At 34.4% G+C, this 230,686-nt stretch carries 203 protein-coding genes, 1 tRNA gene, 1 other RNA gene, 4 pseudogenes and 1 riboswitch (1 of these 210 running past the window's edge); of the genes and pseudogenes, 101 read left to right on the forward strand and 108 right to left on the reverse strand.

Annotated features, from left to right (window positions below; all coding sequences use genetic code 11):
* Positions 1 to 6: 6 nt before the first annotated feature.
* Entirely contained in the window at positions 7 to 675 is a 669-nt protein-coding gene (locus tag EKM00_RS00495) for a uracil-DNA glycosylase (protein ID WP_126514865.1), read from the forward strand.
* A 147-nt stretch (positions 676 to 822) separates the two neighbouring features.
* Here EKM00_RS00495 and EKM00_RS00500 read toward each other — a convergent pair whose 3' ends face one another.
* The 5 genes from EKM00_RS00500 to EKM00_RS00520 form a co-directional block, all read right to left on the reverse strand.
* Positions 823 to 1,197, reverse strand: coding sequence for a DUF4258 domain-containing protein (locus tag EKM00_RS00500; RefSeq protein ID WP_126514866.1), 375 nt, complete (start codon positions 1,195 to 1,197; stop codon positions 823 to 825).
* A 36-nt stretch (positions 1,198 to 1,233) separates the two neighbouring features.
* Entirely contained in the window at positions 1,234 to 2,433 is a 1,200-nt protein-coding gene (locus tag EKM00_RS00505; protein ID WP_199734567.1) for an alanine dehydrogenase, read from the reverse strand.
* 94 nt (positions 2,434 to 2,527) lie between these two features.
* Entirely contained in the window at positions 2,528 to 3,001 is a 474-nt protein-coding gene (locus EKM00_RS00510) for a GNAT family N-acetyltransferase (RefSeq protein ID WP_126514867.1), read from the reverse strand.
* 8 nt (positions 3,002 to 3,009) lie between these two features.
* On the reverse strand, positions 3,010 to 3,417 hold the full coding sequence (gene tsaE / locus EKM00_RS00515; protein ID WP_126514868.1) for a tRNA (adenosine(37)-N6)-threonylcarbamoyltransferase complex ATPase subunit type 1 TsaE: 408 nt from the start codon (positions 3,415 to 3,417) through the stop codon (positions 3,010 to 3,012).
* Positions 3,418 to 3,478: 61 nt separating this feature from the next.
* A complete protein-coding gene (locus tag EKM00_RS00520; RefSeq protein ID WP_126514869.1) occupies positions 3,479 to 5,032 on the reverse strand; it encodes a PglZ domain-containing protein in 1,554 nt (517 codons plus the stop codon).
* Between the two features lie 593 nt (positions 5,033 to 5,625).
* Here EKM00_RS00520 and EKM00_RS00525 point away from each other — a divergent pair.
* The 8 genes from EKM00_RS00525 (at position 5,626) to EKM00_RS00560 (ending at position 12,352) form a co-directional block, all read left to right on the forward strand.
* Positions 5,626 to 6,756 (forward strand): XdhC family protein, encoded by a 1,131-nt coding sequence (locus EKM00_RS00525; RefSeq protein ID WP_126514870.1) that lies wholly within the window; start codon positions 5,626 to 5,628, stop codon positions 6,754 to 6,756.
* Positions 6,757 to 6,758: 2 nt separating this feature from the next.
* Positions 6,759 to 7,739, forward strand: coding sequence for a GTP 3',8-cyclase MoaA (gene moaA, locus EKM00_RS00530; RefSeq protein WP_126514871.1), 981 nt, complete (start codon positions 6,759 to 6,761; stop codon positions 7,737 to 7,739).
* Complete coding sequence (locus EKM00_RS00535; protein ID WP_126514872.1) at positions 7,739 to 8,326, forward strand: nucleotidyltransferase family protein; 588 nt, start codon at positions 7,739 to 7,741, stop codon at positions 8,324 to 8,326. The genes moaA and EKM00_RS00535 overlap by 1 nt, the downstream gene beginning before the upstream one ends.
* Positions 8,323 to 9,501 carry a molybdopterin molybdotransferase MoeA gene (locus EKM00_RS00540; RefSeq protein ID WP_126514873.1) on the forward strand — a complete coding sequence of 393 codons (1,179 nt, stop codon included), beginning with the start codon at positions 8,323 to 8,325 and terminating at the stop codon, positions 9,499 to 9,501. The genes EKM00_RS00535 and EKM00_RS00540 overlap by 4 nt, the downstream gene beginning before the upstream one ends.
* A gap of 55 nt (positions 9,502 to 9,556) precedes the next feature.
* A complete protein-coding gene (locus EKM00_RS00545; protein WP_126514874.1) occupies positions 9,557 to 10,291 on the forward strand; it encodes a sulfite exporter TauE/SafE family protein in 735 nt (244 codons plus the stop codon).
* A gap of 285 nt (positions 10,292 to 10,576) precedes the next feature.
* Complete coding sequence (locus EKM00_RS00550) at positions 10,577 to 10,804, forward strand: MoaD/ThiS family protein (protein WP_126514875.1); 228 nt, start codon at positions 10,577 to 10,579, stop codon at positions 10,802 to 10,804.
* A gap of 1 nt (position 10,805) precedes the next feature.
* A complete protein-coding gene (locus EKM00_RS00555; RefSeq protein ID WP_126514876.1) occupies positions 10,806 to 11,912 on the forward strand; it encodes a HesA/MoeB/ThiF family protein in 1,107 nt (368 codons plus the stop codon).
* Positions 11,912 to 12,352, forward strand: coding sequence for a molybdenum cofactor biosynthesis protein MoaE (locus EKM00_RS00560; protein WP_126514877.1), 441 nt, complete (start codon positions 11,912 to 11,914; stop codon positions 12,350 to 12,352). The genes EKM00_RS00555 and EKM00_RS00560 overlap by 1 nt, the downstream gene beginning before the upstream one ends.
* 46 nt (positions 12,353 to 12,398) lie before the next feature.
* On the opposite strand, the gene EKM00_RS00565 is transcribed toward EKM00_RS00560, so the two are convergent.
* The 4 genes from EKM00_RS00565 to EKM00_RS00580 all read right to left on the reverse strand — a co-directional run bounded on the left by EKM00_RS00565 (position 12,399) and on the right by EKM00_RS00580 (position 17,084).
* Complete coding sequence (locus tag EKM00_RS00565) at positions 12,399 to 13,538, reverse strand: cysteine desulfurase family protein (protein ID WP_126514878.1); 1,140 nt, start codon at positions 13,536 to 13,538, stop codon at positions 12,399 to 12,401.
* Between the two features lie 181 nt (positions 13,539 to 13,719).
* Positions 13,720 to 15,885, reverse strand: coding sequence for a xanthine dehydrogenase family protein molybdopterin-binding subunit (locus EKM00_RS00570; protein ID WP_199734569.1), 2,166 nt, complete (start codon positions 15,883 to 15,885; stop codon positions 13,720 to 13,722).
* A gap of 41 nt (positions 15,886 to 15,926) precedes the next feature.
* Positions 15,927 to 16,505, reverse strand: a complete 579-nt coding sequence (locus EKM00_RS00575) for a hypothetical protein (protein WP_199734571.1) — start codon at positions 16,503 to 16,505, stop codon at positions 15,927 to 15,929.
* A 111-nt stretch (positions 16,506 to 16,616) separates the two neighbouring features.
* Complete coding sequence (locus EKM00_RS00580; RefSeq protein ID WP_126459461.1) at positions 16,617 to 17,084, reverse strand: (2Fe-2S)-binding protein; 468 nt, start codon at positions 17,082 to 17,084, stop codon at positions 16,617 to 16,619.
* A gap of 377 nt (positions 17,085 to 17,461) precedes the next feature.
* Here EKM00_RS00580 and EKM00_RS00585 point away from each other — a divergent pair, with 377 nt between their 5' ends.
* Positions 17,462 to 17,788: a hypothetical protein gene (locus tag EKM00_RS00585; RefSeq protein ID WP_126514879.1), complete on the forward strand. Its 327-nt coding sequence runs from the start codon at positions 17,462 to 17,464 to the stop codon at positions 17,786 to 17,788.
* 114 nt (positions 17,789 to 17,902) lie between these two features.
* On the opposite strand, the gene EKM00_RS00590 is transcribed toward EKM00_RS00585, so the two are convergent.
* From EKM00_RS00590 to EKM00_RS00605, 4 genes are read right to left on the reverse strand one after another with little or no spacing between them, the layout of a single operon-like run.
* Positions 17,903 to 19,315: an efflux transporter outer membrane subunit gene (locus tag EKM00_RS00590; protein ID WP_126514880.1), complete on the reverse strand. Its 1,413-nt coding sequence runs from the start codon at positions 19,313 to 19,315 to the stop codon at positions 17,903 to 17,905.
* Positions 19,305 to 22,475, reverse strand: coding sequence for an efflux RND transporter permease subunit (locus EKM00_RS00595; protein ID WP_126451543.1), 3,171 nt, complete (start codon positions 22,473 to 22,475; stop codon positions 19,305 to 19,307). Before EKM00_RS00595 ends, EKM00_RS00590 begins: the two co-directional genes overlap by 11 nt.
* Positions 22,476 to 22,508: 33 nt before the next feature.
* Positions 22,509 to 23,615, reverse strand: coding sequence for an efflux RND transporter periplasmic adaptor subunit (locus EKM00_RS00600; protein ID WP_126514881.1), 1,107 nt, complete (start codon positions 23,613 to 23,615; stop codon positions 22,509 to 22,511).
* Positions 23,616 to 23,628: 13 nt separating this feature from the next.
* Positions 23,629 to 24,138 carry a GbsR/MarR family transcriptional regulator gene (locus EKM00_RS00605; RefSeq protein WP_126514882.1) on the reverse strand — a complete coding sequence of 170 codons (510 nt, stop codon included), beginning with the start codon at positions 24,136 to 24,138 and terminating at the stop codon, positions 23,629 to 23,631.
* Between the two features lie 236 nt (positions 24,139 to 24,374).
* On the opposite strand from EKM00_RS00605, the gene EKM00_RS00610 reads away from it, so the two are divergent.
* The 15 genes from EKM00_RS00610 to EKM00_RS00680 all read left to right on the forward strand — a co-directional run bounded on the left by EKM00_RS00610 (position 24,375) and on the right by EKM00_RS00680 (position 40,033).
* A complete protein-coding gene (locus tag EKM00_RS00610; RefSeq protein WP_233592217.1) occupies positions 24,375 to 25,169 on the forward strand; it encodes a 3-keto-disaccharide hydrolase in 795 nt (264 codons plus the stop codon).
* A gap of 120 nt (positions 25,170 to 25,289) precedes the next feature.
* Positions 25,290 to 26,519: an HD domain-containing protein gene (locus EKM00_RS00615; RefSeq protein ID WP_126514883.1), complete on the forward strand. Its 1,230-nt coding sequence runs from the start codon at positions 25,290 to 25,292 to the stop codon at positions 26,517 to 26,519.
* Between the two features lie 39 nt (positions 26,520 to 26,558).
* Positions 26,559 to 27,602 carry a UDP-3-O-(3-hydroxymyristoyl)glucosamine N-acyltransferase gene (gene lpxD, locus EKM00_RS00620; protein ID WP_126451547.1) on the forward strand — a complete coding sequence of 348 codons (1,044 nt, stop codon included), beginning with the start codon at positions 26,559 to 26,561 and terminating at the stop codon, positions 27,600 to 27,602.
* Positions 27,595 to 28,983 (forward strand): bifunctional UDP-3-O-[3-hydroxymyristoyl] N-acetylglucosamine deacetylase/3-hydroxyacyl-ACP dehydratase, encoded by a 1,389-nt coding sequence (locus EKM00_RS00625; protein ID WP_126451548.1) that lies wholly within the window; start codon positions 27,595 to 27,597, stop codon positions 28,981 to 28,983. Before lpxD ends, EKM00_RS00625 begins: the two co-directional genes overlap by 8 nt.
* Before the next feature lie 70 nt (positions 28,984 to 29,053).
* Positions 29,054 to 29,839 carry an acyl-ACP--UDP-N-acetylglucosamine O-acyltransferase gene (lpxA, locus tag EKM00_RS00630; RefSeq protein WP_126451549.1) on the forward strand — a complete coding sequence of 262 codons (786 nt, stop codon included), beginning with the start codon at positions 29,054 to 29,056 and terminating at the stop codon, positions 29,837 to 29,839.
* A gap of 30 nt (positions 29,840 to 29,869) precedes the next feature.
* Positions 29,870 to 30,436, forward strand: coding sequence for an elongation factor P (gene efp / locus EKM00_RS00635; RefSeq protein ID WP_126451550.1), 567 nt, complete (start codon positions 29,870 to 29,872; stop codon positions 30,434 to 30,436).
* Positions 30,437 to 30,508: 72 nt separating this feature from the next.
* Positions 30,509 to 31,438 carry a UDP-3-O-(3-hydroxymyristoyl)glucosamine N-acyltransferase gene (locus EKM00_RS00640; RefSeq protein ID WP_126451551.1) on the forward strand — a complete coding sequence of 310 codons (930 nt, stop codon included), beginning with the start codon at positions 30,509 to 30,511 and terminating at the stop codon, positions 31,436 to 31,438.
* A 1-nt stretch (position 31,439) separates the two neighbouring features.
* The gene (locus EKM00_RS00645; RefSeq protein WP_126451552.1) at positions 31,440 to 31,802 is read left to right on the forward strand and encodes a nuclear transport factor 2 family protein; all 363 of its coding nucleotides are present in this window, start codon (positions 31,440 to 31,442) and stop codon (positions 31,800 to 31,802) included.
* Between the two features lie 94 nt (positions 31,803 to 31,896).
* Positions 31,897 to 32,769 (forward strand): succinate--CoA ligase subunit alpha, encoded by an 873-nt coding sequence (gene sucD / locus EKM00_RS00650; protein WP_126451553.1) that lies wholly within the window; start codon positions 31,897 to 31,899, stop codon positions 32,767 to 32,769.
* A 215-nt stretch (positions 32,770 to 32,984) separates the two neighbouring features.
* Positions 32,985 to 33,407, forward strand: coding sequence for a hypothetical protein (locus EKM00_RS00655; protein ID WP_126451554.1), 423 nt, complete (start codon positions 32,985 to 32,987; stop codon positions 33,405 to 33,407).
* 126 nt (positions 33,408 to 33,533) lie between these two features.
* A riboswitch (SAM-I-IV-variant riboswitch) is annotated at positions 33,534 to 33,630 on the forward strand.
* A 54-nt stretch (positions 33,631 to 33,684) separates the two neighbouring features.
* Entirely contained in the window at positions 33,685 to 35,007 is a 1,323-nt protein-coding gene (locus EKM00_RS00660) for a Na+/H+ antiporter NhaC family protein (protein ID WP_126514884.1), read from the forward strand.
* Between the two features lie 181 nt (positions 35,008 to 35,188).
* A complete protein-coding gene (gene fabG, locus EKM00_RS00665; protein WP_126451556.1) occupies positions 35,189 to 35,935 on the forward strand; it encodes a 3-oxoacyl-[acyl-carrier-protein] reductase in 747 nt (248 codons plus the stop codon).
* Positions 35,936 to 36,036: 101 nt separating this feature from the next.
* The gene (locus EKM00_RS00670) at positions 36,037 to 38,064 is read left to right on the forward strand and encodes a hypothetical protein (RefSeq protein ID WP_126514885.1); all 2,028 of its coding nucleotides are present in this window, start codon (positions 36,037 to 36,039) and stop codon (positions 38,062 to 38,064) included.
* A 19-nt stretch (positions 38,065 to 38,083) separates the two neighbouring features.
* The gene (locus EKM00_RS00675) at positions 38,084 to 38,980 is read left to right on the forward strand and encodes a LysR family transcriptional regulator (protein ID WP_126451558.1); all 897 of its coding nucleotides are present in this window, start codon (positions 38,084 to 38,086) and stop codon (positions 38,978 to 38,980) included.
* Positions 38,981 to 39,076: 96 nt separating this feature from the next.
* A complete protein-coding gene (locus EKM00_RS00680; protein ID WP_126515099.1) occupies positions 39,077 to 40,033 on the forward strand; it encodes a YeiH family protein in 957 nt (318 codons plus the stop codon).
* On the opposite strand, the gene EKM00_RS00685 is transcribed toward EKM00_RS00680, so the two are convergent.
* Positions 40,017 to 40,766: a YoaK family protein gene (locus EKM00_RS00685; RefSeq protein WP_126451559.1), complete on the reverse strand. Its 750-nt coding sequence runs from the start codon at positions 40,764 to 40,766 to the stop codon at positions 40,017 to 40,019. The two genes, EKM00_RS00680 and EKM00_RS00685, sit on opposite strands and share 17 nt — an antisense overlap.
* Positions 40,767 to 40,864: 98 nt before the next feature.
* Between EKM00_RS00685 and EKM00_RS00690 the strand changes: the two genes are divergently transcribed.
* Entirely contained in the window at positions 40,865 to 41,863 is a 999-nt protein-coding gene (locus EKM00_RS00690) for a zinc dependent phospholipase C family protein (protein ID WP_126514886.1), read from the forward strand.
* Between the two features lie 56 nt (positions 41,864 to 41,919).
* On the opposite strand, the gene EKM00_RS00695 is transcribed toward EKM00_RS00690, so the two are convergent.
* The gene (locus tag EKM00_RS00695; RefSeq protein WP_126514887.1) at positions 41,920 to 44,019 is read right to left on the reverse strand and encodes an LTA synthase family protein; all 2,100 of its coding nucleotides are present in this window, start codon (positions 44,017 to 44,019) and stop codon (positions 41,920 to 41,922) included.
* A 372-nt stretch (positions 44,020 to 44,391) separates the two neighbouring features.
* Here EKM00_RS00695 and kdsB point away from each other — a divergent pair, with 372 nt between their 5' ends.
* On the forward strand, positions 44,392 to 45,129 hold the full coding sequence (kdsB, locus tag EKM00_RS00700; RefSeq protein WP_126514888.1) for a 3-deoxy-manno-octulosonate cytidylyltransferase: 738 nt from the start codon (positions 44,392 to 44,394) through the stop codon (positions 45,127 to 45,129).
* A gap of 13 nt (positions 45,130 to 45,142) precedes the next feature.
* On the opposite strand, the gene EKM00_RS00705 is transcribed toward kdsB, so the two are convergent.
* Positions 45,143 to 45,808: a spermidine synthase gene (locus EKM00_RS00705; RefSeq protein WP_126514889.1), complete on the reverse strand. Its 666-nt coding sequence runs from the start codon at positions 45,806 to 45,808 to the stop codon at positions 45,143 to 45,145.
* A 62-nt stretch (positions 45,809 to 45,870) separates the two neighbouring features.
* On the opposite strand from EKM00_RS00705, the gene EKM00_RS00710 reads away from it, so the two are divergent.
* Positions 45,871 to 46,425: a 1-acyl-sn-glycerol-3-phosphate acyltransferase gene (locus EKM00_RS00710; protein ID WP_126451564.1), complete on the forward strand. Its 555-nt coding sequence runs from the start codon at positions 45,871 to 45,873 to the stop codon at positions 46,423 to 46,425.
* Between the two features lie 79 nt (positions 46,426 to 46,504).
* Positions 46,505 to 47,506: a hypothetical protein gene (locus EKM00_RS00715; protein WP_126514890.1), complete on the forward strand. Its 1,002-nt coding sequence runs from the start codon at positions 46,505 to 46,507 to the stop codon at positions 47,504 to 47,506.
* Between the two features lie 69 nt (positions 47,507 to 47,575).
* On the opposite strand, the gene EKM00_RS00720 is transcribed toward EKM00_RS00715, so the two are convergent.
* Positions 47,576 to 48,052: a helix-turn-helix domain-containing protein gene (locus tag EKM00_RS00720; RefSeq protein WP_126514891.1), complete on the reverse strand. Its 477-nt coding sequence runs from the start codon at positions 48,050 to 48,052 to the stop codon at positions 47,576 to 47,578.
* A gap of 310 nt (positions 48,053 to 48,362) precedes the next feature.
* Here EKM00_RS00720 and EKM00_RS00725 point away from each other — a divergent pair, with 310 nt between their 5' ends.
* The 4 genes from EKM00_RS00725 to EKM00_RS00740 all read left to right on the forward strand — a co-directional run bounded on the left by EKM00_RS00725 (position 48,363) and on the right by EKM00_RS00740 (position 53,278).
* On the forward strand, positions 48,363 to 49,517 hold the full coding sequence (locus EKM00_RS00725; RefSeq protein ID WP_126514892.1) for a M14 family metallopeptidase: 1,155 nt from the start codon (positions 48,363 to 48,365) through the stop codon (positions 49,515 to 49,517).
* Between the two features lie 76 nt (positions 49,518 to 49,593).
* On the forward strand, positions 49,594 to 50,073 hold the full coding sequence (locus EKM00_RS00730) for an Lrp/AsnC family transcriptional regulator (protein WP_072943262.1): 480 nt from the start codon (positions 49,594 to 49,596) through the stop codon (positions 50,071 to 50,073).
* Between the two features lie 93 nt (positions 50,074 to 50,166).
* Positions 50,167 to 52,752, forward strand: coding sequence for a phosphoenolpyruvate carboxylase (locus EKM00_RS00735; protein ID WP_126514893.1), 2,586 nt, complete (start codon positions 50,167 to 50,169; stop codon positions 52,750 to 52,752).
* A 10-nt stretch (positions 52,753 to 52,762) separates the two neighbouring features.
* A complete protein-coding gene (locus EKM00_RS00740) occupies positions 52,763 to 53,278 on the forward strand; it encodes a DinB family protein (protein ID WP_126514894.1) in 516 nt (171 codons plus the stop codon).
* 1 nt (position 53,279) lies between these two features.
* On the opposite strand, the gene EKM00_RS00745 is transcribed toward EKM00_RS00740, so the two are convergent.
* The 6 genes from EKM00_RS00745 to aroB all read right to left on the reverse strand — a co-directional run bounded on the left by EKM00_RS00745 (position 53,280) and on the right by aroB (position 60,190).
* Positions 53,280 to 53,756: a DNA-deoxyinosine glycosylase gene (locus tag EKM00_RS00745; protein ID WP_126514895.1), complete on the reverse strand. Its 477-nt coding sequence runs from the start codon at positions 53,754 to 53,756 to the stop codon at positions 53,280 to 53,282.
* Between the two features lie 8 nt (positions 53,757 to 53,764).
* Positions 53,765 to 55,870 carry a DNA helicase RecQ gene (recQ, locus tag EKM00_RS00750; RefSeq protein ID WP_126514896.1) on the reverse strand — a complete coding sequence of 702 codons (2,106 nt, stop codon included), beginning with the start codon at positions 55,868 to 55,870 and terminating at the stop codon, positions 53,765 to 53,767.
* A gap of 87 nt (positions 55,871 to 55,957) precedes the next feature.
* Positions 55,958 to 56,368, reverse strand: a complete 411-nt coding sequence (locus EKM00_RS00755) for a DNA primase (protein WP_126514897.1) — start codon at positions 56,366 to 56,368, stop codon at positions 55,958 to 55,960.
* Positions 56,369 to 56,376: 8 nt separating this feature from the next.
* Positions 56,377 to 57,348 (reverse strand): deoxyhypusine synthase family protein, encoded by a 972-nt coding sequence (locus EKM00_RS00760; RefSeq protein WP_126459548.1) that lies wholly within the window; start codon positions 57,346 to 57,348, stop codon positions 56,377 to 56,379.
* An 84-nt stretch (positions 57,349 to 57,432) separates the two neighbouring features.
* Positions 57,433 to 58,833, reverse strand: coding sequence for an arginine decarboxylase (locus tag EKM00_RS00765; RefSeq protein WP_126514898.1), 1,401 nt, complete (start codon positions 58,831 to 58,833; stop codon positions 57,433 to 57,435).
* 289 nt (positions 58,834 to 59,122) lie between these two features.
* The gene (gene aroB / locus EKM00_RS00770; RefSeq protein WP_126514899.1) at positions 59,123 to 60,190 is read right to left on the reverse strand and encodes a 3-dehydroquinate synthase; all 1,068 of its coding nucleotides are present in this window, start codon (positions 60,188 to 60,190) and stop codon (positions 59,123 to 59,125) included.
* 92 nt (positions 60,191 to 60,282) lie between these two features.
* On the opposite strand from aroB, the gene EKM00_RS00775 reads away from it, so the two are divergent.
* Positions 60,283 to 61,452: a proline dehydrogenase family protein gene (locus EKM00_RS00775; protein WP_126514900.1), complete on the forward strand. Its 1,170-nt coding sequence runs from the start codon at positions 60,283 to 60,285 to the stop codon at positions 61,450 to 61,452.
* Between the two features lie 105 nt (positions 61,453 to 61,557).
* On the opposite strand, the gene EKM00_RS00780 is transcribed toward EKM00_RS00775, so the two are convergent.
* Positions 61,558 to 63,345, reverse strand: a complete 1,788-nt coding sequence (locus EKM00_RS00780; protein WP_126514901.1) for an ABC transporter ATP-binding protein — start codon at positions 63,343 to 63,345, stop codon at positions 61,558 to 61,560.
* 210 nt (positions 63,346 to 63,555) lie between these two features.
* On the opposite strand from EKM00_RS00780, the gene EKM00_RS00785 reads away from it, so the two are divergent.
* Positions 63,556 to 63,633 (forward strand) — tRNA-Val (locus EKM00_RS00785).
* 207 nt (positions 63,634 to 63,840) lie between these two features.
* Here EKM00_RS00785 and EKM00_RS00790 read toward each other — a convergent pair.
* Both EKM00_RS00790 and EKM00_RS00795 read right to left on the reverse strand, forming a co-directional pair.
* A complete protein-coding gene (locus EKM00_RS00790) occupies positions 63,841 to 65,205 on the reverse strand; it encodes a sensor histidine kinase (protein WP_370453913.1) in 1,365 nt (454 codons plus the stop codon).
* A complete protein-coding gene (locus EKM00_RS00795; protein WP_126514902.1) occupies positions 65,177 to 66,526 on the reverse strand; it encodes a sigma-54-dependent transcriptional regulator in 1,350 nt (449 codons plus the stop codon). Before EKM00_RS00795 ends, EKM00_RS00790 begins: the two co-directional genes overlap by 29 nt.
* A gap of 140 nt (positions 66,527 to 66,666) precedes the next feature.
* Between EKM00_RS00795 and EKM00_RS00800 the strand changes: the two genes are divergently transcribed.
* The 9 genes and pseudogenes from EKM00_RS00800 (at position 66,667) to EKM00_RS00840 (ending at position 79,018) form a co-directional block, all read left to right on the forward strand.
* Positions 66,667 to 67,905, forward strand: a complete 1,239-nt coding sequence (locus tag EKM00_RS00800) for an efflux RND transporter periplasmic adaptor subunit (protein ID WP_126514903.1) — start codon at positions 66,667 to 66,669, stop codon at positions 67,903 to 67,905.
* Between the two features lie 50 nt (positions 67,906 to 67,955).
* A complete protein-coding gene (locus EKM00_RS00805) occupies positions 67,956 to 68,669 on the forward strand; it encodes an ABC transporter ATP-binding protein (protein ID WP_091256710.1) in 714 nt (237 codons plus the stop codon).
* Between the two features lie 4 nt (positions 68,670 to 68,673).
* Positions 68,674 to 69,474 carry a GIN domain-containing protein gene (locus tag EKM00_RS00810; protein WP_126514904.1) on the forward strand — a complete coding sequence of 267 codons (801 nt, stop codon included), beginning with the start codon at positions 68,674 to 68,676 and terminating at the stop codon, positions 69,472 to 69,474.
* 48 nt (positions 69,475 to 69,522) lie between these two features.
* Complete coding sequence (locus EKM00_RS00815; RefSeq protein WP_126514905.1) at positions 69,523 to 71,949, forward strand: ABC transporter permease; 2,427 nt, start codon at positions 69,523 to 69,525, stop codon at positions 71,947 to 71,949.
* A 2-nt stretch (positions 71,950 to 71,951) separates the two neighbouring features.
* Positions 71,952 to 74,369: an ABC transporter permease gene (locus tag EKM00_RS00820; protein ID WP_126514906.1), complete on the forward strand. Its 2,418-nt coding sequence runs from the start codon at positions 71,952 to 71,954 to the stop codon at positions 74,367 to 74,369.
* Positions 74,362 to 75,675, forward strand: a complete 1,314-nt coding sequence (locus tag EKM00_RS00825; RefSeq protein ID WP_126514907.1) for a TolC family protein — start codon at positions 74,362 to 74,364, stop codon at positions 75,673 to 75,675. The genes EKM00_RS00820 and EKM00_RS00825 overlap by 8 nt, the downstream gene beginning before the upstream one ends.
* A gap of 595 nt (positions 75,676 to 76,270) precedes the next feature.
* A pseudogene (locus tag EKM00_RS00830) lies at positions 76,271 to 77,110 on the forward strand (HAD-IC family P-type ATPase); the annotation flags it as partial.
* Positions 77,111 to 77,151: 41 nt separating this feature from the next.
* Positions 77,152 to 77,700, forward strand: coding sequence for a K(+)-transporting ATPase subunit C (locus EKM00_RS00835; protein WP_126514908.1), 549 nt, complete (start codon positions 77,152 to 77,154; stop codon positions 77,698 to 77,700).
* A 241-nt stretch (positions 77,701 to 77,941) separates the two neighbouring features.
* Positions 77,942 to 79,018 carry a porin gene (locus EKM00_RS00840; protein ID WP_126514909.1) on the forward strand — a complete coding sequence of 359 codons (1,077 nt, stop codon included), beginning with the start codon at positions 77,942 to 77,944 and terminating at the stop codon, positions 79,016 to 79,018.
* A gap of 136 nt (positions 79,019 to 79,154) precedes the next feature.
* On the opposite strand, the gene EKM00_RS00845 is transcribed toward EKM00_RS00840, so the two are convergent.
* The 9 genes from EKM00_RS00845 to EKM00_RS00885 form a co-directional block, all read right to left on the reverse strand.
* The gene (locus tag EKM00_RS00845; protein WP_126514910.1) at positions 79,155 to 81,413 is read right to left on the reverse strand and encodes an acyl-CoA dehydrogenase family protein; all 2,259 of its coding nucleotides are present in this window, start codon (positions 81,411 to 81,413) and stop codon (positions 79,155 to 79,157) included.
* Between the two features lie 212 nt (positions 81,414 to 81,625).
* Positions 81,626 to 82,558, reverse strand: a complete 933-nt coding sequence (locus tag EKM00_RS00850; RefSeq protein WP_126514911.1) for a transglutaminase — start codon at positions 82,556 to 82,558, stop codon at positions 81,626 to 81,628.
* A gap of 20 nt (positions 82,559 to 82,578) precedes the next feature.
* Positions 82,579 to 83,430 carry a substrate-binding domain-containing protein gene (locus tag EKM00_RS00855; RefSeq protein WP_126514912.1) on the reverse strand — a complete coding sequence of 284 codons (852 nt, stop codon included), beginning with the start codon at positions 83,428 to 83,430 and terminating at the stop codon, positions 82,579 to 82,581.
* Positions 83,430 to 83,957 carry a GNAT family N-acetyltransferase gene (locus tag EKM00_RS00860; protein WP_126514913.1) on the reverse strand — a complete coding sequence of 176 codons (528 nt, stop codon included), beginning with the start codon at positions 83,955 to 83,957 and terminating at the stop codon, positions 83,430 to 83,432. The genes EKM00_RS00855 and EKM00_RS00860 overlap by 1 nt, the downstream gene beginning before the upstream one ends.
* A gap of 151 nt (positions 83,958 to 84,108) precedes the next feature.
* Positions 84,109 to 85,233 (reverse strand): SDR family oxidoreductase, encoded by a 1,125-nt coding sequence (locus tag EKM00_RS00865; protein WP_126514914.1) that lies wholly within the window; start codon positions 85,231 to 85,233, stop codon positions 84,109 to 84,111.
* Positions 85,234 to 85,327: 94 nt separating this feature from the next.
* Entirely contained in the window at positions 85,328 to 85,708 is a 381-nt protein-coding gene (locus tag EKM00_RS00870) for a VOC family protein (protein ID WP_126514915.1), read from the reverse strand.
* A gap of 53 nt (positions 85,709 to 85,761) precedes the next feature.
* Positions 85,762 to 86,628, reverse strand: coding sequence for a nucleoside phosphorylase (locus EKM00_RS00875; protein ID WP_126514916.1), 867 nt, complete (start codon positions 86,626 to 86,628; stop codon positions 85,762 to 85,764).
* A 67-nt stretch (positions 86,629 to 86,695) separates the two neighbouring features.
* A complete protein-coding gene (locus EKM00_RS00880; protein ID WP_126514917.1) occupies positions 86,696 to 87,025 on the reverse strand; it encodes a translation initiation factor in 330 nt (109 codons plus the stop codon).
* A 243-nt stretch (positions 87,026 to 87,268) separates the two neighbouring features.
* The gene (locus EKM00_RS00885) at positions 87,269 to 88,219 is read right to left on the reverse strand and encodes an isopenicillin N synthase family dioxygenase (protein ID WP_126459743.1); all 951 of its coding nucleotides are present in this window, start codon (positions 88,217 to 88,219) and stop codon (positions 87,269 to 87,271) included.
* A gap of 171 nt (positions 88,220 to 88,390) precedes the next feature.
* On the opposite strand from EKM00_RS00885, the gene EKM00_RS00890 reads away from it, so the two are divergent.
* Positions 88,391 to 90,367 (forward strand): alpha-ketoacid dehydrogenase subunit alpha/beta, encoded by a 1,977-nt coding sequence (locus EKM00_RS00890; protein ID WP_126514918.1) that lies wholly within the window; start codon positions 88,391 to 88,393, stop codon positions 90,365 to 90,367.
* 192 nt (positions 90,368 to 90,559) lie between these two features.
* Here the strand turns inward: EKM00_RS00890 and EKM00_RS00895 are convergent, their stop codons facing one another.
* A complete protein-coding gene (locus EKM00_RS00895; RefSeq protein ID WP_126514919.1) occupies positions 90,560 to 92,104 on the reverse strand; it encodes a hypothetical protein in 1,545 nt (514 codons plus the stop codon).
* 154 nt (positions 92,105 to 92,258) lie between these two features.
* Here EKM00_RS00895 and EKM00_RS00900 point away from each other — a divergent pair, with 154 nt between their 5' ends.
* The 18 genes from EKM00_RS00900 to EKM00_RS00985 all read left to right on the forward strand — a co-directional run bounded on the left by EKM00_RS00900 (position 92,259) and on the right by EKM00_RS00985 (position 114,685).
* The gene (locus EKM00_RS00900) at positions 92,259 to 93,434 is read left to right on the forward strand and encodes a 2-isopropylmalate synthase (RefSeq protein WP_126514920.1); all 1,176 of its coding nucleotides are present in this window, start codon (positions 92,259 to 92,261) and stop codon (positions 93,432 to 93,434) included.
* A 38-nt stretch (positions 93,435 to 93,472) separates the two neighbouring features.
* Positions 93,473 to 94,591: a 3-isopropylmalate dehydrogenase gene (gene leuB / locus EKM00_RS00905; protein ID WP_126514921.1), complete on the forward strand. Its 1,119-nt coding sequence runs from the start codon at positions 93,473 to 93,475 to the stop codon at positions 94,589 to 94,591.
* Positions 94,592 to 94,652: 61 nt separating this feature from the next.
* Positions 94,653 to 96,326 (forward strand): dihydroxy-acid dehydratase, encoded by a 1,674-nt coding sequence (gene ilvD / locus EKM00_RS00910; protein ID WP_126514922.1) that lies wholly within the window; start codon positions 94,653 to 94,655, stop codon positions 96,324 to 96,326.
* A 57-nt stretch (positions 96,327 to 96,383) separates the two neighbouring features.
* Positions 96,384 to 98,078 carry a biosynthetic-type acetolactate synthase large subunit gene (gene ilvB / locus EKM00_RS00915; RefSeq protein WP_126514923.1) on the forward strand — a complete coding sequence of 565 codons (1,695 nt, stop codon included), beginning with the start codon at positions 96,384 to 96,386 and terminating at the stop codon, positions 98,076 to 98,078.
* Positions 98,079 to 98,224: 146 nt separating this feature from the next.
* Entirely contained in the window at positions 98,225 to 98,746 is a 522-nt protein-coding gene (gene ilvN, locus EKM00_RS00920) for an acetolactate synthase small subunit (RefSeq protein WP_126451599.1), read from the forward strand.
* Positions 98,747 to 98,854: 108 nt separating this feature from the next.
* Positions 98,855 to 100,324, forward strand: a complete 1,470-nt coding sequence (gene ilvC, locus EKM00_RS00925; protein ID WP_126514924.1) for a ketol-acid reductoisomerase — start codon at positions 98,855 to 98,857, stop codon at positions 100,322 to 100,324.
* Between the two features lie 528 nt (positions 100,325 to 100,852).
* Positions 100,853 to 102,760 carry an acetate--CoA ligase gene (gene acs, locus EKM00_RS00930; protein ID WP_126514925.1) on the forward strand — a complete coding sequence of 636 codons (1,908 nt, stop codon included), beginning with the start codon at positions 100,853 to 100,855 and terminating at the stop codon, positions 102,758 to 102,760.
* Positions 102,761 to 103,016: 256 nt separating this feature from the next.
* Positions 103,017 to 104,291 carry a mechanosensitive ion channel family protein gene (locus EKM00_RS00935; RefSeq protein ID WP_126514926.1) on the forward strand — a complete coding sequence of 425 codons (1,275 nt, stop codon included), beginning with the start codon at positions 103,017 to 103,019 and terminating at the stop codon, positions 104,289 to 104,291.
* Positions 104,292 to 104,419: 128 nt separating this feature from the next.
* Positions 104,420 to 105,550, forward strand: coding sequence for an NAD(P)/FAD-dependent oxidoreductase (locus EKM00_RS00940; RefSeq protein WP_126514927.1), 1,131 nt, complete (start codon positions 104,420 to 104,422; stop codon positions 105,548 to 105,550).
* Entirely contained in the window at positions 105,551 to 106,261 is a 711-nt protein-coding gene (locus tag EKM00_RS00945) for a methyltransferase domain-containing protein (protein WP_126514928.1), read from the forward strand. It abuts the gene before it with no gap.
* Positions 106,258 to 107,310: a type III polyketide synthase gene (locus EKM00_RS00950; RefSeq protein WP_126514929.1), complete on the forward strand. Its 1,053-nt coding sequence runs from the start codon at positions 106,258 to 106,260 to the stop codon at positions 107,308 to 107,310. The genes EKM00_RS00945 and EKM00_RS00950 overlap by 4 nt, the downstream gene beginning before the upstream one ends.
* A gap of 26 nt (positions 107,311 to 107,336) precedes the next feature.
* A complete protein-coding gene (locus EKM00_RS00955) occupies positions 107,337 to 107,810 on the forward strand; it encodes a 3-hydroxyacyl-ACP dehydratase FabZ family protein (protein ID WP_126451606.1) in 474 nt (157 codons plus the stop codon).
* Between the two features lie 124 nt (positions 107,811 to 107,934).
* Positions 107,935 to 109,209, forward strand: coding sequence for a beta-ketoacyl-[acyl-carrier-protein] synthase family protein (locus tag EKM00_RS00960; RefSeq protein WP_126514930.1), 1,275 nt, complete (start codon positions 107,935 to 107,937; stop codon positions 109,207 to 109,209).
* Between the two features lie 91 nt (positions 109,210 to 109,300).
* Positions 109,301 to 109,576, forward strand: a complete 276-nt coding sequence (locus EKM00_RS00965; protein WP_126514931.1) for an acyl carrier protein — start codon at positions 109,301 to 109,303, stop codon at positions 109,574 to 109,576.
* Positions 109,573 to 110,058, forward strand: coding sequence for a 4'-phosphopantetheinyl transferase family protein (locus EKM00_RS00970; RefSeq protein WP_126514932.1), 486 nt, complete (start codon positions 109,573 to 109,575; stop codon positions 110,056 to 110,058). The genes EKM00_RS00965 and EKM00_RS00970 overlap by 4 nt, the downstream gene beginning before the upstream one ends.
* Positions 110,059 to 110,188: 130 nt before the next feature.
* Entirely contained in the window at positions 110,189 to 112,162 is a 1,974-nt protein-coding gene (locus tag EKM00_RS00975) for a tetratricopeptide repeat protein (RefSeq protein ID WP_126514933.1), read from the forward strand.
* A gap of 1 nt (position 112,163) precedes the next feature.
* Complete coding sequence (locus EKM00_RS00980; RefSeq protein WP_126459696.1) at positions 112,164 to 112,493, forward strand: nucleotide pyrophosphohydrolase; 330 nt, start codon at positions 112,164 to 112,166, stop codon at positions 112,491 to 112,493.
* On the forward strand, positions 112,490 to 114,685 hold the full coding sequence (locus EKM00_RS00985; RefSeq protein WP_126514934.1) for a DNA/RNA helicase domain-containing protein: 2,196 nt from the start codon (positions 112,490 to 112,492) through the stop codon (positions 114,683 to 114,685). The genes EKM00_RS00980 and EKM00_RS00985 overlap by 4 nt, the downstream gene beginning before the upstream one ends.
* Positions 114,686 to 114,874: 189 nt before the next feature.
* Here the strand turns inward: EKM00_RS00985 and EKM00_RS00990 are convergent, their stop codons facing one another.
* Entirely contained in the window at positions 114,875 to 115,471 is a 597-nt protein-coding gene (locus EKM00_RS00990; RefSeq protein ID WP_126451613.1) for a 3'-5' exonuclease, read from the reverse strand.
* Between the two features lie 2 nt (positions 115,472 to 115,473).
* Positions 115,474 to 117,390, reverse strand: coding sequence for a DUF294 nucleotidyltransferase-like domain-containing protein (locus EKM00_RS00995; RefSeq protein WP_126514935.1), 1,917 nt, complete (start codon positions 117,388 to 117,390; stop codon positions 115,474 to 115,476).
* 183 nt (positions 117,391 to 117,573) lie between these two features.
* On the opposite strand from EKM00_RS00995, the gene EKM00_RS01000 reads away from it, so the two are divergent.
* Complete coding sequence (locus EKM00_RS01000; RefSeq protein WP_126514936.1) at positions 117,574 to 118,080, forward strand: DUF2911 domain-containing protein; 507 nt, start codon at positions 117,574 to 117,576, stop codon at positions 118,078 to 118,080.
* Positions 118,081 to 118,288: 208 nt separating this feature from the next.
* Here the strand turns inward: EKM00_RS01000 and EKM00_RS01005 are convergent, their stop codons facing one another.
* The 16 genes from EKM00_RS01005 to EKM00_RS01080 all read right to left on the reverse strand — a co-directional run bounded on the left by EKM00_RS01005 (position 118,289) and on the right by EKM00_RS01080 (position 134,778).
* Positions 118,289 to 119,164 carry a sugar phosphate isomerase/epimerase family protein gene (locus EKM00_RS01005; protein WP_126459684.1) on the reverse strand — a complete coding sequence of 292 codons (876 nt, stop codon included), beginning with the start codon at positions 119,162 to 119,164 and terminating at the stop codon, positions 118,289 to 118,291.
* A gap of 19 nt (positions 119,165 to 119,183) precedes the next feature.
* Positions 119,184 to 120,077 carry a hydroxypyruvate isomerase family protein gene (locus EKM00_RS01010; RefSeq protein WP_126514937.1) on the reverse strand — a complete coding sequence of 298 codons (894 nt, stop codon included), beginning with the start codon at positions 120,075 to 120,077 and terminating at the stop codon, positions 119,184 to 119,186.
* Positions 120,078 to 120,086: 9 nt separating this feature from the next.
* Entirely contained in the window at positions 120,087 to 121,328 is a 1,242-nt protein-coding gene (locus EKM00_RS01015) for a nucleoside permease (protein ID WP_126514938.1), read from the reverse strand.
* Positions 121,329 to 121,385: 57 nt separating this feature from the next.
* Positions 121,386 to 122,123, reverse strand: a complete 738-nt coding sequence (locus EKM00_RS01020; protein ID WP_126514939.1) for a 3-keto-disaccharide hydrolase — start codon at positions 122,121 to 122,123, stop codon at positions 121,386 to 121,388.
* Positions 122,124 to 122,155: 32 nt separating this feature from the next.
* A complete protein-coding gene (locus tag EKM00_RS01025) occupies positions 122,156 to 123,610 on the reverse strand; it encodes a Gfo/Idh/MocA family protein (RefSeq protein ID WP_126514940.1) in 1,455 nt (484 codons plus the stop codon).
* Between the two features lie 101 nt (positions 123,611 to 123,711).
* Positions 123,712 to 124,086: a c-type cytochrome gene (locus EKM00_RS01030; RefSeq protein ID WP_126451621.1), complete on the reverse strand. Its 375-nt coding sequence runs from the start codon at positions 124,084 to 124,086 to the stop codon at positions 123,712 to 123,714.
* 18 nt (positions 124,087 to 124,104) lie between these two features.
* Positions 124,105 to 125,157, reverse strand: coding sequence for a sugar phosphate isomerase/epimerase family protein (locus EKM00_RS01035; protein ID WP_126514941.1), 1,053 nt, complete (start codon positions 125,155 to 125,157; stop codon positions 124,105 to 124,107).
* 39 nt (positions 125,158 to 125,196) lie between these two features.
* Positions 125,197 to 126,357, reverse strand: coding sequence for a Gfo/Idh/MocA family protein (locus tag EKM00_RS01040; RefSeq protein ID WP_233592219.1), 1,161 nt, complete (start codon positions 126,355 to 126,357; stop codon positions 125,197 to 125,199).
* A 10-nt stretch (positions 126,358 to 126,367) separates the two neighbouring features.
* Positions 126,368 to 128,071: a GMC oxidoreductase gene (locus tag EKM00_RS01045; RefSeq protein ID WP_126451623.1), complete on the reverse strand. Its 1,704-nt coding sequence runs from the start codon at positions 128,069 to 128,071 to the stop codon at positions 126,368 to 126,370.
* Positions 128,072 to 128,125: 54 nt separating this feature from the next.
* Positions 128,126 to 128,689 (reverse strand): gluconate 2-dehydrogenase subunit 3 family protein, encoded by a 564-nt coding sequence (locus EKM00_RS01050; protein ID WP_126451624.1) that lies wholly within the window; start codon positions 128,687 to 128,689, stop codon positions 128,126 to 128,128.
* Between the two features lie 468 nt (positions 128,690 to 129,157).
* Complete coding sequence (locus EKM00_RS01055) at positions 129,158 to 130,348, reverse strand: hypothetical protein (protein ID WP_126514942.1); 1,191 nt, start codon at positions 130,346 to 130,348, stop codon at positions 129,158 to 129,160.
* 12 nt (positions 130,349 to 130,360) lie between these two features.
* A complete protein-coding gene (locus tag EKM00_RS01060) occupies positions 130,361 to 131,191 on the reverse strand; it encodes a type 1 glutamine amidotransferase (protein WP_126514943.1) in 831 nt (276 codons plus the stop codon).
* Between the two features lie 40 nt (positions 131,192 to 131,231).
* Complete coding sequence (locus tag EKM00_RS01065) at positions 131,232 to 132,341, reverse strand: carboxylate-amine ligase (protein ID WP_126514944.1); 1,110 nt, start codon at positions 132,339 to 132,341, stop codon at positions 131,232 to 131,234.
* Between the two features lie 68 nt (positions 132,342 to 132,409).
* Positions 132,410 to 133,351, reverse strand: a complete 942-nt coding sequence (locus EKM00_RS01070) for an ATP-grasp domain-containing protein (RefSeq protein WP_126514945.1) — start codon at positions 133,349 to 133,351, stop codon at positions 132,410 to 132,412.
* 18 nt (positions 133,352 to 133,369) lie between these two features.
* A complete protein-coding gene (locus EKM00_RS01075; RefSeq protein ID WP_126514946.1) occupies positions 133,370 to 134,083 on the reverse strand; it encodes an esterase family protein in 714 nt (237 codons plus the stop codon).
* 290 nt (positions 134,084 to 134,373) lie between these two features.
* Positions 134,374 to 134,778, reverse strand: a complete 405-nt coding sequence (locus EKM00_RS01080; protein ID WP_126514947.1) for a glyoxalase — start codon at positions 134,776 to 134,778, stop codon at positions 134,374 to 134,376.
* A gap of 69 nt (positions 134,779 to 134,847) precedes the next feature.
* Between EKM00_RS01080 and EKM00_RS01085 the strand changes: the two genes are divergently transcribed.
* The gene (locus EKM00_RS01085; protein WP_126451631.1) at positions 134,848 to 135,237 is read left to right on the forward strand and encodes an acyl-CoA thioesterase; all 390 of its coding nucleotides are present in this window, start codon (positions 134,848 to 134,850) and stop codon (positions 135,235 to 135,237) included.
* A 34-nt stretch (positions 135,238 to 135,271) separates the two neighbouring features.
* Here the strand turns inward: EKM00_RS01085 and EKM00_RS01090 are convergent, their stop codons facing one another.
* Positions 135,272 to 136,528: a mechanosensitive ion channel family protein gene (locus EKM00_RS01090; protein WP_126451632.1), complete on the reverse strand. Its 1,257-nt coding sequence runs from the start codon at positions 136,526 to 136,528 to the stop codon at positions 135,272 to 135,274.
* The gene (locus EKM00_RS01095) at positions 136,521 to 136,799 is read right to left on the reverse strand and encodes a DUF3817 domain-containing protein (RefSeq protein ID WP_126451633.1); all 279 of its coding nucleotides are present in this window, start codon (positions 136,797 to 136,799) and stop codon (positions 136,521 to 136,523) included. Before EKM00_RS01095 ends, EKM00_RS01090 begins: the two co-directional genes overlap by 8 nt.
* 102 nt (positions 136,800 to 136,901) lie before the next feature.
* On the opposite strand from EKM00_RS01095, the pseudogene EKM00_RS01100 reads away from it, so the two are divergent.
* The 3 genes and pseudogenes from EKM00_RS01100 to EKM00_RS01110 all read left to right on the forward strand — a co-directional run bounded on the left by EKM00_RS01100 (position 136,902) and on the right by EKM00_RS01110 (position 140,572).
* A pseudogene (locus EKM00_RS01100) lies at positions 136,902 to 137,429 on the forward strand (DUF6155 family protein).
* 106 nt (positions 137,430 to 137,535) lie between these two features.
* Positions 137,536 to 139,080: a DEAD/DEAH box helicase gene (locus EKM00_RS01105; RefSeq protein ID WP_126451635.1), complete on the forward strand. Its 1,545-nt coding sequence runs from the start codon at positions 137,536 to 137,538 to the stop codon at positions 139,078 to 139,080.
* Positions 139,081 to 139,222: 142 nt separating this feature from the next.
* Positions 139,223 to 140,572: a DEAD/DEAH box helicase gene (locus tag EKM00_RS01110; RefSeq protein WP_126514948.1), complete on the forward strand. Its 1,350-nt coding sequence runs from the start codon at positions 139,223 to 139,225 to the stop codon at positions 140,570 to 140,572.
* 21 nt (positions 140,573 to 140,593) lie between these two features.
* On the opposite strand, the gene EKM00_RS01115 is transcribed toward EKM00_RS01110, so the two are convergent.
* Both EKM00_RS01115 and EKM00_RS01120 read right to left on the reverse strand, forming a co-directional pair.
* Entirely contained in the window at positions 140,594 to 141,766 is a 1,173-nt protein-coding gene (locus EKM00_RS01115; RefSeq protein ID WP_233592220.1) for a multidrug effflux MFS transporter, read from the reverse strand.
* A 242-nt stretch (positions 141,767 to 142,008) separates the two neighbouring features.
* Complete coding sequence (locus EKM00_RS01120) at positions 142,009 to 142,728, reverse strand: sulfite exporter TauE/SafE family protein (RefSeq protein WP_199734573.1); 720 nt, start codon at positions 142,726 to 142,728, stop codon at positions 142,009 to 142,011.
* A gap of 105 nt (positions 142,729 to 142,833) precedes the next feature.
* Between EKM00_RS01120 and EKM00_RS01125 the strand changes: the two genes are divergently transcribed.
* On the forward strand, positions 142,834 to 143,250 hold the full coding sequence (locus tag EKM00_RS01125; protein WP_126451637.1) for an Lrp/AsnC family transcriptional regulator: 417 nt from the start codon (positions 142,834 to 142,836) through the stop codon (positions 143,248 to 143,250).
* A 137-nt stretch (positions 143,251 to 143,387) separates the two neighbouring features.
* On the opposite strand, the gene EKM00_RS01130 is transcribed toward EKM00_RS01125, so the two are convergent.
* On the reverse strand, positions 143,388 to 143,834 hold the full coding sequence (locus tag EKM00_RS01130) for an FKBP-type peptidyl-prolyl cis-trans isomerase (protein ID WP_126451638.1): 447 nt from the start codon (positions 143,832 to 143,834) through the stop codon (positions 143,388 to 143,390).
* Positions 143,835 to 144,304: 470 nt separating this feature from the next.
* Complete coding sequence (locus EKM00_RS01135; RefSeq protein WP_126514949.1) at positions 144,305 to 145,300, reverse strand: phytanoyl-CoA dioxygenase family protein; 996 nt, start codon at positions 145,298 to 145,300, stop codon at positions 144,305 to 144,307.
* Positions 145,301 to 145,455: 155 nt separating this feature from the next.
* Here EKM00_RS01135 and EKM00_RS01140 point away from each other — a divergent pair, with 155 nt between their 5' ends.
* On the forward strand, positions 145,456 to 146,292 hold the full coding sequence (locus EKM00_RS01140; RefSeq protein WP_126514950.1) for an AraC family transcriptional regulator: 837 nt from the start codon (positions 145,456 to 145,458) through the stop codon (positions 146,290 to 146,292).
* A 44-nt stretch (positions 146,293 to 146,336) separates the two neighbouring features.
* Here the strand turns inward: EKM00_RS01140 and EKM00_RS01145 are convergent, their stop codons facing one another.
* The 21 genes from EKM00_RS01145 to EKM00_RS01245 all read right to left on the reverse strand — a co-directional run bounded on the left by EKM00_RS01145 (position 146,337) and on the right by EKM00_RS01245 (position 166,093).
* The gene (locus EKM00_RS01145; RefSeq protein WP_126451641.1) at positions 146,337 to 147,992 is read right to left on the reverse strand and encodes a M1 family metallopeptidase; all 1,656 of its coding nucleotides are present in this window, start codon (positions 147,990 to 147,992) and stop codon (positions 146,337 to 146,339) included.
* Between the two features lie 59 nt (positions 147,993 to 148,051).
* Positions 148,052 to 149,098, reverse strand: a complete 1,047-nt coding sequence (locus EKM00_RS01150) for an alkaline phosphatase D family protein (RefSeq protein WP_126451642.1) — start codon at positions 149,096 to 149,098, stop codon at positions 148,052 to 148,054.
* A 146-nt stretch (positions 149,099 to 149,244) separates the two neighbouring features.
* Positions 149,245 to 150,459 carry an ATP-grasp domain-containing protein gene (locus tag EKM00_RS01155; RefSeq protein ID WP_126451643.1) on the reverse strand — a complete coding sequence of 405 codons (1,215 nt, stop codon included), beginning with the start codon at positions 150,457 to 150,459 and terminating at the stop codon, positions 149,245 to 149,247.
* 3 nt (positions 150,460 to 150,462) lie between these two features.
* Positions 150,463 to 151,896: a leucyl aminopeptidase family protein gene (locus EKM00_RS01160; protein WP_126451644.1), complete on the reverse strand. Its 1,434-nt coding sequence runs from the start codon at positions 151,894 to 151,896 to the stop codon at positions 150,463 to 150,465.
* A 95-nt stretch (positions 151,897 to 151,991) separates the two neighbouring features.
* Entirely contained in the window at positions 151,992 to 153,128 is a 1,137-nt protein-coding gene (locus tag EKM00_RS01165; RefSeq protein ID WP_126514951.1) for an alpha/beta hydrolase, read from the reverse strand.
* Between the two features lie 136 nt (positions 153,129 to 153,264).
* Positions 153,265 to 153,864: a bifunctional phosphoribosyl-AMP cyclohydrolase/phosphoribosyl-ATP diphosphatase HisIE gene (hisIE, locus tag EKM00_RS01170; RefSeq protein ID WP_126514952.1), complete on the reverse strand. Its 600-nt coding sequence runs from the start codon at positions 153,862 to 153,864 to the stop codon at positions 153,265 to 153,267.
* A gap of 47 nt (positions 153,865 to 153,911) precedes the next feature.
* Positions 153,912 to 154,667 (reverse strand): imidazole glycerol phosphate synthase subunit HisF, encoded by a 756-nt coding sequence (gene hisF, locus EKM00_RS01175; RefSeq protein WP_126514953.1) that lies wholly within the window; start codon positions 154,665 to 154,667, stop codon positions 153,912 to 153,914.
* 23 nt (positions 154,668 to 154,690) lie between these two features.
* Positions 154,691 to 154,996 (reverse strand): NIPSNAP family protein, encoded by a 306-nt coding sequence (locus EKM00_RS01180; protein ID WP_126451647.1) that lies wholly within the window; start codon positions 154,994 to 154,996, stop codon positions 154,691 to 154,693.
* Positions 154,997 to 155,016: 20 nt separating this feature from the next.
* Positions 155,017 to 155,742, reverse strand: coding sequence for a 1-(5-phosphoribosyl)-5-[(5-phosphoribosylamino)methylideneamino]imidazole-4-carboxamide isomerase (gene hisA, locus EKM00_RS01185; RefSeq protein ID WP_126514954.1), 726 nt, complete (start codon positions 155,740 to 155,742; stop codon positions 155,017 to 155,019).
* Positions 155,743 to 155,794: 52 nt separating this feature from the next.
* Complete coding sequence (hisH, locus tag EKM00_RS01190) at positions 155,795 to 156,376, reverse strand: imidazole glycerol phosphate synthase subunit HisH (RefSeq protein ID WP_126514955.1); 582 nt, start codon at positions 156,374 to 156,376, stop codon at positions 155,795 to 155,797.
* Between the two features lie 89 nt (positions 156,377 to 156,465).
* Complete coding sequence (hisB, locus tag EKM00_RS01195) at positions 156,466 to 157,602, reverse strand: bifunctional histidinol-phosphatase/imidazoleglycerol-phosphate dehydratase HisB (protein ID WP_126514956.1); 1,137 nt, start codon at positions 157,600 to 157,602, stop codon at positions 156,466 to 156,468.
* A gap of 30 nt (positions 157,603 to 157,632) precedes the next feature.
* The gene (locus EKM00_RS01200; RefSeq protein ID WP_126514957.1) at positions 157,633 to 158,076 is read right to left on the reverse strand and encodes a DUF2846 domain-containing protein; all 444 of its coding nucleotides are present in this window, start codon (positions 158,074 to 158,076) and stop codon (positions 157,633 to 157,635) included.
* Between the two features lie 28 nt (positions 158,077 to 158,104).
* Positions 158,105 to 159,151, reverse strand: a complete 1,047-nt coding sequence (gene hisC / locus EKM00_RS01205; RefSeq protein ID WP_126514958.1) for a histidinol-phosphate transaminase — start codon at positions 159,149 to 159,151, stop codon at positions 158,105 to 158,107.
* Positions 159,141 to 160,433 carry a histidinol dehydrogenase gene (gene hisD, locus EKM00_RS01210; RefSeq protein ID WP_126514959.1) on the reverse strand — a complete coding sequence of 431 codons (1,293 nt, stop codon included), beginning with the start codon at positions 160,431 to 160,433 and terminating at the stop codon, positions 159,141 to 159,143. The genes hisC and hisD overlap by 11 nt, the downstream gene beginning before the upstream one ends.
* Positions 160,434 to 160,506: 73 nt before the next feature.
* Positions 160,507 to 161,364, reverse strand: a complete 858-nt coding sequence (hisG, locus tag EKM00_RS01215) for an ATP phosphoribosyltransferase (protein WP_126514960.1) — start codon at positions 161,362 to 161,364, stop codon at positions 160,507 to 160,509.
* Between the two features lie 644 nt (positions 161,365 to 162,008).
* Entirely contained in the window at positions 162,009 to 163,451 is a 1,443-nt protein-coding gene (locus EKM00_RS01220; RefSeq protein WP_126514961.1) for a DUF3570 domain-containing protein, read from the reverse strand.
* A gap of 43 nt (positions 163,452 to 163,494) precedes the next feature.
* A complete protein-coding gene (locus EKM00_RS01225; protein ID WP_126451655.1) occupies positions 163,495 to 163,707 on the reverse strand; it encodes a DUF4266 domain-containing protein in 213 nt (70 codons plus the stop codon).
* A gap of 15 nt (positions 163,708 to 163,722) precedes the next feature.
* Positions 163,723 to 164,706 (reverse strand): FAD:protein FMN transferase, encoded by a 984-nt coding sequence (locus EKM00_RS01230; protein WP_126514962.1) that lies wholly within the window; start codon positions 164,704 to 164,706, stop codon positions 163,723 to 163,725.
* Positions 164,706 to 165,140 (reverse strand): thioredoxin family protein, encoded by a 435-nt coding sequence (locus EKM00_RS01235; protein ID WP_126514963.1) that lies wholly within the window; start codon positions 165,138 to 165,140, stop codon positions 164,706 to 164,708. Before EKM00_RS01235 ends, EKM00_RS01230 begins: the two co-directional genes overlap by 1 nt.
* Positions 165,141 to 165,390: 250 nt before the next feature.
* Complete coding sequence (locus EKM00_RS01240; protein WP_126514964.1) at positions 165,391 to 165,834, reverse strand: ubiquinol-cytochrome c reductase iron-sulfur subunit; 444 nt, start codon at positions 165,832 to 165,834, stop codon at positions 165,391 to 165,393.
* A 61-nt stretch (positions 165,835 to 165,895) separates the two neighbouring features.
* Complete coding sequence (locus tag EKM00_RS01245; protein WP_126451659.1) at positions 165,896 to 166,093, reverse strand: hypothetical protein; 198 nt, start codon at positions 166,091 to 166,093, stop codon at positions 165,896 to 165,898.
* Between the two features lie 440 nt (positions 166,094 to 166,533).
* Here EKM00_RS01245 and EKM00_RS01250 point away from each other — a divergent pair, with 440 nt between their 5' ends.
* From EKM00_RS01250 to EKM00_RS01305, 12 genes are all read left to right on the forward strand, one after another.
* The gene (locus EKM00_RS01250; protein WP_126514965.1) at positions 166,534 to 167,421 is read left to right on the forward strand and encodes an AraC family transcriptional regulator; all 888 of its coding nucleotides are present in this window, start codon (positions 166,534 to 166,536) and stop codon (positions 167,419 to 167,421) included.
* Between the two features lie 281 nt (positions 167,422 to 167,702).
* Complete coding sequence (gene hxlB / locus EKM00_RS01255) at positions 167,703 to 168,269, forward strand: 6-phospho-3-hexuloisomerase (RefSeq protein WP_126451661.1); 567 nt, start codon at positions 167,703 to 167,705, stop codon at positions 168,267 to 168,269.
* Between the two features lie 42 nt (positions 168,270 to 168,311).
* On the forward strand, positions 168,312 to 168,953 hold the full coding sequence (gene hxlA, locus EKM00_RS01260) for a 3-hexulose-6-phosphate synthase (RefSeq protein WP_126451662.1): 642 nt from the start codon (positions 168,312 to 168,314) through the stop codon (positions 168,951 to 168,953).
* A 77-nt stretch (positions 168,954 to 169,030) separates the two neighbouring features.
* Positions 169,031 to 170,437 carry an NADP-dependent phosphogluconate dehydrogenase gene (gndA, locus tag EKM00_RS01265; protein ID WP_126514966.1) on the forward strand — a complete coding sequence of 469 codons (1,407 nt, stop codon included), beginning with the start codon at positions 169,031 to 169,033 and terminating at the stop codon, positions 170,435 to 170,437.
* 17 nt (positions 170,438 to 170,454) lie between these two features.
* Positions 170,455 to 172,065, forward strand: a complete 1,611-nt coding sequence (gene zwf / locus EKM00_RS01270) for a glucose-6-phosphate dehydrogenase (protein WP_233592221.1) — start codon at positions 170,455 to 170,457, stop codon at positions 172,063 to 172,065.
* Positions 172,049 to 172,768: a 6-phosphogluconolactonase gene (pgl, locus tag EKM00_RS01275; protein WP_126451664.1), complete on the forward strand. Its 720-nt coding sequence runs from the start codon at positions 172,049 to 172,051 to the stop codon at positions 172,766 to 172,768. The genes zwf and pgl overlap by 17 nt, the downstream gene beginning before the upstream one ends.
* 863 nt (positions 172,769 to 173,631) lie before the next feature.
* Positions 173,632 to 174,435 (forward strand): LytR/AlgR family response regulator transcription factor, encoded by an 804-nt coding sequence (locus EKM00_RS01280; protein WP_233592222.1) that lies wholly within the window; start codon positions 173,632 to 173,634, stop codon positions 174,433 to 174,435.
* 83 nt (positions 174,436 to 174,518) lie between these two features.
* On the forward strand, positions 174,519 to 174,929 hold the full coding sequence (locus tag EKM00_RS01285; RefSeq protein ID WP_126514967.1) for a response regulator: 411 nt from the start codon (positions 174,519 to 174,521) through the stop codon (positions 174,927 to 174,929).
* Positions 174,930 to 175,408: 479 nt separating this feature from the next.
* A complete protein-coding gene (locus EKM00_RS01290) occupies positions 175,409 to 175,969 on the forward strand; it encodes a DUF4402 domain-containing protein (protein ID WP_126514968.1) in 561 nt (186 codons plus the stop codon).
* Positions 175,970 to 176,072: 103 nt separating this feature from the next.
* Entirely contained in the window at positions 176,073 to 176,939 is an 867-nt protein-coding gene (locus tag EKM00_RS01295; RefSeq protein WP_126514969.1) for a molecular chaperone, read from the forward strand.
* A 162-nt stretch (positions 176,940 to 177,101) separates the two neighbouring features.
* Positions 177,102 to 177,719, forward strand: a complete 618-nt coding sequence (locus EKM00_RS01300; protein ID WP_126514970.1) for a hypothetical protein — start codon at positions 177,102 to 177,104, stop codon at positions 177,717 to 177,719.
* A 120-nt stretch (positions 177,720 to 177,839) separates the two neighbouring features.
* A complete protein-coding gene (locus tag EKM00_RS01305) occupies positions 177,840 to 180,341 on the forward strand; it encodes a hypothetical protein (protein ID WP_126514971.1) in 2,502 nt (833 codons plus the stop codon).
* A gap of 186 nt (positions 180,342 to 180,527) precedes the next feature.
* On the opposite strand, the gene EKM00_RS01310 is transcribed toward EKM00_RS01305, so the two are convergent.
* The gene (locus tag EKM00_RS01310; RefSeq protein ID WP_126514972.1) at positions 180,528 to 181,949 is read right to left on the reverse strand and encodes an ATP-dependent DNA helicase; all 1,422 of its coding nucleotides are present in this window, start codon (positions 181,947 to 181,949) and stop codon (positions 180,528 to 180,530) included.
* A gap of 167 nt (positions 181,950 to 182,116) precedes the next feature.
* Between EKM00_RS01310 and EKM00_RS01315 the strand changes: the two genes are divergently transcribed.
* Positions 182,117 to 182,923 (forward strand): DUF3822 family protein, encoded by an 807-nt coding sequence (locus EKM00_RS01315; protein WP_126514973.1) that lies wholly within the window; start codon positions 182,117 to 182,119, stop codon positions 182,921 to 182,923.
* Positions 182,920 to 183,513 carry an RsmD family RNA methyltransferase gene (locus tag EKM00_RS01320; RefSeq protein WP_126451673.1) on the forward strand — a complete coding sequence of 198 codons (594 nt, stop codon included), beginning with the start codon at positions 182,920 to 182,922 and terminating at the stop codon, positions 183,511 to 183,513. The genes EKM00_RS01315 and EKM00_RS01320 overlap by 4 nt, the downstream gene beginning before the upstream one ends.
* Positions 183,514 to 183,528: 15 nt before the next feature.
* On the opposite strand, the gene EKM00_RS01325 is transcribed toward EKM00_RS01320, so the two are convergent.
* Together EKM00_RS01325 and rnpB are read right to left on the reverse strand one after the other, a co-directional pair.
* Positions 183,529 to 184,446 carry a ketopantoate reductase family protein gene (locus EKM00_RS01325; protein WP_126514974.1) on the reverse strand — a complete coding sequence of 306 codons (918 nt, stop codon included), beginning with the start codon at positions 184,444 to 184,446 and terminating at the stop codon, positions 183,529 to 183,531.
* 128 nt (positions 184,447 to 184,574) lie between these two features.
* Positions 184,575 to 184,906: RNase P RNA component class A (rnpB, locus tag EKM00_RS01330), an RNA gene on the reverse strand.
* Between the two features lie 121 nt (positions 184,907 to 185,027).
* Between rnpB and EKM00_RS01335 the strand changes: the two genes are divergently transcribed.
* From EKM00_RS01335 to EKM00_RS01345, 3 genes are all read left to right on the forward strand, one after another.
* Positions 185,028 to 185,336: a hypothetical protein gene (locus EKM00_RS01335; protein WP_126514975.1), complete on the forward strand. Its 309-nt coding sequence runs from the start codon at positions 185,028 to 185,030 to the stop codon at positions 185,334 to 185,336.
* A 167-nt stretch (positions 185,337 to 185,503) separates the two neighbouring features.
* A complete protein-coding gene (dnaX, locus tag EKM00_RS01340) occupies positions 185,504 to 186,589 on the forward strand; it encodes a DNA polymerase III subunit gamma/tau (protein ID WP_126514976.1) in 1,086 nt (361 codons plus the stop codon).
* A gap of 305 nt (positions 186,590 to 186,894) precedes the next feature.
* On the forward strand, positions 186,895 to 187,269 hold the full coding sequence (locus EKM00_RS01345) for a DNA polymerase III (RefSeq protein WP_231507343.1): 375 nt from the start codon (positions 186,895 to 186,897) through the stop codon (positions 187,267 to 187,269).
* A gap of 23 nt (positions 187,270 to 187,292) precedes the next feature.
* Here the strand turns inward: EKM00_RS01345 and EKM00_RS01350 are convergent, their stop codons facing one another.
* The 3 genes from EKM00_RS01350 to EKM00_RS01360 form a co-directional block, all read right to left on the reverse strand.
* On the reverse strand, positions 187,293 to 188,183 hold the full coding sequence (locus EKM00_RS01350; protein WP_126451677.1) for a Ppx/GppA phosphatase family protein: 891 nt from the start codon (positions 188,181 to 188,183) through the stop codon (positions 187,293 to 187,295).
* Between the two features lie 81 nt (positions 188,184 to 188,264).
* The gene (ppk1, locus tag EKM00_RS01355; protein WP_126514977.1) at positions 188,265 to 190,340 is read right to left on the reverse strand and encodes a polyphosphate kinase 1; all 2,076 of its coding nucleotides are present in this window, start codon (positions 190,338 to 190,340) and stop codon (positions 188,265 to 188,267) included.
* Positions 190,337 to 190,822, reverse strand: coding sequence for a SixA phosphatase family protein (locus EKM00_RS01360; RefSeq protein ID WP_126514978.1), 486 nt, complete (start codon positions 190,820 to 190,822; stop codon positions 190,337 to 190,339). The genes ppk1 and EKM00_RS01360 overlap by 4 nt, the downstream gene beginning before the upstream one ends.
* A gap of 504 nt (positions 190,823 to 191,326) precedes the next feature.
* On the opposite strand from EKM00_RS01360, the gene EKM00_RS14675 reads away from it, so the two are divergent.
* On the forward strand, positions 191,327 to 191,533 hold the full coding sequence (locus EKM00_RS14675; protein WP_126514979.1) for a hypothetical protein: 207 nt from the start codon (positions 191,327 to 191,329) through the stop codon (positions 191,531 to 191,533).
* Positions 191,534 to 192,159: 626 nt separating this feature from the next.
* Here EKM00_RS14675 and EKM00_RS01370 read toward each other — a convergent pair.
* Positions 192,160 to 192,828: a DUF4294 domain-containing protein gene (locus tag EKM00_RS01370; protein WP_126514980.1), complete on the reverse strand. Its 669-nt coding sequence runs from the start codon at positions 192,826 to 192,828 to the stop codon at positions 192,160 to 192,162.
* Between the two features lie 83 nt (positions 192,829 to 192,911).
* Between EKM00_RS01370 and EKM00_RS01375 the strand changes: the two genes are divergently transcribed.
* A complete protein-coding gene (locus tag EKM00_RS01375; RefSeq protein WP_126514981.1) occupies positions 192,912 to 194,000 on the forward strand; it encodes a M42 family metallopeptidase in 1,089 nt (362 codons plus the stop codon).
* A 189-nt stretch (positions 194,001 to 194,189) separates the two neighbouring features.
* Here EKM00_RS01375 and EKM00_RS01380 read toward each other — a convergent pair whose 3' ends face one another.
* From EKM00_RS01380 to EKM00_RS01390, 3 genes are all read right to left on the reverse strand, one after another.
* On the reverse strand, positions 194,190 to 195,143 hold the full coding sequence (locus tag EKM00_RS01380) for a phosphoribosylaminoimidazolesuccinocarboxamide synthase (RefSeq protein WP_126514982.1): 954 nt from the start codon (positions 195,141 to 195,143) through the stop codon (positions 194,190 to 194,192).
* 98 nt (positions 195,144 to 195,241) lie between these two features.
* Positions 195,242 to 197,590, reverse strand: coding sequence for a S9 family peptidase (locus tag EKM00_RS01385; RefSeq protein ID WP_126514983.1), 2,349 nt, complete (start codon positions 197,588 to 197,590; stop codon positions 195,242 to 195,244).
* Positions 197,591 to 197,639: 49 nt separating this feature from the next.
* The gene (locus tag EKM00_RS01390; protein WP_317125134.1) at positions 197,640 to 198,497 is read right to left on the reverse strand and encodes a Cof-type HAD-IIB family hydrolase; all 858 of its coding nucleotides are present in this window, start codon (positions 198,495 to 198,497) and stop codon (positions 197,640 to 197,642) included.
* A 148-nt stretch (positions 198,498 to 198,645) separates the two neighbouring features.
* Here EKM00_RS01390 and hmpA point away from each other — a divergent pair, with 148 nt between their 5' ends.
* Both hmpA and EKM00_RS01400 read left to right on the forward strand, forming a co-directional pair.
* On the forward strand, positions 198,646 to 199,848 hold the full coding sequence (hmpA, locus tag EKM00_RS01395) for an NO-inducible flavohemoprotein (RefSeq protein WP_126459194.1): 1,203 nt from the start codon (positions 198,646 to 198,648) through the stop codon (positions 199,846 to 199,848).
* A gap of 11 nt (positions 199,849 to 199,859) precedes the next feature.
* Positions 199,860 to 200,285 (forward strand): Rrf2 family transcriptional regulator, encoded by a 426-nt coding sequence (locus tag EKM00_RS01400; RefSeq protein WP_126459191.1) that lies wholly within the window; start codon positions 199,860 to 199,862, stop codon positions 200,283 to 200,285.
* 47 nt (positions 200,286 to 200,332) lie between these two features.
* Here EKM00_RS01400 and EKM00_RS01405 read toward each other — a convergent pair whose 3' ends face one another.
* Positions 200,333 to 201,283 carry a PhoH family protein gene (locus EKM00_RS01405; protein WP_126451687.1) on the reverse strand — a complete coding sequence of 317 codons (951 nt, stop codon included), beginning with the start codon at positions 201,281 to 201,283 and terminating at the stop codon, positions 200,333 to 200,335.
* Positions 201,284 to 201,466: 183 nt separating this feature from the next.
* Between EKM00_RS01405 and EKM00_RS01410 the strand changes: the two genes are divergently transcribed.
* The 5 genes from EKM00_RS01410 to dnaN all read left to right on the forward strand — a co-directional run bounded on the left by EKM00_RS01410 (position 201,467) and on the right by dnaN (position 206,351).
* Complete coding sequence (locus tag EKM00_RS01410) at positions 201,467 to 202,294, forward strand: SAM hydrolase/SAM-dependent halogenase family protein (RefSeq protein WP_126514984.1); 828 nt, start codon at positions 201,467 to 201,469, stop codon at positions 202,292 to 202,294.
* Between the two features lie 59 nt (positions 202,295 to 202,353).
* Complete coding sequence (locus EKM00_RS01415; protein ID WP_126514985.1) at positions 202,354 to 202,650, forward strand: putative quinol monooxygenase; 297 nt, start codon at positions 202,354 to 202,356, stop codon at positions 202,648 to 202,650.
* Positions 202,651 to 202,718: 68 nt separating this feature from the next.
* On the forward strand, positions 202,719 to 203,444 hold the full coding sequence (gene gldF / locus EKM00_RS01420; protein ID WP_126514986.1) for a gliding motility-associated ABC transporter permease subunit GldF: 726 nt from the start codon (positions 202,719 to 202,721) through the stop codon (positions 203,442 to 203,444).
* The gene (gene gldG / locus EKM00_RS01425; protein WP_126514987.1) at positions 203,444 to 205,129 is read left to right on the forward strand and encodes a gliding motility-associated ABC transporter substrate-binding protein GldG; all 1,686 of its coding nucleotides are present in this window, start codon (positions 203,444 to 203,446) and stop codon (positions 205,127 to 205,129) included. The genes gldF and gldG overlap by 1 nt, the downstream gene beginning before the upstream one ends.
* A gap of 103 nt (positions 205,130 to 205,232) precedes the next feature.
* Positions 205,233 to 206,351: a DNA polymerase III subunit beta gene (gene dnaN / locus EKM00_RS01430; protein ID WP_126514988.1), complete on the forward strand. Its 1,119-nt coding sequence runs from the start codon at positions 205,233 to 205,235 to the stop codon at positions 206,349 to 206,351.
* Positions 206,352 to 206,565: 214 nt separating this feature from the next.
* On the opposite strand, the gene EKM00_RS01435 is transcribed toward dnaN, so the two are convergent.
* From EKM00_RS01435 to EKM00_RS01445, 3 genes are all read right to left on the reverse strand, one after another.
* Entirely contained in the window at positions 206,566 to 208,338 is a 1,773-nt protein-coding gene (locus EKM00_RS01435; protein ID WP_126514989.1) for a MutS-related protein, read from the reverse strand.
* A 116-nt stretch (positions 208,339 to 208,454) separates the two neighbouring features.
* Entirely contained in the window at positions 208,455 to 209,288 is an 834-nt protein-coding gene (locus EKM00_RS01440; RefSeq protein ID WP_126514990.1) for a universal stress protein, read from the reverse strand.
* A gap of 74 nt (positions 209,289 to 209,362) precedes the next feature.
* Entirely contained in the window at positions 209,363 to 210,193 is an 831-nt protein-coding gene (locus EKM00_RS01445) for a universal stress protein (RefSeq protein ID WP_126514991.1), read from the reverse strand.
* 177 nt (positions 210,194 to 210,370) lie between these two features.
* Here EKM00_RS01445 and mnmE point away from each other — a divergent pair, with 177 nt between their 5' ends.
* From mnmE to EKM00_RS14860, 4 genes and pseudogenes are all read left to right on the forward strand, one after another.
* Positions 210,371 to 211,759, forward strand: coding sequence for a tRNA uridine-5-carboxymethylaminomethyl(34) synthesis GTPase MnmE (gene mnmE / locus EKM00_RS01450; RefSeq protein WP_126514992.1), 1,389 nt, complete (start codon positions 210,371 to 210,373; stop codon positions 211,757 to 211,759).
* Positions 211,760 to 212,272: 513 nt separating this feature from the next.
* Positions 212,273 to 212,554, forward strand: a complete 282-nt coding sequence (locus EKM00_RS14850; protein ID WP_233592228.1) for a helix-turn-helix domain-containing protein — start codon at positions 212,273 to 212,275, stop codon at positions 212,552 to 212,554.
* A gap of 423 nt (positions 212,555 to 212,977) precedes the next feature.
* A pseudogene (locus EKM00_RS14855) lies at positions 212,978 to 213,079 on the forward strand (hypothetical protein); the annotation flags it as partial.
* A gap of 224 nt (positions 213,080 to 213,303) precedes the next feature.
* The gene (locus EKM00_RS14860; RefSeq protein ID WP_233592223.1) at positions 213,304 to 213,516 is read left to right on the forward strand and encodes a tyrosine-type recombinase/integrase; all 213 of its coding nucleotides are present in this window, start codon (positions 213,304 to 213,306) and stop codon (positions 213,514 to 213,516) included.
* Between the two features lie 259 nt (positions 213,517 to 213,775).
* On the opposite strand, the gene EKM00_RS01465 is transcribed toward EKM00_RS14860, so the two are convergent.
* The 6 genes from EKM00_RS01465 to EKM00_RS01495 all read right to left on the reverse strand — a co-directional run bounded on the left by EKM00_RS01465 (position 213,776) and on the right by EKM00_RS01495 (position 224,141).
* A complete protein-coding gene (locus tag EKM00_RS01465) occupies positions 213,776 to 215,326 on the reverse strand; it encodes a Fic family protein (protein ID WP_126514993.1) in 1,551 nt (516 codons plus the stop codon).
* A 964-nt stretch (positions 215,327 to 216,290) separates the two neighbouring features.
* Positions 216,291 to 217,346, reverse strand: coding sequence for a phytase (locus tag EKM00_RS01470; protein ID WP_126514994.1), 1,056 nt, complete (start codon positions 217,344 to 217,346; stop codon positions 216,291 to 216,293).
* A gap of 1 nt (position 217,347) precedes the next feature.
* On the reverse strand, positions 217,348 to 218,334 hold the full coding sequence (locus EKM00_RS01475) for a metallophosphoesterase (RefSeq protein ID WP_126451699.1): 987 nt from the start codon (positions 218,332 to 218,334) through the stop codon (positions 217,348 to 217,350).
* 66 nt (positions 218,335 to 218,400) lie between these two features.
* Positions 218,401 to 221,214 carry a TonB-dependent receptor gene (locus EKM00_RS01480; RefSeq protein ID WP_126514995.1) on the reverse strand — a complete coding sequence of 938 codons (2,814 nt, stop codon included), beginning with the start codon at positions 221,212 to 221,214 and terminating at the stop codon, positions 218,401 to 218,403.
* Positions 221,215 to 222,236: 1,022 nt separating this feature from the next.
* Positions 222,237 to 223,091, reverse strand: a complete 855-nt coding sequence (locus EKM00_RS01490) for an EamA family transporter (protein ID WP_126514996.1) — start codon at positions 223,089 to 223,091, stop codon at positions 222,237 to 222,239.
* A gap of 150 nt (positions 223,092 to 223,241) precedes the next feature.
* Positions 223,242 to 224,141 (reverse strand): MBL fold metallo-hydrolase, encoded by a 900-nt coding sequence (locus EKM00_RS01495; RefSeq protein WP_126451702.1) that lies wholly within the window; start codon positions 224,139 to 224,141, stop codon positions 223,242 to 223,244.
* Positions 224,142 to 224,314: 173 nt separating this feature from the next.
* Between EKM00_RS01495 and EKM00_RS01500 the strand changes: the two genes are divergently transcribed.
* Positions 224,315 to 225,310 carry a metal-dependent hydrolase gene (locus EKM00_RS01500; RefSeq protein ID WP_126514997.1) on the forward strand — a complete coding sequence of 332 codons (996 nt, stop codon included), beginning with the start codon at positions 224,315 to 224,317 and terminating at the stop codon, positions 225,308 to 225,310.
* 18 nt (positions 225,311 to 225,328) lie between these two features.
* Here EKM00_RS01500 and EKM00_RS01505 read toward each other — a convergent pair whose 3' ends face one another.
* The 7 genes and pseudogenes from EKM00_RS01505 to EKM00_RS01530 form a co-directional block, all read right to left on the reverse strand.
* Positions 225,329 to 225,922, reverse strand: a complete 594-nt coding sequence (locus EKM00_RS01505) for a 2OG-Fe(II) oxygenase (protein ID WP_126451704.1) — start codon at positions 225,920 to 225,922, stop codon at positions 225,329 to 225,331.
* A gap of 218 nt (positions 225,923 to 226,140) precedes the next feature.
* Complete coding sequence (locus EKM00_RS01510; protein WP_126514998.1) at positions 226,141 to 227,604, reverse strand: magnesium chelatase; 1,464 nt, start codon at positions 227,602 to 227,604, stop codon at positions 226,141 to 226,143.
* An 81-nt stretch (positions 227,605 to 227,685) separates the two neighbouring features.
* A complete protein-coding gene (locus EKM00_RS01515; RefSeq protein ID WP_126451706.1) occupies positions 227,686 to 228,804 on the reverse strand; it encodes a vWA domain-containing protein in 1,119 nt (372 codons plus the stop codon).
* 89 nt (positions 228,805 to 228,893) lie between these two features.
* Entirely contained in the window at positions 228,894 to 229,274 is a 381-nt protein-coding gene (locus tag EKM00_RS01520; RefSeq protein ID WP_126451707.1) for a YchJ family protein, read from the reverse strand.
* A 17-nt stretch (positions 229,275 to 229,291) separates the two neighbouring features.
* A complete protein-coding gene (locus tag EKM00_RS01525) occupies positions 229,292 to 229,534 on the reverse strand; it encodes a hypothetical protein (protein ID WP_126451708.1) in 243 nt (80 codons plus the stop codon).
* A 15-nt stretch (positions 229,535 to 229,549) separates the two neighbouring features.
* The gene (locus EKM00_RS14765) at positions 229,550 to 229,696 is read right to left on the reverse strand and encodes a hypothetical protein (RefSeq protein WP_199734575.1); all 147 of its coding nucleotides are present in this window, start codon (positions 229,694 to 229,696) and stop codon (positions 229,550 to 229,552) included.
* 702 nt (positions 229,697 to 230,398) lie between these two features.
* Positions 230,399 to 230,686 (reverse strand): annotated as a pseudogene (locus EKM00_RS01530) (IS4 family transposase) (it continues 627 nt past the right edge of the window).

Genomic DNA, 230,686 nt, shown 5'->3' on the forward strand with positions numbered 1-230,686 from the left:
TTAACTATGCAAATCAATCTGAATCCCGTTTGGCAATTCATTTTATCTGATGAAATCAATAAACCCTATTTTCAAGAACTAATGGAAATTGTTGATGAGGAATATAAAAATTATACTTGTTACCCCCCGAAAGAATTGATTTTTGCTGCATTTAATTATTGCAGTTTCAAAGATGTAAAAGTGGTTATTATTGGTCAGGATCCCTATCACGGCAGAGGCGAAGCGAATGGCTTGTGCTTTTCTGTGAATGATGGTGTCCGAATTCCGCCTTCGTTACGCAATATTTTTCGAGAAATAAGCGATGATTTAGGAACTGTTTTAATGCCTGTATCCGGTAATTTAGGAGCTTGGGCTAAACAGAGTGTTTTATTGTTGAATGCCTCACTGACCGTTAGAGAAGACAGTGCCAACAGCCATAAACATTTGAAATGGAATATTTTTACCGATGCAGTTATCCAAAAAATTTCGGAACAAAAAGAACAGGTAGTTTTCTTGCTTTGGGGAAATTTTGCCCATAAAAAAGGACTTAAAATCGACCGAAATAAACATTTGGTCTTAGAATCTGGACATCCTTCGCCTATGAGTGCAAATCAGGGAAAATGGTTCGGGAATAAACATTTCAGTAAAACAAATTCTTATTTGAAAAGAAATAGTTTAGAGCCAATAGAATGGTAGTGTTCTTTTAAACTATTCTTAAATTATATTTTTCTAAACCAGTAAGAAATTACGGATTTTAAACTTAATTTTCTAAATTTTTTAATGGTTTAAAAGATTTTAATAGTACTGGTTTTAGAATTTGTTTTTGTTTGTATAAAAGAGTAATTATTTTTTAGTAATATCCTCCAGAACGGCTCTATCAGCATAATTAATGACTTTCAAAGTAACCTCCTGGTTTTTGATTGTTTTTCCTTCTATGATGTAGAGTTTTCCTTTTTTAAGGTCAATATTACTTTGGTCAAAATCAACGTCTCCAAATTGCAATGTATTTTTTATATCGGCAGTATCAATCCATTTTTCAGCTAAAATAAGTGAAGCTTTATCGGAATAATAAAAGGGTTTGTTTCTTAAATCATTTAGTACTCTTGCGTTTGGAAAATAATTGCAGCGGGTGTCTTTGCCGCTGAAAACTAACGCAACAAAAAACAACCCTATTACTAAACCTACTAAATAATAGGCAAAACGATGTATAAACTTCATGAATTATATTTTTGGCAAAGGTAGCAGAAAGTTTTCTTAAAAAACAATTAAATTAATGTCGTTATTGGGTAAGTCAAACCAGTCACTAATAGCATTGTTTGTGAGGATTCCGTGGTACATATAGACGCCATTTTTCAGCCCTTTATCGCAACGGATAGCACTCTCAATACCACCATCCTCAGCAATTTTCATTAGGTAAGGCGATATTATATTACTTATGGAAAGCGAAGCGGTTTTAGAATAGCGGGACGGAATATTAGGCACACAATAATGCAAGACATTGTTCTTGATAAACGTTGGTTTTTCATGGGATGTCACTTCAGAAGTCTCAAAACATCCTCCAGTATCAATACTTACATCTACGATTACGGCGCCAATTTTCATGTGTTCTACCATGGTCTCCGTAACTATCACGGGACAACGATCTTTTCCTCGCATGGCACCAATGGCTACATCGCACCGTCTGAGCGCTTTTAGCAAAGCTTTTGGTTGTATGGTGGAAGTAAAGATTCGTTGATTTAAATTATTCTGTAAGCGGCGTAGTTTGGTGATAGAATTATCAAAAACTTTGACATTGGCTCCTAATCCTATAGCGGTTTTGGCAGCAAATTCCCCTACTGTTCCTGCGCCCAGAATGACCACATCAGTAGGAGGGACGCCGGTAATATTACCGAATAATAGTCCTTTTCCAAATTCATTGGTAATCATCAATTCGGCAGCAATTAGAATAGAAGCCGTTCCAGCTATCTCGCTCAGGGATTTAACTGCAGGATAGGTTCCGTCTTCGTCTTTGATGTATTCAAAAGCTAATGCGGTAATTTTTTTTTTGGTTAAAGCCTCAAAATAGTTTTTTTTACGCGTTTTTAATTGGATGGCTGACAGTAGAATGGTTTGCGAATTCATCATTTCAATTTCGGCAAGTGTGGCAGGTTCCACTTTCAAAATCATAGGACAACTGAATACTTTTTTGGTGTCATTTGTGATTTCGGCACCGGCATCACTATATTCTTTATCGGTATAACTCGAACTCAATCCCGCACCCGCTTCAATCATTACGCGATGTCCGTGATACGTAATTGAAGTAACAGCATCTGGTGTAAGACAAATCCGGCGTTCCTGATAACTCGTTTCCTTGGGAATACCAATAAAAAGTTCACTTTTTTGTCTTGCAATTTCCAGTTTTTCCTCCTGAGGTAAAAGCTGTTGTTTTGTGAATGGTGTTATAGTTATTGACATTGATGTTGTTAAATTAAGGGTACAATTTACGTAAAAAGTTTTATAAACGATACGAATTCAATCTTGATAAATTCGTTTATAAGACAACTAAATCTCAGTGAATGATTCTTTCCATTTTTATATCGGCTCGCTCATAAACGCCATCTTCTAACGGTACTTCTGCGAAACCGAATTTTTCATACAAATGAATAGCCGATAGTAATTTCCTGTTCGAATATAAAATTAGTTTCTCTATTCCTTTTGATTCGGCAACAGCAAAGCAATGCAACATTAATTTTTTGCCAATTCCCAGTCCTTGCGCGTTATCAGTAACAGCCATTTTACTCAGTTCAAAAGTGGCATTATCGATTTTTATTAAGGAAACTGTTCCTACTATGGTATTCTTGTATTTTGCATAAAAAATCATTCCGCCTTTGTCAATTATCTGACCTTGCGGATCTGAAAGTATTTTTTCATCTTTGGGTTCAACCCTAAAATATTTTTGTAACCATTCCAGATTTAATGTTTTTATCGCGTCTTTGAAAGCAGGGCAAAATGGTATTATTTCGACGGTATTGTCTACACTCATATTTACTTTTAACTTAAGGTTAAAGAACGTTTTCCGTCAGGAAGCAGTGAAATAGTTATAACGGAATGTGCTTCCGGAATCAAATTTGGGATCTTTTCAGCCCATTCTATAAAGCACCAATTACCAGAATACAAGTAATCATCAATCCCCATATCCAGCGCTTCGAATTCAGTATTTAATCTATAAAAATCAAAATGATAAACTAACTGATTGTTAGATGCTTCATATTCATTAACCAGAGAAAAGGTTGGACTGCTTGTTGCTCCGGTTACGCCAAGCGTTTTGCACAATTTCTTGATCAAAGTTGTTTTACCAACTCCCATTTCCCCATGAAAAAGAATCACTTTTTTAGGGTTTTTTGTAATGATTTTTTGCGCCACTTCCTCGAGTTCGTCGATAGAAAAAATGATATTCATTCTTGTAAAATTGTTTAAAAATTAAGGTTCATGCAATACATTTAAATCGGATACTGACTAGTTATTTTGGGTTAAAAACCAAAAATGGAATAATCATTTCTTCTAATGAAATACCCCCGTGCTGATACGTATTTTTGTAATAACTCACATAATGATTGTAGTTGTTGACATAGGCCAAAAATAAATCATTTTTTGCAAAAATATACGAACTGCTCATATTTATGGTAGGCAAACCAATATTTTTTGGTTCTTTCACGGCATAAACATCTTTGTGTTCGTATGTCAAACTGCGTCCGGTTTTATACCGCAAGTTCAAACTAGTGTTTTTGTCACCTACCACTTTCGATGGATTTTTTACGTTTATCGTTCCGTGATCCGTGGTCAAAATTAATTTGAAACCCATTTTTTGAGCTTGTTGAATGATTTCTAAAAGTGGAGAATTCTTAAACCAACTCAAGGTCAGCGAGCGATACGCTTTATCATCAGAGGCCAATTCTTTTACGACATCCATCTCTGTTTTGGCGTGGGAAAGCATGTCTACAAAGTTATATACAACAGTTACTAAATCATTATTTTTTAGTGCTTTAAATCCCTCTGATAATTTTTTTCCGCTGGCAAGACTTGTTATTTTAAAATAATCTTCCTTGATATTCAAACCTAATCTTTTTAGTTGCGCCGTCAAAAATTCGGCTTCAAAAAGGTTTTTCCCCCCTTCTTCCGGGTCGTTTTTCCAGTATTTCGGAAACTGTTTTTCCATTTCCAGCGGGGTTAAACCGGAGAAAATAGCGTTTCGCGCATATTGTGTCGCCGTAGGAAGAATAGAATAGTAAGGCACTTCTTTTTCTAGTTTATAGTAATTTCCCACTACACTTTCAAAGGTTTTCCACTGGTCATAGCGCAGATTATCAATTACGACAAACAAAATAGGCTTGTCTTTTTTCTGGAGTTCAGGAAGCACTAATTCTTTGAACAAGGTGTGCGATTGAACCGGTTTATCGGCCTTTGGAGCAAACCAATCCTCATAATTACGCTCTATGAATTTTCCGAACTGGGAATTGGCTTCTGTTTTCTGAGATTCCAAAATTTCAATCATGCTCTGATCGTCTATATTTTCCAATTCCAGTTCCCAAAAAATCAATTTCTTGTACAATTCAATCCAGTCTTCATAGGAATTCACCATCGCCATTTCCATGGTGATTTTTCTAAATTCTTTCTGATAATCCAGCGTTGTTTTTTGAGAAATCAATCGGGAATGATCCAGATTTTTCTTCAAACTCAACAAAATCTGATTTGGATTCACGGGTTTGATCAAATAATCGGCAATTTTTGACCCTATGGCTTCCTCCATAATGTATTCTTCCTCGCTTTTGGTAATCATAATCATGGGAACCGAAGATTTTTTCTCCTTCATTTCTGACAGCGTTTCCAAACCACTCATTCCTGGCATATTTTCATCTAAAAAAACAATATCAAAATTATTTTCTTCGAATATTGTAATAGCATCAAGTCCATTGTTACAGGTCGTAACCTCGTAATTTTTCTTTTCCAGAAATAATATATGTGGCTTCAAAAGGTCGATTTCATCATCTACCCAAAGTATTTTTATTTTATCCATAAGTTGCAGTAACAGGAGTTCGAAAGAACTATATTAAGGTGCCAAATTACATTTTTTTGGAATTTCTATCTGCTAATGTTATTATAATTTTTTAACATATTTACGTTATAATTTTTAAAATTACAATTCACTTTAATTCTGTTTTAAGTAATTTTTTGGAGGTGCCTCATCGTTCGTAAACTACATCCGGGTTGGGCTATACGTTGTACTTTAGATGAAATTCGGGCTATATAGTACATATTTTTGCTATGATTTTTACCTAATCTAATGGCAAATTTATCATTATAAATCAGCACACCACGTACTGCGTTATCTAACAACTCCTTCGTGACAGGCTTTTTTATCCTAGATTCGTTGTAAATAGGTTTGATATCCATAATAAATTGATTAAATTTCGAAATTGATTAGTCAATCGCAGCGGTACATTCGGCTCGTATTGCTAAAAAATTGAAACTGATGGTTATACAATTGAATGTGAAATTCTATTGTACGATATTCCATTCATGTTGTGTATTGCTTATTTTGTTATCTCTTTTATTTTTAAGAGAAAAATATTTTAAAAACAGAATCTAAGCCGTTAAAAAAAAAGAGTAATGAAAGAAGTTACAGATATTTTAAAAGCCTATTCAGCAGCCAAAGCGAGTGGAAAAAAAACAGCATTGGCAACAGTGGTCAAAGTAGAAGGCTCTTCTTACCGTCAGCCGGGCGCACGCATGCTTGTAACAGAAGACGGTATTTTGACCGGTGCTATTAGCGGCGGATGCCTTGAAGGCGATGCCTTGCGAAAAGCACTGCTGGCCATACACCAAAAACAAAATAAGCTAATTACCTACGATACCAGTGATGAAAGCGATTCTGATTTTGGAGTGCAATTAGGATGCAACGGAATTGTCCATATTCTTTTTGAATACATCGATGAAAGTGTAGCATATAATCCGATATACTTGCTGAAACAATCGGCAGCAGAACGCAAAGAAGCTGTGGTTTTGACCTTGTTTTCCTTGGAGCGTAATGCTGTGCAAATAGGAACTGTATTAGTGTACCGAGAAGATCTGGTGATTAGTCAAAGAACTGATTTAAAGGCATTGCATGTAGCTTTCAAGGAAGTACTTTGTAGCAAATTATCGATTATAAAAAAAATACAGCTAGAAGATCATGAATTTGAAGCATTAATCGAATACATCCCACTCCCAGTTTCGCTAGTACTTGCCGGTGCAGGAAATGATGCGCAGCCGTTAGTGAAAATGGCTAGTTTATTAGGTTGGGAAGTACTTGTAGGTGACGGAAGAGCAACGCATTCAACCGCAAAACGTTTTCCAGAAGCCAAGCAAATACTTGTAACCAAGCCACTGAAATTAGTAGAAAACAGCAGCATTGACTCCCGGACTTTCTTTGTACTGATGACGCATAACTACAAATATGATCTGGAAGTTTTAAAATTGCTTTTGGAAACTGATTGTATGTACATCGGAATATTAGGTCCCAAGACAAAACTGAACCGCATGTTCGATGATTTGAGCGCCGAAGGAATCGTGGTAACTAAAGCACAGCTGGATCGAATCTATGGTCCGATAGGCCTTGATATTGGTGCGGAAACATCAGAAGAAATAGCGCTTTCTGTTGTAGCAGAAATAAAAGCAGTGATGGAAGGAAAAACGACGAACTCGCTCAAACACAAAAAAAATAAAATACACCCTGCTACGAATGGGATTAAAAATACTTGATTATGATAAAAGACACATTCGGACGCGTTCACGACTATCTCAGGATTTCACTGACTGATAATTGCAACCTACGCTGTTTTTATTGCATGCCAGAAGAAAATTATGCCTTTGCACCAGCCTCTAAATTAATGCAGGTTGAAGAGATCGAAACCATCGCCAAATTATTCGTGGCCAATGGCGTAAAAAAAATTCGCCTGACCGGAGGCGAACCTTTGGTACGCAAAGACGCTCCACGGATTATAGAATCTTTAGGAAAATTAGGGGTTGAACTCGCTATTACTACCAATGGCGTGCGGATAAATGAAATGCTAGACGAACTTTTAGCGGCAAATATTAAGGCGATAAATATCAGCTTAGATACTTTGCAAGCCGATAAATTTTTGAAAATTACCCGAAGAGATTTGTATCATCGTGTCAGAAGTAATATCGAATTGCTGTTGCAGCACGGGATTCGTGTGAAAATAAATGTGGTTGTGATGAAAGGCCTCAACGAGAACGAAATTCTGGATTTTATAGCACTGACCCAACACAATACAATCGAAGTACGGTTTATCGAATTCATGCCTTTCAGCGGTAATAACTGGACGAGTAACCAAGTTTTTACCCTGCAAGAGATTTTGTTGAAAGTCGCTTCAAAATATGATGTCCTTCCGGTGCAGCCCGAACCCAACGATACCTCAAAAAAATATATGATTCCGGGTCATGTGGGTTCCTTTGCTGTAATTAGTACAATGAGTTCTCCTTTTTGTGAAACTTGCAACCGCATGCGACTGACGGCTGATGGAAAATTAAAAAATTGCTTATTCTCTAAAGAGGAAACCGATTTGCTCGGCGCTTTACGTGCCGGTCAAGAAATTTTGCCTTTGATAAAAGACACTATTATGGCTAAGGCCAAAGCTTTAGGAGGGCAATTTAGTGGTGTTTTTGAAGATATAGATGCCAGTAAACTTAAAAATAGAAGTATGATTACAATAGGCGGCTGATGGAAAATAAAACAGGAATAGTACTATTGGCAGCGGGGGGGTCCTCGCGCTTGGGTCGGCCCAAACAGTTACTTGAATTTAATGGTAAAACCTTACTTTTTCATACTGTAGAACAAATACTCGAAGTAAGCACTAAAGCGATTGTTATAATGGGGTCAAAGAACACCGCTATTGAAAAAGAAGTTGATTCGGTTTTAATTTGCCGAAATCCTGATTGGCAAAAAGGCATGGGGTCTTCGATAAGCAAAGGCTTGGAGGAGTTGCTGCTTGTTAATTTAGACATTGAGCACTGCATTTTGGCCGTTTGTGACCAGCCTCATATTGATGCTGCTGTTTTCCGCAGTTTAATTGAAAAGCATAAAAAAACCGGAAAAGGTATTATCGCCTCTAGTTATGCCAATACGATGGGAACTCCCGTTTTGTTCAGCAGAAAATACTTTACTGAGCTAATGCAGCTTTCTGGTAATGCCGGAGCCCGAAAAATGATTGAAAAATACAAAAAAGATGTGGACAGCATTCCCTTTGAAAAAGGGGCTGTTGATATCGACACTATAGAAGATTACGAACAACTGATCCATCCCAAATGATTTCTGTAAAAGAAGCAAAACAACTAATTATGGGCGCAGCTTTGACAAAAAAAAGTGAGCTCGTCGCACTCCAATATGCTCATGGACAAGTGACCGCAAGAGACATTCGAGCCATGATAGACATTCCAAATTTTCATCAATCTTCCATGGATGGTTATGCTATCAAATATGAAGATAAGGACAGTCTTCTTACCATTATAGGAGAAATGGCGGCTGGTACGAGTAGACAACTGGTACTTAATAAAGGTGAGGCTACGAGAATATTTACCGGCGCTCCTTTGCCGGAGGGAGCTGATACCGTAGTAATGCAAGAACGGATATGCCTTGAAAACGGAAAACTACTAGTTGAAGACCAGACACTTTTCAAAGGAGCAAATGTAAGACTAAAAGGAGCAGAGGTTGAAAGCGGAGTCATTGCCATGGCGGCTGAAACTTATCTTTCCTCGGCAGCAGTAGGCTTTCTAGCCGGAATAGGCTGTGCGGAAGTTTGGGTATATTCACCTCCAAAAGTGGCTATTATCCTTACCGGAAATGAATTGCAAGAACCAGGTAGGCCTTTAGATTTTGGTCAGGTTTATGAAGCCAATTCCGTTCAGTTAAAAGCAGTTTTAAATAAAATTGGCGTCAAAGATATTACAGTACAAACTGCTGAAGATCAGATTGAAGTATTACAGGACGTTTTGCAAAAAGCGCTTGACACTCATGATATTGTTCTTTTGAACGGTGGCGTTAGTGTGGGCGATTATGATTTTGTGCCTCTTGTGGCGCAGCGGTGTGGTGTCGAGCAACAATTTCACAAAATCAAGCAGAAGCCCGGGAAGCCTTTGTTTTTTGGAACAAAAAAAGACAAATTGATTTTTGGACTTCCTGGAAATCCTTCGTCTTCGCTGACTTGTTTTTACGAGTATGTGTTACCAGCACTTGAAAATCGTATGGGCTTGACTAATAGCTTGACGGAAATTACCGCTAGGGTTACACATGATTATCCTAAAGCTTCGGGATTAACACATTTTCTAAAGGCCTCGTATAGCAATGGAACAGTAACTCCCTTGCATGCACAAGAATCTTTCCGTTTGCACTCTTTTGCTCAGGCGAATTGCTTTATTGTTTTGCCGGAAGAATCAAAAGGTTGCCTAGCCGGAGAAGAAGTTGCCGTTCATCTCCTGCCTGGATAATACTTGTTTCAAAAAAAACAATATTTTTACTATTTATCCCTAACTCATTAAATGAATGTCTATAGAAGTATTTTACATAATTCTTTTTTTTGTTGCTTTCTTATATGCTTCGGTCGGTCATGGTGGTGCCAGTGGCTATCTGGCGCTAATGGCACTTTATGGTATTGCTCCTGAAGAAATGAAACCGACTGCTTTAGTGCTCAATCTTTTTGTTTCCGTAACTTCTTTTGCACACTATTATCGTGGAGGATTTTTCTCAAAGAAAATGTTTATTCCAATTGCAGCAGCGTCTATTCCCATGGCCTTTATTGGCGGAATGATTACCGTTGAAGAAACGGTTTACAAGCGAATTTTGGGAGTGTTATTGCTTTTTCCTATTCTTCGTTTTTTCTTTTTCAAAAATGTAGAAGATTGTCAATTGAGGCCCCGTACTGTTTCCGTAGCAATTATTAGTGGAGGAATCGTGGGCTTGCTGTCGGGAATGATTGGTATTGGAGGAGGTATTTTGCTTTCACCCCTTTTATTACTGTTGCAATGGACCAATCAAAAACAGACTGCGGCCATAAGTGCGGCATTCATATTTGTGAATTCTCTAGCGGGGCTAGGTGGTATGCTCACACGAGGTATTACATTCACGGGAGATATGGCTCTGTTTGTTGGTGTAGCTTTGGTCGGAGGATTTTTGGGTGCTTATTTAGGTTCTAAGAAATTTAATGCTACTATTCTGAAATATGTACTGGCTGTAGTTTTACTGTTGGCTTCCTATAAATTAGTGTTTTCAAAAGCTTAGTTATGTGTAAATTAGGAGTAATTATATTCTTAATAGGTTTAAGTATAGATAAAGGATTTTTAAAATTAATTTTGCTTAAATTTAGACATTAGTATTAATGATGATTTATGGCTCATAAATGTTTGATAATTCAGAATCACAACGCATAATTAAAAAAATATTCAGAACGTTTAGCGGAATTTTGCATTAAGATGTTTTGGATAAAGATAGATTTATTGTAATTTCCCCAAACGCCCGTATTTGAAAAAATCATAAAAAATCAGACTTAGCAAATATTATCTACATATGAAAATTAAAATTATAGCATTTGGTTCGATTACAGCGATTATGGGAAAAGAAATTTGCCTGCACGCTACTGACATCGTGTCTATGAAAGAAGCTTTAGAGCAACTTTTTCCAGAATTGTCGGATCGTAAATATGCGGTAGCAGTCAACATGAAATTAGTAGGAACAAATGTTTTATTTGGTCAAAATGATACGGTAGCACTTATGCCACCTTATTCAGGAGGATAATATGGAAAATTATAACTCCCGATATTCCCGCCATTATTCACTTCAAGATTTTGGAACTAAAGGACAGCAAAAACTGGAGAAAGCCAAGGTGCTTGTGATAGGAGCGGGTGGTTTGGGATGTCCAGTCTTGCAGTATCTTGTTGCCTCTGGGATTGGTACCATTGGCATTGTAGATCATGATATCATATCCTTAAGCAACCTACAACGACAGGTTTTATACACGACGGATGACATTGGTAAAGACAAAGCCACAGTTGCATGCAAAAGACTACTAAGCCTCAATCCTGAAATTAGTATTACGGGCTATGCCATTGCACTTAGTTCTAAAAATGCAATAAAACTCATCCGTGCCTATGATATTATAGTGGATTGCACTGATAATTTTGCATCCCGCTATTTGATAAACGATGCCTGTGTCTTGTTAGAGAAGCCTTTGGTTTTTGGTGCTATTTATCAATATGAAGGGCAAGTGGCTGTTTTTAATATTGAAGATGAAAATAAGAACAAGACGAACTACCGCCATTTGTTTCCTAAACCTCCAAAACCGGATGAAGTTCAAAATTGCAATGAAGCGGGTGTTTTAGGCGTTTTACCCGGGATCATCGGGTTGATGCAGGCTGGGGAAGTGATTAAATTACTTACAGGAATAGGGGAGGTATTGGTTAATAGACTTCTTACATTCAGTTTGCTTAATTATGAACTGTATGTCATTGAAATTAATATGGAAGTTTCCGTTTCTGATTTGATACCTCAAGATCAAAGTGGCTTTGAAGCGACAGATTATAATTGGCTTTGTGGATTTTCAATTTCTGAAATTGAAACCCTTTCTGCTATTGATTTTTTAGACCAAGTTTCCAACAATGATACTATTGTAATCGATGTCCGGGAAAAGGACGAGCTTCCTAAAGCTGATTTCAAATATTGTGCTCTTCCCTTATCCGGGCTGAGTGAAAAAATTCCAGAAATTAGTGAACGTACGATTCTATTATTCTGCCAAAGTGGAAAGCGAAGCTTGATAGCAGGGGCACTTTTATTAGAAAAATTTGGAACGACCAAAAAAATAAGCCACTTAAAAGACGGCATCAATGCATTAAAAGAACTTAAATAATGATCAAAAAAATCAAAAATATTTTCATTGAAGGAGCTATTCCTCCATTATTTATAGCAGATAGCATTGCAAAACATGCGACTAAAAAAGATATTGGAGCGCACAGTATTTTCCTGGGTCAGATTCGGGAAGATGTTGTTGATGGCAAAACAGTGAAAGCTATTGAATATAGTGCTTATGAAGCGATGGCGTTAGAAAAAATGCAGGAAATCAGGGAAGAGCTATTTTCTAAATATGAGTTGAGCTGTATGCATGTGCATCACAGTCTTGGAGTGGTCAATGCGGGTGAAATATGCCTGTTTGTTTTCACTTCTTCTAAGCACAGAAACATTGCCATGGAAGCCTGTAATGAAATTGTAGAACGCGTAAAAGCAGAACTTCAGATTTGGGGAAAAGAAATTTTTAATGACCGATCCCATCAGTGGAAAATAAATAGCTAAATATGATTTTCGTACTTTGATTAAATCCGATTTAGAACATACTATTTTATGACTTTAATAGCCGTGTTAATTCGGAAACGGTAGCAATTGTCAATTCAATTTCTGCTAAAGTGGTAAATTTTCCTAAGCTAAATCGGATCGAAGATAAGGCATTTTCATCTGTAAGACCCAATGCTTTCAAGACATGTGAAGGTTCTGATGTAACAGCCGAACAGGCCGAACCATTAGAAACGGAAATATTTTGCAAAGCAAGAATAAGATTTTCAGAATTCACGCCTGGAAAGCAAATATTGGTCGTATTGTAAAGACGATTTGTTTGCGAACCATTGACAAAAGATGCGGGTATTTTCAATAGTTCCCTTTCAAGTAAGTCTCGCATTATTGTTATCCTATCTCTGTCCTTTTCCATTTCTAAGCTTGCAATTTCGCAGGCTTTGCCAAGTCCGATGATTCCCGGAACATTTAAAGTACCACTTCGTTTGCTGTTTTGCTGACCACCTCCAGTGATTTGACTCGTTAATTTTGCTTTTATTTTTTTGGAAACAAATAATGCACCGATGCCTTTTGGTCCATAAAATTTATGTGCAGAAAGAGACAGAAGGTCAATGCCTAAATCAACGACATTAATTGGAATTTTTCCTATAGCCTGAGTGGCATCGCACAGGAAATAGGCTTCTTTAGATTTAGCAATTTCCCCGATTTTTTTAATATCCTGGAGTGTCCCCGTTTCGTTATTTGCCATCATGACAATTACTAGTGCAGTTTCTTCGGTCACGGCTGCTGTAAGAAGGTCTAGGTCTAAAATACCATCCTTATTGACGCCCAAATAGCTGACTTTGTATCCGATGGTTTCTAGGTGAAGGCAAGTATCTAAAACGGCTTCGTGCTCTGTAATTACAGTAACAATATGTTTGCGTTTTTCGTTTGCAAGTCCCTTGATTGCAAGATTTATTGCTTCTGTTGCACCTGAGGTAAAAATAATATCGTTTGGTTTTGCTTGAATTAGTTCCGCTGTTTGCCATCTGGCCTGTTCGACTGCTTCTTTCACCGTTAATCCAGCCAGGTGGCTACTGTTTGCATTGGCATAAAAATTAGTGAAATAGGGAAGCATGGCATCAAGCACCCGATCGTCAATACGCGTTGTTGCATTATTATCTAAATAGATTTTTTCTTGGATAAGTGACATTTAAACTAGTGTTGTAAAGTAGGTTTTATGCTTATTTAGTTCTTTTGTGAGTTTTTAAGAATCTGCTTTTGCGGAGCATAGGAATTAAAAAAGAGCTTGTAATTGCCATCACCTTCAAAGGTAGAAAATTTAACCAGAATCATTTTGAAGTTTTAACGATTCTGGCTAAAAAAAAAGGGCATTATACTGTTGCCAGACTAAACGGTAATTTTCGTATTCTTTTGCCTGTCAGGTCAAAAATGGCATTTGTCAACGCTGGTGCAAAAGGAGGAAGACCGGGTTCTCCAACTCCGCCTGCATCTTCTTCATTGTCTATAATATACACTTCTATTTGTGGAATATCCGTAATACGAGGCATTGGGTAATCATAAAAATTATTTTGTTCTACTATACCATCCTTAAATGTTATTTCATGTATTGTTGCCGCACCCAGACCCATGACGATGGAACCTTCAACCTGCGCGCGAATAATATCCGGATTTACATACCAGCCACAATCTATGACGGCCCAAACATTATCTATTTTTACACCTCCAGAGGCATTTTTTGAAACTTTTACAATGTGTCCTACCGTTGATTTGAAACATTCAGTGATGGCTACACCATAGCCTTCATTTTTACTTCTTTTTTTCCAGCCGGAGACTTCTTCCATTTTGTCAATTAGTTTTTGGCATCTCTCATCCTGTAGATGAGCTCTTCTAAAATCCAGCGGATCCGCGCCAGCTTCTGCAGCCATTTCATCCATAAAACTTTCAAACGCAAATCCGTTTGTAGAAGCATACACTGAACGCCACCACATTGTTGGTAGTGGTGTTTCAAAGGGAACATCTGAAATGCTTAAATTTTTGATACTCGCATAATAGGGTTCAAGGAATCCTTCGCTGGTACTATCATTAGGAACGTCTTTCTTTCCTCCACTCCAGTGGTCGTTATTTTGGCCTGCCATTCTAAATTTAAGCGCTTCAATTTTCCCGCCTTTTACTGCACCTTCACAACGATAAGAGATTCCTGGTCGGTAAGGGCCCTGCTTAAGGTCATCCTCTCGTGTCCAAACTACCTGAACCGGAGCTCCAATTTCTTTTGAAATCAATACCGCTTCATGAGGATAATCGGTAAAGGCTTTTCTTCCAAAACCACCACCGAGGAAAGTCATATTTACAATTACCTTTTCTTTTGCAATTCCCATTTGGGTGCTTATAAAATCCTGAACCCATCCAGGTGCTTGAATCGGACCCCAAATTTCTACAGTATCTCCTTGGAAATTGGCAATACAATTCAGCGGTTCCATACAGCTATGGGATTGGTATGGGGTCTGGTAGATTACATCCAGTTTCTTATTTGATTTTTCTATGATTGCAGTAGGATCACCTTGAGATTTAAGAGGCAATCCTTCCTTCGTTTTTATAAATTCTTCCTGGCGTTTGAATATTTCGGGACTGTTTACATGTTCAAATCCAGTATCATCCCATTCAACTATTAAAGCCTTTTTTCCCTGCATCGCTGCCCAAGTCGAATCAGCCACAACGGCGACTCCTTCCCGAATGGTATTGTGCACCACCATTTTTACCACAAAAATCTGTTTTACCCCAGGAATTTTTTTTGCCACGGAATCATCAAAACTTTTTACTGTTCCACGAAGTCTTGGATTTCGTTCTACGGCTGCATAGAGCATGCCTGGAATCTTTTTATCGAGGCCAAAAATAGCAGTCCCATTTGTTTTCATGGGCGTATCCAAACGGTGTAATGGCTGGCGGATAAGCTTATATTCGGATATTTTTTTGAGTTTAGGATTTTTAGGAGCTTCTAATTTTGAAGCTTGGGTTGCCAGTTCACCATAGTGTTTATTTTTGCCAGAAGGCCTGTGAATAACATGTCCTGCTTCGGCATAGCAATCGTCAACGGATACATTCCATTGGAGTGCAGCTGCGGCAATCAGCATTTCACGTGCCGTGGCGCTCAATTTTAGTAATTTTTTGTACGCGGATCTTATGGTTGAGCTACCACCAGTAATCTGGTTTCCGTATTTTTTTTCATTTCCTTGGGCAAATACTACGTCTATATCTTTTAAATTTACTTCTAGTTCTTCGGCTATAATTTGCGGAATGGAATGATAGGCACCCTGACCCATTTCGGCACGGTGACTCACTATGGTTACTTTTCCGGAGGTATTGATGAGTATCCAGGCGCACATTTCAATATCAGCTGCTGTTAAATCGGATGGTTTTATTAAAGTTGGAACTGTATCGCCGGGTAAATAAAACCCCATACAAAGAGCAGCCCCACCCAAACCAGTAAGTTTGAGAAAGCTTCGTCTTGTATTTACTAAATTGTTTTTTGAATCCATCATACTTTAGAAATTATTTATTTTACAATACTCTGGTTTAGAAATTATTTGGCGGGAGCATATGCACCGTTATTTAGCCATGTCAGCCATTCTTTTTTAAACTCTGCATGGGTCAGTGGCGGTAGGCTGCGGCCTTCGCCCGGATTCCATCCTGCAAGAACAAAAGCATCATCAGCATGTTTTTTGAGTTTATTAATATCCATATGTCCGTTTTTAGATGGATCCATTAATTGTTTTGCCAGCTGGTGTGCTGTTCTGCCTTCAAAAACCATTTTCATATCAGCAGGTGGCAAGTGCCAGTCTGAATTTCCTGGTGGTGTATGTAATCCAGGTGTATTTTGAGTTTGGTGGCAATTCGTACATTTCATGGCATATAATCCTCTTCCGTCACTACCGCGTTTAGGAGCCATGACATGTAAATGACTGTCTTCTCCTTGCAACGGAACGTCACCAATAGGGTGGCAGTTCACGCAGCGGGGGCTCATTAAAACTTTATAAACCTTTTGGAATGCTTTTACAGAGGCAATGCTGTCCTTGATGATTACAGTAGGATTAATATTTATATATTCACTTTCATCCTCGGGTTTTAATGTCCAGCCTAATGCAACTGCACTAACGAGCAAAAAAAAGAGAATAGCAGCCGTTTTATTTTTTTGGAATGAAGCCATAATAAATAGATTATGTTAAGAGAGGAATATCCTCCAAGAATTTGATTTAGTATATTGAAGTATCTTTTATCTTTTATCTTTTTCTTGTAATTGTGCGGCTAAATGAATGGCTTTTCTTACACGAGGATAGGTTCCGCATCGACAAATATTTCCTGACATCGCGTCATCAATATCCTTATCAGTCGGTTTTGGATTTTCTCTCAATAACACTGCAGCTGACATGATTTGGCCGGAATGGCAGTATCCGCATTGGGGTACATCCATTTCATTCCATGCCAGTTGCGCTGGATGGTCATTATGTAAAGACAAGCCTTCAATTGTGGTTATTTTTTTTCCTTCGGCCCTGCTGACTTTTGTTACGCAGGATCGAACTGCTTCTCCATCAAGATGCAACACGCATGCTCCGCACTGTGCAACACCACAACCAAATTTTGTTCCAGTCAGACCCAGTGTGTCCCTTACTACCCATAGTAGAGGCATGTCCGGACTTACATCAACTTGATAGGTTTTATTATTTACGTTTAATGTTATCATAAGTACTTGAAATTAGATTAAAGATCAATAGACAGTTTCATGAAAATAGGTAAAAAAATATCTAATGTCTAAACTTACTAAAAAAAATAAAGGGTTTCTAATATTAACACTAAATTTAACGAAAATTAAATACAGTATTATTATTATTAACTCGCTTTTACTATTGTAAAAACAGGTTTTATACCTGATAATGAGCTAATAAGTGTATTTTTTAGTTTTATGTTATGGTTTTGTTAATCCAAATTATGATTTAAAGGTGCAGTGCTAATTTATTGCTTGTATAATTAGTTACTTTTACCCAACAACAGATATTTATAAAACTTTGAAAGGGCGTATTTAAATACTAAATTCTATAAAATTTTAAAACAAATTGAACAATGAAGTTTACAACAATCACACTTGGTACTAACAAAATTGAAGTTTTTAATTCTTTCATCGGAAAAGAAACTATCGTATTGAACGGAAACGTAGTTTCGGAAAAAAATTCGATAACCGGAGCTACACATCATTTTAAAATGATTGAAAATGAGCAAGAAGTAGCCTGTAAATTTATTTTTGGGTACGGTGCTAATGGAGTGGTGATGAGTTTATACAAAGACAACAAACCAGTAATTGAGTCCCAAAGAAGTATGTTCTTTGGATTCGTATTAATTACGCTTCTTACTTTTGGGTTTGTATTTTTTTATACTTTACTCTTTCACTGAGAAAGTCCACTACTTAAATATTGGAATCCGAATTAAAAGACAAAACCACTGCTTATACAATAAACAGTGGTTCTGGAACTAACAGAAATCAATTCTAATTAGTCAAGTAAATCTTTATTGCCACCCCCCACCAAGGGCTCTGTACAATTGAATTATGGCTTTGTATTGTTGGAATTTATTGTCTATCAAGCTTAATTCTGCATTCAAAGCATTGTCTTTTACAGTTAAAACTTCTAAATAATTCGCTAGTCCGTATGTCAATAATTCATCTGAATAATCAGTGGCTTTATTCAACGCAGCTACTTGTTTTTCCCTCACGGTGAGTTTGTAGGTTTCATTGTTGTATTGTGCCAATGCATCCGAAACTTCTTTTCCGGCGGTCAACAAAGACTGCTCAAACTGAAGATAGGCTTTTTCCTGATTTGCTTTTGCAATTTCAAATCTGGTTTTAATCTGTCTTTGATTAAAAATAGGTTGTGTCAAACCTGTAATTACATTAGCAAAAAGGGAATTAGCGCTAAACCATTCTTTCAAATCAATACTCTGAAGTCCACCTGTTGCGGTAAGTTTTAACGTTGGATAAAAATTACTTTTAGCTACATTGGTTTGCTCAAAACTTGAAATAAAGTTGTATTCTGCTGCAATCACGTCAGGTCTGTTTCTTAGTAACGTAGCAGGTACACCAAGTGTAATGGTTGGTTGTAAGGATTGTGTTTCAAAAGTGCTTCTTTCAATTTTGGCAGAAGCTTCACCCATAAGAATGCTCATCGTGTTTTCAAGAATGATACTATTATTCTTTAAATCAGCAAGGATAATTTCGGTAGCATATTTTTGCGCTTCGGTTTGCTTCACACCAACTTCGGTAACATTTCCTGCCGCTTTTAATGCTACAATTGTTTCAATACTTTGATTTCTGTTAATCAAGGTTCGTTCTGCTAATTTTATTTGTGCGTCAACAGAAAGCAATTGATAATAAGTTGCGGCAAGGGTAGCAATTAATTGTGTTTTGACCACTTGATTCGCTGCTGTAGTTTGAAGATAGGCCGCATTTGCTGCGCGCTTGTTGCTTCGTATTTTTCCCCAAATGTCTGCTTCCCAAGAGAGATTTCCTGTAAACTGGTATTGATCCACATTAGTTGCACCACCACCACGGCTTATTAAGTTACCTAATTGACTGTTTTTAGAAAGCTCTTGATGCGTCCAGTCGGCACCTACAGAAAGGGAGGGAAAATACCCGGCTTTTCCCTGTCGCATGGCAGCCTCGGCAGCTTGGATATTTTGCATTGCAATTCTGATATCCAAGTTATTGTTTAACCCTTTTTTGATATACCCTTGCAAAAGAGGATCGGTAAAAACGATGTCCCAAGCAACATTAGCAAGTGAAGTACTATCATTTGAAACAACTTCAGTTCTGTAAAGATTCTCGGTTTTTAATTCTGGCCTATCGTATTTTTTAGCAACAAAGCACGACTGCATTACGGTAGCGGTTATAACAACTACTGCTATTTTAATTAACTTATTCTTCATTTTCTTTATTTAAAAGTGCGATATCAGTTTCCTGATTTGTTATCGGAAGTGGTTTTGTAGAAATTTTTTCTTGTAAGGTTTGGAAAACGATAAACAATACCGGTATTACAAAAATCCCAAAAATGGTTCCTATTAACATACCGCCAATTGCTCCAGTTCCAATAGCATTATTCCCAACAGCTCCAGCTCCTTTAGCTAACATTAAAGGCAATAATCCGAAAATAAATGCAAATGATGTCATCAATATAGGACGTAAACGAGCAACTGCACCATGAATAGCCGCTTGGGTGATACTCATTCCTTTTTTTCTGGAATCTACGGAAAACTCGACGATTAAAATGGCGTTCTTAGCGAGTAATCCAATAAGCATAATAAGTGTTATTTGTAGGTAAATATTATCACTAACATTGAAAAAATAAGCAAATAAGTATGCTCCTGCTAAACCAATTGGTAACGAAATTAGTACCGCAAAAGGCAACATATAACTCTCATATTGAGCGGCTAACAAGAAATATACAAAAACCAAACACAATAGGAAAATATACAATGTTTGACCGCCAGCACTTATTTCCTCACGAGTCATTCCTGAAAACTCATAACCATAACCAATCGGTAAGGTTTGACTTGCCACTTCTTCAACTGCTTTAATGGCATCACCTGAGCTGAAACTTTCATTTGGAGCCCCTGTGACTTTTACAGAAGTGAATAAATTGAAACGCTCTATCGCTTGAGGGCCAAATACTTTTACTAAAGTCACAAATTGTGAAATAGGAGCCATCTGACCAGTATTATTTCTTACCAATACTTGATTTAACGATTCGGGATTACTTCTAAATTCGGGTTCAGATTGGTAAACCACCCGAAATTGTTTTCCAAATTTGTTGAAATTAGAAGCATAAACGCCACCATAATATCCTTGCATCGTGCCTAAAACATCCGTGACAGTTAACCCTGATTTCTTTATGGTAGCAACATTCAAATCAATTCGGTATTGCGGATAATTTGGAGAAAACGAGGTAGTTGCATATTTGATTTCGGGACGACTATTTAAGGCTACTAAAAATTTACTTTTTACTTTATCCAATTCCTCAATTGTTCCTCCTTTTTGATCTTGTAATTGAAATTCAAAACCATTGCTATACCCAAAACCAACAAGTGTAGGACGAGCAAAATAGAGGACTTTTGCATCTTTAACAGAAGCCGTACGCTTAAACAATTCAGCTATTACTGCATTTATTTCCTGATTCGCATCTTTACGTTCAGCCCAAGTTTTTAATTTTACAATTACCATTCCGTAATTACTACCTGTACCACTTATTAAACTACGACCTGAAATACGAAGTACTTCTTTTATTTCAGGAATATCTTTTACTTTATTTTCAATTTGCAATAATACATCCTCGGTTCTTTCTAATGAAGTGCCGGGCGGAAGAGAAACGTCTGAAAGAATTGCTCCTGTATCCTCACCCGGAACAAAGGCCTTTGGCGTAATATTTAATAATAAGATAAAAATCCCTGCAAAAATGGCAATTCCTAAAAAAGCCAACCATTTACGTTTTATAAAAAACTCAACAGATCTTTTATACTTAGCGGTTGTTGTTTCAAACCCAACATTGAATGCCGTATAAAAGCGTTCTGCAAAACCTTTTTTCTTTGAGTTTTTATCGTGTTCTTTTAAGAAAATGGCACACAAAGCAGGAGAAAGTGTTAGGGCATTAATAGCTGATAATACAATTGCAACAGCCAAAGTTATTCCAAACTGCTTGTAGAAAACGCCAGCTGAACCACTAATAAAAGAAACAGGAATAAATACCGCTGACATAACAAGTGTAATAGAAATAATTGCACTACTAATATCTTGCATGGCACTATGAGCTGCTTTTTTGGGATCATGTTCCCCAGCTTCCATTTTGGCATGGACGGCCTCAACTACTACAATAGCATCATCGACCACAATTCCCACGGCCAATACTAAGGCAAAAAGAGTTAATAAATTAATGGTAAAGCCAAATAAACTTAGGAAAAAGAAAGTACCGACAATTGCAACAGGTACGGATATTGCTGGTATAAGGGTAGATCTCCAGTCTTGTAAGAAGATAAAAACCACAATAAAAACCAATAAAAAGGCTTCAATCAAAGTATAGATCACTTTAGTGATAGATTCTTCTAAGAAGTCATTTGCATTAATTAAGGTGGCATATTTTACCCCTTTCGGGAAATTTACTTCCGCTTCATTTAACACTTTTAAGGAACCTTCAATTACTTCTTGTGCATTAGATCCTGCAGTTTGTGCAATAGCAATTGCAATAGATTTGTTTCCATTTGTGTACGCATTACTGGCGTAATTTACAGCCCCCAATTCAATTTTTGCAACATCCCCTAATTTAAGGATTTCTCCGTTTTGGGTTGAACGGATAATAATTTCTTCGAACTCTTTTACATCTTGCAGACGCCCTTTGTATTTTAATGTATATTGAAAAGATTGGTTACTACTTTCACCTAACTGACCGGGAGCGGCTTCAATATTCTGCTCAGCCAATAAAGCTGTAATATCCGAAGGAACAAGTCCATAAGCTCCCATTACATCTGGCTTGAGCCAAATACGCATCGAGTAGTCTTTTTGTCCAAAAATCATTGCTTCTCCAACTCCTGCAACACGTTTTATTTTTGGTAAAATATTGATGTTAGCATAATTTTGAAGGAAAGTATCATCATAATCCGGGTTGTCGCTGTATAAAGATAAAATCAAAATATTGTCGCTTTGTCTCTTTGAAGTTGTTACACCGGCTCTTGTAACTTCTTGAGGCAACAAAGGTGTAGCACGTGAAACACGATTTTGCACATTCACAGCTGCTAAATCTGGATTTGTACCTAATTTAAAGTAAATATTAATAGCTGCTGAACCGTCATTATTTGATGTAGAAGTCATGTAAGTCATGTCTTCAACACCGTTGATTTGTTCTTCTAATGGAATTACTACCGAGCTCATTACAACTTCGGCACTGGCGCCTTGATAGTTTGCTGCTACGGTTACCGTAGGTGGCGCTATTTCTGGATACTGTGAAACAGGGAGTGAGATTAACCCTAAAACTCCTAAAATTACGATGATAATAGAGATCACCGTTGACAATACCGGTCTGTCAATGAATTTTGAAAACATATTTTGTTATTTATTCAATAATTAGTTTCTGAATTATTTTTTTGTTGGATTGATGATAGTTTTAAAATCAATAATTTCAGCCTTAATGAGGGTTCCTTCAGTTACTATCCCCACTCCTTCAACAAGTATCTTATCGTTTACATTTAATCCGCTATCCACTACAAAAAATTGACCTCCAGGAATTGCGCGAACTTCAATTGGGATTGCTTGCACTTTGTTGTTTTTATCCACAACAAGTACAATGCGTTTGTCTTGTAATTCTAATGTTGCATTTTGAGGAATGACAATAACATCTACTAAATGTGTAGGGATTTGTATCGTCCCACTTTCTCCAGAACGCAACAATTTGTTTCCGTTTGTAAAACGTGCTCGTACATTAAACGATCCTGTTTGTGTGTTGGCTTGTCCGCTAAAGGTTTCAATTTTACCCTTTTGTTCATATTGCATCCCATTGCTTAAAATTAAATTTACCGCTTCCATTTTGTTTATTTTTTCTTGAAATGACTTTCCTGGAGTATTCATCATGATATCCAATTGTTCTTTTTCATTTACTGAAAAATAAGCATAAATCGTGCTCACATCCGAAATTCGGGTTAAAGGTTCAACAGTTTGGCTGCTTACATAACTTCCAAGTCTTAAAGGTAAAGTTCCTACAATTCCGTTAACAGGACTTTTTATAGTAGCATAATTAATTCTGGCAACGATACTTTGATACGTACTTTTAGCACTAGCTAAATTTGCTTTAGCCGTTTCTAATTGCACATCACTGATGATGTCACGCTCTACCAAAGGGATTAAACGATTTACCTCCACTTGAGCAGCCGCAACTTTTGCTTTTGCAGCACCAGCTTCCTGGGTTGCTGTTTGAGTCTCTAATTTAAAAAGCAATTGCCCTTTTTTAACTTCTTGTCCTTCTTGCACATATATTTTTTGAATATATCCATCTACTTTTGCACGAATATCTATATCGGTAACGCCTTCTAAACTCGCAGGATATTCAGCTAATAAAGTTGTATTAGAGGTTGCTATCTCAACCACTTTGTATGACATAACAGAAGGAGCCGTTTGAGCCGTTTCTTTTTTACAAGAAAGCAAGCTTATTGATAATAAAATTACACTTATAAAATATTTTTTTTTCATCTGGGACTATTTACTAAAATTGATTAATTATTATTTTACTGTTATTATTTTCTATTTCTTTGAATTTATGAATGGTTTTAATCAATAATTCTTCGACTTCTATTACATGTTTTTTGTATGCTTTTGTATTTTCCAGATTGCACTGCTCTTCAGGACATGAAATGTTTTTTTCACGGTACGACTGCAATTTTTCGATTATTTGTTTTTCAAAATTAAGTATTTTTAGATAATTAGTCAGTCTTTCGCTAAATGGACTGGATTTGAAATATTTTTTCCGATCACCAGTCAACGTATAATAATTTATTTTGTCCATTTTTAGCAGTAGATTCAAGTTTGTAGAAATCGAACTTTTACTGGCGCCCAGTTTTTCAACTATTTCTTCAAAGGTTAATCCTTTTTTGCAGCCATCAATTATTAATAGTCCCAGAATTCTGGAGCCAAGCGGAGATAAATTATACAGTAACTCAAAATGAATTCCGAACATTTCAATAAGTTCTTCTCTTTCTTTAGTGATATTGTTCATAATTTTTTTTGCAAAAGTACTATTTAGTTCGGCATTTACCGAACTAAGCGAACTTAAATCTATGTTAATTTATTTAACAAATTGTAGTTAATGAAGTTACTGCTTCTACAATAAAAATCTAAAGTTTATTCCTTATTTAGTTATAATTAGATTAAAAGTTAGTTGCTGAAAAAAAAATGCTTAATATTGAAAAGCGAACATTTATCCGTATTTTATTAAACCAAATGAATTTTACTATGAAATCTAAAAACTTCAAGAACTCTTTATTAATGATTTCTTTATTCTCTGCAACAGCAGTTATGGCGCAACACAACTATGTAAATACTCCGCCAGAGGTTTCCCCAATGTCAATGAAACCAGAAATGACTGAAATTTGGGAACCAGAAGTAAAAGGTATTACCCCGGCTAAAACCATTGGAAATGCGCCTTCGGATGCGATTATTTTATTTGACGGTAAAAATTTAGCGCAATGGGTGAGCCAGAAAGATATAAATAAGCCAGCCGGATGGAAAATTGTTGATCAAGATTATATGGAAGTTGTTCCAGGTACCGGAGCCATTCAAACTAAAATGGTTTTTGGGGATTGTCAGCTGCACCTGGAATGGAGCGCGCCGGATGTTGTTTTAGATGGGGGACAGGCAAGAGGAAACAGTGGTGTATTTTTCCAAAACAGATATGAATTACAAATATTGGATTCCTATAATAATAGAACCTATAGCAATGGCCAGGCCGGAAGTATTTATAAAGATCATCCACCTTTAGTAAACGCCGTGAAAACACCATTAGAATGGAATGCTTATGATGTAATATATACGGCACCTCGCTTCAAAGCAGATGGTAAAATTGATGCTCCGGCAAGAATTACCGTGTTTTTGAATGGTGTTTTAGTCCAAAATAATACTACAATAAACGGGTTGACACTTTACATCGGTTTGCATAATTATCCCTCGGCTCATGGAGAGGATGTTATTTCGCTTCAGGATCATGATTCTAAAAATCAATTCCGAAATATTTGGATCAGAAAACTATAAAATTAAATACCAACGGAGTGCTAAAACGCTCCGTTTTTTTTAGCGCTACAGCACAATTAGCATTGTTATGTTTTTGAAATCTAAATTACTTATATTTGTTGACCTAAAAAAAAACTTATAGTGAGTCAAATCAATAAGCTAAAAATATTCAATGATCCCATTTATGGGTTTATTACCATACCCAATGCCTTAATTTACGATTTAATACAGCATCTTTATTTTCAGCGTTTGCGCCGTATTTCCCAGATGGGCTTGTCGTATTTAGTATATCCCGGTGCCAATCATACCCGTTTTCATCATGCTTTAGGTTGTATGCATTTAATGCAAAAAGCGGTTGATGTATTGCGTTTTAAGGGAGTTTCAATATCTCCTGAAGAAGAAAATGCACTCTATATTGCCATTTTGTTACACGATATAGGACATGGCCCTTTTTCGCATGCTATGGAAAGAAGTATCGTTGAGGATGTACATCATGAGGAAATTTCCTTATTGTTCATGAATCAGTTAAATGTGGAATTCAAAGGCCAGTTGAGTCTAGCCATTCAGGTTTTCAAGGGGGAATATGACCGGAAATTTATGCTGCAACTTATTTCGAGCCAATTGGATATGGATCGTATGGATTATTTGAAACGCGATAGTTTTTATTCGGGTGTTTCAGAAGGCAATGTCAATTCAGAACGATTAATCCAAATGATGAATGTTGCTGATGATGTTTTGGTTATTGAAGAGAAGGGAATTTACTCTGTTGAAAAATTCTTAATGTCCAGACGATTAATGTACTGGCAGGTTTATTTACACAAAACCAGTTTAGTGGCCGAGTTAATTTTGACGAAAGTCCTAAAAAGAGCTAAAGAATTGACCTTAAAAGGAGTACAGTTGCCTTGCAGCAAGCCGTTGTCCTTTTTTATGGAAAATAAAGTTACGATGGACACATTTGATGCCGGGAGGTTAGATTTATTTGCACAATTAGATGATTTTGATATTATTGGGGCTTTAAAAGCTTGGCAAAAAGAGGATGATTTTATTCTGTCGTCTTTGAGTAAAATGATTGTCAACCGTGATTTATTAAAGATAAAATTAACGAGTGAAAAAGTCACTTTGGAAGAATTACAGCCGTTGAAAGAACGTTTTGCAGCAGAGCATCATATTTCTTTACAAGAAACAAACTATTTTATTTTTAGAGGAAAAATAAAAAATCAGGCTTACAGTAAACAGGCAGAACCCATACGAATTTTGAATAAAGACAAAACTATTGAAGACGTAGTCGATGCCTCTGACCAATTGAATTTGAAATCATTATCTAAATCCGTTACCAAATATTACATATGTTTTCCAAAACAACTGTTATAAATTCAGTATTTAAAACCTATTTTTTATATTTTTGTCGGGATGAAATTTACAGCAGAACAAATAGCAGGGATTTTAGAAGGTGAAGTTGTAGGAAATCCAATGGCAGAAGTTTCTAGATTATCAAAAATCGAAGAAGGCATCGAAGGATCACTAACATTCTTGTCAAACCCCAAATATCAGAATTATATTTATTCTACTAAAGCATCTGTAACAATTGTTAATGATACTTTTATAGCAGAGGCACCAATCACTACAACTTTGATTAAAGTGATTGATGCGTATTCCGCATTTTCAAAATTATTAGAATTTTACAATCAGGTAAAATTAAATAAAAGTGGGATAGAACAACCCTCTTTCCTTTCGGACAGCGTTAAATATGGAGAAAGTTTATATTTAGGGAGTTTTAGTTATGTAGGTCAAAATGTTGTTTTAGGAGAAAACGTAAAAATTTATCCCAATTGTTTTCTGGGTGATAATGTAGTAGTAGGGGATAATGTAATTCTATTTGCTGGTGCAAAAATTTATTCAGAGACCATAATAGGGAATAACTGTACGATACATTCCGGAGCTATAATAGGTTCAGATGGTTTTGGTTTTGCACCTAATCCAGACGGAACCTATACGAAAATCCCGCAAATAGGAAATGTTATTATTGAAGATAATGTTGATATTGGGTCTTGTACTACAATAGATAGAGCCACAATGGGTTCAACTATTATACGCAAAGGCGTGAAGCTGGACAATCAAATTCAAATTGCGCACAATGTTGAAATTGGGGAGAATACGGTAATAGCGGCACAAACCGGTGTTGCGGGTTCAACTAAAATTGGCAAAAACGGGATGATTGGTGGCCAAGTTGGAATTTCTGGACACCTAACCATTGGCAATAATGTACGAATTCAAGCGCAATGTGGTGTAGGAAGGAATATTAAAGACAATGAAATCTTGCAAGGAAGTCCCGCATTTGGGTACAATGATTTTAGTAAATCGTATGTTCATTTCAAAAATCTACCCAAAATTGTTGCGGAAATTGAAGAATTAAAAAAACAAATTTTAAACCAAAAAAATGGAAAAAATGGTTAAACAGAAGACCATCAAAACAGAAATCTCTCTAACTGGGGTTGGATTACACACAGGTAAAGAAGTGAAAATGACTTTTAAACCTGCTCCAGTTAATAATGGTTTTACTTTTGTTCGTGTAGATCTAGAGGGACAACCTATTGTGGAAGCTGATGCAAATTATGTAGTAAATACACAAAGAGGAACCAATTTAGAAAAGTTAGGTGTCAAAATTCAAACACCAGAACATGTTTTAGCGGCATTGACGGGTTGTGACTTAGATAATGTCATCATAGAATTGAATGCTTCTGAACTACCAATAATGGATGGCTCCTCTAAATTCTTTGTTGAAGCTCTTGAAAAAGCGGGTATCGAAGAACAAAGTGCAAAAAGGAATGTTTATGTAGTAAAAGAAGTAATTTCATTTACTGATGAAGCCACAGGCAGCGAAATTTTAGTGATGCCAAGTGATTATTACTGCGTTACTGCGATGGTTGATTTTGGGACTAAAATTTTAGGAACTCAAAATGCGACTATGAAAAATATTTCTGATTTCAAAACGGAGATATCTGAGTCAAGAACCTTCAGTTTCTTGCATGAATTAGAATCTCTTTTAGAGAACGGTTTGATAAAAGGAGGTGATTTAAATAATGCTATCGTATATGTTGATAAAGAAATATCAGCCGCTACAATGGAAAGTTTGAAACTCGCTTTTGGAAAAGAGCAGATAACGGTTAAACCAAATGGTATATTAGACAATCTGACTTTACATTATCCAAATGAAGCGGCAAGACACAAACTACTTGATGTGGTAGGGGATTTAGCTTTAATTGGAACTAAAATACAAGGTAAGGTAATAGCTAATAAACCAGGGCATTTTGTCAACACACAATTTGCGAAGAAAATGGCTAAAATCATAAAAATTGAACAACGGAATTATGTTCCTGTTTTTGATTTACATCAGGAACCACTGATGGACATTCATAAAATCATGGCAGTCCTGCCTCATAGACCCCCATTTTTATTGATTGACAGAATTATAGAAATGTCTGAAACTCATGTGGTGGGAATGAAAAATGTAACTATGAATGAAAACTTTTTTGTAGGTCATTTTCCTGAAGCTCCGGTTATGCCAGGTGTTTTAATTGTGGAAGCCATGGCACAAACAGGGGGGATTCTTGTTTTAAGCACGGTTCCGGATCCGGAGAACTATTTGACTTATTTTATGAAAATAGATAATGTTAAATTTAAACACAAAGTATTACCAGGCGATACTTTGATTTTTAAATGCGATTTAATTACGCCTATCCGACGAGGTATTTGTCATATGCAAGCAAATGCGTATGCAAATGGAAAACTGGTTGCTGAAGCAGAATTGATGGCCCAAATTGCTAAGAAACAGTAATTTTTTTGTTGATTTGGTTAATCGTGTATTCGGTTAATCGATTAAACAGTTAAACGATTAAACAAAGAATATGAATCAACCACTAGCATATGTTCATCCTGGCGCTAAAATCGCTAAAAATGTTGTCATTGAACCGTTTACAACCATCCATAATAATGTAGTTATTGGGGATGGTACTTGGATAGGATCTAACGTTACCATAATGGAAGGCGCAAGAATAGGAAAAAATTGTAATATATTCCCTGGTGCAGTAATTTCAGCAGTTCCACAGGATTTAAAATTTGGCGGAGAAGATTCTTTAGCAATTATTGGAGATAATTGTACCATAAGAGAATGTGTGACCATCAATAGGGGAACAATAGCATCCGGACAAACTACCTTAGGTAATAATTGTTTGGTAATGGCAACGGCGCATATTGCCCACGATTGTCACATAGGTGATAATGCTATTATTGTAAACGGAGTCGCTCTGGCCGGTCATGTAACCGTTGGTAAATATGCCGTTATTGGAGGATTGGCTGCCATTCATCAGTTTATCCATATTGGAGATCATGCCATGATTTCTGGTGGATCTTTAGTAAGAAAAGATGTTCCCCCTTTTACCAAAGCCGCAAAAGAACCTTTGTCGTATGTAGGTATTAATTCTGTGGGATTGAGAAGACGTGGTTTTACAACAGAAAAAATCAGAGAAATTCAAGATATTTACAGAATTCTGTACCAAAAAAATTACAATACCACGCAAGCTTTGGGTATTATTGAAGCTGAAATGGAGGCCACGCCGGAAAGAGATGAAATCATTGATTTTATTCGAAACTCTTCAAGAGGTGTAATGAAAGGCTATTCAGGAAATTATTAAGAATCAACAAATCAACAAATAAAAATAAAAATGGCATCTACATCAGACATTAAAAACGGATTGTGTATTAAATACAACAACGATATCTACAAAATCATTGAATTTCTTCATGTAAAACCAGGAAAAGGACCAGCTTTCGTAAGAACTAAACTAAGAAGTTTAACAAACGGAAAAGTATTGGACAACACTTTTTCTGCGGGTCATAAAATCGAAGAAGTTCGAGTTGAAAATCATAAATTTCAATATTTATATCCGGAAGGTGATGAATTCCATTTTATGAATACAGAAACCTTTGAGCAAATTTCCTTGAATAAAAATATTTTGGATTCCCCAGGATTATTAAAAGAAGGCGAAAATGTAATGGTAAGCATCAATACAGAGACTGATTTACCTCTTTCTGTAGATATGCCGGCATCTGTAATTCTTGAAGTGACTTATGCGGAACCAGGTATCAAAGGAAATACTGCTACAAATGCAACAAAATCAGCAACTGTTGAAACAGGAGCCAATGTAAATGTACCTTTGTTTATCAATGAAGGAGATAAAATTAAAATAGATACTGCATCAGGTTCTTATATGGAACGAGTTAAAGAATAGTTTGCAGTAATTAGTGTTCAGTAATCAGATATACTGGACACTGGACACTGAACACTCAATACTAAATAATAAATGAAATTCCAAAAAGTTTACTCTTTAGAAGCAATTGCAAATATCATCGGCTGTGAATATGTTGGTGATAAAAATTTTCCAGTGACTGGAATGAATGAAATACATGTTGTTGAATCTGGAGATATTGTTTTTGTAGATCACCCTAAGTATTATGATAAAGCGTTAAACTCAGCGGCAACTATAGTTTTAATTAATAAAAATGTAGCTTGTCCTGATGGAAAAGCATTACTGATTTCTGATGATCCGTTTAGGGATTTCAACAGATTAACAAAACACTTTAGACCTTTTCAGCACTCAAATGTATCAATCCCTGCTTCAGCTTCAATAGGTGAAGGAACTGTAATACAGCCCAATACATTTATTGGAAATCATGTTGTTATTGGAGAAAATTGTGTGATACATTCTAATGTTTCTATTTATGATTATACCGTAATTGGTGATAATGTAATCATTCACGCAGGAACAATTTTGGGTGCCGATGCTTTTTATTATAAAAAACGTCCTGAAGGATACGATCAATTACTTTCCGGTGGAAGAGTGGTTATCAAAGACAATGTGGGAATTGGAGCGCTTTGTACAATTGACAAAGGTGTTACTGGCGACACTATTATTGGTGAAGGCACAAAAATTGATAATCAGGTGCATGTAGGTCATGACACCGTGATTGGGAAAAAATGTTTAATTGCTTCACAAACCGGAATTGCCGGATGCGTTATTATAGAAGATGAAGTTACAATATGGGGGCAAGTAGGAACTACCAGCGGAATCACAATAGGAGCAAAGGCTGTTATTCTAGGGCAAACCGGAGTTACAAAATCGGTAGAGGGAGGTAAATCCTATTTTGGAACGCCAATTGAGGAATCAAGAGAAAAATTGAAGCAACTGGCCAATATTAAAAAGATACCAGAAATTCTTACTAAACTAAAATAATATGTCTGCAAAAGAAATCGTTCAACAATTTTATAAATCAGATGCTTTAATTGACAGCGAAGTCATCAAAGATTATTTGCACCCGGAAGTAATAGTAGAATGGAATAGCAGCAAAGGATTCATTCAGTTGGATTATAATTCTTTATTAAATTTATCTAATGATTTAAGCAAAGCGTATGTTCGTTCTAAAGTTCGAATAAGCCATATTATTGGTGAAAATAATTTAATTTCCGTGCGCTATTCTCATTTTGTCAAAACAATTGAAAATCCTAGAGAAGAGATGTTATTAGCACATTTTATAGCTATTTGGGAAATAAAAGACAATAAATTATACAGAGGGTATCAAATGAGTCAATTATCCTAATTTAGTGTCAAAAAACTGAACACTGAACACTGATTACTGCTTACTATTTTATACTTTTGCATAACAATTTTAAAAACTACATAAAAAATATATCATGAGTGTTTTAGTTAATAAAGATTCCAAAATAATTGTTCAAGGTTTTACAGGAAGTGAAGGAACTTTCCATGCTTCTCAAATGATTGAGTACGGTACTAACGTTGTTGGTGGTGTAACTCCAGGAAAAGGAGGGACAACTCACTTAGACAGACCCGTTTTCAATACTGTAAAAGATGCTGTAGAACAAGCAGGAGCTGATACAACTATCATTTTTGTTCCACCGGCTTTTGCTGCTGATGCAATAATGGAAGCTGCAGATGCAGGTATAAAAGTAATTATTGCAATTACTGAAGGAATACCTGTTGCTGACATGATAAAAGCAAATAGTTACGTAAAAGAAAGAAATGCTCGTCTAATAGGACCTAACTGCCCAGGAATAATTACTCCGGGTGAAGCTAAAGTTGGCATTATGCCAGGTTTCGTTTTCAAAAAAGGAACTGTTGGTATTGTTTCTAAATCGGGAACATTAACCTATGAAGCAGCAGATCAAGTAGTTAAACAAGGATTGGGAATTACTACTGCTATTGGTATTGGTGGAGACCCAATTATTGGAACTACAACAAAAGAAGCTGTTGAATTATTGATGAACGATCCTGAAACAGAATGTATTGTAATGATAGGTGAAATTGGCGGACAATTAGAAGCTGATGCAGCTCACTGGATCAAAGCTGATGGTAATCGTAAACCAGTTGTAGGATTCATTGCAGGAGTTACCGCTCCAGTGGGACGCACAATGGGACATGCAGGTGCAATCGTAGGTGGGTCTGACGATACTGCTGAAGCAAAGAAGCAAATCATGAGAGAATGTGGTATTCACGTAGTAGATTCTCCAGCTGAAATTGGTAAAAAAGTAAAAGAAGTTTTAGGTTAATCTAAACTCTAACTAAATATTATAAAAGCCTCGCATTTTGTGGGGCTTTTTTTATTATAAATTCAATTAAAGAAATATCTTTGCACTTTAGTAAATAAATCTGTTTTTCAGATGTAATCCTAATAAAAGTAAACATAAACGAATGGTTTCTAATGGACTTCGCGGTATTGCTGGGTATTTTTTTGCTGAAGCCAATTCAAATTAAAATAAAAAAAATGTATAAAGAGTTAAAAAAATTCAAAGTTACCAATCAGTTTTCATTCACTACAGAAGATAGTTTAGCCGAAGTTTGTAATGCTTCAGAAGGATCTGGAATATTTTTAGTATATGCCGTAGCAGAAGAGAAAGAGTTGATTATGGTGGGTTCTACCGGAACTGTCCAAAATAACGGAACTTTGAAAATCAAAAATGGAGGTCTAAAAGAAAAGATTGTTGAAGGACACCAATTTGCTAAAACAGGAAGAAAATATTCTTGGCCAGCGCAAATGAAAATTGAAGAGATCAGCACGCTAGAAGTGGTTTGGTATGAGACATTCAACGATAAAACTAAAGTGATTCCAACATTCATAGAAGGACAAGTTTTACAAAACTTCCTAGACGAAAATGGAAGATTGCCAAAATGGAATGTAGCTTTTTAATTATTTAAAGACTGTTTTTCAATATCTTACTTATAATTGCGTCACATTTTTATGTGGCGTTTTTTTTGTTTTATTATTTTTTAGAGTAAAATTCAAAATATTTCATAAATAATTAATTACTTTTGCATCCGTTATCACGAATCCTTCAATAGGATAGCAACCTGCAGCAACAAGCAAGGTGCTAAAACGATAAGCCAAATCCTTTGGAAAAAATGTTGTCTACATTCCCATTTTTAGCTTTGTTTTTCGTCGTAATTTTTAATTTTAAATTATTTTTATGACTTTATTTTCAAAAGACAAAGGAAATGCCTTTGCATTAATTCCTTTATTTGTTTTTATTTTTACTTTTTTGGGAGCGGGAATTATTCTAAATGATTTTTATGCTTTTCCATCGCCAGTAGCTGTTTTAGTTGGTATCATTGCTGCTTTTTTATTGTTTAAATCTTCAACTGAGGATAAGGTGGCTACATTAATTGCAGGGTGTGGTGAGAGTAAAATCATAACGATGTGCTTAATATATTTGCTGGCGGGAGCTTTTGCTGTGGTAAGTAAAGCCATGGGCGGGGTAGATGCTGTTGTGAATCTTGGAATAAATACCATTGACGTTGCTTATTTTCCATTAGGAATTTTCTTGATATCTTCTTTTTTATCAACTGCTACAGGTACATCAGTAGGTGCAATCGTAGCGATTGGCCCGATCGCAGTGGCATTAGCTGATAAAAGTGGTGCTTCATTACCGCTCATAGCTGGCGCTCTTTTAGGTGGTTCTATGCTAGGTGATAATCTTTCCATGATTTCTGACACTACAATTGCCGCTACACAATCATTAGGGTGTGATTTAAAAGACAAGTTCAAAATTAACTTGTTTATTGCCTTTCCGGCTGCGGTTTTGACTATTTTGGTTTTCTTTTATCTTGGTTTAAACTCGGATATTATTACCGTTGCCATTGCAAAAAATAATTTTTCCTGGATCGCGATTGTACCCTATATTTTAGTAATAGTATTGGCGGTTGTGGGTGTTAATGTTTTTTCAACATTGCTTATCGGTACTTTATTAGCTGGTATTATTGGATATTTTAGTGGTTTATTTACGCTCATGGAGTTCACTCAAAAAATATATGAGGGATTTACCAGCATGACAGATATTTTTTTATTGTCAATGCTTACGGGAGGTTTAGCTGCGATGGTAGATAAAGCGGGCGGAATAACATATTTATTAGTCCAAATAAAAAAAAGAATTAAAAACAAAAAATCAGCACAGGCCGGAATTGGCGCTATAGTTGGATTTGCTAATTTGGCTATCGCCAATAATACTGTTTCTATTGTAATTACGGGACCTATTGCCAAAGAAATTAATGATGAATACAATTTAAATCCAAAAAAAACAGCAGCAATTCTGGATATTTTTTCGTGTGTAATTCAGGGGATCTTACCTTATGGCGCTCAAATATTACTTATATTGAGTTATGCCAATGGTAGCTTAAATTTCTTTGATTTAATTAGTAATGCCTGGTATCATTTGTTTTTATTAATTTTCACATTAGTGGCTATTTACAGTTCGTTTTGGGACAAATGGACTAAGCGTTTCTTTAAAATTTAAGAGTTGAATTTGACTGTTATTGCTTTTGAATTTTTTTTAAAAAGGGAAATATTATATATTTGACCATTGTAAGATAGCCCTGATAGTAGTGGAAATCCTTTTATGTGAGCGATAGCGGTCATAAAAGATTGAAGCGGATAGCAGGAATAGCTCCAAATAAAATTTAAACTAATTTTTGAATATGAAATTACTAGAAGGAAAAGTTGCCATAATTACTGGTGCGAGTCGCGGAATTGGAAAAGGAATTGCGGAAATTTTTGCAAAACACGGTGCAAACGTTGCCTTTACGTATAGTTCATCTGTTGAATCAGCTTTGGCTTTGGAAAATGAATTGAACGCTTTAGGGATTAAAGCCAAAGGATATCAATCAAATGCAGCTGATTTTAATGAAGCACAAACTCTTGTAGATGCGGTTTTAGCTGAATTCGGAACAGTCGATATTCTAATAAACAATGCCGGAATTACTAAAGACAACCTATTGATGCGAATGTCTGAAGGTGATTTTGATCAAGTTATTGATGTTAACCTGAAATCGGTTTTTAATATGACTAAAGCCATTCAGCGTACTTTCCTGAAACAACGTTCGGGTTCAATTATCAATATGAGTTCAGTAGTAGGAGTGAAAGGAAATGCAGGACAAACGAATTATGCGGCTTCTAAAGCGGGAGTTATTGGTTTTTCGAAATCTGTAGCATTGGAATTAGGATCTCGTAACATTCGTTGTAATGTAATTGCTCCGGGATTTATAGAAACGGAAATGACGGCTAAATTAAACGAAGATGTTGTAAAAGGATGGAGAGATGGAATTCCGTTAAAACGTGGCGGAACAACTGAAGACGTTGCCAATGCGTGCCTTTTCTTTGCTTCAGATATGAGTGCATATATAACCGGACAGGTTATGAATGTTTGTGGCGGAATGCTTACTTAAAATTTAATTAAAAGATTAAAAATTCAAAAATTTAAAGATTTTTGAACTACATAATTAATTTTTTAATCATTAAATTCTTCAAATCTTTTAATAAAGAATAAATGACAACAAACACGCTACTATTATTATTGCTTTCATTACTAATAGCTGGTGGTTTGTCATTTTTTCAATATATCTACAATGCCAAAAACAAATCGAAAGTCGATTGGTTTTTGGCTTTTTTACGTTTTTTATCCATTTTTGGAATTTTAATGTTGTTGATTAATCCAATACTAACCAAAAATACCTTCGAAACGGTAAAAACGCCTTTGCCGATTGTTGTTGATAATTCCAGTTCTATTTCTTTTTTGAATGCCAATGAGAAAGCATTAGAATTATATAAAAAAATACAATCAAATTCAGACTTACAAGAGAAATTCGATGTGCAATTGTATCAGTTTTCAGATGATTTTGAACCTACGGAAACATTTGATTTTAAAGGAACTCAAACCAATATCGATGTTGTAGCCAAAAATCTAAAAAGCATTTATAAAAACACCGTATATCCAACAGTTTTAATCACAGATGGAAACCAGACTTCAGGTAATGATTATGTATTTAGTTTTGACCCATTAAATAAAGTTTATCCGGTAATATTAGGCGACACGACAAAATTATTTGACTTAAAAATCAATCAAGTGAACGTTAATAAATATGCTTTTCATAAGAATAAATTTCCTGTAGAGGTTTTTTTGCAGTATTCAGGAACTAAAAGTATAAAAGCGGATTTTGTTATTTCACAAGGAAATTCAGTATTCAGTACACAATCCATTACCTTATCACCATCCAAGAAGACAGCAACTGTACCCGTACTTTTGCCGGCTGATAAAATAGGATTACAGGTTTTTAAAGTTACAATTTCATCAAAAGAAAAAGAAAAAAACACATATAACAACACCAAGAATTTTGCAGTTGAAGTTATTGATCAAAAAACAAATATTGCCATAATTTCAGCTATAAATCATCCCGATTTAGGGGCTATGAAAAGAGCTATTGAATCGAATGTACAGCGTAAAGTAATAATTATTAAACCAAATGAAATCAAAACATTACAAGATTATAATGTTTTGATTTTATACCAACCAACGACTGAATTCAAAACTATTTTTGAAAGTAATAAAGTTGCCGGAATTAATACATTTATTATTACTGGAAACAACACTAATTTCAATTTTTTGAATCAGCAACAGGATAATTTAAGTTTTAAAATGAGCGGACAAAAAGAAGACTATTTGTCGGTTTTTAATGCGCAATTTAATTTGTTTGCAGCGGACAATATTGGGTTTGAAGATTTACCGCCTTTGCAAAACGCTTTTGGAACCGTAACTACAAAAGGAGTTGTGTCAGTTTTGCTTTCATCTAAAATCAGAACAATAGATACGAATGCGCCTTTACTGGTTTTTGCAGAAAATCAAGGCAGGCGAGCCACTTATCTTTTGGGTGAAAATAGTTGGAAATGGCGCTTGCAAACACATGTAAGTAATCAATCTTTTGAAAAATATGACACTTTCATGGATAAGATTATTCAATTTTTGGCTTCTAATAATTCTAAAAAATCATTGGTTGTTGAACATGAAAGTTTTTATAATTCCGGTGAAGCCATTGAAATAACGGCACAATATTTCAATAAAAATTATGAGTTTGATGAAAAAGCCCGTTTGACTATAGCGGTAAAAAATACCCAAACCAAGCAAACGAAAAATTACGATTTATTGAAAGAGAGTAATTCCTATAAAGTTAATCTTGACGGATTGAAAGCGGGTTCTTATACTTTTACGGTAAAAGAATTAAATTCTAAAACTACGTATTCCAATAGTTTTGAAATTCTTGATTTTGATATTGAAAAACAATTTGTTAATCCAGACGTGGAGAAATTGGCGCAATTAGCTGGGCAAACACAAGGAAAAGCGTATTTTTCAGATCAAGTAGACGTATTGATTAAAACGCTTTTAGAAAATGAAGAATACAAGACGATACAAAAGAGTAGTGTTACCAAAACTCCTTTGATAGATTGGATGTGGTTATTGGTTTTAATTTCAATTTTACTGACAACCGAATGGTTTGTTCGAAAACACAACGGATTACTTTAATAAAACAAAATTAAACAACATGGATTTTAGACTGAAAGTATTTTATACTGTTGCCAATCGGTTGAGTTTTACAAAAGCGGCAACCGAATTGTTTATTTCACAACCTGCGATTTCCAAACACATTAAGGAATTAGAAGAGGATTATAAAATCAAACTGTTTGACAGAAATGGATCTAAAATAGCATTGACAACTGCTGGAGAAGTATTATTGAAACACACTAAAAACATTTTTGAAGTGTATCGCGAAATTAATTTTGACATGAGCACGCTGATTAATCAACGTTCCGGATTGTTGCAATTAGGTGCCAGTACTACAATTTCTCAGTATATAATTCCGCCACTTTTAGCTCGTTTCCATCAAAAATTGGAAGATATAAAAGTGAGTTTACTCAATGGAAACACGGAACAAATAGAAAACGCTCTATTAAAAAAAGAAATTGAAATAGGAATTGTTGAAGGACAATCTAAAAATAAATCTATTAAATATACCGAGTTTTTAAAAGATGAATTGGTTTTGGTGTGTAAGAGTACCAATCCATTAGTAAATCGTGATGAAGTGACTCAGGATGATCTTAAAAAGATGCATTTTTTAATGCGAGAACAAGGTTCAGGAACACTTGAAGTAATTGAACATGCGTTGAAACCATTTGACATTAAAATATCCGAACTACAAATTGAAATGCAATTGGGAAGTACGGAAAGTATAAAATCCTATTTAATGCACTCGGATTGTGTCGCTTTTATATCGATTCATGCCATCAAAAAAGAACTTAAAAACAATGAATTGGCTATATTAGATATTGAAGACCTGATTATAGAACGATACTTTTATATTATTACGCTACAAGGAAAAACAGATTCATTATCCGATTTGTTTATCCAGAATATTTCCAATTATTATAATTTAAAGTTATAGCAGATTATAATTTGCGATTGGCATAAATAGTTTTATCGTTTCACCTTTGTACTGTATTAATTCAACAACTTTACATTGGAAACGAATCGAAAAGCAATTCAGAAGGAATCTTTTATTTTTTTTAAACTAAATGCCAAATTGCAGCAACTCATTTTCGTTGCATTGCTTTTGTTATGCACCACAATTTTTATTTCTCCGCCTTTTGCTTTGGTACTAGGATTGATTGTTGCTAACCTTTTTGGACATCCTTTTTTAGAATTGAATCATAAAGCCACTAATTATCTGTTGCAGTTTTCGGTAGTTGGTTTAGGATTTGGAATGAATGTTGACAATGCTATTTCTGTTGGAAAAGAGGGATTTTTTTTTACAATTGCTTCTATTGTGAGCACTGTAGTTTTAGGAACTTATTTAGGAAAATGGTTTAAAACGGACACAAAAACATCTCATTTAATTTCTTGTGGAACTGCAATTTGTGGAGGAAGTGCTATTGCCGCTATCGCTCCCGTAATCCAATCGAATGAAAAACAAACCTCAGTTGCTTTAGGAGTGATATTTATTTTGAATTCGGTAGCACTGTTTTTATTTCCTGCAGTAGGTCATTGGCTGGATTTATCGCAAAAAGAGTTTGGATTATGGTGCGCCATTGCTATTCATGATACGAGTTCTGTGATAGGAGCAGCGAGTAAATTTGGTCCTGAAGCCATGCAAATAGCCACAGCAGTAAAATTAGCACGTGCGTTGTGGATTATTCCTGTAGCATTGATTACCGCATTTATTTTCAAAAATAAATCCGGAAAAATAAAAATTCCGTATTTTATAGGATTGTTTATTTTGGCAATGATCGCCAATACCTATCTGCCACAAATGAAGAGTGCAGGACCACATTTAGTTTCATTTGCCAAAATAGGCCTGACGGTAACTTTGTTTTTAATTGGTACCGGATTAAATAGGAATGTATTGAAATCAGTAGGATTAAAACCGCTTGTGCAGGGAGTTTTGCTTTGGACATTCATTGCAGTTGCAACTTTAATTTCAATTATTTATTTAAAATAGTTTTATGACGGAAGGTTTTTCGTTTGATCACATGAAATTGTAATCTGATATAATCATACAAAAGTGCAAACAATAAAAAGGTTGCGGCAACAAAAAGTGTTTTCATGCCTAGTAAATTATACAAAAAACCACCTAAAATACAGCCCATGAAAAAGAATATAATAATAGACAATCTCAAATAAATACTAATCTTTAATTTTTTATTTTCTTCTGGTTTTTTATAAAAAAACAATTGTGACAGTTCGATTCCCAAATCAGTAAAAAGCCCCGTTAAATGGGTTGTTCTAACCGTAGATTGAGATATTTTTGTTACCAAAGAGTTTTGTATTCCCATGGCAAAAAGCATCGAAAAAGCAATCCATTTTCCTTCAATGCTGGATAATTCAGACGCTAGTCCAAAAATACCAATACCAATCAAAATAATCATTTCCAGTGAAATAGGAATAACATGAGATAAATCAGGATGTTTTTTAGAAATTAATTCTGCCAAAAAATTAGAGGTAAAAGCGCCCAACAAGAAGAAAATAGTAAATACAAAAAAGGTAATAGCAGCTATATAATTCTGTTTCATTATTTCTTCGGCAAAATAGGCAAAATGTCCCGTAACATTTGTGGTCAACGTGTGTACGGATAAAACTCCAGTAACATTTACAATTCCGGCAACAAAAGATAGTAAAGTGGCTAAACGCAGGTTATGAATAAAAGTTCTATTTTTTCCTTGATGTCGAAACATAGTTGTACTTTTCTTGTTTTAATTAACAGAATCTTAAACTCAATTTTTTCTAATAACGATTTAAAGAAATACATTTGTACTTCAAAAAAATAAATTTAATGAAAAATTTTAAAATTAGACCTACGCTTATCACTTTATCTGCTCTTGGAGCTGCACTTTTTCTTTTGTCGTGGGGCGTTATTGGTCATGAACGAATCAATAGAGCGGCGGTAATGGCACTTCCAAAACCATTGCAGACCTTTTTTTACAATCACATTGATTTCATTACCCAAGAATCTACTGTTCCGGATTTGAGAAGAAATGTTTTGAATGATAAAGCAGAGCCGCCCCGTCATTATTTTGATATGGAGAATTTTGGAGCTGTGGAAACGTTTCCTAAAACTATGGAAGAAGCGAAGCTGAAGTACGATGAGAAGTTTTTGACTAAAAACGGAATTTTACCGTGGTATATTCAGGATATGATGGTCAAATTGACTAAAGCGTTCAAGGATAAAAGAAAAAATGAAATTCTTTTTATTGCGGGGGATTTAGGTCATTATTTAGCTGATGCGCATATGCCGTTGCATACATCGGACAATCATGATGGACAAAACACCAACCAAAAAGGAATTCACTCGTTATGGGAAAGTCGTTTACCGGAGTTATTTGTAAAAGATTATAAATTTAACGTTCCTCAAGGAGTGTATCTTGAAAACGTAGAAAAAGCGACTTGGGATATCATTTTGGATACGCATAGTCTAGTGGAACCTTTGTTGGCTGCCGATAAAAAACTAAGAACTTCAACTGCTGAAAATATGATGTATGTAACGGATGCCGCTGGAAATGTTGTCAAGAATAAATACGGAGGAATTTTATATTCGGATGAATATGCTGCTAAATTGCACACGGAGTTGAACGGAATGGTTGAACAACAAATGAAAAAAGCCATTACAGCCACTGCAAGTTTTTGGTACACGGCTTGGGTTAATGCCGGAAAACCAGATTTAAGTACTCTTGATACTGCCGAACTTACAAAGCGCAATAGCAAAACTTTAAAAAAGGATTTGAAAACTTTTGAAAAAGGAAATCTTTTTGGTTTAACAAACGAAAAAGAGTAACGATATATTTCCAAATAAAAAACGGGTGAGACGTCAATTTCACCCGTTTTCTTATGCTAATTAATTTTTTGATATTTCTTTTTTTTCAACATATCCGAGGCAGTTTGATAATACGAAATCGTTTCGTTTACTAAATCCGTTCTTTCTTTTGTGAGCGGTATTTGATCATAAAATATTTGAAAATCAGAAGCTACTTTTTGATTGGGTTTCAAAGTTAATCGAAATTGTTTGACGGTTTTTTTGGGTGAAATAATTGTCAACACATTGTCTTTAATCAATCCTAAATCCTGATAAGTAGCTATCAAAGCTCTTGGTTTATAGTCCGGTTTTAAAACATTCTGACCAAAGAATTTACTTTGGTAATCAAAATTTAATAACCCAAAAACTGTTGGCATAATATCAATTTGTGACATGAGATTATTGTATTTTCTTGGTTCAACTAATTCTGGACTGTAAATCATTGCTGGAATTCTGTATTTATCTGCCGGAAGTTCTGTTTTTCCTGCACTCGAAGCACAATGATCGGCAATAATAACAAAAACGGTATTGGTAAACCATGGTTGTCTTTTGGCCATTTCAAAGAATTTTTTTAGGGAATAATCTGTGTATTTTACACCGCCGTCACGAGATTTTGCATCTCCGGGAATGTCAATTTTCCCATTTGGATAAGTAAATGGTCTGTGATTGCTCACGGTCATAATGTGATTAAAAAACGGTTTATTTGCGGCTGCTTCTTTGTTCATTTCCTTGATCGCTTTGTTATACATATCCTCATCGCAAACGCCCCAAATATTAGCAAAGGTGATTTCGTTGGGTTCAAATGTTTTTTTGTCCACAATTTCATATCCATTTCCTGAAAAGAAATCGCCCATATTATCAAAAAAGGAATCGCCGCCATACATGAATTTTACAGTATAGCCTTTTTGTTTAAAGAGCGTTCCGGTAGAGAATTTATTTTTATTGTCTTTCCTTTTTATAACACTTTCGCCGGGAGTAGGGGGAAAACACAAAGTAACAGCTTCAAGACCGCGAACTGTTCTGTTTCCCACGGCATAGAGATTTGTAAATACTAAACTTTTAGTGGCCAGACTGTCTAAAAACGGAGTGATATTCTTCTCGTTTCCATACATTTTCATAAACTCCGCACTGTAACTTTCAATAGTGATCAAAACTACATTTTTATGATTCTCGGGAGCTTCATTCTTTATTTTTCTCCAAGTTGATTCTCCTGAAATAGAAGAAATTTGTTGTTTTAATTGGGCAAAGGCTTCACTGTTAGGAACTGTTCTATAGAATTTAAAATAATCCAATTCACTTTTCATAAATGCAACATAAAATTTATAGAGCCCATTGGCTTGCAATTCATTGGCAAACATATTTTGAGAATTTTCTTTAGTCGATAAAGCGGGAATTGCCAATAATGAAAGTGCGAAGAAAAGCAGGTAAATTCCTGAAATTTTGATTTTTTGTACAAAAGAGGGAATGCTTTCAATATAGTTTTTTGATTTCTTTACAATAAAATAAGTGACTAATCCTGCACAAATAAATAGTGCAGAAAATAAGGGAATCACAGGATAAGACTGCATAATATTACCTATCACTTCATTAGTATACACTAGATAATTTACTGCGATAAAATTGTATTTGACCCCAAATTCATTCCAAAAAAAGTATTCACTGATTCCATTTTGTAAAATTAAAACAACATATAAGAAGATGACGAAGGAAAATAACCAGTACCTGATTTGGTTTCGGTATTTTGGTAAAAAAAGTAATAATCCAAATAAAATTGCTTTTATGGAAATAAAAGCTGTTGCAATTTTTGGCAAAGCACTGCCATATTCGTTGAGTATCGTGTTTCCAAATGATACATAAAGTAATAAGGCTACTAATAATCCAAAAATAATGTACCCGTAAGGTTTAAAGTATTTTGTGTTGGAGATGAAAATAAGATAGAGCCACAAAAAGCCACTGACCAAAACAAAAACAAAAAAATCAGATAAAAATCCAAATATAAATAAGTTTAACGTATCAATCCAAGTAAATGAGGCTTGTGTGATGGGATGAAAAAAAAGTATAATTCTTAAAATAAAACTTATACTAACGTAAAACGCCACTAAATATAAGAATGGCGAAACCTTTTTTATAACCTCCATAGATTTTTTTGAACAAATATAGAGTTTATTAGTGCACTTTTATTTTAAGATTCACTTAAATTTCAGATTTAGATTCCGTTTATAATGTAATTATTTTAAATTTTTTTATTGTGACAAAACACCCAATTTCAGAATAAAATGCTTTAAAAATTGGAGATTTAAGAGGAAAAGATTAGTTGTTTATTGAAAAAGAACACACTACAATTAAGCACTGAGATTGTAGTACCGTTTTCCTAATTCATAAAAACAGACTAACTTAGTAGCCTGTTAGGAAGACTGGATTAGGATAATGGAGTAGTTTTATACTATAAAGAGCCTAGCTGTAGTGGTTATGAAAGTTTTAAACGCAAATAAAAAAACAAAAACAAAAAAATGAAAATAATAGCAGTCATTCCCGCACGATACGCCTCTACACGATTTCCTGCCAAACTGATGCAGGATTTAGGCGGTAAAACGGTAATCTTAAGAACGTATGAAGCAGCTGTAAATACTAAATTATTTGATGCTGTATTTGTAGTAACTGATTCCGATTTAATTTATGACGAAATACGTACTCACGGAGGAAACGTTATTCGAAGCATCAAAGAACACGAATCCGGAAGTGATCGAATTGCAGAAGCAATAGAAAATCTTGATGTTGATATTGTAGTTAATGTACAAGGAGATGAACCTTTTATTGATGCGGAACCTTTAGCTAAAGTGATTGAAGTTTTTAGAAATGATTTGGATAAAAAAGTAGATTTAGCTTCGTTGATGCGCGAAATCACAAATGAAACCGATATTAATAATCCCAATAATGTAAAAGTTGTAGTGGATCAAAACGAATTTGCATTATACTTCTCGCGATCCGTTATTCCATATCCTAGAGACAAAAGTGTAGGCGCACGGTACCTGCAACATATTGGTGTTTATGCATTTAGAAAACAGGCGTTATTGGATTTTTATAGTTTGCCCATGCAATCATTGGAAGCATCTGAAAAACTGGAGCAATTGCGTTATCTTGAATTTGGGAAACGCATCAAAATGATCGAAACCACTCATATTGGTATTGGTATTGATACCCCAGAAGATCTAGAAAAAGCAAGGAAAATGTTGAAAATTGAAAGCTAAAAAATCGTTTTAATTAGGCAATTTTCTCGATAACAATAAGTTCGTTATGCACTTCAACTCTTGGAATAGTTCTAATTTTAAATTGATTTTTGTAAAATTCGGTCACATATTTTTTATTTCTTTGACTTTGATTCTCATCTAATAACATCGTATTAAAAAGAATAAAACCATGACTTTTTAAAAGCGAGCAGACCCTATTGGTAAAAAAAGGTTCAAATAAGAAATTAGGCATTGTAGTGTCCTGAAAAATATCAATGATAATCAAATCGTATTTAGTAGGGGTTTTTAACACAAATACAAAAGCATCCTCAATTACAATTGTAAGATTTTTTGTTTTATTCAAGTCAAAATAAGCATTGGCTATTGTAATTATTTCAGGATCAATTTCAACACCGGTAATTTTTCCTTTGTATTTTATTTCTTCCACCAATGTTTTGATGACACTTCCACCTGCAACGCCTAAAACTAAAACATGCTCCATGGACATAATTTTTTTGTATCCAATGTTTTTTAAGCCTAACCTCAGAATCCGTTGCAAACTGCCATAGGAATAATTTGTGCTTTGCGAATCCATGACCAGTTCCCCATTTGTCCAAGTCACCTCAATCGATTTGCTCAAAGCAGATTTGGTTTGATAAATAGTTAAAGGAATTATGTAGCTGAATATTTTTTTTAGCATTAGTCACTGTTTTACCCAAAAATAAGATATTAATTATTTATTTTGTACGAAAGCAAGCAAGAATGAAGAAAAAATTATACAAATGGATATTTACCAGACTAATGAGTTGGAAAGTAGTGGGTAGTATTGATCCCAATATCACGAAATGTGTCATGATGGTTCTGCCACACACCAGCGCTCATGATTTTTATTTAGGGATTTTTATCAGAGGAATAACCGGTTTACAAATGAATTGGGTAGGCAAAAAGGAGTTATTCCGTTTTCCTTTGGGATTTTATTTTCGATACATGGGTGGAGAACCGCTTGATAGGACAGGAGGGTTGAATAAAGTGGATACTATTGCGGCTATTTTTCAAAGAAAAAAGGTTTTTCGTCTGGCAGTAGCTCCGGAAGGAACCCGTAAAAAAATTAGCGAACTTAAAACAGGATTTTATTATATCGCTTTAAAAGCAAAGGTTCCTGTAATTCCTATTGCATTTGATTTTGGAAAAAAAGAAATTAATTTAGGAAAACCTGTTTTTCCTTCGGGAGATATTGAGGCTGATATAACCGTTTTGAAAAAACATTTTATTGGAGTAAAGGGTAAAATTCCAGAACTGGGATACTCATTTGAATAACTCTTAAAAAAAACTTAAAAATGTTAAAACCAATATAATTGATTTTTCGTAAGTGTATTAAAACTCTAAAACATACAACATGAAACATTTAGTTATTAGTACCACATTTTTAGTTTTATTTTTCGCTTCATGCGATAATAATGACTCTGATACTAGCCCGGCAGAATTAAATTTGGTGACATCCAGCAATACCTCTGGGAAAATTACGCTGACCAATTTATTAGCTACATCACCAATGGTCAAATCGTTTGCCATTGCTTCTTTGGATGCTGAAGGAGTTTCATACGATGCCGAAACCGATGCAGTCACTATCGCTTCAAGAACCAACAATCAACTAGAAACCTATTCCGGAATAAAAACAGCATTTACAGCCGGATCAACTAGTTTAAGTGTTGCATTAAGCAGTGCAACTGGGGAATTTACAAATGCCAGAGAAACCGCTGTTTCAGGTAACTTAGTTGTAGTAGCCCAAGACCAATTGGCATCTAATGGCCTAATCAACAAGCTTTTTGTTTATCAAAAAAGTACCACAGGCTTTTCTTTGATAAAAACCTTTACTACTACATTTAAACTTTGGGGAATACACATCGATGGTGCTGATTTGTATGCAGTAGCGGATCTGACTGGTGATCTTGTACAGTTCAAAAATTTTATGACTACTGTTTCGGGTACAATTACGGCAACTAAGCGTGTGACTATTGCAGGGTTGATTCGTACTCATGGGATTACATATTCTCCAGCAGATGATGTTATGATTTTAACAGATGTTGCCAGTGCCGCTTCGGCCACTGATGGTGGACTAATTATAATTAAAAATTTCTCAACTGTTTTCGCTTCAACTGCTGCTGCGGGAACAATTGCAGTAACGAATCAAGTACGGATTTATGGTTCTAATTCACTTTTAGGCAATCCTGTGGATGTGGCTTATGACAGCGTTACAAAAAACATATATGTTGCTGAAAGATTAAATGCAGGAGGACAAGTGCTAACGTATAGTTTTCCTGTTGCTTCGGGTGATTTTGCTCCCGTAAATGCGAGAGCGGAAGCGGGTGTAACGTCAATTTTTGTATTAAGAAGATAGATTTTTGTTTTCAAAAATGCTTTTTTAATCGATAACCCCAATTCTAAAATAAGAATTGGGGTTATTTATTTAATTTGGAACATAACTCTTGAAAGAACCATTTTTATAAAAGATAACAATGGTGTCAATTTCAGAAGCAACAGATTCACTAGGACTATTTATTGGATCACTTTTTTTAGTTTCCAATGCAGGAATCAAAACAGTATTTTTTAGTTCAGAAAATAAATTCTTAGGGATTATATGATCACTGGCCGGAGCAGGAATATTTTGTTCAGGGACCTGATTAATAATTCTTTCTCTAGTGTTAAACTCTTCTGCGTTTTTCGGAAAGGTTCCTTTTCCATTCAGAATCCAATACAAATCAACATCAGGAAAAACATCTAAAATTTTAAGTATAAAATCCAAGCTTGGTTTGTTTCTCCCAGAAAGCAGGTGAGACAGGCTGGAGCGTTGGACACCAATTTTATCAGCAAAAGAAGAGGCATTTAAATTGTAGTAGTCCAGTATAATCTCTAACCTTTTTATAAAGTCTTCTATGTTTACCATTGTAAATTAATATAAAAATTAACTAGTTACAAATGTAATCAAAAGAAGCTTACGTTTCAAAATTAAAGTTGTAAAATGTATTTAAAAAGTGAAAATAACTAAAGTTAAACTATTAATAAATACACTCAAATTATTGATAATAAATATTTTAAGTATTATAAAATAAATTAGTAACAATTGTTAACATTTACCGAATTTTCTAACTGGCTTAACTGGCGAAAAGTGTTTACAGTATTGAAATATGCTTTGTTTTAAATGTTTACAAATGTAAATACAAAGATGTTTACTTTTGTAAATCAAATAAAATGGTATGAATTTAGAAGAATTATTCGATCAGTTTAAGGAAGAATCCGTTCGTGGACGGTACGTCACTTTAACATCAATCGAGCCTTTGTTGCAAAAATTAAACACGAACAATCAACTTCAAATTATAGGAAAATCAGTTCTTGGAAAATCTATTTATTCGTATGAAATTGGAAAAGGAAAAACGAAAATTTTTCTGTGGTCCCAAATGCACGGAAATGAAAGTACAACTACAAAAGCGCTATTCGATTTTTTTAATGTACTGCATAGTGGTTCTGCATTAGCACACCAATTATTAGACTTCTTTACTTTTTACACCATTCCGATGTTGAATCCTGACGGTGCAACATTATACACAAGAGAAAACGCCAATAAAGTTGATTTAAATCGCGATTCGCAAGCGCTGACACAACCAGAAAGCAAGCTGTTAAGGGCAGCTTTTGATTCCTTTGAGCCTGATTATTGTTTTAACCTGCATGATCAGCGTACTATTTTTGGTGTAGATGATACCGGAAAACCTGCAACAGTATCTTTTTTAGCACCTTCCTATAATGAAAATCGAGATATAAATGAATCTAGGTTGAAAGCGATCAACTTGATTGCCGGAATAAATGAGGATCTCCAGCGTTATCTTCCCAATCAGATTGGGCGTTTTGATGATTCGTTTAATATAAATTGCATTGGAGACACGTTTCAGTTTTTAGGAGTGCCCACTTTATTGTTTGAAGCGGGTCATTTTGAGAATGATTATCAAAGGGAAGAAACACGAAAATACGTTTTTATGAGTTTAATTTCAAGTTTTAGGATACTCTCCGAAAACGTTATAGTTGATAATGGAATTGACAAATATTTGAGTATTTCTCAGAATAAAGTCGTTTTTTATGATTTTATGTATAAAAACATCAAAATAAATTATGATGGTATCGAAATTATCACCAATTTTGCAGCACAATACAAAGAAGAGTTAATTGAAAATCAGGTCTGTTTTAATGCCTATGTTTCACAAATAGGCGATTTAGAGGATTATTATGGTCATTTCGAATATGATGCTAAAGGAGCTTTATACAAAGATGGTTATAATGATATTCCTAAATTAAATCAAAAAGCTGATTTTTATTTAGATAATAACATGAAATTTGTTAACGGAATGATAAAAATATAATATTTACGTCTTTTTGTTGTTTTTATGTATATTTTTATACTTTGTTATAGTAATTAATAATATTAATTAAAGAATTATGAGTAAGTTTCGTTTAGATGAAGTAGATCACCAGATTTTAGATATGTTGATAGACAACACAAGAGTTCCATTTACGGATATTGCAAAAAAATTATTGATTTCAGCAGGAACTGTGCATGTTAGAGTAAAAAAAATGGAAGATGCCGGTATTATCATGGGATCCTCATTAGTGCTTGATTATGATAAATTAGGCTATTCTTTTATTGCTTATGTTGGTGTTTTTCTAAATAATACGTCTCAAACAAAGTTTGTTTTAGAGCGTATCAATGAAATTCCATTTGTAACTGTAGCCTCAGTCACCACTGGAAAATTTAATATTTTTTGTAAAATTAGAGCTAAAGATACCAAGCATGCAAAAGATGTGATCTTTATGATTGATGATATTGATGGTGTTTATAGAACCGAAACAATGATTTCCCTTGAGGAAAGTATAAATGATAAGAAGCGTTTGATGCATACTATTTTCAAAAATATGTAATTACTCTTGAATGCACTATATTATAAATATAACCTCAAGTTAGTTCTTGAGGTTTTTTTATGAAAAATTAACTAAACCAACTACAACAAAATTATGTACACACTACCCAAACTTGAACGTTTTAATCAAGATGTCCTCTCTAAATATCACATTTACAATAGTGTTTTTATAACATTGCCATTTCACTCCATAGATAATACGGGAGCTTTACTTCCTTTGTTTACAGATATTTGTGATACAGGATTTAAAAAGCAAGAAACTCCAAAAGAAATTTTTGATTTTTTTGCCAAAAGATATTTACATGATCCTTCAGAAACAGAAAAAATTGATATTATGTTTCGTTTTATTCAATATATCGAACGCCAAATTGTTTTGTTTGATGCTATTGAAGATGCTGCTTTTCCGGTTGTTAATAATATGGAAGGACGAGGATCTTTGAGAGATATCAAAGAAAAATCAGATGCGAAAGACAAGGAAGAGGAATTGATTGCTTTTCTGGAGGATTTCAATGTAAGGACAGTTTTGACGGCGCATCCGACGCAATTTTATCCCGGAGCAGTTCTTGGAATAATTACTGATTTGACCGAAGCGATTCGGAAAAATAACTTACTTGCAATTAAACAGTTACTGGCTCAATTAGGAAAAACACCTTTTATTCAAAACGAAAAACCAAATCCTTTTGACGAAGCAGTAAGTTTGATCTGGTATCTTGAAAATGTTTTTTATCAAACTTCAGGCGAGATCGTACAGTATTTGCAAAAAAACATTTTTAACGGCAATTCCATAAAGAATCCTTTGATTAAACTTGGATTTTGGCCAGGCGGCGACCGTGATGGAAATCCATTTGTGACTACTGAAATAACGCTAAAAGTAGCTGAACGTTTGCGAACCTCCATTTTAAAGTGTTATTATATCGAAATTAGGAATTTAAAAAGAAAGCTAACCTTTTCAGGAGTAAATACTTTAGTGACTGAACTGGAACAAAAACTTTATAGATCTGTGTTTTATTCTACAGGAGAAATTTTCATTACTTTAGATGAATTCAAATCACAATTAAATAAAATTAAACAAATAATTATCGACCAGCATCAATCGTTATATTTGGATGAATTGGACGCACTTTTAATAAAAGTGAATTTATTTGGATTTCATTTTGCGTCATTAGACATACGTCAGAACAGTAAAATTCATGATGCTGTGTTTAAAGATATAGTGGATTTTTATTTAAAAACAAATCCCTCTGTTTTTCCGAAAAATTATTTTGAATTAACAGAACAGGAGAAATTTACGATTTTAGGAAATGTAAGTGGGAATCTTGATGCTACTGTGTTTTCAAATGAAATGTCGCGTTTGACAATCGAATCCATTCAAACGATAAAAACAATTCAGGAAAAAAACGGAGAATTTGGCGCTAACCGGTACATTATCAGTAATAATGAAAGTGCACTTAATGTTATGGAGACCTTTGCGTTATTTCGTTTGAGCAATTGGGAAAATCCTCCCGTTGATATTATTCCGCTTTTTGAATCGGTTAATGATTTGCAAAATGCACATGCTATCATGGAAAAATTATATACTAATCCTGGTTATGCGAAACATTTAACGAACAGAGATAATAAGCAAACCATCATGCTTGGTTTTTCTGACGGTACAAAAGACGGAGGATATTTGATGGCGAATTGGAGTATTTACAAGGCCAAAGAAGAACTTACTACAATTTCCAGAAAATATGGTGTAAAAGTAATTTTCTTTGATGGTCGAGGCGGTCCACCAGCGCGTGGCGGAGGGAAAACACATAAGTTCTATGCTTCATTGGGGCCTAATATTGAAAATAACGAAATTCAGGTTACTGTACAAGGTCAAACGATTAGTTCTAATTTTGGGACTTTGGATTCATGTCGCTACAATTTAGAAAATTTATTGAGTGCCGGCGTAACCAATCAGGTTTTCAGCAAAGGTCAAAATGAATTGACTTTGGACGAAAAAAACATAATGGATCAATTAGCTGGTTTAGGATATGAGAAATATTTAAGCTTTAAAAATCATCCAAAATTTATTCCTTATTTGGAGCAAATGAGTACACTAAAATATTATGCGAAAACAAATATTGGAAGCCGCCCTTCTAAGAGGAGTAAATCAGAACATTTAGATTTTGCTGATTTACGCGCAATTCCTTTTGTAGGTTCTTGGAGCCAATTGAAGCAAAATGTACCCGGATTTTTTGGTGTAGGTACGGCGCTAAAACATTTTGAAGATACTGATCAGTGGGATAAAGTTCAGGATTTATATGATAATTCGTTGTTCGTTAAAACCTTGTTAGAAAATAGTATGATGTCATTGGCCAAATCATTTTTCCCTTTGACTGCTTACATGAGGAAAGATCCCGAATTTGGAACATTTTGGCAAATTATTTATGATGAATTTTTAGAAACAAAAAGATTACTTTTGAAAATTGCAGGTCATAAAGAGCTTATGGAAAATTATCCTGATGGTAAAGCATCTATACAAATTAGAGAACGTATAGTATTGCCATTGTTAACAATACAACAATATGCTTTATTGCGTATCAATGAATTAAATAAAGAAAACACTCCCGACGAAAGTTTGATAAAAGTATATGAAAAAATTGTAACTCGTTCTCTTTTTGGAAATACTAATGCCAGTAGAAACTCTGCTTAAACAATAAAAAATGAAATTATCACAATTGCCCACAAACGAATATGCCTCTTTTTATTCTCCGTATTTAAATGCTTTGGGAGACGTAACTTTGATGGAAGAATTAGAAATTTCCTTGCATGATTTTATCCGTTTCGTACAAAATATCCCAATGGATAAATTTGATTATAGATATGAGCAAGGGAAGTGGAATATCAAGGAAATTATTCAGCATGTAATTGATACGGAGCGCATATTTGCCTATCGTGCGTTGCGCATTTCCAGAAATGACCAAACAGCTTTGCCTGGTTTTGATGAAAATGATTATGTAAATAATACTGAAGCTGCCAATAGAAGTATTCAGGATTTACTGACTGAATTTTCAGCTGTTCGACATTCGAATTTATTTCTTTTTAAAAGTTTATCAGATGAACAATTAATGAGGATTGGAACTGCCTCAAATACTGCTGTATCGGTTCGTGCGATTGGTTTTATTATGATTGGACATCAAAAACATCATCAAAAAGTTTTTGAAGAAAGGTACTTATAAATTATTGAAAACAAGTTGACCAAATTTTTAATTTGTTTTCAAAAGACATGGTATTGGCAGGACTTGTGGAAGGCATCATATAATACGTGATGCCTTTTATTTGACCAAATTTTTTCAAAAAGTATTTATGACTTTCTTTTCCGTTAAAAATAATTTTTGTGATGCCGGGAAATTCTTTAAACAATGTTTCAAAATCATTTTCTTTTTGGTTTTTGATGTGAATATCCAAGCTTCCTTTTCTTTCGCAATTTTCTAAAACATCCCATAATCCAATTTTATTCCTTTGCAGTAATTCAATCTTTTTTTCGAAGATTTCAGCTATTGGTAAATTATTTAACAGCGTGTACATAATTTTCCAGAAATGATTTCTTTGGTGTGCATAATATTCCTGCTTTTCTAATGACGCAATACCTGGCATAGTTCCCAAAATCAAAATTTCAGTTTCAGAATTTATAAAAGGCGGAAAGGAATGTATCATAGTAGGTTTTAAAGTACTGCTTTTTCTTTTTCGAGTATGGCTAATGCTAACCGGATTTTTCCGTAGTCTATTTTTTCTTCAAAATAATCAAAATAAGGTTTTAAGGCATTTGGTGATTCCAGTTTTATTTGCGCTTCAGCAATTTGAGAAACTTCTTCTTTTGAGATAAGCGAATCCAAATCTATATTAGCTCCATCAACATACAGTTTTGCTAAATGAGACATAATTGTACTTAAACCTAATTTTCTTTTTTGGGCAATTTCCTCTACAGAGAATCCGGTAGTATAAAGTTCTAATGTTTCTTTGTAGGTTGTGGCTTCTTTTTTCTTTTTAGCGCCTTTTACTTTCTGGAAATCTTGGATAACTTTTATAAAAGCATCGCCATATTTTTCTAGTTTTGCTTTACCAACGCCGTCAATTGCCAATAATTCTGTTTCGCTCATCGGTCTTTCAGTTTCCATTTGGCGTAATGCCGCATCACTGAATATTACATAAGCCGGAACAGATTCTTCCTTAGAAATTTCGTACCGTACTTTACGTAAAGTTTCAAAAAGTGAATTTGCAACGGATTTGCTTTGTTTAATTTCTTGCTTGTCGATATTGATTTTTTGAACTGTGGTCAGTTGTACTTTCTCACCTTCAAATAATACTTTTTTTGCAAAGGCTGTCAATTTGATTTTGTTTTGCTGGTGAAAAGCAATTTCACAATAGCCCAAATTGATCAATTGTATCAAATATTGATTCCAGTCATACCATGATAAATTAGCACCAACACTGTATGTTTTCAGGTTTTGATATTCCTTTTCATAAATATAAGCATTTTTTGAACCGCGTAAAAAGTCAATAATTACCGGTAATGGTTCTGTTTCCTGCAACCGAATAATTGCCGATAAAGCTTTTTGAGCGATCACCGTTCCATCAAAAAAAAGCGGTGGATTTTTACAAATATCACAGTTTCCACAATTCTCTGTAACAAGTTCGCCAAAATAGGAAAGCAATATTTTTCTTCGACAACTCAATGCATCGGCATATTGTTTCATCCGTTCTAATTTGGCGAGTTGCACTTCAGCATTCAAACCTTGAGAGGCAAATTTTTGCAACTGAATCAGATCGCCATAACTTTCGAATAATACCGTTTCTGAGGGTAATCCATCGCGACCGGCACGACCAATTTCCTGATAATAGCCTTCAATATTTTTAGGTAAGTTATAATGAATGACCCAGCGCACATTGGATTTATCAATTCCCATTCCAAAAGCAATGGTAGCGCAAACCACCTGGCAATCATCATTGATAAATTCATCCTGTGTTTTAGAACGAATTTTCGTGTCTAAACCTGCGTGATACGCTTTGGCATTCACGCCTGTTTTTTGTAGTTTTTCAGCCAATTCTTCGGTTGTTTTTCTGCTTAAACAGTAGATAATTCCCGATTCATTGGGCTTTTCTAGGATGAAATCTATAATTTGTTTGACTCTGTCCAAAGCGGGACGCACTTCTAAACTTAAATTTTTTCGATCAAAAGAAGCAACAAATATTTTTGGATTTATCAAATTTAACTGTTGGCTAATATCTTTACGTGTAGCCTTATCAGCCGTTGCAGTTAAAGCTAATATTGGAGTAGAAGGGAAGCGTTTTTTGAGGTATCCTAAATTAGTATATGCCGGACGAAAATCATGTCCCCAAGCTGAAATGCAATGTGCTTCATCAATAGCAATTAAACTTATGGTCAAACTATTGAAAAGATTATCCAGAAACGACAGGCTTTCCGGAGCGATATACACTAATTTAATTACATTCAATTTTAACCTTTCGATATAAAACTGACGTTCATTTTCAGTTTGGCTACTGTTAATGAAACAGGCTTCAATACCATTTGCTTTCAGACTATCGACCTGATCTTTCATCAAAGCAATCAGTGGAGAAATTACGATTGTAATTCCCGGAAAAACCAATGCGGGCAATTGAAAACAAATTGATTTTCCTCCACCTGTAGGCATAATTGCCAATGTATCCTGTCCGGAAAGTATACAATTTATTATCTCTTCCTGGTTTGGGCGAAATTTTTCAAAACCAAAGTTTTCTTTGAGTTTGGCATATAAAATTTGATTAGTCATTTTGGCGTATATTTAGAAGTCTAAAGTTATAAAAAAAGGAACTCGTGAATGAGTTCCTTTTAATAAATATATTTGAGAAGGGATTAATTAATCCTCTTCATCGTCATCGTCATCATCTGAAAAATCTTTTTCGTCAGCATCTTCATCATCTCCATCATCATCATCTCCTGCATCAGCATCTGGGGTGTCATTAGCATCATCCTCGTCATCATCATCCATATCATCCTCTAAATCAAGTCCTTTAATTGGTTCAACAACGTCATCGATGATTATTTCATCATCTTCATCATAATTTTCAATTCTATCAGCCAGTTTTGTGCTCACTTTTACTAAATAAATGGTATCTTCAGTTCGTACTTCAACTGCTTCAACTAATTCATTTTTAGCGTTTCTAAAACTAATAATATTTGAATCATCATAACCATCTGGAAATTTATCAACCAATAGGTTTAAAATTTCATTGGTAAGTTTGGCGTAATCAACAATTACTCTTTTCATAAAATATTCTATAAATCTAATAAATAAGCGAAAATTAAAGGCGCTACGATGGTAGCATCAGACTCAATAATGAACTTCGGGGTTTTAATATCTAATTTACCCCACGTAATTTTTTCATTTGGCACCGCCCCAGAATACGAACCGTAACTGGTTGTTGAATCTGAAATCTGACAGAAATAACTCCAGAAAGGAATGTCGTGCATTTCCATATCTTGGTATAACATTGGTACTACACATATTGGAAAGTCTCCAGCAATACCGCCACCAATTTGAAAGAAACCTACTCCATTTGTACTGTTTTTAGGATACCAATCAGACAAGAATACCATATATTCGATACCAGATTTCATTGTTGAAGCTTTTAAATCTCCTTTTATTACATAGGATGCAAATATATTTCCCATGGTACTGTCTTCCCATCCCGGTACAATGATAGGTAAATTTTTCTCAGCGGCTGCATACATCCAGCTGTCTTTTAGGTCAATTTCATAGTATTCTTCAAGAACACCTGAAAGCAACATTTTGTACATAAACTCATGCGGAAAATATCTTTCGCCTTTATCATCCGCATCTTTCCATATTTTGTAAATGTGTTTTTGCAAACGACGGAAAGCTTCATGCTCCGGTATACAAGTATCAGTTACACGATTTAATCCTCTTTCTAATAAATCCCATTCGTCCTGCGGAGTCAAATCTCGGTAATTAGGAACTCTTTCATAATGAGAATGAGCGACTAGATTCATCACGTCTTCTTCGAGATTTGCACCAGTACACGAAATAATATGCACTTTGTCCTGACGAATAATTTCAGAAAAAATCTTACCAATCTCGGCAGTACTCATAGCTCCAGCCATGCTCACCATCATTTTTGCACCATTGGCTAATTGTTCTTCATATGCCTTAGCGGCGTCAACTAAAGATGCAGAGTTGAAATGCAAATAATGCTTTTCTATAAACTGACTGATTGGTCCTTTGCTCATTTTTTTTTATTTAAATACTTAGAAATCAATTTGTTAAAATTAGTATTTCAAATTTAACGAATTTTTATATTGAATAATTGTTGTTTATTTTTTGTCGTACCCTAATATTTTCAAAACATCGTCAGAGGTTTGTTGTTCGGAGAAAACCTCAGTGGCCAAAATACCATTTTCGTCTCTGTCTATTAATATATGTTTGGGTTGCGGAATCAAACAGTGATGCAAGCCACCGTATCCGCCAATCGTTTCCTGATAGGCCCCAGTATTAAAAAATCCGATGTATAACGGTTTTTCTTTGTTGTATTTGGGGAGATAGATCGCGTTCATATTTTGCTCGGAGTTGTAATAATCATCACTGTCGCATGTCATTCCTCCTAATAAAACTCTTTCGTAAGTTTCATTCCAGCGATTCACAGCCAGCATGATAAAACGTTTGTTTATAGCCCAAGTGTCCGGTAGCGTTGTAATGAAAGAGGAATCAATCATGTTCCACTTTTCTCTGTCATTTTGTTGTTTTTGATACAATATCTGGTATATTGCACCACCACTTTCTCCTACTGTGAAGGAACCGAATTCAGTGAAAATATTTGGAACGTCAACCTCGGCTTCATCGCAGGCAATTTTGATTTGATTGATAATTTCGTCAATCATATATTGATAATCGTACTCGAATGCTAATGAATTTTTGATCGGAAAACCGCCGCCAATATTGAGTCCATCAAGTGTAGGACATTCTTTTTTTAATGCAATATAAACTTTGATACATTTTACTAATTCATTCCAGTAATAGGCATTATCATTTATTCCTGTATTGATAAAAAAGTGCAACATTTTTAGTTCCAGTTTTTTATTTTCCTGAATTTGTTTTTTGTAAAAATTGACAATGTTTTTATACCCTATTCCTAATCTTGACGTGTAAAACTCAAATTTAGGTTCTTCCTCAGCAGCAATACGAATTCCGATTTTGAATTTCCCTTTTATTTGCTCTTGTAAAAGATCAAGCTCTTCATAATTATCAATAATTGGAATTGCATTTTTATGACCATTATTTATTATGCGGGCTATATTTTCAATGTACTGATCTCTCTTAAAGCCATTGCATATCACATAGGTGCTTTTATTAATTTTTCCGTTTGCCAGTAAGTTCTCAACAATATTGATGTCAAAAGCGGATGACGTTTCAATATGGATGTTATTTTTAAAGGCTTCATTCATTACAAATTCAAAATGAGAACTTTTAGTACAATAGCAGTAATAATATTTTGCCTCGTATTTGTTTTTCTCCATCGATTTACGAAACCAGCTTTTGGCTTTGTTTATGTTGTTCGAAATTTGAGGTAAGTAGGTGAATTTTAATGGAGTGCCATATTGTTCTACCAATTTCATTAAATCGATATTATGAAACTGAAGGTTGTCTTTGTTTAAAGTAAATTCTTCCTGTGGAAAATAGTAAGTTTGATTGATTAAATCAGAATATTTTGTATTCATTAGATGTCATAAATTTATAGATTAAAATATTGTAAAATAAAGAAACCTATAATTCAAACCCGAATATTTGCATAGATAATCTGAAGTTTTTCGTGATCTGCTTTCATGTATTGAAAAACATCAAAACTAAAGTTTCCTTTGATTGAATAAAAACGCTTCAATATTCTTAGAAAAGAGATATTGTTTCGGGTTTTATTACAACTATAATTTTGTTTGTTTTGACTTTTTTTCATTACTGCAAATGTAAAAAATATTATATACGCAATGCAATCCTTTTTATAAAAAATAATTAAGATTTATAATCCTGAAAGGCATTAAGAATTAATTCATTTTCAACCATTTGATTGATTTTTATTTTTCCGATACCTTCTATCAATGCGAACTGGATGTTTCCATATTCGTTTTTTTTGTCGTGAATCAGTAATTCTAAGATTGGTTTGATATCATTTTCTTCAAAAACGATGTCGGTATAAATAGCCTTTATACTGGATTTTATCTGAGAATATTCTTCTATATTGATCAGTTTTTTATGTAGTGAAAGGTAACTCTCTAATATCATCCCAACGGCTATGGCTTCACCGTGTAATAAAGTTGTTTTGTTATCATTTTCCAAAAAATAACTTTCAATGGCATGACCCAGTGTGTGACCAAAATTCAACGCTTTCCGGATATTTTTCTCGGTAGGATCTTGCAGTACAATTTCATTTTTTATCTCGACTGATCGGTAAATTAATACATCAAAATCAGCAAAATCTATGGTCTTTAAATCTAAAAATTGTTCCCAATATTCTTTATCATAGATCAAACCGTGTTTCAGCATTTCGGCAAGACCGGAACGCATTTCGTTTTGTGGCACTGTTTCTAAATATTGAGTATCAATAAGCACCATTTGAGGTACATTAATAACGCCGATTTGGTTTTTTAAATTTCCTAAATCTACTCCGTTTTTGCCACCTACAGAAGCATCAACCATTGCGAGTAAAGTGGTTGGAACGTGAATAAAATCAACACCGCGCTTGAAGGTTGATGCTACAAAACCACCTAAATCAGTGACAACGCCACCGCCTAAGTTAATGATAAGGCTTTTTCTGTCAGCCCCAAGTTCCGTGAGTACTTTCCAAATTTGGACGCAAGTCTCAATATTTTTATTTTCTTCGCCACAATCAAATTCAATGATTTCAATTATAAGATCAGTTTCCAGAACAGGGAGAAAATGGGGCAGACAAAACTCATTAGTATTGCTGTCAACAATAATAAATAGGTTGGAGTATTTATTTTCTTTTAAATGAAGATTTATTGCTTCATATCCTTTTTCGTTAAAATGTATCGGGTAACTGTTGGCTTGAATTGATTGCATCTGTATGGATTAATTGGAACCGCAAAATAAGGCAATTTTTGCTAAATAATATTCAAAACTCTGTCTATATTTGTACAAAAATCTAACAAATAATGGAAAAAATATTCAATAATACTCAAGTTGCCTTTTCATTAAAAAGTGATACGGAACTTGACAGAGCTTATTTTCTTTTCAAAATGATTGCTAATCAGCCTCTGGTACGTATTGGAACTGCAGTTACAAATTTTGCCCTTAAAGCCAATCTTCCTGTTGAAGGTTTGATTCGCGCTACGGTTTTTGACCATTTTTGTGGTGGGATAAATGAAGTGGACTGTCTTTCGGTGGTAGATAAAATGTATACCAAAGGCGTTTCCTCTGTTTTGGATTATTCTGTAGAAGGAAAAGAAGCCGAAGATCAATTTGATGCCGCGCTTGAAATGACTTTAAAAACTATTGAATTTGCCAAAGAACGCCAAGCCATTCCCTTTGCCGTTTTTAAACCAACCGGTTTTGGACGTTTTGAATTGTATGAGAAATTAGGCGAAAAACAATCATTAACTCCAGAAGAACAAGCAGAATGGGATAGAGTGGTAGCCCGTTTTGATTTGGTTTGTAAAGATGCCCATTCTAAAAATGTAGCTCTTTTGATTGATGGCGAAGAAAGCTGGATGCAGGATGCGGCTGATGATTTAGTGACCGAAATGATGCGCAAATACAATAAAGAAAAAGCCATTGTTTTCAATACATTGCAAATGTACCGTTGGGATCGTTTGGATTACTTGAAAAAATTACATGAACAGGCTATAAAAGAAGGTTTTTTTATCGGAATGAAATTGGTTCGTGGTGCGTACATGGAAAAGGAAATTGTTCGGGCTGCTGAAAAAGGATATCCATCACCAATTTGCGCTTCAAAAGAAGCTACGGATGAAAATTATGATGGTGCTGTGCGCTATATGACGGATCATTTAGAGGTAATGTCTGTTTTTGCAGGTACCCATAATGAGTCCAGTACCTATACGCTAATGGAATTAATGACGGAGAAAGGAATAAAGGCTAATGATGACAGAATCTGGTTTGGACAATTGTATGGTATGAGCGATAATATCAGCTACAATATGGCCGCTAATGGCTATAATGTTGCTAAATATTTGCCTTTTGGTCCAGTTAAAGATGTGATGCCGTACTTAATTCGTCGTGCGGAAGAAAATACTTCCGTAGCGGGACAAACGAGTCGTGAATTAGAAATGATAAAAGCAGAACGCAACCGAAGAAAAGGGAAATAAAGTCCGCAGTGTTCAGTTTTTAGTATTCAGTAACATTTAAGTCCATAAAAAAACTCCATTCAATAAGCTGAATGGAGTTTTTTTATCTCAAATTATTTATGAAATCTAAAAATTGCTGAATTGTAAATTACTTAAATTTTTATAAATCCCATTTTCTAGAGCGATTAGTTCCTGATGTGTTCCTTGTTCCGTGATTTTTCCTTTATCCAAAACCAAAATTTGATCCGCACTGCGAATCGTCGATAGGCGGTGCGCTATTATAATACTAGTTCTTCCTTGCATTAAAATCTCTAAGGCTTCCTGAACTAGTTTTTCACTTTCGCTGTCTAATGATGATGTGGCTTCATCCAGAATTAAAATACTTGGATTTTTCAATAATGCTCGGGCTATGGCAATACGTTGTCGTTGTCCGCCGGAAAGTTTAATACCTCTTTCTCCCACAATTGTTTCAAATTTTTCAGGGAAACTTTCGATAAAATTATAGGCATTGGCTTGTTTTGAAGCAGTAACAATTTCTTCTTCGGTAGCATTGGGATTTCCGTAAGCAATATTCTCTTTGATTGTTCCTCCAAATAATATTACGTCTTGCGGCACAATACTCATGTTTCCACGAAGACTTTCTAAATCAAAATCATAAATATTTTTTCCGTCAACCAATATTTCTCCTTCATCAATAGTATAAAAACGCAATAATAGGGAAGCAATAGTAGATTTTCCGGTTCCGCTTGGTCCGACAATAGCAATTTTTTGACCAAAATTAGCGGTAAAACTAACGTCTTTTAATACTTTAATTTCTTTTCTGGAATGGTAACTGAACGCTACATTCTTGAAAGTGACATTGCCTTTTATTTTTTCAATTGCAGCCGGATCACGCACCGAATTAATTTTTTCAGGAGTTTCATCTAATAATTCAAAAACACGTTCGGTTGCGCCAATCGCTTTTTGGATTTGGGCATATAGTTCCGCAATTCCGCCAAAAGAAGCACCTACAAATGTAGAATACAACACAAACGAAATCAATTGGCCTACGCTCATTTCTCCACTAATACTCAGTCGGACACCAAACCAAACTACGGCAACAATAGCTCCAAAAAGACAGAAAATAATAAATGAAGCAAAGTACCCTCTGTATTTTCCGCCTTTGATGGCAATTGCAACCACTTCTTTTATTTTCCCGTTGTAACGGGCAATTTCATACCACTCATTGGCAAAAGCCTTAACAATACTGATGCCTTGCATTGTTTCTTCAACAATTACCTGACTTTCGGCCACTTTATCTTGAACATTTTTTGAATATTTCCTGATAAATCGCCCAAAAATAACCGCAGCAACAGCCACTAGCGGCACTACGGACAACATCAATAATGTCAATTTGATGCTTTCATTGGCCAACAAAAGAACGCCTCCAATAATTAAAATGAATTGTCTTAAGAATTCGGCTATAGTAGATGTTAAAGTATCTTGTATCTGGGTAATATCTGAACTGATTCTACTATTTAATTCGCCAACACGCTTTTGCGAGAAGAAAGACATAGGTAGTTTTACCAAATTGCTATACAGTGATAATCGCAGATTAGCTAAAGTATTCTCAGTAAAATTGACAAATAAATACAATCTAAAAAACGAAAAAATGGACTGAAGAAATAAGATTACAATTAAACCACCCGCAATCATGTTAGCTTGAGCATTATCTTTGTTTTTCACACAATCAATAAGCATTCCCATCAACTTAGGAAAAGCAAGAGCAGTCGCTCCAGTGAATAATAAAAAAACTAATCCTACATAAAATTTCCAACGGTGATTTTCTGCATATTGAAATATTACAGTTGCTTTTTGGAGTGAACTTGCAGTAATTTTTGATTTTGGTAAATCGTTTTCTTTGAACCTAGCCATTATCTATTGTTTATGTCGCAAATGTAAGACTATAGCGAATGAATACAAAAAAATACTAGTATTTCATTACAAAGATAAAGTGCTATTATAGAGCACGAAAGAAAATTGAGTCACAATTTTATTGATTTTTTTTACTTTTTTGCTTGTAGATACGATTTCTAGCAGTATATTTGCACTTGCAATAGAGATATCAAAATCTAAATTGTACAGGGGCAATTAGCTCAGCTGGTTCAGAGCACCTCGTTTACACCGAGGGGGTCGGGGGTTCGAACCCCTCATTGCCCACCATAATTTGCAAACCTTCAAAGTCATTTGATTTTGGAGGTTTTTTTTATGGTTCGAAAAATTGACTGATATTTTATAAATCCCTCAACACCATTGATTACTAACAATTATAGGTTCGAATCGTGTAAGGTGAGACATAATCCAATAAAAATGATGGTTTTTATATCCTACATTTTCTTCCTTTTTTTAGCATTTTTCCAAAACAGAAATTTAATTATCAACTAGACAAATTACAAAAGCTGTTTCTTTACCTTCATTTTGATATGCCAGATACCCTCCGTGCGCTTCGACTATACTTTTAGATAAAGTCAAACCTATTCCGGCTCCTTCGTTACGAGTGGTAAAAAAAGGTAAGAATATTTTGCTTTCTATTTCTTTTTCAATGCCTTTTCCGTTATCGGTAATCTTAATAAAAATTCTCTTTTCTTTAACTTCTGCCGAAATAATAATCCGCTTTTTTTCTGTATTTGCCAGGGCGTAAATACAATTCGTCAAAAGATTAATCAATACATGTTCCATTTGCTGAATGTCAACATTTAGCCTGTGGTCGAAAGCAATCGTGTTTATGACTTCTATTTGTTTTATTTTGAAAATTGGAGCCATCATTTGGAAACTGTTTTCAACCATTTTCAACAATTCTGTTTTTTCTTTTTTGGGAGATGGCAGCATGGCCAGTTTGCGGTAACTTTCAACAAATTGCTGTAGATGGTCGCTCCGCCTTAACATCGTGGCAACACTACTTTTCATATCGTCCAAGTCTTCCGTTGAAATGGTTTCCTGCTGAACTAAATCCTGTAGATTCTGAGAAAGTGACCGAATGGGAGTAATCGAATTCAACAATTCATGAGAAATAACCTTCATCAGATTGACCCAAGCCTCTTTCTCTTTTTTCTCGATTACATTTTGAATCGAATCCAGCAAAACGATAAAATAATCCTGATTGTAAATTTCACTCCTCGAAGTCTGCAACACAAATGTTTGTCTGTCTTGTTGATTCACACGGATCTCTAATGACGTTTTAATTTCCTGAAAATCTTGCTCCTCGATAACTTCACACAAAGAAGGCAACTGATTTTTCAGATATTTCCATTTGGAAACTTTTGGAACGTTAAAATGTTTGGAAAAATAATCATTCATCAAAAATATATTCCAATCGGTTTCCTGTTTTTGCAGGATAATAATTCCAGTTTCAATATTGTTCAAAATAGAACGGTAAATAATGTCTTTTGAAACTTCTTCGTTTTGTTTGTTTTTTAGATTTTCATACAATTTAAATACGTTGGAATAATTTTCATACGATTTATGCTTTGAAAAATCGGAGGTGAAATCATTTTGCAAAATAGAAGTAATCGTTCTGTCGAAAAGTAAAAAGGCCTGCTTCACATAAAAATACATTTCAACGAGCAGTATAAAAATGATAAGGACACCAAATACGGCCGTGAAAACCAGTCCTTTTTGAAAAAGAAAGAAGGAAATTCCGGTAGTCAAAAGAATAAGTAGCAATCTTATAAAAAGGAGATGGTATATTTTCCAGGATGTAAACATATTAGTTGGTGCTGATGTTATATTTTTCAATTCTTCGGTATAAAGCACCTCTTGACAATCCCAATTCCTCAGCCGTTTTACTGATATTGTTATTGTTTTTCAATAGCATCTTTTCGACGGCTGATTTTTCGATAGCCGACAGCTGAATATCGTCTGGATTATCCTCGTAAGTTGTTATTTGTTCTAAATCTAAGTCGGAAACTTTAATATGATTTTTCTCGCAAAGAATCACGGCGCGTTCTATTCTGTTTTCCAATTCTCTGATGTTTCCGTTCCAAGCATGTTTTTCGATTTGTTCCAATGATTTTTCATCAAAAGCGATTTCATCTCGTCCGTACTTAGCCATCATTTTTTGCAAGAGATAGTGAGCCAAAGGGATCTTGTCTTCGTTGCGTTCTCGTAATGGAGGCAAAACAATTTCCATAGTGTTAATGCGATAATATAAATCCTCCCTAAAGTTTTTATCTGCTACTTCTTGCTTTAAATTCAAGTTGGTGGCGGTAATAATACGAACATTCAAAGGTCTTGATTTGGATTCGCCCAATCGGGTTATTGTTTTGGTTTGAATAGCCTGAAGGAGTTTAGATTGTAGATGCAGTGGTACATTTCCAATTTCATCTAAAAAAATAGTTCCATTTTCAGCCAATTCAAAACGTCCCGGAGTATCTGTTTTGGCATCGGTAAAAGCTCCTTTGGCGTAACCAAATAGTTCGCTTTCAAAAATATTGGCATTCAAAGAACCCAAATCAACGGGAATAAAAGCATTATTTTTTCTTTCGGACTGCAGATAGATGTGATGTGCCAAAACAAATTTACCGGTACCATTTTCTCCAAGGATTAAAACATTGGCTTCTGTTATTGCGACTTTATCAGCCAGTAAATAAGCCTTTTTTATAGCCTCTGAATTACCAATAAAGAAATCGTCAGTAGTGGCAACATCAATTAGTTTCTTTTGTTCTTTGCGTGATTTACTAACAGCTTGTCTAACAATATTAAGCAATTTTTCGTTGTCCCAAGGCTTTAAAATATAATCAAAAGCCCCTGATTTTAATCCTTCAACAGCTGTTTCTACTTTACCAAAAGCGGTCATTAAAATAACAATGGTTTTTGGCGAAAGCGTTTTTATTTCCTTTAACAGATACAAACCTTCTCTTCCGTCCTCGAAACCTATTCTGTAATTCATGTCGAGTAAAACCACATCAATGGTACTTTTTGACAATAATTCAACCACATTTTTTGGATTAGTGCGTGTATAAATGTTCTCAAAATGTTTTTTGAGCAGCATCTTAGCAGCAAAAAGGATGTCTTCCTGATCGTCAATCACTAAAATGCTTGCGTTTGTCTTTTTCATTAACTGTTCGTTTTTGGACAAAAAGTGTTCAATACTGAACACGTGAAATTTGTATTAAAAGTAAAATATTTAAAAATCAGGCGATTGCAAGGTTTAAAATTTTGGCACGAAATTGCTTTGTACACTTGAAAATAACAACAATGGACACCATCCTTCCTCGTAAAAATAATAAAAATAAGTATCTATTCATCGCATTGCCGCTTTTTTTGGTTTTGGTCTTTTTGGTTTATTCTTCAGTGACTAAAAAAAGGAGCCTGAATGTCAAAAGAGCAGAAATTACTATTAAAACAGTCGAAAATAATTTCTTTGAAGATTTTATCGTGTTTCAGGCAAAAGTAGCGCCATTGAATTCTATTTTGATTAATATTACCGAAGGTGGCGCTGTTCAGGAAATTTATGTTGAAAATGGGGCGATGGTAAAAAAAGGACAAGCTTTGGCCCGACTTTACAATCCCAACACCGAGTTGAATTATATGCAACAAGAAACTGCCATTATCGAACAAATCAATAATTTGAACAAATCAAAACTCGATTTAAGAAACCAGGAGTTGAATTTGGCCAAAGATTTAATTGCAATAGAGCACGATTATTTGGATTCTAAAAATTTATACGATTTAAATAAGAAATTATTTGAGCAAGAAATCCTTTCTAAAAATGAATGGGAAAAAACAGTAGAAAATTTACGTTTCCAGAAAGAAAGAATGAAAATCATTAAGGAAAGTGTTACCAAAGAGAAACGGGCGAATCAAATCCAAATTGGACAACTGAATCAATCTATCGCTTTCATGGATAAAAGTTTGGGGATTTTGAGAACAAACAAGCAGCATTTTTTAATCTCAGCCCCGCTTTCAGGAAGACTTTCTTCTTTTGAACCGATCCTGGGGAAAACATACATTCAGGGACTAAGTATTGGGACAATTGATGTAATGAAAGGCTATAAATTGCTTGCCGATGTGGATGAGTTTTATTTGAACAAAATCACTGATGGCCAAAAAGGAACAGTCGATTTTAATGGAAAACCAATCCGTGTTCAGATTACGAGAGTCATTCCCGAAATAAAAAGTGGACGATTTGTGGTCGAATTGAATTTCACTTCCTCAGAAAGTTTGAATTTACAACAGGGATTGAGTTTTGGGGTTAAATTAAATTTGTCAGAAAAAACAAAAACAGTAGTGCTTTCCAAAGGAAGTTTTTATGAAGAAACCAATGGAAAATGGATTTTTGTTGTCAACGGCAGCAAAGGAGAACGAAGAGCAATCAAACTTGGGAAAGAAAATCCATTATATTATGAAGTTCTTGGCGGATTGAAAGCTGGCGAAAAAGTAATCACGTCATCGTACAAAGATTATAAACGGGCGGAAATATTAAATTTAGAATAAGAAATAGTAGGAAACATAAAAATAGCATCAATCAAAAAACAAACAATAGTATGATTCAAATTAAAAATCTTTCAAGAGTATTTAGAACCGAGGAATTAGAAACGAAAGCATTAAGTGAAGTTTCTATAACCATAAATCAAGGTGATTTTGTGTCCATCATGGGGCCTTCGGGAAGCGGAAAATCCACTTTATTAAATATTGTTGGATTGCTCGACAGCGCTTCCAGTGGAAGTTATCAATTGTTAAATCAGGAAATGATTGGATTGAAGGAAAAAGGAAAATCGAAAGCCAGAAAAGAAAATATTGGTTTTATTTTTCAGAATTTCAATTTGATAGACGAATTATCGGTTTATGATAATATCGAATTGCCATTGATTTATAACAAAGTTCCTTCTTCTGAAAGAAAGAAAAAAGTAGAAGCAATTGCCGATAAATTAGGGATTTCACACCGATTAAAACATTATCCACAACAGCTTTCCGGAGGACAACAACAACGTGTGGCCGTGGCAAGAGCTTTAATTAACGATCCGAAAATCATCCTTGCCGATGAACCTACAGGAAATCTAGACAGCAAAAACGGAAATGAAGTTATGGAATTGCTCACTGATCTACATTCCAACGGAGCAACGATCCTGATGGTTACACATTCTGAGTACGATGCGTCTTTTTCCCAAAAAACAATTTTGATGAAAGATGGAATGATACTTTCAGAAAAAAGTAATAAGCGGAATGTAGATGTATTAGTAACCGAATTAAAAAAATAAAGACATGCTAAAAGTAATTGTAACGCTAACGACCTTGTTATTAAGTTCTATTTTATTGGCGCAAGTATCAGAAAACAGAGAAGTTGCCTCCTTTTCAAAATTACAGGCTTCACAAGGAATTGAAGTTTTTTATACCATTTCAAATATAAGAAGTGTAAAAGTAGAAACTGATAATTTAGAAAAATTAATTTTGGTAAAAACGGAAGTCGAAAATAATGTTTTAAAATTATATATCGGTTCAAAAGGGTCTAAAACCAAGAATACCAAAACAAATTTTATGAGGATAAACAACATAAATACAATTAATGGAATTGATTTTAAAATGTTGAAAATTACGATTTCTGGTCCCAATTTAGAAAGTATTAAAGCACTTTCTGCCGCTACTATTAAGATTGCAAACTTGAATAAAACACCCGGTTTGGATCTTGCAGTGAGTTCATCGGGAAGTATTTCGGGAAGCTTCGAATGTTCAAATGCTGTGATTGAAGCCTCCTCTAGTGGCTATCTTGCAGCCACAATTAATGCTTCTACAATTGAAATTGAATCAAGTAGCTCCTCTGATGTCGTTTTATCCGGAAAAGCAAAAAAAATTACTGTTAATACTAGTAGTTCCGCTGCTTGTAGACTAAAAAATTTAGAGGCTGAAGCCGCAATAATTAAAGCGAGTAGTTCTGCTAATGTTATTGTAACAGCGACAAAGTATATCAATGCAAGCGCATCTTCAAGCGCTGCTATTCGTTTTTATGGTAATCCATCTCAAATTGAAAAAGCAGAAAGCTCATCAGGTTCTATTTCCAATAAATAATCTACAAAATCAATAATCTCGGACAGATTAAATAAAAAAACTAGAGTTATGCTGAAAAATTGGACACAAATATTTTTATACCATCTAAAAAAAGATAAGCTGTTTGCTGCTTTGAATGTTTTAGGATTGTCAATAGGAATAGCAGGATTAATTTTTGCCATTCTATATTGGAATGATGAACAAAGCTATGATCAATGGAATCCTGAAAAAGACAAAGTATTTAAAGTTTTTACTGATATAGGGAAAAATGTAATTTGGCCCTACAATCCTGTCACTTTAGAAACCTATTTAAAAGACAACCCGAGCGTAGCAAATGTGAATTATCACGATGGGTACCATGCGGATTTTTTTAAATACAAAGAAAAAAAACACTTTATAAATAAAACGCTAAATACTCAAAACGATTTCTTTGAATTGTTCCCTTTTGAAAGAGTAGCAGGCAACTTAAGTACTGCTTTACTAAAAGAGAATAGTGTAGCGATGAATCAAGAAACCGCTAAATTATTTTTTAAAGAAGAAAATCCAATTGGGAAGCAAATAATTTATGAGAATACCATTTTAACCGTAACAGCGGTATATAAAGTCCCAGGGAATTCCTCCATTAATCCTACAATGGTGATTAACCAGATAAAAGAGCAGCTTTTAGAAAATAAAGATTATTGGGGCAATTTTTATTATCATTTGATGATAAAATTAAAAGATCCTACTAAAGCAGAAGAAATAACCAAAAAAATTAACGAGTTATATTATCAAAATAAAACAGTTAAAGATGCAAAATCAGATGGAATGTCAGTTGAAGAGTATATAAAAAGTTACGGTTCCATAAAATCAGTTCTAAACCCATTGATTACCATCCGATTGCATGCTATTGTGCCTGGTATGCCGGAAGGAAAAGGAAATTATCAATTCCTAGTAATAATGCTAGGATTATCCGTACTTATAATTATTCTTTCTATCGCAAATTATATCAATTTGGCTACAGCCAATGCTATAAAAAGAGCCAAAGAAGTGGGAATTCGTAAAATCATTGGGGCCTCCAAAATGAATATTGTTTGTCAATTTATTTTTGAATCCATACTAATCACTCTGTTTTCGATATTTCTAGCCTTAGTAATTGTAGAATTAAGTCTGCCTTTTTACAATGAATTTTTAGAAAAAGAATTAATCATATACGGAAGTCAGTTTTACATCCAGCTTATTTTAATTTTTATTATTACTGTGAGTGTTGCAGGAGTTTTTCCAGCTGTTTACGTGGCTAATTTTGAGACTTTAAAAGTACTAAAAGGTAATTTTGGGAGAAGCAAAAGTGGTATTTGGTTGCGTAACGGAATGCTGATTCTTCAATTTGCTATTGCTAGTTTTTTTATTGTCGGTTCTTATATTGTTTATGATCAGGTCACTTATTTAGCGAATAAAGATTTAGGATTCAAAGGCGATCAAGTAGTTGCTATAAGGTGGTTTAAATCAAAGGACATTGCAACTCACAAAGATGCGAATCAATTAATCTTTAAAAAATATCAAACCATAAAATCGGAAATCGTAAAAATTCAAGGCATTCAACAAATTTCAACAGGAACTTTTAAGTTTGGTGGAGGAAATGATAATAGTAGCAGTTTTTCCTATAATGGAGAAAACATTCAGGCTAACAACTTAGCTATAGATTACAATATGCTTGACATGATGCAAATTAAAATCAAAGAAGGTAGGAATATTTCTGAAAAATTAGCCTCGGATAGTATCAATTCAATGCTGATTAATGAAACAGCATTGAGCATGATGAAAGAGAAAAATCCTATTGGGAAAGAGGTACTTTGGCAAGGTAAAAAGTTAAAAATAATAGGGGTTGTCAAAGATTTTAATTTGTTGAGTCCACAATCAAAAGTTCCTCCTATGGTTTTCTTTCATCTGAAAACCAATGACTGGCTATTAGGAAATTTGAACAATATTTATGTGAAAATTGATGCAAATAACTCTGGGCAAACTTTAGCAAAAATTGAGGAATTCTGGAAAGAAAATGTAGATCAAGAGTATCCGTTTAAATATGATTTTGTAGACAAACAATATGCAAGAACATATGAATCTTATGTAAAACAAAAGAACCTATTTTCATTGCTAAATTTTGTGGTGATTGGCATTGCTCTTTTTGGTTTGTTTGCTTTGGCTTCGTATTCGATACAAAGTAGGATGAAAGAAATAGCCATCCGTAAAACCCTTGGTGCAGAAACGAATGCGCTACTGAAAGAATTGTCTAAACAATATATTTTGTATTGCATCATTGGTTTTTTAATTGCTTTGTTTCCAGTGTATTATTTGTTGAACAAATGGCTCGAAAATTTTGCCTTTAGGATTGACATCACTGTATTTCCATTTATTTTTGGATTCCTCATACTATTAGTTTTAACATTGATAATTGTGCTTTTAAAAGCGTATACGGCAACCCGAGTTAATGTTTTACATTACTTAAAATACGAATAACCATGCTAAAAAATTGGACACGAATATTTTTATACCATCTCAAAAACGAGAAGCTTTTTTCGGCTTTGAATGTTTTCGGACTAGCAATAGGAATTGCAGGCTTAATTTTCGCTTTACTATATTGGAACGACGAACAAAGTTATGACGCCTGGAATCCCGAAAAAGACAAAGTGCATCAGGTTTTAGTAGAGTTAACAGGAATGCCCGTTTTTTCAGATTGTGCTTTATTCCTAAAACCTATTTTAGATAAAGATGCTAATGTAGAAAAGATCGTTTATGCTGACAGTTGGTATCAAAAGGATAAAATTATCTACAAAGGCAAGAAAGAAATAGTTGATAAAATTATCAATGTTGAAGCTGATTTCTTTTCGCTATTTCCATTCGAAATTATTAAGGGAGATGCTGTTTCGGCATTAAAAGATGATTCAAGTGCTGCTATTTCAGATGATATTGCTAAACGAGTTTTTGGTAACGAAAATCCAATTGGAAAACAAATAAAATGTTTGGATCAAATGTTTGTGGTACGCGCTGTGTATAATATTCCAGGGAATTCCTCAATTGCTCCAGATGTCGTGATGAATAAAATGAAAGAATGGACGAGTGGGAATACGACATCTCCTTTTGTCCTTAAATTACTTTTAAAAGTTAAAGATCCGTCAAAAATTGAGAATACTCGAAAGAGCTTGGAAAGAATGTATAATGGCGATTTCATTGAAAGAATAGCTAAGCTGGAGGGGTTTACTCCCGAGGAAATGGCTAAGAAAATAGGTTATTTTAATGTAGTTATAGAGCCACTTTCAGAAGCGAGATTACATTCTATTGCAGATGGATATCCTGAAGGCAGAGGGAATTATCAGTTTTTGTTGATTATGGTCGGGTTATCTGTTTTAATACTCATTCTTTCGATTGTAAATTATATCAATTTGGCTACAGCTAATGCAGTTAAACGTGCTAAAGAAATTGGGGTTCGTAAAGTTGTGGGTGCTTCAAAAAGTACTATTGTTATTCAATTTATTTTTGAAACTGCTCTAATAAGTTTGTTTTCGATTTTACTAGCATTGGTTATTGTTGAGTTGACTTTGCCGTATTACAACGATTTTTTAAATAAGAGTTTACGAATAATTGGCAGTCAGTTTTATCTGCAATTAATTTTGATTTTCAGTATTACAGTTTTGGTGGCAGGAATACTTCCAGCCGTTTATGTTGCTAATTTTGAAACTTTAAAAGTTCTGAAAGGCAATTTTGGAAGAAGTAAAAACGGAACCTGGTTGCGTAACGGAATGTTGATTTTCCAGTTTATGGTGGCTACTTTCTTTATTGCTGGTTCTTATATTGTGTATCAGCAAATCGATTATCTAACTAATAAAGATTTAGGCTTTAAAGGAGATCAAGTGATTGAAATAAATTTGAATTTTCCTAATTCCGATTATGAAGTGAAAAAGGTTGGACAAAATATTTACAACAAATACAGTACTATTAAACAAGAATTGGCTAAAATAAAAGGAGTTGAACAATCTTCTACAGGTCTGGTTTCATTCGATGGTTCAGACGATTCATTAGGTGGAGTATTGTATAAAGAAGAGCTTTTTAAAGGACGAACAATTGCGGTAGATTACGATTTGCTCGAAATGATGAAAATTAAAGTCATAAAAGGTAGGGGACTTGATAAAAAATACGCTAAAGACACCATTACTTCTGTACTAATTAATGAAACAGCCCAAAAATTAATGAGTATGAAAGACCCAATTGGACAAGAAATTATTGTTAAAGAACGAAAGTTAAAAATCATAGGAGTTGTTAAAGATTTTAATTTATTAAGTCCTGAAGTAGAGGTGTCAGGAATGTATTTCTATCATCTTAAAACGGTAGATATTGCTCAAAACATCAATAAGGTTTTCGTAAAACTAAAATCGGATAATATTGAAAATACGATTGCTGATATTGACAAATTATGGGCAACGGTTGATACTGACTACCCATTTAAATATGATTTTGTAGACAAACAATATGCAAGAACCTATGAATCTTATGTAAAACAAAAGAACCTATTTTCATTGCTAAATTTTGTGGTGATTGGCATCGCTCTTTTTGGTTTGTTTGCTTTGGCTTCGTATTCGATACAAAGTAGGATGAAAGAAATAGCCATCCGTAAAACTCTTGGTGCAGAAACGAATGTGCTACTGAAAGAATTGTCTAAACAATATATTTTGTATTGCATCATTGGTTTTTTAATTGCTTTGTTTCCTACTTATTATTTGTTGAATATGTGGTTAGAGAATTTTGCTTTTAGAATTGAAATGACCTTATTTCCATTCCTTTTTGGTTTTATAATACTATTGGTTTTAACGTTAATCATTGTTTTGTCAAGAGCCTATCAAGCAACAAAAACAGATGTTTTGAAATATTTAAAATATGAATAAAGAAACAGTTATAACACTTTTATTTTTAATTTTTAGTGCTTTTGCCAGCGGTCAAGAAAATTCTTGGTCGCTTACAAAATGCATGGAAACGGGTTTGCAGAATACGATCGAAATAAAAATTAGGCAGCTAGAAATAAAAATAACAGAGCGATCACAAAATTCGGTTTTAAATCGAATGTTGCCAACGATCGATTTAAATGGACAACAAGGGTACATTTTAGGTTCCACGATTGACCCAGCCACTAATGCAAGGGTAAGTTCTAATTTTCAAAGTGATAATTTTTATCTCAATGCCAGAACGAATCTGATTGATTTCGGCGCATTTGCGAATGCTCAAAAAGATAAAATCAATATCGAACAAGCCAAAGCCGAAAAAGAAGTTTTAGAAAACGAATATAAACTGCAGCTTTTGGAAAGCTATTATCAGGCACTTTATACTCAGGAATTATCTAAAATCCAAAATGAACAACTGAAACAAGCTGCTTTTAATTTGGACAGAGTAACTAAAGAAGTAGCAATTGGTAGCAAACCTCAAAGCGATTTGTATGATATGCAATTGAGCTTTTCGGAGGAAGAAAACCGAAATTTGGAAACCGAACAATTGTATGCTATTAAAAAAATGCAATTGTTCCAATTGATGAATATTAGCGATGCGGGTCTTTCGGATGCAGTGGTGTTGGAGTCTTATTTTAACGAAAGAGCCACCGAAGATTTTGATCAACAAATATTTAATCCTAAAATAAAGCTTGCGGAACTCCAATACGAAAACAGTTTGAAATCGATTCGTGTAGAACGCGCGCTCAATTTACCGGTGTTATCAGCCTATTATGGGTTTTCCTCTTTTTATTATAAAACTTTAAACCAGATGAATTCAAACACGGATGCTTTTTTCACTCAATTAGAAGCGAATAAAAGTCACCAGATAGCAATGCAATTGACAATTCCGGTTTTCAACGGATTTAGGAATGCTAAAAAAATTAGTGTTTCAAAAATAGTTAGTGAAAAGACAAATCTGGTTATCGAACAGACAAAACAAGTCTTGCGCAATCAAATTGAATTAGAAAATCAAAACAAAAGAAATTATACGGAGTTTCAAGATAAATTGAACCAAAAACAGTCTTATGCGAAGGCATCTCTGGCCACTACCCAAGCCAAATTTGAAAGTGGAAAAGTGGAAGCTATTTTATATTCATCAGTAAAAAATCAATTTATTTCTGCAGAATATGAAGTGCTAAAAAACAACCTTCGGCTGCAATATGTAGACCTGAAGATTAATTTGTTAAGAAAGGATCGGTTGTATAAATAAAGACTGATATTTAAAATCATTCACAATCTTTTAGAAACAACTTCTTTATATCCTGCATGAAATGGTTCGTAAACAGTTTCGTATGGACCACCATAATTTGCAAACCTTCAAAGTCATTTGATTTTGAAGGTTTTTTTCTAAAAAAAAATAGTTTATATCATTTATCTCAAATCATTTTTAGTTTCATAGCCGATAATTTTATAGGCTAAACAAGTATTCACAAGAAGGAAAAAATATATGTTTCATGTAAAGTATAGACCTACACGATTTTTAAAACCTCAGGTCAGTCACTCCTGCAAGGTTTATAAAATCGTATACGCCTTTTTTTTTACCTAATGAAACCCTGTTTTTTTGAGAAAAGTCTATCATTTTGATAGGCTTTTTTTATGCCCTTTTTTGGTACGTAAGCCGTAAGTTGTTTGCTTACTTGACATTAGTTGTGATTGTGATTTCTTGGAACACCTTTTGGCATAAGCGATGAAGAACATAAAATTCATTCTAATGAAAAATCAAGTAAATACTATTTACAAACAGGCAGAACGATTTGCCGAAATCACAAAAACCGCAATCCTTAGCGGAAAAATTGTGCGGGCAAAAAAACATTGCGCTTCAGGCAGGGAACGTTTTTCCTGAGGATACGGCGCAACGAGTGATTGCTATTTCATCTAAAGGAGGAACGCCGTTGGTGGTGGTCAAAAACAACCAAGTGCAAGGGGTTATCGAATTGCAGGATATTATTAAAACGGGAATGAAAGTACGTTTTTAGCGTTTGCGTAAAATGGGGGTGAAAACCGTGATGGTTACCGGAGATAATCCGCTTACCGCCAAATTTATTGCAGAAGCTGCTGGTGTTGATGATTTTATTGACGAAGCCAAGCCTAAGGATAAGATGAACTAAATCAAAAACGAGCAACAAAACGGGAAACTCGTGGCCATGATGGGCGACGGTACGAATGATGCACCTGCTTTAGCACAAGCCGATGTATGTGTTGCGATGAACAGCGGAACACAAGCTACCAAAGAAGTCGGAAACATGGTTGATCTAGACAATGATCCAACCAAGTTAATTGAAATTATTGAAATTGGTAAACAATTGTTGATGACCTGAGGGACGCTTACTACTTTCTCGATTGCGAATGATGTTGCCAAATATTTTGCTATTGTCCCAGCGCTTTTCATTACGGCGATTCCCGCACTGGAAGGTTTGAATATCATGCGTTTGCATAGCCCGGAAAGTGCTATTTTAGCAGCGGTAATATTTAATCCGATTACAATTCCGATATTGATTCCACTGGCATTAAAAGGAATTGATTATAAGCCGATTGGCGCGAGTTCCATCCTAAAAAGAAACCTGTTGATTTACGGTTCAGGTGGATTGATTGTTCCTTTTATCGGAATTAAATTGATCGATATGGCAGTGGCTTTATTTATGTAAAAATACAATGAGACGTTGCAATGCAACGTCTCTACAAAAAAATGAAAAATATATTTTCAATATTAAAATTGACCTTATTTATGGTCGTTTTATTAGCGGTTATTTATCCAATGGCGATTTTTGGAATTGCTCAATTGGCCTCAAACAAAGGAAAAAGAGAAATTATTTTAGTAAACGGAAAAGTAGTAGGCTATCAAAAAATTGGACAAAAATTCGATAAATCCAATTACTTTTGGGGTAGACCTTCGGCGGTGGATTATAACGTGGCAGGAAGCGCTGGAAGTAACAAAGGACCCAGTAATGCGGAATATCTGGTTTTGATACAAAAGAGAATTGATACGTTTTTGATCGTTCATCCGTATTTGAAAAAAGGAGCAATTTTTGCCGATATGGTTACGGCTTCGGGAAGTGGATTGGACCCGAATATTTCCCCGGAAGGAGCTTTAATTCAGGCGCAACGAGTGGCCAAAGAAAGAAAGTTATCAAAAGTAAAAGCTCTGGTAGAAACTAAAATTAATAAGCCAATAATAATGGGTACTTCAACAGTTAATGTTCTGGAATTGAATGTAGCTTTGGATGCGTTGAAATAATGTTCCCTCCCTCATCAAAATGACAAATTGGAACGGAAAAAAATTAATACCTACAAGGTTTTTAGAATCCTTTCAGGAAAATAAAAAACTTTTTTACCCCAAAAGGCCTAGCCCCGATAGAAGGGAAAATCCTTTTGTCTCGTTTTTTTTAACGAGATAAAAGATTGGAATGATAGCGGGATTAGCTCTTAAAATAAATAATGAGGATGAGATTGCTTCGTTCCTCACAATGACTAAAACAATGAAAAAAATAATAGTTACTGCTTTAATAGCTTTAGGATCTACAACAATTAATGCTCAAGAAACCTGTAAAAGTCCATTGACGTTCTCAGGATATTTAGAAACGTATTACAGTTTTGATTTTGGGAATCCAGACCATCATGTGCGTCCGGGATTTTTTTACAGTCATAATAAGCACAATGAAGTCAATTTGAATTTAGGTCTTTTGAAATTGAATTATTCCAAAGATAATATTCGTGCTAATTTTGCTTTAATGGCCGGAACGTATGCCCAATATAATTTAGCCTCAGAACCAGATTTGTTGAAAAACCTATATGAGGCGAATGTTGGGCTAAAAATTTCGAAAGGCCACAATCTGTGGGTTGATGCGGGAATTATGCCCTCTCATATTGGTTTTGAAAGTGCCATTGGGAAAGATTGCATGACTGTGACACGAAGTATTTTGGCCGATAATTCTCCGTATTATGAAACGGGAGTAAAAATTGCGTATACCTCTAAAAGTGAAAAATGGTATTTGGCGGCACTGTATCTAAACGGGTGGCAACGCATTCAGAAAATTGACGGGAACCAGACTCCGGCTTTTGGAACACAAATTACGTATAAACCAAATGCTAAAATGGCATTGAACTGGAGTACTTATATAGGGAACGAACAACCGGATACCGACAGAAAATGGCGTTATTTTAATAATTTTTACGGGCAATTTAAAGTATCTAAAACGACAAGTCTGATTGCTGGTTTTGATATTGGTGCGCAACAAACCGCAACAAAAAATGGCCTATATGACATTTGGATTTCACCTGTTTTGATGGCGCAATACAAGCCAACCCCTAAAATTCAATTGGCTGCAAGAGCGGAATATTATCAGGATGAAAAAGGGGTTATTATTGCTACAGAAACAGAAAACGGATTTAAAACGTATGGTTTTTCGGCTAATTTTGATTATTTGGCAGCAGACAATATGATGTTTAGAATAGAAGCCAGAACTTTGAACAGTAAAGACGATATCTTTTTGAAAAACCACAATCCAATAGATAGTAATGTGTTTTTGACGACTTCTTTGGCGATTTCGTTTTAGATTTTAAAAATAGAATTTTACCATTAAGAGATTAAATTTCATTGAGCAAATGCATAATTCTTCTTAATTTCTCCTATGTTAGGGTGTTTTACAAGAAAAATCATTTTTGCCTATGAAATAAAATGTTTTTAGTTCTTTATAATGCAATTGGTGCTGCAAGGCAACTATCTGGAATGTCAAATGCTTTTACTAATGAGACAGCATCCGGCCTTATTTCCCAGCAAAGCTGATTGACCATCTTGCGTATGGCTTTTGTTTTTATCCCCTCCATGTAGCCATCTTCAAGATACCAGCCTTTATTTTTCTCCATTTGTGAAAGCGCATACAACTGGCATAATTTTGTCACTATTTCCTTGTTTTTCTGATCTTCAATAGCTTGTACGGCTTTTTGAAACTGCTCCAGAACAATTCGCTCCAGATATGCCTGAGCCACATCAATCATGTGGTGCTGCACCACATTAAAGGCATCATAAGGTTCAAGTCCACCATCAATCAGTTTTTTTAATCGTTTTGCTGCCGATGCCAATATCGTTTTTTCCCTATATTGAAAGGCATCCAGATGAAAGGCATCCTCTAATAAATGATCCTCATCTGTTTTTCGGGTTATAATAGGATTTTTTTTAGCAATAGCAGTTTTAGCAGTCTCAAAAACGTAATTTATCATACCCATAGCATCCATTTCTCCAAATGTCTTGCGGAATTCCGACAACCTATTTTTAGCAACTAATTGCATTAATACCGTATTATCCCCTTCAAAGGTTGTATAGATTTCGGTATCATTTTTCAAGGCATCGATCCTGTTTTCTGATAGGTATCCTTTGCCACCGCAGGCTTCACGGCATTCCTGCAAAACAGCAGTAGTACTCCAGGTTGAATACGCTTTCATTCCGGCAGCCAAGGCTTCAATTTCTGGCATTTCAGTTTCTGTTCGTTCTAGGTATCTATTTGTCACGTATTGCAACGCAAAATGAATGGCATACGTTTTTGCCAGCAAAGGAAGTAGCCTGCGTTGGTGTATTCTGTAATTTAAGATTGGAACTTCTGAACCGCCTTCGGGTCCAAATTGCCTGCGTGAGTCGCTATACTGTATCGCTATTGTTAATCCGGATTTGGCTGCCGCCAAAGCAGATCTCGGAATCCCAATTCGGCCGCCAACTAAAGTGCCTAACATCGTAAAAAAACGGCGATTGTCACTTGGAATTGGACTTTCAAATTTTCCTTCATCATTTACCGAAGCAAATCGATCCAACATGTTTTCTTTTGGAATAACGACATTTTCAAAACGAATGGTACCGTTATCAACGCCATTAAGTCCCATTTTATGTCCGCAATCACTAATAGTAATGCCTTTCAGGATTGTACTATTAGTATCCCGTATTGGAACAATAAAGGCATTTACGCCGTAATCCATTTCATCAATAATCAATTTAGCAAATACCGTAGCCATTTGACCGTGTACTGCCGCATTGCCAATGTATTCTTTCTGCGCCTTTTCATGTGGTGTATGAATGATAAACGTTTGGTTGTCGTGGTTATAAGTAGCAGTTGTTTCTAATCCTTTTACATTTGAACCGTGATTGGTTTCGGTCATGGCAAAACAGCCGGGCAACTTTAGCGAACCAATATCTTTTAAGTATTTGCTGTAATGTTTTTCGGTACCTAGTGATTGTATGCTCATTCCCCAAAGCCCGAATTGCACTCCAAATTTAATAACCAGACTTAAATCATGGTAGCTTAATGTTTCCATTATAGCAAAATAATCGGCACTATTTTCACCGCCGCCGTATTGCTTAGGATACGCCATATTCCCCAGATTTTCTTTTGCAAGAATTGTGCACCAATCGTACACTTTTTCACGATATACCGCTGTATCAGTTGAAGTTTCATAGGCAAAATCTGGTCGACTGATGACCGTTTTCACTTTTTTAATAATAGCAGACTGTTTGCCATCCAGAATCTGAGTTAGTTTTTCTATGTCGAATGTGTTGATCGTATGATAATTTGAAGTAACGGTTTTTGCCGTTTTTTTTAAATTTGAAACGGCTTCTTCACCTAAAATTCCCAAATCGTTTTCCAGTTTCATAAAATCAGTCGCAAGATCTTTGATAACAGAATTTTTTTCTGCAAGTACCATTGAAACATCAAATATAGATTTCAGCAGAGGATTCTGATCAATAGCAGTATCTATTTCAAATTTCCACTCCGCAAGTTCTATTCTTGAAGGAGGTCCTGAAACCGTTACTTTTGAAAGTAGATATTCCTGCTCTTTTCTGGAAATCCATTGTTGTGAACGTATGAACTCTTGCAAAGTAACAAACTCTTTTTGAGTTAAAAGATCGTCTGACCAAGCAAGGTAAAATAAAGGAATAAAGGCTTTGAGTTTTGAATTTTCCATAGCACACTTTAATTAAAATAATATTTTCAGTTGGGTTAAGATAGAAAAAATTAATGAATAAAATGACGTAACAACGGGATACTTCTGTATTTAGAGCGGAAAATAACTCTCAAAAAGTATCAAAAAAATTAGAAAATACTGCAATTGGTTTTTCTTTAAGATTCATTAATTTTTATCAAATGAGAAGTATTAGTACTAAAAAAAAAAATTAATTAATTCAAGGTCAAAGCTCCTAAAATTTCTTCTGATAAAAAAGGACCTCCGGGATATCTGGCCGTATAATCTAAATTCATCCAGATTTGGCCGCGTTCATCAACATGATAAAAGAGTTTTTTTTCTTTGCTTTCATTTACAAAAAGGATATTTTTAATTAGAAAATTTACTTTTTCTAAATCAGTAACTGAACCAATCAGTATTTCCGGATAAATGTGCCCTTTGGTATGAATCAATCGCGGTGTACCACCAATAGCTTTGATACTGGCTGCCATTAATATTGAATGGTCATCGCAATCACCCGAAAAATAAAGTAAGGACTCCGTGGCTGCTGCTATATAATCCCCGCCTTTTGGATCGCTGACGTAGTTCCACCGATTGTTAATTTCTTTGAAAACTGCAAAACACTGGATAATAGTCCTGTAATCCGAATACCCTTTTATATCTTTAAAATGTTTTGACGTTGCCATAATTGCAAAATTTCTAATTTTAGGATTTTGATATTCTATCGCATTAATAATCTTAGATTTACTAGGGAAAGGAAGTAGCTTAGCAATGATAATATCTTGCGGATATGGATTGTCTGACATGGTATACATGATAGAATTGTAATCTTCAAAAACGCTGTTAAACCCATAATTCCCTATTGTAGAACCATAAATTAAAATTAAAAAATAAAGGATAATACAAAAAAGAATAATCGTTCTCATGAACCGCAAGAGCACTTGAATAACGACTATCATTACTATAAACAGAACGACTCTATCAATATTAAGAGGCCAATTTGGGTTGATTAAATTCTGATGTAAGATGATAAAAACCGGAATGGCAATCAATATGTTCAGGACAAAAATAATAACGTCGTCCCAAGGTTTTGCAACCTGAAATTTTTGTTTAATTCCTTGAAAATTGATTTTTTTTATTTTTATCATGGTAGCATAAAAACAATAATCTAGACTGCTTTTACAATGTCTTCAAAAGTACCTTTTTTCTCGATAATTTTAAGTTGAAAAAGCTGATTTTGAATTTTGTTTAACATTTCAACAGTTAATGGTTTTGGTGACCACTGTGTTAACGACAGCCATTCTTGAATATCTTCTATTTTTTGATGGTAATTTGAAGCCAACGTTTTGTCAATACTTGGAATGTCTTTGAAATCTTCTGTAGTTTGATTAATGATTGCCAGAATTTTTGAAATAACATCTGAATGTTTTTCAAGAATTTCTTTACGTACCGCTATTACAAAGCAAGGCCAAGGTGTTGGGCAATCCGCAATTCTACGAAAAATTCCTTTATCGACTAATGGTTTAGTCATGAAGCGTTCCCACATGAAATAATCAGCCGTTCTATTTGTCAAGGCTTCAACAGCGCCGTCGATAGTATTTACAATTTCAAACTGAAGATTATCTGTTTTCCAACCTTGATTATTGGCATTGACATAAGCCATTAATTGCGAACCGGAACCCAATCTGGAAATGGCCACTTTGGTGTTTTCTAAGTCGGCTACTGTCTTATAATTGGAGTTTGCTGCTACGTGAATTCCCCAAATTAATGGACTTTCCACATACAGCTGCACTATTTTACTTGGGTTTCCGGCAACGATATCTTTTACAATTCCTTCGGTTAGGATTACGGCGATATCCGTTTCGCCGTCACGGAGCATTTGACACATTTTTCCGGTTCCTTCAGGAACATCAGTCCATTGTAAATCGATATTTTCTTTTTCGAAATCTCCGCTTTCTATGGCTAAATGCCAAGGAAGATTAAAATGTTCCGGAACTCCGGCTATTTTTATTGTGTTCATTATAGGTTAGGATTTTTTAATTCGTACCAATTCCAAGAAACGCCATCTTCCAGATATTGTTCCGTCATTTTTAGTCCAATTTTTTTTAATATTCTGTTTGAGGCAATATTATCCGTGTGTGCTGCGGCTTCCATAATTTTGATTTTCATTACATTAAAACCATAATCCAGCCATGCAAAACTGGCTTCACTAGCATATCCTTTTCCCCAGAATTTTTCGTTCAACCGATAGCCAATGTCATAGAAATGAATTTTGTTATTTACTATTTCAGTGTTGTATTTTAATCCGGCCCAACCAATTAATTCATTCGTTTCTTTCAAAACAACCACAAATCGCCCAATATTATTTTGAACGTATTGTGTTCTAACAAGTTCTATATAGGAATGTACTTCGCTAATATCCGTCAATGGTTTGTTCCAAAGATATTGATGTACCTTAGGATTGCTGTCCATTTCAAATAATGCGTCGGCATCTGAAAATAGCATTTCTCTTAAAATTAATCGGTCGGTTTCTAAAATAAGATTCATGTTTTATTAGAAATTTCATGGTTAACGATTTAGTCTGATAGCAGTGGTATTATGTCATTGCGAGGAACGAAGCACTCACATCATGAGATTGCTTCGTTCCTCGCAATGACATTCACCAAAAAAGATACAGTGCGGGAAATAGCTCCTAAAATCACACATTTATATCTTTAAAATTATTCAATTTTGCATACCGAATCATATTAGTGAAGGCTTCCTGATCTAGTTTGGGTATTTCCAGAATGGAGTTCAACAAAGTGGTATCGTATTCGTTGGCAGCTGTAGTAAAATACGGATTTAAATGTTTGCCAATGCTTTCATAATACAGTTTTTCGATGGTGTTTTTGTATTTGAAGTCAAACGAATTTTGTATTAAGGTAAAATTGGTATAGCCCACTTCCCTCATGATTAACTGTAATCCATCTGCCATATTGAAACTTTTATGATGTACAATATTAAGCTGTTCAATATCTTCTCTTTCAAAGGTATTTACAATCACTTTTGCCACATAATCAACAGGAATAATATTCAAAACAGTATCTTCATTGATAATAAAACGTACATTTTCTTGTTCACCTTTTCGTTGAGAGGTAAAATGGAAAAATTTTGCCAAAAGGTAAAAAACCATATATTTTGAAATAAAAAACTGGTTTTCTGTTCCTAACATTTTGCCACCAATGACACTTGGACGCAGAATTTGGAAGGGTAAATCAATTTTTTTACATTCTTGGGCTATAAAATTTTCAGAATGGAATTTAGCATTTTCATACGCATTGCGATGCTCTGGTTCAAATCCTAAACTATGAAAATCATTATCAATTAATCCTTTTCGGTTTCCAGAAGAAAAAGCAGTTCCGATGTAAATAAACTTTTTTATGAAAGGATGAAATAGATTAAAAAGGGATTTTGTGATTTTGGTATTTTCTTCAAAAATTTTTTCACGTTGTTCTTCATCGGTGGATAGATTCACAAATCCAGCTGAATGGATAAAATAAGCATCTTTTATTTGGCTTGAAAAAGTGTCCTGAATGACAGCCAAATCAACATCGATGATTTCAATGTATTGGTGCAGTTTTGCTGTGCCTTTATCTTTTATAACTTTAGGCGTATAATTGCTGGATAAAAGTTCGTTTATTCTATCTACAGCGGAGTTTTTACCTTTATTTCGTGCAATAATAAATAGTTTTCCATCAATTTTAGTATTGATGAAAAGCTCTAGAATTTCATACATAATATGAGATCCCAAAACTCCTGTTGCACCTGTAAGTATTATTTTCATTATTGTTTTGTTGTAAAAGCAAAGGTAGTTTTAAATACTAAATATTTCAGGTTTAAAGTTGCATAGAGTTTTTGAAATAGTCAATCAATACTTATCAACCTTTTACTTTCAAATCAGAAACAACAATTCGGAATCCGTCAGGATCAAGAAACATTTTTCCGTTTTTATTCCAATATGGATTTTTTGAAGTTATAATTGAAATATTATTATCTAAAAGTCTATTTATAAATTGATTATATTCTGAAATTGTTTTAGAGTAGAGCACTGTAACATCATCTTGATCAAAAGTATGATCGGCTTTTGCATCAGATTGTGTAAATTCAAAATGCCAATCTAGTTTTGGTTTTCCAATAAAAATTCCATTATAATTGTTATGGTTTTGAAAACCTCCAAGACGTTCAAAACCAAGAATGTTAACATAAAAATCTTCTATTTTTTCTAAATCGTCGGTGTGTCTTGCAATACGTAAGTTCATGTTTTTATAAATCTGAGATCAAAAATTGTTAATCTGCATTCTTAAATCAAAAGCTATTTACTCAATTTATCCAGCGTATACGCAATCAATTCATCTACCGCTTTGTAAGGATCTTCACTAAATGTTCCCGAAGCACGATTTGCAATTATTGCATTTAATGACAAAGCATTATGTCCTAGAAGGCTTGAAAGTCCATAAATTGCTGCGGTTTCCATTTCTAGATTAGTAATTTGGTTGTCACCGAATTTAAAATTATCCATTTTAGAATTTAATGCTTCATCTTGAATATTCAAACGCAACACGCGACCTTGAGGACCATAAAAACCACCTGCAGTTGCGGTAATTCCTTTGTGCATTTTATTGCTTTCGATTATTTTTTCCAATTTTTCGGAACATGCAATTACGTATGGTTTTCCTTTTCGTAAATCCCAATTGGTGTGTTTTACAAAAGCATCTTCCATTTCAAGATTCGAAACTTCGTCAATCAAATAGGAGCGGAGCATATTGTCCAAACCTAATCCGAATTTTGATAGTACAAAACTGTCTACAGGAATATCCGCTTGTAAAGAACCCGAAGTTCCAATTCGGATGATATTCAATGAAGTTAGCTTTTCTTTTGGCTGACGGGTTTCCAGATCAATATTGACTAAAGCGTCCAATTCGTTAATAACGATATCAATATTGTCAGGACCAATTCCTGTGGACATTACAGTAATTCGTTTGCCTTTGAAAATCCCGGTTTGGGTTTTGAATTCTCTTTTTTGTGTCGAAAATTCAATACTGTCAAAAAACTGTGTGATTTTCTCCACGCGATTTTGATCTCCTACAAAGAGGATATCGTGTGCAATATGTTCTGGTTTTAAATTCAAATGGTAAACGCTACCGTCTGGATTTAATATTAATTCGGATGATTGTATCATAGTTTTTTTGTTTAAATGTTTAAGGTTTCAAGTTGCTCAACTGAATACTAATAACTGAACACTTTTTCTAACCTCCAACACGTTTTACTTTAAAGCCTTTTTCTTTTAAAATAATCATTATTTTATCGCGATAATCCCCCTGAATAATAATAGAATCATCTTTAAAAGTTCCGCCAACACTCAATTTGGTTTTGATTTCCTTAGCAAGAACTTTAAAATCGGCGTCGGTTCCTTCATAACCCTCAATTATAGTGGTTGCTTTTCCTTTTCGTTTTTCGAATTTGCAAATCATAGGCTCCTTTTGAACGTATAATTCGTGTGTCATTTCTTCAATCGGCTCGTCAGGCGATGGTTCGTGATCTGGAAAAAGGTTTTTTAATTGGTCTTGTAAGTCCATATTATATTTAAATTATTTTTTACCACATAGAATCATAGCCATATTTTATAGAATGAGGCGTTTTACTTTTTTACAGTAAAACATTGCTATGTAAATTCAAAAATGGTTTGTATTATTCTGTTCTATCTATGTTTCTATGTGGTTAAAATTATGCTGTTTTTCTTTAAGTCTCCACCATTAAAAAAAAACAAAAGACATTAAGCATACACTTAATGTCTTTTGGTATCTGAAGTAAATTTAAGTTTATTTTTTAATAAGTCCCAAATCTACTAAACGTTCGTATAAATAGGCTCCCGAAGTAATGTCTTCGAATTTTTTTGGATGTTCTGCATCAATACAGTTTTCCAAACAATTCAATTTCATATCACTCACCGGATGCATAAAAAACGGAATAGAATACCGTGAAGTTCCCCATAACTCTCTTGGTGGGTTTACCACCTGATGAATGGTCGATTTCAATTTGTTATTCGTATGACGCGATAACATATCACCCACATTGATCACTAATTCATCCGGTTCTGCAATGGCATCAATCCATTCTCCGTTATGATTTTGCACTTGTAACCCTTTCCCTTGCGCACCCATCAACAAAGTAATCAAGTTGATATCACCGTGAGCAGCAGCACGAATAGCATTTTCTGGTTCAGACGTGATTGGTGGGTAGTGAATAGGTCGTAAGATTGAATTTCCATCTTTGGCATATTGGTCAAAATAAAATTCATCCAAACCAAGGTGAATTGCCAAAGCTCTTAAAACGTAAACACCGGTTTTCTCCAGCATTTGATAGGCCTCCTTACCGGCTACATTAAAACGAGGCAGTTCTTTTACTTCGACATTTTCAGGATATTCAGAAGCGTATTTTGAACCTTCGGATACGTATTGTCCAAAGTGCCAAAACTCCTTCAAATCGCCTTCTTTTCTGCCTTTCGCATGCTCTGTTCCAAAAGAAATATACCCTCTTTGTCCGCCAATACCAGGAATTTCATACCCGTGTTTTGTTTCTAAAGGTAAAGCGAAAAAATTTCTGATTTCACCATACAATTCATCAACCAACTGGTCGTTTAAAAAATGCCCTTTGAGTGCTACGAAGCCAATATCTTCAAATGCACTTCCGATTTCATTTACAAATTTTTGTTTACGTTTCGGGTCGTCCGAAAGGAAATCACGCAAGTCAACACTAGGAATGTTTTGCATACTTTTAAATATTTTTTAATAACTTGAAGGTTAAAAACCTTGCAGATACAAATGTAAAGAATAATTTTATATCTGAATTTTAAAACGTACAAACAATGTAAAAAAATATAACAAAACAATATCAAACTGTTATATTTTTTTATCTTTGAACCATATAATAAAACGGGAAAAATGACCTTTGACAAAAAAAATCTTACTGACGATCAATTATTAGATTTATATAAAAGAATACTGAAACCAAGACTGATAGAGGAAAAAATGCTGATTCTTATCCGTCAGGGAAAAGTATCAAAATGGTTCTCTGGAATAGGTCAAGAGGCAATTTCTGTTGGTGTTACGGCAGTTTTAGATTCGGATGAATACATTTTGCCAATGCATAGAAACCTAGGAGTTTTTACCGGAAGAAACATTCCGTTGTACCGACTTTTTTCACAATGGCAAGGCAAAGCCAACGGTTTTACTAAAGGACGTGATCGTAGTTTTCACTTTGGAACACAACAATACAAGATTATAGGAATGATTTCGCATTTAGGTCCGCAATTAGGTGTGGCTGACGGAATCGCTTTAGCCAATAAACTAAAGAAAAACGGAAAAGTTACTGCCGTTTTTACAGGCGAAGGAGCAACAAGTGAAGGCGATTTTCATGAAGCGTTGAATATTGCTTCGGTTTGGGAATTACCGGTTTTATTTGTGATAGAGAATAACGGGTATGGGCTTTCAACACCTACAAATGAACAATACCGTTGCGAAAACCTGGCCGATAAAGGAAAAGGCTACGGAATGGAAAGCCATATTGTTGATGGAAATAATATTCTGGAAGTTTATAATTTATTATCTGAATTAAAAGCTTCGATGAAAGAAAATCCACGTCCTGTTTTATTGGAATTTAAAACCTTCCGGATGCGTGGACATGAAGAGGCGAGTGGGACTAAATACGTTCCGCAGGAATTAATGGACCTGTGGGCGATTAAAGATCCAGTAGAAAATTATAGAAAATACTTGTCAGAAAATGGGGTTCTTACCGCGGATTTTGACGCTGCTTTACATGCTGAAATAAAGAAGGATATTGATGAAAGTTTGGCTATTGCCAATGCCGAACCAGAAATTGAAGCTACTTTAAGTGAAGAACTAAATGATGTTTATAAAACGCATGTATTTGAACAAGTTAACCCTTCAGAAAAAAAAGAAAATATTCGTTTTGTAGATGCCATTTCTGCCAGTTTGAGACAATCGATGGAACGCCATGAGAACTCAGTAATTATGGGCCAAGACATTGCTGACTATGGTGGTGCTTTCAAAATCACAGATGGTTTTGTAGCGCAGTTTGGCAAAGAGCGTGTCATCAATACGCCAATTTGTGAAAGTGCAGTGGTTTCGGCAGGAATGGGATTGTCTATAAATGGCTATAAAGCAATTGTGGAAATGCAGTTTGCCGATTTTGTTTCGACAGGATTCAATCCAATTGTGAATTTATTAGCCAAATCACATTACCGATGGTTAGAAAAAGCAGATGTTGTAGTCCGAATGCCTTGCGGTGGCGGAACACAAGCTGGGCCTTTTCATTCGCAGACCAATGAGGCTTGGTTTACTAAAACACCGGGATTAAAAGTGGTTTACCCAGCATTTCCGTATGATGCGAAAGGATTGTTGAATACTTCCATTAACGACCCAAATCCAGTACTGTTTTTTGAACACAAGCAATTGTACAGAAGCGTTTATCAAGAGGTTCCTTCTGATTATTATACGATTCCACTAGGAAAAGCGGCTTTGTTGAAAGAAGGAGATCAGGTTACGATCATCTCGTTTGGTGCCGCAGTGCATTGGGCTTTGGATACTTTAGCAAAAAATCCTGAAATTTCAGCGGATTTATTGGATTTAAGAACTTTACAACCTTTGGATACCGAAGCTATTTTTGCTTCGGTAAAGAAAACGGGAAGAGTAATTATTTATCAGGAAGACAGTATGTTTGGTGGAATTGCCAGTGATATTTCGGCAATGATAATGGAAAATTGTTTCAAATACTTAGATGCTCCTGTAAAACGAGTGGCAAGTTTAGACACACCAATTCCGTTTACTAAAGCATTGGAAGATCAATATTTGCCGAAAGGCCGATTCGAAAATGACCTAAAAGAACTATTAACGTATTAATTTTTAAATTATAAGTAGTTTATTTTTAGCGTTTTAATTCTAAAAATAACCTAATATCCAATAGATAATTATGAAAATTAAAATTGTACCAAAACAGCCGCCGCCTAGTTTTTTGGCACCGTAACCTGCGAGAATTGTTTTAAAAAATCCGTTCATCCATTTAAATTATTAAGGGCATAGTTTCACTTTATTTTATCGATTATTCAATTTTGCTTTTTCTTTAATGATATCGCTTATTTTTCGGTTTTCGATTTTGCTCTCTAGCCAAGAAATAATATCCAAATAAAGGAAAGCTCTTTTTTCATAGGTGTTTTTCTCCAGTTCTATAAATCTTGTTCTCATTTTTACAAATTCTTTTTTGATATCTGTTGGATAAATGGAGTTTAAATTTTTCAAAAACTTAATAATTTCTTTTTGCACTTCATGCAAATCATTCATTTTGATTAGGAATTTATAGGTGTTTTTCAATTGATTTTCCAAATAATAATCTTTTCCTAATTCATAATGAGCTATCAAACAGAGTAATCTGGCAAAACACATTAAATCTTCTCGCATGGAAAGATTTTTATTGTTTATGATTTTCTCCAAATAAAAAATACAATCTGTATATTTTTCATTCCCAAAATATATAGAAGCAAATTTATAGTAAAACAGCATTTCGTGGTGTTCATCAAGATGATCCGTATGTATTTTCAACTTGGCTAGAACTTCAGGAATTAAGTATTCTCCTTCTGCAAAAGTACCTTCCAGTATATGATAATTCAATTTATTATTATATAAATACAGAAATGATAAAGATGCAATATTATCATTTACAGGAAAATGGGAATCTTTTATGGTATTTTCCAGCAGTAATAAATATTTTTTGAATTTTGATTTGTACTTCAGCATGTATAGAGACTCCAATAAATAATGATTGCCTTTCAGGAAAAACACCGGATTTAAATGAATCATACTTGGGTTGTCATAAAAAAGAGTCACCCACTTTAAAGCATATTTGTAACAGGATAAAAAATCCTGAACTAAAAAGCTTCGCCAAAGATTGGCATTGTAAAACCAATATTTCTCTCTGAAACCGAACTTTTTCTCGTCAAATCTTGAAATATGCTTGTTGAAATAATCATCTATATAGGTGTATTCTTCGTCACTTTTTACATATCCGGTTTTAAGCATAATACCGTACAATTGCAAGGATAAATTAGATAATTTACTGGAAATGGTATTGCGATAATTCAGTTCTTTAGCCTGAATAACCAATTCATCTGCGCGTCCTTGAATACTTCGGGTTATGTATTGGGATTCAATGAGTTTCTCAAATTCTACAATTTCATAGGCCATGAGTTTTTCGTCATTTTCCAACGCTAAAATCTTTGTTTTATCCAAGATTTTTAAACTTTGCTTGTACAGCCCTTTATTGTACAAAATAGCAGCAAAATCAATTTGTTCTCTAAGCTGATATCGAATATTCTGACTGGGAATATTCAATCGGATGCTTACTAAAATTTGTTTGTATAAATACGATTTCAGATTGGATAATTGTACTTTTTTGATAATCCCACTTTTCAAAATAAGCTTCTCCTCATAGACTTCTGATTTGTCTAAAACATTAAATAATTCGATGAATTTTGTATTAGAACTGGTTTCTAATCGGCTGGCAAAAATCTTAAATTGTCTTTTTTCAGATTTTGAAAGCGATTTAATTAATACGAACAAGAAATCTTTTTGATGGTTAGCCATTGTAGAATAGTGTAGCTTAATGTTTTGTAATTCAATTGTTTACTAAGTTTTTTATTGCTTTATAAACAGTATATTTCATTAAATTGAGTTTTATATTAACGTAATGAAAGATATTTTTGTTATCAAGTTGTGAAATTACATTAAATAAATGAAAATGAATAGAGAGAAAGTTCAAATTTTTGATACCACCTTGAGAGACGGCGAACAAGTTCCGGGATGTAAATTAGATACCAATCAAAAACTAGTCATAGCCAATCGACTGGACGAAATGGGTGTTGACATCATCGAAGCGGGTTTTCCGGTATCTAGTCCAGGTGATTTTTTATCTGTTTCAGAAATAAGTAAAATTGTTAAGAATGCAGTTGTTTGTGGATTAACCAGAGCGATAAAAAATGATATAGATGTTGCGGCACAAGCCTTAATACATGCAAAAAGACCAAGAATACATACCGGAATAGGAACTTCGGAATCACACATTGTACACAAGCTGAATACTACCAGAGAAGATATTATTGCCCGAGCAAAATTTGCCGTTTCCCATGCCAAATCGTATGTTGAAGATGTGGAGTTTTATGCGGAGGATGCTGGCAGAACGGACAACGAGTTCTTGGCTCGAGTCTGTGAAGCAGTCATTAAATCAGGTGCTACCGTGCTTAATATCCCAGATACAACTGGCTATTGCTTGCCGGAAGAATATGGCGCAAAGATTAAATATCTAAAAGAAAACGTCACAGGAATTGATAAAGTAATCCTGTCATGCCACTGTCATAATGATTTAGGAATGGCTACCGCAAATTCAATTGCAGGAGCGGTAAATGGAGCCAGACAAATTGAATGTACCATAAACGGAATAGGCGAAAGAGCCGGAAATACAGCACTGGAAGAAGTAGTGATGATTTTCAAACAACATCCGTATTTGAATTTAGATACCAATATCAATACCCGTCAGCTGAATGAAATGAGCCGATTAGTATCTGAAAGTATGGGAATGATGGTGCAACCCAATAAAGCAATTGTTGGAGCTAACGCTTTTGCACACAGCTCCGGAATTCATCAGGATGGGGTAATCAAAAACAGAGCGACTTATGAAATCATGGATCCGTTGGAAGTTGGTGTCAATGAATCATCAATTGTTCTTACCGCCAGAAGCGGCAGAGCAGCATTGGCCTACAGAGCCAAAAAAGTGGGGTACGAACTTTCAAAAACACAATTGGATGTTGTGTATATTGAATTTTTGAGGTTTGCCGATATCAAAAAAGAAGTCCTTGATGATGATATTCATCAAATAATTGAAGCCTGTAAAATGAGTAAGGAAATAATCCTCAACTAAAATATTTTGATTTCTATTACAATTTAAATCGCACTATTATGAATTTAAAAATAGCAGTACTTTCAGGAGACGGAATAGGTCCGGAGGTAATCCTACAGGCTAAAAAAGCATTGTATGCAATTGGTGTGGTTTTCGATCATGAGTTTGTATTTGAAGATGCACTAATAGGTGCCGTTGCGATTGAAAAAACAGGAAATCCATTGCCGGAGCAAACATTGAATCTTTGCCTAAATACAGATGCTGTATTGTTTGGCGCTGTTGGCAATACAAAATACGACAACAATCATGATCCAAAATTGCGCCCTGTAAACGGCTTATTGAAATTGAGACAAGCATTAGGATTATATGCCAATATAAGACCTGTTAAACCGTATAAGGATTTATTAGATTTATCCCCTTTGAAAAGAAAAATCATTGAGGGTACTGATTTTGTGATTTTCAGGGAGCTTTCCGGGGGATCTTATTTCAGTGAAAAAAAGACGAATGCACAAGGCACATTAGCCTCTGATTTATGTGAGTATTCCGATGAGGAAATTATTAGGGTTAGTCATTTAGCGTTTAGAACAGCTCAGAAAAGACAAAAAAAAGTGACTCTGGTAGACAAAGCTAGTATTCTTGAAACGTCACGATTATGGCGAAAAGTAGTCCAGGAAATCAGCGAAAATTACCCTGATGTAACTTTAGATTTCCTTTATGTTGATAATGCCGCGATGCAAATCATTATTAATCCAAAACAATTTGATGTCATTTTGACCGAAAATTTATTTGGCGATATTTTATCGGATGAAGCTAGTGTAATCACAGGAGCCATTGGATTATTGCCATCAGCATCTCTAGGGAATTCCAGTGCTCTTTTTAAACCGGTACACGGCACTTTTTCTCAGGCAAAAGGCAAAAATACGGCCAATCCAATTGCCTCAATATTATCTGCTGCTATGCTTTTAGAACATTTTGGACTTCAGTTAGAAGCTAAAAAAGTATATGAAGCGGTAGAAAAAGCAATTGAATTAAATGTCGTCACAGCAGATTTGAATCCCTATTCTAAATTTGGCACCAATGAAGTAGGTGATTTTATATCCAATTATATTTTGAGCAAAGATGAATTATTGTATTTCAATAACGACAATGTTTACATAGGACAATCGACTATTGTTTAGGCAACACTCGTTGACTTTCAATAATTTTAAACAGATAAAAACCGACACAAATAAACCGACAATGGAATTAAATAAATACAGCAAGACCATAACACAAGATGAAACACAACCTGCAGCACAAGCAATGTTGTACGGTATTGGTTTGACTGAAGAAGATTTAAAAAAAGCACAAGTTGGAATTGTTAGTATGGGATATGAGGGAAATCCCTGTAACATGCACTTGAACGGCTTGGCTAAAAAAATAAAAACAGGAGTCTGGAAAGAGGACTTAGTAGGGTTGATTTTTAATACTATTGGTGTAAGTGACGGTATTTCAAACGGTACTGATGGAATGCGTTTTTCTTTAGTTTCCAGAGATGTAATTGCAGATTCTATTGAAACCGTAATGGGAGCACAATGGTATGATGCACTAATCGCTATTCCAGGCTGTGATAAAAACATGCCAGGTTCCGTCATGGCCATGGGAAGAGTCAATCGCCCTTCTATCATGGTTTATGGAGGCTCAATTCATTCTGGAAAATGGAAAGGGGAATCGTTAAATATTGTGTCTGCCTTTGAAGCATTGGGAAAAAAATTTAACAATACAATCGCTCCGGAAGATTTCAAAGGAGTGATTCAAAACGCATGTCCCGGCGCAGGAGCCTGCGGAGGTATGTATACGGCCAATACGATGTCTTCGGCTATTGAAGCTTTAGGAATGAGCTTGCCCTACAGTTCTTCTAATCCGGCATTAAGTGACGAAAAACAACAAGAATGCATTGATGCTGGAAAAGCAATCAGAATTTTGTTAGAAAAAGATATAAAACCTCGAGATATCATGACACGTAAAGCATTTGAAAATGCGATTACCATGGTAGCTGTTTTAGGCGGTTCCACGAATGCAGTAATGCACTTAATCGCTATGGCACATGCTGTAGATATTGAAATTACACTCAAAGATTTTCAAGATATAAGTGACAGAACACCATTACTTGCTGATTTAAAGCCAAGTGGAAAATACCTGATGGAAGACCTCCATGAAGCTGGAGGAGTTCCCGCAGTAATGAAATATTTACTAAAAGAAGGATTGTTACATGGAGACTGTTTGACAGTAACTGGAAAAACTTTAGCTGAAAACTTAGCTGCTGTTCCGGATTTGAACGACGGTCAGCAAGTAATACACGAAATCCAAAAAGCATTAAAAGCAACAGGAAATATTCAAATTTTGTATGGAAATCTTGCTGAGGAAGGCTGTGTGGCTAAAATTAGCGGAAATGAAGGGGAGTATTTTGAAGGAGATGCCATTGTTTATGAAAATGAACATGATGTAATAACTGGGGTTCGCGGGGGTGAAGTCAAACCAGGGAATGTAGTTGTCATCCGGTATTGTGGTCCAAAAGGTGGCCCCGGAATGCCTGAAATGCTTAAACCTACTTCAGCTATCATGGGTGCTGGTCTTGGAAAAAGCGTAGCCCTGATTACTGATGGCAGGTTTTCTGGTGGTTCACATGGATTTGTTGTGGGACATGTTACACCCGAAGCTTTTGAAGGAGGCGGTATAGCGCTCGTCAAAAATGGAGATATTATCACTATTGATGCAGTCAAAAATACAATCAATTTAAAAATATCGGATGCAGAGTTTGCACATAGGAAAGCAAATTGGATTCAACCTCAATTAAAAGTAAATAAGGGAGTTTTATTAAAATACATCAGAGCGGTCTCGAGCGCTTCAACAGGATGTGTAACTGATAAATAACTTCAAAATCAACGCCAATAGCAATAGCAAAATTGACATAAGCCTAAAAAAATAATAATGAAAAATAATACAATATCCGGCGCCGAAGCCGTTATTAGATGCTTATTAGAAGAAGGAGTAAATTTGGTTTACGGCTACCCAGGTGGTGCGATTATGCCCGTTTACGATGAATTATATAAATTTAAAGATCAATTACACCATGTTTTAGTACGTCATGAACAAGGCGCTACCCATGCAGCACAAGGTTTTGCAAGAGCGACCGGTAAAGTAGGAGTAGCGATAGCCACTTCAGGTCCGGGAGCCACAAATTTAGTTACCGGAATTGCAGATGCACAGATTGATTCGACTCCCATGGTGTGCATCACGGGACAAGTAGGGAAACATTTATTGGGATCTGATGCCTTTCAGGAAACAGATATTATTGGGATATCGACTCCGGTTACCAAGTGGAATTATCAAATTACCGAAGCTTCTGAAATTCCGGAGATCATGGCAAAAGCTTTTTATATTGCTAAATCAGGTCGTCCAGGGCCCGTATTAATTGATATTACAAAAAATGCTCAGTTTGACCAAATGGAATTCAGCTATAAAAAATGTACCAGCATCAGAAGTTACAATCCAAAGCCGATTTTAAATCTGGAAAAAGTTAAGGAAGCAGCTGCAATTATTAATACGTCCAAAAAACCTTTTATCGTATTTGGTCAGGGAATTATCCTTGGTGAAGCCGAAGAACAACTCAAAGCATTTGTTGAAAAATCAGGAATTCCCGCCGCTTGGACTATTTTAGGACTTTCGGCATTGCCTACTGATCATCCGCTGAATGTAGGGATGTTAGGGATGCACGGTAATTATGGTCCTAACGTTTTGACGAATGAATGTGATGTTTTGATTGCCCTTGGAATGCGTTTTGATGATCGTGTCACCGGAAATCTGGAAACCTATGCAAAGCAAGCAAAAGTAATCCACTTTGAAATTGATTCAGCCGAAATCGATAAAAACGTAAAAACAACGGTAGCCGTTTTAGCAGATGTAAAAGAGTCTTTGACCGCTTTACTTCCTTTTATCGAAAATAACACACATGAATCCTGGCACAATGAATTCAAAGAAAAATATGAAATTGAATTAGAAGCCGTAATCAATGACGAGTTAAAGCCTAAGAAAGAAGGAATTTCTATGGGAGAAACGATTGAAATGATTAACAAGCATTCTAAAGGAGATGCCATTATGGTTTCGGATGTAGGACAACACCAAATGTTTGCCTGTCGGTATGCCAAATTCAATTCGACCAAAAGTAATGTCACTTCAGGTGGTTTAGGAACCATGGGATTTGCATTGCCTGCTGCGATTGGTGCCAAAATGGGAATGCCAAATCGAGAAGTAGTAGCCATAATTGGAGATGGAGGGTTTCAAATGACCATTCAGGAATTAGGAACTATTTTCCAGACTAAAGTTCCTGTGAAAATTGTGGTCTTGAACAATGAATTTTTAGGTATGGTTCGTCAATGGCAACAATTGTTCTTTGACAAAAGATACGCTTCGACCGAAATGATCAATCCTAATTTTATAGCCATTGCTGAAGGCTATTACATCAAAGCAAAAAAAGTAACCAAAAGGGAAGATCTTGATGCGGCTGTTGCCGAAATGATGGCTTCAAAAGAATCCTATTTCCTGGAAGTTATGGTAGAAAAAGAAAATAACGTATTCCCAATGATTCCAACAGGAGCATCGGTATCTGATATAAGATTGAGTTAATCCCCAACCCTCCCCGAAGGGGAGGGAGATTGAAAGAGATATTGTTAATAGATTATATTTTTGAATTAGTAATAAAAATTATAAACATACCCTACGCTAGTTTCGGCACTCCCTCATTTGGAGGGGGCTGGGGGAGGATAAAAAACATGGAAAATAAAACATTCACCATTTCTGTTTATTCAGAAAACAACGTTGGCTTATTGAACAGAATATCTGGAATATTCTTGAAACGCCATATCAATATTTTGAGTTTAAATGTATCCGAATCGGAGATAGAAAGTGTTTCCAGATTTATTATCGTGGTGAATACTACCGAAAAATGGGTACATAATATTGTAGGACAAATCGAGAAACAAATTGAAGTCATCAAAGCTTTTTATCATATTGACGAAGAAACTATTTTCTTAGAAAATGCATTATTCAAAATTGAGTCGAGCTTGCTATTTGACGAAAAACAAATTCAGAATATCATCAAAGAAAGCCATTCCGAGATAGTTACAGTGGCCAGAGACTTTTTTGTGATTTCAAAATCAGGACAACGTGCTGAAATTGAATCATTGTACGATAAATTAAAACCTTTTGGAATCATGCAATTTGTTCGTTCCGGTAGAATATCAGTTTCCAAAGCAAAAATGGAGATTTCAACATTATTAGAAAAACTTTCTTAAAAGTGTTCAGTCGCTATGTAGCTTGTCATTCCGACGAAGGAGGAATCTCAATCTTATCAGAATTAATTATTACAAATATTAAATTTTACAATCATTAAACAATAAAAAATGGCAAATTATTTCAATTCATTACCACTCAGATTACAATTAGAACAATTAGGTGTTTGCGAATTCATGGATCAGTCTGAATTTGTAGACGGAATTAAAGCTTTAGCAGGAAAAAAAGTAGTCATTGTAGGGTGTGGAGCACAAGGGTTGAACCAAGGGTTGAACATGAGAGATTCTGGTTTGGATATTTCTTATGCTTTACGCGCCGATGCAATTTCGGAACAAAGAGCTTCGTTTAAAAATGCGTCTGATAATGGATTCAAAGTGGGAACGTATGAAGAATTAATTCCAACAGCTGATTTGGTATGCAACCTTACACCAGACAAGCAACATACAGCTGTAGTTACGGCAATCATGCCTTTGATGAAAAACGGATCAACGCTTGCTTATTCTCATGGTTTCAATATTGTAGAGGAAGGAATGCAAATTCGCAAAGACATCACTGTAATTATGTGTGCACCAAAATGCCCTGGATCAGAAGTACGTGAAGAATACAAGAGAGGTTTTGGTGTACCCACTTTAATCGCGGTTCACCCCGAAAATGATCCAAACGGAGCTGGTTTTGAACAAGCAAAAGCGTATGCGGTTGCTACTGGTGGTCACAAAGCCGGGGTTTTAAACTCTTCATTTGTAGCCGAGGTAAAATCAGATTTAATGGGAGAACAAACCATTCTTTGTGGCATGTTACAAACCGGTTCTATTTTATGTTTCGATAAAATGGTTGAAAAAGGAATCGAGCCTGCTTATGCTTCAAAATTAATTCAATATGGTTGGGAAACAGTTACAGAAGCTTTAAAGCATGGTGGAATTACAAATATGATGGATCGTTTGTCTAATCCCGCAAAAATTGAAGCGTATGAATTAGCAGATGAATTAAAAGACATCATGCGTCCGTTGTTTCAAAAACACATGGACGATATTATCTCTGGCGAATTTTCCAAAAATATGATGATTGACTGGGCTAATGATGATATCAATTTATTGACTTGGAGAGCTGCAACTGCAGAAACTAACTTCGAAAAAACAGCGCCAACAGCTGCTCATATTTCAGAACAAGAGTATTTTGACAATGGTGTTTTGATGATTGCCATGGTGAAAGCGGGTGTCGAATTGGCTTTTGAAACCATGACTCAAACAGGAATTATTGAAGAATCAGCGTATTATGAGTCTTTACACGAATTGCCTTTGATTGCTAATACTGTGGCAAGAAAAAAATTATATGAAATGAACCGAATTATTTCGGATACTGCAGAATATGGTTGTTATTTATTTGATCACGCCTGCAAACCATTGTTGATTAATTTTATGAAAACGGTAGATACTAATGTGATAGGGAAACCTTTTTCAACTTCAAATGGAGTTGACAATGCGGTTCTTATTGCAGTAAACAAAAGCATTCGTCAACATCCAATAGAAGAAGTTGGGGAGTGGTTGAGAGAATCCATGACTGCGATGAAAAAAATTGGATAAAAAAATTAGATATTACCACCCAAGAGAGGGTGTGTTGGGATTAGCGCTATATCATTGGTTTTATAATATTTTGAATTAGTTAAAATTTATTAAAGAAATAGTATGAATATAGTCGCTTCTACATTCACTTAACGTCGAGCGAGATTGAACGTTAAGTGAGGTAATCCCTAATAATTTATAAAATTGTTAAAGTATAATCGCAATCGATCTTAAATAAATCAATACGAAAATTTTTTAGTGATTGGTGTTTTATTACAACTATATAGGTTGGTTAGTCATAGTTCAAATAAAATACTATTTGTCGTTGCTAAATTAATTGTTAGGGATTTTTTGTTGTTACAAAAGGCGGAGGTATTTATATCTTTCCGCTTTTTGTGTTTTACATATTTCCTCAAAAAAGTAAAAATTAGCCATATTACTAATTAAAAACTATTTATATTGAATAATCCATTTTTTTTTCCGGGTATTTATAGTTTAAATAGTATTAGTAATAGACTTAGATTTAATACTTTTATAAAAAATTAAAACATGAGCTACTATAAAATTGAAAATTTAGAACAATATTTTAAACATTACAATAAATCAGTTCGTGAACCTCGAAAATTTTGGGGAAAAATAGCAGAGGAAAATTTTACGTGGTACCAACAATGGGATAAAGTTGTTGATTTTAATATGGCTGAAGCCGACATAAAATGGTTTACTGAAGCCAAAGTGAATATTGTAAAAAATTGTATCGACAGACATCTTGCAAAAAGAGGCGAAAAAACGGCTATTATTTTTGAACCGAATGATCCTTCAGAAGCAGCATTGCATATTACCTATAATGAATTGCATCAACGGGTCTGCAAAATGGCAAATGTGTTGCGTGAACAAGGCATAAGTAAAGGAGATCGCGTTTGTATTTATTTACCTATGATCCCAGAATTAGCCGTTTCAATATTAGCATGTGCCAGAATTGGTGCCATACATTCTGTTGTTTTTGCTGGTTTTTCAGCTTCTGCGGTATCAGCTAGAATTAATGATAGTGAATGTAAAATGGTTATTACTTCTGATGGCGGATTTCGTGGTAACAAAACAATCGACTTAAAAGTAATTGTTGATGAAGCGTTGGAAAAATGTCCTTGTGTTGAAAAAGTTTTAGTAGCCAAAAGAATTCATTCAAAGATCAATATGAAAGCAGGTCGTGACCAATGGCTGGAACCACTTTTGGATCAGGCTTCGGATAATAATGTAGCCGAAATCATGGATGCTGAGGATCCGTTATTTATTTTGTACACTTCTGGTTCAACAGGAAAACCCAAAGGAATGGTTCACACCACTGCAGGGTATATGGTGTATACTGCCTACACTTTCAAGAATGTATTCAATTATGAAGAAAATGATGTTTTTTGGTGTACCGCTGATATTGGCTGGATTACCGGACATTCCTATATTCTTTACGGCCCGTTATTGAACGGAGCTACGACCGTAATTTTCGAAGGCGTTCCGTCTTATCCTGATTTCAGTCGCTTTTGGCAAACCATCGAAAAACATAAAGTCACACAATTTTATACCGCTCCAACTGCTATTCGTGCGCTTGCCAAAGAAAATATAGATTTTGTATTAAAGTACCCATTGAAGTCCTTAAAGGTTATTGGGTCAGTTGGTGAACCTATAAATGAAGAAGCTTGGCATTGGTACAACAATCATGTTGGAGACAGAAGATGTCCTATTGTAGATACTTGGTGGCAAACTGAAACAGGAGGGATTATGTTATCACCTATAGCATTTGTTACCCCAACAAAACCTACCTATGCTACGTTGCCTTTACCCGGAATTCAACCCGTACTAATGGATGAAAAACGAAATGAAATAGAAGGGAATCAGGTCGTTGGTAGTTTGTGCATCAAATTTCCATGGCCAGGAATTGCCAGAACAATCTGGGGTGATCATCAGCGCTACAAAGACACCTATTTCTCTGCCTTTCCAGGTAAATTTTTCACAGGAGATGGTGCTTTACGCGACGAAGTTGGGTATTATAGAATCACTGGAAGAGTAGATGATGTGGTCATTGTTTCCGGTCATAATCTGGGAACAGCACCTATTGAAGATGCTATAAATGAACATCCTGCTGTATCAGAATCAGCTATTGTAGGTTTTCCTCACGACATTAAAGGGAATGCATTATATGGTTTTGTAATCCTTAAAGAAACCGGAGAAACTAGAAATAAAGAAAACTTAGCCAAAGAGATTAATCAGCATATTTCAGATCATATTGGGCCTATTGCCAAGTTAGATAAAATTCAGTTTGTTAACGGTTTACCAAAAACGCGCTCCGGAAAAATCATGAGACGAATCCTTAGAAAAATTGCAGAAGGAGATTATTCTAATTTTGGAGATATTTCTACCTTATTAAATCCAGAGATTGTAGAAGAAATAAAAGAAGGAAAGTTGTAATGTCATTTATGTCAAAATAACAATTAGAACATCCGATTTATTAAATAGCGTCTTTTAATTCAAAACCCTTTCAAATTTTAAACTTTGAAAGGGTTTTTTAGTTTAAAATGCAATATGGCAAGAGGTTGAATTTCATTCAAAGAAAATAAAATAGCTGTAAATACTAGTACAAGATGTTAATGTAAACACAATGCGGTGTCAGTCTTTGACTGCTTAGAATAGGTAACCTATCTTTACCTATAAAGCTAAAATTACTATGATTCAATTTGAAAAAAAATACAACATCGCACTCTGGTTAGACAAATGGTTTATTGAAGATTTTGGTTTAGATCCAATAGTGGCTTTGTATTTAAAACTTTTGACGCTTATTTTTGTATTGTTTATAATAAGTTTTTTGTCTTGGTATTTAACGAAAATAATTATAGTTCGTTTTGTGCACAAAATTTTTTTAAAAACAAAAGTAGTTTGGGATGATGTCCTGATAGAAAGAAAAGTTTTTGAAAAAATAGCCTATTTAGTCCCTGCTTTCATCATTATCATGGTTGCTCCATACATCTTTGGAGATTTTCCAAAAGCAATTGAATATATAATTGTTCTATCAAATATCTTTATAATTTTAGTAATAATACGTTCTGTTATTACTGTATTATCAGTCTTTGATGAAATAGTGTCCAATACCTTAATTTTAAAAGACAAACCGATTACCAGTTACATTCAGGTACTTAAGATTGTAGTCTATTTTATTGGAGGAATACTAGTTTTATCCATCATGTTAGGCAAAAGTCCTTTCTATTTTCTTGGGGCAATGGGCGCAATGACAGCTATTTTACTTTTAATTTTTAAAGATACCATTCTGGGGTTTGTTGCCAGTATTCAAATGTCCGTGTATGATATGGTTCGAATAGGAGACTGGATTTCGATGCCAAAATATGATGCGGACGGCGATGTGATGTCAATCAATTTAAATACTGTAAAAGTTCAAAATTGGGATAAAACGATCACTACAATACCCACTTATGCTTTTATCACAGACTCTTTCAAGAACTGGCGTGGTATGAGTGATTCTGGCGGGAGACGAATAAAAAGAGCTATTTATTTAAAAGTCAGTAGTTTTCAGTTTTGTGATGAAAAAATGCTCTCGCAATTCAAAAAATATAAACTAATTCAAAATTACATCACTCAAAAAGAAAATGAGGTACACAAAACTAATTCGGAAATATTGGACAATGAGATCGTTTCAGTAAATATCAGGAGGCTGACTAACATAGGCGTTTTTAGAATCTATGCTGAAAAATACATTACGGCTCATCCCAATATTAATAAAGACATGACCATAATGGTGCGTCAGCTAGAATCTACATCGAAAGGATTACCATTAGAAATTTATTGCTTTAGCGCAGAAAAAGAATGGCTAAAATACGAGACTATTATATCTGATATTTTTGATCATCTATTTACCATCACTTCTGAATTTGAACTCGAGGTTTTTGAGGAACCTACAGGAAATGATTTTCGGAATTTCAACCGGTAATTTAATCGGTATTGTTTAAAGCTATTGATTAATCAACCATGTTTTTTTTAATAAAAATTAAATAATCAGTCTTTTTTTATCATTTGTTATACCCACAGTAGCAAACAAATCCATAAATTTACTTCCAGATGAAAGATAAACAAGTAGTAATTATTGGTGGTGGGTTAGCTGGACTGACTTCGGCTATTCATTTATCTAAATTAGGGCTTCAGGTGACGGTTATTGAGAAGAATAGTTATCCAAAACATAAAGTGTGTGGAGAATACATCTCTAATGAAGTGATGCCATATCTTAATTGGTTGGATTTAGATATAGCCCATTTAAAGCCGACACACATTACAAAACTTGAGTTTTCTACTGCAAGAGGAAAAACAATACAAAGTATTTTACCTCTTGGTGGTTTTGGAATCAGCCGTTTTGTTTTAGACGAATATTTGTATAAAAAGGCTATCGATAACGGGTGTACAATACTAAAAGATCAAGTTGAAAATGTTCATTTTGAGCAGGATAAATTTATGATAACCACTACAAATTTAATGGTTTTAGAGTCCCAAATGGTGATTGGTGCTTTTGGCAAACGTTCTATTATTGACCAAAAAATGAACCGAGAATTTATTCATAAAAAATCACCTTGGCTGGCCGTAAAAGCACATTATTCTGGTAAATTTCCAAATGATGTAGTGGGTTTGCATAATTTTAAAGGAGGCTATTGCGGAGTTTCTAAAGTTGAAAACGAAGTGATTAACATGTGTTATCTAGCCGATTATAAAACATTTAAGCGGTTTAAAAACATTACTGAATATCAAAATACTATTGTTTCTCAAAACCCACACTTAAAAACCCTTTTTGAAACCAGTACATTATTGTTTGAAAAACCATTGACCATAAGCCAAATCTCTTTCAAAAAGAAACACGCCGTGGAAAACCATGTTTTAATGATTGGCGATACAGCCGGATTAATTCATCCTTTGTGCGGAAACGGAATGGCTATGGCAATTCATAGCGCCAAAATCGCATCAGAATTAGTAGTTCAATTTTATAACACCGAGATTAAATCCAGAGCCGAATTAGAAAAGCGATACCTGCAAGAATGGAATTTAAATTTTAAGGGAAGACTTAAAATGGGACGGTTTTTATCCAATATTTTACAAAAACAAAAACTTTCAGCAGTATTGATGCGCATATTAATTATATTTCCATTTTTATTGCCAAAAATTATAAAAAAAACACACGGAAAACCAATCACTCTTCACTCGTAAATGACACTAAATACCAAATATAGAACTGATAAACCGGAAATCATGGATGATTTTGCCATGGAAGGTGAGATTTTACGTGATGCCTTAGATAAAATTGCCCGGATCAATCAGCTTTTAGGAGGAAACCAGTTAACTCTAAGAGGAGTACAAGAACTTGTTCAGGATTCCAAATCTAAAGAAATTGTTATTATAGACGTGGGTTGTGGTAATGGGGATATGTTGCGAACCCTGGCTGATTTTGGTCTTAAAAACAACCTAAATTTCCAGTTAATAGGCATCGATGCTAACAATTTTACAATTTCACATGCACGACAATTATCAGATAAATATGCTAATATCAGTTATCGCTGCGAAGATATTTTTAATGAATCATTTAATGATCTAAAGTATGATATTGTTTTGTGCACTTTGACGTTACATCATTTCAAAGACGATGAGATTATTCGATTATTGAAAGTTCTTTATAACAATACATCCATCGGAATTGTAATAAATGATTTACATCGTAGCGCCATTGCCTATCGATTATTTCAGGCATTATGTGTTGTATTTCAGTTGAATGCTATGTCACGAGAAGACGGATTAATATCAATTTTAAGAGGTTTTAAGAAAGAAGAATTGATAGCGTTCTCGAAAAAATTAAATTTTAAAAACTATAAAATTCATTGGAAATGGGCTTTTAGATACCAATGGATAATTTCAAAAATATGAGTGTAAAAATTAAAACCGTAACCAAACAGCTGCCTAAATATTCCAGAACAACAGCTGAAATAATTCCTTTTTTGGATGCTTGGCTAGTGGGACAAGACGAACGATTCATCAGAAAAGTAAAGAAAATTTTTGAAGGTGCAGCTGTAGACAAACGCTATTCCATAATGGATCCGATAGAGGTGTTTACCAAAACTTCATTTGAAGAAAGAAATGCTATTTATGTTCGTGAAGTCATTGATTTAGGTGAAAAAGTATTAGCAAAAGCTTTAAAAAAAGCAAATTGGAATCCGCAAGATTTAGATTATATCATCACGGTAAGCTGCACCGGAATTATGATTCCGTCGCTCGATGCGTATTTAATCAATACATTGAAGTTGCGTCAGGATATTGTAAGGCTTCCCGTGACCGAAATGGGTTGTGCCGCCGGAATTTCAGGAATTATTTATGCTAAAAATTTCTTACAGGCCAATCCCGGAAAACGAGCTGCGGTAATTGCCGTAGAAAGTCCCACGGCTACGTTTCAACTCGATGATTTTTCGATGGCAAATATCGTAAGTGCTGCGATTTTTGGTGATGGTGCCGCTTGCGTTTTACTTTCCTCGCATGAAGATGACGAAGGTCCTGAGATTATAGCAGAGGAGATGTATCATTTTTATGATAACATCCACATGATGGGTTTTAAACTCACCAATTCTGGATTGCAGATGGTACTTGATATTGAAGTACCGGAAACGATTGTTTCTCATTTTCCGGATATTATTCATCCTTTTTTAGAAAAAAACAATTTAAAAATGGAGGATATTGACCATCTTATTTTTCATCCCGGTGGAAAGAAAATTGTGCAAACCGTTGAGGCTTTATTTTCTGGTTTGGGAAAAAATATTGATGATACCAAAGAGGTTTTGCGCTCCTATGGAAATATGTCCAGCGCCACAGTTTTGTATGTTTTAGAACAAATCATGGATAAGCAGCCTAAAAAAGGAGAAAAAGGATTAATGCTGAGTTTTGGACCCGGATTTTCGGCACAACGAATTTTATTGGAGTTTTAGCTCCCAAATGGGGGAATAGAAAAACTATGAAAAAAGAAGAAATTATAGCCAAATTACCGTATTCTAAATCCTTTTTGTTTGTGGATGAAATTCTCCAAATCGATGAAAACGGAGTGGAAGGAACCTTTACTTTTGATGAAAATCTTGATTTTTACAAAGGTCATTTTAAGGAATTTCCAGTTACTCCAGGTGTAATTTTGATAGAAGTCATGGCGCAAATTGGATTGGTTTGTCTTGGCATTTTTTTGTTAGATGATTCATTTACTTCTAGTACTTCAATTGCCTTAACATCAAGTGAAATAGAATTTTTAAAACCTGTTTTTCCAAATGAAAAAGTGATCGTAATTTCAGAAAAAATATATTTTAGATTTGGAAAATTAAAATGTAAGGTCATCATGAAAAACGAAAAAGGAGAAAATGTTTGCACAGGAACAATAGCGGGAATGATCCTCACCCCAACCCTCTCCAAAGAAGTGGGACTCAAAACCGAATTAAAATAAATTAAGCAATAGTATAATTTGATTCTTTTCAATATTTTGTAACTGTAATACTCTATTTGGTAGTATTAAAATTATTATTTTTTTGCCATTGTTATTGAAATTGAATATTATTTAACATTAAAAAATGAACAAAAGAGTAGTTATAACGGGTCTTGGTGTAGTTGCTCCAAATGGAGTAGGTCTCGATGCGTTCACTCATGCCATCAAAAACGGAATTTCCGGGATCAGGCACGACGCTGAGTTGGAGCGATTGCAATTTTCTTGTCAAATTGTAGGAAAACCTGAAGTTTCTGCAGAATTAGCAGGGCACTATTTTACGGAATTAGAACTTAGAAACTTCAATTCAACTGGGATTTTATATGGCGTAATTGCCGGAATTGATGCCTGGAAGGATGCCGGATTATCATTGGAAATTAACGAAGAACCGGATTGGGACAGTGGAACTATTTTTGGAACAGGAACTTCCGGAATTGATAAATTTCGCGAAAGCATTTATAAAATAGATGATTTACAAACGAGAAGACTGGGAAGTACAGCCGTAGCGCAAACAATGAATAGTGGTGTGAGTGCGTATCTGGGTGGAAAATTAGGACTTGGAAATCAAGTCTCTACTAATTCTTCGGCCTGCACCACTGGCACCGAAAGTATTTTAATGGCGTATGAACGCATCAAATCAGGACAGGCAAAACGTATTTTAGCCGGAAGTACCAGTGATTCCGGCCCGTATATTTGGGGCGGATTTGATGCTATGAAGGTATGTACTTTTAAACATAATGAAACACCAAAACAGGGTTCTAGACCAATGAGCACAGCTGCTTCCGGATTTGTTCCCGGAAGCGGAGCAGGAGCTTTAGTCTTAGAAGATTTAGAAAGTGCGATTGCACGTGGCGCTCGAATTTATGCGGAAGTTTTAGGTGGAAATATCAATTCAGGAGGGCAGCGCGGTTTAGGAACCATGACTGCACCAAATCCGGTTGCGGTGCAAAGATGCATTCAAAATGCTTTGACAAATGCCGGAATTTTAGCTAGTGAAATTGACGCAATCAACGGACATCTGACAGCCACTTCCAAAGATAGTCTTGAAATTCAGAATTGGAGTAAGGCTTTAAATCGAAAAGGAATTGATTTTCCATACATCAATTCTTTAAAATCGATGGTGGGACATTGTTTAAGTGGCGCCGGTAGTATTGAAAGCGTGGCTTCGGTACTGCAATTGCATCACGGATTTATTTTCCCGAATATCAATTGTGCCGATTTGAATCCAGAAATAACAGCACTAATTGATGAATCAAGAGTTCCACGACAACGACTTGATATAGAAATAAATACATTAGCAAAAGCCAGTTTTGGTTTTGGTGATGTGAATGGGTGTGTAATTTTTAAGAAATTTAAAAAATGAAAAAATGAACCGTAAATTCCCCAATTTGTGGTAATTTTTTTTGGCGTTAGAAAACGAAATGTACTTAAGTGCTGTAAAATCAATATTAATTATGAACAAACAAGAAACTATTCAGGAGCTAAAAGCCATTGTAAAACCATATATTCTGAATCAAGAAGCTTTTGACTCCCTCACTAAAGATACGGATTTCATCAATGATTTAAAGATAAACTCCGCTAATTTAGTAGATGTTATTTTGGATATAGAGGAAAAATATAATATTTTGATTGATAACGAATCAATGGAGCGCATGATAAATGTAAAAGCAGCTATGGCCATTATTGAAATCAAATTAGCTGAAAAAAGTAGTGAATCACCAGAAAAATGATAGGAAATGACCTTGTCGATTTGGCTTTAGCAAAAAAAGAAAGCAATTGGCAACGCAACCGCTTTTTAGATAAAATATTTACTAAAAACGAACAGCTGTTAATTTCTAATGCCGTAAATCCAGAAGTAATGGTTTGGAATTTATGGTCCAGAAAAGAGGCGGCTTATAAAATCTACAATAGGGAAACAGGAATTCGAGGTTTTTTTCCTTTGCAACTGGAATGTTTTTACGAAAACACAACATTAGGAACTGTTTGTATCAAAGGAAAAATATATTTTACTCAAACTAAAATAGATCAGGATTGCATTCATACCATTGCTGTTGCCGGGAAAGAGTATTTCAAAAAAATTGAAAACTTGAATTCCGCCGATGCTATCTTTAAAAAAAATGGAATTCCTTACCGTATTGATGCGCATTCAAAAATGGAGAAACCTGTTTCCATCAGCCATCACGGTCGTTTTTGGAAAGGAATAACCCTATGATTTTTTTGCAAAAAGCACTTTTTTTTTCATACAATAGAGCGAGATTTATAAACAATGGTTACATTTGAACCTGTTGCAATTTTAAAAACAACAAAAAGTATCTTTTATAACGTATAGCAATTTATATTTAATGCAAATCATTCATAAAATAGACGATTTTCTATTAACGCTTTTCCCGAAATTAGTTGGGGGGGGGGGTAATTCATTATTAATCAGTGAATTAGAATCGTATTATACTTTTGGTTCTTTTGCCCCAAAAGTTTCCATTACTGAGGATTGGGTTACCATAACCATTAACACTTCAGCAATCCTGCTTCAAGAAAATGATTTCCGCAAAACGGTAGCCCTTTGTGAAAAAGGAAACTATCAAGAAGCAAAACCCATTCTACAAAATCTTATCGAGAACAATCCTACCAATTCGGAATTCCATCGAATTATGGGACAAATCCTGTCTGATCAAGGTCATCAGGATGCAGCGATAAATAGTCTGATTGATGCATTGCGCTGGGATTCTAAGAATCATTGGGCGTTGCTGATGATGGGAAATATTTTTGCTAAGTTCAAGAATGATATTCCTACGGCAATGTTGTACTATGATCAGGCTTTGGTGGTGAATCCAAAAGATGCTATTACAATAAATAACATTGGAGCAAACCTTATGCAACAAGGGAAGTTGGATGAATCCAAAAAATATTTTTTGGAAGCTATAAAAATAAATGATCACTATCCAAATACTCATTTTGCTCTTGGAATGTTAGCCGAAATTCAAAATGATTTAGAATCCGCTTTTGACAGTACTTTGAAAGCTATAAAATGCAATCCAAATAAAGATATACTGTACAAGAATTCAGTAAATCAGGCTTTTGATGTTGCCAATAAAATTATTTCTAACACTGATGGGAATTCGCTTTTTGCAGAATACAAGCATCAATTAGAATTTGATTGCGGAAAAGAAATTGATGTTCTAGTAGATTCTGAAATTCCAACGGCAGCCAAGATTGAGTTTGCTGAAAACTACAATCGGATTAAGCACATCGTTCGGTATAAACCCAATTATCCTGCCGTAGCACACTTAGTTCTGCACGAATTAGCACATCTTGATTTTGTAATTCAAGCGAGAAAACGGGGATTAAATCAGCTTTTTACGGCTACTCCACAAAACAGAGCTGTTTTTTTGAAAACAGTACAACCTACTATTGCCAAGTTGCATGGAATGAATATTCCAGAGCAATCGATTACTGAATTCTGTACTGGTTTATTTGACGGGTTAAATTTGCAAGCCTACAATACTCCAATAGATTTATTCATTGAGGATTTTATATACAACGAATTTCCCCAATTGAGATCGTATCAATTCCTGTCGCTTTACGCTTTGATTCAAGAAGGCTTGAAAGCCGTAACTGATGTGACTGTTATTGAATTTTCGCCTGCAACACTACTTTCTAAATCTAAGATTTACAACTTGGTAAATGCCTTACAGTTTAAAGCATTATTTGGTTTGGATTTTATAAACGATTTTAATGCCACTCCAGCCGAATTGCGCAAAGCCGAAGGTTTTTATGCTGAATTTCTCGAATACAAAGACAATCGTAAACCTGCCGAAGAATATGAATTGGTACAACATTGGGCCGAAGATTTACAGATTGACTCTTATTTTGAATTGGAAAATGAGGACGAATACCGCAAACGATCTGATGTAGATACTTTTATTGAAAAATTAGAAAAAGATCCTTTTGGTCTACACGACGATACTGCTTTCAAAGAGAAGGAAATGGAACAGTTTCTCAAAAACCAAGAACATATTGGGACTAATATGGCAGTCACGATGTTTATGGTTGATGCTTTGCAGTATTTTAAGGATGTACCGCTAGAGGAAGTCAAGAAAATAGCCTTTGAAATCGCAATGCAAGGGACACAAGGTTTTGACCCAAATCAAAAAAACTACATCGTAGGTAGCATTCCAAACAAACGGTTTTCGGGTTATCACATTTTAGCATATTATTATGTGAGTTGGATGTTAGCTGTTCCTGAAATGGTTTCTCAGTTGCAATTGCCTTTTGAAGAGGAATATAAAGTAGCATTGACACTTTTTAAATCGAAATAAAATGAATGATATTCCGAGCATTATTCAAGAATTAATAAAATTTAGAAATGAAAGAGATTGGGAACAATTTCATAATTCGAAAGATTTGGCTTTAGCTCTATCTATTGAAGCAGCAGAATTAAATGAATTGTTTCTGTGGAAAAAAGCAGAAGATGTAAATATTGATAAGCTAAAACAAGAATTGGCAGATGTTTTTGCATACGCTTTTTTGTTAGCCGAAAAATACAATTTAGATGTAAAAGAAATTGTACTTCAAAAGATTACGCAAAATGCAGCTAACTATCCAATAGATAAAGCAAAAGGGAACGCAACCAAATATGATGAATTATGATGCAATCATTTGAATTGTCTATTGAGGTTTCTGAACAATATGATTTTAATAAAGATTCATTGCCTAAAATAGCTCAAAATCCTTGGGTTAAAAATCAATGGCCTTTGGTTTACTTTATACAAAATGAAACTAAACGAATTGCCTATGTGGGAGAATCAACAAATGCTTCTAGTAGAATCAAAAATCACCTAGCAAATCCAAAAAAAGCAGATGCATTTACAAAAATTTCAATAATTGGGAGTGATAAATTCAATAAATCAGCAACTCTTGATATTGAATCAAACTTGATTCAATACATCACTTCTGAAGGAACTTACGAACTTCAAAATGGAAATTACGGTTTAGTCAATCATAATTATTACCAACAAGATTTGTACAAAGATCTTTTTAAAGAAATTTGGAAAAAACTAATTGATAAAAAGATCGTTAGCAAGTCACTGGAAGATGTTGAGAATTCAGAACTTTTTAAATATTCCCCTTATAAATCTTTAAATGAAGATCAATATAGTTCTGTTCTTCAAATTCTTGATGGATTGTGTATCAAAAAATCCAATAGAATTTTTATAAAAGGGAGTGCTGGAACTGGAAAAACAATTTTGGCTACTTATTTAATTAAATTACTTAATTCAGATATTTCGGATGCTAATTTTGAAGATTTTAGTGATGAAGAGCTCAAGGAGATCAATTTCATTATTGCTTTTCAAAATAAATATCCAAAAGCAAAAATTGGATTGGTTATCGCCATGACTTCTTTAAGAGAATCATTACAAAATGTTTTCAAAAAAATTCCTGGTTTAAAAGCGTCTATGGTTTTAAATCCATCGGATACCTTTAAACTCAATGACAAATATGATTTATTAATAGTAGACGAAGCGCATCGGTTACGGCAATATAAAAATATAAGTTGGATGGGAGCCTTCCGGAAAAATAATCAAAAATTAGGATTAGATGACACCGGAACAGAGCTAGACTGGATAATTGCGAATAGTAAGAATCAAATTTTCTTTTATGATTCAGCGCAATCAGTAAAACCTTCCGATATAAATGAGGATCAATTTACCAGACTTTTGAATCAAGATAATACTTTGAAAATCGAGTTAACGTCTCAGATGAGAGTTAAAGGCGGAAATGATTATATTCGTTTTGTAGATCAATTACTTCATGTAAATCGCTTGGATAAAACTATTTATTCACCAAATGAGTATGAGTTAATTGTTTTTGATTCTTTAAAAGATCTTTATAGCGAACTTGCAAAGAAGGAAGAAATAAATGGTTTGTGTCGTTTAGTTGCTGGATATTCTTGGCCTTGGTTATCCGAAAAAGATAAAACTGTAATGGATATTGAAATTGATGGTTTACAATTTCAATGGAATCAAACCCCTAAGGACTGGGTTAATTCACCAAATGCTTTTAAAGAAGTTGGCTGTATTCATACGACACAAGGATATGATTTAAATTATACAGGAGTTATTTTTGGGAAAGAAATAATTTTTAATGAATTCACACAAGAAATTGAAATTAATCCGAAGTTGTATTTTGATAAAAATGGAAAAAAAGGGATCTCAAATAAAGATGATCTTAAGGCTTACGTAATAAATATATACAAAACTATAATGTATCGAGGAATCAGAGGTACTTATGTTTATGCTTGTGATACTTCTTTAAGAAACTATTTAAAAAAGCATATTGATGTTTATAAAAAAGATTTTCCGTTCAGAATCGTACCTTTTGAGGAGGTAAAACCGTATGTGAATTCAGTTCCATTAGTAAATATTTCAGCTGCAGCAGGTTCATTTAGCGATTTACAAGTTCATTCTGATTTTGAATGGGTCGAGTTACCCTTTAATACTTCAGTAAAAGAAGGCTATTTTGTCTGTAAAGTAGTTGGCGAATCCATGAATAAAATAATTCCTAATGGCTCCTACTGTTTGTTTCAAAAAGATAGTGGTGGCAGTAGAGAAGGCAAAATTGTTTTAGTTGAAAGCACTGGCATACAAGATGCAGATTTTGGTTCAGGATATACAGTAAAAGAATATCATAGTCAAAAGAATATTGATACTGAAAATTGGGGGCATGAATCCATATCGTTGAAACCATTATCTTTTGAATCAGAATATGAAAACATCGTATTAGATTCAGAAAATTTAGTTGATTTTAGAGTTAAGGGAATTTTTATTTCGGTATTGTCTTAAGATTATGAATTAGAAAGTTTCATTCCTCCAAAATGCGCTAAAAGGACAAAATTGAAATGCTATAAATGGAGCTACATATGTGATTCCCCCTTCGTCGGAATGACAATACTTTATAGAAATAGAGGCAAACCTAGTAATAATAAGATGTTTAAAATCAGTTGTATGCAATATAGCAACCAAAATTTAAAATCACTTAATCCCCAGTCTTGATTTTAATTTCAAAAACAACAAAGCAGTTTTATAAGCATCCTCAGCAGCTGAATTCCGTTCACTTACCGGAATATTATAAGCCGCACAAAGTTCCTCCAGAGAAAATTGTTTGTCATTGATATCAAGTAGTTTTCTGTGCATGACATCAATATCCAGCGCCTCATTTTTTAATCTGCCACAGTCTAGTCTTTCCAAGACCGCATTGATCATTTCCACATCAAAATCAATGTGATGCCCAACTAAAATGGAGTTCCCAATAAATTCAATGAATAATTTTATGGCATCTGCTTCTCCTAATTTTTTCATTTTACTTTCTACCAAAAACGTATTAGAAAGTCCATTATCATGAAAAAATTTATACTGTAATAAAACAGCTTCAAAATTATCACCTATGACAATACTATTATCAATTACTGAAAAAGAGCCTATTGATAAAATAACATCTTTATCTGGATTCAAACCAGAAGTTTCTGTTGATACCACCACAAAGCGGGATGACTTTTTCTCAAATTTAGAAAGATAGGTTTTCCAAAAATCAGGATATTCTTTATTAATCTTTTTTATCCAGTCTAACATAATTATGAAAATTGAGTAAGTTGAAATTTACTTTTTATTAATTCTTCCAGTTCTCTCATAGGGAGTAAAGCATTTTTCAGTTTTTCTCGGTCAATTTTTGATAATTCCTCCAAATTTATAAATTGGCCTGAATCATCATTTTTTAACCCTTCTAAGGTTCGGAATTTTGATAAAGTCAAAAAAGCTTCGGCACAATTGAGATAAATTTCAGCATGTTTGGGATCCGTAATTGATAATTGTTTGAATCGTTGAAACGTATTGTTAATTCCTCGGATGTCGAAACTCAAAGTAAACAAACGGGCGCCATCAATCAATGGCATTAAAGCCTTAGTTTTAATATCAAATTTATCTTTATTTCTACCTTCTTCTTCGACATTGAATTTTTTGAAAAAACTAAGTGGAGCGTTTTTTCTTAAGGCATCATTTCCTAAGAAATCAAAAAATAACGTATTGTTTTTGGCGTTTTTAAAGACTACATTACTTATCGCATCTTCAATTTTTTGCTCTCCAAAAATAATTTCATAATCAAAGAAAATACTGCTCAAATCAGTGCTGTTCTCACCAGGAGTATTCATCCAGCTGTCATATTGTTTGATCCAGTCCGTCAATGATTTACACCAAAGCATAGTACTTCCCATGTGACCATTTGGACAGAATTCATAGCCGATTTTTTCTAGAGTGGCTGTGGTTTTTTTTCCAAGTTTAAGAAAATAGTCTTTTACGTCACGATATTTATCAGCAGCCACATCTTCAAAAATCAAAATGCTGTCTTGATCCGTTAATAAAAGCTGTTCTTTTCGTCCTTGACTGCCAATACTTAACCATGCAAAACGGGCAGGAGGGGAACCTAAATCCAAAATGGATAATTCCACCGAGCGTTTAATGACTGCCAAATTAATTTCGCTGGCAATATTAAAAACGTGTGATAGCGGAATATTTTTAGAAATTGAAGTCTGAATCAGATCTGTTAATCGTTCCCGTATTTGTTTTAGTTCTTTTGGTGATTGACACCGTTTGATTTCTTTTATTAAAACTCCGGGATTATTTGCTTGAGCCACAATCAAATCGTGCTCAGAAATGATTCCTTTCACACTGGATTTATCTGTTCCATCCTGAGTTACACACAAATGAGTCACATTGTGTTTTATCATCAGCAACTGTGCTTCTGCCAGAGAAACGTTTTCAACCACCGTGATAACAGGGGAGGACATAATTTTATCTACTGTAACGGTTACTGGATATCTACCGGTAGCAATTTTTGATCGCATATCCGCATCAGTAATAATGCCCAAAGGGATAGTATTATCACATACAAGGATATTGTTTTTTAACGATTCGGTCATTATTTGAGCCACGTCTTTTACAATTGCTGTACTAGTCGTTTTTAAGGGAGCTGTATTATAGGCTAGCGATTGAAAATATTGCATTTCAGATTGCTGATCCGAATAGAATACATTATCAGAAATTAATTTTCCAATTAAATTTTCTTTATCTTTTGGATTTCGGGTGTTTACGGCAAAACTTTCTAATAAAAAGTTTAAAACTTCAGAATTATTAGCTACAAAAGGCCTGAAAGTAGCAATGGGAATAGCATAAACAATGCTTTCTTCTCTTGCTTTGGCCGTCATCATATAATTATTTTTGGCAAAAAAGGGACGCAGGCCAAAAATATCGCCTTCGGTACATTTATTTAATAGCGTTTCCTCAGCATCTGCTATGACCGATAAATTGATAACACCGGAAGCCACCACATAAAAACTGTCATGCAAAAGATCATTTATTTGAAATAATGTTTTGTGTTTTTCTAAATTTACAACGCGAATATTTGCCGCTATTTCAGATAATTCTTCAAAAGTTAAGTAGTTAAACGGTGGGTATGCTTTTAAAAAGTCAGCAATGTGCTCAGCAATTGAATTCATAATTTATGGAATAAATAAGTATCGATTGTAAAAATAACAAATTTAAAAATTATAACACCGCCATTATTGCGGCAAAACAATTAAATTATAAAATCCTTAATCTTTTCATAAAATAAGTATGGATTTAAAGGAATTAAAAGCTACTTGTTTTACTTTTATACGATAACTAAAACATTTTAAATCATGAAATTATTTAGAAAAATGCATTTTTCGTTTATTGCCTTATTAATTGTAAATTGTATAGCTGCTCAAGGAAAACCTACCAGCAGCAAAGAAGTAGCCACAGGGAAAATTAATGGTGCTACAATTACCCTCAATTATGGGAGTCCATCAGTCAACGGAAGAGAAATTTGGGGAAAATTAGTTCCGTTTAATCAAGTTTGGCGTGCCGGAGCAAATGATGCTACAACATTTGAAACAGATAAAGAGTTGACGATCGAAGGTACTAAATTGCCAGCCGGTAAATACTCTTTTTTTGTTATACCAAATGAAAAAGAATGCGTGCTTATTTTTAATAAAGAAGCCAAACAGTGGGGAGCATATAAGTATAAAGAAAAAGAAGACCAACTACGTATTTCCGTTAAGCAAGAAGTTGCTGCTTCAGCTGCTGAAAAATTAGTTTATACGATCCGTGCTAATACTGTTGTTTTGAGCTGGGGCAATTGGAATATACCTTTTTCTGTAAAATAAAATATGACTAAGTAATAACCATGGTATAATGTCGTATTTTAAAATCAGGATAAAATTATGTAACAATCTGATTTAAAGCTGTTTTACTTAAAGTTAATTCTTTTGACTTTACGACTTTTAAACTTTCGACTTACTTAAAATTACTTTTAAATAGGAGGCTGTCTCAAAAAGACAGCCTCTTTTTTTTATAAAATATTTTCTAAAATGTTTAGATTAAGTTTTTCTTAATGTAATTGAAACTGGTTACAGCAGATTCTATTGGATTTGGTTTGTAGTTAGATTCGTGTTCCAAAAAGAAACGTTTCAGTCCGGCACGTTCCGCCTGAGCAAAAATCCCCTTGAAATCTATTGTTCCTGTGCCAATTTCTGCATTCCAATCCGGATTTACTTTATCCATATCTTTTACGTGCCACATTTTGAAACGTCCCGGATATTTTTTGAATAATTCCAATGGATCATGTCCAGCACGAATTACCCAGTATAAATCCATTTCAAAATCAACCAAGTTTTTATCCGTTTCGTTTAATAAAATTTCATATCCATTCGTTGAACCGAATTTTGTAAATTCGAAATCGTGATTGTGATACGCTAATTTTAAACCTCCAGCTTTACAAAGCTCACCCACTTTATTAATTTGTAAGGCTAATTTTTTATAGGCATCACCAGTAGTTCCGCGCAATTCTGAAACGATGTAAGGTACTGTTACATATTCACTTCCTAAATAGTTGGCTGTTTCAACATAGGATTGTACAAGATCAGTTGAACCATCTTTGATCATCGAATTAAAATCAAAATGATTACTCGTGGCTTTTAGACCATTATCATCTAATATTGATTTAAAATCGCGGACCGAAGTTCCAAAAAAGCCGTTGTCTACTGAATAACCAAAAGTTTCTACTTCAGTAAATCCAGCTTTTCCAACTTGTGCTAAAACACCTTTAACATCTTTGGGTAACGTATCGCGCAGTGTCCATAATTGAATCCCAATGGCTCTTTTTTTAGAGTCAAAAGCAAATGAAGGAGCAATGGCTAATGCGCCTAATGCTAAACCAGCATTAATTAAAAATTCTCTTCTTTTTATCATGGGTTATTTTTTAGAGTAGTTAAATATCACAAATTGCTATGGCCTGTTTCAATGAAGCGAGTTTGTCCGGGTTTTTAGGTACAAATTCTTGACCCACAAATCCCTTAAAACCAGTTTTTGCAATTGCTTTCATAATTGCAGTGTAATTTAGTTCCTGAGTATCATCAATTTCATTTCGTCCTGGAACACCGGCGGTATGATAATGTGTAATGTAGTGATGGTTGTCTCTTATGTTTCTAATCACATCTCCTTCATCAATTTGCATGTGATAAATATCGTAAAGCAATTTGAAATTCTCAGAGTTCAAACGTTTCGCTAATTCCACTCCCCAAGATGTCCGGTCACATTGGTAATCTTTATGATCAATTTTGCTGTTTAGTAATTCCATTACTAAAATCACATTATGCTTTTCAGCCAATGGAATTAGTTTTTGCAAACCAACAATACAATTGTTCCAACCTTCTTCATCTGTTTTGCCTCTTCGGCTTCCGCTAAAACAAATCAGATTTTTATAACCGGCTTTTGCCACCAGTGGAATCATTTCCATATAATTTTTCCAGAGTGTTTCATGAAATTTAATATCATTAAAACCATCCACTAAATTAATTTCTGCACCGTTGCACATTGTAGAAACAAGATCATATTTCTTCAATGTTGGCCAATCTTTAGGACCTACTAAATCAATCCCAGTAATCCCTATCTTTTTGGATTCAATGCAAAGCGTATCTAAATCGATATCATTAAAACACCACCGAGAAACGGAGTGATTTATATTTCCTTTCAATTTACCCAATGGTGTTGCTGTTTCCTTTTTTGGCATAGCCAAAGCAGAAAATCCAGCAGGAATTCCCATCGCAACTGTTCCGGCTACTATTCCTTTTATGGCAGATCTTCTATTTAAATTAGCACTCATTTTTAATTTTTATATAGCAGAAGTGGATTCTTCTCCTTTGTTTTTTTCATTAAATAAAAGGGCAAAAAGTAAGAATACAGCAAACGCAATTCCAGCAGGAATAATCCACACCATTTGCCAGTTTACAGCCCCATCTGCCATTTTATAATTGTCCGTTATCCATCCTGCAACTGCAAAACCAATTAACATACCAACTCCGTAAGTGGCTAAAGTTATTAAACCCTGAGCAGCACTTTTGTATTTTTCTCCCGCTTTTGAATTGGTGTAAATTTGGCCCGAAACAAAAAAGAAATCATAACAGATACCGTGCAGCGCAATACCTATAATAAGCATAAAGCTTAAATCATTGCCATTGCCATAAGCGAATAAAACATAACGAATTGCCCATGCTAACATCCCGATTAAGATCGTTTTTTTGAAACCAAAACGGGTAAAAAATACAGGAATCAATAATAAGAATAATGCTTCGGATATTTGACCTATTGCCATTTTTCCAGTAGGATTTTCAACGCCTGATTCTGTCAAAAATGGATGTGCATTTTGGTAATAAAAGGCAAGAGGTATACAAATCAGGATTGACGATATAAAAAAGATGGCGAAGTTTTTATCTTTCAGCAATTTTAAAGCATCAAGACCTATGATATCTCCAATTTTTATTTTTTCTTCACTTACTTTTGGTGGTGTTTTTGGTAAAGAAAAACTGAATATACCTAAAATTAAAGCGGCTATTCCTGCTAAAAGGAAGGTGTTTTTAAGAAATCCTTGAGAAATTGCTTCCGCAGTATCCCAATGAAAAACAAAGCTAATAGCTAATCCTGCAATAACCCATCCTATAGTTCCCCAAACTCTAATGTTGGCAAACTCTTTTTCCGGATCTTTCATTTGGTTAAAAGCTACTGAATTCACTAATGCTAATGTTGGCATGTATAAAATCATATAACTCAGAACGTAGGTGTAGAACATCCCAACTTCTTCTGACTGATACATTTGATACATCAAAAATGCACCTGCGAGATGAAGTATTCCTAAAATTTTCTCCGCATTAAAATAACGATCAGCGATCAAACCTATAATAAAAGGAGCAATAATTGCACCCCAAGATTGTGTAGAAAAAATGGCTGCAACAACTGGTCCTTCTGCATCTGAAAAATTAAATTTTAAAAATGTTCCCAATGTTACAAACCATGCGCCCCAGATAAAAAATTCCAGGAACATCATTATGGATAATTTAATTCGGATGGTGCTATTCATTAGTCAGTGGTTTTTTATTTTTTGGTTTTGGTTGTTTTTTTATTTTTTAGAGATCAATTACATACCCGCTTCACATCCGGTTGTAATTTTCATAGTATTCCATTCTTTGATCATAATATTTCTGAACCATACATTATCTCCATGATCTTGTAGTGCAATTTTACCTTTTTTGAATGCAGCAAAACCTGGCCAAGTAGCAAATTTACTTCCGGCTACCAATGTTTTAAAATTAGCATCCCAAAGCGTAGTTTCAACTACTTTTACGCCATTCAATAACATTGTCAGTTTTCCAAATTTACATACTATGTCAACAGAATTCCATTCTCCTACTGGTTTTACTGGTTCTGAGGTGCTTTTTATTAAATCATATAAATCCCCTGAACGGTGTTTTTCAATTTTTCCGTCAGAATGACCGTCATTGTCCAATACTTGCATTTCCAGACCCGTTTCATAAGTATTTTTGAATTTTGTCAAATCCTCGTTTACATAAAAAATAATACCGCTATTGGCATTTGCCGCGACTTTCCATTCTAGTTTTAGATGAAAATTCTCGTATTCTGCATTAGTTACCAAATCGCCTCCTTGACCGTTTTGGGCAGCTGTAGGATCAAAATGCAACACACCCTCTTCTGCTTTCCAACCGGAACCAGCTGTTGTTTTTCCGTAACTGTGCCATCCCGTTGTGGATTGTCCGTCAAATATGGATTTAAATCCTTTTGGTATGGGCGCTTGCTGTGCATTTGCGGTTTGAATCAGTATCATAACAAGTAATGAAGTACAAATATTTTTAATCATTTTTGAATTTTTGAATTAATAATTAATCTTGCTTATAAAGTTAAAGCTTTCCAACCTTGACGATAATCCCGTTTCACAAATTGGTTCACTTCATCAAAATTTGTAATTCTCATGGCATCATTATCCCATAATAATTTTGCTGAACGTCCTGGGTACACTTCTTCTCCAAGCTCTTCTCGCATCACATCGTATCCTCTGATCGCAAGATTTGCCATCAATAAAGCTTCAGTTAAAGGACCAGCAATTTCAAAAGGAGAACTTAATTCTTTTTTTCCATAACCAGCAATAGCAGCTTCAATCCACTGCTTGTAATGTCCTCCTGAACCATCGATCACTCTTGCGTATTTTTGAGCAACTTGGAGATTTTCATTTTTGCTTAGAGGAAGCAAACGCGGATTTAAACCGTAGGTATCACACATCATTTTTCCTTTTGTTCCTGTGAATAAGGTACCATTTCCACCGTCTCCAAAAATTTCATTCGAACCTAATTCGGGAGGTCTTTCCGGCTGAATTCCACCATCCATCCAGTGTACTGCAACGTCACCGTTTGTTTTCTCCGTTTTTGGAAAAGTTAAGGTAACATGACTGGAGGGAGGACAACTCTCAGGAAAATATCCTCTTTGAAACTCATCTACATATACAGAACCTACACTACATTGAACATCTTTAGCATATTTTAAATTTAATACACTAAAAGGTGCTTCTAACAAGTGACAGCCCATATCGCCTAATGCACCTGTTCCATAATCCCACCAACCGCGCCAGTTAAAGGGCACTAATTTATTTACATACTCTTTGTAAGGAGCTGTTCCCAACCATAAATCCCAATCTAATTCTTTTGGAATATCCGCTTTATTAGCAGACCAAGGAATCCCTTGAGGCCAAACCGGACGGTCTGTCCAAGCATGAATCGTGTGAACATCGCCTATTAAACCTGCTTCATACCATTCTTTCATTATTCTGGTACCATCATTCGAGGCACCTTGATTTCCCATCTGGGTTACCACTTTATATTTTGTAGCAGCTTGTGTCAAAATTCGAGCTTCGTAAATATCATGTGCCATAGGTTTTTGAACATACACATGTTTTCCTAATTGCATAGCAGCAAGTGCTTGGATAGCATGATTATGATCTGGAGTTGAAACTGAAACGGCATCGAAATTTTTATGTTCTTTGTCTAACATTTCACGCCAATCGGTATAAAATTTAGCTTTAGGAAATGCATTTACACTTGCAGCTGCTCTTCTGGTATCTACATCACATAAAAACGATATATCCGCTTTTCCACTTCTGGCAAACATACTGACATCAAATTTACCTTGTCCACCAACACCAATACTGGCTATTGATAAACGATCACTTGGCGCAACAAATCCTCTTCCTAGAACATGACGGGGAACAATCATAAAAGCTGCTGCAGCTATGGCGGTTGTTTTTATAAAATCACGACGGTTATTTGTAATTTTATCTTCTTCTTTTTGTTTCATTATTTTAATCCAGTTTAGTTTATAGCAAAAAATTGTGTAACATCATGATTTTATTTTCGACATTCAAGAATTATATTGACTCTTTAAAAGCGCCTTTTGATTTACTTTTTTAAGGATAAAATATACTTTGCCATAGAATTTGCCTCATTCTTTTTCAGTGAAGCATGCGCAGACATGGGAATTGAACCCCAAACCCCAGAGCCTCCTTTTATTATTTTACCGGATAAATAGGCAACATTTTTATCATTTAAAGCATATTTTTTAGCAATGTCTAAGTAGGAGGGACCAATTAGTTTTTTGTCTAATTTATGACATCCGATGCAATCGGATTTAGCTATTAATTTTTCTCCTTCAGAAGTTTGAACAACAAGGTTTGAATGCGCAGTAGTTTCAATATATTTTTCTTCTGAATTATCATTAGAAAATGAGGTTAAACTAATTAGTGCAACCCCAAAAAAGAAATATTTTAATTTCATTTTATTGTATTTAAGTTTTTATAATCCTAAGTTTTTTTTGTTAAAAGCCTGATTTGTTTCTACTGCAGCAAAATCATCAAATGCTTTATCAGTAACTTTTATAATATGATTTTTTATAAATTCAGCACCTTCACGCGCTCCATCCTCCTGATTTTTAATGCAACATTCCCATTCCATTACTGCCCATCCTTTGAAATCATATTGGGCTAGTTTGCTAAAAATCGTTTTAAAATCAATCTGACCATCGCCTAGAGAGCGATACCGTCCGGCACGATTTGCCCAACTTTGGTAGCCTCCAAAAGTCCCTTGCTTTCCTGTAGGGTTAAACTCGGCATCCTTTACGTGAAATGCTTTAATCCGTTCATGATAAAAATCGATATATTGGATGTAATCTAATTGTTGTAAAACAAAATGCGATGGATCGTACAACAAGCAAGCTCTGGAGTGATTATTCACCGCTTTCAAAAACATTTCATAGGTTTCCCCATCAAATAAATCTTCTCCCGGATGAATTTCGTAACAAAGGTCAACACCATTTTGATCAAACTCATTTAAAATGGGCAACCAGCGTTTAGCCAATTCGGCAAAACCATCTTCCATTAAACCCGGAGGCCGTTGTGGCCAAGGATGAAAATACTGCCAAAGTAGAGAACCACTAAAAGTGGCATGTGCATTTAACCCTAAATTTTGAGAAGCTTTAGCCGCATATTTCAATTGTTGCACAGCCCATTCTTGCCTTGCTTTAGGATTTCCATGAACATTTACAGGGGCAAAGGAATCAAAAAAATCATCGTAAGCAGGATGAACAGCCACTAACTGCCCTTGTAAATGGGTTGATAATTCAGTGATTTCTAGTCCGTAAGAAGCAATTGTTCCTTTTAGTTCATCCGCATAGGTTTTACTTTCTGCCGCTTTTTGTAAATCAATGAAACGGGTATCTAATGTTGGCATTTGAATCCCTTTAAAGCCTAAATCAGCAGCCCATTTACAAATCCCATCTAAGGAATTAAAAGGAGCTTTATCATCAATAAACTGTGCTAAAAAGACCGCAGGCCCTTGAATTGTTGTCATAGTATTTGGTATATAAGAGGTCTACGAATTCCTAATTAATTACAAAACGTAGGGAGTCCATTTTTTATCCGATTGTGATGATGCGACTACGTTATCTATAAATGCCATTCCTCTCACTCCATCTTCAACAGAAGGAAAGTCTAACATTTCAGCAGTAGGTGCTGTGCCCTCTAATTTACAACCAAGCGTTAAAGCAAAGTTGCGGTAAATATTAGCAAATGCCTCTAAATATCCTTCTGGATGTCCGCCTGGAGTTCTACAATTATGTGTTGCAAATGAAGATAAATGTGCATAGTTAGATCCAGCTCTTAAAACCTGAGTTGGTTCATTTAACCACCTAATCGTTAAAGTGTTTGGATCATGTTGAAACCATTCGATTCCACCTTTTTCGCCATAAACTCTAATTTTTAAAGCGTTTTCTTCTCCGGCTGCTACTTGCGATGCTATTAAAACGCCTTTAGCACCATTGTCAAATTTCAATAGTACAGCTCCATCATCGTCCATTATGCGGCCTTCAACTAATGTGTTTAATTCTGCACAAACATCGGTAATTTTAGCTCCGGTGATATATTCGGCTAAATGAGAGGCGTGCGTACCAATATCTCCCATTACAGAACTTTTTCCGGATTTTTTAGGATCTGTTCGCCATGCAGCTTGTGCGTTTCCCTCTCTTTCGGATAGTGTACTTAACCATCCTTGGGGATATTCTACTAAAACTTTTCTAATTTTACCCAATTTTCCTTCGCTGACCATAGCTTTCGCTTGTTTGACCATTGGATACCCGGAGTACGTATGTGTTAAACAAAGTAGTAATCCTGTCTCTTCTACTTTTTGTTTCAATAGTTTTGCTTCTTCCAATGAAAAAGTCATTGGTTTTTCAATTACTACATTAAAACCATGCTCTAAAGCCATCATTGCAGGTGCAAAATGGGCAAAATTTGGAGTAACAATAGTAACAAAATCGATTCTTTCGTCAGCAGGTAAAGCCGCTTCCGCTTTAATCATTTCGTCATACGTTAAATATGTTCTTGATTCCGGAAGAAACAAGGCTTTACCAGATGCAATTGCAGTTTCTGGTTTTATACTTAATGCACCACACTTTAATTCAATTAGTCCATCCATATTGGCGGCTAAGCGGTGAATTGCACCTATAAAGGCATCTTGACCACCACCGACCATTCCCATTCTTAATTTTCTCATAATGATGAACCTAAATATTTCCTTTTTTTAATTCTTTTACTGCATAATCGCAGGCACGAGCCGTCAAAGCCATAAATGTTAATGATGGATTTTGACACGCAATAGAAGGCATACAAGAACCATCGGTAACAAATACATTACTAACTTCGTGCAATTGATTCCATTTATTTAATACGGAATCCTTGGGGTCATTACCCATTCTGGCAGTACCCATTTCGTGTATAGCCATTCCAGGATAACAATCGTTATCATAGGTTTGCACATTTTTGATTCCAGATGCTTCCAGCATTTCTGCGGCATCATTCATCATATCTTCCCGCATTTTTGCTTCATTTTCTTTGTATTCACAATCAATAGCTAAAACTGGTTGTCCCCATTTGTCTTTTTTGCTATGATCGATGTACACTTTGTTTTCGTAATACGGCAGCATTTCTCCAAAACCACCTAATCCCATACTCCAGGAATCAGCAGGTAATGACATAGTCGATTTAAAGTTTTCACCAAAAGCCAATTCGGCAACTTCTTTATGCCATGATCCTCTGCTGGCACCTCCTTGGTACCCAAAACCTCTTAAATAATCTCGTTTATCACCACCTACATTCTGATATCTTGGAATATAAATACCATTAGCCCTTCTTCCGTACGTGTATTTATCTTCAAAACCTTCAGCTGTTCCTTCTGCACCACAACGGAAATGATGATCCATAAGATTATGGCCTAATTGTCCGCTGGCATTACCCATTCCATTCGGATGCGCTTCTGAAGTTGAATTTAATAAAAGGAATGTTGATCCTAAAGTGGATGCGTTTACAAAAACAATTTTAGCATAAAACTCCATTGTTTCATTTGTTTCTGCATCAATAACCATAACACCCTTTGCTTTTTTAGTGTCTTTATCATAAATAATATGATTCACAATAGAGTAGGGTCTCACGGTCAATCTATTGGTTGCCATTGCAGCAGGTAGTGTAGAGGATTGGGTGCTAAAATAGGCGCCAAATGGACAACCTCGACTGCATAAATTTCTGTACTGACAGCTGCCACGCCCTTTGTGGGGTACAGTTAAGTTAGCAGTACGACCAATTGTAAGAATACGGGTTTTATTATAATGTTTTTCTAATCTTTCTTTAACTGATTTTTCAACACAATTTAAATCCATTGGAGGCAAAAATTTACCATCCGGTAATAGGGGCCAATTTTCAGCTTGCCCACTTATTCCTGCGAATTTCTCTACATAATCATACCACTTGGTAAGGTCTTTATATCGAATAGGCCAGTCATTTCCATGACCATCTTTGGCATTATCTTCAAAGTTATGGTCACTAAAACGGTAACTTTGACGGCCCCACATTAAAGATTTTCCACCCACATGAAATCCTCTGTACCAATCAAAACGTTTGTCTTCTGTGTAGGGACATTCCAAGTCATTCACCCACCATTTTTCGGTAGCTTCATTGTATGGATAATCTCTTGTTTGAACCGGATGGGTTCTTTTTTGTTCTTCGGTAAGTTTGCCTGCGCGTTCAAATTCCCATGGTGCTTTCATGGCCGATTCATAATCTTTGATGTGCTCAATATTCATTCCGCGTTCTAACATCAAAACTTTTAATCCTTTTTCGGTAAGTTCTTTTGCAGCCCAACCACCACTAATTCCAGATCCTACAACAATAGCATCGTACGTATTTTCCTCTTTCAAATTGGTATTTATATTCACGGGTAGTATTTTTTATTTAATAAAATAGTTTATAACAAAAGGTTTTAGTAAAAATTAGTTGGTTGCCCAAGCTTTTTGTCCGGGTTTGTAGTCTGCACTACCATCGTAGCGTCCCGGAACTGGAAGGTATTCGCGTGCTTGTGTACAACCTATTTCTGAAGAATAATAGCCAAGAAGAGTTAAATCTCTAGCAATCAAAAAGAATGAAGGTGCTTTATCAGTTGCAATTGCCTCATCTCGTAATGAAGTCATTAATTGCTGACGCTCTTCAACTGACATTGATAAGAAATTCTTATTGAAATCTTTAACGCATTTTGCTTGCATTTCCTGCATCCCGGAAGCAAAAATTTCTTGCATTTTTGCAGGATAACATTCTCTAATAATCATTGGAATAAAAGCACCCAGTCCTGCAGCTTTTGCTCCTGCCGAAGAGGCTGTAGTAGGTATAATGATATCGGCAAATTCAGCCAAAATTTCTTCATCTGCAGCAGAAAAAGATACGCTGTTTTTTTCTTTTTCGGGCAAAGTAAAACTTTCAAATAAAACGCCCATTGTTGTTGCTGAGATTGCGCTTCCCATCAAAAATGCAACGCTTTTAAGTGCTTCTCTTCTATTCATTTGCTAATTATTAAAATTATTGATTCTTCTTAATTTATTATAACATTACAATAATAAAGAAAAAAAAAACAGGTTAATTTTTTTTATGTTAAAATATTGAATAATTCCATATTTTTCAAATTATTAAGGGAATCACTTTCAAAAATTCATTAAACAGTAGTTGGAATCAATGAAATCAAGAAAAAAAAAATGTTTGAAGAAGCAAAAAAAAATAAAAAACGATTTTTAAATTGTTTTTAATCTAAAATTAACAAGTTTTTACTTATAAAATATAGCTGTATTTTCTTCTCACAGCATTTCAATGCGTTAAAATGACAGTATTAGTTAAAGAACCATTTAAATAATCTAAAATATATTTCCTGTTTTGTAGTAAAAAAGAAGTTTTTATATTTTAAAAATAGGAAGTAATTTAAATGTGCAACCCGCTAAAAAATGGAATTTTTGAAAGTTACAAAGGGGAAGTATTGTCTACCTTTCAAATAAGCCTAAAGTGCCTCCAACCCAATCTTTATCTTTATTGAATTTCACGCCAATCATCTCGCCACGACTCAAGCGGACTAAGTTGCAGAGTAGAGTAGGTGCGGCATCACCTTTTTTCCAAACACACAAGATTCGGACTTCAGCTTTTACTTTCCCTTCAGGAGCGTGTACAATAGGAAGATAATTTACTTTTTTTTGAAGAATATATAATTCTTTATCTACAACGGCTTCAATATCATTTTTTGTGACATGAAAAATAACGCCCGTTCCTGAAAAAGAAAAAAGCGGTTTCAAAACATAGTTTTCTAAATCCTGAGGAATTACTGCCAAGTCACTTAATAGTGTCGTTTCAATACAATATTTTCCTTTTAAGAAAGGTAAAATAAATTTACTGATTCTGAAAAACCAGTTGGGATGTCCCGCCCATTCCACATCCAAATCATCTGAAAAACTAAAATTAAGTCTTAAATCTGTTCTCAAATCCAATTCATCAAAAATAACCCGATTGTAAATTCTTTTTACCAATATTTCATTGCCTGTTGCATTTTTGTAAAACAGTTGTTTTCCTTTTTTTATGAGTTCAGTAACACAAACGATAGGGATGCCAATGTCTCTTTTGCAGTAATAAAAATCAATCTTGGTATTTTGTTTTTCGGGTTCTATTTCAAGAAGAATAACATTTTCTTTTGGATGATGGTTGCAAATCGCTTCTTCTAAAATAGTAAGATATTCCTGTGGTTCAATAGCATTAATAAATGGAGTTAATTCGTTAAGAAATGGATAATGCTTTTTGAATTTTTCGTACAAATGCATTTGATAATTGTACAAAGAGGGGAATCCCTGTACTTCAATTAGTTTTGGAATAAGTACTCCGTCTTCTTCACAAATTCCAAAATCAATTGCTAAAAAAGTAGTATGTTTATCCTCATTAGGAACAGTATTATTTAGCTCTAATGATTTATTTGTAAGTGATTTAAAGTCATTTTTCTGAATGAAAGCTATAACATCATTACAGCCTTCAATCAATTGTGCTTTAAGCTCCTTCGAAATAAAAAAGGGGGTTTCGCCTAACCGGAAAGTAGGCAGGTAATTAAAATCGGCAGCAATATCATCTTTGAATTCCTGATATTTTTTTTCTGTAAATTGAGTATTAAATAACTCCCGATATTTTGAAATCATTTTGAAATCGTATTAATTAGAAAGTGTCTTCTTTGTTTTCAGCAAGTCATTAATTGCTATTCGAAGGAAATTAGGAATCAAAGTTTCATTAGTTCTGTATATTTTATCATCATCTAATAAATCCTCCAGCATGTTTCTGAACTTCTTTTTTCCTTTCATATTCTTGATCTTTTCCTTTGCTTCTTTATTTCTTAAATGAGAAACAAAACTAATGGGATCTGCTTCCGGGTGAAATTGAGTACCCACAAAATAATCGGTAAAACGCACGGCCATAATTGCGCGTTCGTATTGTATATGATCCCTAATTTTCTCTAATGAAATAATTTTCGCTCCTTTTTTTGCAAAAATACTTAACTTGGGTTGAACCACTTGATAGTCTCTGGAATCTATCGCATAAAAAGGGTCTGCTAATCCCTCGAACAAGGGATCCACGAGTCCTTCTTTGGTTTTATGAATGGTCATCACCCCAAAAGAAGTGTCATTTCGTTTGGTTACCGTAGCCAATCCAAAATGCAAACACGCCATTTGAAAAGAATGACAAATGAATAAAACATGTTTTTTAATACTATTTTCAGTATTCCATTTATTCAAGAAATCGATAAATTCATAGTATTTTACATCCCAGTTTCCATCACCAATTAACGGATTTCCTGGTCCTCCAGTTGAAATATAAATGTCAAAGTTATTCTTGTCCGGCAATTCACATTTTCCCCGAACATCAAATATTTCAAAACTAACAACGGGACTAAACCTATTGACTACATCAATAATACATCGCATTCCCTGGTTGGGTTCACCATTGTACATGTCCAGAAGGGCTATTTTTATAATTTTATTAGACATACTTTTTTTTAAAAAATAATGAACAAAGGTACTTTATATTTTATAATCCTTTCGTAAATTCTACTGTTATGAAGTCAACCACACAGGAAAGATCGCCCGTTTCTTGAAAAATAGCCAGTTGCTTATCAGCACCGGTACCGTTTTTTAAAATTTCATGGACATAATTTATATCAGCACGACTTCCCAATTCATCCACCACATCATCAATAAAATCAAGCAGTTCTAGAATAAGCATTTTTGTTTCTACTTCTTTTTGCAAACCAAAATCGATCATATTATTCTCAATGCCGTAACGTGCCGCCCGAAATTTATTTTCTTTTATCAAAGCCAGTCGATACACATTAAAACTAGTATTGTTTATGTTCAATTTGTAGAGTTTAGCTACAATTGCCTGAATAATGGCAACAATGCAAATGGTTTCATCCACTGTCAATGACATATCACAAATCCTGAATTCAATCGTATTGTAAAAAGGATGCAACCGTAAATCCCACCAGATTTTCTTTGGATTATCGATGCAATTACTCTTTATTAATGTATCCAAATAATTCTCATACGAACTCACCGAATCAAAATATTCCGGCAAACCTGTCCTTGGAAACTTGTCAAAAACTTTCGTTCTAAAGGACTTATAACCTGTTTTTCTTCCCTCCCAAAAAGGAGAGTTCGTTGAAAGCGCAAAAATATGCGGCAAAAAATATGTGGCCTGATTCATTAATTGCAAGCCAATCTCCCGATTTTCAATTCCTACATGACAATGCATTCCAAAAATTAAATTTGAACGCGCTGCATCTTGCAATTCATTGACAATATCGTGATAGCCAGGATCATCAGTTATCGGTTGATCCTGCCATTTCGAGAAAGGATGCGTCCCGGCACCACCCACAATAAGATCTTGTTTGTCCGCTAATTCAACGATTTTAGAACGTAAAAACCGAATCTCATTTTTGGCATCATTCACATTATTGCAAATATTGGTACCCACTTCGACCACAGATTGATGCATTTCAGCCTTTACTTGCTCATTTAAAATGATCTTCGCACCATCTACAATTTTGGATAAATGCGACCGTAAATCTCTGGTTACAGGATCTATAATTTGATATTCTTCTTCTACACCGAGGGTAAAAACAGGTAATTTCTTTAACATAATTATTGTTTTAGTGTTCAGTCGCAGTCAAAGTTTACAGTCTGTTTACTGAACACTGTGAGTGAAAACTATTTTACTGCATCTTTCATAAATGTTCCCCAAGTCAAATTCATCTTTCCGGATTTCTGTTTTTTTGCAGCAGCGATTGCCATTTTTGCAGCTTCCTCTACAACCCACTCAAAGTTTTCTGCACCTACCGAAGTTAATTCAGCATCTGGTGCGGGATTTCCAAAATCTATCGCATAGGGAATACCATCACGGACTGCAAATTCAACCGTATTAAAATCATAACCCAATCCTTTGCAAAGACGTAAAGTATAATCCTTAATAGTAGCTAATAATTTTTTATCCACAGGCGGCCCATCAAGTACATAACGCAAATGATGCGGATTTCTGGGTTCGTATTGCATAATCCTAACGGCTTTGCAACCCAAACAATAGACTCTGAAATACTCTGTAAAAACAATTTCTTCCTGTAGCATCATCACCAGTTGCCCCGTTTCCCTATGTTTCTCCCAAAATTCTTCTACATTTTCTAATCGATACACATTTTTCCAGCCACCTCCAGCATACGGTTTCATATAAGCTGGAAAACCAATATAATCAAAAATTCCTTCCCAATCCATTGGGTATTTTAGATTTCGGAATGATTTTCCGGTCGTATCCGTAGGATGTTCCGCCGATGGGAGAAGTACCGTATTAGGTAGCGGAACTCCCAGAGTATCGGCCAATGCGTTATTGAAAAATTTATCGTCGGCACTCCACCAAAAAGGATTGTTGATCACATTTGTCCCTGTTAAAGCAGCATTTTTCAAATATGCACGATAGAAAGGGACATCTTGCGAAATGCGATCAATAATTACGGCATATTCACCATCTTGATTTTGAACTACTTTATCAATAACCACAGCTTCAGCTATGATTTCTTTTTCGTTTTTTGAATTGACACGATCTATGAAGGCTTGTGGAAATGTATCTTCCATTCCAAATAAAATTCCAATTTTTTTCATCTTGATATGTTTATAATTTTAAAAAAATTTTATTCTGGATAAATAATGTGGAAACATTTCGGTCCATACCGGCCAGTCGTGTTTTCGTTCCTGACGAATATCCAACCAATGATGGATGTTTCTGTCGCTCAACACTTTACTTAGTTTTAAATTTGCATCAAAACAAATATCCCAATTAGACGTCCCAAGCACAATATCCATTTTCCATAATTCCGGATCATTAAGTCCATGTAAATAATCTTCCGGGCTGTTGTAAAACACATCATCGTTATGAAAACCATCCATAAAACTCTTGATATTAAAAGCGCCACTCATAGAAAACAAATGACTTACATAACCAGGATGTCTAAAAGCAAAATTTGCCGCATGATACCCGCCAAAACTGCAACCAGCAAGAGCCACTTTGCCTGAGGAGGTATTATTCTTTACTTTTTCAACGATTTCGTGACAAATCATTTTATCGTACCTGAGGTGGTTTTCTATTCGATGTACAGGATATATGTTTTTATTGTAAAAACTGTCTTTATCAATGCTATCAGGACAAAATATTTGGATCAAACCTTGTTCCAGATACCATTTTGCAGCATCAATTAATCCCATATCTTTATTTTCATGGTAACTCCCCATAGAAGTAGGAAATACAATTACAGGATATCCGGCATGTCCAAAAACCAACATTTCTATCTCTCTATTTAAATTAGGGGAATGCCATTTGAAATACTCTTCCTTCATGAAATTAGTTTTAACAATTATAATGAAAAAAATAACACAAAAATCAGATAAAATTATACTTAACACATATTTATTGTAAAAAAGATTAGGATTAATAAATTGGATCTAAATGGTAAAATTTAGATAAATAAAGAGCCGTTTTTTAAATTATAAACAACAAGTCAACGTATTTTAACAACGCTGTACTCTAAATTTAAAGGTTTTTAGACCTAAAATAAGTGTTTGGAGCTGTCCTGTACTTACTCTTTGGTTAGAAAATCCTAAATTTCTAAAATAAGGAAGAAATAGCTCTAGTTGCTTTTATTAATTTTATACAGTGATACATGACTTTTTAATCGTTCTACAAGCATACTCATCATTCTTTTATTGATATTTGAGGAGTTTTGTACATAAAGAGCATATTCATCGGCTGTAAATAAACCAATGATCATTCCTTTCAGAGAATTTCTAAACTTGATGTCTTTCTGGATTGCATTTTCCATGACGGATACTTTTTTATCAAGTGTATAACTGTAGAAATCAATTTTATTTTTGCTGACATAATTGAGGAAGGATGCTGCAAATAAGTCATTTTGCAACTTTAGAATGGGGCGTAACACCTCATTTTGAAATGATTCTTCTGTTGTGGATTGTATGGTTACGGAACCTATTGTTTGTCCTCGGAATTCTTTTAAAAAAGTATCGCGTTCGTTCATGATTTTTTCTTTAAAAATAGAGAAAATAGCCGTAAGAAAAGTTTAATTTTACATTTATAAAGAAAAAATATGAAATTTCACACTAGAAAATGGGTAAAACCCGAAGATCTAAATCCTAACGGAACTTTATTTGGCGGTAAATTATTAGCTTGGATTGATGAAGAATTGGCTTTGTATACCATAATTCAATTAGAAAATACCAGAATCGTAACCAAATACATGTCGGAAATCAATTTTCGAAGTTCGGCCAGACAAGGTGATATTGTCGAAATTGGAATTGATGTTTTAAAATTTGGCACAACCTCACTCACGCTGAAATGCGAGGCACGAAATATGATGACACGCGAGACAATCATTACAATTGATCACACCACAATGGTTAACTTAGATGCGGATGGAAAACCTAAGGCACATGGAAAAACAGCAATTGAATATGTGAAAAACAGATTATTAATTTGATACGAAGTGCATTTATACTTTTTAAGTAAAAAAATTAAACCTGAGATTCACTTTCTGCAGTTGTTTCAAAAATTTCTAAATCAAAATATTTTATGGAAGCAATGATGTGATCAAATATATCCGACATGATGTATTCATAGTTTTCAAATCGCTTGTCATGTGAAAAGGCATAAACCTCAAGCGGTACACCATGGGAAGTTGATTGTAACTGACGGCAAAGCATCAACATGTCTTTGTTTAATCCTGGATAATTGAACAGGTATTCCGTGATGTATTTTCGAAATAAACCTAAGTTTGTCAAATTTCGCCCATTAATAGCAATGGATTTGTCAATTTTATGTTTAGAATTATAGTCGTCTATTTCTAATTTGCGAGTGCCTATATAATCCGATATTAGATGAATTTTTTTTAAGTCATTTAATTCTGATTCCTCTAAAAACCGAATGCTGCTTGTTTTTATCAGAATGTGTCTTTTGATGCGTCGGCCATCTGAATTCAGCATTCCGCGCCAGTTTTGAAACGAATCTGAACTCAAACTATAGGTTGGAATTGTGGTTGTGGTATTATCGAAATTTCGAACTTTTACCGTTGCCAGATTGATCTCGATGACATCTCCATCGGCACCAAATTTATCCATCGTAATCCAGTCGCCAATTCGAACCATATCGTTTATGGATACTTGAACACTAGATACAAAACCTAAAATGGTATCTCGAAAAATTAATATGATTACCGCTGAAACAGCTCCTAAAATAGTTAAAAGCTCTTTTTTATCAATCTCAAATAATTTTGAAATGATTAATGTAATTCCAATTACCCATAACATAATCATGATTACCTGAATGAAACTGTCAATAGGTTTGTCGCTGTATCTTGGTTTTAGTTTTAAGTAATCACGCAACGCATTGAAAATAGTTCGTATAATCCATAAAATCAGAATGATGATATAGATTCCAACCAATTTCCCGAAAAAGCCTTCCCAATATTCAAATCGTTCTAAAATTATTGGAACAGATTTGTAAATAAACAATAGTGGAATTAAATGTGCAATGTATTTAGCCGTTTTGTTAGTTACCAGCAAATCATCAAATTTGGTTTTGGTTTTTTGGGCAATAACGGCCATAATAGTAACTAAAACAAGTCTAAAAATTGCGTAGATGACATACGCCAATACACACAAAATAATAATGTTCAGCACCAAACTAAAATAAGAAGCCAGACTGTTCCCTAAACCCCATTTCCTGAGTACTAGATATAGAAAAGTGAATATTTTTTCTATTAATTTATACATTTCGCAAGTATTTCTTTTCTATGTAAAAAGTCCCAAAAGGAGGAATTGACGCAATACAAATGATAAAATACTTTTTAAAATTCCACTTTTCACTAAACTTTAAAATTGTTGCCAAGATAATGTAAGCAGTAAATAATACGCCGTGAGCCATTCCAATGTGTTTGACATAAATAGGATCATTAAAAATGTATTTCATTGGCATGGCAAAGAAAAATAACAATAAGGCGGATATACCTTCTACTATTGCTGTAATTTTAAAAATCTTAAGCATTTATTTTTTTTTAAGTGATAATTGACAAAATTAAGGATTATCATTGATTTACCACGCATTGATTCCTAAAGTAAATTACTTTTGTAATCTTAAACTTTGATAATGAGCAAACGCGATTTAAAAAAATATGTAGCCGAATTGAATAAAGAACAACTCGAAGAGCAAATACTCGAATTGTACGACAAATTCAGTTCTGTAAAAGTCTATTATGATTTTGTTTTTAATCCAAAAGAAGAAACGCTTTTGAAGGAATGCAAACTCAAAATTTCCAATGAATATTATCCTCTGAAAAAATCCGGAAGACGCAGTAAACCTAAAATGAGGCGTTCCGTTGCCCAAAAATACATTAAGCACTTTACACTTTTGGGAGTAGATCCTTTTGTAATTGCGGATGTAATGCTTTACAATATTGAAATAGCACAAACATTCTCATCAGAATAGGATATAAAGCAAGAATTATTTTTCAAAAGCATGTATAATTCCTTTCAGCAAGCCGTTGTTTTCTTGATTGCAAATGGAATACTTACTGATTTTAAACCCAGAATTAGTGCCATACACACTGAAACAATTTTGCAAAAATGGTACAATGAACCAGAATTTAATGCCATTTTAGAACGATTAGAATATTAAATCCTCACATAATTCAAATTTATTTAATCATTCCGTTTATTTTTAATAAAAATTGATACTTAAACTGTTTTTTAGGCGTATTTTTGCAAAAACCCAACAATAAGCAATGTCCCAAAACACTTTAGAAATAGAAATAGAAGACAAAAAAGAACTTTATGCGTACCAAAAAGGCGATATAGATGCCATCTTTGAGCGCATTGATAATGCACCGCCACAACACCATTTGTTATACCAATTGCCCACCGGTGGTGGAAAAACAGTGGTTTTTTCTGAAATTGTGCGCCGTTATTTATCGCAACATGATAAAAAAGTAGTTGTTTTGACCCACAGAATTGAGTTGTGTAAGCAAACCTCAAAAATGTTGAAGGGTTTTGATGTGAAAAACAAAATTATCAACAGTAAAGTAAAAGAACTTCCGGATCAAAACGATTATTCCTGTTTTGTAGCCATGGTGGAAACTTTAAAAAACCGAATCAACGATGAAAAACTGCATTTAGATAATGTAGGATTGGTAATCATTGATGAGGCACATTACAATTCCTTTCGTAAATTATTGAGCTCTTTCAAAAATGCTTTTATTTTAGGGGTAACCGCAACACCTTTAAGCTCAAATATCAAATTGCCAATGCATGAAAGCTACGATGAATTAATCGTAGGAGACACCATTAGTTCCTTGATTACAAATGGCTTTTTGGCCAAAGCAGTTACCTATAGCTATGATGTGGGTCTGACCTCCCTGAAAGTAGGGATCAATGGCGATTATACCGTAAAATCATCTGATGATTTGTACACCAATATGGCCATGCAGGAAAAGTTATTGCATGCCTACACGGAGAAATCATTAGGCAAGAAAACCTTGATTTTCAATAACGGGATCAACACCTCCTTATATGTATACGAAACGTTTAGAGAAGCCGGTTATGCCATTCGCCATTTAGATAACACCAGTAATAACGAGGAAAGAAAAGATATTTTACATTGGTTCAAGCATACACCTGATGCCATATTGACATCAGTGGGAATTCTTACTACCGGTTTTGATGAGCCTACCGTAGAGACCATAATCCTGAACAGAGCAACAAAATCGTTGACCTTATATTACCAAATGATCGGTCGTGGTTCCAGAAAATTACCCAACAAAGACATTTTCAATGTGATCGATTTAGGGAATAATGCCGCCCGATTTGGCCTGTGGAGTGAGCCGGTAAACTGGCAACATATTTTTAAATCTCCGGAGTTTTACCTGGAAAACTTACGAGACGATACAGAAATAGAATTGTATTTTAAATACAGCATGCCACCGGAATTACGTGCTAAATTCAGTAAAACAGAAGTAGTAACCTTTGATGTGGATGAAGAACACAAACTCATTATCAAACAAAATTTACGTTCCAAAGTAGTGCTAGAAAAATCCCTAGAGCAACATGCCGCCATGTGTGTGGATAATTCTGAAACCTTACAAGAAGCAAAAGCGCTGGGAAAAGAACTGGATGATGACATCGATTGTCGCATCAAGCGCTATTCAAAATGTTTGAGCCAGTGCAGTAAAAATTACCGCGAATGGCTAGTAGATGATTACAAATTGAAACTGGTATTATTGACCGGGAAAAAATACCGGGAAAAAATCATGAACGAACCGGATGAAGAGTAATATTTATTTTTCAAGGAGCTAATCCCGCTATTCGTTTCAATCTTTTATTTTTAAAGAAAAAATAAAAGGATTTTCACTGCTATCGGGGCTAAAATTACCGTTACAAAACAACTATTTTTTATAAAATATAAAATTCAAAAAAATGCCAAAACAATTCTCTGATTTAGGAATTTCAGCACCAATAGTAAAAGCGATTACCGAATTGAAAATTGTTGTACCAACAGAAATTCAGCTAAAAACGATTCCGTTACTTTTGTCAAATACAACGGATTTGGTTGGACTTGCTAAAACAGGTACCGGAAAAACAGCTGCTTTTGGATTGCCAATTTTACAATTAATAGATGTAAAATCACCTTTGATACAAGCAGTAATTCTTGCACCAACTCGGGAATTAGGCCAACAGATATATAAAAATTTAGAGTCTTTTGCTACCTTTTTGCCTGAAGTTTCCATTGCAGCAACATGCGGAGGAATTCCAATCAAACCGCAAATAGAACGCCTTGCAACACCTACACATATTGTAGTGGCAACGCCCGGAAGATTAATTGATTTAATTCAGCGCAAAGCCATAAACTTAAAAGAAACCAGATTCCTCGTGCTCGATGAAGCCGATGAAATGGTGACTGTATTAAAAGAAGGCTTAGATGAAATTATTGCTGAATTGCCAGCAGCGCATAAGACTTTTTTATTCTCGGCCACCATGCCCCGAAGCATAAAACAATTGATTCAAAACTATTTGAATAAAAATGTGGTACATGTCAGTGCCAATATGGAAACAGTAGGAAATCAAGGAATTGATCATCAGTATATTGTGGTAAATCCTATTGAAAAACTGGACGTTTTGATGCATTTTCTGAATTCTAAAGAGGGTGAACGCGGTATCATTTTTTGTAAAACAAAAGCAGCAGTCAATAAATTAGCTAAAAACTTGGCAATCAATAGGTTTTCTTCTGGTGCATTACACGGAAGTTTATCACAGGGAATTAGAGACCGAATCATGGAGCAATTCCGCGAAGGACATATCAATATATTAGTCGCAACAGATTTAGCAGCAAGAGGAATTGATGTAAAAGAAATTTCTTATGTAGTCAATTATCATTTGCCTGATGTGTATGAAGCATACGTACATCGTAGCGGTAGAACTGCAAGAGCAGGAGCAAAGGGACTTTCATTGACGGTATTGCAGCCGGAAGAAGTAGTTGAAATTGCTGAATTCGAAAAAGAATTGGGAATACAATTCAAAGAATTCAAAAAACCAACTCTTGCCAGTATTGAAGAAAATAATACGTTGTTATGGGCGAAGCAAATCTTCAAGACAAAACCCAATCATGACATCGCTACAGAATTAAAAGATAAAATAAAAACAGTTTTTCATCATTTGACGAAAGACGAACTAATAGAAAAGGTCCTGGCCAATCACTTGCTTCAAGCAAAAAATGAAGTCCTTTTAAAAACGGAGAAACCAATAAAAAAACAAAAAAGAATGAATTAATTCATTCTTTTTCATAAACTGTTAATGAGCTATTACAATTTCATCATCTGAAGTTGTAATGGCTTTTTTTATGTTTCGTTTTCCGATAATTAAAATAATCAATGCCAGTATTGTTGATGTTGTCATAATCAAAACCATTGGTAACATAGAGCTTTTTACAAAAACACCAACCGCAAAAGAGGCCAAAGCACCTAATCCCAATTGAATCGCTCCCATGAGGGCTGACGCGCTTCCTGCATTTCTTGAAAAAGGAGCAAGAGTCAGTCCTGCTGTATTAGGATTAGAGATTCCTAAACACGCCAAGAATAAAAACAGCATGGCGATTGTTTCATACAAACCTAAAAGACCATTGATTGCTAATGTCAGAAATAAAACACTGATTACCGACTGTGTAATTAAGGCCCCAAAAATAATTTGTTCACTGGTAAATTTCCGCAATAAAAAAGAATTAAGCTGACTGGCGCTTATAAAACTCAAAGACATAAAGGCAAAAATCCAGCCATACGTTGTGCCATCTACTTTGAAAATATCCATAAATAAAATAGGAGAGGCTGCTACATACGTGAATAAACCAGAAAAAGCGATTGCTCCTGTAAACGCATAGGTGTAAAATTGAGGCACTTTAACAATGCGTATAAAATTAGAAATAATTGGTTTTGGCTTTAATGAAATCGTAGTGTCTGGTTTGAAAGTATTAGGCAAAATAATTTGAGCCGCTACAAGAATTACGATTCCCATGCACATCAGTATAAAAAATACGGTATGCCAACCGTAATAAGTAGTAACATAACCGCCTACAGTGGGCGCCAGCATTGGCGAAAGCCCTACAACCAACATCAATAAAGAAAAAACTTTAGGTATCTCTTTTACAGGAAATAAATCCCGAACCATTGACACTGAGGCTACCGTAGCAGCACAACTACCAACAGCCTGAATGAATCTCAGCCCTATAAAAGTATCAATATTAGTGACAAATGCGCAGCCCAAAGAGGCTAATATGTAAACCAATAATCCAATAAAGAGCGGTTTTTTTCGGCCAAAACGATCTAATAACGGACCATAAAGCAATTGTCCAGCAGAAATTCCAATAAAATAACTGGATAATGTCATGGACACATTGGCAACAGAAGTATTCAAATCTTTAGCAATTCCGGCAAAACCAGGTAAAATACATATTAATTGAAAATGGGCCAAGTGCGGTAAGAGAACCTAAAATGAGGATTAATTTAATGTATTTTTTTTTGTTCATTTCGGTATTATTCATTGAAGTCGCAATTTTTAATTTTTTGCAAAGGTAAATAATTAAGATGCGAATCAAACCGCTTTACACACTAATGTGATTTATGATAATGGACAAAGAGCTGCTAAATAAAATAAATTTAGCACCGTCATTGACCAGTAATGTGGTAAAAGTAGAGTCAATACAATTTCTATAATTATACTTTAAAAACCAGCAATACTCCTGATAGAAATAATAGTCCTAAAATGATTCTTTTTATAAGCGCTTCATTAAGTTTTAAATAGACTTTTTTGCCCAGAAATAAAGCAAGAATAAGAAAAGGCACAACATAGAGGGAATTGTAAATTTGGTTCATAGTAATCACGCCACCTAAAACCAAAACGGGCATTCGCATCAGCGTAACCAAGCCTAAAGTACCAAACATGGTAGCCCTAAATGTCTTTATATCGTTAGTTTCATTCTGAACAATTATTACATATAAAGGACCTCCGGTAGAAAATAAACCAGAGAAGAAACCTCCTAGAAAACCCAAAAAGTGTTTCGTTTTTTTTAAAATCACTACTTTTTTTTTGACACGAAGGCTATTTAATACAAATAGGATAATAAAAACACCCAACGCCTGCTTTAAGATCAGCGGTTTTCCATAAACTAGAACCACTATTCCGGTAAGCACTCCAAAAAAGGAAGAAAAAGCAATTTTTTTTAATAAGCTTTTGTCTATATATTCCCACTCTTTATACACATAAATAGGAGAGGAGACCAAATAAAAAATAGAAAGATACGAAACTGCTTCAGATAAAGGCATAACTAACAACAAGAAAGGTAAAGCTATTAAAGCACCGCCGAAACCGATCATAGTTTGAATAAAAAATCCTGTAAAAATTCCAATTGTAAGCAGTAATAAAGTGTTATCCATGGTTCAAAAGTACTATTAGCACTATAAATATCTAAATTTAATCCATCAATAAACAAGTGATTTTCCGTTAAAAAGTTGTAATTTTAAGCGTTTAAAACTTTTTTAATGGTTGATACTCTAGATTTAAAAATAATAAAGCAATTAGAAATAAACTCAAGAGCTTCCTATGTAGAAATTGGGAAACAAATTGGACTTTCACCTTCTTCCGTAAGAGAACGCATTCAAAAACTGGAGGATGCTGCTATTATACAAGGATATAAACTTCAGCTGAACAACCAAAAACTGGGATTTGGATTAGAGGTTTTTATTCTGTTCAAGCTATTTAGTGGAAAACTACAGCTGTTTTGTAATCAGCTGAAAGATTTTCCAGAGATAAATGAGGTTTTTAGAATTACTGGACCCCAAAACATTATTATGAAAGTCGTTCTAGTTGATCAAATGCACCTACAACAATTTATTGATCGGCTTTTAGTTTATGGAGAGCCTACAACGCACTTGATTTTATCTGATTTAAAAAAATAATATAGGATCGTCTGTTTCTTAAATCAAAAAGATTTACAGCGTCGTCTTTTAAAACAAAAATCATAAAAAAACCGGACCGCTTCAGTTGAAAAATTTCAATTAAAGCGGTCCAGTTTTAAGAAAGTAGCTAACTAATATTATTCCGTTACAACTATATCTTTAATTTCTACTACTTGCAGATCAAAAGTGAGATCTTTTCCTGCCAAAGGATGATTTCCGTCTAAAACGATGCTTTCCTCTTTTACTTCAGCTACCAGTAAATTCATTTCCTTACCATCCGACGATTTGGAAACAAGTCCCATTCCAACTTCCGGAATGATATCTTTAGGAAGATCCGTTTTTGGCACCTCTTTGATTAGATCATTCCTAACAGCACCATAGGCTTCATCAGCAACAATTGTAATGGTTTTTTTTTCATTTAATTTCATGTCAATTAAGCCTTTTTCAAACCCTGAAATCAAACGCCCTTGTCCTAAAGTAAATTCTATCGGTTCCTTACCTTCTGAACTATCAAAAACCTGACCGTCAGATAATTTTCCAGTGTAGTGTACTTTAACCGTGTTATTCTCTTTAACTTGACTCATACTTTTATTTTTAATTTTAAAAAATTCTTTGCATAATTTTTACGCAGTAAATAGTTTAGTTTAAATCTATATTTAAGGAAGTCGCCAAAACCAAGCCAAAGCATCGTAAAAATAAAAAAATATTTTAAAACTATTAAATTGAGCTATATTTAGATTTAAAGAGCATAAATTTGAATTAAATAATGTAATTTAAGCTTTAGATATGTATTTCTCTGAAATTTGAAATTGCGTTAGCTAATAGCAAAATTATTTATAGCAAAAGACTGTAAAATGAATATCCTTCATATTAAATAATTTATGGAAGGATTGAAATCGTTTAATGTAAATAAACATTGTGAGTTTTTTGATCCAAATAAGATGTGTATTTTTTGCGCTATAATTTATATTATGTAAAATAGATTATTTAAATTACGGTAAAAATAGTCTGTTTTAGAAATAATAAAGCATTACCGTTAGGTAATGCTTTATTGTTACCACTTCTCTGCTCCCAGTAATTTTTTTCCCAAGTCGCTAAGCGCTGCCGTCTTATATTTGGTTTGTTCCCATTTACGGGGATCTCCAGGAAAGGCATATCCTTCAGGTGCAATTCTGTCTTTCCAGGAATTCACTCTCCATTGACGTAGTTCTTCATTTTCTTCTTCCGATGGCATCATAGAAATATATTGTGCCATTCTCACTTTATCTTTTGTAATATTGGGGCGAATGCCATGCGGTTGTAAACTGTTAAAAATTAATAAATCTCCCGCTTCCATTTTTACTTTAACAAATTTGCCTTCAAATTCGGAGGTATCCGGTTGAAATCGATTCCTGTCTTCCGGTTGTGTCAGTTTCCAAGTATCATAATTTCGGTATAAATCAGGAATACATTGAAATCCTCCCATATTTTCATCCATTTGGTCTGCCAAAGCGAGAACTCCTTGTACGTTTTGAGGTTTTGTTTCAGGATCATAATCCCAATGTATGAATCCTTTGAAATCAAAATCCGGACGGACTGGTAAATTTAGATTTGCTCGGTCAATGGTTACCCATAATTTTTCCGTTCCCCAAATATCTACAAATGCATCGTATACTTTTTTCATTTGTCGATTATCCCATTGGTATTGATGATTGTACACTTCAACCATTCCGCTATTGGTAAGTTCTTTCATTTGCATTTCGGCTCTTGGTGGCGCATACCAAGTTTCTGGATCGTTTTGATTTTTCTCTTCAAATTCCCACAGGAAATCGGCCATTTTTTTAGCGTTTTCTTTCGGAACAGCATTTTTTATTACAATATATCCGTTTTCAATCCAAAACTTCCAATCGGCTTCAGTAAGCAAACGCAGCGGTTTACCATTAGAGCGATCATTTAATTTTGTTGTGCTGGATTTTGCTGTCGATGGATTCCCCGGAATATCTTTGTGGGCATTGTTATGTGCCATTGTGGGAACCATTGTTGGTACCTTTGATTGCTTATTTTTTTCCATAGTTATCTATTTCGTGTTATTACTACCCCAAAATTAGAAAAAGTGAACCTTAATTACTTTCACAAAATGTACTGCTATTTGTACAATATTGATTTATTTTAGTAACTTTAGACAAGTATAGGTATTATATTGAACAATTATAGCAGTAACGAGGTATGAAAATAGTTTTTGAGGATATAAAAAGATTAGCCGGTAGTTCTTTTAGAATATTGGTCAATCCAAAATTGAATAATTTTTATTTTTGGCATTTTCATCCTGAATTTGAATTGACTTTCATTGTAGCACCAAATGGAACACGACGCGTAGGTGACCATATTGGGGATTTTGAAGGAAGTGATTTGGTTTTTATAGGTTCTAATATTCCGCATTTGAATTTTGATTATGGAATTAAAACCGAATATGAAAAAGTAGTTTTACAGATAAAAAAAGATTTTTTCAAAAATGACTTTATCACCACTCCTGAACTAGCTTTCATTAATCAATTATTTGAGAACTCTAAAAAGGTGGTTTGTTTTCATGGAGCTGTAAAAGATGAAATTGGCAAAAGGCTTCAAAAAATTCATCTTTTATCACATTTTGAACAATTTATAGAAGTGCTATCCATATTTCAGATTTTAGCAACAGCAAATGAAAGAACACTGTTACATGATAAACCATTTGAAAATCTGTACAATAACAAAGAACAAGTGCGATTAAAAGTAGTACATAAATTTATCGAAGAAAACTATCAAAGGACCGTTTCTATTGAAGAAATCTCCCTTTTGACTCACTTATCCAAAGCCGCTTTTTGTCGTTATTTTAAAAAAATGACACGATTGACTTTTACTGAATTTTTAAATCAGTATCGAATAGAACAAGCTAAAATACTTTTAAAAACTGATAAAAATGCAACAGAAACGTGCTTTGAGTGTGGTTTTGAAAGTCTGTCATATTTTAATAGAATTTTCAAAAAAGTAGTGGGTGAAAATCCAATACAGTTTAAGAAAAGATAAAAAAAGGTATGTTTCCTAAATTTCAGAAACATACCTTTTGTAATTTATTCCGTAATATTAAAACTGGCTACATAAAAGTTTTTATCTATTTCCAATTTTGAATTTTCAGTATTTACAGAAACACGTTGCCATTCTGTCTCTGGTTGTAGCAATTCTTCATTGCCATTCAGTGTTACTTTAACAGGCATGTTAAAACCTGACACACAATTTGTCCAGCGATATCCTAATTGATTATCCTTGAAAAAATATTCTACTGTAGGAATTCTGGTATCTCTTAAATACTGATTAAAAAAGGTAGCTAAATCGATTCCAACTTGCTGACTTAAATAATCTTCAATTTGTTTAGTCGATACCGTTTGATGGTAAAAAGTACTGTTCAAACCTCTTAATATTTTTCTCCATTTTTCATCATCATTTACAATTTGGCGTAAAGTATGTAGCATATTCCCTCCTTTTGGATACATATCACCAGATCCTTCTTTGTTTACACCATAGTTTCCTATAATCGGCTTATCATTGTTTATTCCCTTTCTGGTCCCTCGGATATATTCAAATCCAGCTTCTTTCCCATAATAATATTCTACAAAAAGGCTTTCAGAATAGTTTGTAAAACTCTCATGAATCCACATATCAGCAATATCTTTGTACGTAATATTATTGGCGAACCATTCATGTCCGGATTCATGGATAATGATAAAATCAAATTTTAATCCCCAACCCGTTCCGCTTAAATCCCTTCCTAAATAACCATTTTGAAATTTATTTCCGTACGTCACTGAACTTTGATGTTCCATTCCTAAATACGGAGCTTCAACTAACTTGTAACTGTCTTCATAAAAAGGATATGGTCCAAACCAGTGCTCAAAAGCTTTCAACATCTTTGGAACATCCTGAAATTGTTTTTTGGCTTTCGCCAAATTGTCTCTCAAAACATAATAGGTACAGTCTAAATCGCCTTTTTCTCCCTTATATTTTTCTGAAAACGAAACATAATCTCCTATATTTATGTTTACACCATAATTATTGATAGGATTTGAGACATACCAATTATAGGTTTTGGTTCCGTCCTTTAATTGCTTAACACTAATCAGACGACCGTTAGATACATTTGTCAAATTTTCAGGAACATTTACACTGATCAGCATATTTTCCACTTCGTCATACATGTGATCTTTGTTTGGCCACCAAACACTCGCACCCAATCCCTGACAAGAAGAAGCAATAAAAGAATTCCCATTAGCATCTTTTTTCCAAGTAATTCCTCCATCCCATGGCGGATTTACAGCAACTTTAGGCTTGCCTCCGTAAAAAACAGTCAACTTTTTTATGGCTCCTTTTGTTTGAGATGCAATCAATTCAATAAAAAATGCATTTCCTTCTCTTCTATATTTTAAAGCTACTCCATCCTGAATGACTTTATAAATTTCCATAGGATTTTGCAAATCAATTTGCATACTATTGTATTCCTGAACAACTTGATATTTTATTGTATTGGAACCTGAAATAGTACTGTCCGCAGGATTTACTTTAATATCAAGATGGTACTGTTTTACATCCCACCACGCTCTTTCTTTGGTGATGCTGCCGCGCAAAGTATCTTGTCTGGTAAATATTTCCTCTTTTTTTTCCAAAAGTCCTTGTGCATTTACACCATTAAAAAAAAGGAAAGAGATCAAAATAAGACTGAATTGTTTTTGCATGGTGAATTTACTTTAGACAAAAATAAACTTTAAAACTCTATAATTAAACTTCCTGGAATTTATTTTCCAGGATAGATTTGGACATATTCTTGCAACAGCGTATTTTCTTTTCCACGAATTTCCATGATCACCTTATTGTTTTCAAAATCAAACTTCAGCAACCCAAAATTAATATCTTTGATCACTTCTCCTTTTACATAAGGATTTTCTTCGCCAGAAAAAGAAGCATAGGTATGGGTTAGTCCACTCGAAGTAAAATCGACTAAAGGATACGACAATCCGCGAATTTTTTTGGAAGAAAAAGTAGCAATATGGCGGTCACCAGAAATTATAAAGGTACCTTTTGCTTTCGTTGAAACAATCAATTGCTCTAGTTTTTCAATTTCATGGGGAAAATTTCCCCAAGCTTCAAAACCATGTTTATTTGATAAAAATTGAATGCTGCTGACAATAACATTAAACTGTGCCTCAGAAGTTTGAAGTTCATTTTCCAACCATTTCCATTGTGCATTTCCTAACACCGTTCCTTCACCTGCTGTATTAGGTTGAAAACGTTTTTTTAAATCGGTGGCTTTAGTCAGTGCCGTTCTAAAAAAGCGAGAATCCAATACAATGACTTTTATTTTATTTCCATTTACCTCAATAGTTTTAGCAGTATAAACTCCGTCTCTTTTTCGCTCAGAAGCGTTCTTTGAAGTGCCTAAAAAATCCAATAATAACTGTTGGCTTTTTCTTTTAAAGGGATATTCTTCCCCAGCGTCATTTGCTCCATAATCATGATCATCCCAAGTTCCTAAAACTATTTTATCTTTAATAAAAGTTAGATAATCCGCGTCTTGTTTTTGAATTTCATAATTATTTTTAAGAAACTGCATATCTTCTGTATCGGAGTACACATTATCTCCTCCCCAAATCCAAACGGAAGGATGATTTTTGTCTATCGCTGGCCAAAGTTCATTTTTAATCTTTTGATTGTCGCAGGAACCAAAAGCAATCGTAAAGTAAGTGTTTTGAGTAGGTTTATTAGTTTCAAGTACCTGTTGTGTATTCTGAATTTTACAACTAATAAGGGCAAAAAAGCTAAAAATAAAAAGTATTTTTTTCATGTGAAGGTATTATAAAATCTATTTAATTTAAAAAAATTTGTTGCTAAGGTATACTAATATGCTCAATTGAACTTTAAGTAAAGATTAATAAAAAAGCGACTATCCAATTAAAATAGTCGCTTTTTTATTACATTAAAACACAAAAATTAATGCAGGTGGGTTACTTTGCTTTGTTCTACTACAGCAGTAAAATCATTGGCTAAACGTTTGCCATACTCCTCTAGCAATTCTAAAATTCTTTCTTGATTATCTGATTTGACAATAAGTCCTGCATGATATTCTAAGGGTATTCTAAAGCAAACTTCCGGATCTGAAAACGAAGATAAATTAGGATGCTGGAATTTTGTTAATGTCAAAACGATTCCGGCATATCCTTTTTTTACTTTTGGTAAACTGTACTTCGTTCCTTTGACCAAAGCGTCTTCAATTGCCGCCCACTCTTTCCATAAATTAATATTCGAAGCTTCAGCAACCATTTCGGCCAAATGCGCTCCTCCTACTCGTGAAGAAGTTTCCAAGAAATAAATCTGTCCATCTTCATTACTTTTAATGAACTCTGTATGAGCGGCTCCATGTTTCAACCCAAAACCTTTCATCACTTGTTCATTTAATTTTTTTATCGCAATATCATCCTCTGATTTGTATTTACTATTTGCCGAACGGAAAACGCCGCCACCTTGAGATATTTCCATTGGTGTAGCTAAATATCTAGAAGTCAAACTGAAGATTACTTTGCTATCCGAAATCAAACTGTCACAATGATACACATCACCAGGTTTGAATTGTTCCAATAGATATTTGAATCTGTTATTCCCCATTTCATTAATATGGATCCACAAACGCTCTTTGTCCTCTATTTTTATAATTCCTGTTGCAGAAGCTTCGGAACGTGGTTTCAAAACCCATGGAGCAGGAATAGCATCTGCAAAAGTATTGATGTCATGGTCATTAAACAAAGAACAAAAAGCAGGAATAGAAATTCCACAACTTTTGGCTCTCATTCGCATCGCTAATTTATCTCTAAAATAACGTCCCGTAGTTTGCCCCATCCCATCAATACGGAGGTTTTCCCTTAGATACGTGGCTTTTTCTACATCATAATCGTCTAACGCAACAATGGCATCTACTTTAGTAGCTTTCATAAAATTACCAACACCTAATAACAGATGTTCTAAATTCCAATCGACATCTTGGCCTTCCATATAAAAAATCTCATCAATATGTTGGTGTGGCCATGGCTTGTCTCTGAGTTTTTCGCTTGTCACTAAATAGACTTTGTTGCCTAATTTTTTTAAATTAATTAAAAAATCGGCACCTTTGAAATAATTTGAAATACAAAGAAAGGTTTTAGCGTTTTCCATAGGTTATAAATTTTCTATGAATTTAGTTAATAAATGAACACCATACGCTGTTGCATGCTTACTATTAGCAAATTCATCATCACCAAATGCCACTCCAGCTACATCAAGGTGCGCCCAAGCGTTATGTTCTTGGGTGAAATATTCTAAAAATTTGGCGGCACTTATGGCTCCGGCAACTGGTTTTCCACTATAATTTTTCACATCGGCAATATCACTTTCTATGTCTGATTTGTAAACATCCCAAAGCGGTAAAGGCCACAAACGCTCTCCTATTGCATCTCCGTTTTCTTGCAATTTCTTAGCCATTTCTGCATTGTTGGTAAACAAAGCACCACATTCATACCCAAAAGTACCCACGCTGCTTCCAGTAAGTGTGGCGATATCCACAATATATTCCGGTTTGAAATTTTTAATCAAATACGATAATCCATCGGCTAAAATGAGTCTGCCTTCTGCATCAGTATCAATTATTTCTATTGAATGTCCACTGTAACTGTGAATTACATCACTAGGTAAAAAGGACTTGCTGTCAACCGAGTTTTCGGCACAAGGAACAATAGCAGTTACTTTGACTGGCAATTGTAAATCGGCTATAAGTTGCATCGCCCCAAATACTGCCGCACCACCAGCCATATCACACTTCATGTGGACCATTCCTGCCGTTTTTATATTTAATCCACCAGTATCAAAGGTGATTCCTTTCCCCACCAATCCAACATGTTTTAAGTGTTTCACTTCAACAACAGGAGTATACTTCATAATGATAAATTGAGGTTCATTCTCGCTTCCTTTTCCTACGGCTAAAAAAGCGCCAAGACCTGCAATTTTAGAAGCTTCATAACCCAGGACTTCGACATCAAATCCATAGTGATCCCCGGTTTCTTTAGCCCAATTCGACAAGTATTTTGGATTGATCGTGTTGGGTGGTAAATCGACTAAATTATAGGTTGCTAGTTGTGCTTTGGCAATTTTAATTCCTTTTTTGGCTGTAGCCAAATGCTCTTTTTCAGATAATAAACTCAAGCTAAAATCTGGTTGTAAAAAAGGATGTACGCTTTTCTCCGATTTAAAATGACCTAAATCATACGTTCCCAAAAACAATCCTGAAATCATAGCTTCAACCTGATCCTCAGTAAATTGTTCTGGTATAACTAAAGCTACACTCAAACTTAAATTTTCTTTTTGTTTCGATGAAATACGGCGAAAAATAGTTTTTAACGATTTATAATCTATCGTTTTTCCCAAGCCAATAAAAACATACGTATTATCATTTTTTTCGGCCAAATAGTGTGTGTCTTTTTTACCAAAAAAAACTTTGGAAGCAATTTCCAATCCATTAAATGTAATGGGAACAATACTTTTTGAATAGGTTTCAAAAACCGGAATTAAAATTGTACCTGAAAAATCATCTGAATTTGTTATTGTACTTGTTCTCATTTATTCTTTTTTTATGGCTGTTGTTATTGGATGAAATTCAACATTAATGTCGTTTTTTTAGCTATACTGTGTAATAGACGCGATAAATCGCATCTCTACACCTCTTTTTCATTAAAAAACAACCATTCAATTGCTTTTGGAAACTCGTCACTCCAATAGGTTTCGCTATGTTTTCCTTGCTTGTTAATACTTAAATTAATATTCGATTTTTCTTTTACAAACCCAGTTGAAATCAAACTATCTTTAAAACTTTTGATATGTTCAATCATCTTTATACTTTCATCGCCACCGGCATATAAATAGATTTTTGTATCTGCTGAATTAGATTTTTCAGTATTGATTTTTAATTCAGGAACGACCCAAAGCGAGGGCGAAAAAATCATTAATTTCCCATACACTTCAGGATTTCTTAATCCACTAAAAATACTAACTAATCCACCCATTGAGCTTCCTCCAATTCCGGTGAATTCCCGTTCTTTTTTGGTTCTAAAATTGCAATCTACGTAGGGTTTTAATGTATCAGTCACAAAGCGAATGTATTTCTTGCCTTGTCCCTTTCCTAGAACAGTTTTCCCTACATTGTATTCTTTGATGCGATCTTCTTCGGCGTGTTCAATAGCAATAATTATAATTTTTCCAATTTTATATTCTGACATAACTGCCAGTTTTTTATCAATTTCCCAATTGCCAAATTCAGCTGATTCATTGAATAAATTTTGAGCATCCTGCAAATACATAACCGGATAACTTTCACTCGATTTGTCATAATCATGGGGTAATAACGCCCATATTTTCCTGGTTTTATTGAGTTGGGGAATTTCAAATTCATCCGAAATCAATTGCACTTGAGGTAAAAAAGATTGTTTAAAAGGCAACCAGTTTTTTCTCCATCTCTCAACGTGTTCTTTTTGAATGCCAGTATGTGCAAATGTAGAGCGATTTTCGGTACGATTCCCATGACTGTTAATCTCAACATCGCTCCAATCTCCTTTCGTAAATTTATACAAAAGCATCTCTGGATAATCAAAATCATGTGAGAATTTGTAATGATACGAACGGTTCCCTATCTTCTCCATCAGAAATTCGTTGTCTTGTGTGCGCCAATTATTAAAATTCCCTGAAATATAAACCGGCCGAGCATCATCTTCATCAGTAGTTAGAATTATGTGTAGTCCAGTATTTAGGATTGGAATATTTAATTCTTGTGTAAAGGTGGTATTATCTGTATTCATCACTTGCATTATTGTACTTGTATTTTAAAAATAAAGAGTAAATATAGTCGATTGCGATTTGAAATAAAAGAAAAAAGAAAACCCAATAGCAAATGAATTTCCTATTGGGTTTGTATTGGTGAAAAACGATTTTTTTTTACTTCTGTCTACTTTTTAAGACTGTTACCACATCATCTAACTTAAACCCTTTGGCTTGCAATAAGATAAGATAATGAAAAAGTAAATCAGCACTTTCACTCAAAAACAAATCATCATCGTCATCTTTGGCTTCAATAACCACTTCAATCGCTTCCTCACCTACTTTTTGAGCAATTTTGTTCATCCCTAATTTGAATAAAGAAGCCACATAACTTTTCTCAGAATCTGCATTTTCTCTTCGAAGTTGGATTGTATCTTCTAAATCCGAAATAAAGCCATAATCTGCTTTGTTTTCGTCAGCCCAGCATGTATCTGTACCTTTATGACATGTTGGCCCTTCTGGTTTTACCTGAATCAATAGCGTATCATTATCACAGTCGTTTTTGATGCCAATCAGGTTCAGAAAATTGCCACTTTCCTCGCCTTTTGTCCAAAGCCTTTGCTTACTTCGACTGTAAAAGGTTACTTTTTTAGTGTCTATCGTTTTTTGATACGCTTCGGCATTCATATAACCCAACATCAAAACCGTTTTGGTTTCACTGTCTTGAATGATTGCTGGAATTAATCCGTCTGTGTTTTTTGAGAAATCTATGTTCATGTTTTTTAGTCTAAAGTTTTAAAGTCGAATGTCTTAAAGTAAAAATATTAAATTCGTACTTCGATATTGTTGTTTTTGAGCTCTGTTTTTAATGTTTTGATTTCAATTTCTTTAAAATGAAATACACTTGCGGCCAATGCTGCGTCTGCTTTTCCTACCTGAAAAGTGTCTATAAAATGTTGAATGTTTCCCGCACCACCAGAAGCAATTATTGGAATATTAACCAGTTCCGAAAGTCTTGCCAAAGCTTCATTTGCAAATCCGTTTTTAGTTCCGTCATTGTCCATCGAGGTAAACAAGATTTCTCCTGCTCCACGCTCTTCTACTTCTTTGGCCCAATCAAATAAATTCAATGCTGTAGGTACTTTTCCTCCTACTAAATGAACAATCCATTGCCCGTCGATTTGTTTAGCATCAATTGCAACCACTACACATTGACTTCCGAATTTTTGTGCCAAATCATTAATCAACTGCGGGTTTTTAACCGCTGAAGAATTAATAGAAACTTTATCCGCCCCGTTTTGCAGCAAAATTTCAACATCTTCAACGGAGGAAATTCCACCACCAACAGTAAATGGAATATTAATCGTGGAAGCGACTTTACGAACCAAATCAACTAAGGTTTTCCTTCTTTCTTCCGTGGCAGAAATATCTAGGAAAACCAATTCATCCGCACCTTCATCTGAATATATTTTAGCTAATTCCACTGGATCTCCTGCGTCACGCAAGTCCACAAAATTAATACCTTTTACGGTTCTTCCGTTTTTAATGTCGAGACAGGGAATAATTCTTTTTGTAAGCATTTTGATTGTTGTTAAAAGTCTTATTATTCAAATACTGGGCGCAAAAAAGTTCGTTCATAACTCAATATACATTTCGTGTCTTCTGCAATTTTAAACGTATCTATACATTCTTGATCGAGTAAAATTAATGATCTGTATTTTTCGTATTCGGATAAACTAGGAAATGAAAACATTGCAAATGCAACGTTATTTGCACCTTCAGATGGCAAAAAATAACCATGATGCTGTCCCCCAAAACGATTAACTAATTTAATCCATCTTCTACCATACTCTTCAAAAATATTCAATTGAAATGGGTCTATACTATATTTTACGTGACAAGTTATCATAATTTAAACTTTTTGTTTGACTATTTACTAATTATAAACTGTTCCAATTGTTTCAACGAAATTCGTCCTTCGTAAATGGCTTTGCCGATTATAGTTCCTTCGCAACCTAATTCGGCTAGCCTTGGCAACTCATCAAAAGTTGAGATCCCTCCGGAAGCAATTAATTTTATTCCGCTGGCGTTTTCCAAAATTTTAGCGTATAAATCAAAACTTGGTCCTTCAAGCATACCATCTTTTGCAATATCCGTACAAATTACATACTGAATTCCTTTAATTTGATACTCTTGTATAAACGGAATCAGATCTTCATTAGAATCTTCTAACCAACCCGAAACGGCTACTTTTTCATTGTTGGCATCTGCTCCCAAAATAATTTTATCAGCACCGTATTCTGCAATCCATTTTTCGAATAGTTTTCTATTTTTTACGGCAATACTTCCGCCTGTAATTTGATTGGCGCCACTTTCAAAAGCAATTTTCAAATCGGAATCGGATTTTAATCCACCACCAAAATCAATTTTCAATTTGGTTTTAGAAGCTATTTGCTCTAATATTTTATAATTCACAATTTGGCTTGACTTTGCTCCGTCTAAATCAACCAGGTGCAGGTATTCTATACCGTTTGCTTCAAATGATTTGGCCACTTCAAGCGGATTTTCATTGTATATAATTTTAGTATTGTAATCGCCTTTTGACAAGCGAACACATTTTCCGTCAATGATATCTATTGCGGGTATTATTCTCATTTATTTAAGTCTTAAAGTGTAAAAGTCAAAAGTCATAAAGACCCAACTTAATTTATAATTTTAAAAAATTACCCAAAATTTGTTCTCCAACATCACCACTTTTTTCGGGATGAAATTGAGTTCCATAAAAATTTTCATTTTCCAATGCTGAGGAATATTCTAGCTCGTAATTAGTTGTAGCAATGGCCTCAGGACAAAGTGGTGCATAAAAACTATGTACTAAATACATATATTCGTTCTCAGCAATTCCTTTGAATAAAGGTGATTTTAAGTTGTATATTTGGTTCCAACCCATTTGCGGCACCTTCACTTTTGGCGTAAACTTAATCACATCAATATCAAAAATTCCCAAACCTTTGGTGTTTCCTTCCTCCGATTTGTTGCACATCAGTTGCATTCCCAAACATATTCCCAAAACAGGTTGTTTCAAGGTTGGAATCAAAGTGTCTAAACCACTTTCTAAAAGCATTTTCATTGCGGAACTTGCTTCTCCAACGCCTGGAAAAATTACTTTGTCTGCTGCTTTAATTTCGTCCGGATTATTGCTCAAAACAGGTTTGAATCCCAATCTTTCAATGGCAAACATAATACTTTGAATATTGCCTGCACCGTAATTTATGATTACTGTTTTCATTTATATTGGTCTTAATGTTATAAAGACAAAAGTTATAAAGTCAATGCCGGAGCACTTTAAGACTTTAAGACTTTTGTCTTTAGACTAAACTAAAGCATCCCCTTTGTACTTGGCAAAATCATTTTTTCTGTATCCCGCTTTACGGCTACTTTTATTGCTTTGGCAAAAGCTTTAAAAATAGCTTCAATCTTGTGATGTTCGTTCGTTCCATCTGCCTTTATATTGATGTTGGCTTTCGCTCCATCCGAGAAAGATTTGAAGAAATGATAAAACATCTCTGTTGGCATTTTCCCCACCATCTCCCGTTTGAATTCGGATTCCCAAACCAACCAGTTTCTGCCTCCAAAATCAATAGCTACTTGCGCTAAACAGTCGTCCATTGGCAAACAAAAACCGTAACGTTCTATTCCTAATTTATTTCCTAATGCTTTCGCAAAAACTTCTCCAAGTGCAATTGCTGTATCTTCAATTGTGTGGTGTTCGTCTACTTCCAAATCACCTTTTACAAGAATTTCTAGATCCATTTGTCCGTGACGCGCAATTTGGTCGAGCATGTGATCAAAAAAAGCAATTCCAGTTTCAATTTGACTTTTTCCAGTTCCGTCTAAGTTTAAATTGATATAAATATCAGTTTCATTCGTCTTTCTCGAAATGGTTGCTGTACGTTCCTCTAATTTCAAAAATTCATAAATTGTTTTCCAATCCGTAGTTTGCAAAGCAATAACGGAATCTAATTCCTCTCTTTTTGAAGCAATTTCGTCGCCTCCCAATTCTTCATCGGTATTAATAAAAATCGCTTTTGAACCTAAATTTTTGGCTAATTCCACGTCGGTTATCCTATCTCCTATTACAAATGAATTTACTAAGTCATACTCGGGATTATCAATGTATTTAGTTAGTAGACCGGTGGCGGGCTTTCGTGTTGGTGCGTTTTCATGCGGGAACGTTTTATCAATTAAGACTTCACTAAAAACCACGCCTTCATTAGCAAATGCTTTCATAACCAAATTATGAACTGGCCAAAAGTTAATTTCCGGATGCGAATCCGTACCCAAACCATCTTGATTGGTCACCATTACGAGTTCAAAATCTAGTTCCAAAGCAATTTTCCCAAGGTATTGAAATGCTTTTGGATAGAATTCTAATTTTTCAAAACTGTCTAATTGGTAATCATTTGGTTCTAAAACCATTGTTCCATCACGGTCTATAAAAAGTATTTTTTTCATTTATTTAATAATTTAATCTGATAAATTTTTTTACAAACATCCTTTATTTTCTTCCATTTCTTTCATTTTTTCCTTAGCAGTTTTTTCATCAATTTCCATTAAATAAATTAAAACTGAAAAGACACCTGTTTCATATACTAACTCAAAATAAGTTGCTTTTCCAGATTCAACTTGAATCACAAAATTTTCAGAAGCTCCTTTATTTGTTTTTAAATTCATATTACCATATTTAAGCGATATCTCATGCCTTCCGATGGGAACTTCATGAATGGAGTATTTCTTATATTTTGCTTTGCATACAAATTTATCATCTATAAAAAATTTCAATCTAGAAAAACTACCTCCCCAACCCGTTGAGCGCAGAAAATAAATCTTTTCATTATTAACTTTTTTGATATCTTGCGCTTTCATTAAAGAAGTAAAACTTAATAAAATCAGAAGTATTACAATCAAATTTCTATAACTATTGAGCATTCATTTAGTATTAGTTTATATTTTATTTTTAAGCTAATAAAGCTTCGGTTAATCTCTTATTTTCTTGTTCAGTTCCAACAGTAAAACGCAAACAATTATTGCATAACGGTTGGGTTGTTCGATTTCTGATTACAATTCCTTTTGCAATCAACTCTGCGTATCTTTTATTGGCATCATCCACTTTTACCAAAATAAAATTGGCTTCTGTAGGATAAGTTTTTTCGACAAAATTAATATCAAGTAACACTTTAAGTAATTCCTCTCTTTGCGCTATAATAGATTCAATTTCAAATTTTATCTTTTCCGGCTTGTCTAATCGTTCCAAAGCTCTTTTTTGAGTCAGTTCATTCACATTATACGGTGGTTTTATTTTATTCAAAACCGAAATTACTTCAGCAGATGCATAACAAATTCCCAATCTGATTCCTGCCAAACCGTACGCTTTTGATAGTGTTTGAGTAATGACCAAATTTGGATATTCGTCTAATTCATTAATCCAACTTTCTTTTTTTGAAAAGTCAATATACGCTTCATCAATTACTACCAACCCCTTAAAATTTTGAAGAATATACGCCACACTTTCATCCGAATAAGAATTTCCGGTTGGATTATTTGGTGAACATAAAAAAATGATTTTAGTGGTTGCATCAACAGCTTTAATAATTTTTTCTATTTGCGGTTGAAAATCTTCTGAAAGTAATACTTCTCTGTTTTCAACTGCATTGATATTAGCCAAAACACCATACATTCCGTAGGTTGGCGGTAGGGTAATCACGTTATCTTTTTTTGGCTCACAAAAAGCTCTAAACAATAAATCCAATACTTCATCACTTCCGTTACCCAACAGAATTTGATTCGTTTTTACATTTTTTTGCTTTGCCAAAACTGCTTTTACACTCATTTGTTGTGGATCAGGATAGCGATTTACGCCATTCTCAAACGGATTTTCATTGGCATCCAAAAAAATCATATCAGCAGTATCAAAACCCTCAAATTCATCGCGAGCAGAGGAATACGGCTTCATTGTTTTTACGTTCTCTCGAACCAAATTATTGATATCAAAACTATTTCCCATCTTCCAGTGCTTTTAATCGTAATGTAACTGCATTTTTGTGTGCTTGCAACCCTTCGGCATCAGCCATTATTTCAATAGCTTTTCCTATATTTTGGATTCCTTTTTCCGTTATTTTTTGAAAAGTCATTGTTTTTGTAAAACTATCTAAATTTACACCACTATAGTTTTTTGCATATCCGTTGGTAGGCAAGGTATGATTGGTGCCCGATGCGTAATCACCGGCGCTCTCCGGTGTATAATTCCCTATAAAAACCGAACCTGCATTTTCAATTTCGTCAATATAAAAATCATCGTTGGCAGTGCACACAATAAAGTGTTCCGGTCCGTATTCGTTTATTAAATCCAAAGCGATTTTATCATTTTCGACAAAAATTAATTTGGAGTTTGCGATAGCTTTTTCGGCAATATCTTTGCGGGGTAATTGCTCTATTTGAAGTTGAATTTCTTCTTCAACGGCATCCATAAGTTTTTTAGACGTCGAAACCAAAATTACCTGACTGTCTGCTCCGTGTTCTGCTTGTGACAGTAAATCAGAGGCTACAAAAGCGGGAACTGCAGTATCATCAGCCACGATTAACAACTCAGATGGACCTGCGGGCATATCAATGGCAACGCCAAATTGAGTTGCTAATTGTTTTGCAACAGTAACAAACTGATTTCCTGGTCCAAAGATTTTATATACTTTAGGAATTGTTTCGGTACCAAATGTCAATCCTGCAATAGCCTGAATACCACCTACTTTTAAAATTTTTGTAACTCCGCATAAATTAGCAGCAAACAAGATGGCAGAATTTATGTTTCCGTTTTTATCTGGTGGCGAACACAATACGATTTCGTTGCAACCTGCAATTTCTGCAGGAACAGCAAGCATCAATACTGTTGAAAACAAGGGTGCTGTGCCTCCAGGAATATACAATCCTACTTTTTGAATCGGTCGTTTTTCTTGCCAGCAGTTTACACCTTCGATTGTTTCGACAGCGACACGTTCTGTTTTTTGTGCCTTGTGAAATTTGGTTATATTTTCTTTTGCTAAAGCAATTGCTGCTTTTAATTCCTCTGATACACTCGCAACTGCTGCTTCAATCTCCCCTTTTGAAACTTCAAAATTGTTAACCGAAACTCCATCAAAAAGTGATGTATATTTGGCTACAGCCTCATCCCCTTTTTTCTGAACTTCCTTGAAAATTTCTTTTACTGTAGCTTCAATGTCATCTACCGTTTTTGTGGGCCGTTCTAGAATAGCAGACCACGTTTCTGGTTTTGGATTGTATATTTTATTCATTTTTAATTTTATTCAAAGATTAAATGATTTAAAAATTGAAATATTTTACTTTTAAATCATATCATTAATAATTCTACAAAACCATTTTCTCAATTGGACAAATTAAAATCCCTTCGGCTCCAGCTTCTTTCAATTGATCAATCACATCCCAGAAAGTGTCTTTGTCGATTACCGAGTGTACGCTGCTCCACCCTTCTTGTGCCAAAGGCAAAACGGTTAAACTTCGTAATACCGGAAGAATTTTTCCAACAGCATCAATTTTGTCATTTGGTACATTCATCAAGATATACTTCGATTTTCTTGCTCTTAAAACAGATTCAATTCTGAATTTTAAAGTGTCTATTATTTTTTGAGATTCAGGACTTACTTTTGGAGAAACAGCCAACACCGCTTCACTTTTAAAAATAACTTCAACCTCTTTTAGATTATTTTTAAATAATGTGCTTCCACTGGAAACAATATCAACAATAGCATCAGCAAGACCGATGTTTGGAGCTATTTCAACCGAACCTGAAATCTGGTGTATATCGACTGTTACACCTTTCGAATTAAAAAAATCAAGTACTGTTTTAGGGTAGGAAGTTGCAATACGCATACCATCTAAATCCTGAACGGATTTGTAATCAAATGCTTTAGGTACAGCAACAGATACTTTACATTTTGAAAAACCTAATTTTTGAATAACTTCAATATCCCCGCCTTTTTCAACTAATAAATTATCACCCACAATAGCAATATCTACAACTCCATCAATCAAATATTGAGGAATATCCGAATTTCTTAAATATAAAACTTCTAAAGGAAAATTAGAAGCTTCAGCTTTTAATTGGTCGATTCCGTTATCAATTGAAATGCCGGCATCTTTTAGAATTTGAATGCTGTCTTCGTTTAAACGACCTGATTTTTGAATTGCAATTTTTAATGTACTCATTTTTTGTTTTTTTTTAGAATGATAATGTTTGAGTACAATTTGAGGCAATAAAAAACCCGTTTGATGTACTCAAACGGGTTTTTAAATATGATGATTTACATACATATCATTAACACATCGCTTGAGAGCAATAATGGGAATGATGATGATGCAATTGTTTTGTAAACATTTTTGTCGGCTTTGTTTTAAATCTTGTGCAAATATACGAGTTAAATTCTTTAGAAAGCAATTTTTATTTTAACTTAAATGCTAATTTTTGTTAAATGAATATTATTTTTGGTTTTTATTATATTCTTTTTTCACAGCTGTATTCTCATTCAGGGGTGCAAAACAGCGCTGTCTTCCCCAATTACTGTATGACGAATTCCATCCCCAGAAGTCCCTACTTTTATTGACAAAAATTGACGCTATCACAAACAAAATATACGCCGTGTTTTTTAACGAATCTTTCTTTAAAAACATTTCAGCTATCAAAATTCCAATTCCGAAAAAGATTCCCCGAATTGGAAAATGGTTTACAACCATTTGTAAATGAGTGTAATCGATATTTTGGTCTTAATTCCGTTTTCGGTCACTGAATAAAAATAGTGAAGTTGAAAAGAATTAACATATGCATCTTTATTGTTTTTTTACAAATTCAGGGTTTATTGCATTACAAATTTAAAAGCAATGGTAGCAATATTAGCCGTCAAATTATCGCTTCGTTTGTAATGATTGAATCTAAAATCAATATTTTTTAGGCCAAATTTCCAAATTTTTCCTGCAGTAAAAATATCTGTATAATTAATGCCAAAACCGTATTGATTGGCATCAAATGTCGCTAAATCAGCATCTGAAGTATAAAATTTTTCTGTTGACAAATGCGTTTCATAAGGCGCATAATATTTAGAAGCCGCTTGTGTATAATAGCGGTACATTGGAAAAACAGTAAACTTATCGGACAATTTCACAGGAAGTTCAATACTGGCGGTATGCGATTGTATGTCCCAGTTATCTGAATAAAAACGATAATAGGTTCGTACTATAAATCGGTCATTGATGTAATAATTAAAACGCGCTCCAACGGGAAGTTTAAAACGTGAATCCGGTAATCTTTCGATATCATCTGCTAATTTGTAAACTCCGATGTTGCTTGAACTTTCGTAATTGCTTATGTATTGCGCTTGTCCAATGTAAAAATTGGCTTTGTCTGCAAAATAAATTCGGTGATACGGAGAAGACAATAATCCTTGTTGTTGCAATACATCAAAGAAAACTGAAACCTGTAATTTCTTAGTCAAAACCTGAGAAAACCCTACAGAGGCTGAAAATGAATTTCTGTTAACAGTAGTAACCGGTTTAAATGCAGACGGCAAGTAATCTGTTGAGGGTACACCGTTCTGATCCAAAACTGATACACCAAAAAAATAGCCTTGATTTAAAAAATTTGAACCATACAATGAATATTCGTGCAGCTCCGTTGGATATATAGGTCTCCATTGATCTATATATGCATTTACTTTCAAACTCAATTCTGTATTTTTTTCATTAAAAAGACCAGTGATTCCACCACCAAAACCAACTGAAGTGTAATCATATTCATTTGAAAAAGAAACATCTGTATTCCAAATAAAATTTCTGGAGTCGCTACTATGACTGTAATTAGCAACTATAGATACTAATTCATCACTTCTTGAAGCGCCAGATGAAGCTTGCCAAGGCGTTCCACTGGGTCCTGTAGCCTCCGCATTACTGCCTACTGTTGGATCATTAGCGCCTCCGCCACGAGAAGCACCCGTAGAATTAAATGGATTTATATTACTAGAAGAAGCTGATGAATAGGCCGATATTCCTAAATCAATAGTCAAGACATCATCCTCATTCAACGGCATTGCAACCACAATATTAGAAGCGACATCTGTTAGTTTCTCTGAACCAATACCCCCAGAAACAGCTGATCTTGATCCATCTTGCTCGTAATAACTCGCTAGAAAGTCCACTTCTGTACTTTCTAACACTCTTTTTTTAAAAACGGGTTCTTTACTATTTTCTTGAGAAAAAGCAGTTACAGTGATTAAGATAAAAAGAGATAAAATTTTTATTTTCATTTTCTAATGGATTGGAATTTACAATCTGAATTGTTGCTTTACATTAATTGCAACCACAGCCGCCACCTGATTTTCCACCATTGGCTCCGCCAGCAGCTTCACGATATACTTGAAAAGAAGTTTCATACCGTTCCGCTGTTCGGGCAGAAAGCTTCATATCAGGATCAGTTATTTTCTCTTTTTCGTACTCTTTTATGGAACTGCACGATTGCAAAATCAAAAGTGTAAAAAATACAAAGGCTATTTTATGTTTCATGAGTGCATTTTGTTATTAATTATATTTTTTGATATCAATTCCATTTGAAGAGTGAATTTTGCCTTTATCGTCAACAATAATACATTCAATACCTTTAATTTGATTTACTAAATCCAAGCCTACTTCTACTCCAAGTACAAAAATTCCGGTGGCCAAAGCATCAGCGATTTCAGTCTGCTTGGCAAAAACAGAGACACTGACCACACCATTTGCCGGATACCCCGTTCTGGGATCAATAATATGCGAATAACGAATACCGTTAAAAATCACATATTTTTCATAACTGCCGGAAGTTTCCACCGCACTGTCTTCTATTGGGAACGTGGCAAAAATTTTATTCTTGTTCAAAGGGTTTACTATTCCTACAGTCCAAGGTTTTCCGTCCGGTTGTTTCCCCCATGCATTAATATCTCCCGAAACGTTTATAATTCCGGAAAGACAGCCTTTAGAAAACAATAAATCTTTTACTTTATCAGCAATATAGCCTTGTCCAATGCCGCCCAAACCTAATTTCATTCCTTCTAATTTTAGAAAAATAGTCTGTTCTTTCTGGTTTAGAATAATATTTTTATACCCAATTTTCGCGACTGATTTTTTTATGGCTTCATCGGTTGGCATTACTTTCATGGAACCATCAAATTTCCATATTTTGTCCATGGAAGCATACGAAATATCAAAAGCACCATTGGTAATTTGGGAGATTTTAATGGCTCTTTCGACCAATTCAAAAACTTCAGCATCCACTTTTACCGGCTGTATTCCTGCATTGCGATTAATTTCGGAGATTTGCGTTGTTGGAATCCAATCGGAGATTAAATACTCAATTCGTTTTACTTCGGCTACAGCCAAATCAATATATTCGTTGGCCTTGATAGTATCACTTGCAACAGCGGTAACCTCAAAAGGACTCCCTAACATAAACAACTTTCTCTTATGCGTAATTTGCGAAGTCGCTAATGCCGTTGTGAATATAAAACTGAGTACGAGTATTTTTTTCATTATTTCTCAAAGGAATGAATGATTTGAATGTATTCTTGCGGAGTCACATTTTTGTACCCAGTAATTCCTAATACGGTCCCTGTTTTATCCAGTAACAGCACTAAAGGAAAATTTCCAGATTTGTTGTACCGCTCAGCTAATTTTTTATTGCTAGCTGTTAAATTAGCAGCCAGTAAATTTGCTTTTTTCTTAGGAAAATCAGCTTTGTATATGACCCATTTTTGCTCTGCCTCATTTTTAAAATCTTCTGACTTCCAGATTGTATTTTCTAGTTTAATACAAGGCGCACACCAATCAGATCCTGAAAACACAAGAAGGATATTTTTGTTTTCTTTGATTGCTTGTGTTTTTGCATCATTAAAATCAGATTCCCAATTTTGAGAATAACCAAATGTTCCTAAGAAAAGAAACAAAATCAGCGTGTATTTTTTCATTTTAGGGTTGTTTTTATCTCTATAAAAGTATTTGTTTTCTCTAAACAACAATTTAGCAGAGAACAAAATTAAGACAGAATTAATTTAACAATAAGAGAATTAAGTAATAACCATGGTATAATGTCGTATTTTAAAATCAGGATAAAATCATGTAAAAATCTGATTTAAAGCTGTTTTACTTAAAGTTAATTCTTTTGACTTTACGACTTTTAAACTTTCGACTTACTTATAGCTCTTTGTTTTAATTTTATTACACAAAAACAGTCAGTGCTGTTCCTGCTAATGAAGTCTTGTACTCTTTTAAATTAGATGCTGCAGGCCCAATTGTAACTACTCCCTTACTGGTAAATTGAGAATTATGTCTTGGGCAAACAAATTTGTTACCTGCTTCATCATAATTAACAATAACTCCCTCGTGTGGGCATGCTGCAGAGACTGCTAGAAAATCACCTGCGTTGGTTCTAGCGATAATTATTCCTTGGGTTACTAAAAAACCTCCGTTTTTAGCTAAAGTCCCCATGCTTACATCAACTGTGAAATTTGAACTTGCTGAAGGTGCCGGGGGGGTGGTACCTGATGAATCTGAATTTGTATCATCAGAGCTACAACTCACGGCCATACCAGCAATACAAGCAGGTAATAAAACTGTCGCTGCTCCAAATCCTACTCTGGAAAAAAATTCTTTTCTAGTCATAATTATTTATGTTAGTTTTTAATAATTATAGTTACGTAAAAAACTCAAGTTTAGTTTTTTATTAAAAGAAATTATCAACCATCGCAGCATAATTATCGATAGACTTAGAAATAGCATCTCCTTTTTCAAAACCGCCAAACGGACAATAATCCGGGGGATAGAATTTTATATTATCATAATCCATCGCAAAATTTTGATGCGTTTCTGATAACGAAAACCAAACTGGGTTATCTAATTTTTTATCGTTTAGTGCTTTCACAGTAATTTAGTTTTTAAAGTTGGCCCTCAATTTTACGTGCTTGTTGCACAAGTTAAAATTAAGGTATTTATGTTTTACTCTTTTTGCGGGTAATGTTAGTTCCTTCAATATAAAAATTAAAATTCATTATTAGTGCTCTAAGAACCTTACTGAATCTAGTTTTGAGCCTAATTTCAAGCTGAATCAATATCTTAAGATAAGAAAAGAGTATATTTGTCCTTGATCTTTAATGTTTAAAATTACTGACACTACCTTTTACAATTAAAATCCCTTGATTATTAAGCTATTATTGAAAAGCTACTAATAAAAATTGTACTAAAGAAGTGTTTTAAATTTAATAAATTAGGTTTACAAGCATCATTTAAAATGACTCTATAATAAACTTGATGCATTAAAGTCGTTTATTAGAGCGCACTCAGCACTTATATAAAAAATATCCTATGTACTTAGAGAGGTTTGAGATTAAAAAAAACATTCAAAAAACGGATGATAAAAATTTGTCCTTCCGGGTTTTTGACCTTGGGACAGCAAGTGCTGAAGATTATTTGAAACCACATAAAAAAGATCATTTTTGTATCATACTTGTGGAATCAGGAAGTATTAAAGTACATATCGAAGACAAAATTCATTTATTAAATTTAGGAAAAATTTCTATTCTGTTTCCGGATCAAATCCACTTTTTGTCAAATTTGTCAACTGATTTATCTGGCAAAATTATATTATTTGAAGAAGTATTGTTCTGTTCAGATATATTGAAAAATGAGCTCAGTGCCTATAACGTAAACTTATCTGCCCACCTTAATTGTACCGCACTTTCTAGCCTAGAATTTGAACAAGTCCTACCTATTATAAAGAACATACAGGATATCTATAATGCCCCTAGCCTAGTTAAAAAAGAGCAGGCCCGTTTTTATATCAAAATCTTCCTTTTGGGACTCATCGAATCAATCCACGGCCAACATCCTGTTTTACATCAGGACACTCAAGGTCCTGACCAGAATACCTATATAGCCTTTAAAAAACTTTTGAACCATCAATATAAAATGGAGCGCACTGTACAATTCTATGCCTTAAAACTGGCTATAAGTACTAAAAAGTTAAATGCACTAAATAAAAAATATTCTAGCGAAACCGCAATAAATGCAATTCACAACCGGATCCTTACCGAAATTAAAAGACAATTACTGTTTACGGATCGCTCTCACAAAGAAATCGCATTTGACCTTGGGTTTAGCTCTCCATCAGCTCTTAATAAATTTGTAAGAGCTAAGCTAAAGGAAACGCCAACGGACCTTCAGAATGGCCTGGCGCAAATTTATACCGCATAGTCTTGTATATATAACATCCCTCCTTTCCTTCTGATCTATCTTTGCATCAGTAATTAATACTATTCAAAATAGAGATTAATTACTGTTGCAAAAAATCGATTACAGCTTTATTATTCTATTTAATTCTGAATAGAAAAAATTAAAATTATAAAGGCATCCTGTAATTTCAATCACGCAATACCTCACACACTCGAAAAAAATCGATCAAAATTACACAATTTCATTGGTGTACTAATTTGAATGATAGTAGGAGCGTATCGCTTATTTAAAAATAAAACAAAATGAATAGTAACACTTTGACAAACAAAAATCTGCATGTTATTTTGGAGGAAAACCTAAAATTAGCAAATGAGATTAATCCAAAAGAGATAACGGTTTTGGTTAACGAAATTAAAGCAGCCAAACGAATTTTTGTAATGGCAGCTGGGCGAAGTGGACTTGCATTAAAAATGGCAGCCATGAGATTTATGCATTTAGGCTATACCGTATTTATAGTAGGAGAAACGAATACACCCGCCATTCTTGAAGGTGATTTGTTACTGCTGGCATCAGGATCCGGCACTACTTCTTCAGTACTCTCATCAGCGGTGAAAGCGAAGGCTCAAAAAGCCACAGTTATTGCGCTGACTGCTGATGCAGAAAGCAAATTAGCCGAAGTGGCAGACCATATCCTATTCATAAAAGCGGCAACAAAAACTGACTTCGGGATTTCGGTCTCCAAGCAGTATGCCGGCAGCCTTTTTGAACAGTTTACATTATTTATCCTGGAAGGTGTTTTTATGTCGCTTTGGCAAGAATCAGAATTGACCAAAGAAGATTTATGGCCGAAACACGCCAACCTGGAATAACGATTTTTTTTAATATTATTAATTTTTTTAAACATTTTAGACATGACAAAATTACAAGTCGCAATTGATTTACTTACTACAGAAGCAGCATTAGAACTAGCACACAAAGTAGCACCTTACGTAGATATTATAGAATTAGGTACTCCGCTTATTAAATCGGAAGGACTTAGTGTGGTAACAGCAATGAAAACTGCTTTCCCTGACAAATTAATTTTTGCAGACATGAAAATTGCAGATACCGGTTTTCTAGAAGCTGAGATTGCATTTAAAGCTGGAGCAGATCTAGTAACCGTTATGGGTGCTGTAGATGATGCAACTGTAAAAGGCGCGGTAGAAGCTGCAGCAAAATATGGTAAAAAAGTAGTAGTTGATACTATTGGAGTTAAAGATAGAGTACAAAGAGCAAAAGAAGTAACTGCTTTTGGAGTTGCGTTTGTTGAACTACACGCTGGTCTTGACGAACAAACATTAGCAGGATATTCTGTACAAACACTTATCAGTGAAGGTAGACTAGCAAAAGTTCCATTCTCTGTAGCAGGTGGTGTAAACATTGATACAATAAAAGATGTTGTAGCTGCTGGTGCAGATGTAGCTGTTGCTGGTGGTGCCATTTATGGTGCTGAAGATCCAGCTGCTGCTGCAAAAGCATTAAAAGAAGCTATAAATAGTGTTACTGTAGCCTAATAATTGACTAATTTTGGCTGGACTTTATAAATAAAGTCCAGCCTTTTTTTTTCTAATAATAAATTTACATACTAATTATGAATACATTCGATTTTGGCATAGTGGGCCTAGGAGTAATGGGTCGTAATCTACTTTTAAATATGGCCGACCAAGGTCATGCTGTAGCAGGCTTAGATTTAGATGCGGATAAAGTTTCTTCACTTTCAAAAGAAGCGAATTCCCAACACCGAATCAAAGCCACAACAGCCGTCGAAGATTTTGTTGCACTTATCAGACAGCCAAGGGCTATCATGATATTAGTACCTGCAGGAAAACCTGTTGATGCTGTCATTCAAAACCTACTGCCCCACCTGGATAAAGGAGATATTATTATCGATGGTGGAAATACTTATTTTACTGATACTGACCGTAGATATACAGAATTATCGGCCAAGGGAATCCACTTCTTTGGAATGGGAATCTCAGGAGGCGAAAAAGGAGCCCGTTTTGGCCCAAGTCTTATGCCTGGGGGTAATAAAGAAGCCTATGAAAGGCTACGTCCTATTTTTGAATCCATTGCTGCTAAAGTAAATGGAGAACCTTGCGTAGAATACTTAGGCAACGGATCTGCAGGAAACTACGTGAAAATGGCTCATAACGGAATTGAATATGGGATTATGCAGCTTATTTCAGAGGCATACGATCTTATGAAACGCGGATACGAACTAGACGACACTACAATTCAAAAAGTATTTGAAGACTGGAATAACACCGAACTCGAATCCTACCTGATTGAAATAACAGGACACATCCTGAAGAAAAAAGATACCGACGGCCAGATATTAATAAATCTAATCTCCGACTGGGCTAAATCCAAAGGAACAGGAAAATGGACTTCTCAAAATGCCATGGACTTAGAAGTTCCCCTTTCAACCGTAGATGCTGCCGTTGCAATGAGGGAAATGTCTAAAAATAAACCGGAAAGAATTGAGGCTTCCTTAAAATTAATTTGGAATGCAGAACAAACCAATACTGACTTGCCTGCAGCCATAGAAACACTTAAAGGGGCTTTATATTTCTCCATATTAATTACCTATGCCCAAGGATTAGCCTTATTAACGAAAGCTTCAGAAGAGTATAATTACGAGTTGAACTTGGAGACAATCGCTAAGATTTGGCGCGGTGGATGTATTATTCGTTCCACAGTTCTTGAAGATTTCAGAAAAGCTTATGCCAAAAATGGGAAACTGAAAAACATACTGCTCGACGATAGCATAGCTAAAACGTTAAACGAGAATCAATCGAATATTAGGTCTACGGTACAATTTGCCGTTCAAAAAGGGATACCTATTGCCGGTCTAATGAACTCCTTAGCTTATTTTGATGCTTACCGATCAGAAAAACTTCCGACCAACCTGATACAGGCACTGCGCGACTACTTCGGGGCTCATACTTATGAGCGTACTGATACTAACGGTATATTTCACACCGAGTGGAATGACTAAATTTTAAATGGAACATAATGGATAATCTCAATACTATAAACCCAACCATCATTCTTGTTTTCGGGGCTACCGGTGACTTAGCTAAAAGAAAGCTTTTCCCCGCTTTTTATAATCTTTATCTTGATGGTCGTATGCCGGAAAAGTTTGAGATCATTGCCTTAGGAAGGGCCGAAAACAGTGATGCGCATTACCGAAATCATGTCAGTGAAAACCTAAATGAGTTTTCGAGAAATAAAATAGCCTCCGAAAAAGAGTTCGAACAATTTGCTTCTCATATTTCTTATTTGCAAAATGATATCGACAAAGAAGAATCATACGTGTTAATGAAACAAAAGTTGGACGCCATAGATGCATCTTTTGGGGTACGTGCCAACCGACTTTTTTACCTCTCAATAGCACCTTCTTTTATTGAAACCATATCCAATAATATTAAGAAATTAGATCTTGCCGCGAATCCGGAACAGGATCGTATTATTATTGAAAAACCGTTTGGTTACGATAAAAGTTCTGCCGAGCTCTTAAATAAGCTATTGGCAAAAACCTTCGAAGAGGAACAAATCTACCGCATAGACCACTATTTAGGGAAAGAAACAGTACAGAACATCCTAGCTTTCCGCTTTGGAAATTCAATGTTTGAGCCGCTCTGGAACCGTAACTTTATTGATTCGGTACAGATTACGGTTGCCGAAGAAGTGGGTGTTGAAGAGCGTGGTGGTTTTTACGAAGGTGCCGGAGCATTAAGGGATATGATACAAAATCACCTAATGCAAATTTTAACGATGGTTGCCATGGAAGCCCCCACTTCCTTGCAAGCAGATGAGGTCAGAAACCGTAAAGCTGACGTTTTAAAAGCAATACGCCGCATAACTCCTGATGAAGTAGAACACTACACAGTGAGAGGCCAATACGAAAAAGCTTCGATAAAAGGAAAACCGATAGCCGGATACCTACAAGAAAAAGGGGTGAAGGATAATTCCATCACAGAAACATTTGTAGCCATGAAATTTTATTTGGATAACTGGCGTTGGCAAGGTGTTCCCTTTTACGTTCGAACAGGTAAAAGAATGAAGGAAAAACAATCCTCTATCGTTATACAATTCAAACCGGTACCGCATTCTACTTTTTCTTTTGGAAAAGAAGGAATGATGCCAAACCGATTAATCATAAACATTCAGCCCGCAATGGATATTAGGCTGCAGTTTATGACTAAAAAACAAGGCTTGTCTCTTTCGTTAAAACCTGCTGAAATGGTTTTTGACTATTTTTCATGCTCTACCCAAGCAACCGAAGCCTATGAAACCCTTCTATTAGATGCTTTACAAGGAGACCCAACTTTATTCATGCGCTCCGATCAGGTCGAAGAAGCCTGGGATGTTGTAACATCCATTCAGGATGCTTGGGAAAACGATAAATTTTCAAGTCTACACAAATACGAAGCTGGAAGCTGGGGTCCTGAAGCGGCAAATGAATTACTTGCTCGTCAGGGGCATTCTTGGGCATCAAATACACTAGATGCCGAAGAAGAAAAGCTACGAAAGAAAGCAGAGAAAGCGGACAAGGCAGAAAAAGAAAAGAAAGCAGTACAAACAAAACAAGTAGAAATAGCAGCTGATGGTAAGAATTTTTAATACTAAAGAAGAGATAACAATTCAAGCCGCAGATCTATTTGTAGCTACTGCACAAAATGCAATACAGAAACACGGTCGCTTTGTGGTAGCGCTTACTGGTGGTTCCTCACCTGCAGCGCTATATACTCTTTTGGCATCAGCTCCTTACGAGACAAAAATTGATTGGAATTCCGTATTTATCTTTTGGGGTGACGAACGCTGGGTACCGCTTGATGATGCACTTAGCAATGCGAAAATGGCTAACGATACCCTGCTAAATCATGTAAGTATACCAAAAAACAATATATTTCCAATGTATAGAGAAGGTGTTTCAGCTGAAGATTATGCTTTGGAATACGAAAAATCTATTAAAAATATAACAGGCGAGGACGGACAATTTGACCTTATTTTATTAGGAATGGGCGATGATGGCCATACTGCCTCTCTTTTTCCAGGGCAAGCCGTATTGCAAGAACAGGATAAGTGGGTAGCAGCCTATTATCTTGAGTCTCAGACGATGTTTCGAATAACTCTAACTGCACCTCTTATTAATAAAGCGAAGCAGATTGTAGTAGTGACTTTTGGAGAAAATAAAGCCTATGCCCTAAACGAAGTTTTATATGGAGCGTATAATCCCGGAAAATATCCTATGCAGTTAATTAAACCATCGGATGGCGAATTATTGTTCTTGACCGATAAAGCTGCTACAAGTAAGGAAAAATAAATTAGTACTAAATTACATTGTATTATTAAGTTGAGTACTCTTGTTTAATTATCTTTAGCTACCACAATGCAAAAAAAAGTTTTTAATTTTATGACTTTCTGTAGTTACTCCTATTAAAAGAAAACTGGCGCGGATTCTTGAGTTATGCATAGATTTTTTAAAATGGATAAGCGTAAAATCCATAGTAAAAAAATATACTTTAGGTACCAGATCCCTAAAGTATATTTTTCGTTTAGAATCAAACAAAACCTTCAATAAAAAGCCAAATTCAAAATCCGTTTTTCATTCAAATTGTTTCTTTTTTGATAAAGATCGTGTAGCGCTCTTACACGGTTAGATCAAATAAATTTCAGATGATTTTGCGATCGTACGAATTAGCTTAAATAAGTTTATCCTTTTAGTTATTTTAAAAAAAAATTAAAATAATCTCAGATTATAACTAACTGACACTCTAATGAGAGGACTAAAAAGAAAATATATACTTTTAAAAACAGTTCTTTTTATCAAAATTCAGTAGTACCTTGCCTAAAAAAGTTAAATAGAACAATCTAAAATCACCTCCAAAAGAATTAACAAAGTGCAATTCGACCGTGAATTCTTAATTATTTTAAAAGCACTAATAAAAAAACATGAAATACCGCTTTGTTTCTTAAAACACTAGAATTAACAAAAAATGATACTGTTTAAACAAAAAAATTAAAAACAAAGAATACAAGAAATAAAACGAATAATACTTTTGTCACTAGAAAAAGAAATGCTGCACATTACAGCTAATTATTTTTTAATTTTCGAAACACAAAATCGTCCTTTTACCGATCATCTATTACCCTTAAAATGAATACTCTACATTAAAATTAATGGTATTGGTTGATTTTAAAAATAAATTATCCCTTAAGTACACGTCTATGCCCTCTATAAATGCCATAATTATAACGGAAGAAAAAGAGACTTTACAAATCATAAATAAATTTGAAAAAGAAAACTTCATGATTCTGAAAATAGTTTGCGAAACTGCTTCCATAATTGAAGGAATAAATGCTATAAAATTAAAAAAACCGGATCTAGTGTTCTTAGATATTTCTTTTAACGAGGATACCTTTTTTAATATGCTCGGAAAATTAGAACTGAGCATTCCTAAACTGGTATTTATTTCTGCCAATAAACAGGATGCCGAAATCGCATTTAAACAAAATGCGATTGATTTTATTTTAAAACCAGTCTCTTTTAATACCATTATTCTAGCTGTTTATAAAGTAATCAAAAGAATTAAAATGGAGCGTTCCTATCAAACTCAAAAGATTAATGCCATTCAGCTTTTAAACTCTTTTAATCAGCCAAACGATTATGTTGCGGTTTCCTCCTTGGATAAAATTGAACTCATTTCTATGTCACAAATTATTTACTGTAAGGCTGAAGGAAGGTGCACTACTTTTTTCTTACTAAACGGTAAAAAAATCGTATCGAGTAAAAATTTAGGAGAATACAGTACAGTTCTTGATCCAAATTATTTTTTTAGAATTCACCACTCGTATATTATCAATCTGCGTCAAGTGGTAAAAATTTGTAAAAAAGAAGGGTATTTCTGCGAATTTCCTAATGGTGTACTTTTGGCTGTTGCCAAAAGACGACAAGAAGATTTTAATAAATTTATTAAACTAAAAGAATAACAATTTCATATTTAAATCGTAGCGCTTTTTTCGTTGTAAACTAATAAATATTTCCTGTATGACTGCATTTAAATACTAAAACCATGAAAAACGAGTTGAAAACAAAATTCGGAAAAGTGTTATTAATTGATGATAATCCAATCGAACGCTACATTTGTTCTCAAATTATTCTCCATAATAATTTTGGAAAAAACGTTGTCGAGTTTGCTCTTGCAAGTGAAGCACTGGCATATTTAGAAAATAATCAAGAAAGACATGACCAGCTGCCAGAGGTAATATTTATAGATTTATACATGCCGCATTTTTCGGGTTTTGAATTCCTGGAAGCTTATGATAAACTCCCGCTTACTTTAAAAAATAAGGTTAAGGTATTTATTGTTTCAAACACAATTAATAATCATGATATTATTCGTGTTTGCAGGGATCCAAATGTAGTTTCCTTTCAGCAAAAACCTATTACACAAGAATTTTTAGATCGAATTATACTCAAATGATGCTAATTTTGAAACGTTTAAAAACAACTTGTTTTAAACCGCAAAGCACTCTTTTTTAATTATCGAAACTAGTTCTATTCGTTTATAAATTATTTTTTAAATATTTTAAGAAAATACAATAAATGAACGCATAACTGTAGCAATAATACATTTTTAAAAAAACTTTAATTATTAAAAATTCAAGTCCTTTTAGTTAATTTTAACTTTTTAATGTTTCTTTAAGGCCTTAAAAAAACACGAACGCAATAAAAATTAAGCTTTTCTTACTTTTTATTAAATAATTTTTACTTCGGTTCCTTTTCACTTATGGCCTAGTAGACATCAGTTGTTACTTCTCGTTTTACATATATTAACGAACTAAATACATTTGCTCCGGAATTGGCACTTTTGCCAATACAAAACAAATTATTTAAACTGATTAAGGACCAGGGCAAAACCTGCGCTTGCTTCTTAATTTTAACCCCCAAATTATTTTTACAATGAAAAAAATTACATCACTTTTATCTATTATGGCTTTAACTGCTGTGTTTAGTACAAGTGCTTTGGCACAACAAAGTGCAAGTGCAACTACTGCCCCTACAACAACGACTATAGTTGCGCCAATTACAATTAGTAACACCGCAGCATTAACTTTCGGTAGTTTTGCAACAACTAGTGAGGTAGGTACACTGAAGGTCGCAACAGACGGCGTAAGAAGTAAAACTGGCGGAGTTACATTAACTTCTAATAATGTAGGTGGAACCGCTGCTAGTTTTACTGTAGGAGGTGAAGCAGGTTACTCCTACGCAATTTCAATTCCAACTTCTCTTTCTCTTGTTACAACAACTGCAGCAACTGGAACTGGAACTACTGCAAGTTCTCAAACTATGACTGTAAATTCCTTATTAACTTCATTAGCTAATGAGAGTACAAGAGTTGGACTTTTAACTGGTGGTGCTCAATCATTCACTATTGGTGGTACTCTAAACGTTAATGCCTACCAATCTGTTGGTGCATATACAAGTGCAACAGGTTTAACTGTTACCGTAAATTACAACTAAATTAAAAACAGGGTGTTCGCTACTTATGGAGCACCCTTTTTTTTACATAAGACTTATTTTAAATTCTAAAAATGGAAGCCGTACTACTAAATAAAATACTCCCATGACTAAAAAAAGTATTCTGATTCTAGTCCTATTATTAAATTGTTCAATTTCATTACTGGCCCAAGGCGATTTAATGGTATTCCCAAAAAGACTTGTCTTTGACGGAATTCAAAGCCGTGTGCAGAATATTAATTTAGGCAATACAGGTAAGGATACCGCAACTTACAGTTTATCCTATAATCAAATTCAAATGGATGAAGAGGGCAAATTTAATACCATAGAAGAACCAGAAGAAAATCAAAATTTCGCATCTCCTTATCTTAGATATTATCCGCGTACCATCACGTTGGCACCCGATGAATGGCAGGTGGTGAAAGTACAACTTGTTAAAACTAGTGAATTAAAAGAAGGCGAATACCGTTCTCATCTTTATTTTAGGGGAGTTCCTAAAATAAAACTTTTAGAAAATAAAATAAGTATAATCGATACGCTCCAACCAAAAGGTATAGATATCCAATTAACACCTATTTATGGGATTTCAATCGCCAATATTATTACGATAGGACAAGCAACTACCGCGGTGACCTTATCTAATTTGGCATTGCTGCCATCACAGGATTTATACTTGGATATAAACCGCACAGGCAATCAATCTGCTTATGGGGAACTGAAGGTCAATTATATTTATCCTGAGGGAATTAGTACTAATGTGGGACTAATAAAAGGCTTTGCAGTATATGCTCCTGGAAATTTGCGCCGAACTAAAATTAAACTTAATACTATTCCATCGGTAGATTATACCAAAGGAAAATTACAGGTAATTTATTCTACCCCAAATCAAGAAACTACTTATGCTGAAGCCTTCCTTAATTTGTCAGACAACGACGAATATTCACTTGAAACGGAAATTAATAGTAATAAATAAGAATCATTTGTTTGTTAATTTTATTTGTTTTTTGAAAAACCTTGTGATAAAAAATACCATACCAAAACATCAAAATATCTTCAGATAAATTACGCCATGAAAGACATCGTTCTTTTCTAAAACAAAGCATGATAATGAGATAGGTGCAATCGCAAAAAAATTATGTTACATAAAAACGTTTTTATATACATATTATTTAATAGAACGGAAAAATTATTAATGCCAAAAATTCTTACAACAAGTATCGTTCTAATTATATTCGTAGTAGACTTAATAGTACCTCTAGGAGTAGCAATAGCTGTTTTGTATATAATTCCTTTAGTTATTTCATATACTTTAGACAAATATAAAATAATAAGGCTTTCCATAATATGTACTATTTTAACACTTATTGATACCACCGATTACTATCATATCGAAATGTATTATAGTGTTTTTACTAACAAATTCTTATCAATCCTTTCTATCTGGATATCGTGCTTTATTATTCTACGATACAAAGATATCTTGTTACAAAAAGATACAGAAAAACAGAAATACCTAAAATCCATTACTGAAATGCTTTTTCAAGTTTCCCATCAAGTTCGAAGTCCTATTTCTAGAATGCAAGGTTTGACAAATCATATTGATTCTAAAGCTATATCAAAAGAAGAGTTAGAAAGTTTAAGTATCTATTTAAAAGATTCTGTTACTGAACTTGACATCTTCACAAGAACTTTGACAGCTAGTTTAGAAAAAATCCGAATTCAAAACACTATTGATCAAACAAATTCTAATTAATATTCATAGACGCAACTCAGGCAGTTCTCTAAAAAAATAATTCCCTTTAGCAAAAGTACTTGCTACTCTTCGTTCTTTATGACTAAATTGTTCAACATCATATCTCTATTCCTTTTCTCCATGATAGCCTTTTCTGCTACTGCACAAGAGGAAGATTGCGATGATGTTTTAGTGCTGCTTCAGGTAAAATACATTGGTGCTACCGAAATTTCCTCGGTAATATGCGGATCTAAAGTCTATCTTTCGGTATCCGAAGTTTTGGATTATATTAAAATACGAAATATACCCAATTCTAATTTTACAACTATTGAAGGTTTTTTTATTAATCAAAATAACACCTTCAAAATTGACCAAAACACCAACACCATTAGCTACAAAGAGGAAGTTTTTACCCTGAAATCAAGTGATTTTATTCGTACCAAAACAAATTTATTTTTAAACGCTTCTTATTTCAATCAAATATTTGGGCTCGAAAATAATTTTAGCTTTAGGAGTTTATCCGTTGAAATGGTATCAAAACTCGAACTTCCCGCCATTAGACAAGCCCGATTGCTAGAAATCCGCGATAACATCAACAAAATGAAAATGGAATTTAAAGCGGACACAACTATCGTACGTGACAAACCACTACTTCATTTTGGAACAGCTAATTGGGCTGTTAATACCATACAACAATCTGAAGGAAGTCATTCAGAACGATTACTCCTCAATTTAGGCGGCATTGTAGCTGGAGGTGAATTGACCACTTTGCTAAATTACACCAGCAACCAACCCTTAGTGGCCAAAAACCAGTTTTATCGATGGCGCTATGTGAACAATGAAAACAAATATATTAAGCAGTTCACTTTAGGAAAAATTTCAGCTCCTTCCAAAGCGACAATTTTGTTTCCCATTATCGGAGCTCAGATCACGAATGCCTCTACCCAAATCCGAAAATCTTTTGGCACGTATATCTTGAGCGATCATACCCAGGCCAATTGGACGGTGGAACTCTACATCAACAATGTATTAATCGATTATCTCCAGGCAGATGCCAACGGTTTCTTTTCGTTCAACGTTCCTTTAATGTACGGTCGTACCGAAGTTACACTCCGATATTATGGACCTTGGGGCGAAGAGCAGTTATTTAGCAATCAATTCGTAGTTCCGGCTCTTTTCCTTCCAAAAAAGGAGGTAGAATACACGATCAGTTCTGGGATTATTGAGGATGGCAGAGGCAGTATTTTTACCAGTGCAAAAGTAAATTATGGACTTTCTAATCACGTCACTTTGGGAGGTGGACTAGAATATGTATCCTCATTAGAATCAAATAAAAGTATTCCGTTTTTGAATTCATCCTTTCGACTCTCGTCTCAATTATTTCTTATGGCAAGCTATTATTCAAAAGTGCTGTATGATCTCAATTTGAATTATACGACACCCAAAAACCTTCGTTTTGACTTTGATTATAGTAAATACGATAAGAACCAACAAGCCGTTCGATTCAATTATTCCGAAATGCGGAAAGCAAGTATTTCCATGCCACATCGCAGTTCTTTTTTTTCGGGAACTTCCCGATTTACCATTCAAGAAAACCTATTTAGTACCACTAAATTTACCACTTCTGAATTTTTACTCTCGGGAAATTCATTTGGATTTAATTTTAATTTTACCACCAATGCCTTTTTTACCAAAAACCAAAAACCATCAGTATACAGCAATATTTCTACCTCATTCCAACTTCCTAAAAGATTTGTCCTTGTTCCCCAATTTCGCTATGGATATGATGCCAATGCCATGACGACATTGCAAACACAATTGAGAAAGCCAATTTTTAAAAAAGGCTATATTCAAGCCTCTTTAGATTATAATTTTAAGAATCAAAACAGTAGTTTTCAAATTAGTTTTACACATAATTTCGATCATATCAATACTGGATTTTCAAGTGTTTTTTATAAAAATAGTGCTTCTTTTTCGCAATCCGCCAGCGGAAGCTTAATCTTCGAACCCCAAGCTAATTTTGTACGTTTTAATAACCAAATAAGTGTGGGCAAAGCGAGTGTAAAATTTGTTCCGTTTTTAGACATCAACGGAAATGGAAAAAAAGAGGCCAAAGAACCTCTGGTAAAAGGAGTCCAGATCATAGTAATGGGCGGTGACCGTCAGCTCGTTAATCCCGATGGCACCACCATTATAACCGGATTAGAACCCTATATTAATAATTATGTGGAACTTAATACCGCCAAAGTTAATTCTATTGCTTGGCGCATAAATAACAAAACTTTAAATTGTACACTAAATCCCAATCAATTAAAAATAATTGAAATTCCGGTTGTGGTTGTGGGAGAAGTTTCCGGAATGGTGTATCGAAAAGAAAATGAGCAACTTCTGGGAACTGGAGGTCTAAAAGTCGCAATCTATGATTTACACGATACATTAATCGCCAGTATTCTTTCGGAACCCGATGGTTATTTTAGTTATTTGGGTTTAAAATCGGGACAATATGTTGCGAAAATGGATTCACTTCAATTGGAAAATTTACAGATAAAGGCAAGTCCCTCCTACCAGACTTTTGAAATCGATAATGGTATCGATGGTGCTTTTATAGATACTTTGGAATTTGTACTCGAAAAAACAAAATAAGTAGATCTACATAATCTTTACCGGCGTCATACGAGAAGAATCCCCAATAACTTGTATTCAAAAAAGAGCCAAAAATTTTAAGCAAGTCGTTTAGTGTGTTCATAGCTATTTTTTTACCTCAAATTCGCAAATTATATACTTTCAAATTAAATAGAAAAATTTGCGAATTTGCGGTTATTTTTAGATTTACTCCACAAAATTCTCATCTTTAAATCCGATCAAATATAATTTGTTTTTGGCTCGGGTCATTGCGGTATACAACCACCGAATGTAATCTCTGTTGATGCCGTCCGGCAAATACGGTTGTTCTATAAAAACGGTATTCCATTGCCCACCTTGTGATTTATGACAGGTTATGGCATACGAGAATTTTACTTGTAAGCCGTTGAAATATTCGTTGGCTTTTACTTTTTGGAATTGATTGAATTTTGTTTGACCTTCGTAATCCTTCAGCACTTCCTGATACAATCGGTTGGATTCTTCATAGGTTAATGATGGCGATTCGCTTTTTATGGTGTCCAATAACAATACTGTTTCAAACGGGATCTGATTGGGATAATCAATCATTCTGATTTTTACTTTGGCAAACTTAAAACCATACAATTCTTTGATATTGAAAATTTCCAACACTTCGATAATATCACCATTGGCAATAAAACCTGCTTCATCAGAATCTTTTAACCAGAAATAATTATTTTTCACCACCATCAGAAAATCACCTGTAGAAAGTTCGCTTTCTTTATCCAGAATTTTGGTTCTAATTTGTTCATTATATTGATTCGCTCTTTTATTGGAACGAACAATAAAAGCAGTATCTTCAATGCTATAATTACTGTAGGCAGAATTGATGGCGTCCTGAATATCATAGCCATCGGTCAACCGAACTATATCTTTGAATTTTTTAACATCAAATCTGAATTCAGTTATAAAAGAATCCTTCAATAGTTCTCGAAGTTCCGTCGCATTGTGCAAAATTCCCGAATTTTCTTCCTGACGCATCACTTCGTCCAACTCAATATATTCGACTTCTTTATCGTAGTTAATACTTAATGTTTGAATGTCTAATGCGGGACTGATATCTAAATTTACCGGCGGTAATTGAGCCGTATCTCCCAGAAGAATCATCTTGCAATTAGTTCCTGAATACACATAGGAAATCAAATCATCAAGTAGAGAACCATTTTCATAAAGCTTAGAATCGGAATTGGTGTCCGATATCATCGAAGCTTCATCAACAATAAAAATCGTGTTGGTGTGTTTGTTTTGTTGCAAGGTAAATGAAACGCCACCTCCGGAAGATTTCTTAGGAAAATAGATTTTTTTATGAATTGTAAAAGCTGGTTTATCGGAATAATTAGCAATCACTTTTGCCGCACGCCCTGTTGGCGCTAATAAAACATACTTTTTATTGATTTCTACTAAACTATTTACAATCGTAGATATTACTGTAGTTTTTCCGGTTCCCGCATATCCTTTTAAAACAAAAATGGTATCGTTATGCGTGTCCGTTAAAAAAACAGCTATTTTTTGAAAAAAAATATCCTGTTTGTATGTCGGTTGAAAAGGAAATTTTTTTTGTAAAAGACTATAAAAAGAGGAGGAATTCATTTGGTATAATTTACATGCAAGGTAGAGAATGTTTTTTCAATTTCAATGTCAATAGCAATTTCAATTTTCAATTATTACTATTGATTTTGGCCATTGACATTGCAATTGATATTGTTATTGATTTTAAAATTTGTAAGTTTGCGTTGTTTAGAAAAAGCAATCTTATTATGAACATAGTCGAAAAAAATTATAAAAAACTTTCCATTCAAGTTTCATTGAAGGGACTTTCTTTTTGTACATTTGATATGCTGAACAACACTGTTATTTCATTCAATGAGATACATTTTGATCCATTTGACACCACTACCAAAATTGAAGATTTGTTTGCCAATGCCTTTCAGAATTATCCAGAATTAAAGGATACCTATGACGCCGTTCTAGTGATCCACAACAACAATCTTTCTACGTTTGTACCTACAGCAATTTTTGATGAAAACTTTTTAGGAAGTTACTTACAATACAATACAAAGGTTTTTGAAACTGATTTTTTTGCGTTTGATGATATACCAAACTATCAAATGAATGCCGTTTATATTCCATACGTAAATATCAATAATTTTTTTATTGACCAGTTTGGCTCTTTCGATTACAAGCATGCTAATAGTATTTTAGTTTCGAAACTTTTGGTTGTCTCCAAAAACATTGACCAAAAAAAGATGTTTATTCACTTCAATTCGGGTCATTTTGAAATTATTGTGGTTCAAAACCAAAAATTATTGCTTTTCAATTCTTTTGAATACAACACACCTGAAGATTTCATGTATTACATCTTATTCACAGCCGAACAATTGAATTTAAATCCCGAGAATTTTCCATTGGAACTAATCGGAAATATTGATACTGAAAGTGATTATTTCAAAATAGCTTACAAATACATTCGCAACGTTTCCCTAATTGAGGTAGAGGATTTGCGATGGAACAATTATTTTTCTGAGGCCGAAAACAGAAATCATTTTATACTTTTCAACTCATGAGAATCATTTCAGGAAAATACAAAGGAAGACGCATTTTTCCGCCAAAAGGACTCCCAGTTCGTCCCACAACCGATATGTCTAAAGAAGCATTATTCAATGTTTTAAACAACCATTTCAGTTTTGAAGGACTAAAAATATTAGATTTATTCTCCGGAACCGGGAATATCAGTTTCGAGTTTGCCTCTCGTGGCAGCACCCCAATTACCTCTGTTGATGCGGATTTTGGTTGTGTAAAATTCATCAAACAAGTGGCAACCGAATATGATTTTAATATAGCTGCTACAAAAAGTGATGTTTTTACCTATTTAGAACGGTGTAAAACTTCGTACGATATCATTTTTGCAGATCCGCCTTATGCATTAGACCAGAATACTTTTGAAAAAATTGTGTCATTGATTTTTGAAAAAGAACTGCTCAATGAAGAGGGAATGATGGTAATTGAACATTCTAAATATACCAAACTGGACCACATGATTCACTTTTCATTTAAAAAAAGTTATGGTGGTTCCATTTTTAGTTTCTTCGAAATCGGCTCCGGTGAAGAAGATTCTGAAAACGAATCAGACCAAAACGATAGTGACGAAGAATAATTCAGGATCCGATTTTTAAGACAATTGCTCCAATATTTGCTTATATATTGGAGTATCAACCCCGTATTTCAAACCTTCATTAACTACATATTCCGTCAAGGAACCCACTTCCGTTTTATTCCCTGCTAATAGATCTCTGTGCATGGATGATGTATTGTCCTGTGGGGACTTCTCTAATTTAGCAATAGTTTGAGCAACAATGTCAATTGGCATCGCTAATCCTTTTGCTAAAGCAACAGCAGAAATCTCGTTTAATAATGAACTATAAACTGCCTTATTTTCAGGATTATTTAAAATTCCGCCAATGTTTTGGTTCAAATATGAAGTTGCTGAAGCCAGAGCTGAAATAAAAATAAACTTTTCCCAAATCGTTTCTTCTATATTTTCAACAAGATAACTTTCGATATTTGCTTTTTCGAAGATAGATTGTAATTCCTTTAATTTAGAAACTGGAGCGTTTTGTGAACCAAAGAATAATTTTTCATAAGTACCAATTTTTTTGATCGCACCGGGAGCAACAATCATCGAAACAATATACACACAACCCTGTAAAATATCATTTTCAGGAAATAGTATTTGTATGCGTGTCGTGGCATCAACGCCATTATATAAAGGAAGAATTACCGTATTTGGAGTGATACAGTTTTTTATAGATTCAAAACTTTTTTCGATATCATAGGTTTTAGTGGCGCAAATAAGGTAATCCAGCTCCCCAATTTCTTCTGGATCGTTAGAAACTAAACTAGGGAAAACAATGGTTTCACTCCCCTCATAAATAATTTTCAATCCTTTTTGGGCTATTGCTTTTTGGGTTTCGCCACGAGCAATAAAGACAATTTCGATTGCATCCGATTCAGAATAAGCTTTGGCTAATAATCCTCCGAAATAACCGCCTACTCCACCTAATCCTAAAATTCCAATTCGTGTTATCATAAGCACTATTTAAAAAGTAAACCATTAAGGAATTTAGAAAATTAAGCCCTGGAACTTAATGAAAATTAATATCTTAATGGTTTCCTTTTAGATTTCACAATCCTAAATTTTATTAAATCTTTTAATAAAAAAAATGCAGACCTATAAGCCGGATTCTGTCTCCGAATCCCGATAGCTATCGGGTCGGAGCCTTATCATTTATCTAGATCCCGCATTACTGCGTGACTCAAGCTATCTACCCTTCAACAACGGACGAGAAGCCCTTAAATGCTGATATACTTGATATTTCACCGCATAGAGTTTACCTGGTTTCACTACAGCATTATCTGTACATACTTTCTGTTGCACTTGTCCTAATCCAATTACTTGAACCGACGGGTGTTACCCGCTATGCTTCTCTTTGGTGTCCGGACTTTCCTCTCTTTTGATTGCTCAAAACAGCGATAAGGCGGTCTGCGGTGCAAAATTACAATATTTTTTCATGTATCGCCATTTTAGATTATTTACTTTAACATCCTTTTCGCAATGACCTAATAACAAATTAGTTACCTTTATAAGTAACAATAAATCTTTCATTAATCATGAAACCAACGTACCATTATACCACCGTAATAGAAGCCTTAGAAGATCTAAAAGAAAAAGGTTTTACTTATGATTTTAATATTCATCAAGATGATATTAAATCTAATCCACATAAATTTGCAGTAAATCATGTCTACCGCTATGAAGGTGACACTGATCCTGGCGAAGAATCTGTAGTATATGGAATCAGCTCTGATTCTGGTAAAAAAGGAGTTTTTGTAGCTGGTTTTTCGGCAAATTCAAATAATGACGCAGCAGTTGTTTTAGAAAAATTATGCATTGAAACCGGTGGACAATCCAAACTTTAGGTAACACATAATATCGTTAAAAAAAACACTTAAAAATCTGATTTTCTCTTCTATCTGGGCTAGGGAATTTGGGAAATAAAAACCATTTGAAAAATTATAAAATCTTTCAATACTTAAATTTTTCCATCTTTAAATTAAAACCTATATTTGCTTTCGAATAAAATTCTATGGAACAATTTGTAGTATCGGCCCGTAAATATCGTCCTCAAACATTTAAAGATGTTGTAGGACAAAAAGCCATTACCAATACTTTATTGAATGCCATAGAAAGCAATCACTTGGCTTCTGCCCTATTATTCACAGGACCTCGTGGCGTTGGCAAAACGACATGCGCTCGTATTTTGGCTCGAAAAATAAATCAGCCCGGATACGATGATCCAAATGAAGATTTTGCCTTTAATGTTTTCGAATTAGATGCTGCATCAAACAACTCTGTTGATGATATCCGTAATTTGATTGACCAAGTTCGGATCCCGCCACAAACGGGACAATACAAAGTGTATATTATTGATGAGGTTCACATGTTGTCTTCGGCAGCTTTTAATGCTTTCTTGAAAACATTGGAAGAACCGCCAAAACACGCCATTTTTATTTTGGCTACGACCGAAAAACATAAAATTATTCCAACGATACTTTCTCGTTGTCAGATATTTGATTTCAAAAGAATTACCGTAAAGGATGCCAAAGAACATCTTGCTGAAGTTGCTGCCAGTCAAGGTGTAAATTTTGAAGATGACGCTTTGCATATCATTGCTCAAAAAGCTGATGGTGCCATGCGAGATGCGTTGTCTATTTTTGACCGAGTAGTTTCTTTTTGTGGAAAAGAGTTGACACGTCAGGCCGTTACGGAAAACTTGAATGTGTTGGATTACGAAACCTATATTAATGTAACAGATTTGATTTTGGAAAACAAAATTCCGGAATTATTAATCGCTTTCAACGAAATTCTTGCCAAAGGATTTGATGCACACCATTTTGTATCCGGATTAGCCTCTCATTTTAGGGATTTACTGGTTTCTAAAACACCTGCAACTTTATCTTTATTAGAAGTTGGAGAACAAGCACAACAAATGTATGGCGTGCAAGCGCAAAATTGCAGTCAAGATTTTCTCTTGAAAGGAATCGAAATAGCAAATGATTGTGATTTAAAGTACAAACTGAGTCAAAATCAACGACTGCTTGTTGAACTTTGCCTTATGCAACTGGCCTCTATCACTTTTGATGGAGAAAAAAAAAAGTTGACCAATTTATAATTCCACCTACTTATTACAGGAAGAATGATTACGCTATAGTAGAAATTCAAAAAAACAATGACAATAGCAATGAAAATGGCAATGTCAAAAATCAAGTTCCAGTTTCCAAATCTGAAACTGTTTCCCAGAACTCAGCCGAAGAGTTTAAACTTGAAGTTGTTCAACCTGAAACCCAAAACCCAAAACCCATAACCCATAACCCATCAGGAAACGAGCCTAAGATTTCAGCTTTTTCGTTATCCAGTATTCGGGCAAAAAAAGCTTTAGAAGAAAGCAATAAAGGAATAATAAAAGAAGTTCTTAATTTGCCTACAGAAACTTTTAGTGAGACTGAAATGTTGCTGTATTGGAATAAATATGCACAACGCTTAGGAGAGAAAGGGTTTCGAATTATGGAATCACTCCTGCTTATTAATGATCCGGTATTAAGTGGAACTGCCATCACAATTGAGTTGCCCAATGAAGGATCAAAACTTGATTTTGAAAAAGAATTAAATGGGCTTTTGGGATATTTAAAAGGGCATTTACACAATCACGACATTACAATTGAAGTGATTGTAAATGAAAGTATTCAAAGCAGAAAAAATTTTAATGACCAAGACCGTTACAACAGACTTCATGAAATAAATCCAAATATTGATCTGTTACGAACAACATTTGGATTAGATTTAGATGCATAATACACATAATTTAGATTGGAAACTTAAATTTTATTGTAGTACATGGCTTTTACAATACCATCTGAAAGTCCAATTTTAGGAACATAAATATTTCTGGCACCACTCCATTTCATAGCATTCAGATAGATTCTGGTTGCAGGAATAATTACATCGGCACGATCCGGATTTAATCCCAGCTCAGATATTCTTTGCTCGTAACTAAGGGAATTCAGGAAAGCGTATTGTGAATTCATATAAATATACGACAAGGGCTTTTCTTGTATTTTTCCGGACATTTTAAAAAGCTTATTAATATTTCCGCCAGAACCTATTAAAGTAACTTCATCGAATTCCTGCGTATTTGTTTTAATCCATTTTTCTATTTCATCCCAGACTACATCGCAAACCATGTCATTTAATAAACGTACGGTTCCGGCTTTGAATGATCTTGAATTTTTCATTTTTCCATTCGAAAACAATGTAAACTCGGTGCTTCCCCCACCAACATCTACAAAAAGATAGGTTTGATCCGTCTTTAATAAATGATGTAAATCAGTAGAAGCAATTATGGCTGCTTCTTTTTTGCCATCAATAATTTCAATTTTTATATCGGCTTTTTTCTTTATTATTGCCACAACTTCCTTACCGTTATAGGCTTCGCGCATGGCTGAAGTAGCAAAAGCCTTGTAGGATTCTACTTTGTGAACTTTCATCAGGAGATTAAATGCCTTCATAGCATCACACATTCTTTCAATATTTTCTTCTGAAATTTCACCAACGGTGAAAGCATCTTGCCCAAGACGAATAGGAACACGAACTAAGGAACTTTTATTAAACTGTGGTTCTTTGCCTTCTTGTTCTACTATATTTGTAATCAGCAACCGCATTGCATTAGATCCAATATCGATTGCTGCATATTTTTTTATTTTAATCATTTTGCTTGGATTCGTTATTCCTTATAAAAGATCATTATTCGATTTAATGTATCAAACAAATGACACTCGTGATGACACTACTTATTTTCTGGATGCTAATTCTAACTTATTTTGGTAATACTTATAGGTCTCTAATTGTGCCCTAAAAATAGGATTATGATTTCGTCCTCTGTATTTATTATCTAATTTATAGGAATGAAAACGCGCTTTTACATTGCCTTTCCATCCGATATCAAAATTATCGATTAATTCATTTTTTATTTCCTGATCATAAATGGGACAGGTTACTTCGACACGGTCATCTAAGTTTCTAGTCATGAAATCCGCGGATGAAATATAAACTTCGGTTTGACCAGCATTTCCAAAAATATAAACTCTAGAATGTTCTAAATAATTATCCACAATGCTTATGGCCTCTATGTTATCGCTCATTCCGACGATACCGGGTATCAAGGAACAAATTCCTCTCACTTCAAGTTGAATTTTTACTCCAGCCCTGCTGGCTTCATATAACTTATCAATCATCTCAAAATCAGACAAACTATTCATTTTTAGTTTTATATGTGTTTTCCTCCCGGCTAATGCATGTGTAATTTCACGGTCTATTAATTTTACAAATCGGGTTCTTGTGTAGTGAGGCGAAACAATCAAATGTTTGTAACGATTCACCCTGTAGTTAATGTCAAAAAACTCAAAAATCCTCATGATATCTTTCAATATTTGTTGGTGACTGGTAAAAAGAGTCACATCAGTATAGACCTTGGCGGTAGATTCGTTGAAATTTCCTGTTGAAATAAAACCATATCGTTTTATCTTATCATTTTCATTTCTTTCGATAACACATATTTTACTGTGGACTTTTAGCCCTTTTATTCCAAAAATAAGTTCAATACCTTCTAATTGCATTTGTTCAGCGTAGGAAATATTTGAAGCTTCATCGAAACGGGCTTGTAATTCGATTTGAACCGTTACTTTTTTTCCATTTTTAGCAGCATTAATCAGAGAGCTAATAATTTGAGAATTTTTAGCTAAACGATATAATGTGATTTTAATCGAAGTCACTTTTGGGTCCAATGCCGCTTCACGCAAAAATCGTGTCAAATAAGAGAAAGACTGATAAGGAGCGTTTAATAAATAATCTCTTTGGCTAATTTTTTCTAAGATACTTCCTTCGAGACTTAGCCCAGGAATGGGTAAAGGATCATTTGTTTTGTACAATAAATCAAATCGCCCAAGATTAGGAAAATTCATATAATCCCTTCTGTTATGATATCGCCCTCCTGGAATAATACTATCTGTTGATTCAATTTTCATTTCATCAAGAAAAAACTGCAAGGTATCTTTTTCAATCAATTGGTCGTAAATAAAGCGAACCGGTTCTCCAATTCTTCGGTCTTTTACACTCAAGGATATCTTTTCGATCATACTTTTACTTAAGTCACTATCGATATCCAATTGCGCATCTCTGGTAATTTTGATCATATGTGCCGAAACACTTTTATAATCAAAAATATTAAAAATGCTGCTTAAATTATGTCGAATCACGTCATCAATAAGAATTACATATTGTTTTTCATTATCAGAGGGCAAAACGACAAAACGGTTAATTGTTTTAGGGATTTCGATAACTGCATAGCGAATCTCTGAGGTGTGATTCATCACCAATTTGACTGCCAGGTAGCCGGATGTGTCTTTTAGCAATGGAAATTCTGCTAAATCATTTAATATAATAGTGACTAATTCAGGACTTAATTTTTGGATAAAAAAATCCTTCAAAAAAATTTCTTGTTGTGTGGAGATATCATTTTCAGTAATGATAAATATATTTTTTTTCTCGAGTTCCGATTCAATTACACTCAAAATTAGCAAACTTTCGGATTGCTGCTGGATAACAATTTCAGTGATATCTTTGACTAATTGTTGTGCGGAAATACCCCCAAGATATTTTTCTCCGGTTATCCCTGTTAAACTTAATCGTCTGATGGCGGCAAAACGAACTCTAAAAAACTCATCTAAATTATTTGAAAAAATACCTAAAAACCGCAATCTGTCTAGTAATGGAACTGAATTATCTCCAGCTTCCTGAAGCACTCTAGCATTAAATGCCAACCAACTTTTTTCTCTATCAATATATTTGTGTGCTACTACTTTATTCATCTTAAATCTTTGGGGAATATAATTTTTTTAATTTTACCTTTTTTTAATTTTTTCCAATCATCGGTATCAAATTCTAAGGATACAAATCCGGTTGTCGGAATGTTTTCAACGAAAACATTCCCAAATTTATTAACAAAATTTGTAACTGCCTCGTTGTGTCCAAAAAGAATAATATTTTCGAAACTGTTACTGCAGGATTTAATACCTTCCTCAAGCTTCTTTTCATCAAAGGTATAAAGGTCGTCTTTGTAAACGATACATTCAATGGGATAGGCAAAATTTTGAGCAAAAATTAACGCAGTGTCTGTTGCTCTTTTGGCAGTGCTCGACCAGATTAGATATGTTTTAGGCATAAAATGAATTATATCCGAAGATACTAGATGCGCATCTTGTATGCCCCTCTTCGTTAAAGCACGATCCTTATCGTGTAACGGTGCCTCCCAACTTGATTTTGCATGACGTACAATAATTAAATTTTTCATAATGTAAAATAATTTGGGGTCTCTAAACATAAGAAATCACATAATCAAAACAATTTACAAAAACTAAGTCTATTATTTAAATAATTTTGTTAAAATCTATGCTATTTATATCAAAAAAGCATCAAGGAGTAACTTTTTGGTAGGTAAAATATTTTTAGTAGACAGTCTATAAAACAAGTTGTCGTTAATAAGTTTACCAGTAAATTGATCGTTAAGTTATTAACAAAAATTTTAGTACTTAACAAAAATATTTTACTATCTATCACAGACGACTTGATGCTAGTTTGGAATAGAGCTAATTGGAAGTTTGGATCGAAAAATATCAATAGACTAACGCTTGGTTTCAGTTATAAAAACGTAGCTTTTCCGTTACTGTTCAAAATGTTAGACAAAGCAAGGAATTTAGACACAGAAGAGCGAATTATTTGATTAAGAAATATATCGAGTGGTTTGGAAAAAAAGTGTTTACTGCTTATAATTTGTTGGTAGCAAATGGCTGGATTTTTGAACAACGAAAATATTAGAGATTACATCGAAATTAGAAATAATTTCAAAATTTATTCTTTCAAAAAACAGGGAGAAATAAAAGCATTTTGGTTCTTTATTAATTTGAAATTCGGAGAGTTTTATCACGATCCAAAAATAGTAGAATTGCATGGACAACAATGTTATCTCTCTGGAAATAAAAAAATTGGCAGAGATGGAAAATAGGTAGTTTTTAATTATAGTTTCATTCATTAAACCTGAACAAGCACTGATATATTATAGACAACGCTTGCAAATCAAAACACTTTTTAGAGGATTAAAAAGGCAGTGGATTTAATATAGAAGACACTCCATGTAACCGATTTAGAAAGATTAGAAAAACTCTTTTTCCAAACGATGATTGCTTTTGTATAGTTATAAAATTGGTGAGTATTTAGATAAGAACATCCAAAAAAAAACGATAGAAGAACAGCAAGTGCGTTTAAATACAGATAAGATTATTTGTCATAATTTCTTTTGAATGGTTTTAAGTCAATAAAATACAGTCTCTGTGGTTTTTTTGTCATGTACTTAATACTAATTTATAAAAAAAATATCACAATAGCGCCTACACTGCTGACAATATAATTGAATTTTCTTTCTTTAAATGCTTGAATGGAACACTGATGTATTTAATTATAAAAAGTTTTTCTCGCTAATTGAACCACTTCCGTCGCATTTTTGATTTGATGATCAATATTATTTAGGACAAAATTTATTTTTTTGTGGGTGTTATTTTAATAATTTCGTGTTCGCGTGCTAATTATGCTGCAACATTATCTTTATAGAAATAGGAACAGAAAACGATGGTATTATTTAATTGCCCTGCTAACCCAAGCATCGTTCAAGCTGTCATAATTAATAGGCTGTGCCGGAGTTTGATTTTGTAATCTTCCTGAATCAAATCCTCGTACTAGTATAGTTTCTATTAAATAATCCTCGTTGACATAGTAGGGTTCGTATTTTGTTTTTAGATTAATGTCAAACATGCTTGCTGCAGTATTGGACCAAAAAGCTTTCCAGCCACTTTTAAGGTTTTTTACTAACTCATAAGTGGTAGTGCCTGTTTGACGGTGAATTAACTTTACCAATATTTGACCTTGTTTACGAGAAAGCTTTTTAAGTTTAGCTTCGAACTCCTCACTCAAATAACTTTCTACTATTTTAAAATATCTTTTTTTCTCTTTATTAGTTTTGAGGTTTGCCATTCCTTTATTAAGAATCGTCAATCGCTCCGAAGCTAATTTTGCATAAGGATACGTTTTATAAACCCGACTTTGAAGTAATAAAAATTGCTTTCTTGCTTCAGGATCCATTTTTCCCTTATAAATTATTATTTCTGGTAATTGAATGGTGTCATTAAGAATCAATTCGTCATCTTCTAACTCATGCCCCATTTTTGTAGTATCCTGCGGTATTACCTGTGCATTAACAGACAAAGTTATCAATAGAAAAAACAACAAAAATTTAATTAGCTTCATATTAGGAAAGTTTAATTGCCAAAATTATACATTATATACGCAACTGTAATGCCAAATTTATAATTTAGCAAAAAAATAATTTTATGAGCACAAAATCAATATTAAACAAGTCGTCACTTGAGTTTTTAGAAAACTATCTAAATAATGCCTCGCCTACCGGTTATGAAAGTGGTGGACAAAAATTATGGATGGATTATTTAAAACCTTACGTTGATACTTTTATAACAGATACTTACGGCACAGCGGTAGGAATTATAAATCCTGATGCACCTTATAAAGTAGTAATTGAAGGTCATGCGGATGAAATTTCATGGTACGTAAATTACATTACAGACGATGGATTAATCTACGTGATCAGAAATGGTGGTTCCGATCACCAAATAGCCCCTTCAAAACGCGTCAATATTCATACTAAAACAGGAATTGTAAAAGGTGTTTTTGGCTGGCCAGCGATTCATACCCGCAATCGAGGAAAAGAAGAAGTGGTTAAAGTAGACAATCTATTTATTGACATCGGCTGTGAAACAAAAGAGCAAGTAGATAAAATGGGGGTTCATGTAGGCTGCGTGATTACCTATCCTGATGAATTCATGATTTTGAACGAAAATAAATTTGTTTGTCGCGCCATTGATAACCGTATGGGTGGATTTATGATTGCCGAAGTGGCTCGATTGCTGCACGAAAACAAGATAAAACTTCCTTTTGGATTGTACATCACGAATTCCGTTCAGGAGGAAGTAGGCCTTCGCGGTGCCGAAATGATTACTAAAACCATCAAACCAAACGTGGCCATTGTCACTGATGTATGTCATGATTCCACTACTCCAATGATCGATAAAAAAATTGAAGGAGATACAAAAATTGGTAAAGGTCCTGTAGTTACTTACGCTCCTGCGGTTCAAAATAATTTGAGAGAATTAATTTTAGAAACCGCCATGGCAAACGAAATTCCGTTCCAAAGATTAGCTTCATCTCGTGTTACGGGTACTGATACCGATGCTTTTGCGTATAGTAATGGCGGCGTAGCTTCTGCATTAATATCGTTGCCGTTGCGATATATGCACACCACGGTTGAAATGGTGCATCGTGACGATGTTGAAAATGTAATTAAATTAATTTATGAAACCCTATTGAAGTTAGAAAACGAAGAAACATTCTCTTATTTTAAATAGTTTTAGGAGCTAATCCCGCTATCCGTTTTAAATGAAATTCACTGAACTCAAATAAAAATAAAAGTATAGTGAAGTAATCTTTTCCTTTTTGGCAGCAAAAAGGAAAAGGATTTCCACTTTTATCGGGGCTAAAAAACCGCAATTCAAAATTATGAATTGCGGTTTTCTATTTTACTTTTATTAAAATAATTATCTATTGGCTAGATATTCCAAAACATTTTTCTCGATTCGTCCATCAATATTACTGATGTCTGCTTTTACAAATTTCTCTCCTAAGATATTTTCATATAATTCAATATATCTTTCAGAAACGGTTTGAATGTATTCATCCGTCATATCAGGAATTTGTTGTCCTTCTAATCCTTGAAAACCATTTTCGATTAACCAGCGACGAACAAACTCTTTCGATAATTGTTTTTGTTCCTCACCGTTGTTTTGGCGTTCCTGATATCCTTCAGCATAAAAATAACGAGAAGAATCCGGCGTATGAATTTCATCAATCAAGACAATTACCCCTTCTTTGGTTTTTCCAAATTCATATTTGGTGTCAACCAAAATCAAACCACGACTGGCTGCAATTTCAGTTCCCCTTTGAAACAAATCTCTCGTGAATTTCTCTAAAACCACATAATCTTCTTCAGAAACAATTCCTTTCGATAAAATATCCTCACGAGAAATGTCGGAGTCATGTTCGCCATTATCCGCTTTGGTAGTCGGAGTAATAATAGGTTCCGGGAATTTATCATTTTCTTTCAAATAGTCAGGCATTGAAACTCCGCAAATTTCTCTTTTTCCAAGAGCATATTCTCTGGCAGCATGACCAGAAAGATAGCCCCGAATGACCATTTCTACTTTAAAAGGGACACATAAATGCCCTACCGCCACATTAGGATCAGGAGTTGCAATCAACCAGTTAGGAACAATATCCTGCGTCAGCTCCATGAATTTAGTAGCAATTTGGTTTAGAATCTGACCTTTATATGGGATTCCTTTTGGCAAAACTACATCAAAAGCCGAAAGCCGATCCGTAGCTACCATTACCAAAAGTTCATCATTGATATTATACACTTCTCTTACTTTACCGCGGTAAACAGATTGCTGGTTTGGAAAATTAAAATCAGTAGTTGTGATGGTGTTGCTCATTATACTAGTTGTGTGTGTTTTTGTTCTTGCAAATTTAAAACTATTTCATAGAGTTTTGCAAAGAAGCGAACTCATAAATTTCACTTTTATCTCTAAAATTATTTTTTAAGCAACGTATCGTTGAATAAGTTTAAGATTCGGCCGTATTCGTCAACCCAAGAATAGGTTTCTTTAAAACCATGTGCCTCCACTGGAAAACTGGATAAACTCCATTTTTTCTTCCCTAATTCGATAAAACGCTGAGACAAACGAACAATATCTTTGTACTCTACATTATCATCTACCATTCCGTGAAGCATCAATAAATCTCCTTCTAAATTATCTGCAAAATAGATTGGAGAACTTTTTTTGTAAGCATCCGGATCCGTTTCTGGAAAATTAAGAATATTTCCAGTATAACCATGATTGTAATGCGCCCAATCTGTAACGGAACGCAATGCAGCTCCAGAAGCAAACTCTTTAGGCGTAGTCAACATTCCCATCAACGTGATGAAACCGCCGTAAGAACCGCCATAAATCCCAACTCTTGTCGCATCGATTCCATGATTTTCAACTAGGTATTTCTTTCCGTCAATTTGATCTGTTAAGTCCTTCCCGCCCATAAAACGGTAAATTCCTGTTCTAAAATCACGCCCATATCCATCGCTGCCTCGATAATCAATATCTAAAACAGTATAGCCTAAATCGACCAATAAATTATGAAACATGTATTCTCTGTGGTAGTTACTCCAATAGTTATGGGCGTTTTGCAAATAACCGGCACCATGAACAAACAAGATAGCTGCTTTATTCGCATTGGCAGTTTGCGGCTTATACAATCTCGCATTTACGGGAGTTCCATCCTGCGCTTTGAAAGTAATCACTTCCGGTTCACGCCAAGAATATCCTTTGAAACTTTCCGATGTTGAAGCCGTTATCTGATTTAAGTTTGTATTCTTTTTATTAGGCGCTACATACAATTCCCAAGGTTTATTTTTATACGAGTAACGAATCAATAAGGTGCTTTCGTCTGGAGACAAACTCACTTCATGAGCACCATCTTTAGTCAAAATTGGCTGTAAAACCATATTTGCCACTTCTAATTTATAGAAATTTCTGTTTCCGGGATGCGTGGTTGTTGTGGTTAAATAAAAAAACTTTTTATCTTTTGCTAAACTCACGTTGCGCACTTCCCAATTTCCTTTAGTCAGTTGAGTTTTCTTTTTTGATTTTAAATTATAGCTGTACAAATGCGAATAACCAGTTTCTTCGGATTGAAAATAAGCAGTTTCATTGTCTCCCAAAAATCCCAGCGTTCCTCTTCCATACGAATTAGAAGGAATTCCGGGCCCGCCAATCCACGCTTCATCATGTTGATGGTCTAATTCCTGAAAAGTTCCTTTCTCTAAATTTAAACTGACAATCCATCTATCTTTGTTGTCCTGGCTTCGTATTTCACTAATTGCATACGAACCATTTTCATTGTAAACAGGTTCCTGAACTACAATCAATTTATTCTTTTTTTCTGTAGTTTTTGATTTTTCATACCATTCAAAATACTTAGGAACATCCTGAATATGACTTAATGTTGAAAAATTTACGAAATAAACAGAATCTTTAACAATGTTATAGACTCCAAATTTAGTTGCCAACAAATTATCTACAGAAACTTTCTCCTTTGTATCTTCAATTTGGTTGTAGCCATCAGCAGTTATGAAAAGTTCCATTTTTTCACTTTTACGTTCTGAATCTTCTATTAATCTGAAGGTGGCGAAGTTTCCTTTTGGATCTACTTTTAAGCTTCCAAAGGTGTTTTTTCCATAATAATAAGGCTTTGGAAAATCAGATTCTGTAGTTTTTGATTTTGCCAAATTCCATTTTTTCAGTGCTTCCTGATCTCTGACAAATTGGAATAATTCTGCTTGTTGACTTTTCAAAAAAGATTCTTTATCTGTGGCTTTCTCATCTAATTTTCCTTTACGAAAGTTTGTGATTTGAATGATAGAACCTTCATTGGTATTGAACTGAAAAAGATTTTCATTTTGCCTGAAATAAAGCACTCCTGGTACAGAACCCATTTGCAAATTAGCAATCGGACTGCTTTGTTGGTACAGTTTTTTCGAGATTTTACTTTTTACAGCATACGAAAATAATCTTCCTTTATCGATGTAATAATATAAATCTGGATTAGTTGTTTTTTTAAAATCTAGTTTTGAAAAAGCAGCTTCATCTGGAGAAGCTAATTCTGGTTTTGTTAATCCATTTTTCCAAAAATAAGTACTTGTGCCCAACTCATTGTTTGGATTCCAATCAAAATACACTTTCTGACCATCTAAAGACCATCTTTCATTTTCAGGGGAAACACCAATAAAAGTGTTGCCTTTCATGATTTCTTCCAGTTTTAGCGTTTGACTTTGAATTGTTATGAAAAATAAGATACAGATAACGAAGATTATTTTTTTGTTCATTTGGTTTTAGTTTTTTTTGAAAATGGGAAAATATGGTTAGTTAAAAACATTAATTATTCAATAATTCCTGCGCTATATATTTGGCGACTCCGTCATTATCATTAGTTAAAATTACCTCTAAATGAGACAATTTATTTTTCAAACTATCAGGTGCATTCCCCATCACTAAACCTTTACCGGAAGAATTAAGCATCTTTTCATCATTGTAGCCATCACCAAAAGATAGTGCTTGCTGAAAAACAAAATTTTCTAGTTCCAAAATTTTGGCAATCGCAACACTTTTATCTACTGATTTGTCCATAAATTCTAAACAAAGCGGAAGACTAAAAGCATGGCTAAAAAGTCCGGTATGATTTTCTAAAATTTGATCTCTTAATTCGATTAATTTTGAATGTCGATCGTGCGTAAAAAATACTTTTATAGCACTCAAATCCTCTAAGTTTTCAAAATCAACGAGTTCTGGATGATAATTTACTTCTGGTTGAAACTCATTTAATTTTTCATTGTGCTTGTTCGTTTGCCAAACATTTTCTCTGAATAATACGGTTGTAATTTCAGGATCAATATCTAAAGACAAGACGGATTTAACGGCCTCACTTTCCATATTATAAGAAAAAATCAGCTCTTTTTCAGGAGAATGTATCCGTGCTCCATTTGAAGTGACTAAATAAACAGGAACATCCAATCCTGCTACAATAGGCATTGCATCCAGATGATGACGACCAGTTGCTATAATTATTAGGTAATTTTGATTATGGAGTTCTTGAAAAACAGTTTTGGTGTATTGGGATATTTTGTGATCTGAGTTGAGTAACGTTCCGTCTAAATCGCTTATTACGACTTTTATTTTTTCTTGTAGCATCTTTCGGTTTTCACTGTCATTTTTAATATTTCCAAATTTATTCAATTTTAAATAGAAACGCAAAAATTTATAAAAAGTTTAGGTTAACCTTTCTTGACGATATTTTGATAAATATAGCTATTTTATTTGTTGTATTTTAAATACAACAAATAGAAAATGATTGCTATCTTTGTAAAAAATAAATTTCAATACCATGAATGCAAGTCAAAAAGAATTAATAAAAGCAACTGTGCCAATTTTAAGAACAAATGGAAATGATTTGATAACCTATTTTTACCAAAGAATGCTATCCAATAATCCAGAGTTGAAAAACATTTTTAATATGGCAAATCAAGCTAGTGGAAAACAACAAAATGCTTTAAGTGGAGCTGTACTTGCTTATGCTGAAAACATAGAAAATCCTACTGTTTTGATCAATACGTTAAAATCAATTGGAAATAAACATGTAAGTTTAAATATTCAACCAGAGCAATATGATATTGTTGGAAACCATTTAATCGGATCGATAAAAGAAGTCTTAGGTGATCTCGCAACAGTAGAGTTAATTGAAGCCTGGACCTGTGCTTACAATGAATTGGCTCAGATAATGATTAGTATTGAAGCTGAAATGTACCAAAAAACAATTAATAAAAAAGGAGGATGGAATGGCTGGAGAAACTTCATAATCTCTAAAATTGTAAAAGAAAGCGACGAAATTAATTCATTTTACCTTAAACCGGAAGACAACAAAGAAATTGCTGATTTCTATCCGGGTCAATATATATCTGTGAGTACGTATATTCCTGAATTAGGTCATAAACAGCCTAGACAATATAGTCTGTCGTCTTATTCTAATAATGAATATTATAGAATTTCAGTAAAAAAAGAAATTAGTCAAAACACATCTCCCGATGGTATTGTTTCCAATGCTTTACATAACAAAAAGGAAGGTGACAGTATCGAAGTTAGTGCACCAGCGGGGGTGTTTTTTGCAGATCCAGACGCAAAAAATCCTTTAGTACTGGTTAGTGGAGGTGTTGGACTTACTCCTATGATGAGTATGGTTGAAACCAATAAAAATTCACTTCAAAAAAATAAAACAGTTTGGATTCACAGTTGTCGCAATGAAAATGTTCACGCGTTTAAAGATACTATCGAGGAATTAAACAACGAAAATGAGTGGTTAACTTCTTTCGTTTTTTATGAAACTTTGCCCGAATCAGAGACAAATGCTATCGAAGGAAGAATTGATTTGCAGCAAATAAAAGAAGAAATCCTTATTGAGGATGCAAAATATTATATTTGCGGACCGGCTATTTTTATAAAAGTTCAATATCAATCTTTGGTTGCGCTTGGCGTAAATAGAGAAAATATTCTGTATGAAGAATTTGGCCCTCAATTATTAAGCCTTAATTAGTAAATTTTAATATGAAATTGAATCACTTTACCGATTTTAGTATGCGCGTTTTGATGTATCTAAATCAAAAAAAAGATACTCCACAAAGTTCTCTAGATGATTTAGCGACTACATTTAAAATCTCGCGAAACCATCTTATAAAAGTGGTTCAATTTTTATCGGCAAATCAATTAATTCTCACCAAAAGAGGAAAAAATGGCGGAATAGTGATTTCTGAAAAAGCAAGAGAAATTCGATTAGGCGATTTGATTCACCTATTAGAACAAGACGATACGCCCATCGTCAACTGCGATTCAAAACCTTGCATCTTTCAATCACACGATTGCAAACTAAAATCATTGTTCAATACCGCTTATCAAGCTTTTATTGAAAGTTTAAATCAGTACACACTTTCTGATATAGAATTCAAGAATTGGAGTGCTATGTTTCAGGATTAATAAAAAAAATTACAAAAGGAGGCTTTTTCACAAAGCCTCCTTTTGTTTTAATCATTATTCTCAATCATTTTGTAGGCATCAATTACTTTTTTAACTAATCGGTGTCTCACAATGTCTTTATCATCCAGATAAATGATTCCAATTCCCTCAACGTCTTTCAAAACCAATAGCGCTTCTTTGAGTCCGGATATGGTTCTTCGCGGTAAATCGACTTGTCCGGGATCCCCTGTAATCATGAATTTAGCACTTTTTCCCATACGGGTTAGGAACATTTTCATTTGAGAATGCGTTGTGTTTTGGGCTTCATCCAAAATTACAAAAGCATTATCCAGTGTTCTACCACGCATAAATGCCAATGGTGCTATCTGGATAATTCCCTTTAAAATATAATCTTCCAGTTTTTCGTTGGGTAACATATCGCGTAAAGCATCGTAAAGTGGTTGCATATACGGATCTAGTTTTTCCTTCATATCTCCTGGAAGAAAACCAAGGTTCTCCCCTGCCTCTACCGCTGGTCTTGTCAATATAATGCGTTTGACTTGCTTTTCTTTTAGCGCTTTCACTGCCATAGCAACTCCGGTGTACGTTTTTCCTGTACCGGCAGGTCCTACTGCAAAAACCATATCATTTTTTTCCATGGTATCTACCAACAATTGCTGATTGGGCGTCATAGGTTTGATGATTTTACCACCTACTCCATGTACTAATATTTTATCTTGTCCCTGAAATTTTTTGTCTTCCTGAACATCACCACGAATAACACGCTCGATTACATTATTATCAATGTTATTGTATCTTGAAAAGTGCACCATTAATCGTTGAAAACGTTTTTCAAAGTCGTCTAAAACTTCTTTTTCACCAAAAGCTTTTAAGGTTGTTCCCCGGGCGACAATCTTTAATTTTGGATAATATTTTTTAATTGTTTCAAGATGAGTGTCTTGAGCGCCCCAAAAGTCTGTTGGAGCGATGTCTATGAGCTCGATTATTCTTTCGTTCAAATGAGGTAGTTTTTAAATTAAATTAAGTAAATCAATAAATTTGTTATCAATGCGAATAATTGTAGTATTAATTTGAATTTGTCTTTTGTTTTTTGCTTTTTTGAATTTACTATTATTAGCTTTGCGTTTCTCAAATTTAATGAAAATTAGGTTTACAAAACACCAATAGTTATAAACAAATTTATGTCAATAATTACCCTAACTACCGATTATGGCTTGAAAGACCACTTTGTAGGTGCGCTGAAAGGGAAAATTTTGTCTGAGTATTCCGAAGCTGTAATTATTGATATTTCACATGATATTGATCCATTTAACACGTTAGAAGCTAGTTACATTATTGGAGCATCGTATGCGAGCTTTCCAAAAGGAACCGTTCACCTTGTAGGAGTAGATATGGAATCCAATAAAGAGAATCAACACATTGTCATGCAATGGAACGATCATTATTTTATTGCTGCCGATAATGGGATTTTAAGCATGCTGTCGCAAAAAATTGTTCCGAAAAAAATGGTGGCAATTAATATTCATGATCGTTTACCGAGTGAAGCTACGGATCTAGATGTTTTTGTAAAAGTAGCCTGCCATTTAGCCAAAGGGGGATTAATGAATGTCATTGGTAAAGAAATAAATACGATTAAGCAGGTTACAAATCTGCAAGCCACTATTTCGGATGATGGGAATTCATTAAAAGGTCATGTGATTTACATTGACCATTTTGGGAATGTAATTACCAATATTTCTAAAAAATATTTTATCGAAGTTGCCAAAGGAAGGCCATATGAAATTGTTCTGAAAACTAAAAATATCAAAACAATTTTGCCCAACTATTCAGCAATTGCAAGTTCTGAAAAATATCCGATCAAATCCTATGAAGGAGAAAAATTAGCTATTTTCAACGAAGCCGGTTTTCTTGAAATTGCTATTTTCAGAAGCAATCCTTCTAAAGTAGGTTCAGCGAATAGCTTATTGGGATTGAATTATAGAGATATAATAAATATAGTATTCAGATAGCAGTGTTCAGTAATCAGTTTAAAAATCTAAAATCTTTAATCTAAAATCATAAATCTAAAATGTTTGTACGAATAGTAAAATTGAGTTTTCACGAGGAAAATATTCCTGCTTTTTTAGAAAATTTTGAATTAATGAAAGATAAAATACGAAATGCGCCCGGTAATCGTTTCTTAGAATTGTATCAGGACAAAAACAACAAAAGCATTTTCTTTACCTATAGTTATTGGGAAACAGAAGATGATTTAGAAAATTACAGGAATTCTGAACTTTTTTACGATGTTTGGACATTCACCAAGAAATTATTCAACGACAAACCAGAAGCGTGGAGCGTGGATAAATTAGTTACTTTGGTTTAAAGTTTTTTAGTTTAAAGTTGAGCAACGTTAAACTAAAAAAACTTTAAACTTTAAACAAAAAATAAAACATGAAATCAATAGTTTTACGAGAGATAAAATCCTTTTTCGGTTCGCCCATCGGCTACTTAGTTATTGCCATTTTTTTAATTATTAATGGATTGTTTCTTTGGGTTTTCGAAGGAGATTATAATATTTTGAATACCGGCTTTGCTGATTTGACTCCGTTTTTTACCTTAGCGCCATGGATTTTGATATTCTTGATTCCTGCAGTAACCATGCGCAGTTTTTCGGATGAAAAAAAGCAAGGAACATTAGAATTATTACTGACGAAACCATTGAGTATTTGGCAAATTGTAAATGGAAAATTTCTTGGTGCTTTACTTTTAATTGTCATGGCGATTATTCCAACATTCATTTATGTAGCCGTTATTTCTAGTTTAGGAATGCCGGAGGGCAATATCGATATGGGAAGCACAATTGGTTCTTATTTTGGATTATTATTTTTAATTGCAGCCTATTCTGCCATTGGGATATTCACTTCAACATTGTCGGATAACCAGATTGTGGCATTTATTATTGCCGTATTTTTATGTTTTTTCTTCTATTTTGGGTTTGAAGGGTTAGCTGCTGTTGTTCCAAATGTATCTTCCATAATCGCGTCATTAGGAATGCAAGATCATTTCAAAAGCATGAGCCGAGGCGTATTAGATACCAGAGATATTCTTTATTTTACCAGTATAACCGTTGTCTTTCTTTCATTTACTGTTTATAATCTAAAATCTTTCAAATCGTAATGACTACTTCTAAGAAAAACAACCTAAAATCAGTATTGATTGTCCTTGTCCTTGTAGTTCTTGCGAATGTCATAGGAAATTCCTTTTTTCATCGTTTTGATTTAACAAAAGACAACAGATATACTCTTTCTCCTACTTCTTTGACTATCGTAAAGCAAGTCCAAAATCCGTTGTCTATAAAAGTATATATGCAAGGTGATTTACCGGCTGAATTCAAGCGTTTACAACAAGAAACAAAACAATTACTGGAAGAATTTCAGGCCTATAACTCCAATATTATTTTTGAATTCGCAGATCCATTGGAGAATGATGACACCAGCATGGACAATATTAAAGACTTGTATCGAAAAGGGCTTACGCCAATAAACATAACCGTTGACGATAAAGGAAAGCAATCTCAAGCGATGGTTTTTCCTTGGGCCACAGCCGTTTATGACAATAAAGAAGTTAATATCCCCTTGCTGAAAAACATTATGGGTGCGTCAACTACCCAAAAAGTCATTGGATCTGTTCAGCATTTGGAATATTCTATTGCTGAAGGATTGAATAAAATTACCAAAGCCAAACAAAAGAAAATTGCTGTTATCAAAGGAAACGGTGAATTGCAAGATATCATGATGGCTAAATTTCTTTTGCAAGTGCGCGAAAGTTACCATATTGGTCCTTTTACTTTAGATTCGGTTGCCAAAAACCCTATTGGAAGTTTAGAAGCTTTAGAAAAATATGACTTGGCAGTTATCGCTAAACCAACTGAAACGTTTACCGATGCGGAGAAACAAGTTTTGGATCAATTTATCATCAACGGGGGAAAAACATTATGGTTGATTGACCAAGTTACGGCTGAAATGGACAGTTTGTACAATGCTTCAGGAGCTACTTTAGCGTATCCAAGAGATTTAAATTTAAATGATATGTTCTTTAAATACGGCATCCGAATCAATCCTGATTTAGTAAAAGACGAACAGGGAAGCCCCATAAAACTAGCCACTGGAGAACAAGGAAGTGCGACACAGTTTCAGGAATTCAACTGGAAGTTTGCGCCACAAGTGTATCCAAATAGTGTACATCCGATAGTTAAAAATTTAGGAGGAATCAAATTTGATTTTGCGAATCCAATCGATACTTTGAAAAATGGAATTAAGAAAACTATTCTGTTGGAATCGTCTCAATATTCGAAAAAAATAGGAACTCCAACAGAGATCAACCTGAATAGTGTTGCCGAAGAAACTTCGCCAAATGATTACTTGAACAAAGGAAAGATTCCGCTTTCTGTTTTATTGGAAGGTTCGTTTCGTTCTATGTTTGAAAATCGAGTGTTGCCATTTGAACAAAAAACATTTCAAACGACAGGAAAAGAGAACAAAATGATTGTGATTTCGGATGGCGATCTGATAAAAAACCAATTGGATAAAAACTTTCAACCCGTAGAATTAGGGTATGACCAAAGGTCAGGAAATTTGTATGATAATAAAGATTTCCTGATAAATTGCGTGAATTATTTACTCGATGATACGGGACTTATTAACATTCGAAGCAAAGATCTTGATTTACCTTTATTGGATAAAGAAAAAGTTTATGAAAACTATACCCGAACACAAATCCTAACTATCGGACTTCCAATTCTTATTTTGGTACTTTTTGGGATCTTATTTACTTTTCTTCGAAAAAGAAAATACAGCAAATAGATGTTAATAAAAAAGTTTCGAAACTAGAATAGTTTACGATATATTTGTAAAATGTAACGTATTTCGAATTTAGAGAAATACCTTAAAAAATAAAACAAAACAGATGAAATTTATAGTATCGAGTTCGTACTTATTGAAGCAATTACAGGTTTTAGGTAACGTTATCAACAGCAGTAATACTTTGCCTATTTTAGATAATTTTTTATTTGATTTAGACCATAATGTGCTAACAGTTTCTGCTTCTGATTTAGAGACAACCATGTCTGCAACGTTAGGAATTGATTCAGAAAGTAAAGGAAGCGTTGCTGTGCCTGCGAAATTGCTTTTGGAAATCCTTAAAACATTTCCGGAACAACCGCTAACTTTTACAGTTGAAGAAAATAGTACGATAGAAATCAGTTCTAATTCTGGTAAATATGCTTTGGCTTATGCTCCTGGAAATGAATTTCCAAAATCGGTTAACTTAGACGATCCATCTGTAACGCTTGTTCCTGCTGATGTTTTGGCAACTGCTATAAGTAAAACTATATTTGCAGCCGGTAACGATGATTTACGTCCGGTAATGTCTGGTGTATTTTTTCAGTTTTCGCCACAAGGGTTGACATTTGTTGCAACTGATGCGCATAAATTAGTAAAATATGCGCGTACCGATGTAACCGCCTCTCAGGTGGCTGATTTCATCATGCCAAAAAAACCTTTGAATATCTTGAAAAATATTCTAGGTACTTCAGATGCTGAAGTGAAAATTGAATATAATGATTCGAATGCTACTTTTTCTTTTGACAATTATATTTTAATGTGCCGCTTAATTGATGGAAAATATCCAAATTACGAAGCAGTAATTCCAAAAGAAAATCCGAATAAATTAATGATTGACCGTTCTCAATTTTTGAGTTCTGTACGTCGTGTTGCTATCTTTTCGAATAAAACTACACACCAGATCCGTTTGAAAATAGCAGGTGCTGAATTGAATGTTTCTGCTGAAGATATTGACTATTCAAACAAAGCCGAAGAAAGATTGACTTGTGATTATCAAGGTGATGATATGCAAATAGGATATAATTCTCGTTTCTTGACAGAAATGTTGACTAACTTACAATCGGATATGATTATGCTTGAAATGTCATTGCCAAACAGAGCCGGAATTCTAACTCCTGTTGATGGATTAGAAGAAGGAGAAACGGTAACGATGCTTGTAATGCCAGTAATGTTGAACAGTTAATTCAATTTAAAAATACGCTATTAACCAAACCATTTTTATATTTAAAAAACTGTCCCGATAAACCGGAACGGTTTTTTGTCTATATTCATCACTCTTTTGTTATCAGAACGAAAGAGGTATCTTATAGTATTTCAGTTTCGACGATTACCTATAATTATCAGTTAGTGGGTTTGCTTCGTTCCTCGCAAAGACAAATTGAACACTGAATACTAATTTAAATCACTCCCATTTTCTTCATCAGGAAAGTAGCACTTCTATTTTTACAAATTCCGTCCCGAAGTTTGTAATCAAAATGGAGTTCATTATCGATAATCTCAACTTCAAAACATTTATTGATTAGTGTATTTGGAAACTCATTTGTCGTCAGGCAAACTTCTATATCGTGCGTTGCAATAGCTCCAACAGCTTTCTTACCTATCACTTTTTTGACCACTTCAATTGTTCCGTTCCGTTTATCATCTGAATTGGTACCACGTAATATTTCGTCCAATAAAACAAATGCCGGTCTATTTTCCAATTCGTCCATAATTTGCTTTAAGCGTTTGATTTCGGCAAAGAAATACGATTCGCTATCGGACAACGAATCAGATAATCGCATGGAAACTAAAACGGGTAACGGATGTACACTAGCCTGACGAGCACAAACCGGCGAACCTATTCCTGACAAAACCATATTGATTCCTAAACTTCTTAGAAAAGTACTTTTACCAGACATATTAGAACCCGTTAAAATCATAAACGATTCGGGATGAAAACGCACGTCATTTCCTACTCTAGTTTTTTCGTTTAATAAAGGATGGCTTAAATCCTTGAAATCTATTTCGAAATTACTGTTCAATGTTGGATATACAAACTCCGGATTATTATACGAAAAATTGGCCAAACTGTTCAATAATTCGAATTCACCAATAACTTCCAACCAATTTTCTAAAGCTTGGGCATGATCTTTTTTCCATTGAATTAATGATTTTAAAACATGTAAATTAAAAAGGAACGTTCCATTGAATACGATAGCCGTAACAAAATTTGAGATACTGTCCATATTAGAAAACAAACCGGCTAACTGTTTCAAATGCACGCTGGCATTTTCTTTTTTGAACATTAATTTTTGTTGTAAATCGATTAATTTTTTCGACTGAAAAGATTCATTTTCTATTTTTTGCAACAATAAACTATATTGATGAATGGTTTTATCTATATTCGTGGAATTAGCAATTTCTGCCTGGATACGCTTCATAAACCGACCCAAAACAATTAAATTAAATACAAATAAATACGATAAGACGGAAGCAAAAACAGTAGTCGAAGTTACTAAATAGGCAATCAAAACTCCCAGAAAAAGAAGTGGTGAAAAATAAGAAATGAAAACACTCATTTTAGCCAAGGGCGTACTATTAAATGTACACCACTTGAGCAGAGTCTCATAATTCGATTGATTGTCGTTGCTTATTTTGGCGAAAGCCAAAAATTCCTGACGCCAGTCTAATTTTTTGGTTAATTCTTTTACCGCTTGATGATTTCTAAGAATCTCTTCATTGGGCAAAATTGATAAAAGCTGGTTTGCGAATGTTTTTTTTCCAATAAAAGTAGCGGTTCTATTCAAGTTTTGGAACAAAGAATGCTCGCCAAAAATATCTAAATCATAGGCATACGGATGGTGAAAATCATTAAATTCCTGTCCGTTTTCAAAAGGGATTTTATTTCTTTCCAGGTAGGAAATTTCATTTTCATTAATATCAAGTAAGGCTTGATTGACATGTTTTTCGAAAACTAATTTAGAATGAATGCGCATAAATACTACGAATAGTCCAAAAAGAAAAATGGCGGCAATTATGAAAATAATTTCGCTGTTTTTGATGTAGTAATAAATAGAAACCAAAAAAAGTACAATAGAAAGAAGTCTTAAAATACTTATACTATTGTACTTTTTATTGATTGCAGTCAATGCTGTTGAAAAGCGTATCTTTTTTGCTTTGTATATTTCCATAATTCAATTAATGAATTGCAAATATAACGAAATAGATTACTTTGAAGGCTAAATTAAAAGACAATGGCGATGCCGCAGTATATAGAATTCAAGATTTCAATTGAATTAAAACTGAATCAATCTATAGGAATCGCTAAAATTGGGATATCAAAATTCGTAGCTATTTTTTTTGTTAAACTAGGTTTGAAAATCCCTTCAAAAAAACCTCTTTTATACGTAAGCATAGTCAGTACATCAATTTCTTTGTACATTATAAAATCCAGAATTGTTTCTTTGACTTCGTCACTATTGATCACAAAAAACTCAACGGGTTCATTAATAAATTCTTTCTCCCAAGCAGTTACTGTATCATTTGAAACATCGGAATCACTAGTTTTTACATACAAGCATTTTACTTTAGCTTTCGTTTTTTTAGCGATATCTAACACCATTTTCAATGCTTTTTTATCTTTAGTTCTAAAACGGGTTGTAAATCCAATAATTTCTGTTTTTTTGAATTTTGCTTCTAACGGAACACACAACATAGGAATATCTATTCCCGAAATAACAGCACCTGTATTGGTACCCATAAAAAAAGCTTCCCATCCTGTAGCTCCTGAAGTACCCATGATCACAAAATCTATTTTATCTTCTTTAATTGATTTTTTAATATTATAAAGTAAATTTCCATCCATGAGCCTATGAGACATTTTTATTTTGTCCAAATGCCGTTCATCGGCTATGGCGCGCAATTTTGGGATTTCATCTTTAAACATATCAAATTGAGCTAAGGCCAAGGAATCATAAATGACGGCGTAATTTTCGGGAAAAAACTGATTGTCATAAATGGGCAATTCAAAGGTGTGCAATAAAACGAGTTCACCCTGAACTATTTTTGCAAATTCTAAAGCATGTACAAAAGCATTAGTAGCCACTTCAGAAAAGTCGGTTGGAAATAGAATTTTTTTCATTTTATCTTTTATTAAAATAATTGATTTACTAAAATAAATTATTGATGTCTTTACGTAATCAAATCAGAATATTTTTATTCATGAATAGCAAGAATGGGTACATTGATATGAAAGGCTAATTTTTTTGAAAGACTAATTTTGAAAAGTTTTTCAAATAAATTTCTGTGATACACATGCATTGCAATCAAATTAATTTTATACAAATCGATAAAATTTAAAATAATTCCTTCTACATCTTCTCCTTTAATGGAGTGGAATGTAACTTCATTATTTTCAACTAATACCTTCCAATCCTCTCTGCTATCCTCCTTAACTTCATGATGCGGGGATGCGGCACGCAGGCAATCAATATGTGATTGAAATATTTTAGACAAAGACAGAACTCTTACAAAAGACCCTGTGTCCTCCAATTTATATTGCGTAATGAACAGTATTTTTTCAATAGGATGATATGTACAATGCGCCGGTATTGCCAAAACTAATGCTTTGACATCATTCATTACTTTTGTGGCTGTCGTACCGAAAAAAGTTTCCTTTATACTTGTGGCGCCTTTAGTCCCCATAACTACGAAATCAAAATTTTCATTCTCGGTTATTTTTTTTATTTCGGGAACCAAATTTCCCAAAATCAAAACATGGCTTATTTTGATATGACCTAAATTATTTGCTTCCGCAATTTTTCTTAAAAGTGGCACTTCATCTTTATAATTTTCAAAATTACTGAGTTCTGTAACCTCATAAATTTCATGTAAATACTCAGAAACATTTACATAATTGGCTTGTAAAAATTGGTACACATGAATTGTAACTATTTCAGCATTAACGGATTCCGCCAATTTTAATGCATAGATAAACGCATTTTTAGACACTTCTGAAAAGTCGGTAGGAAATAAGATTTTCTTCATACTATAGTTAATTTATTGCAAATTAATTATTAATATAAATTTACAAAACAAAAAACAAAATAGTACGATAATTATCACTTTGGCTAATTTTTAACAAAAAATAGCGTCAATGGTTTAGTACAAGAGACTTGTAGCCATGTCAATTTTACTTACTTTTACACCAAATTGACTTTAAATATGATACCTCACGATTCCATAGTGGCACTGGCAACTCCTTCGGGAGCGGGTGCTATAGCCGTAATTCGGATTTCCGGACAAGATGCCATTGCTATTGGAAATTCTGTTTTTAAATCCATCAAAAACAAAGAATTAACAACCCAAAAAACGCATACGTTACATTTAGGGCATATAATGGATGGTTCCAAAACTTTGGATGAAGTCCTGGTCTCCATTTTTAAAGGACCAAATTCCTACACTGGCGAAAACACGATCGAAATTTCCTGTCACGGTTCTACTTATATACAACAACAAATTATTCAATTATTGCTTCGAAAAGGCTGTCGAATGGCAGATCCTGGCGAATTTACGTTGAGAGCATTTCTAAACGGAAAACTGGATTTGTCCCAAGCAGAAGCTGTTGCCGATTTAATTTCATCAGATAATGAAGCTTCACACCAAATTGCAATGCAGCAAATGCGTGGCGGTTTCTCTAATGAAATAGCAAAATTAAGAGAAGAACTCTTGAATTTTGCATCACTAATCGAACTCGAATTAGACTTCGCCGAAGAAGATGTAGAATTTGCTGACCGAACCCAATTTCATGAATTACTAAACCGAATCGAATTTGTCCTAAAACGATTAATCGATTCATTTGCCGTAGGAAATGTGATTAAAAACGGAATTCCTGTAGCTATTGTGGGCGAACCCAATGTAGGGAAATCGACACTTTTGAATGCTTTATTGAATGAAGAGCGCGCCATTGTTTCGGAAATTGCGGGAACCACGCGTGATACCATTGAAGATGAGTTAGTGATTGGCGGCATTGGTTTTCGATTCATTGATACGGCTGGAATCCGGGAAACGGAAGACGTGGTAGAAAGCATCGGGATTCGTAAGACTTTTGAAAAAATTGAACAAGCGCAAGTTGTCGTTTTTCTATTTGACAGTTCTGAGTTTAAAGTTTCTGGTTTAAAGTTAAAAGTGGAACTGGAAAAAATTAAAAACCAGTTTCCGTTGAAACCTCTTGTAATCATTGGTAACAAAGCCGATAAATTAGAAGAAAGTGAAATAGGAAATTTGAAAGCTGAAATTCCTGAAATCGTGCTAATTTCTGCAAAAGAAAAACTAGGCGTTGAGGATTTAAAAAATCAATTACTTTCATTTGTCAATACTGGAGCATTAAGAAATAATGAAACAATTGTAACGAATACCAGACATTACGATTCCTTATTAAAAGCGTTAGATGAAATACAAAAAGTAAAATTTGGTCTTGAAACGAACTTATCCTCCGATTTGATGGCATTAGATATTAAAGAAGCTTTGTACCAGTTTGGAATGATTACGGGACAAGTAACTAACGACGAATTGTTAGGGAATATTTTTGCTAATTTCTGTATCGGAAAGTAGGTTTCACAAAACATCACAAAATAAAACAAAGAATCCCAGTTAAAATGTCATAAAAAGGCATTTTAACTGGGATTCTTCTTTCTGTTTATTTAGCTTTATTTGCAGATAGTTTGTTCCTTTTTGTACCATTATTGTACCACGAAAATAATTTTCCTTATTGGATTTTTTTTTTGGCGAAATTATGACACACAGAGAGACACAAAGACACAATGGGACACAAAATTAGTCACATTATGAGTTCTAATATTGAGGTTATCAGAATTTGTGAGCACTGCAAAAAACAGTTCACAGCCAGAACAACGCGCACACGATATTGTTCGCACATTTCAACAGCCGTGGTTATAAATCACTGGTGCGCAAAGGAAAAGTAGAAAAAAGCAATAACCAGATCGTTCAGCTTTTAAACACAGATTTGGAAAAAATAAAGCCACTTGAGTTTTTAAAAATTACCCACGCAACCCTTTTTTTAGAATCAGCAGAAGTACGCTTTACAGGTTAGTTAACAATGGACAGCTGGACATTGCAAAGTTTGGCAAACGAACTGTTATCCGAAGATGCGATCTTGAAGCTTTTTTTGCAATTCCTGTACAGGATGTAACCTTGAAAACTGGACAGCAATTTCCTGGTTTTGACAATTGCTATACTATAACAGAAATTCAACAGAAGTATAATATTTCTTCAGGAGCGCTCTATTTATTGATTCAACGGCAGGGCATAGTAAAATATTCCGTTGGAAAATTCACTTATGTAGCCAAACAGGATATTGAAATAATTTTTAATGCTGGGGAGAGATGAAAAATATAAACGTTACGCTAAGAAAAAGAACCCTTCCAAGTGGTACGATAACATTATATCTTGATTTTTTTTCTCCGATATATAACATTAAAGCCCGTAAATTTTCCCGCAGAGAGTATTTAAGTTTATTTTTGGTTTCAAAACCAAAAAGTACTATTGAAAAAGGCTTTGAATTCCGAGAACTTGTACAAAGCCGAGATCATTCGTGGCAACAGATTTAATGAAGTGAATAAGGATCAGATTTAAACCCCATTTGAGCTTGAGCGCATTCATCTCAAGGAGGTTGGCGAAAAATCATTTCTGCAGTATCTCAAGCTTGTTGCAGAGCATAAAACGGGTAATAACTGTGATATTTGGACATATGCCATTATCCACTTTTAAAATTTCCTTAAGAATGCGGATATACTGATACAGGATATCGATATGACTGTTATAGAAGATTTTAGGGAGTATCTCTTAAAGACAAAATGTATCAGGAAAAAGGGTAAGTTTTTAGCTCAGAATACAGCTTTAACTTATTTCAATAAGATGAAAGCTACTCTTCGAAAAGCATACAAAAAAGGATTACTGCAGACCGATGTCAATGCTGCGATTGAAAGCATAAAGGAACAAGAGTCTCAAAGGAATTTTCTAACCATGGAAGAAGCTGTAAGGCTATTTAGAACCCCTTGTAAAAAAGAAATTGTCAAACGTGTCAGTCTTTTTTCTCTGCTCACAGGCATACGTTATTCCGATATATCAAAACTTACGTGGGAAGCAGTTTTAACGACTCATCAATTGAAATACACATTACATTTCACTGCTTTCGCCATACGTATGCAACATTGCAGATGGCAGCAGGTTCCGACATTTTTACGGTATCGAAAATGCTGGAGCACAAAAACATAAAGACAGCACAGATATATACAAAAATCATCGACGAGAAAAAAAGAGAAACAACTAATAAAATTTCATTTAAATAAAGTAAAGTTTTTAATACTGATAAAAAATAATCCTTGGCTTTGACTTAAGGCAGCTTTTTCAGTCGATTTATGTCAAAGGCAGATTTTATTTTGATGCATGAATTTTCACGTAATAACTGAACCATGGATTACTTATTTGAACAACTTTTCCAGAAATTACTATAATTCTTTTTTGGGTTTAGGACCTGTTACCCTTAATATCATAGCGCAAAAAGCCCTCAAAATGAGAGCTTGATTATCTGCAATGACGCATAACTATTTATATTGTTGCGATTGGTTTTCCCTTTAAGCTTTCACTTACCAGTTTTGAAAGAAATATTGTAAAGGGCTCTATATCACCTCTCACACTTGCGCTTTCTAGAGCTGCCATGTAAGGATCACGTTCTTGAACAGGAATAACAGTCCAAGGGAATCCTCCCGAGGCCAGCATCACATTCATTAGGAATCTTGCCATCCTGCCATTGCCGTCCATATAGGGATGTATGTACACAAATATAAAGTGCCCTAGCACTGCACGCACTGCGGCACTGCTTTCGTTTTCGAGTAATTCAAAAAGCGTGGGCATTGCATCTCTCAGAGCATCTCTGTTTAGAGGTACGTGCAGAGAATTAGAAATATAGACCTGATTGGTTCTGTATCCTGCCAAATCCGAAGCTTTTAAAATTCCAACGGCCACACTGGGCGCAAATAATTCCTGATACCAATCTCTATGGTCATCGTCAGCTACTTTTCCTGCATTGTCGCCTTCTAAAATTTTACCGAGACTTTTCTTTACAGCTTTTGTAGCCTGCCAGTAACCTCTTGCTGCCATTGCATTCCTGTGGTTTCCATCATTTTCATTCCCCTTGATGTCCCAATCGCCAATGCGGACTTTTTCAATCAACTCGACCGATACCACGTATCTTTCGATAGAAAGGGAATGATAGGCATCGGTGACATAAATCTGTTCTACAGCTTCAAGGTATTTTTCTTTGTCTTTTGGAAGACCTGGTTCATCGGGAAAATACTTTATAACAACTTTTCGCCATTCATCCCACATGAGCTTGATACGGTTTGCATAGGGTGATCTTTCTCTGAATGATAGAGCAACAGGAGATTTACTTTGGAAAGGATCTGTTTCGCGTACATTGTAATCAGCGGCTTTCATTGTTTTCAAAATGTCATCAGCGATACGGTCTCGTCCGATATTTCGAAACGCACCGGCTAACCTTCCGGCTACTACTGAATGTGAGCCTTCGAGAAGTGAGCCGAGAATTTCGGATGCATCCTGAACCAGTGCCAACGCGGCCCGTACATCGACCGCATTCCTTTCGAACATTGCTATAGAGCAGTTTATTAAAGCGGAGTGCAGTGGTATTATTCTGATACCATTTATCTCCACAATATCGGTTATATATGGAAGTGGTGACTTCATTTCCAGTAATGACGTATTATACAACAATGGTATGACTTTGTTTGAAGCTTGCAATGCACGGATAATTAACTGTGTAGGTACAGTTCTATTTCCTGCATGTATCATGAGGGACTGATCAGCTGAAATGCAGTAGGCTTCTCCATATTTATCCCTGAGATAACGTGAACAGAATTGCCAATAAGATCTATACCATGAAGTAGTGTCACCTGCGGTTTCGTGGGGATTTGATACAATGTACCAACCTCTGGATACTCCCTTCAAGAAGCCATTTTTTATCAGACGCTCTCTATGAGTCCTGTTTATTTCCGATGATTTTATTGCGACAATATTCTGATCTTCCTGAAAATTATGAAGTGTCTGAAGGGATGCCGCCAATTTTTCTCCAGGTGTCGCCATTTATTCTTTTTTTTGAATTATTTACCTACTATTTTTTAAAAGCAAAAGATTACCAGTTTCGCATCGTAATTAGCCTATTGTGTCGCACATAAATTAGTCTATTGCGTCGTATTTAAATTAGCTTATATTGTTGCGCGTAAATTAGCCTACAATGCAAATGTAATAAATTAATCAATGTTTTTGCTAATAATGATTGTGAGGTTTCCTAAAGGATGATTGTGAATCATCATCAGAGATACAACATTTGCCTGCTCATTCATCTTGTTCAAATTATACTTACGTTCACGAAAACGTGAACACTTCATATTGGTGAACAACGATATAATTATTTAGCAGCACCAACAACAGCAGCACCAACTATTTGTGCTGTAACTACATCTAATATTATCAATCAATAACTTCCTCGGCAGCAGTTTTTAAAAAAAATCTTAAACATCGATTTATAGATTTTGTTATATTGATGAAATTTTCTGATCATTAAAGCTTAGAAATAATAGCGGGTTCTTGTTCTACGTGCGATAAGTTCTTTTTTGTAGCATTCACGGATGCACGTAATCTTCATGTTTGTACTCATAGAAATGTCACTTTAGGTGTCTCACTGTGACTATTTGTGTCTCTGTGTGCCATAATTTGGCACAAAAATATTTTTTATACCTCAAATTTTGAGGTATAAATGAGGTGCAAATTTAATCAAAATAACGCCTACGGCTTTTAATCGACCGTAAGGCGGTCAAAGACCACACAAAACGACAAGCAGACCGAGATTATCAAAAATTCTAAACTTGCGATAGTACGAGTAATAAATTTCTTTAGTGTAAGCCAAGCGAGCTTTTTACTTGAAACAAGCCGAAGAATATTCTACAGAATTATTTCTAGAGGAGAACTTGATATTGCAAAATTTATTATTAGCACAATACGTAGAAGAAGAGTACCAATTGACCTTGTAACTAAATCCAAACTCTATTTACTTTATCTTTTTTTTGTCAATTAAGGCCTGAATGAGATTCCACTCATACAGATGAAAGGTCATTCCGTTACTCATTGCTACAAACATTCCATTAGGAAAACTAGTGCCTAAATTCAGGGCCGTCACATCTGCTCCGTCAGATTCAACTGTAGCAGTTGGAATTTCTGCCAATAGTGGATACACATTTGAGTCGCCTTTAGAACCCTCTCTCGGGTATACCATAAACGTATTATTTTGCTGATTGCTAACCAAAATATAGCCGGTTGTATCCGTTGTTTTGTAAATCGCAATTCCTTCGTTGTCCGATTTAAAATCTTTTTGACCAAAAAGAGCCTGTTCTTTATTATTCTTGACATCCGGATCGGCTAGGTATTTTTTGATTCCAAATTGTTCGTCACTATAATAGACAAATCCCAACTCATTGTCAACAGCGATAGCCTCAATTTCTTTTTTTCCGCTAAAGCTCCCAAACTTGCGAACCAATTGTGCTTTTACCGTTCCGTTTTTGAAGGCTGTCAATTGATATTGCCATAAATAACCGTTTCTAGGTCCTGATTTTCGGCCTACAATGGCAAAAATAGCCTGGTCACTTGCTCTGGTATACAAAGCAATTCCCATTGGGTCACGTTCTTTTTCTCCTTCAAATACCGGAATACCGCCATTATCAATTGGTTTTAAATCAGGAAGTGAAAAAATTCTGATTTTATTGGTTTCGCGTTCGGTAACCACAGCGATATCTACTTTTTTAGTTCCAATCTGCAATCCATAAGCAACATCGACATTGTTAGGTCTACGCATTATGTCCGTCTTATTTACTATTTTTCCCTTCAAATCAAACACATAAAGCGCTCCATTACTGTCTTTATCCGTCCCTAAAATTAGACTTTTTTGAGCATCATGAGGATGAATCCAAATGGCTGGGTCATCAGTATCGTGAGGAGTGGCTTGGGTTACTACTGCAGGTTTAAGCGCATTTTCTTTTATCGCCGCTAGTTTGTCTTTACAGGAAGTCAAAAGACCAAAACTTAGGAGTACAAGGACTATTTTTTTCATCTTATTTCTTGATTTCCTTTTTATATAGTACTATTCCTTTTTCATTGATTGCCTGAACCACAAGTTTCGTATCGGTTACAGAAAATGTCATAAATCCAGGTTCAGCTGCTGCAAACACCGTACCTTCTCTTTTCCCTGTTGGTCTTACTTCACAAGCTGAACCTGTAAGAAATTGAGTGGTATAGCGTCCTTTAGGCTTTATGATTTGAAAATCATGTTCATGACCGCACAAATAAGCATCTACCTGATATTTGTCAAAAAAAGAGGCGAATTTTTTTTCGAAAGATTTAGTATCCGGACTGTCTTTTCGTTTTCCACCGGAATACAAAGGATGATGCCCCACGACCATTTTCCATTTGATCGATACATCAGTTGTATTTAAGGTTTCAGTCAGCCATTTTCGCTGTGCCAAAGTGTCCTGAGCAATTATATTTTCATACATATCCGATCCTTTTTTATAATAGCCATCTATAAACGGATTCGTATCCATGACCACTAATAGCAATTTATTTCCGTCCTCCAAGGCTATTGTTTTAGAATAATAATTACCGGGTAAAGTCCATCTGCGGCTCACTTTTGAATAATCAATTTGAGCTTGAATATTGCCCCTATAATCGTGATTTCCCAGAGCTATATACCAGTTGTCATACAAACTGTGATTGGTATATATGTTTTCAAAAGAAGAATTCCATTGACTGTCCTGAGTACTTTGTACTCCATTTGGATAAAAATTATCTCCCATCGAAAGTGTAAATTCGGATCCTAAGGTCATAGCTGCTTTCCCCATTTGATCGGCTACTTCTTTTTGGAAATACTGTCCGTTTCTACCAAAATCTCCCATAACAATAAAGTTAAGACTTTTGTCCACTATTTCTAATGCAGGAATAAACCCTCCTGTATAACCTGATTTTTGTTCTGATAAATAATCCTGGCCAAAGAGTGGTAAACTAAGCAGCAAGGATATCGTAAGTACTCGAATTTTTTTCATGACAATTATGATTTAAAGCATCCAAATAATGCTTGATTACTTAGTGCTATTAACTATTAATGAGATTTAAAGATCAAATTTGACACCAAAATTATATCTAGCCTGATAGTATTCTAATTGTTTGGTTCTTTCAGAAGTACCCTGATAATAACGCAAAGGCTGGTTGGTAATATTATTAGCTTCCGCAAAAATACGAAGGCTTTTTGTAATTTTATATGATACATTCATATCCAGGAAAAACTGTTTGTCATAATAGCTGTCTTGGAATTCAGATGCACCCAGCTCATCTAAATAATCTGCAGCAAAATTAGCAGAAGCTCTGGCCGAAAATTTACTGTTTTCCCAAAACAAAGAACCGTTAATCATATGCGGAGCAGTGCCGGGCAAACTAACATTACTTCTTTCATTTCCGTCTGCATCTGAAATTCCTTTGGCATCTGATTGCGTATAGGTGTAATTAGCATACACTCCGAAACCTTTTAAAAATTTACCTGGTAGAAAATCCAATTGCCTTTGAAAAGCAAATTCAAATCCATAAACAGCAACATTATCCCCATTTCTGGATTGGATAAAATTCCAGTTTTCTCCCATGGGTACCGGATTGGATTGGGTTGGAAAATCGTTAGCAAAATCAGCCGTAGTATACTGATTATCACTGTAGGTATAAATGAATTTATTGAGGTTTTTGTAGAAAAATCCGGCAGATATCAAACCCACAGACTCAAAGTAATTTTCGGCCATTAAATCAAAATTATGAGAAAAGGTAGCGTCTAATTCCGGATTTCCAGCTTGTATCTCCGCATCGGCAGCGATGTTATTGACAAATGGCGCTAATGCATAATAATTAGGACGGGCTAAGGCAGTCGTAAATGCAGCTCTTAAAATTAAATCTTTGGTCGCATCATACTTAAAAGCAACACTTGGAAGAACATTCGTATAGGTATTGGTATTACTAATTTTACCTTCTAATTCTGATTCGTCTAAAACTCGGTTTCCGGTATAATCAATATGAGTTGTTTCAATACGTGCCCCCACAATCATAGAAAGCTTATCATTAAAATCCTGATCCCATCGTACATATCCAGCATAAATATTTTCCTTAGCAGTATAATTGACCGCTAAAAATTCAGAGGGATCGACTTCTTGCCCATAAAGTGCGGGATTATTTAAGTCTAAATTGCTAAGATATGAAACTGAAGCCTGCGTACCAGAAACGTATTGGCTTCCGGGATTAAATCCATTTCCTCCAAAAAAAGTAGTTGGAACATCTGCCAAAGTAAAAGCAGTGTTAGGAGTATAGGAATAGAAAATATTGTTTCTTTCTTTATCCTTCAATCGGACACGAAGCCCCGTTCTGATTCTTCCTTTTTGATCTTTAATAATCGAAAACGGAAATCGAAGATTCACTTTGGCTCCCAATTCGCTTTCATCAGTACGGTCTCTATTTTCTGAAAGTGCTGTTTGAGCAAATAGATTTAAATTTTCTCCGCTAGTGCTAATCAAGGGCAGTCTATTATTGCTTAAATCCTGCGTAAAAGCCAATCCTTCCTGTTCAAATTCAAGGTAGCGTTCATTAGGGCGAAATTCACTGGCGGTTGCATAATTTACGGACCAGTCTAAATCTAATTTTGAATTCAAAAGATGTTCTCCTTTTAAGGAATAATTCTGAACGCGCTGATCTTCTAATCGAGTACTTTTATTGCGATTGTTGTCAATACCCCCTTTAGTCTGTCTTCGAACTCTTCCTGTAAAACCAGTTATGGATTCATTGTCATAAATGGGTGCAATATCATCATAACGGGTTCTAAAACGGGTTTCTCTGTCATCTCTCCAATTGTATATTGCATTAGCAAAAATTCGGTTATTTTCATTAAATTCATAATCTAAAGCAATGGCCGCACTTCTTCGGATGCGTTGTACATTATAAATTCTGATATCAGATTCCTCGACATACACATTATCAAAATCATCGCGTACCCAAACCGCTTCAACATTATCAGAACCGTAGGTGTTGTTATTATAGGAACCACTGACAACCATTCCTAATTTATTGTCTAAATACCGGTTTCCATAAACCAATCCCGCCGTATAATTGGCTTTATCTCTTATTGGACTAAAACCACCGGCCATAGTAGCCGAAATTCGTTCTCCGTTTGGGGAGGCACGGGTAATCAAATTTACAGAACCTCCAATAGCATCGGCATCCATATCAGGAGTCAGGGTTTTGTTAACTTCAATAGTTGCAATCATATCCGAAGGAATCAAATCCATTTGAACATTTCTGTTATCCCCTTCAGCTGACGGAATTCGATCCCCATTTATAGTAACTGAATTTAAAGATGGTGCCAATCCCCTTACAATAATGTTTCTGGCTTCGCCCTGATCATTTTGCATGGTAATCCCCGGAACCCGTTTTAAAGCATCTCCAATATTCGCATCTGGAAAACGGCCTACCTGATCGGAGGAAATAATATTAGTAATGTTACTATTGTTTTTTTGCTGATTCAAAGCTCTGGCTTGACTTCGAATCCGGTCTCCTTTTACAATCACCTCATTTAAATTTTCAGAACCACTGGACAATACCATATTCACTATCGTATTCTTGCCTTCCAACACAACGACTTGTTGCTTTAGGGTTGCATACCCTATATAATGAACTTCTATTTGATAGGTTCCGGCAGGAACATTCAAAAATTCATAATCTCCAATTTGATTGGAAAGCGTATTTCGATTTGCTGCATTCAATAATTTTATAGAGGCAAAAGGCAAGGAAATATTACCATTTGTGTCCGTTATCTTACCGGAAACGATACTGCTTTTCTGAGCAAATACAGATTCGCTGATGCTACAAATTAAAAATAATAAGAATAATTTTTTCATAAGATATACTGTTGTTTACAATATTGCTAATATAAACGCAGTCGTATTAAGAAGAGGTTAACTGTTGATTAGGCTATTGGTTTCAGTACTTGAAGACTAGTTAATTAACTTTTTGCTCTTTTTTACGTAAGAAATTAAGATTTTGTAGTAAAAATTAAGCTAATTTTAAGAAAACTATCTAAGAATTGATAATTTGAAAATAATAATAAATTTAAAATCTATAAAAAAAGACCATTACGTCCAATAATTACACTTTTATCTGCAACAAAAAGATGGGATTTATTACAAAAGTGAATTTACAGATAAAAACCGAAAAAAAGGGGAGCTCCTTTAGTGTATTTGATGGAATTATTAAACCCCTTTAATTCATTAAAAAAATCAATGATCGTTCGTATAATTCGTGACCACCTTTTTTTAGTGTGAGTCATCTCTTAAAAGATGAAAATCAAGCCTTTTCTAACATTTTATAGTCATTTATTATGCGAAAAGTAAGATTTAATAAGTACTGATTCTGTTTCCTAACGATAAATTATAAATATTGTTTTTTATAAATATCTGTAAAACAATAAACTAACATCCTTTAGAAGTGTGAATTAATTCGAAAAATTATTAATACAATCTCGATATAGTACAAAATAATTCGATTTTTATGGAATTATATTGAATCTATAATTGATATAACATGCACTAAAAGTCAAATTAAGTACTAAAAACAGATTCTAAGCCTATAAAAAAGGTAACTTTAAGATATGAAAAAGCATCATACTATAGTAATCGCCGGGGCGGGGGAATTGCAGAAGCAGTTGGTTTGTTACTGATGGAATGGAGTGAAGTAACTCCTACTCTTTTTATTGGTGATAGAACCCATTTTCAAAAGCAAAAAAATCACTTTTTCTGCAATCCTTTCTTACGGAATTTTAACTAGACTGTAGTTCTGTTTTTAGATCGGATACTTTTGCCTTAAATGCAATCAAAAAAACCAAAAATTGTATAAGAAAACTCTTTTAGTTGCAACTTATTCTTTAAATGATTTGCGAGATTACGATTAAAACGATCGCTATTAAAGCTAGGAAAAGTCCAGCGAAATTCATTTTAGTTAGTTTTTCCTTAAAAATAAAAATCCCAACAAGACTTCCCATTACTATTACACCCATGTTCATACCAGCAAAAACCGTTGAAGGATTTTCAGCGAAAGCCTTATGCGCTTTTAGATAGAAAAGTATGTTTCCAAAGTTGAAAACACCTACCATACCACCAAAAATAATATTTTTGAAGTTTAATGAGACTTTAGTTATCATCACGTTATAAATAACAGCGCCAATCATAATAAACAACGCAATTCCAAAAACTACAAATAATGACGTTGTATATGGCAAAGTGGTGTGAAGGGCAATTTGCTTGAAAAGGATGTCTATAATTCCAAATCCTAATAGCACTACTGCAGGATAGACCCATTTATTTTTTGTGTTTTCAGAAGGTTTAGCAAGGATTAGCAACAGCGCTGGAAATGCTGCCAAAAGCGCCGCTATTTTTAGGATAGTAAAATCCTCTTTGAAGAGCAGCCAAGCCGCTAAAATAGGAATAAACAAAGATAGCCTTTGAGCAGCATCCGTTTTTACAATCCCTACTTGTTTGATTGAAGCCGCCAAAAAAAGGAAGATTGCTGGTAACAAAATCCCAAGAGGAACATAAATTCCCCAAGGTGCTAAAGTGCCAATATTGGTAAGATCCGGACTGAAGAAGAAATAACAAAGAATAAGCGCAAATACATAATTCCAAGCAACAATTTGAATAGGACTGACTTCATATCCGCGAGCCACTTTAAACAACACTCCCACAGTGACACTGCAAATAATACTTAAAACAAGAAATAGCATAGCGAATTTTTAGAGGGTAAAACTACTATTTATTGTCTTTCCTTTTGCTCTTTTATAAAAGTATTGAAAGTAATATTTCCAGACCAAGAATAGTACGCATCCGGTTTCAGTAGAACAAAAAGAGAATTTAGCCCTCAAATTATGGCAATCTTAGATCCTTCCTTGTTCTTTGAGTTTCCAATACCGCAATAAACCATTTACAGACATCCAGCTTGGATTAGCAAACTCATAGGTTTGAATTTCATCCGAATCCAGTCCTTTATCTAAAAACTGCTTTCTGGTGTAGTCCATAAATTGAGGAACTATACTTTCTGGCGGAGTTTGATTGTCATAAAAAGGTTTGATAAAACTAGCCCAATCATCCAGAACTATTTCTAATCCTGATAGTAGTTCATCTGGATTTTTTTGCAAATCAAAATGAGTTAAATACAAGGCTCTAGGCTTTAAATCTTTTAGTTTTTTAAGGGATTGTTTCCATAATTCAATATTAATATCCGGGGGAGGACAAGGAGGAACAACGGGACCATCTCCTATTTTTACTCCGGCCACATCCCCAGTAAATATCACATCCTCAATTTGATACGAATTATGATGCACGGCATGACCCGGTGTATACCATACTTTTATTTGAATATCTCCCAGGTCTACAACATCACCGTCAGTAACCCCAATCAATTGTTGCTCAGGTATAGATTCCATTTTCCCCCAAAGGAGCTCCATCTTATCGGTATAGATCATTTTGGCTGAATTCCATAATTTCTCCGGATTAGCTAAATGTGGAATTCCAATGGGGTGTACGTATATTTTAGCGCCATTTTGTGCCAATTTCCAAGCTGCTCCGGCATGGTCAAAATGAATGTGCGTCAGGAATACATGCTGAATATCTTTGATCTCATACCCTATCTTCTGGATTCCTTTTTCAAGATACTCCCAAGTAGATTCCGGTCCGGTTTCGATAAGTATTGGACCTTTTCCGGTTTCAATTAAAAAAGCACCAATAGAATGTTTTTCGGATTGAAAGTGTAAATCAATAGTATGAATTTTATACATAGCTTGGTTTATTTATTATGGGACAAGATAGTACATATTTATTTTAAAATCTCTTCAGATCGATATAGTTTTATTTTAAGATACTTTTTCAATTACAATAAAAAAGTGTAATTCACACCAAACATTTACTACTGGTCATCAAGATATCTATTGATTTCAGCTACTTTTACAGAATGGATTCTTTTACTCAAATTGCTTTAGGAATTGCCATTGCAGAAGTATGCGCAGGCAAAAAGCTCAAAAATAAAACAATTTTATATGGTTCAATTCTGGGCACAATTCCCGATTTAGATATTGTAGTAGGTTTATTTTTAAATCCTGTAGATGCAATCCTAATTCACCGTGGCATCAGTCATTCTCTTTTTCTTTTTCTATTTTTATCGCCTGTTTTGGGTTGGATTATTTCAAAAATAGAAAGAGACAAAATCAACTTTTTTCAGGCAACTCGTATGGCGTTTTGGTGTTTGTTTACCCATGTGCTCCTAGACATGTTCACTTCATGGGGTACACAAATTTTATGGCCTTTAGACTATAGATTTGCATTAAAAACCATTTTTGTAATTGACCCGTTGTACACCATTCCACTAATTATTACATTGATTGTGACTTGGAAAACAAAAAACGCAGTACTTCGCAAAAAATATATAATTAGAGGATTATCCATCAGTAGTGCGTATCTCCTTTTGTCCTGTTTTATAAAAGTATATGCCTTGAACCAATTTGAAAAAGCATTAATAAAACAAGGAATTCAGTATTCGGAAATTATCGTAAAACCCACCGCTTTCAACCTCATTTTGTGGAACGCTAACGCAGCCACAGCAAACAATTACGCATTAGGCGACTACTCTCTTTTTGACACGCAACCCATTTTATTTACTGCTTACAGCAAAAATAAATTTCTAGAATCGCAACTAAAAGGAAATTCAGATTTTGAAAAACTAAAAAAAGCGAGCGAAGGCTGGTATATTATTTCTAAAAAAAATCAATCTTTCTATTTCAATGATTTGCGCTTTGGACTGTTAAATGACGATTCAAAAAACCCTCAATTTGCGTTCAGCTATCAATTTATTGCAAGCAAAACAGAACTAAAAGCGGTTGAAGTTCCTAAAGACAAAAGGGACGGAAAGCGATTACTTCAAAAAATAGTTACGCGGATAAGGGGAAACTGAGTATTTTTTTTAGAAATATTAATCACTCTTCAACCATCCCGTAATACTCATTCTGGTATTTTGAGTGACCAAAACTTCATGAACTAATTCGTCACTCTTAAAGAAAACTGTTTTACCTTGAGTTGGGGCTATCTTTTGATTGTTATTAGCTTGATGAATCAGCAACTCACCACCGTCACTTTCTTGCCAATTGCTGTTCAGATAACTGATCATAGAGTATTTTCGGCTGGGATTATTCTTGAATTGATCCAAATGTTTGAGATAAAAATCGCCCGATTCATACAACGAATAATGAAATTCATATCCCGTTATTCCAGCATAACAACTTTCATTCAAATAAATAATAAAAGCTTCTATTTGAGCAAAAAACTCATTTTCGAATGCGTTGTTGTGTTTTTTATCCAGCCAATAAATGGAATCGCTTCGTATTGCACCATCATAAGAAACCTTTTCTGCGTTGCCAATTCCTGCTTCCGTCAACAGACTATTTTGGTTTAAAACAATCAAATTTTGTTTTAGATTATTAGCTAAATCGGCACTCAGAAAATGTTCGGATATGCCTACCTTATTTTCAATATAAGTAGCAATCAAGGCTTCAAAGCTATTTTCCATGTCTTTCTTTTTGACTGCTTAGACAATCAATGAGGCAAGGTAGACTAATAAAAATCAGTAACGTCGATAAAGAAATAAATAAATAAATAAATGGGACGCTTATTTTATTCTCTAGAAAAAAACGCCAAAATAGATCAATTTTCAAACAAAAAAGTCATTTAAGGAACTACACAATAGTGATTACTTAAATGACTTATAGTGCAAAAAACGTATGTTATTTACAATTTACTAATAAAGCTTCCGTAAATATCCTTGAACTGATACCCTTTAGAAAAACGGTCTTTGCTTAGTTTTTTATATTCAACCAATCCCCAAAGAATAAATTCCTTCATGAAAAATTTATCTTCTTTTTCCAGTTGCGGTTGGTATTTTTTGATTAAAATTTCAAGAGGAACAATACTTTCTAATATTCTTTCGTATTCTTCATCAGAACAATCATCTGATAATTCGAAACCACTTTCGGCAAAAAACCATTCGATGATATCCGTGTAGGCATTTTTGACACCTTCTTTCTCTAATTTTTCGATTTTTGGAAAATATGCAGGAAAAAAAGTATGGATCGCATCGCCCAATAAATGTTGTGCTACAGCGGCGGCTCCCTCCTGCTCTCCTTCGTAAACCAATTCGACTTTTCCGGTAATAGCAGGAATAATTCCCATAAAATCAGATAATCGCAACGTTGTTTTATCTATTCCGGATCTCAAAGCCCTTCTTTCTGCAGTACTTAATAAGTTCTCAAAAGCAGTAATACTCAATCTGGCACTCACCCCACTTTTGTTATCAATATATTCGCTTTCTCTTGCTTCAAAACTGATTTGTTCTAATAAATCTCTCGCTAACGAAGGCACGTAAACCATATTATTTTGTGTGGCGTCCCGCTTTGCTTCCTGCTCTGTAATAGTTCTGGCAATTTTAATGGTTTCCGGGTAATGCGTCAGAATTTGAGAACCTATTCTATCTTTTAATGGGGTTACAATACTCCCACGATTCGTGTAATCCTCTGGATTTGCTGTAAATACAAATTGCAGATCAAGGGGCATTCTCAATTTGAATCCACGAATCTGGATATCGCCTTCCTGCAAAATATTAAATAGTGCTACTTGGATTCTCGCCTGTAAATCCGGTAATTCGTTAATAACGAAAATACAACGATTCGCTCTTGGAATCATTCCAAAATGTATCACGCGATCATCGGCATAGGACAGTTTTAAATTTGCTGCTTTTATTGGATCGACATCTCCAATCAAATCTGCAACGGTTACATCCGGCGTAGCTAATTTTTCGAAAAAACGGTCGCTTCGGTGTAGCCAGGAAATGGGAGTTGCATCGCCTTTGGTTTCAATAATATCTTTGGCAAAACGAGAAATGGGCTGCAACGGATCGTCATTAATCTCGGAACCTGTCACAAACGGAATGTATTCGTCCAACAATTCGATCATTTTGCGCGCCAATCGGGTTTTGGCTTGACCACGAAGCCCTAATAAATTGATGTTGTGACGCGACAAAATAGCACGTTCTAGTTCCGGAATTACGGTATCTTCAAAACCGTGAACACCTTCAAAAGTTGGTTGTCCTGATTTAATTTTATTTCTTAAGTTCGTACGCAACTCATCTTTGATGTTTATACTTTTGTAACCTGATTTTTTTAATTCTCCGAGAGTTTTTATATTTTCTATTTTCATATTGCTTTTAAAATTATTATTGTTAACTGTCAATTTGTTCTCGACTGTGCTCGAACTGACAACTGAGACTGTGACTAATTACTATTTTATTCTCTTTTTACGATTGGTTTCATAATCCTCAAAAATCATTTCACCCAGTCCTTTTAATCCGGTATAAAATGCTTTTCCTTGATTTGATTCGGTGAATTTATTGACGAATTTTTGCAAATACGGATCATTCGCAATCATAAATGTGGTGATTGGAATGTGTAGTTTTCGAGCTTGCTGCGCCTGATTGTAGCATTTATCCACAATATATTCGTCGAGTCCGTTACTGTTCATATAATAGGAACCGTCTTTTTCGCGGACGCAACTTGGCTTCCCATCGGTAATCATGAAAATTTGCTTGTTGGTGTTTCGTTTCCTGCGCAGAATATCCATGGCTAGTTGTAAACCAGCGACTGTATTGGTGTGGTAAGGACCCACTTTTAAATACGGTAGATCCCGAATTGCAATGGTCCAAGCGTCGTTTCCAAAAACCAGAATATCTAAAGTATCTTTTGGATAACGTGTCGTAATCAATTCAGCAAGAGCCATTGCTACTTTCTTGGCGGGAGTAATTCTATCTTCACCGTACAAAATCATACTGTGGCTGATATCGATCATCAAAACAGTACTCATCTGTGATTTATATTGCGTTTCTTCGACAACTAAATCATTTTCGGTCAACATAAAATCTGCTATTCCGTTATTGATTTGGGCATTGCGTAAACTTTCGGTCAAGGAAATTCGTTCGAGTCCGTCACCAAAATGAAATTCCCGAAATTCCCCGGTATGTTCGTCACCGTTTCCGGAATGTTTAGTCTTGTGATTGCCACTTCCGGAGCGTTTCAGATTACCAAAAATATTGTCCAATGCTTGTTGCCGAATGGCACGCTCCGTCTTGGCAGTAATACCAATTCCAGCAGTTCCATCCTCTTTAAGTTCATCGCGGATGTATCCTTTTTTCTTTAAATCTTCAATAAAATCATCAATACTGTAGTGTTCATCAGTGAGTTTATATTCTTTGTCCAATTCCCGCAACCAGTCGATTGCTTCATCAAAATCTCCTGAAGTATGTGTAATTAATTCTTTGAAAATACCAAAGAGCTTATCAAACGGAGACTGAAAAGGGGCTTCGTATTGCTTGAAATAAAAACCTTTTTTAGTGTCATTTTTCATAGCCAATAAAATTACACCAATAAAAAATGTATGCTATACAAACATTTATTAATTTTTAGTTAAAAACGATAAAATCCAAAAAAAGCTACCTAAAAAAATTGTCCGTCCACATAAAACCAACATCCATTTTCAAGTTTGAAAGTAGAAAATTCATGATGAATTTGTTTATGAAGTTTGGTGTCTAAAAAATGAGCTTTGAATTCTACCGTGTTCTCTGTGGATTCTATAATTTCCAATTGCTGCCATTTATTTGAGGTGGCCCAATTCAGAATTTCACATTTTGAATACTGCTTTCTCACCGTAATATGGGTTGTGGCCAACAAATAATCTACTTGATGTGTTGCATAGGCTGAATATCTGGAACACATTAAAGACTCTGCAGTTGTCGCTTTTTTTACTCCATTAATAATGGGCTCACAACAATCCTGGAAATTTTTATCGAAACCGCAATAACATTTGTTTTTGATCATTCTTTGATACAATTCGTTTAAATGGATTCAGTTGCCTGTCCATTTAACCCTGCTATTTTTTGATGCAACTGGTTCAACAAGACTTGATAACGGCTTACCTCCATCAGGTCTTCATCCTCTTCGGCAAAATCCAAGAGTTCATCTAATTGCTCACTAACTTCTGCTAATTTAGTATTGGCTTCCCGGGCATTTTTTTTAGCAATAAAATCGATTATTTGCTGAACGCCACTTTTTACTTCGCTAAATTTATTTTTTTCCATGATGTAGTTACATTATTATTCTGAAGCCTTATCTTCATTAAATTTTTTAGTAATTTGCTTTAGTTTTTCTTTGCGCAGCATTTCAGCTTGCTTCACTTTATCCTGCGCTTTGTGTAACTTATCGTTGTGTTTTTTAATATTTCTTTCGTTATTTCTACTCATGCTCTTGCGCTCTAAATTATCAAATGTTGAATCAATTTTTCGATTCAAAAACTACTGCAAAGTTCGGTTTAATTATTGAAATTAAATTTTTTTTTAGTTTGATCGTACTTTTTTTAATTGTCAACAGGCTTCTCTATGCTTTAAATTTCCACAATGGGCTTTGAAATATCTTCTCCATAGGGTTCGTTTCTTTTAAAAAATCAATTTTTTTGATATTAAAGATCGTGCACCAAATATAATAAAAAACGTATAAAACACAAAAATTAACACTGCAACTAAACCCAAATAAAAATTTACTTTAATCTTTAACACTACTAACCGACTAAAATATAAATTAGACAAAAAACCTCCTGCATCCCTTTATTAGTCACGGAAATTCTTTTATATTTAAAGACTTACCTCCCTGTATTTTAGAATAATGCGGTTTGAAGGTTTGGCGATTTAGCCCTTTTTAATCGTCTCGTGTAGGTTCTGCGAGTATTCTCAATTACCCAAAAAACATCCAAATTGCTTATTAAATGGATTTTATCAATGCAGCTACTATCGAAAACGCTTTTTTTTTTGCGATTTTGCCTTTAGAACCATCAAAAGTAATTGAGCTATGAGTGTAATCCAGATTTGGGTCTTGATTCCGTTTTCGGTTTCTGAATAAAAATAGTGCAGTTACAAATTTTGTTTAAGTTTCTTGAAAAGTAACTCAATCTACCAACGGATTTTATAAATCAAAGCCACCTCTTGAATGCTTATCTCAAAGTTATTGGTAATAAATTCGTAGATTCTTCCTTTGTCATCTCGGTACACAACTTTTCGTAAACACAGGTTTTTTTCTTGATTTTCTTCTTTGTATTTTAAGTGAATATGTTCTTCTTTTAATACTCCAAAACCAGTTCTCCCTTGGATTTGACAAAACGATTCTTGTACCACTTCGTAGACTGCATTGGACTTTAACCGGAACGTAAAATTGATTTTATTTTGGGTAAATTTTGCAAA

It is taken from the genome of Flavobacterium sp. RSP15 (assembly GCF_003968755.1).
GTDB lineage: Bacteria > Bacteroidota > Bacteroidia > Flavobacteriales > Flavobacteriaceae > Flavobacterium.

What these genes read in the sequence shown, in the direction of transcription:
- EKM00_RS01325 (WP_126514974.1), bottom strand. Translation starts at nt 184,446, where the DNA reads ATGATAACACGAATTGGAATTTTAGGATTAGGTGGAGTAGGCGGTTAT.
- EKM00_RS00865 (WP_126514914.1), bottom strand. Translation starts at nt 85,233, where the DNA reads ATGAAAATAATACTTACAGGTGCAACAGGAGTTTTGGGATCTCATATT.
- EKM00_RS01295 (WP_126514969.1), top strand. Translation starts at nt 176,073, where the DNA reads ATGACTAAAAAAAGTATTCTGATTCTAGTCCTATTATTAAATTGTTCA.
- EKM00_RS01435 (WP_126514989.1), bottom strand. Translation starts at nt 208,338, where the DNA reads ATGGAAATATACAAAGCAAAAAAGATACGCTTTTCAACAGCATTGACT.
- EKM00_RS00985 (WP_126514934.1), top strand. Translation starts at nt 112,490, where the DNA reads ATGATGCAATCATTTGAATTGTCTATTGAGGTTTCTGAACAATATGAT.
- EKM00_RS00590 (WP_126514880.1), bottom strand. Translation starts at nt 19,315, where the DNA reads ATGAAGAATAAGTTAATTAAAATAGCAGTAGTTGTTATAACCGCTACC.
- EKM00_RS00595 (WP_126451543.1), bottom strand. Translation starts at nt 22,475, where the DNA reads ATGTTTTCAAAATTCATTGACAGACCGGTATTGTCAACGGTGATCTCT.
- dnaX (WP_126514976.1), top strand. Translation starts at nt 185,504, where the DNA reads ATGGAACAATTTGTAGTATCGGCCCGTAAATATCGTCCTCAAACATTT.
- EKM00_RS00675 (WP_126451558.1), top strand. Translation starts at nt 38,084, where the DNA reads ATGGATTTTAGACTGAAAGTATTTTATACTGTTGCCAATCGGTTGAGT.
- EKM00_RS01160 (WP_126451644.1), bottom strand. Translation starts at nt 151,896, where the DNA reads ATGAGAACAAGTACAATAACAAATTCAGATGATTTTTCAGGTACAATT.
- EKM00_RS01070 (WP_126514945.1), bottom strand. Translation starts at nt 133,351, where the DNA reads ATGAAAAAAATTGGAATTTTATTTGGAATGGAAGATACATTTCCACAA.
- EKM00_RS01125 (WP_126451637.1), top strand. Translation starts at nt 142,834, where the DNA reads ATGGTTGATACTCTAGATTTAAAAATAATAAAGCAATTAGAAATAAAC.
- EKM00_RS00970 (WP_126514932.1), top strand. Translation starts at nt 109,573, where the DNA reads ATGATAGGAAATGACCTTGTCGATTTGGCTTTAGCAAAAAAAGAAAGC.
- EKM00_RS01075 (WP_126514946.1), bottom strand. Translation starts at nt 134,083, where the DNA reads ATGAAGGAAGAGTATTTCAAATGGCATTCCCCTAATTTAAATAGAGAG.
- EKM00_RS01305 (WP_126514971.1), top strand. Translation starts at nt 177,840, where the DNA reads ATGATAGCCTTTTCTGCTACTGCACAAGAGGAAGATTGCGATGATGTT.
- EKM00_RS00745 (WP_126514895.1), bottom strand. Translation starts at nt 53,756, where the DNA reads ATGATACATTCCTTTCCGCCTTTTATAAATTCTGAAACTGAAATTTTG.
- EKM00_RS00710 (WP_126451564.1), top strand. Translation starts at nt 45,871, where the DNA reads ATGAAGAAAAAATTATACAAATGGATATTTACCAGACTAATGAGTTGG.
- zwf (WP_233592221.1), top strand. Translation starts at nt 170,455, where the DNA reads ATGGATAATCTCAATACTATAAACCCAACCATCATTCTTGTTTTCGGG.
- ilvC (WP_126514924.1), top strand. Translation starts at nt 98,855, where the DNA reads ATGGCAAATTATTTCAATTCATTACCACTCAGATTACAATTAGAACAA.
- EKM00_RS01200 (WP_126514957.1), bottom strand. Translation starts at nt 158,076, where the DNA reads ATGCTCAATAGTTATAGAAATTTGATTGTAATACTTCTGATTTTATTA.
- ilvD (WP_126514922.1), top strand. Translation starts at nt 94,653, where the DNA reads ATGGAATTAAATAAATACAGCAAGACCATAACACAAGATGAAACACAA.
- EKM00_RS01030 (WP_126451621.1), bottom strand. Translation starts at nt 124,086, where the DNA reads ATGAAATTAAAATATTTCTTTTTTGGGGTTGCACTAATTAGTTTAACC.
- EKM00_RS00960 (WP_126514930.1), top strand. Translation starts at nt 107,935, where the DNA reads ATGAACAAAAGAGTAGTTATAACGGGTCTTGGTGTAGTTGCTCCAAAT.
- EKM00_RS01025 (WP_126514940.1), bottom strand. Translation starts at nt 123,610, where the DNA reads ATGAAACAAAAAGAAGAAGATAAAATTACAAATAACCGTCGTGATTTT.
- tsaE (WP_126514868.1), bottom strand. Translation starts at nt 3,417, where the DNA reads ATGAATATCATTTTTTCTATCGACGAACTCGAGGAAGTGGCGCAAAAA.
- EKM00_RS01110 (WP_126514948.1), top strand. Translation starts at nt 139,223, where the DNA reads ATGCCAAAACAATTCTCTGATTTAGGAATTTCAGCACCAATAGTAAAA.
- EKM00_RS00885 (WP_126459743.1), bottom strand. Translation starts at nt 88,219, where the DNA reads ATGCAAAACATTCCTAGTGTTGACTTGCGTGATTTCCTTTCGGACGAC.
- EKM00_RS00705 (WP_126514889.1), bottom strand. Translation starts at nt 45,808, where the DNA reads ATGCTAAAAAAAATATTCAGCTACATAATTCCTTTAACTATTTATCAA.
- EKM00_RS01035 (WP_126514941.1), bottom strand. Translation starts at nt 125,157, where the DNA reads ATGACAACAATTCAAGGGCCTGCGGTCTTTTTAGCACAGTTTATTGAT.
- EKM00_RS01250 (WP_126514965.1), top strand. Translation starts at nt 166,534, where the DNA reads ATGTACTTAGAGAGGTTTGAGATTAAAAAAAACATTCAAAAAACGGAT.
- EKM00_RS00945 (WP_126514928.1), top strand. Translation starts at nt 105,551, where the DNA reads ATGACACTAAATACCAAATATAGAACTGATAAACCGGAAATCATGGAT.
- EKM00_RS00825 (WP_126514907.1), top strand. Translation starts at nt 74,362, where the DNA reads ATGAATAAAGAAACAGTTATAACACTTTTATTTTTAATTTTTAGTGCT.
- EKM00_RS01490 (WP_126514996.1), bottom strand. Translation starts at nt 223,091, where the DNA reads ATGCTATTTCTTGTTTTAAGTATTATTTGCAGTGTCACTGTGGGAGTG.
- EKM00_RS01310 (WP_126514972.1), bottom strand. Translation starts at nt 181,949, where the DNA reads ATGAATTCCTCCTCTTTTTATAGTCTTTTACAAAAAAAATTTCCTTTT.
- EKM00_RS01380 (WP_126514982.1), bottom strand. Translation starts at nt 195,143, where the DNA reads ATGAGCAACACCATCACAACTACTGATTTTAATTTTCCAAACCAGCAA.
- ilvB (WP_126514923.1), top strand. Translation starts at nt 96,384, where the DNA reads ATGAAAAATAATACAATATCCGGCGCCGAAGCCGTTATTAGATGCTTA.
- EKM00_RS01220 (WP_126514961.1), bottom strand. Translation starts at nt 163,451, where the DNA reads ATGAAAATAAAAATTTTATCTCTTTTTATCTTAATCACTGTAACTGCT.
- EKM00_RS01505 (WP_126451704.1), bottom strand. Translation starts at nt 225,922, where the DNA reads ATGGAAAATAGCTTTGAAGCCTTGATTGCTACTTATATTGAAAATAAG.
- EKM00_RS00980 (WP_126459696.1), top strand. Translation starts at nt 112,164, where the DNA reads ATGAATGATATTCCGAGCATTATTCAAGAATTAATAAAATTTAGAAAT.
- EKM00_RS01375 (WP_126514981.1), top strand. Translation starts at nt 192,912, where the DNA reads ATGAGCACAAAATCAATATTAAACAAGTCGTCACTTGAGTTTTTAGAA.
- EKM00_RS01445 (WP_126514991.1), bottom strand. Translation starts at nt 210,193, where the DNA reads ATGAAGAAAATCTTATTTCCTACCGACTTTTCAGAAGTGTCTAAAAAT.
- EKM00_RS00520 (WP_126514869.1), bottom strand. Translation starts at nt 5,032, where the DNA reads ATGGATAAAATAAAAATACTTTGGGTAGATGATGAAATCGACCTTTTG.
- EKM00_RS01495 (WP_126451702.1), bottom strand. Translation starts at nt 224,141, where the DNA reads ATGTATAAAATTCATACTATTGATTTACACTTTCAATCCGAAAAACAT.
- EKM00_RS01350 (WP_126451677.1), bottom strand. Translation starts at nt 188,183, where the DNA reads ATGATTAAAATAAAAAAATATGCAGCAATCGATATTGGATCTAATGCA.
- EKM00_RS01525 (WP_126451708.1), bottom strand. Translation starts at nt 229,534, where the DNA reads ATGGAAAAAAATAAATTTAGCGAAGTAAAAAGTGGCGTTCAGCAAATA.
- hxlA (WP_126451662.1), top strand. Translation starts at nt 168,312, where the DNA reads ATGACAAAATTACAAGTCGCAATTGATTTACTTACTACAGAAGCAGCA.
- EKM00_RS00815 (WP_126514905.1), top strand. Translation starts at nt 69,523, where the DNA reads ATGCTGAAAAATTGGACACAAATATTTTTATACCATCTAAAAAAAGAT.
- EKM00_RS00670 (WP_126514885.1), top strand. Translation starts at nt 36,037, where the DNA reads ATGACAACAAACACGCTACTATTATTATTGCTTTCATTACTAATAGCT.
- EKM00_RS00585 (WP_126514879.1), top strand. Translation starts at nt 17,462, where the DNA reads ATGAAGTTTACAACAATCACACTTGGTACTAACAAAATTGAAGTTTTT.
- EKM00_RS00640 (WP_126451551.1), top strand. Translation starts at nt 30,509, where the DNA reads ATGAAATTCCAAAAAGTTTACTCTTTAGAAGCAATTGCAAATATCATC.
- EKM00_RS01005 (WP_126459684.1), bottom strand. Translation starts at nt 119,164, where the DNA reads ATGATAAAAAGAAGAGAATTTTTAATTAATGCTGGTTTAGCATTAGGC.
- EKM00_RS01520 (WP_126451707.1), bottom strand. Translation starts at nt 229,274, where the DNA reads ATGATCAAAAACAAATGTTATTGCGGTTTCGATAAAAATTTCCAGGAT.
- EKM00_RS00720 (WP_126514891.1), bottom strand. Translation starts at nt 48,052, where the DNA reads ATGGTAAACATAGAAGACTTTATAAAAAGGTTAGAGATTATACTGGAC.
- hisB (WP_126514956.1), bottom strand. Translation starts at nt 157,602, where the DNA reads ATGAAAAAAATACTTTTTATAGACCGTGATGGAACAATGGTTTTAGAA.
- EKM00_RS14765 (WP_199734575.1), bottom strand. Translation starts at nt 229,696, where the DNA reads ATGAGTAGAAATAACGAAAGAAATATTAAAAAACACAACGATAAGTTA.
- recQ (WP_126514896.1), bottom strand. Translation starts at nt 55,870, where the DNA reads ATGACTAATCAAATTTTATATGCCAAACTCAAAGAAAACTTTGGTTTT.
- EKM00_RS00535 (WP_126514872.1), top strand. Translation starts at nt 7,739, where the DNA reads ATGGAAAATAAAACAGGAATAGTACTATTGGCAGCGGGGGGGTCCTCG.
- EKM00_RS01060 (WP_126514943.1), bottom strand. Translation starts at nt 131,191, where the DNA reads ATGTCTAATAAAATTATAAAAATAGCCCTTCTGGACATGTACAATGGT.
- EKM00_RS00845 (WP_126514910.1), bottom strand. Translation starts at nt 81,413, where the DNA reads ATGGAAAATTCAAAACTCAAAGCCTTTATTCCTTTATTTTACCTTGCT.
- EKM00_RS00840 (WP_126514909.1), top strand. Translation starts at nt 77,942, where the DNA reads ATGAAAAAAATAATAGTTACTGCTTTAATAGCTTTAGGATCTACAACA.
- leuB (WP_126514921.1), top strand. Translation starts at nt 93,473, where the DNA reads ATGAATTTAAAAATAGCAGTACTTTCAGGAGACGGAATAGGTCCGGAG.
- EKM00_RS00690 (WP_126514886.1), top strand. Translation starts at nt 40,865, where the DNA reads ATGAAAAATTTTAAAATTAGACCTACGCTTATCACTTTATCTGCTCTT.
- EKM00_RS00610 (WP_233592217.1), top strand. Translation starts at nt 24,375, where the DNA reads ATGAAATCTAAAAACTTCAAGAACTCTTTATTAATGATTTCTTTATTC.
- EKM00_RS01180 (WP_126451647.1), bottom strand. Translation starts at nt 154,996, where the DNA reads ATGATAACTTGTCACGTAAAATATAGTATAGACCCATTTCAATTGAAT.
- EKM00_RS01440 (WP_126514990.1), bottom strand. Translation starts at nt 209,288, where the DNA reads ATGAAAAAAATTCTATTTCCAACCGACTTTTCTGAAGTGGCTACTAAT.
- EKM00_RS01315 (WP_126514973.1), top strand. Translation starts at nt 182,117, where the DNA reads ATGAACATAGTCGAAAAAAATTATAAAAAACTTTCCATTCAAGTTTCA.
- EKM00_RS00835 (WP_126514908.1), top strand. Translation starts at nt 77,152, where the DNA reads ATGAAAAATATATTTTCAATATTAAAATTGACCTTATTTATGGTCGTT.
- EKM00_RS00605 (WP_126514882.1), bottom strand. Translation starts at nt 24,138, where the DNA reads ATGAACAATATCACTAAAGAAAGAGAAGAACTTATTGAAATGTTCGGA.
- EKM00_RS01155 (WP_126451643.1), bottom strand. Translation starts at nt 150,459, where the DNA reads ATGGAAAACGCTAAAACCTTTCTTTGTATTTCAAATTATTTCAAAGGT.
- EKM00_RS00570 (WP_199734569.1), bottom strand. Translation starts at nt 15,885, where the DNA reads ATGATGGATTCAAAAAACAATTTAGTAAATACAAGACGAAGCTTTCTC.
- EKM00_RS00580 (WP_126459461.1), bottom strand. Translation starts at nt 17,084, where the DNA reads ATGATAACATTAAACGTAAATAATAAAACCTATCAAGTTGATGTAAGT.
- EKM00_RS01140 (WP_126514950.1), top strand. Translation starts at nt 145,456, where the DNA reads ATGAAAATAGTTTTTGAGGATATAAAAAGATTAGCCGGTAGTTCTTTT.
- EKM00_RS01230 (WP_126514962.1), bottom strand. Translation starts at nt 164,706, where the DNA reads ATGAAAAAAATACTCGTACTCAGTTTTATATTCACAACGGCATTAGCG.
- EKM00_RS00505 (WP_199734567.1), bottom strand. Translation starts at nt 2,433, where the DNA reads ATGTCAATAACTATAACACCATTCACAAAACAACAGCTTTTACCTCAG.
- EKM00_RS00540 (WP_126514873.1), top strand. Translation starts at nt 8,323, where the DNA reads ATGATTTCTGTAAAAGAAGCAAAACAACTAATTATGGGCGCAGCTTTG.
- EKM00_RS00500 (WP_126514866.1), bottom strand. Translation starts at nt 1,197, where the DNA reads ATGAAGTTTATACATCGTTTTGCCTATTATTTAGTAGGTTTAGTAATA.
- EKM00_RS00655 (WP_126451554.1), top strand. Translation starts at nt 32,985, where the DNA reads ATGTATAAAGAGTTAAAAAAATTCAAAGTTACCAATCAGTTTTCATTC.
- EKM00_RS00780 (WP_126514901.1), bottom strand. Translation starts at nt 63,345, where the DNA reads ATGGCTAGGTTCAAAGAAAACGATTTACCAAAATCAAAAATTACTGCA.
- EKM00_RS00855 (WP_126514912.1), bottom strand. Translation starts at nt 83,430, where the DNA reads ATGAACACAATAAAAATAGCCGGAGTTCCGGAACATTTTAATCTTCCT.
- EKM00_RS01130 (WP_126451638.1), bottom strand. Translation starts at nt 143,834, where the DNA reads ATGAGTCAAGTTAAAGAGAATAACACGGTTAAAGTACACTACACTGGA.
- EKM00_RS00805 (WP_091256710.1), top strand. Translation starts at nt 67,956, where the DNA reads ATGATTCAAATTAAAAATCTTTCAAGAGTATTTAGAACCGAGGAATTA.
- EKM00_RS01020 (WP_126514939.1), bottom strand. Translation starts at nt 122,123, where the DNA reads ATGATTAAAAATATTTGTACTTCATTACTTGTTATGATACTGATTCAA.
- EKM00_RS01040 (WP_233592219.1), bottom strand. Translation starts at nt 126,357, where the DNA reads ATGAGAAAATTAAGAATGGGAATGGTCGGTGGTGGTCAAGATGCCTTT.
- EKM00_RS01465 (WP_126514993.1), bottom strand. Translation starts at nt 215,326, where the DNA reads ATGGCGACACCTGGAGAAAAATTGGCGGCATCCCTTCAGACACTTCAT.
- EKM00_RS00955 (WP_126451606.1), top strand. Translation starts at nt 107,337, where the DNA reads ATGAAAAAAGAAGAAATTATAGCCAAATTACCGTATTCTAAATCCTTT.
- EKM00_RS01290 (WP_126514968.1), top strand. Translation starts at nt 175,409, where the DNA reads ATGAAAAAAATTACATCACTTTTATCTATTATGGCTTTAACTGCTGTG.
- EKM00_RS01105 (WP_126451635.1), top strand. Translation starts at nt 137,536, where the DNA reads ATGTCCCAAAACACTTTAGAAATAGAAATAGAAGACAAAAAAGAACTT.
- EKM00_RS00730 (WP_072943262.1), top strand. Translation starts at nt 49,594, where the DNA reads ATGAGTAAGTTTCGTTTAGATGAAGTAGATCACCAGATTTTAGATATG.
- pgl (WP_126451664.1), top strand. Translation starts at nt 172,049, where the DNA reads ATGGTAAGAATTTTTAATACTAAAGAAGAGATAACAATTCAAGCCGCA.
- EKM00_RS01410 (WP_126514984.1), top strand. Translation starts at nt 201,467, where the DNA reads ATGTCAATAATTACCCTAACTACCGATTATGGCTTGAAAGACCACTTT.
- EKM00_RS00715 (WP_126514890.1), top strand. Translation starts at nt 46,505, where the DNA reads ATGAAACATTTAGTTATTAGTACCACATTTTTAGTTTTATTTTTCGCT.
- EKM00_RS01500 (WP_126514997.1), top strand. Translation starts at nt 224,315, where the DNA reads ATGGATTCTTTTACTCAAATTGCTTTAGGAATTGCCATTGCAGAAGTA.
- EKM00_RS01015 (WP_126514938.1), bottom strand. Translation starts at nt 121,328, where the DNA reads ATGAATAGCACCATCCGAATTAAATTATCCATAATGATGTTCCTGGAA.
- EKM00_RS00495 (WP_126514865.1), top strand. Translation starts at nt 7, where the DNA reads ATGCAAATCAATCTGAATCCCGTTTGGCAATTCATTTTATCTGATGAA.
- lpxA (WP_126451549.1), top strand. Translation starts at nt 29,054, where the DNA reads ATGAATCAACCACTAGCATATGTTCATCCTGGCGCTAAAATCGCTAAA.
- EKM00_RS00775 (WP_126514900.1), top strand. Translation starts at nt 60,283, where the DNA reads ATGGAAAAAATATTCAATAATACTCAAGTTGCCTTTTCATTAAAAAGT.
- EKM00_RS01510 (WP_126514998.1), bottom strand. Translation starts at nt 227,604, where the DNA reads ATGAAAATAGAAAATATAAAAACTCTCGGAGAATTAAAAAAATCAGGT.
- hisG (WP_126514960.1), bottom strand. Translation starts at nt 161,364, where the DNA reads ATGAGTACATTAAAAATTGCAATTCAAAAATCAGGTCGTTTAAACGAA.
- EKM00_RS00525 (WP_126514870.1), top strand. Translation starts at nt 5,626, where the DNA reads ATGAAAGAAGTTACAGATATTTTAAAAGCCTATTCAGCAGCCAAAGCG.
- EKM00_RS00735 (WP_126514893.1), top strand. Translation starts at nt 50,167, where the DNA reads ATGTACACACTACCCAAACTTGAACGTTTTAATCAAGATGTCCTCTCT.
- EKM00_RS00695 (WP_126514887.1), bottom strand. Translation starts at nt 44,019, where the DNA reads ATGGAGGTTATAAAAAAGGTTTCGCCATTCTTATATTTAGTGGCGTTT.
- EKM00_RS01085 (WP_126451631.1), top strand. Translation starts at nt 134,848, where the DNA reads ATGAAATTTCACACTAGAAAATGGGTAAAACCCGAAGATCTAAATCCT.
- EKM00_RS00850 (WP_126514911.1), bottom strand. Translation starts at nt 82,558, where the DNA reads ATGATAAAAATAAAAAAAATCAATTTTCAAGGAATTAAACAAAAATTT.
- EKM00_RS00870 (WP_126514915.1), bottom strand. Translation starts at nt 85,708, where the DNA reads ATGAACTTACGTATTGCAAGACACACCGACGATTTAGAAAAAATAGAA.
- EKM00_RS01385 (WP_126514983.1), bottom strand. Translation starts at nt 197,590, where the DNA reads ATGAACAAAAAAATAATCTTCGTTATCTGTATCTTATTTTTCATAACA.
- EKM00_RS01415 (WP_126514985.1), top strand. Translation starts at nt 202,354, where the DNA reads ATGTTTGTACGAATAGTAAAATTGAGTTTTCACGAGGAAAATATTCCT.
- EKM00_RS00560 (WP_126514877.1), top strand. Translation starts at nt 11,912, where the DNA reads ATGATCAAAAAAATCAAAAATATTTTCATTGAAGGAGCTATTCCTCCA.
- hisA (WP_126514954.1), bottom strand. Translation starts at nt 155,742, where the DNA reads ATGAGAATAATACCCGCAATAGATATCATTGACGGAAAATGTGTTCGC.
- EKM00_RS00965 (WP_126514931.1), top strand. Translation starts at nt 109,301, where the DNA reads ATGAACAAACAAGAAACTATTCAGGAGCTAAAAGCCATTGTAAAACCA.
- kdsB (WP_126514888.1), top strand. Translation starts at nt 44,392, where the DNA reads ATGAAAATAATAGCAGTCATTCCCGCACGATACGCCTCTACACGATTT.
- EKM00_RS00550 (WP_126514875.1), top strand. Translation starts at nt 10,577, where the DNA reads ATGAAAATTAAAATTATAGCATTTGGTTCGATTACAGCGATTATGGGA.
- hisF (WP_126514953.1), bottom strand. Translation starts at nt 154,667, where the DNA reads ATGCTTACAAAAAGAATTATTCCCTGTCTCGACATTAAAAACGGAAGA.
- EKM00_RS01165 (WP_126514951.1), bottom strand. Translation starts at nt 153,128, where the DNA reads ATGAATACAGATAATACCACCTTTACACAAGAATTAAATATTCCAATC.
- dnaN (WP_126514988.1), top strand. Translation starts at nt 205,233, where the DNA reads ATGAAATTTATAGTATCGAGTTCGTACTTATTGAAGCAATTACAGGTT.
- ppk1 (WP_126514977.1), bottom strand. Translation starts at nt 190,340, where the DNA reads ATGAATAAAGTAGTAGCACACAAATATATTGATAGAGAAAAAAGTTGG.
- EKM00_RS01225 (WP_126451655.1), bottom strand. Translation starts at nt 163,707, where the DNA reads ATGAAACATAAAATAGCCTTTGTATTTTTTACACTTTTGATTTTGCAA.
- EKM00_RS01320 (WP_126451673.1), top strand. Translation starts at nt 182,920, where the DNA reads ATGAGAATCATTTCAGGAAAATACAAAGGAAGACGCATTTTTCCGCCA.
- EKM00_RS00820 (WP_126514906.1), top strand. Translation starts at nt 71,952, where the DNA reads ATGCTAAAAAATTGGACACGAATATTTTTATACCATCTCAAAAACGAG.
- EKM00_RS00660 (WP_126514884.1), top strand. Translation starts at nt 33,685, where the DNA reads ATGACTTTATTTTCAAAAGACAAAGGAAATGCCTTTGCATTAATTCCT.
- EKM00_RS00725 (WP_126514892.1), top strand. Translation starts at nt 48,363, where the DNA reads ATGAATTTAGAAGAATTATTCGATCAGTTTAAGGAAGAATCCGTTCGT.
- efp (WP_126451550.1), top strand. Translation starts at nt 29,870, where the DNA reads ATGGCATCTACATCAGACATTAAAAACGGATTGTGTATTAAATACAAC.
- EKM00_RS00765 (WP_126514898.1), bottom strand. Translation starts at nt 58,833, where the DNA reads ATGAATACAAAATATTCTGATTTAATCAATCAAACTTACTATTTTCCA.
- aroB (WP_126514899.1), bottom strand. Translation starts at nt 60,190, where the DNA reads ATGCAATCAATTCAAGCCAACAGTTACCCGATACATTTTAACGAAAAA.
- EKM00_RS01065 (WP_126514944.1), bottom strand. Translation starts at nt 132,341, where the DNA reads ATGTTAAAGAAATTACCTGTTTTTACCCTCGGTGTAGAAGAAGAATAT.
- hmpA (WP_126459194.1), top strand. Translation starts at nt 198,646, where the DNA reads ATGAATGCAAGTCAAAAAGAATTAATAAAAGCAACTGTGCCAATTTTA.
- EKM00_RS01090 (WP_126451632.1), bottom strand. Translation starts at nt 136,528, where the DNA reads ATGTATAAATTAATAGAAAAAATATTCACTTTTCTATATCTAGTACTC.
- EKM00_RS00940 (WP_126514927.1), top strand. Translation starts at nt 104,420, where the DNA reads ATGAAAGATAAACAAGTAGTAATTATTGGTGGTGGGTTAGCTGGACTG.
- EKM00_RS00545 (WP_126514874.1), top strand. Translation starts at nt 9,557, where the DNA reads ATGTCTATAGAAGTATTTTACATAATTCTTTTTTTTGTTGCTTTCTTA.
- EKM00_RS00900 (WP_126514920.1), top strand. Translation starts at nt 92,259, where the DNA reads ATGAATAGAGAGAAAGTTCAAATTTTTGATACCACCTTGAGAGACGGC.
- EKM00_RS00860 (WP_126514913.1), bottom strand. Translation starts at nt 83,957, where the DNA reads ATGAATCTTATTTTAGAAACCGACCGATTAATTTTAAGAGAAATGCTA.
- EKM00_RS01055 (WP_126514942.1), bottom strand. Translation starts at nt 130,348, where the DNA reads ATGATTTCAAAATATCGGGAGTTATTTAATACTCAATTTACAGAAAAA.
- gndA (WP_126514966.1), top strand. Translation starts at nt 169,031, where the DNA reads ATGAATACATTCGATTTTGGCATAGTGGGCCTAGGAGTAATGGGTCGT.
- EKM00_RS00600 (WP_126514881.1), bottom strand. Translation starts at nt 23,615, where the DNA reads ATGAAAAAAAAATATTTTATAAGTGTAATTTTATTATCAATAAGCTTG.
- EKM00_RS01145 (WP_126451641.1), bottom strand. Translation starts at nt 147,992, where the DNA reads ATGCAAAAACAATTCAGTCTTATTTTGATCTCTTTCCTTTTTTTTAAT.
- EKM00_RS00740 (WP_126514894.1), top strand. Translation starts at nt 52,763, where the DNA reads ATGAAATTATCACAATTGCCCACAAACGAATATGCCTCTTTTTATTCT.
- EKM00_RS01370 (WP_126514980.1), bottom strand. Translation starts at nt 192,828, where the DNA reads ATGAAGCTAATTAAATTTTTGTTGTTTTTTCTATTGATAACTTTGTCT.
- EKM00_RS00795 (WP_126514902.1), bottom strand. Translation starts at nt 66,526, where the DNA reads ATGAAAAAGACAAACGCAAGCATTTTAGTGATTGACGATCAGGAAGAC.
- hisH (WP_126514955.1), bottom strand. Translation starts at nt 156,376, where the DNA reads ATGAAAACAGTAATCATAAATTACGGTGCAGGCAATATTCAAAGTATT.
- EKM00_RS00565 (WP_126514878.1), bottom strand. Translation starts at nt 13,538, where the DNA reads ATGTCACTTATCCAAGAAAAAATCTATTTAGATAATAATGCAACAACG.
- EKM00_RS01335 (WP_126514975.1), top strand. Translation starts at nt 185,028, where the DNA reads ATGAAACCAACGTACCATTATACCACCGTAATAGAAGCCTTAGAAGAT.
- gldF (WP_126514986.1), top strand. Translation starts at nt 202,719, where the DNA reads ATGAAATCAATAGTTTTACGAGAGATAAAATCCTTTTTCGGTTCGCCC.
- EKM00_RS00875 (WP_126514916.1), bottom strand. Translation starts at nt 86,628, where the DNA reads ATGATACAATCATCCGAATTAATATTAAATCCAGACGGTAGCGTTTAC.
- sucD (WP_126451553.1), top strand. Translation starts at nt 31,897, where the DNA reads ATGAGTGTTTTAGTTAATAAAGATTCCAAAATAATTGTTCAAGGTTTT.
- hisD (WP_126514959.1), bottom strand. Translation starts at nt 160,433, where the DNA reads ATGAATAAAATATACAATCCAAAACCAGAAACGTGGTCTGCTATTCTA.
- EKM00_RS01010 (WP_126514937.1), bottom strand. Translation starts at nt 120,077, where the DNA reads ATGAGTGCTAATTTAAATAGAAGATCTGCCATAAAAGGAATAGTAGCC.
- EKM00_RS01080 (WP_126514947.1), bottom strand. Translation starts at nt 134,778, where the DNA reads ATGAACGAACGCGATACTTTTTTAAAAGAATTCCGAGGACAAACAATA.
- EKM00_RS01240 (WP_126514964.1), bottom strand. Translation starts at nt 165,834, where the DNA reads ATGACTAGAAAAGAATTTTTTTCCAGAGTAGGATTTGGAGCAGCGACA.
- EKM00_RS01235 (WP_126514963.1), bottom strand. Translation starts at nt 165,140, where the DNA reads ATGAAAAAATACACGCTGATTTTGTTTCTTTTCTTAGGAACATTTGGT.
- ilvN (WP_126451599.1), top strand. Translation starts at nt 98,225, where the DNA reads ATGGAAAATAAAACATTCACCATTTCTGTTTATTCAGAAAACAACGTT.
- acs (WP_126514925.1), top strand. Translation starts at nt 100,853, where the DNA reads ATGAGCTACTATAAAATTGAAAATTTAGAACAATATTTTAAACATTAC.
- EKM00_RS00890 (WP_126514918.1), top strand. Translation starts at nt 88,391, where the DNA reads ATGACCTTTGACAAAAAAAATCTTACTGACGATCAATTATTAGATTTA.
- EKM00_RS00645 (WP_126451552.1), top strand. Translation starts at nt 31,440, where the DNA reads ATGTCTGCAAAAGAAATCGTTCAACAATTTTATAAATCAGATGCTTTA.
- EKM00_RS00935 (WP_126514926.1), top strand. Translation starts at nt 103,017, where the DNA reads ATGATTCAATTTGAAAAAAAATACAACATCGCACTCTGGTTAGACAAA.
- EKM00_RS01475 (WP_126451699.1), bottom strand. Translation starts at nt 218,334, where the DNA reads ATGAAAAAAATTCGAGTACTTACGATATCCTTGCTGCTTAGTTTACCA.
- EKM00_RS00510 (WP_126514867.1), bottom strand. Translation starts at nt 3,001, where the DNA reads ATGAGTGTAGACAATACCGTCGAAATAATACCATTTTGCCCTGCTTTC.
- EKM00_RS01480 (WP_126514995.1), bottom strand. Translation starts at nt 221,214, where the DNA reads ATGAAAAAATTATTCTTATTATTTTTAATTTGTAGCATCAGCGAATCT.
- EKM00_RS01135 (WP_126514949.1), bottom strand. Translation starts at nt 145,300, where the DNA reads ATGGAAAAAAATAAGCAATCAAAGGTACCAACAATGGTTCCCACAATG.
- EKM00_RS00755 (WP_126514897.1), bottom strand. Translation starts at nt 56,368, where the DNA reads ATGAAAAGAGTAATTGTTGATTACGCCAAACTTACCAATGAAATTTTA.
- EKM00_RS00810 (WP_126514904.1), top strand. Translation starts at nt 68,674, where the DNA reads ATGCTAAAAGTAATTGTAACGCTAACGACCTTGTTATTAAGTTCTATT.
- mnmE (WP_126514992.1), top strand. Translation starts at nt 210,371, where the DNA reads ATGATACCTCACGATTCCATAGTGGCACTGGCAACTCCTTCGGGAGCG.
- EKM00_RS00895 (WP_126514919.1), bottom strand. Translation starts at nt 92,104, where the DNA reads ATGGCTAACCATCAAAAAGATTTCTTGTTCGTATTAATTAAATCGCTT.
- lpxD (WP_126451547.1), top strand. Translation starts at nt 26,559, where the DNA reads ATGAAATTTACAGCAGAACAAATAGCAGGGATTTTAGAAGGTGAAGTT.
- hxlB (WP_126451661.1), top strand. Translation starts at nt 167,703, where the DNA reads ATGAATAGTAACACTTTGACAAACAAAAATCTGCATGTTATTTTGGAG.
- EKM00_RS01150 (WP_126451642.1), bottom strand. Translation starts at nt 149,098, where the DNA reads ATGAAAAAAATACTTTTTATTTTTAGCTTTTTTGCCCTTATTAGTTGT.
- EKM00_RS00760 (WP_126459548.1), bottom strand. Translation starts at nt 57,348, where the DNA reads ATGAGCAAAGGACCAATCAGTCAGTTTATAGAAAAGCATTATTTGCAT.
- gldG (WP_126514987.1), top strand. Translation starts at nt 203,444, where the DNA reads ATGACTACTTCTAAGAAAAACAACCTAAAATCAGTATTGATTGTCCTT.
- EKM00_RS01050 (WP_126451624.1), bottom strand. Translation starts at nt 128,689, where the DNA reads ATGAATAGAAGAGAAGCACTTAAAAGCGTTGCATTTTTGATGGGAAGC.
- EKM00_RS00995 (WP_126514935.1), bottom strand. Translation starts at nt 117,390, where the DNA reads ATGAATTCAATTGCTGAGCACATTGCTGACTTTTTAAAAGCATACCCA.
- hisC (WP_126514958.1), bottom strand. Translation starts at nt 159,151, where the DNA reads ATGGGAAATAGTTTTGATATCAATAATTTGGTTCGAGAGAACGTAAAA.
- EKM00_RS00555 (WP_126514876.1), top strand. Translation starts at nt 10,806, where the DNA reads ATGGAAAATTATAACTCCCGATATTCCCGCCATTATTCACTTCAAGAT.
- EKM00_RS00990 (WP_126451613.1), bottom strand. Translation starts at nt 115,471, where the DNA reads ATGTTAGACTGGATAAAAAAGATTAATAAAGAATATCCTGATTTTTGG.
- EKM00_RS01000 (WP_126514936.1), top strand. Translation starts at nt 117,574, where the DNA reads ATGAAATTATTTAGAAAAATGCATTTTTCGTTTATTGCCTTATTAATT.
- EKM00_RS01285 (WP_126514967.1), top strand. Translation starts at nt 174,519, where the DNA reads ATGAAAAACGAGTTGAAAACAAAATTCGGAAAAGTGTTATTAATTGAT.
- EKM00_RS00625 (WP_126451548.1), top strand. Translation starts at nt 27,595, where the DNA reads ATGGTTAAACAGAAGACCATCAAAACAGAAATCTCTCTAACTGGGGTT.
- moaA (WP_126514871.1), top strand. Translation starts at nt 6,759, where the DNA reads ATGATAAAAGACACATTCGGACGCGTTCACGACTATCTCAGGATTTCA.
- EKM00_RS01360 (WP_126514978.1), bottom strand. Translation starts at nt 190,822, where the DNA reads ATGAAAAATTTAATTATTGTACGTCATGCAAAATCAAGTTGGGAGGCA.
- EKM00_RS00975 (WP_126514933.1), top strand. Translation starts at nt 110,189, where the DNA reads ATGCAAATCATTCATAAAATAGACGATTTTCTATTAACGCTTTTCCCG.
- EKM00_RS01120 (WP_199734573.1), bottom strand. Translation starts at nt 142,728, where the DNA reads ATGGATAACACTTTATTACTGCTTACAATTGGAATTTTTACAGGATTT.
- hisIE (WP_126514952.1), bottom strand. Translation starts at nt 153,864, where the DNA reads ATGAACATAGATTTCTCAAAAAACACAGACGGATTAATTCCAGCAATC.
- EKM00_RS00800 (WP_126514903.1), top strand. Translation starts at nt 66,667, where the DNA reads ATGGACACCATCCTTCCTCGTAAAAATAATAAAAATAAGTATCTATTC.
- fabG (WP_126451556.1), top strand. Translation starts at nt 35,189, where the DNA reads ATGAAATTACTAGAAGGAAAAGTTGCCATAATTACTGGTGCGAGTCGC.
- EKM00_RS01095 (WP_126451633.1), bottom strand. Translation starts at nt 136,799, where the DNA reads ATGCTTAAGATTTTTAAAATTACAGCAATAGTAGAAGGTATATCCGCC.
- EKM00_RS00880 (WP_126514917.1), bottom strand. Translation starts at nt 87,025, where the DNA reads ATGGACTTACAAGACCAATTAAAAAACCTTTTTCCAGATCACGAACCA.
- EKM00_RS00950 (WP_126514929.1), top strand. Translation starts at nt 106,258, where the DNA reads ATGAGTGTAAAAATTAAAACCGTAACCAAACAGCTGCCTAAATATTCC.
- EKM00_RS01300 (WP_126514970.1), top strand. Translation starts at nt 177,102, where the DNA reads ATGTTACATAAAAACGTTTTTATATACATATTATTTAATAGAACGGAA.
- EKM00_RS00685 (WP_126451559.1), bottom strand. Translation starts at nt 40,766, where the DNA reads ATGTTTCGACATCAAGGAAAAAATAGAACTTTTATTCATAACCTGCGT.
- EKM00_RS01515 (WP_126451706.1), bottom strand. Translation starts at nt 228,804, where the DNA reads ATGAAAAATGACACTAAAAAAGGTTTTTATTTCAAGCAATACGAAGCC.
- EKM00_RS01470 (WP_126514994.1), bottom strand. Translation starts at nt 217,346, where the DNA reads ATGAAAAAAATAGTCCTTGTACTCCTAAGTTTTGGTCTTTTGACTTCC.
- EKM00_RS01400 (WP_126459191.1), top strand. Translation starts at nt 199,860, where the DNA reads ATGAAATTGAATCACTTTACCGATTTTAGTATGCGCGTTTTGATGTAT.